The organism is Streptomyces sp. BK208, from assembly GCF_004364245.1.
Classification (GTDB): domain Bacteria; phylum Actinomycetota; class Actinomycetes; order Streptomycetales; family Streptomycetaceae; genus Streptomyces.
This window is the reverse complement of the sequence record NZ_SOAV01000011.1, coordinates 1-230,686: the sequence shown is the minus strand read 5'-3', so window position 1 is coordinate 230,686 and position 230,686 is coordinate 1. Positions and strand designations below refer to the sequence as shown.

At 72.1% G+C, this 230,686-nt stretch carries 177 protein-coding genes, 1 tRNA gene and 3 pseudogenes (1 of these 181 cut by a window edge); 108 read left to right on the top strand and 73 right to left on the bottom strand.

The genetic code is table 11. The features are described from left to right. The 6 genes from EV562_RS26085 to EV562_RS26060 all read right to left on the bottom strand — a co-directional run. Nucleotides 1-397 carry the 5' portion of a MaoC family dehydratase gene (locus tag EV562_RS26085; protein WP_133889299.1) on the bottom strand. The gene continues 116 nt to the left of window position 1, outside the view, so 397 of the gene's 513 nt are visible here — the first part of the coding sequence; its start codon is at nucleotides 395-397; its stop codon lies beyond the left edge, outside the window. Nucleotides 398-402: 5 nt separating this feature from the next. Further along, nucleotides 403-1,365: a CoA ester lyase gene (locus EV562_RS26080; RefSeq protein WP_087806125.1), complete on the bottom strand. Its 963-nt coding sequence runs from the start codon at nucleotides 1,363-1,365 to the stop codon at nucleotides 403-405. Continuing rightward, nucleotides 1,362-3,410, bottom strand: a complete 2,049-nt coding sequence (locus EV562_RS26075) for a protein meaA (protein WP_133889298.1) — start codon at nucleotides 3,408-3,410, stop codon at nucleotides 1,362-1,364. The genes EV562_RS26080 and EV562_RS26075 overlap by 4 nt, the downstream gene beginning before the upstream one ends. A 10-nt stretch (nucleotides 3,411-3,420) precedes the next feature. After that, nucleotides 3,421-4,764 (bottom strand): crotonyl-CoA carboxylase/reductase, encoded by a 1,344-nt coding sequence (gene ccrA / locus EV562_RS26070; protein ID WP_133889297.1) that lies wholly within the window; start codon nucleotides 4,762-4,764, stop codon nucleotides 3,421-3,423. Nucleotides 4,765-5,099: 335 nt separating this feature from the next. Beyond that, complete coding sequence (locus EV562_RS26065) at nucleotides 5,100-5,915, bottom strand: TetR family transcriptional regulator (RefSeq protein ID WP_133889296.1); 816 nt, start codon at nucleotides 5,913-5,915, stop codon at nucleotides 5,100-5,102. Between the two features lie 136 nt (nucleotides 5,916-6,051). After that, complete coding sequence (locus EV562_RS26060; protein WP_133889295.1) at nucleotides 6,052-7,857, bottom strand: 3-hydroxyacyl-CoA dehydrogenase family protein; 1,806 nt, start codon at nucleotides 7,855-7,857, stop codon at nucleotides 6,052-6,054. Between the two features lie 383 nt (nucleotides 7,858-8,240). On the opposite strand from EV562_RS26060, the gene EV562_RS26055 reads away from it, so the two are divergent. Continuing rightward, nucleotides 8,241-8,834, top strand: coding sequence for an adenylosuccinate lyase (locus EV562_RS26055; RefSeq protein WP_133889294.1), 594 nt, complete (start codon nucleotides 8,241-8,243; stop codon nucleotides 8,832-8,834). A 58-nt stretch (nucleotides 8,835-8,892) separates the two neighbouring features. Here the strand turns inward: EV562_RS26055 and EV562_RS35690 are convergent. The 5 genes and pseudogenes from EV562_RS35690 to EV562_RS26030 all read right to left on the bottom strand — a co-directional run bounded on the left by EV562_RS35690 (nucleotide 8,893) and on the right by EV562_RS26030 (nucleotide 12,607). Then, nucleotides 8,893-9,170, bottom strand: a pseudogene (locus EV562_RS35690) (hypothetical protein). Continuing rightward, nucleotides 9,167-9,565, bottom strand: a complete 399-nt coding sequence (locus EV562_RS26045; RefSeq protein ID WP_133889293.1) for a RidA family protein — start codon at nucleotides 9,563-9,565, stop codon at nucleotides 9,167-9,169. The pseudogene EV562_RS35690 and the gene EV562_RS26045 overlap by 4 nt, the downstream one beginning before the upstream one ends. A 59-nt stretch (nucleotides 9,566-9,624) precedes the next feature. Then, on the bottom strand, nucleotides 9,625-11,205 hold the full coding sequence (locus EV562_RS26040; RefSeq protein WP_133889292.1) for an alpha/beta hydrolase: 1,581 nt from the start codon (nucleotides 11,203-11,205) through the stop codon (nucleotides 9,625-9,627). Between the two features lie 180 nt (nucleotides 11,206-11,385). Next, nucleotides 11,386-11,523: a hypothetical protein gene (locus EV562_RS35685; RefSeq protein ID WP_243860174.1), complete on the bottom strand. Its 138-nt coding sequence runs from the start codon at nucleotides 11,521-11,523 to the stop codon at nucleotides 11,386-11,388. 37 nt (nucleotides 11,524-11,560) lie between these two features. Continuing rightward, nucleotides 11,561-12,607: an Rv2578c family radical SAM protein gene (locus tag EV562_RS26030; RefSeq protein ID WP_133889291.1), complete on the bottom strand. Its 1,047-nt coding sequence runs from the start codon at nucleotides 12,605-12,607 to the stop codon at nucleotides 11,561-11,563. A 161-nt stretch (nucleotides 12,608-12,768) separates the two neighbouring features. Between EV562_RS26030 and EV562_RS26025 the strand changes: the two genes are divergently transcribed. From EV562_RS26025 to EV562_RS25985, 9 genes are all read left to right on the top strand, one after another. Next, the gene (locus tag EV562_RS26025) at nucleotides 12,769-13,212 is read left to right on the top strand and encodes an SRPBCC family protein (protein ID WP_133889290.1); all 444 of its coding nucleotides are present in this window, start codon (nucleotides 12,769-12,771) and stop codon (nucleotides 13,210-13,212) included. A 150-nt stretch (nucleotides 13,213-13,362) separates the two neighbouring features. Continuing rightward, nucleotides 13,363-15,819, top strand: a complete 2,457-nt coding sequence (locus tag EV562_RS26020; protein ID WP_133889289.1) for an MFS transporter — start codon at nucleotides 13,363-13,365, stop codon at nucleotides 15,817-15,819. A gap of 145 nt (nucleotides 15,820-15,964) precedes the next feature. Continuing rightward, complete coding sequence (locus tag EV562_RS26015) at nucleotides 15,965-18,475, top strand: SpoIIE family protein phosphatase (RefSeq protein ID WP_166661997.1); 2,511 nt, start codon at nucleotides 15,965-15,967, stop codon at nucleotides 18,473-18,475. A 171-nt stretch (nucleotides 18,476-18,646) separates the two neighbouring features. Further along, a complete protein-coding gene (locus EV562_RS26010) occupies nucleotides 18,647-19,375 on the top strand; it encodes a class I SAM-dependent methyltransferase (RefSeq protein WP_133889288.1) in 729 nt (242 codons plus the stop codon). 201 nt (nucleotides 19,376-19,576) lie between these two features. After that, entirely contained in the window at nucleotides 19,577-20,410 is an 834-nt protein-coding gene (locus EV562_RS26005; protein ID WP_133889287.1) for a M55 family metallopeptidase, read from the top strand. After that, nucleotides 20,403-21,722 (top strand): M20/M25/M40 family metallo-hydrolase, encoded by a 1,320-nt coding sequence (locus tag EV562_RS26000; protein WP_133889286.1) that lies wholly within the window; start codon nucleotides 20,403-20,405, stop codon nucleotides 21,720-21,722. The genes EV562_RS26005 and EV562_RS26000 overlap by 8 nt, the downstream gene beginning before the upstream one ends. Nucleotides 21,723-21,797: 75 nt before the next feature. Then, nucleotides 21,798-23,762, top strand: a complete 1,965-nt coding sequence (locus EV562_RS25995; protein WP_133889285.1) for a prolyl oligopeptidase family serine peptidase — start codon at nucleotides 21,798-21,800, stop codon at nucleotides 23,760-23,762. Next, a complete protein-coding gene (locus EV562_RS25990; RefSeq protein WP_133889284.1) occupies nucleotides 23,759-24,691 on the top strand; it encodes an LD-carboxypeptidase in 933 nt (310 codons plus the stop codon). The genes EV562_RS25995 and EV562_RS25990 overlap by 4 nt, the downstream gene beginning before the upstream one ends. Nucleotides 24,692-24,749: 58 nt before the next feature. Next, nucleotides 24,750-25,331, top strand: coding sequence for a GNAT family protein (locus tag EV562_RS25985; RefSeq protein ID WP_133889283.1), 582 nt, complete (start codon nucleotides 24,750-24,752; stop codon nucleotides 25,329-25,331). On the opposite strand, the gene EV562_RS25980 is transcribed toward EV562_RS25985, so the two are convergent. Further along, nucleotides 25,303-25,650, bottom strand: coding sequence for a DUF6204 family protein (locus EV562_RS25980; protein ID WP_133889282.1), 348 nt, complete (start codon nucleotides 25,648-25,650; stop codon nucleotides 25,303-25,305). The two genes, EV562_RS25985 and EV562_RS25980, sit on opposite strands and share 29 nt — an antisense overlap. A 155-nt stretch (nucleotides 25,651-25,805) precedes the next feature. On the opposite strand from EV562_RS25980, the gene EV562_RS25975 reads away from it, so the two are divergent. Continuing rightward, entirely contained in the window at nucleotides 25,806-27,800 is a 1,995-nt protein-coding gene (locus EV562_RS25975) for a DUF5107 domain-containing protein (protein ID WP_133889281.1), read from the top strand. 43 nt (nucleotides 27,801-27,843) lie between these two features. On the opposite strand, the gene EV562_RS25970 is transcribed toward EV562_RS25975, so the two are convergent. Then, nucleotides 27,844-28,194 carry a VOC family protein gene (locus tag EV562_RS25970; protein WP_133889280.1) on the bottom strand — a complete coding sequence of 117 codons (351 nt, stop codon included), beginning with the start codon at nucleotides 28,192-28,194 and terminating at the stop codon, nucleotides 27,844-27,846. A 508-nt stretch (nucleotides 28,195-28,702) separates the two neighbouring features. After that, nucleotides 28,703-29,665 carry an LLM class F420-dependent oxidoreductase gene (locus EV562_RS25960; protein WP_133889279.1) on the bottom strand — a complete coding sequence of 321 codons (963 nt, stop codon included), beginning with the start codon at nucleotides 29,663-29,665 and terminating at the stop codon, nucleotides 28,703-28,705. Between the two features lie 232 nt (nucleotides 29,666-29,897). Here EV562_RS25960 and EV562_RS25955 point away from each other — a divergent pair, with 232 nt between their 5' ends. From EV562_RS25955 to EV562_RS25895, 13 genes are all read left to right on the top strand, one after another. Beyond that, nucleotides 29,898-31,922, top strand: a complete 2,025-nt coding sequence (locus EV562_RS25955; RefSeq protein ID WP_133889278.1) for an FAD-dependent oxidoreductase — start codon at nucleotides 29,898-29,900, stop codon at nucleotides 31,920-31,922. Further along, entirely contained in the window at nucleotides 31,919-33,766 is a 1,848-nt protein-coding gene (locus EV562_RS25950; protein ID WP_133889277.1) for a transketolase, read from the top strand. Before EV562_RS25955 ends, EV562_RS25950 begins: the two co-directional genes overlap by 4 nt. A gap of 26 nt (nucleotides 33,767-33,792) precedes the next feature. After that, nucleotides 33,793-34,698: a non-homologous end-joining DNA ligase gene (gene ligD, locus EV562_RS25945; protein WP_166662001.1), complete on the top strand. Its 906-nt coding sequence runs from the start codon at nucleotides 33,793-33,795 to the stop codon at nucleotides 34,696-34,698. Nucleotides 34,699-34,934: 236 nt separating this feature from the next. Next, nucleotides 34,935-35,300 carry a gas vesicle protein gene (locus tag EV562_RS25940; protein WP_133889275.1) on the top strand — a complete coding sequence of 122 codons (366 nt, stop codon included), beginning with the start codon at nucleotides 34,935-34,937 and terminating at the stop codon, nucleotides 35,298-35,300. A gap of 60 nt (nucleotides 35,301-35,360) precedes the next feature. After that, nucleotides 35,361-35,798 carry a gas vesicle structural protein GvpA gene (locus tag EV562_RS25935; protein WP_133889274.1) on the top strand — a complete coding sequence of 146 codons (438 nt, stop codon included), beginning with the start codon at nucleotides 35,361-35,363 and terminating at the stop codon, nucleotides 35,796-35,798. Next, on the top strand, nucleotides 35,795-36,568 hold the full coding sequence (locus EV562_RS25930) for a GvpL/GvpF family gas vesicle protein (protein ID WP_133889273.1): 774 nt from the start codon (nucleotides 35,795-35,797) through the stop codon (nucleotides 36,566-36,568). The genes EV562_RS25935 and EV562_RS25930 overlap by 4 nt, the downstream gene beginning before the upstream one ends. A gap of 4 nt (nucleotides 36,569-36,572) precedes the next feature. Continuing rightward, nucleotides 36,573-36,836: a gas vesicle protein GvpG gene (locus EV562_RS25925; RefSeq protein WP_133889272.1), complete on the top strand. Its 264-nt coding sequence runs from the start codon at nucleotides 36,573-36,575 to the stop codon at nucleotides 36,834-36,836. After that, the gene (locus EV562_RS25920; RefSeq protein WP_133889271.1) at nucleotides 36,833-37,510 is read left to right on the top strand and encodes a DNA primase; all 678 of its coding nucleotides are present in this window, start codon (nucleotides 36,833-36,835) and stop codon (nucleotides 37,508-37,510) included. Before EV562_RS25925 ends, EV562_RS25920 begins: the two co-directional genes overlap by 4 nt. Next, complete coding sequence (locus EV562_RS25915; RefSeq protein WP_133889270.1) at nucleotides 37,507-38,691, top strand: SRPBCC family protein; 1,185 nt, start codon at nucleotides 37,507-37,509, stop codon at nucleotides 38,689-38,691. The genes EV562_RS25920 and EV562_RS25915 overlap by 4 nt, the downstream gene beginning before the upstream one ends. Continuing rightward, on the top strand, nucleotides 38,688-39,017 hold the full coding sequence (locus tag EV562_RS25910) for a gas vesicle protein (protein ID WP_133889269.1): 330 nt from the start codon (nucleotides 38,688-38,690) through the stop codon (nucleotides 39,015-39,017). Before EV562_RS25915 ends, EV562_RS25910 begins: the two co-directional genes overlap by 4 nt. Further along, nucleotides 39,014-39,844 (top strand): GvpL/GvpF family gas vesicle protein, encoded by an 831-nt coding sequence (locus EV562_RS25905; protein ID WP_133889268.1) that lies wholly within the window; start codon nucleotides 39,014-39,016, stop codon nucleotides 39,842-39,844. Before EV562_RS25910 ends, EV562_RS25905 begins: the two co-directional genes overlap by 4 nt. Next, nucleotides 39,841-40,023: a gas vesicle protein gene (locus EV562_RS25900; protein WP_122618943.1), complete on the top strand. Its 183-nt coding sequence runs from the start codon at nucleotides 39,841-39,843 to the stop codon at nucleotides 40,021-40,023. Before EV562_RS25905 ends, EV562_RS25900 begins: the two co-directional genes overlap by 4 nt. Nucleotide 40,024: 1 nt before the next feature. Then, nucleotides 40,025-40,321, top strand: coding sequence for a gas vesicle protein K (locus tag EV562_RS25895; RefSeq protein ID WP_133889267.1), 297 nt, complete (start codon nucleotides 40,025-40,027; stop codon nucleotides 40,319-40,321). Between the two features lie 61 nt (nucleotides 40,322-40,382). Here the strand turns inward: EV562_RS25895 and EV562_RS25890 are convergent, their stop codons facing one another. Both EV562_RS25890 and EV562_RS25885 read right to left on the bottom strand, forming a co-directional pair. Next, nucleotides 40,383-41,222 carry a class I SAM-dependent methyltransferase gene (locus EV562_RS25890; protein WP_133889266.1) on the bottom strand — a complete coding sequence of 280 codons (840 nt, stop codon included), beginning with the start codon at nucleotides 41,220-41,222 and terminating at the stop codon, nucleotides 40,383-40,385. Between the two features lie 148 nt (nucleotides 41,223-41,370). Continuing rightward, entirely contained in the window at nucleotides 41,371-42,876 is a 1,506-nt protein-coding gene (locus EV562_RS25885) for a bifunctional phosphatase PAP2/diacylglycerol kinase family protein (protein WP_133889265.1), read from the bottom strand. Nucleotides 42,877-42,997: 121 nt separating this feature from the next. Here EV562_RS25885 and EV562_RS25880 point away from each other — a divergent pair, with 121 nt between their 5' ends. After that, nucleotides 42,998-44,617, top strand: coding sequence for an ATP-binding cassette domain-containing protein (locus EV562_RS25880; RefSeq protein ID WP_133889264.1), 1,620 nt, complete (start codon nucleotides 42,998-43,000; stop codon nucleotides 44,615-44,617). Between the two features lie 48 nt (nucleotides 44,618-44,665). On the opposite strand, the gene EV562_RS25875 is transcribed toward EV562_RS25880, so the two are convergent. Continuing rightward, the gene (locus EV562_RS25875) at nucleotides 44,666-45,787 is read right to left on the bottom strand and encodes a Vms1/Ankzf1 family peptidyl-tRNA hydrolase (protein ID WP_133889263.1); all 1,122 of its coding nucleotides are present in this window, start codon (nucleotides 45,785-45,787) and stop codon (nucleotides 44,666-44,668) included. 62 nt (nucleotides 45,788-45,849) lie between these two features. Between EV562_RS25875 and EV562_RS25870 the strand changes: the two genes are divergently transcribed. After that, complete coding sequence (locus tag EV562_RS25870; RefSeq protein ID WP_133889262.1) at nucleotides 45,850-46,128, top strand: DUF6158 family protein; 279 nt, start codon at nucleotides 45,850-45,852, stop codon at nucleotides 46,126-46,128. A gap of 106 nt (nucleotides 46,129-46,234) precedes the next feature. On the opposite strand, the gene EV562_RS25865 is transcribed toward EV562_RS25870, so the two are convergent. Together EV562_RS25865 and EV562_RS25860 are read right to left on the bottom strand one after the other, a co-directional pair. Further along, a complete protein-coding gene (locus EV562_RS25865) occupies nucleotides 46,235-46,774 on the bottom strand; it encodes a type 1 glutamine amidotransferase domain-containing protein (protein ID WP_133889261.1) in 540 nt (179 codons plus the stop codon). Between the two features lie 73 nt (nucleotides 46,775-46,847). Then, on the bottom strand, nucleotides 46,848-47,246 hold the full coding sequence (locus tag EV562_RS25860; RefSeq protein ID WP_133889260.1) for a DUF2795 domain-containing protein: 399 nt from the start codon (nucleotides 47,244-47,246) through the stop codon (nucleotides 46,848-46,850). A 183-nt stretch (nucleotides 47,247-47,429) separates the two neighbouring features. Between EV562_RS25860 and EV562_RS25855 the strand changes: the two genes are divergently transcribed. The 7 genes from EV562_RS25855 to EV562_RS25825 all read left to right on the top strand — a co-directional run bounded on the left by EV562_RS25855 (nucleotide 47,430) and on the right by EV562_RS25825 (nucleotide 55,740). Next, a complete protein-coding gene (locus EV562_RS25855) occupies nucleotides 47,430-49,820 on the top strand; it encodes an excinuclease ABC subunit UvrA (RefSeq protein WP_133889259.1) in 2,391 nt (796 codons plus the stop codon). A 73-nt stretch (nucleotides 49,821-49,893) separates the two neighbouring features. After that, nucleotides 49,894-50,310: a helix-turn-helix transcriptional regulator gene (locus EV562_RS25850; RefSeq protein WP_133889258.1), complete on the top strand. Its 417-nt coding sequence runs from the start codon at nucleotides 49,894-49,896 to the stop codon at nucleotides 50,308-50,310. Nucleotides 50,311-50,506: 196 nt separating this feature from the next. Beyond that, nucleotides 50,507-50,923 carry a VOC family protein gene (locus tag EV562_RS25845; RefSeq protein WP_133889257.1) on the top strand — a complete coding sequence of 139 codons (417 nt, stop codon included), beginning with the start codon at nucleotides 50,507-50,509 and terminating at the stop codon, nucleotides 50,921-50,923. A 286-nt stretch (nucleotides 50,924-51,209) separates the two neighbouring features. Continuing rightward, nucleotides 51,210-52,010: an RNA polymerase sigma factor SigF gene (locus EV562_RS25840; protein ID WP_133889256.1), complete on the top strand. Its 801-nt coding sequence runs from the start codon at nucleotides 51,210-51,212 to the stop codon at nucleotides 52,008-52,010. Nucleotides 52,011-52,198: 188 nt separating this feature from the next. Beyond that, a complete protein-coding gene (locus EV562_RS25835) occupies nucleotides 52,199-53,155 on the top strand; it encodes a hypothetical protein (RefSeq protein WP_133889255.1) in 957 nt (318 codons plus the stop codon). A 177-nt stretch (nucleotides 53,156-53,332) separates the two neighbouring features. Further along, complete coding sequence (locus EV562_RS25830) at nucleotides 53,333-54,703, top strand: aminotransferase class I/II-fold pyridoxal phosphate-dependent enzyme (protein WP_133889254.1); 1,371 nt, start codon at nucleotides 53,333-53,335, stop codon at nucleotides 54,701-54,703. Continuing rightward, a complete protein-coding gene (locus EV562_RS25825) occupies nucleotides 54,700-55,740 on the top strand; it encodes an MBL fold metallo-hydrolase (protein ID WP_133889253.1) in 1,041 nt (346 codons plus the stop codon). The genes EV562_RS25830 and EV562_RS25825 overlap by 4 nt, the downstream gene beginning before the upstream one ends. A gap of 66 nt (nucleotides 55,741-55,806) precedes the next feature. Here EV562_RS25825 and EV562_RS25820 read toward each other — a convergent pair whose 3' ends face one another. Together EV562_RS25820 and EV562_RS25815 are read right to left on the bottom strand one after the other, a co-directional pair. Then, complete coding sequence (locus EV562_RS25820; RefSeq protein WP_133889252.1) at nucleotides 55,807-56,439, bottom strand: VTT domain-containing protein; 633 nt, start codon at nucleotides 56,437-56,439, stop codon at nucleotides 55,807-55,809. After that, nucleotides 56,436-57,209, bottom strand: coding sequence for an MBL fold metallo-hydrolase (locus EV562_RS25815; RefSeq protein WP_166661996.1), 774 nt, complete (start codon nucleotides 57,207-57,209; stop codon nucleotides 56,436-56,438). The genes EV562_RS25820 and EV562_RS25815 overlap by 4 nt, the downstream gene beginning before the upstream one ends. An 84-nt stretch (nucleotides 57,210-57,293) precedes the next feature. On the opposite strand from EV562_RS25815, the gene EV562_RS25810 reads away from it, so the two are divergent. The 4 genes from EV562_RS25810 (at nucleotide 57,294) to EV562_RS25795 (ending at nucleotide 62,084) form a co-directional block, all read left to right on the top strand. Continuing rightward, complete coding sequence (locus EV562_RS25810; RefSeq protein WP_133889251.1) at nucleotides 57,294-57,695, top strand: hypothetical protein; 402 nt, start codon at nucleotides 57,294-57,296, stop codon at nucleotides 57,693-57,695. A 116-nt stretch (nucleotides 57,696-57,811) separates the two neighbouring features. After that, nucleotides 57,812-59,953: a phage holin family protein gene (locus tag EV562_RS25805; RefSeq protein WP_279588512.1), complete on the top strand. Its 2,142-nt coding sequence runs from the start codon at nucleotides 57,812-57,814 to the stop codon at nucleotides 59,951-59,953. An 80-nt stretch (nucleotides 59,954-60,033) separates the two neighbouring features. Next, a complete protein-coding gene (locus EV562_RS25800) occupies nucleotides 60,034-61,473 on the top strand; it encodes an amino acid permease (RefSeq protein WP_133889249.1) in 1,440 nt (479 codons plus the stop codon). Between the two features lie 185 nt (nucleotides 61,474-61,658). Then, entirely contained in the window at nucleotides 61,659-62,084 is a 426-nt protein-coding gene (locus EV562_RS25795) for an OsmC family protein (RefSeq protein WP_133889248.1), read from the top strand. A gap of 105 nt (nucleotides 62,085-62,189) precedes the next feature. On the opposite strand, the gene EV562_RS25790 is transcribed toward EV562_RS25795, so the two are convergent. Beyond that, entirely contained in the window at nucleotides 62,190-63,332 is a 1,143-nt protein-coding gene (locus EV562_RS25790; protein ID WP_133889247.1) for a hypothetical protein, read from the bottom strand. A gap of 230 nt (nucleotides 63,333-63,562) precedes the next feature. Here EV562_RS25790 and EV562_RS25785 point away from each other — a divergent pair, with 230 nt between their 5' ends. Both EV562_RS25785 and EV562_RS25780 read left to right on the top strand, forming a co-directional pair. After that, a complete protein-coding gene (locus EV562_RS25785) occupies nucleotides 63,563-64,048 on the top strand; it encodes a SigE family RNA polymerase sigma factor (RefSeq protein WP_133889246.1) in 486 nt (161 codons plus the stop codon). Beyond that, nucleotides 64,045-64,842 carry a hypothetical protein gene (locus EV562_RS25780; protein WP_133889245.1) on the top strand — a complete coding sequence of 266 codons (798 nt, stop codon included), beginning with the start codon at nucleotides 64,045-64,047 and terminating at the stop codon, nucleotides 64,840-64,842. Before EV562_RS25785 ends, EV562_RS25780 begins: the two co-directional genes overlap by 4 nt. A gap of 10 nt (nucleotides 64,843-64,852) precedes the next feature. On the opposite strand, the gene narI is transcribed toward EV562_RS25780, so the two are convergent. The 6 genes from narI to EV562_RS25750 all read right to left on the bottom strand — a co-directional run bounded on the left by narI (nucleotide 64,853) and on the right by EV562_RS25750 (nucleotide 73,374). After that, nucleotides 64,853-65,575: a respiratory nitrate reductase subunit gamma gene (gene narI / locus EV562_RS25775; RefSeq protein ID WP_133889244.1), complete on the bottom strand. Its 723-nt coding sequence runs from the start codon at nucleotides 65,573-65,575 to the stop codon at nucleotides 64,853-64,855. After that, nucleotides 65,572-66,066, bottom strand: coding sequence for a nitrate reductase molybdenum cofactor assembly chaperone (gene narJ / locus EV562_RS25770; protein WP_133889243.1), 495 nt, complete (start codon nucleotides 66,064-66,066; stop codon nucleotides 65,572-65,574). Before narJ ends, narI begins: the two co-directional genes overlap by 4 nt. A gap of 4 nt (nucleotides 66,067-66,070) precedes the next feature. Continuing rightward, nucleotides 66,071-67,666, bottom strand: coding sequence for a nitrate reductase subunit beta (gene narH / locus EV562_RS25765; protein WP_133889242.1), 1,596 nt, complete (start codon nucleotides 67,664-67,666; stop codon nucleotides 66,071-66,073). Further along, nucleotides 67,666-71,361: a nitrate reductase subunit alpha gene (locus EV562_RS25760; protein ID WP_133889241.1), complete on the bottom strand. Its 3,696-nt coding sequence runs from the start codon at nucleotides 71,359-71,361 to the stop codon at nucleotides 67,666-67,668. Before EV562_RS25760 ends, narH begins: the two co-directional genes overlap by 1 nt. A 142-nt stretch (nucleotides 71,362-71,503) precedes the next feature. Then, nucleotides 71,504-72,367, bottom strand: coding sequence for a helix-turn-helix transcriptional regulator (locus EV562_RS25755; protein ID WP_133889240.1), 864 nt, complete (start codon nucleotides 72,365-72,367; stop codon nucleotides 71,504-71,506). 188 nt (nucleotides 72,368-72,555) lie between these two features. Beyond that, entirely contained in the window at nucleotides 72,556-73,374 is an 819-nt protein-coding gene (locus EV562_RS25750; RefSeq protein ID WP_133889239.1) for a helix-turn-helix transcriptional regulator, read from the bottom strand. A 102-nt stretch (nucleotides 73,375-73,476) separates the two neighbouring features. Between EV562_RS25750 and EV562_RS25745 the strand changes: the two genes are divergently transcribed. The 3 genes from EV562_RS25745 to EV562_RS25735 all read left to right on the top strand — a co-directional run bounded on the left by EV562_RS25745 (nucleotide 73,477) and on the right by EV562_RS25735 (nucleotide 76,505). Further along, nucleotides 73,477-73,782 (top strand): 4a-hydroxytetrahydrobiopterin dehydratase, encoded by a 306-nt coding sequence (locus EV562_RS25745; protein WP_133889238.1) that lies wholly within the window; start codon nucleotides 73,477-73,479, stop codon nucleotides 73,780-73,782. A 4-nt stretch (nucleotides 73,783-73,786) separates the two neighbouring features. Then, on the top strand, nucleotides 73,787-74,527 hold the full coding sequence (locus EV562_RS25740; protein ID WP_133889237.1) for a class I SAM-dependent methyltransferase: 741 nt from the start codon (nucleotides 73,787-73,789) through the stop codon (nucleotides 74,525-74,527). 76 nt (nucleotides 74,528-74,603) lie between these two features. Then, on the top strand, nucleotides 74,604-76,505 hold the full coding sequence (locus EV562_RS25735; protein ID WP_133889236.1) for a rhamnogalacturonan lyase: 1,902 nt from the start codon (nucleotides 74,604-74,606) through the stop codon (nucleotides 76,503-76,505). Nucleotides 76,506-76,559: 54 nt separating this feature from the next. Here EV562_RS25735 and EV562_RS25730 read toward each other — a convergent pair whose 3' ends face one another. Together EV562_RS25730 and EV562_RS25725 are read right to left on the bottom strand one after the other, a co-directional pair. Further along, a complete protein-coding gene (locus EV562_RS25730) occupies nucleotides 76,560-79,226 on the bottom strand; it encodes a cellulose binding domain-containing protein (RefSeq protein WP_133889235.1) in 2,667 nt (888 codons plus the stop codon). Nucleotides 79,227-79,473: 247 nt separating this feature from the next. Continuing rightward, entirely contained in the window at nucleotides 79,474-82,395 is a 2,922-nt protein-coding gene (locus EV562_RS25725) for a glycoside hydrolase family 48 protein (RefSeq protein ID WP_133889234.1), read from the bottom strand. Nucleotides 82,396-82,927: 532 nt separating this feature from the next. Here EV562_RS25725 and EV562_RS25715 point away from each other — a divergent pair. Further along, a complete protein-coding gene (locus EV562_RS25715; protein WP_133889233.1) occupies nucleotides 82,928-84,664 on the top strand; it encodes a glycoside hydrolase family 6 protein in 1,737 nt (578 codons plus the stop codon). A gap of 160 nt (nucleotides 84,665-84,824) precedes the next feature. Next, complete coding sequence (locus tag EV562_RS25710) at nucleotides 84,825-85,772, top strand: class I SAM-dependent methyltransferase (protein ID WP_133889232.1); 948 nt, start codon at nucleotides 84,825-84,827, stop codon at nucleotides 85,770-85,772. Between the two features lie 96 nt (nucleotides 85,773-85,868). Here EV562_RS25710 and EV562_RS25705 read toward each other — a convergent pair whose 3' ends face one another. The 3 genes from EV562_RS25705 to EV562_RS25695 all read right to left on the bottom strand — a co-directional run bounded on the left by EV562_RS25705 (nucleotide 85,869) and on the right by EV562_RS25695 (nucleotide 90,336). Continuing rightward, a complete protein-coding gene (locus tag EV562_RS25705) occupies nucleotides 85,869-86,699 on the bottom strand; it encodes an aldo/keto reductase (protein ID WP_133889231.1) in 831 nt (276 codons plus the stop codon). Nucleotides 86,700-86,782: 83 nt separating this feature from the next. Beyond that, nucleotides 86,783-88,609, bottom strand: coding sequence for an AMP-dependent synthetase/ligase (locus EV562_RS25700; protein WP_133889230.1), 1,827 nt, complete (start codon nucleotides 88,607-88,609; stop codon nucleotides 86,783-86,785). Between the two features lie 212 nt (nucleotides 88,610-88,821). Then, entirely contained in the window at nucleotides 88,822-90,336 is a 1,515-nt protein-coding gene (locus tag EV562_RS25695) for an MFS transporter (RefSeq protein WP_133889229.1), read from the bottom strand. 149 nt (nucleotides 90,337-90,485) lie between these two features. On the opposite strand from EV562_RS25695, the gene EV562_RS25690 reads away from it, so the two are divergent. Then, entirely contained in the window at nucleotides 90,486-91,463 is a 978-nt protein-coding gene (locus EV562_RS25690; RefSeq protein WP_243860173.1) for an Lrp/AsnC family transcriptional regulator, read from the top strand. On the opposite strand, the gene EV562_RS25685 is transcribed toward EV562_RS25690, so the two are convergent. Next, nucleotides 91,442-92,323 (bottom strand): LysR substrate-binding domain-containing protein, encoded by an 882-nt coding sequence (locus tag EV562_RS25685; protein ID WP_133889227.1) that lies wholly within the window; start codon nucleotides 92,321-92,323, stop codon nucleotides 91,442-91,444. The genes EV562_RS25690 and EV562_RS25685 overlap by 22 nt on opposite strands. Nucleotides 92,324-92,517: 194 nt before the next feature. On the opposite strand from EV562_RS25685, the gene EV562_RS25680 reads away from it, so the two are divergent. Beyond that, the gene (locus EV562_RS25680) at nucleotides 92,518-93,534 is read left to right on the top strand and encodes a bile acid:sodium symporter family protein (protein ID WP_166661995.1); all 1,017 of its coding nucleotides are present in this window, start codon (nucleotides 92,518-92,520) and stop codon (nucleotides 93,532-93,534) included. Between the two features lie 26 nt (nucleotides 93,535-93,560). Here EV562_RS25680 and EV562_RS25675 read toward each other — a convergent pair whose 3' ends face one another. The 6 genes from EV562_RS25675 to EV562_RS25650 all read right to left on the bottom strand — a co-directional run bounded on the left by EV562_RS25675 (nucleotide 93,561) and on the right by EV562_RS25650 (nucleotide 102,340). After that, nucleotides 93,561-95,459, bottom strand: a complete 1,899-nt coding sequence (locus EV562_RS25675; RefSeq protein ID WP_133889225.1) for an exo-alpha-sialidase — start codon at nucleotides 95,457-95,459, stop codon at nucleotides 93,561-93,563. A 328-nt stretch (nucleotides 95,460-95,787) separates the two neighbouring features. After that, complete coding sequence (gene fdhD / locus EV562_RS25670; RefSeq protein ID WP_133889224.1) at nucleotides 95,788-96,636, bottom strand: formate dehydrogenase accessory sulfurtransferase FdhD; 849 nt, start codon at nucleotides 96,634-96,636, stop codon at nucleotides 95,788-95,790. A 32-nt stretch (nucleotides 96,637-96,668) separates the two neighbouring features. Continuing rightward, nucleotides 96,669-97,529 carry a 2Fe-2S iron-sulfur cluster-binding protein gene (locus EV562_RS25665; protein WP_133889223.1) on the bottom strand — a complete coding sequence of 287 codons (861 nt, stop codon included), beginning with the start codon at nucleotides 97,527-97,529 and terminating at the stop codon, nucleotides 96,669-96,671. Beyond that, nucleotides 97,526-99,463 (bottom strand): NAD(P)H-dependent oxidoreductase subunit E, encoded by a 1,938-nt coding sequence (locus tag EV562_RS25660; protein ID WP_133889222.1) that lies wholly within the window; start codon nucleotides 99,461-99,463, stop codon nucleotides 97,526-97,528. Before EV562_RS25660 ends, EV562_RS25665 begins: the two co-directional genes overlap by 4 nt. Next, on the bottom strand, nucleotides 99,444-101,372 hold the full coding sequence (locus EV562_RS25655) for a molybdopterin-dependent oxidoreductase (RefSeq protein WP_133889221.1): 1,929 nt from the start codon (nucleotides 101,370-101,372) through the stop codon (nucleotides 99,444-99,446). The genes EV562_RS25660 and EV562_RS25655 overlap by 20 nt, the downstream gene beginning before the upstream one ends. After that, complete coding sequence (locus EV562_RS25650; RefSeq protein WP_133889220.1) at nucleotides 101,369-102,340, bottom strand: 2-dehydropantoate 2-reductase; 972 nt, start codon at nucleotides 102,338-102,340, stop codon at nucleotides 101,369-101,371. Before EV562_RS25650 ends, EV562_RS25655 begins: the two co-directional genes overlap by 4 nt. A gap of 169 nt (nucleotides 102,341-102,509) precedes the next feature. Here EV562_RS25650 and EV562_RS25645 point away from each other — a divergent pair, with 169 nt between their 5' ends. From EV562_RS25645 to EV562_RS25560, 19 genes are all read left to right on the top strand, one after another. Continuing rightward, nucleotides 102,510-103,850, top strand: coding sequence for an OFA family MFS transporter (locus tag EV562_RS25645; protein ID WP_133889219.1), 1,341 nt, complete (start codon nucleotides 102,510-102,512; stop codon nucleotides 103,848-103,850). Next, complete coding sequence (locus EV562_RS35180) at nucleotides 103,819-103,971, top strand: hypothetical protein (protein WP_166661994.1); 153 nt, start codon at nucleotides 103,819-103,821, stop codon at nucleotides 103,969-103,971. The genes EV562_RS25645 and EV562_RS35180 overlap by 32 nt, the downstream gene beginning before the upstream one ends. A 178-nt stretch (nucleotides 103,972-104,149) precedes the next feature. Then, nucleotides 104,150-105,100: a beta-ketoacyl-ACP synthase III gene (locus EV562_RS25640; protein ID WP_133889218.1), complete on the top strand. Its 951-nt coding sequence runs from the start codon at nucleotides 104,150-104,152 to the stop codon at nucleotides 105,098-105,100. A 146-nt stretch (nucleotides 105,101-105,246) separates the two neighbouring features. Then, on the top strand, nucleotides 105,247-105,924 hold the full coding sequence (locus EV562_RS25635) for a GntR family transcriptional regulator (RefSeq protein WP_133889217.1): 678 nt from the start codon (nucleotides 105,247-105,249) through the stop codon (nucleotides 105,922-105,924). Between the two features lie 281 nt (nucleotides 105,925-106,205). Then, on the top strand, nucleotides 106,206-107,387 hold the full coding sequence (locus EV562_RS25630; protein WP_133889216.1) for an ROK family transcriptional regulator: 1,182 nt from the start codon (nucleotides 106,206-106,208) through the stop codon (nucleotides 107,385-107,387). Nucleotides 107,388-107,563: 176 nt separating this feature from the next. Next, on the top strand, nucleotides 107,564-109,081 hold the full coding sequence (locus EV562_RS25625; RefSeq protein ID WP_133889215.1) for a sugar ABC transporter ATP-binding protein: 1,518 nt from the start codon (nucleotides 107,564-107,566) through the stop codon (nucleotides 109,079-109,081). Then, the gene (locus EV562_RS25620) at nucleotides 109,078-110,097 is read left to right on the top strand and encodes an ABC transporter permease (RefSeq protein WP_133889214.1); all 1,020 of its coding nucleotides are present in this window, start codon (nucleotides 109,078-109,080) and stop codon (nucleotides 110,095-110,097) included. The genes EV562_RS25625 and EV562_RS25620 overlap by 4 nt, the downstream gene beginning before the upstream one ends. A 17-nt stretch (nucleotides 110,098-110,114) precedes the next feature. Further along, entirely contained in the window at nucleotides 110,115-111,158 is a 1,044-nt protein-coding gene (locus EV562_RS25615) for a substrate-binding domain-containing protein (protein ID WP_133889213.1), read from the top strand. A 160-nt stretch (nucleotides 111,159-111,318) separates the two neighbouring features. Continuing rightward, nucleotides 111,319-112,602, top strand: a complete 1,284-nt coding sequence (locus EV562_RS25610) for a Gfo/Idh/MocA family oxidoreductase (RefSeq protein WP_133889212.1) — start codon at nucleotides 111,319-111,321, stop codon at nucleotides 112,600-112,602. A gap of 16 nt (nucleotides 112,603-112,618) precedes the next feature. Then, nucleotides 112,619-113,617, top strand: a complete 999-nt coding sequence (locus EV562_RS25605) for a sugar phosphate isomerase/epimerase family protein (RefSeq protein ID WP_133889211.1) — start codon at nucleotides 112,619-112,621, stop codon at nucleotides 113,615-113,617. Between the two features lie 264 nt (nucleotides 113,618-113,881). Further along, nucleotides 113,882-117,595: a ThuA domain-containing protein gene (locus EV562_RS25600; protein WP_133889210.1), complete on the top strand. Its 3,714-nt coding sequence runs from the start codon at nucleotides 113,882-113,884 to the stop codon at nucleotides 117,593-117,595. A 210-nt stretch (nucleotides 117,596-117,805) separates the two neighbouring features. Further along, the gene (locus tag EV562_RS25595; protein WP_133889209.1) at nucleotides 117,806-119,077 is read left to right on the top strand and encodes an inositol-3-phosphate synthase; all 1,272 of its coding nucleotides are present in this window, start codon (nucleotides 117,806-117,808) and stop codon (nucleotides 119,075-119,077) included. Continuing rightward, a complete protein-coding gene (locus EV562_RS25590) occupies nucleotides 119,074-120,144 on the top strand; it encodes an SCO3242 family prenyltransferase (RefSeq protein WP_133889208.1) in 1,071 nt (356 codons plus the stop codon). The genes EV562_RS25595 and EV562_RS25590 overlap by 4 nt, the downstream gene beginning before the upstream one ends. Further along, nucleotides 120,141-121,256, top strand: coding sequence for a sugar phosphate isomerase/epimerase family protein (locus tag EV562_RS25585; RefSeq protein ID WP_243860172.1), 1,116 nt, complete (start codon nucleotides 120,141-120,143; stop codon nucleotides 121,254-121,256). The genes EV562_RS25590 and EV562_RS25585 overlap by 4 nt, the downstream gene beginning before the upstream one ends. Nucleotides 121,257-121,270: 14 nt before the next feature. Further along, nucleotides 121,271-122,008, top strand: a complete 738-nt coding sequence (locus EV562_RS25580) for an EboA domain-containing protein (RefSeq protein WP_133889207.1) — start codon at nucleotides 121,271-121,273, stop codon at nucleotides 122,006-122,008. Further along, nucleotides 122,008-122,856: a TatD family hydrolase gene (locus tag EV562_RS25575; protein ID WP_133889206.1), complete on the top strand. Its 849-nt coding sequence runs from the start codon at nucleotides 122,008-122,010 to the stop codon at nucleotides 122,854-122,856. Before EV562_RS25580 ends, EV562_RS25575 begins: the two co-directional genes overlap by 1 nt. Nucleotides 122,857-122,859: 3 nt before the next feature. Next, a complete protein-coding gene (gene eboE, locus EV562_RS25570; RefSeq protein ID WP_133889205.1) occupies nucleotides 122,860-124,035 on the top strand; it encodes a metabolite traffic protein EboE in 1,176 nt (391 codons plus the stop codon). Then, a complete protein-coding gene (locus EV562_RS25565; protein WP_133889204.1) occupies nucleotides 124,032-125,429 on the top strand; it encodes a nucleotide pyrophosphatase/phosphodiesterase family protein in 1,398 nt (465 codons plus the stop codon). Before eboE ends, EV562_RS25565 begins: the two co-directional genes overlap by 4 nt. 113 nt (nucleotides 125,430-125,542) lie before the next feature. Further along, complete coding sequence (locus EV562_RS25560; protein WP_133889203.1) at nucleotides 125,543-126,757, top strand: sugar phosphate isomerase/epimerase family protein; 1,215 nt, start codon at nucleotides 125,543-125,545, stop codon at nucleotides 126,755-126,757. 90 nt (nucleotides 126,758-126,847) lie between these two features. On the opposite strand, the gene EV562_RS25555 is transcribed toward EV562_RS25560, so the two are convergent. From EV562_RS25555 to EV562_RS25540, 4 genes are all read right to left on the bottom strand, one after another. After that, on the bottom strand, nucleotides 126,848-128,227 hold the full coding sequence (locus EV562_RS25555; protein WP_133889202.1) for an OFA family MFS transporter: 1,380 nt from the start codon (nucleotides 128,225-128,227) through the stop codon (nucleotides 126,848-126,850). Between the two features lie 119 nt (nucleotides 128,228-128,346). Then, nucleotides 128,347-130,491, bottom strand: coding sequence for an acetate--CoA ligase family protein (locus EV562_RS25550; RefSeq protein ID WP_133889201.1), 2,145 nt, complete (start codon nucleotides 130,489-130,491; stop codon nucleotides 128,347-128,349). Between the two features lie 4 nt (nucleotides 130,492-130,495). Beyond that, the gene (gene frc / locus EV562_RS25545; protein WP_133889200.1) at nucleotides 130,496-131,728 is read right to left on the bottom strand and encodes a formyl-CoA transferase; all 1,233 of its coding nucleotides are present in this window, start codon (nucleotides 131,726-131,728) and stop codon (nucleotides 130,496-130,498) included. Between the two features lie 11 nt (nucleotides 131,729-131,739). Beyond that, nucleotides 131,740-133,422: a thiamine pyrophosphate-binding protein gene (locus tag EV562_RS25540; RefSeq protein ID WP_133889199.1), complete on the bottom strand. Its 1,683-nt coding sequence runs from the start codon at nucleotides 133,420-133,422 to the stop codon at nucleotides 131,740-131,742. A 143-nt stretch (nucleotides 133,423-133,565) separates the two neighbouring features. On the opposite strand from EV562_RS25540, the gene sucC reads away from it, so the two are divergent. Genes sucC through EV562_RS25525 form a run of 3 tightly spaced genes read left to right on the top strand, consistent with a single transcriptional unit; the run spans nucleotide 133,566 to nucleotide 137,181 of the window. Continuing rightward, nucleotides 133,566-134,708: an ADP-forming succinate--CoA ligase subunit beta gene (gene sucC, locus EV562_RS25535; protein WP_133889198.1), complete on the top strand. Its 1,143-nt coding sequence runs from the start codon at nucleotides 133,566-133,568 to the stop codon at nucleotides 134,706-134,708. Between the two features lie 14 nt (nucleotides 134,709-134,722). Beyond that, on the top strand, nucleotides 134,723-135,625 hold the full coding sequence (sucD, locus tag EV562_RS25530; protein ID WP_133889197.1) for a succinate--CoA ligase subunit alpha: 903 nt from the start codon (nucleotides 134,723-134,725) through the stop codon (nucleotides 135,623-135,625). Next, nucleotides 135,622-137,181 (top strand): aldehyde dehydrogenase family protein, encoded by a 1,560-nt coding sequence (locus EV562_RS25525; RefSeq protein ID WP_133889196.1) that lies wholly within the window; start codon nucleotides 135,622-135,624, stop codon nucleotides 137,179-137,181. Before sucD ends, EV562_RS25525 begins: the two co-directional genes overlap by 4 nt. Nucleotides 137,182-137,216: 35 nt before the next feature. Here the strand turns inward: EV562_RS25525 and EV562_RS25520 are convergent, their stop codons facing one another. Further along, nucleotides 137,217-138,548, bottom strand: coding sequence for a DUF2254 domain-containing protein (locus EV562_RS25520; protein WP_133889195.1), 1,332 nt, complete (start codon nucleotides 138,546-138,548; stop codon nucleotides 137,217-137,219). A 152-nt stretch (nucleotides 138,549-138,700) separates the two neighbouring features. Between EV562_RS25520 and EV562_RS25515 the strand changes: the two genes are divergently transcribed. Then, nucleotides 138,701-138,785 (top strand) — tRNA-Leu (locus EV562_RS25515). Between the two features lie 245 nt (nucleotides 138,786-139,030). Here the strand turns inward: EV562_RS25515 and EV562_RS25510 are convergent. Continuing rightward, the gene (locus EV562_RS25510; protein WP_133889194.1) at nucleotides 139,031-140,932 is read right to left on the bottom strand and encodes a hypothetical protein; all 1,902 of its coding nucleotides are present in this window, start codon (nucleotides 140,930-140,932) and stop codon (nucleotides 139,031-139,033) included. Next, nucleotides 140,929-141,933, bottom strand: a complete 1,005-nt coding sequence (locus EV562_RS25505; protein WP_133889193.1) for a site-specific integrase — start codon at nucleotides 141,931-141,933, stop codon at nucleotides 140,929-140,931. The genes EV562_RS25510 and EV562_RS25505 overlap by 4 nt, the downstream gene beginning before the upstream one ends. Nucleotides 141,934-141,954: 21 nt before the next feature. Between EV562_RS25505 and EV562_RS25500 the strand changes: the two genes are divergently transcribed. Beyond that, a complete protein-coding gene (locus tag EV562_RS25500; protein ID WP_133889192.1) occupies nucleotides 141,955-142,275 on the top strand; it encodes a helix-turn-helix transcriptional regulator in 321 nt (106 codons plus the stop codon). A gap of 210 nt (nucleotides 142,276-142,485) precedes the next feature. Here the strand turns inward: EV562_RS25500 and EV562_RS25495 are convergent, their stop codons facing one another. After that, the gene (locus tag EV562_RS25495; RefSeq protein ID WP_133889191.1) at nucleotides 142,486-143,007 is read right to left on the bottom strand and encodes a hypothetical protein; all 522 of its coding nucleotides are present in this window, start codon (nucleotides 143,005-143,007) and stop codon (nucleotides 142,486-142,488) included. A gap of 278 nt (nucleotides 143,008-143,285) precedes the next feature. Here EV562_RS25495 and EV562_RS25490 point away from each other — a divergent pair, with 278 nt between their 5' ends. From EV562_RS25490 to EV562_RS25460, 7 genes are all read left to right on the top strand, one after another. Further along, nucleotides 143,286-144,053 carry an IclR family transcriptional regulator gene (locus EV562_RS25490; RefSeq protein ID WP_166661993.1) on the top strand — a complete coding sequence of 256 codons (768 nt, stop codon included), beginning with the start codon at nucleotides 143,286-143,288 and terminating at the stop codon, nucleotides 144,051-144,053. A 712-nt stretch (nucleotides 144,054-144,765) separates the two neighbouring features. Beyond that, nucleotides 144,766-144,981, top strand: a complete 216-nt coding sequence (locus EV562_RS25485) for a hypothetical protein (protein WP_133889189.1) — start codon at nucleotides 144,766-144,768, stop codon at nucleotides 144,979-144,981. Between the two features lie 428 nt (nucleotides 144,982-145,409). After that, on the top strand, nucleotides 145,410-147,083 hold the full coding sequence (locus EV562_RS25480) for a DUF262 domain-containing protein (RefSeq protein WP_133889188.1): 1,674 nt from the start codon (nucleotides 145,410-145,412) through the stop codon (nucleotides 147,081-147,083). A 219-nt stretch (nucleotides 147,084-147,302) separates the two neighbouring features. Beyond that, a complete protein-coding gene (locus tag EV562_RS25475; RefSeq protein WP_166661991.1) occupies nucleotides 147,303-149,726 on the top strand; it encodes an AAA family ATPase in 2,424 nt (807 codons plus the stop codon). 53 nt (nucleotides 149,727-149,779) lie between these two features. Beyond that, nucleotides 149,780-150,172 carry a hypothetical protein gene (locus tag EV562_RS25470; protein ID WP_243860171.1) on the top strand — a complete coding sequence of 131 codons (393 nt, stop codon included), beginning with the start codon at nucleotides 149,780-149,782 and terminating at the stop codon, nucleotides 150,170-150,172. A gap of 163 nt (nucleotides 150,173-150,335) precedes the next feature. Next, on the top strand, nucleotides 150,336-150,665 hold the full coding sequence (locus EV562_RS25465) for a ribbon-helix-helix protein, CopG family (protein ID WP_010474533.1): 330 nt from the start codon (nucleotides 150,336-150,338) through the stop codon (nucleotides 150,663-150,665). Next, on the top strand, nucleotides 150,662-151,147 hold the full coding sequence (locus EV562_RS25460) for a hypothetical protein (RefSeq protein ID WP_208298421.1): 486 nt from the start codon (nucleotides 150,662-150,664) through the stop codon (nucleotides 151,145-151,147). Before EV562_RS25465 ends, EV562_RS25460 begins: the two co-directional genes overlap by 4 nt. Nucleotides 151,148-152,175: 1,028 nt before the next feature. Here the strand turns inward: EV562_RS25460 and EV562_RS25455 are convergent. Together EV562_RS25455 and EV562_RS25450 are read right to left on the bottom strand one after the other, a co-directional pair. Continuing rightward, nucleotides 152,176-152,907, bottom strand: coding sequence for a hypothetical protein (locus EV562_RS25455; RefSeq protein WP_133889186.1), 732 nt, complete (start codon nucleotides 152,905-152,907; stop codon nucleotides 152,176-152,178). A gap of 212 nt (nucleotides 152,908-153,119) precedes the next feature. Beyond that, the gene (locus EV562_RS25450; RefSeq protein WP_133889185.1) at nucleotides 153,120-153,590 is read right to left on the bottom strand and encodes an ATP-binding protein; all 471 of its coding nucleotides are present in this window, start codon (nucleotides 153,588-153,590) and stop codon (nucleotides 153,120-153,122) included. Nucleotides 153,591-153,777: 187 nt separating this feature from the next. Here EV562_RS25450 and EV562_RS25445 point away from each other — a divergent pair. Further along, nucleotides 153,778-154,745: pseudogene (locus EV562_RS25445) on the top strand (helix-turn-helix transcriptional regulator). Then, complete coding sequence (locus tag EV562_RS25440; protein ID WP_070029965.1) at nucleotides 154,742-154,927, top strand: DUF397 domain-containing protein; 186 nt, start codon at nucleotides 154,742-154,744, stop codon at nucleotides 154,925-154,927. The pseudogene EV562_RS25445 and the gene EV562_RS25440 overlap by 4 nt, the downstream one beginning before the upstream one ends. A 177-nt stretch (nucleotides 154,928-155,104) precedes the next feature. Here the strand turns inward: EV562_RS25440 and EV562_RS25435 are convergent, their stop codons facing one another. The 7 genes from EV562_RS25435 to EV562_RS25405 all read right to left on the bottom strand — a co-directional run bounded on the left by EV562_RS25435 (nucleotide 155,105) and on the right by EV562_RS25405 (nucleotide 169,008). Continuing rightward, nucleotides 155,105-157,873 carry an ATP-dependent DNA helicase gene (locus EV562_RS25435; protein ID WP_133889184.1) on the bottom strand — a complete coding sequence of 923 codons (2,769 nt, stop codon included), beginning with the start codon at nucleotides 157,871-157,873 and terminating at the stop codon, nucleotides 155,105-155,107. Nucleotides 157,874-157,992: 119 nt separating this feature from the next. Further along, on the bottom strand, nucleotides 157,993-160,746 hold the full coding sequence (locus EV562_RS25430; RefSeq protein WP_133889183.1) for a site-specific DNA-methyltransferase: 2,754 nt from the start codon (nucleotides 160,744-160,746) through the stop codon (nucleotides 157,993-157,995). 5 nt (nucleotides 160,747-160,751) lie between these two features. Then, nucleotides 160,752-163,970 carry a DEAD/DEAH box helicase family protein gene (locus EV562_RS25425; RefSeq protein WP_243860170.1) on the bottom strand — a complete coding sequence of 1,073 codons (3,219 nt, stop codon included), beginning with the start codon at nucleotides 163,968-163,970 and terminating at the stop codon, nucleotides 160,752-160,754. A 78-nt stretch (nucleotides 163,971-164,048) separates the two neighbouring features. Then, nucleotides 164,049-165,413, bottom strand: coding sequence for an AAA family ATPase (locus EV562_RS25420; protein WP_133889182.1), 1,365 nt, complete (start codon nucleotides 165,411-165,413; stop codon nucleotides 164,049-164,051). Next, complete coding sequence (locus tag EV562_RS25415; RefSeq protein WP_133889181.1) at nucleotides 165,410-166,927, bottom strand: hypothetical protein; 1,518 nt, start codon at nucleotides 166,925-166,927, stop codon at nucleotides 165,410-165,412. Before EV562_RS25415 ends, EV562_RS25420 begins: the two co-directional genes overlap by 4 nt. After that, a complete protein-coding gene (locus tag EV562_RS25410) occupies nucleotides 166,924-168,042 on the bottom strand; it encodes a hypothetical protein (RefSeq protein ID WP_133889180.1) in 1,119 nt (372 codons plus the stop codon). The genes EV562_RS25415 and EV562_RS25410 overlap by 4 nt, the downstream gene beginning before the upstream one ends. Before the next feature lie 90 nt (nucleotides 168,043-168,132). Continuing rightward, nucleotides 168,133-169,008, bottom strand: a complete 876-nt coding sequence (locus EV562_RS25405; protein ID WP_133889179.1) for a hypothetical protein — start codon at nucleotides 169,006-169,008, stop codon at nucleotides 168,133-168,135. A gap of 136 nt (nucleotides 169,009-169,144) precedes the next feature. Here EV562_RS25405 and EV562_RS25400 point away from each other — a divergent pair, with 136 nt between their 5' ends. From EV562_RS25400 to fusA, 5 genes are all read left to right on the top strand, one after another. Further along, nucleotides 169,145-170,785: a PD-(D/E)XK nuclease family protein gene (locus tag EV562_RS25400; protein ID WP_133889178.1), complete on the top strand. Its 1,641-nt coding sequence runs from the start codon at nucleotides 169,145-169,147 to the stop codon at nucleotides 170,783-170,785. After that, entirely contained in the window at nucleotides 170,782-171,957 is a 1,176-nt protein-coding gene (locus EV562_RS25395; RefSeq protein WP_243860169.1) for a hypothetical protein, read from the top strand. Before EV562_RS25400 ends, EV562_RS25395 begins: the two co-directional genes overlap by 4 nt. Next, the gene (locus tag EV562_RS25390) at nucleotides 171,950-175,384 is read left to right on the top strand and encodes a signal recognition particle (RefSeq protein ID WP_133889177.1); all 3,435 of its coding nucleotides are present in this window, start codon (nucleotides 171,950-171,952) and stop codon (nucleotides 175,382-175,384) included. The genes EV562_RS25395 and EV562_RS25390 overlap by 8 nt, the downstream gene beginning before the upstream one ends. Before the next feature lie 84 nt (nucleotides 175,385-175,468). Further along, nucleotides 175,469-178,339 (top strand): DUF3962 domain-containing protein, encoded by a 2,871-nt coding sequence (locus tag EV562_RS25385; RefSeq protein ID WP_133889176.1) that lies wholly within the window; start codon nucleotides 175,469-175,471, stop codon nucleotides 178,337-178,339. Nucleotides 178,340-178,969: 630 nt separating this feature from the next. Continuing rightward, nucleotides 178,970-181,066 carry an elongation factor G gene (fusA, locus tag EV562_RS25380; protein ID WP_243860167.1) on the top strand — a complete coding sequence of 699 codons (2,097 nt, stop codon included), beginning with the start codon at nucleotides 178,970-178,972 and terminating at the stop codon, nucleotides 181,064-181,066. 103 nt (nucleotides 181,067-181,169) lie between these two features. Here the strand turns inward: fusA and EV562_RS25375 are convergent, their stop codons facing one another. Further along, nucleotides 181,170-182,990, bottom strand: a complete 1,821-nt coding sequence (locus tag EV562_RS25375; protein ID WP_133889175.1) for a coagulation factor 5/8 type domain-containing protein — start codon at nucleotides 182,988-182,990, stop codon at nucleotides 181,170-181,172. Between the two features lie 267 nt (nucleotides 182,991-183,257). Here EV562_RS25375 and EV562_RS25370 point away from each other — a divergent pair, with 267 nt between their 5' ends. From EV562_RS25370 to EV562_RS25355, 4 genes are all read left to right on the top strand, one after another. Then, nucleotides 183,258-184,331, top strand: coding sequence for a DUF1996 domain-containing protein (locus tag EV562_RS25370; protein ID WP_133889174.1), 1,074 nt, complete (start codon nucleotides 183,258-183,260; stop codon nucleotides 184,329-184,331). Nucleotides 184,332-184,426: 95 nt separating this feature from the next. Then, nucleotides 184,427-186,196, top strand: a complete 1,770-nt coding sequence (locus tag EV562_RS25365; protein WP_133889173.1) for a discoidin domain-containing protein — start codon at nucleotides 184,427-184,429, stop codon at nucleotides 186,194-186,196. Nucleotides 186,197-186,243: 47 nt separating this feature from the next. Then, a complete protein-coding gene (locus EV562_RS25360) occupies nucleotides 186,244-188,913 on the top strand; it encodes a glycoside hydrolase family 3 C-terminal domain-containing protein (protein ID WP_133889172.1) in 2,670 nt (889 codons plus the stop codon). Nucleotides 188,914-188,965: 52 nt separating this feature from the next. Then, nucleotides 188,966-190,006, top strand: coding sequence for a LacI family DNA-binding transcriptional regulator (locus tag EV562_RS25355; RefSeq protein ID WP_133889171.1), 1,041 nt, complete (start codon nucleotides 188,966-188,968; stop codon nucleotides 190,004-190,006). A 38-nt stretch (nucleotides 190,007-190,044) separates the two neighbouring features. Here the strand turns inward: EV562_RS25355 and EV562_RS25350 are convergent, their stop codons facing one another. Both EV562_RS25350 and EV562_RS25345 read right to left on the bottom strand, forming a co-directional pair. Further along, complete coding sequence (locus EV562_RS25350; protein ID WP_133889170.1) at nucleotides 190,045-190,698, bottom strand: TetR/AcrR family transcriptional regulator; 654 nt, start codon at nucleotides 190,696-190,698, stop codon at nucleotides 190,045-190,047. 365 nt (nucleotides 190,699-191,063) lie between these two features. Continuing rightward, nucleotides 191,064-192,380: an ROK family transcriptional regulator gene (locus tag EV562_RS25345; protein ID WP_133889169.1), complete on the bottom strand. Its 1,317-nt coding sequence runs from the start codon at nucleotides 192,378-192,380 to the stop codon at nucleotides 191,064-191,066. Nucleotides 192,381-192,556: 176 nt separating this feature from the next. Between EV562_RS25345 and EV562_RS25340 the strand changes: the two genes are divergently transcribed. From EV562_RS25340 to EV562_RS25320, 5 genes are all read left to right on the top strand, one after another. Beyond that, a complete protein-coding gene (locus EV562_RS25340) occupies nucleotides 192,557-193,873 on the top strand; it encodes a sugar ABC transporter substrate-binding protein (RefSeq protein WP_133889168.1) in 1,317 nt (438 codons plus the stop codon). A 55-nt stretch (nucleotides 193,874-193,928) separates the two neighbouring features. Further along, nucleotides 193,929-194,975, top strand: a complete 1,047-nt coding sequence (locus tag EV562_RS25335) for a sugar ABC transporter permease (RefSeq protein WP_133889167.1) — start codon at nucleotides 193,929-193,931, stop codon at nucleotides 194,973-194,975. Nucleotides 194,976-194,982: 7 nt separating this feature from the next. Next, complete coding sequence (locus EV562_RS25330; protein WP_133889363.1) at nucleotides 194,983-195,822, top strand: carbohydrate ABC transporter permease; 840 nt, start codon at nucleotides 194,983-194,985, stop codon at nucleotides 195,820-195,822. A 44-nt stretch (nucleotides 195,823-195,866) separates the two neighbouring features. Continuing rightward, entirely contained in the window at nucleotides 195,867-197,225 is a 1,359-nt protein-coding gene (locus EV562_RS25325; protein ID WP_133889166.1) for a GH1 family beta-glucosidase, read from the top strand. Nucleotides 197,226-197,378: 153 nt separating this feature from the next. Further along, nucleotides 197,379-199,268, top strand: coding sequence for a discoidin domain-containing protein (locus EV562_RS25320; protein ID WP_133889165.1), 1,890 nt, complete (start codon nucleotides 197,379-197,381; stop codon nucleotides 199,266-199,268). Between the two features lie 228 nt (nucleotides 199,269-199,496). Here the strand turns inward: EV562_RS25320 and EV562_RS25315 are convergent, their stop codons facing one another. Then, nucleotides 199,497-199,886: a hypothetical protein gene (locus EV562_RS25315; protein ID WP_133889164.1), complete on the bottom strand. Its 390-nt coding sequence runs from the start codon at nucleotides 199,884-199,886 to the stop codon at nucleotides 199,497-199,499. A 26-nt stretch (nucleotides 199,887-199,912) separates the two neighbouring features. Further along, on the bottom strand, nucleotides 199,913-200,617 hold the full coding sequence (locus tag EV562_RS25310; RefSeq protein ID WP_133889163.1) for a hypothetical protein: 705 nt from the start codon (nucleotides 200,615-200,617) through the stop codon (nucleotides 199,913-199,915). Nucleotides 200,618-200,938: 321 nt separating this feature from the next. Between EV562_RS25310 and EV562_RS25305 the strand changes: the two genes are divergently transcribed. Both EV562_RS25305 and EV562_RS25300 read left to right on the top strand, forming a co-directional pair. Then, on the top strand, nucleotides 200,939-201,724 hold the full coding sequence (locus EV562_RS25305; protein WP_133889162.1) for an SAM-dependent methyltransferase: 786 nt from the start codon (nucleotides 200,939-200,941) through the stop codon (nucleotides 201,722-201,724). A 185-nt stretch (nucleotides 201,725-201,909) separates the two neighbouring features. Beyond that, nucleotides 201,910-202,953, top strand: coding sequence for an alpha/beta hydrolase family protein (locus EV562_RS25300; protein WP_133889161.1), 1,044 nt, complete (start codon nucleotides 201,910-201,912; stop codon nucleotides 202,951-202,953). Between the two features lie 113 nt (nucleotides 202,954-203,066). Here EV562_RS25300 and EV562_RS25295 read toward each other — a convergent pair whose 3' ends face one another. From EV562_RS25295 to EV562_RS25285, 3 genes are all read right to left on the bottom strand, one after another. Next, nucleotides 203,067-203,627: a pyridoxamine 5'-phosphate oxidase family protein gene (locus EV562_RS25295; RefSeq protein WP_133889160.1), complete on the bottom strand. Its 561-nt coding sequence runs from the start codon at nucleotides 203,625-203,627 to the stop codon at nucleotides 203,067-203,069. A 164-nt stretch (nucleotides 203,628-203,791) separates the two neighbouring features. Further along, nucleotides 203,792-204,712 carry a hypothetical protein gene (locus tag EV562_RS25290; protein ID WP_133889159.1) on the bottom strand — a complete coding sequence of 307 codons (921 nt, stop codon included), beginning with the start codon at nucleotides 204,710-204,712 and terminating at the stop codon, nucleotides 203,792-203,794. Continuing rightward, complete coding sequence (locus EV562_RS25285; RefSeq protein WP_243860165.1) at nucleotides 204,709-205,068, bottom strand: hypothetical protein; 360 nt, start codon at nucleotides 205,066-205,068, stop codon at nucleotides 204,709-204,711. Before EV562_RS25285 ends, EV562_RS25290 begins: the two co-directional genes overlap by 4 nt. A 393-nt stretch (nucleotides 205,069-205,461) precedes the next feature. Between EV562_RS25285 and EV562_RS25280 the strand changes: the two genes are divergently transcribed. The 6 genes from EV562_RS25280 to EV562_RS25255 all read left to right on the top strand — a co-directional run bounded on the left by EV562_RS25280 (nucleotide 205,462) and on the right by EV562_RS25255 (nucleotide 215,586). After that, on the top strand, nucleotides 205,462-208,977 hold the full coding sequence (locus tag EV562_RS25280; RefSeq protein WP_133889158.1) for a CHAT domain-containing protein: 3,516 nt from the start codon (nucleotides 205,462-205,464) through the stop codon (nucleotides 208,975-208,977). Between the two features lie 217 nt (nucleotides 208,978-209,194). Next, the gene (locus EV562_RS25275) at nucleotides 209,195-210,202 is read left to right on the top strand and encodes a tetratricopeptide repeat protein (protein WP_243860163.1); all 1,008 of its coding nucleotides are present in this window, start codon (nucleotides 209,195-209,197) and stop codon (nucleotides 210,200-210,202) included. A 104-nt stretch (nucleotides 210,203-210,306) separates the two neighbouring features. Continuing rightward, entirely contained in the window at nucleotides 210,307-210,879 is a 573-nt protein-coding gene (locus EV562_RS25270; protein ID WP_133889156.1) for a GNAT family N-acetyltransferase, read from the top strand. Nucleotides 210,880-210,986: 107 nt separating this feature from the next. Beyond that, the gene (locus tag EV562_RS25265; RefSeq protein ID WP_133889155.1) at nucleotides 210,987-212,498 is read left to right on the top strand and encodes an ABC transporter substrate-binding protein; all 1,512 of its coding nucleotides are present in this window, start codon (nucleotides 210,987-210,989) and stop codon (nucleotides 212,496-212,498) included. A gap of 3 nt (nucleotides 212,499-212,501) precedes the next feature. Beyond that, nucleotides 212,502-214,301: an ABC transporter permease subunit gene (locus tag EV562_RS25260; RefSeq protein ID WP_243860161.1), complete on the top strand. Its 1,800-nt coding sequence runs from the start codon at nucleotides 212,502-212,504 to the stop codon at nucleotides 214,299-214,301. Nucleotide 214,302: 1 nt separating this feature from the next. Continuing rightward, the gene (locus EV562_RS25255) at nucleotides 214,303-215,586 is read left to right on the top strand and encodes an MFS transporter (RefSeq protein WP_243860160.1); all 1,284 of its coding nucleotides are present in this window, start codon (nucleotides 214,303-214,305) and stop codon (nucleotides 215,584-215,586) included. Nucleotides 215,587-215,628: 42 nt separating this feature from the next. On the opposite strand, the gene EV562_RS25250 is transcribed toward EV562_RS25255, so the two are convergent. Both EV562_RS25250 and EV562_RS25245 read right to left on the bottom strand, forming a co-directional pair. Further along, nucleotides 215,629-216,771, bottom strand: coding sequence for a hypothetical protein (locus EV562_RS25250; protein WP_133889154.1), 1,143 nt, complete (start codon nucleotides 216,769-216,771; stop codon nucleotides 215,629-215,631). 202 nt (nucleotides 216,772-216,973) lie between these two features. After that, nucleotides 216,974-217,804: a CDP-alcohol phosphatidyltransferase family protein gene (locus tag EV562_RS25245; protein ID WP_243860158.1), complete on the bottom strand. Its 831-nt coding sequence runs from the start codon at nucleotides 217,802-217,804 to the stop codon at nucleotides 216,974-216,976. A 109-nt stretch (nucleotides 217,805-217,913) separates the two neighbouring features. Between EV562_RS25245 and EV562_RS35170 the strand changes: the two genes are divergently transcribed. The 5 genes and pseudogenes from EV562_RS35170 to EV562_RS35160 all read left to right on the top strand — a co-directional run. Then, a complete protein-coding gene (locus tag EV562_RS35170) occupies nucleotides 217,914-218,924 on the top strand; it encodes a zinc-binding alcohol dehydrogenase (protein WP_166661990.1) in 1,011 nt (336 codons plus the stop codon). 115 nt (nucleotides 218,925-219,039) lie between these two features. Then, nucleotides 219,040-219,438 carry a 6-carboxytetrahydropterin synthase gene (locus EV562_RS25230; protein ID WP_133889152.1) on the top strand — a complete coding sequence of 133 codons (399 nt, stop codon included), beginning with the start codon at nucleotides 219,040-219,042 and terminating at the stop codon, nucleotides 219,436-219,438. 11 nt (nucleotides 219,439-219,449) lie between these two features. Next, nucleotides 219,450-220,694, top strand: coding sequence for a glycosyltransferase family 4 protein (locus EV562_RS25225; protein ID WP_133889359.1), 1,245 nt, complete (start codon nucleotides 219,450-219,452; stop codon nucleotides 220,692-220,694). After that, nucleotides 220,691-221,713 (top strand): SAM-dependent methyltransferase, encoded by a 1,023-nt coding sequence (locus tag EV562_RS35165; RefSeq protein ID WP_243860156.1) that lies wholly within the window; start codon nucleotides 220,691-220,693, stop codon nucleotides 221,711-221,713. The genes EV562_RS25225 and EV562_RS35165 overlap by 4 nt, the downstream gene beginning before the upstream one ends. After that, a pseudogene (locus EV562_RS35160) lies at nucleotides 221,686-222,522 on the top strand (lysylphosphatidylglycerol synthase transmembrane domain-containing protein); the annotation flags it as partial. The gene EV562_RS35165 and the pseudogene EV562_RS35160, both read left to right, overlap by 28 nt. 95 nt (nucleotides 222,523-222,617) lie before the next feature. On the opposite strand, the gene EV562_RS25215 reads toward EV562_RS35160, so the two are convergent. Then, the gene (locus EV562_RS25215) at nucleotides 222,618-223,418 is read right to left on the bottom strand and encodes a creatininase family protein (protein ID WP_347877078.1); all 801 of its coding nucleotides are present in this window, start codon (nucleotides 223,416-223,418) and stop codon (nucleotides 222,618-222,620) included. Between the two features lie 76 nt (nucleotides 223,419-223,494). Between EV562_RS25215 and ribA the strand changes: the two genes are divergently transcribed. Then, nucleotides 223,495-224,157: a GTP cyclohydrolase II gene (ribA, locus tag EV562_RS25210; RefSeq protein WP_133889151.1), complete on the top strand. Its 663-nt coding sequence runs from the start codon at nucleotides 223,495-223,497 to the stop codon at nucleotides 224,155-224,157. A 24-nt stretch (nucleotides 224,158-224,181) separates the two neighbouring features. Here the strand turns inward: ribA and EV562_RS25205 are convergent, their stop codons facing one another. Continuing rightward, on the bottom strand, nucleotides 224,182-225,411 hold the full coding sequence (locus EV562_RS25205; protein ID WP_133889358.1) for a serine hydrolase domain-containing protein: 1,230 nt from the start codon (nucleotides 225,409-225,411) through the stop codon (nucleotides 224,182-224,184). 140 nt (nucleotides 225,412-225,551) lie between these two features. Further along, complete coding sequence (locus EV562_RS25200) at nucleotides 225,552-226,442, bottom strand: NAD(P)-dependent oxidoreductase (RefSeq protein WP_133889150.1); 891 nt, start codon at nucleotides 226,440-226,442, stop codon at nucleotides 225,552-225,554. A gap of 163 nt (nucleotides 226,443-226,605) precedes the next feature. Here EV562_RS25200 and EV562_RS25195 point away from each other — a divergent pair, with 163 nt between their 5' ends. Next, nucleotides 226,606-227,196, top strand: a complete 591-nt coding sequence (locus tag EV562_RS25195; protein ID WP_133889149.1) for a TetR/AcrR family transcriptional regulator — start codon at nucleotides 226,606-226,608, stop codon at nucleotides 227,194-227,196. A gap of 16 nt (nucleotides 227,197-227,212) precedes the next feature. On the opposite strand, the gene EV562_RS25190 is transcribed toward EV562_RS25195, so the two are convergent. The 3 genes from EV562_RS25190 to pgi form a co-directional block, all read right to left on the bottom strand. Next, nucleotides 227,213-228,676 carry a membrane-associated oxidoreductase gene (locus EV562_RS25190; RefSeq protein ID WP_133889148.1) on the bottom strand — a complete coding sequence of 488 codons (1,464 nt, stop codon included), beginning with the start codon at nucleotides 228,674-228,676 and terminating at the stop codon, nucleotides 227,213-227,215. 56 nt (nucleotides 228,677-228,732) lie between these two features. Then, the gene (gene gnd / locus EV562_RS25185) at nucleotides 228,733-229,614 is read right to left on the bottom strand and encodes a phosphogluconate dehydrogenase (NAD(+)-dependent, decarboxylating) (RefSeq protein ID WP_133889147.1); all 882 of its coding nucleotides are present in this window, start codon (nucleotides 229,612-229,614) and stop codon (nucleotides 228,733-228,735) included. 1 nt (nucleotide 229,615) lies between these two features. Beyond that, the coding region (pgi, locus tag EV562_RS25180; protein ID WP_133889146.1) for a glucose-6-phosphate isomerase at nucleotides 229,616-230,686 on the bottom strand (1,071 nt) is incomplete at its 5' end.

The following is a 230,686-nucleotide window of genomic DNA, read 5'->3' as shown; positions in this document are numbered from 1 at the left end:
CCTGCTTGTAGCCCTTGGTCTCCACGTGCACGATGCCGCGGTCGTTCTTCGACTTCGACGGCCACTTGTCGAGCACGGTCGTCTGGCCGTAGAGGGTGTCGCCGTGGAAGGTCGGCGCCACGTGCTTGAGCGACTCGATCTCCAGGTTGGCGATCGCCTTGCCGGAGATGTCCGGGACGGACATGCCGAGCAGGAGCGAGTAGATGTAGTTGCCCACCACCACGTTCTTGCCGAAGTCCGTCGTCTTCTCGGCGTAGTTGGCGTCCATGTGGAGCGGGTGGTGGTTCATGGTGAGCAGGCAGAACAGGTGGTCGTCGTACTCCGTGACCGTCTTCCCCGGCCAGTGCTTGTACGTCGCCCCGACCTCGAACTCCTCGTAGGTGCGTCCGAACTGCATGGCGCTCAGCCCTCCGGGATCTCGAACTTCGACGTGCGCTCCATGCCGGCCGCACGCCCCTTGCCGGAGACGACCAGCGCCATCTTGCGGCTGGCCTCGTCGATCATCTCGTCGCCGAGCATCGCCGAGCCCTTCTTGCCGCCGGCCTCGGACGTGTAGTAGTCGTACGCGTCCAGGATCAGCTCGGCGTGGTCGTAGTCCTCCTGCGAGGGCGAGAAGATCTCGTTGGACGCCTCGACCTGACCCGGGTGCAGCACCCACTTGCCGTCGAAGCCGAGGGCGGCGGCGCGCTGCGCGACCTCGCGGTAGCCGTCCACGTTGCGGATCTGCAGGTAGGGGCCGTCGATCGCCTGGAGGTTGTTGGCCCGGGCGGCCATCAGGATCTTCATCAGGATGTAGTGGTAGGCGTCGGCCGGGTAGCCGGGCGGCTGCTCGCCCACGACCAGGGACTTCATGTTGATGGAGGCCATGAAGTCGGCCGGGCCGAAGATGATGGTCTCCACGCGCGGGCTGGCCTGCGCGATCTCGTTGACGTTGTTCAGGCCCTGCGCGTTCTCGATCTGCGCCTCGATGCCGATCCGGCCGACCTCGAAGCCCATCGTCTTCTCGATCTGGGTGAGCAGCAGGTCGAGGGCGACGACCTGCTGGGCGTCCTGGACCTTCGGCAGCATGATGCAGTCCAGGTTGGGGCCCGCGCCCTCCACCACCGTCACGACGTCCCGGTACGTCCACTCGGTCGTCCAGTCGTTGACGCGCACGACACGGGTCTTGCCCGTCCAGTCGCCCTCGTTGAGGAACTTGACGATGGTGTGCCGGGCCTCCGGCTTGGCGAGCGGCGCGCAGGCGTCCTCCAGGTCGAGGAAGACCTGGTCGGCGGGGAGGCCCTGGGCCTTCTCCAGGAAGCGGGGGTTGCTTCCCGGCACCGCCAGACAGGAACGCCGGGGGCGAAGACGGTTGACCGTGGTCATGCGGGGACCTCCAGGGGGTCGAGCTTGTTCGCGTTCCGGATCTCGTCGACGATCCGGCCGATGATTCCGGTGATGTCGAAGTCCTTCGGGGTGAAGACCGCGGCCACTCCCGCGGCCCGCAGTTCGTCGGCGTCACCGTTCGGGATGATGCCACCGGCGATCACCGGGATGTCTGTGGCACCGGCCACACGGAGCCGTTCGAGCACGTCCGGCACCAGTTGCGCGTGCGACCCCGACAGGATGGACAGGCCCACCGCGTGCACGTCCTCCGCCAGGGCGGCGTCCACGATCTGCTCGGGGGTGAGCCTGATGCCCTGGTAGACCACCTCGAACCCGGCGTCGCGGGCCCGGACGGCGATCTGCTCGGCGCCGTTGGAGTGACCGTCCAGGCCGGGCTTGCCGACCAGGAAGCGGAGCTTGCCGACGCCCATCTCCTTGGCCGTCAGCTCCACCTTGCGGCGCACCTCCGACAGGGCAGAGCCCTCTTCCGCGGTGACCGCGACCGGGGCCGAGGACACGCCGGTCGGGGCCCGGAACTCGCCGAACACCTCGCGCAGCGCCCCCGCCCACTCGCCGGTCGTGGCGCCGGCGCGGGCGCACTCCAGGGTGGCCTCCATGAGGTTGCCGGTGCCGCGCGCGGCCTCCTTCAGCTTCTCCAGCGCCTTGCAGGGACGCGGGTGGTTGAAGGGCGGTTGGTACCGGGTGTCCCGCCAGTTCTGCAGCGAGGCGACGACACGGGCCTCCACCGCCGGGTCGACCGTCTGGATCGCGGTGTCCAGGTCGGCGGTCAGCGGGTTGGGCTCGGTGCCCTCGAAGGCGTTGACACCGATGATCTTCTCCTCGCCGGACTCTATCCGGGCCCGGCGCTCGGCGTGCGAGGCGACGAGCTGGGACTTGAGGTAGCCGGACTCGACGGCGGCCATCGCGCCGCCCATCTCCTGGATGCGCTCGATCTCCGCGAAGGACGACTCGACCAGCTCGTCCACCTTCGCCCCGATCACCTTCGACCCCTCGAAGATGTCCTCGTACTCCAGCAGGTCGCTCTCGTGCGCCAGCACCTGCTGGATGCGCAGCGACCACTGCTGGTCCCAGGGGCGGGGCAGGCCCAGCGCCTCGTTCCAGGCGGGCAGCTGCACGGCACGCGCGCGTGCGTCCTTGGAGAGGGTGACCGCGAGCATCTCGAGCACGATCCGCTGGACGTTGTTCTCCGGCTGCGCCTCGGTCAGTCCCAGCGAGTTGACCTGGACGCCGTAGCGGAAGCGGCGGTGCTTGGGGTTCTCGATGCCGTAGCGCTCGCGGGTGACGCGGTCCCAGATGCGGCCGAAGGCGCGCATCTTGCACATCTCCTCGACGAAGCGGACGCCCGCGTTCACGAAGAAGGAGATGCGGCCCACCACGTCGCCCATGCGCTCCTGCGGCACCTGGCCGCTGTCGCGCACCGCGTCGAGCACGGCGATCGCGGTGGACATCGCGTACGCGATCTCCTGCACCGGCGTGGCGCCCGCCTCCTGCAGGTGGTAGCTGCAGATGTTGATCGGGTTCCACTTCGGCATGTGCGAGACCGTGTACGCGATCATGTCCGTCGTCAGGCGGAGGGACGGCCCCGGCGGGAAGACGTGGGTCCCCCGGGACAGGTACTCCTTGACGATGTCGTTCTGGGTGGTGCCCTGGAGCTTGGTGATGTCCGCGCCCTGCTCCTCCGCGACGACCTGGTAGAGCGCCAGCAGCCACATGGCCGTGGCGTTGATGGTCATCGAGGTGTTCATCTGCTCCAGCGGGATGTCCTGGAACAGCCGGCGCATGTCACCGAGGTGCGCCACCGGCACGCCGACCCGGCCGACCTCGCCGCGGGCGAGGATGTGGTCGGAGTCGTAGCCGGTCTGGGTCGGCAGGTCGAAGGCGACCGACAGACCCGTCTGGCCCTTGGCGAGGTTGCGCCGGTACAGCTCGTTGGACGCCTCGGCCGTGGAGTGACCGGCGTAGGTGCGCATGAGCCACGGCCGGTCCTTCTCCCGCCTGCCGTCGGCGGGCTGACGATCGGTCATGCGGCGCTCCTCAGATGTTCCGGAAGCGGTTGATGGCATCGATGTGCCGGGCGCGCTTCTCCTGGTCGCGCACGCCCAGGCCCTCCTCGGGTGCCAGGCACAGCACGCCGACCTTGCCCTGGTGGAGGTTGCGGTGGACGTCGTAGGCCGCCTGGCCGGTGTCCTCCAGGGAGTACACCTTGGAGAGCGTCGGGTGGATCTTGCCCTTGGCGATCAGGCGGTTGGCCTCCCAGGCCTCGCGGTAGTTGGCGAAGTGGGAGCCGATGATGCGCTTCAGGGACATCCACAGGTAGCGGTTGTCGTACTCGTGCATGTAGCCCGAGGTCGAGGCGCAGGTGGTGATGGTGCCGCCCTTGCGGGTGACGAAGACGGAGGCGCCGAAGGTCTCCCGGCCGGGGTGCTCGAAGACGATGTCGATGTCCTCGCCGCCGGTGAGTTCGCGGATGCGCTTGCCGAAGCGCTTCCACTCCTTGGGGTCCTGGGTGGTCTCGTCCTTCCAGAACTTGTAGCCCTCGGCGCTGCGGTCGATGATCGCGTCGGCGCCCATCGAGCGGCAGATGTCCGCCTTCTGCTCGCTGGAGACGACGCAGATCGGGTTGGCGCCGCCGGCCAGGGCGAACTGGGTGGCGTACGAGCCGAGGCCGCCGCTGGCGCCCCAGATCAGCACGTTGTCGCCCTGCTTCATGCCGGCGCCGTTGCGGGAGACGAGCTGGCGGTAGGCGGTGGAGTTGACCAGGCCGGGGGCGGCGGCCTCCTCCCAGCTCAGGTGGTCCGGCTTCGGCATCAGCTGGTTGGACTTGACCAGCGCGACCTCGGCGAGGCCGCCGAAGTTGGTCTCGAAGCCCCAGATGCGCTGCTCGGGGTCGAGCATCGTGTCGTTGTGGCCGTCGGAGGACTCCAGCTCGACGGAGAGGCAGTGCGCGACGACCTCGTCGCCCGGCTGCCAGGCGTTGACGCCCGGGCCGGTGCGCAGGACCACGCCCGCGAGGTCGGAGCCGATGATGTGGTACGGCAGGTCGTGGCGCTTGGCCAGCTCGTTGGTGCGGCCGTAGCGCTCCAGGAACCCGAAGGTGGACAGCGGCTCGAAGATCGAGGTCCACACCGAGTTGTAGTTGACCGAGGAGGCCATGACGGCCACCAGGGCCTCGCCGGGGCCCAGCTCCGGCAGCGGCACCTCGTCCAGGTGGATCGACTTGCGGGGGTCCTTGTCGCGGGTCTCCAGACCCTCGAACATCTCCGTCTCGTCCTTGTGCACGGTGATCGCGCGGTACGACTCGGGGAGGGGCAGAGCGGCGATGTCGGCCTTCGTGGACTCGGGCGACTGGATCGCGTCCAGGATGTCCTTCACGGTCACGGTGTTGCCTCCGGCGGTGAGCGCCCTGAGGGAGGAGCGCTGAGGGTTACGTCGGTGCTGCTGAGGTGAGGGTGTGTGCCTGTGACGCAGGCGTTCGGACGCGCAGGGGATGAGGTGCGGGGACAGCCCGAACACCTTCAACGTATGACACCGCGTGTCACCCCGCAAGGCACTGAGTGCCAGAAACTGATCTCAGATGAAATCTTTACGCGACAGATGAGCGATGATCGATCGAATCATCTCCCGGCGGCGGTGAAAAAGGGGCACCGACATGCAAAAACGGCCACCCGATGGGTGGCCGTCGTCACAGAGCGAAAGGGTGTCTGCCCCTCCGGTCAGCGCTCCTTGAGTGCCTGCTCGATGGTGCGCATCACCTCGTGGAGCGGCGCGTCGGTGCGCGCCACCGTCACGAGCACCTCCCCCTGCACCGAGGCCGAGGAGGCCGCCGGCCGCGCGGCGGAGGCCGTGCCGCGCCCCGCCCCGATGCCGGTGCCGAAGGTCTTGCGCACGATCGCGAAGGCGTGGTCGAGCTGGGCCTCCACGTCGCCCTGTCCGTCGGCCCGCAGCCAGCGCCGCAGCACGTGGTTGTGCGCGGTGACCACGGCGGACGCCGCGACCTCCGCCAGCAGCGGGTCGTCGTTGGCGTCGTCGTCGTGCGCGTGCTCGTCGAAGTGGCCCAGCAGGTACCGGGTGAACAGACGCTCGTACCGGGCCACCGACGCGATCTCCGCCTCGCGCAGGGTGGGCACCTCGCGCGTCAGCTTGTAGCGGGCGACCGAGATCTCCGGCCGGGCGGCGTACATCTTCATGACTTCCTTGATGCCGCGGCACACCGTGTCGAGCGGATGCTCGTGCGCCGGCGCCGCGTTGAGCACCGCCTCGGCCCGCACCAGGGTGTCGTCGTGGTCCGGGAAGATCGCCTCTTCCTTGGAGCGGAAGTGCCGGAAGAAGGTGCGGCGGGCGACTCCGGCGCGGGCCGCGATCTCGTCGACGGTGGTCGCCTCGTACCCCTTGGTCGCGAACAGCTCCATCGCCGCCGCCGCCAGTTCCCGGCGCATTTTGAGCCGCTGGGCGGCGGCTCGGCTGCCGGCCGCGCTCTCCGGGGCGTCGGACGTGGCTGGGGTGCGTGAGGACTTGGCGGGCTGGGGCATGACCCGAACGTACTGCATGCGGACGCAATCATGCGCGTGACCGGGGATTCCCCCGCCCGCGGGGAGCGGGGGAGACCCGGCCGGACCGAGCAGTCCGCCCCAGTCCTCCTCGGGCCCGAACCAGTCGCCCGGCGTCTCAGCGGCGGGCATGCTCGCGGAAACCGCGGCCCGTCTTGCGACCGAGGCAGCCCGCGGCCACCAGGTGCTCGAGCAGTGGTGCCGGTGCCAGGCCCGGGTCGCGGAACTCCCGGTGCAGGACCTTCTCGATGGCGAGCGACACGTCGAGACCGACCACGTCGAGCAGCTCGAACGGGCCCATCGGGTAGCCGCCGCCCAGCTTCATCGCCGCGTCGATGTCGTCGAGGGTCGCGTAGTGCTCCTGCACCATCTTGACCGCGTTGTTGAGGTACGGGAACAGCAGCGCGTTCACGATGAACCCGGCCCGGTCGCCGCAGTCCACGGCGTGCTTGCGGACCTTGGCGCAGACCTCGTGGACGGTGGCGTGCACGTCGTCGGCGGTCAGCACCGTGCGCACGACCTCGACCAGCTTCATCGCCGGGGCCGGGTTGAAGAAGTGCATGCCGATCACGTCCTGCGGCCGCGAGGTGGCGCGGGCGCAGGCGACCACCGGCAGCGACGAGGTGGTGGTGGCCAGCACCGCGCCGGGCTTGCACACCTTGTCCAGCGTGGCGAAGAGCTGCCGCTTCACCTCCAGGTCCTCGGCGACGGCCTCCACGGCCAGGTCGACGTCGGCGAAGTCGTCGTAGGTCCCGGTCGGGGTGATCAGCTCCAGCGTCCGCGCGGCGGCCTCGGCCGTCATCCGCCCCTTGTCGACCGACCGGGCCAGGGACTTGCCGACGCGGGCCTTGGCGGTCTGCGCCTTCTCCGGGCTGCGGGCGGCCAGCACCACCTCGTACCCGGCCTTGGCGAACACCTCCGCGATGCCGGACGCCATGGTGCCCGAACCGGCCACGCCCACCGCGCGCACCGGCCGCCCGGCGACCGCGGCGCCGCCCGTCCCGGGGGTCGTCGTGTCCGGCACCACGACCGCGCTGCCGGGCGCCTCGTAGGTGTAGAAGCCGCGGCCCGCCTTGCGCCCCGTCAGGCCCGCCTCGCTGAGCTGCTTGAGGATCGGCGCGGGGGCGTGCAGACGGTCGTGCGACTCCGCGTACATGGCCTCCAGGACCGTGCGGGCGGTGTCCACGCCCACCAGGTCCAGCAGGGCGAGCGGCCCCATCGGCAGGCCGCAGCCGAGCCGCATCGCGGCGTCGATGTCCTCGCGGGAGGCGTAGTTCGCCTCGTACATCGCGGCGGCCTGGTTGAGGTAGCCGAACAGCAGGCCGTCGGCGACGAAACCGGGCCGGTCACCGACGGCGACGGGCTCCTTGCCGAGGTCCAGGGCGAGATCGGTGACGGCCGAGACGGCGGCGGGCGCGGTCAGCACCGAGGAGACGACCTCGACCAGCTTCATCGCCGGCGCCGGGTTGAAGAAGTGCAGGCCGAGCACCCGCTCCGGGTGGGCCGAGTCCGCGGCGAGGCGCGTGACGGACAGTGCGTTGGTGCCGGTCGCCAGGATCGTGTCCGGGCGCACGATCCCGTCCAGCTCCCTGAAGACCCGCTGCTTGATCTCGTACGACTCCGGGACCACCTCGATCACCAGGTCGGCCTCGGCGGCCGCCCGCGGGTCGGTGGAGGTGCGGACGCGGCCCAGGATGGCGGCGCGCTCCTCGTCCGTGAGGCGGCCGCGCTCGACGGCGCGTGCGGTGGAGGACTCCAGCGCGGCGACCGCCTTGACGGCCTGCGCCTCGCTGACGTCGATGCCGACGACGTCGCGGCCGGCCCCGGCCAGGACCTCGGCGATGCCGGTGCCCATGGTGCCGAGGCCGACGACGGCGACGGTCCGGAGCGGGGAGGAAGGGGTGTGGGACAGGGGAGTGGCCATCGCGGGACTCCAGGAATGAGGGGTGACGACGGGAACACGCCCGGGTGCGCCGTAGCGGCACACCGGGTGCGTGAAAAAGGCAGAGGAAGGAGTGCGGGTGTTGCCGGGCCGACTGGCGCACACGCCCGGTGCCGTCGCGGCAGGCGTGCACACGCCGGGCCGGCGGCCTGTGACCGGCCCTGTCCCGGGGCCGAGTCCTGATGCGGTACCGAGGTACCGGACCGACTGCTCTCCCGGTGGTTGCGTCACCAGACCACCGCGAGGAGTTGCTGCGGGAGGATGACCCGCTCGTCTGAGGTTAACCCGCGGGTAACGAGCGCGCCAGCCCCCGGTGTTCGTGATGTAGGTCCCACAAGTGGAGTGACCCGCCTAACCTCGGGGTCATGGACGAAGAGTTGCGAACGCTCACGGAGCGCTTACGGTCCGAGTCCGCGGTCACGGGCGCCGCGGGTGCCGCGTCGGGGTTCGACCGTCTCGTGGCGAGCACGGACCACGACGAGCTGGCCGCGGTGCTCACCGAGCCCGGACACCCGCTGTGGGCCCGTGAGCTGGCCGCCTTCCGGCTCGGGGTGGCGGGGGACCGGCGGGCCTTCGAGTCACTCGTCCTGCTGCTGAACCACCGGGACCCGCCGCGCTGCGCCTCTGCCGCCCACGCCCTCGCCCGCCTCGGCGACCCGCGCACCGCGCGCGCGGCCGCGGCCCTGGCCACCAACGAGCTGCGCGTCGCCTACGCCCTGCACCCGGTGCGGCTGCTGGTCGAGCTGCGGGCCCCCGAGTCGGTGCCCGCGCTGATCACCACGCTGCGCCGGAGGCTGCGCCCGCACGATCCCTACCGGCGCGTGGCGCTCGCCTGCGTCGAGGGGCTCGGCACCCTCGGCGACGACCGAGCCGCCCCGGTCCTGAACGACGCCCTCGCCCACCCGGCGCTGGCCGAGGCGGCGGTACGGGCGCTGGCGCGCATCCCGGGACAGCGGTGAGCGGGCGCCGGCATGTCCCAGGACGGGAACCGTGCTGTGCCGGGCCGCTGACCGGCCGTCAGCCGCTCAGCGGACGCGCGTACCGCACCTGCGGCACCGCGACCCCTGCCACCACCGAGGGCTCCTCGGTGCCGTCGGCACGGCCACCCGCCCGCTCGTGGAAGCGCCGGGCGCGGCGCCGCTCGGCGTCGGCGGCCGGGTCGATCGCGTCGAGGTAGGCCCGCGGTATCAGCCCCCGGTACGCGCTCCGCCCGCCCGGCCCCGGCCCCGGATCCCGGCGACGCGGTCGCAGTCGGCGAGCGCCGTCTCCCGCACCCGGGCCGGGGACGGGCTCACGGGGCGACGACCGCGAACGCCTCGATCTCCATCAGGAACTCCGGCCGCACGAGCGCGGCCACCTGCACCGCCGAGGCGGCCGGCAGCCGGTCGTCGGGTATGTGCTCGGCGCGGGCCGCGCGGATCGCGCCCATGTGCGCCATGTCCGTGACGAAGAAGGTCAGCTTCACCACGTCGTCGAAGCCCGCCCCGGCCGAGGCCAGGCACCGGCGCAGGTTCTCGAACACCTGGCGGGCCTGGGCCGCGGCGTCGCCCACGCCGACCACCGAGCCGTCCTCGTCCAGCGCGAGCTGCCCCGAGACGGCCACGAACCGTCCGGTGCCGAGGACGACATGGGTGTACTGCGCGGCGGGCGCGACGCCCTCGGGGGCGGTGATCCTGGTCAGCTCACTCATGCGCCCATCGTGGACCACGGCACTGACGACCACCCCGGCGGGGTGCGCGGATCAGGGCGTCAGCCGCGGAAGCCGAGCAGGCCGTGCAGGGCCGAGCCGCGTGAGGAGGACGAGGCGGCCTTGGACTCCAGCGGCTTCGGGTCCGGCAGTGCCGGGCACACCGCGTCCGCCTCTCCACCCTCGCCGTGCGGTACGGCGCCGTCGGTCAGGTAGGCGGCCAGGTACCCGTCCAGGCAGTCGTTGCCGCTCAGCGTGATGCCGTGGTTCCCGCCGCCCTCCTCGGCGACGAGCGCGGAGCCGCCCAGCAGGCGGTGCGCGGTGACGCCGCCCTCGTACGGGGTGGCCGCGTCGCCGGTCGCCTGGAAGAGCAGGGCCGGGGGCAGGTCGTCGTTGGCGACGTCCACCGGCTGCCGGGACTTCGTGGGCCAGAACGCGCACGGCGCGTTGTACCAGGCGTTGTTCCACACCATGAAGGGCGCCTTCTCGTACAGGCCCCAGTTGTCGTCGCGCCACCGGTCCCAGTCGCGCGGCCAGGCCGCGTCGCGGCACTGCACGGCGGTGTAGACGCTGTACCCGTTGCCCCCGGAGGCGTCAGGAGCCCCGAAGTCCTCGTACGCCTCGACCAGCGGGCCGGTGTCCTCGTCGTCGACGTACGCGGCGAACGCCTCGGCCAGGTAGGGCCAGTAGCCGTTGTAGTACCCGCCGGGCATGTAGGTGTCCTCGAGTTCGGCGGCGCCGACCTTCCCTCCCGCGGGCTGCTTCGCCAGCGCCGCCCGCATGGCGTACCAGGCCGCCTCGACCCGCTCGGGATCGGTGCCCAGCCCGTACGCCGCGTCGTGCTCGGCGATCCAGGCGAGGAACGCCCGGTGGCGGTCGTTGAAGGCGAGATCCTGGTTGAGGTTGGCGTCGTACCAGACGTCCTCCGGACCGACGACGGAGTCCAGGACCAGCCTCCGCACCCGCTGCGGATAGAGCTTGGCGTAGACGGCGCCCAGATAGGTGCCGTACGAGTAGCCGAAGTAGTTGAGCTGCTCCGAGCCGAGCGCCGCGCGGATCGCGTCCACGTCGCGCGCGGCGCTCACCGTGTCGATGTACGGCAGAACGTCCGCGTACTTGTCGCCGCACGCGTCGGCGAAGGACTTCGCGCGCGTGAGATTGGCCTGCTCGACCTCCGGCGTGTCCGGCAGCGAGTCGGGGCGCACCGGGGCGAAGTGCCCGGGCAGGCAGTCCAGCGCGGGAGCGCTCTTCCCCACGCCGCGCGGGTCGAAGCCGATGACGTCGTACCGGGCGGCCACGTCCGCGGGCAGCGACGACGCCACGAACCCGGCGAGTGTCAGCCCACTGCCGCCCGGGCCGCCGGGGTTCACCAGCAGGGGGCCCTGGTAGGCCTCGGCCGTGTGCGGCACGCGGGACAGCGCCAGGGTGATCTGCCTGCCCTGCGGGCGCGCGTGGTCGAGCGGCACGTCGAGGGAAGCGCACTGGAGCGTCGGGTAGTCCTCCGTGGCGCACTTCTTCCAGTGCAGGTCCGCGGCGGGCGCGCCGGGTGCGGGCCGCGGTGCGTTCGCCTCGGCGGGGACGGCCGTGACACTCCCGGCGGCGATGACGGCGGCGCCGCACAGGACGGCTGCGCGTTGTCTCATGGCGTTCTCCCAGGGCTCCCGGTCCGGAGCGGCAGCGGCCCGCGCGGGTCGCGGTCCTCGCCGGATCGTCCCGGGGAGCGCCTGTGGAAGAACGCGAGCGGTCGATACTTGACCCGGTTGGGCCGGAAGATGCCCTCCAATGCTCCGGGCCGGACGCCCCTCGGCCGGACCAGGGAGCCGTCAGAGCCCGAACCCGCCGGCCGCGCTCGGCAGGAGGGCGACGACCTCGTCGCGGAGGCCGGGGCGGGTCCGCATCGAGGCGATGCAGCCGTAGGTCACGGCGTGGTCCGTCCACTCGGGGTGGGCGCCGGCCTCCACGACCGGTACCGATGCGGCAACCGTCCGACGGGAGCAGTCAGATGAGGGACAGCTGTACCGGCTCCGCGGGCGCGGGTCCGGCCGGCCGTGCGGGCTCAGGCTCCGCGATCCGTCGCGGCATCCCCCCGCGCGTGGGCCCGATGCCGTACTCGCGGGCCAGGTCGTGCACCTGGCGCGTGATCCGGCGCTGGTACCACTTCGGCGCGTAGGCGCCGTCCGCGTACAGCCGCTCGTACCGGCGGACCAGGTGCGGGTGGTGCCGGCCGAGCCAGGCCATGAACCACTCGCGGGCGCCGGGCCGCAGGTGCAGGACCAGGGGGGTGACCGAGGTGGCGCCCGCGGCGGCGACGGCGCGCACGGTGTCCCTGAGCTGGGCCGGTTCGTCGCCGAGGAAGGGGATGACCGGCGCCATCAGTACCCCGCAGCCGATGCCGCGCTCGGTGAGGGACCGTACGACCTCCAGCCGTCGTTCCGGTGCCGGAGTGCCGGGCTCCACGGTGCGCCACAGGTCCGGGTCGGTGAAGCCGACCGAGACCGAGATGCCGACGTCCGTCACCCGGGCGGCCCGCGTCAGCAGGTCCAGGTCGCGCAGGATCAGCGTGCCCTTGGTGAGGATCGAGAAGGGGTTCGCGCGCTCGGTGAGCGCCTCGATGATGCCCGGCATCAGCCGGTAGCGGCCCTCGGCGCGCTGGTAGCAGTCGACGTTGGTGCCCATCGCCACGTGCTCGCCCTGCCAGCGGCGCGAGGCCAGCTGACGGCGCAGCAGCTCGGGCGCGTTCACCTTGACGACGATCTGGGAGTCGAAACCGAGGCCCGTGTCGAGGTCCAGGTAGCTGTGCGTCTTGCGGGCGAAGCAGTACACGCACGCGTGCGTGCAGCCCCGGTAGGGGTTGACCGTCCATTCGAACGGCATGCGGGAGGCCCCCGGCACCCGGTTCAGGATCGAGCGGGCCCGCACCTCGTGGAAGGTGATGCCGCGGAACTCGGGCGTGTCGATGGTGCGGGTGGTGACGGCGTCCGCACCGAACAGCGCGGTGTCCGCCGCCCGGGCGTGGTCGGAGTCCGTGAGGTTCTCCCAGCGCATTGCGGCCTCCTCGGTAGCACTGTCCGACACAATAGAACACTTGTTCCCTTGATCGTGCGGGCGAGTCGTGCGGGGCTGCTTCACGCCCCCCGATTTGGGTGGCCGGGCGGTGGGGTGGTTGGCTTGCCCCGAACCCGAGAACCAGGCCCTGGAGGAACCCGATGGCGCAGGTCGAGGCGACGACGGAGCGGATCGTCGCAGCGGACGCGGAGACGGTGTTCGACACCCTCGCCGACTACAGCGGCACCCGCGAGAAGCTGCTGCCCGAGCACTTCAGCGAGTACGAGGTGCGCGAGGGCGGCGACGGCGAGGGCACCCTGGTGCACTGGAAGCTCCAGGCCACCAGCAAGCGCATCCGTGACTGCCTGCTGGAGGTCACCGAGCCGACCGACGGCGAGCTGGTCGAGAAGGACCGCAACTCCTCCATGGTCACCACCTGGCGCGTCACCCCCGCGGGGGAGGGCAAGTCCCGGGTCGTCGTGCTCACCACCTGGCAGGGAGCCGGGGGCGTCGGCGGCTTCTTCGAGAAGACCTTCGCGCCCAAGGGGCTCGGCCGGATCTACGACGCTCTGCTCGCCAAGCTCGCCGCCGAGGTCGAGAAGTAGCCAAAAGGCAGACACGGGGCGGCCGTTGGCCGCCTCACCGGTTCGAGTGATCTGTGCGCGAACCCGCCGTACTTCCGTAACTCGTCGCACTTGTTCGCAGTTGTCGCCTCAGGTGGCAAATGTGAGCAGGTGTGACGAGGGGAGCGGTACGTGGGCGGGATCACTCTGGTGCAGGATCCGGTGCAGGACGGACCGGTCGCCGCGGCCCGGCCGTCACCCGAACTCCACGCTGCCGTACCGGGGCGGGGACCGGTCGCGGAGCCGGACGCCGGGCTGAGCCCGCGCCGGGTGCGGCTGGTCTTCGTCGGCCTGATGCTGGCGCTGCTGCTCGCCGCCCTGGAGCAGATGATCGTCGCCACCGCGCTGCCGAAGATCGTCGGCGAGCTGCACGGTCTGGACCGGATGTCCTGGGCGATCACCGCGTACCTGCTCACCTCGACCATCGGCCTGCCGATCTACGGCAAGCTCGGCGACCTCTTCGGACGCAAGGGCGTCTTCCAGTTCGCCATCCTGGTCTTCGTCGTCGGCTCCGCGCTCGCCGGACGCGCGCAGAGCATGGACCAGCTGATCGCCTTCCGCGCGGTGCAGGGCGTCGGCGCGGGCGGCCTCATGATCGGCGTGCAGGCGATCATCGCGGACATCGTGCCGCCCCGCGAACGCGGCCGCTTCATGGGCCTGATCGGCGCCGCCTTCGGACTCGCCTCCGTCGCGGGCCCGCTGCTGGGCGGCTACTTCACCGACCACCTCTCCTGGCGCTGGTGCTTCTACATCAACGTGCCCTTCGGCCTGGTCACCATGGCCGTCGTCGCCGTCGTCCTCAAGCTGCCCAGGCCGCGGGTCAAGCCGCGCCTCGACGTCCTCGGCGCCCTGCTGCTCGCCGCCGCCTCCACCTGTCTGGTGCTGCTCACGAGCTGGGGCGGGACCGAGTACGCGTGGGGGTCCAGGACGATTCTCGGGCTCGCCGCCGGAGCCGTCGGGACCACACTGCTCTTCCTGGTCGCCGAGCGCCTCGCCCCCGAACCACTTATCCCGCTGCGTCTGTTCCGGGACTCCGTCTTCAACGTCACCGCCCTGGTCGGACTCGTCGTCGGCGTCGCCCTGTTCGGCGCCGCCAGCTACCTGCCGACCTTCCTGCAGATGGTCGACGGCGCCAGCGCCACGGAGTCCGGCCTGCTGATGCTGCCGATGATGGGCGGCATCGTCGTCGCCTCGATCGTCTCCGGACAGCTCATCAGCCGCACCGGTCACTACCGGGTCCACCCGATCCTCGGCAGCGCGCTGTCCGTCGTCGGCATGTGGCTGCTCTCCCGGCTCGGCACCGACACCCCCCGGCTGCAGTACAGCATCTGGATGGCGGTCCTCGGCGCCGGCATCGGCATGGTGATGCCGGTCCTGGTCCTCGCCGTCCAGAACTCCGTGCGCCCCACCGACCTCGGCACCGCCACCAGCGCCAACAACTACTTCCGGCAGATCGGCGGCAGCGTCGGCGCGGCCGTCTTCGGCACCCTGTTCGCGGGCCGGCTCACCGACGCCCTCGCCGACCGGGTCCCCACCGGGGCCGGAGCCGGTCTCCCCGACGCCGAGGCCATCACCCCGCAGCTCGTCCACTCCCTGCCGCCCGCGCTGCGCGATGCCTACATCGAGGCGTACGCCGACGCCATGCCGCGGATCTTCCTCTACCTGGTGCCGGTGCTCGTCCTCGGGCTCCTCATCGCCCTCTTCCTCAAGGAGAAACCCCTGGTGTCCCACAACGCCCCCGTCACCGAGCCGGAGACCGTACAGCAGGCCGCGTACGCACCCCAGGCACAGCCGGCCGGGCAGGTCCCGCCCGCCCGGTCTTCCTACGCCGGCGGCATCCCCGTCTGCGGCACCGTGCAGCACCCCGACGGCACCGTCGTGCCCCGTGCGGCGCTCACCCTCATCGACGTCGGCGGACAGCAGATCGGCCGGGGTGCCAGCGGCGACGACGGACGGTACGCGCTCGCCACGCCCGGCTCCGGGGCCTACGTCCTGATCGCCGCGGCCGGCGGCCACCAGCCTCAGGCGGTCTCCGTGACCGTCGGCGAGCGCCCGGTGGAACTGGACGTGGTCCTCGGCGGCGCCGGTCGCCTGGCCGGCAGCGTCATGACCGCCGACGGCAGCCCCGTGCGCGACGCGGCCGTCACCCTCACCAACGTCCACGGCGAGGTCGTCGCCAGCACCCGCAGCGGCCGTGAGGGCGGTTACGTCATCACGGAGCTGGTGGCCGGCGAGTACACCCTCGCCGCCAGCGCCCCCGCCTTCCGTCCGGCCGCGCTGCCGGTCAGCGTCCAGGCCGCCCGCGAGACCCGCCAGGACGTCGAGCTGGCCGGCGGCGCCGTGCTGCGCGGCACCGTGCGGGCCAGCGGCGGACGGATCGTCGAGGACGCGCGCGTCACGCTGCTCGACGCGGCGGGCAACGTGGTGGACACCCTGACCACCGGACCCGACGGCACGTTCCGGTTCGTGGACCTCTCGTCCGGCGAGTACACCGTCATCGCGGCCGGATACCCGCCGGTCGCGACCGTGCTCCAGGTGGCCGGCGGCGGCCGCACCGAGCGCGACCTGCAGCTCGGGCACGAGGACTGAGACCGGCCACCGGCGCGCGGGCGTGCGCCGGTGTGTTCGCGCGCCACCAATTCCCCCGTTGCCGCACATGGTCACCGGCCACCACCGTACGGTGGTGACGGCGGCACAGATCTTGCGGAGCCGTGGGCAGAGAGGGCCTGACGCCATGGACCATGGCACCGAGCGGGGCACATCCGGCGGCCATCGGGCCGGACCTGACGCCGTACCGGCAGACCCCGTGACCGGCCGCGTCCCGCTGGCCGTCGTCGTGGTGGACCGCGAAGGGCTGGTCTCGCACTGGAGCCGAGGCGCACGGCGGCTGTTCGGCCTCCCCAAGGAAGCGGCGATCGGCCGTCCCGCCCCCGACCTGCTGCCCGTCTCGGGCGTGCTCCCCGGGGACGGCGGCGAGGACTGCGGATCCGCTCACGCCGCGTACGCCGAACACGACGGACTGGGGCCCGGCCTGGAGTCCTCCCTCGACGGGCGGTCGTCCTACCCGGCGGCCGGCCGCGCCCGGCTGACCGTGCCGGTCGGCGGCCGCGTCGACGTGCTCTGGTGGGCCTACCCCTTGGTGGGGCCGGGGCAGGAGCGGCTGCTCGTGCTGGCCGCCGACGCGGACGGACTGCGCCGGGACTTCACCGACGGCGGCGCGAAAGAGGCCGTCACGGAGCGGATCGCGCCCGGATTCGCGCTGCACACCGACTTCCCCGGCGCCGACGAACTCGCCCGCCGTCTCCCCGAGATCCTGCCCAGCATGAGCGTCGGGGAGAGCGCCCGCATCGTCGCGCAGGTGCTGGAACTGGGTTACCCCGTGCTGGAGTTCAGCCGGCACGACCGGGTGCCCGTCACGCCCGACTGGGGGGTGCCCCGGCGAGCCGGGCGCCGGGCGCGCCGCGAGCGGGCCGCGCGGGCACTGGCGGCCGGCGAGCCGGTGCCGGAGGAACTGCGGGACGAGGCCGAGGACCTGGAGTACGCGGCGGTCCGCGAACGCCTGGAGTTCCTCAACGAGGTCAGTGGCGCGATCGGCACCTCGCTCGACCTCTCACGGACGATCGTGGAGGTCAGCCGGGCCGTCGTCCCGCGCTTCACCGACGTCGCCGGCACCTACCTGCGCGAACAGGTCGTCGCCGGTGAGGGCTTCCCCGACGGAGTGCCCGACACGACGACGATGTGGCACCGGGTCGCCCTGGAGCACACCGACGAACCCGGCCGCTGGGACGACGTCGTACCGGTCGGCGAAGCCATGCCCTTCCCGGCGCACACCCCGTTCTTCCAGTGCATGACCAGCGGCGAGCCGGTCCTGGTGCCCCGCATCACCGAGGAGATGGGCCACGCCGTCGCCTCGCAGTTCGAGAAGCGGGACATCAGGCCGCTGATCACCGGCCGTTCGATGCTGCTGGTGCCGCTGAAGGCCCGTAACGTCGTGCTCGGCTTCATGATCCTGCTCCGGCACCCGGAGCGCCCCGTCTTCAACGACATGGACCGCGTCACCGGCGCCGAGCTCGCCGCCCGCGCGGGCCTCGTCCTCGACAACGCGCGTATGTACACCCACCAGGAGAACGTCGCCGAGACGCTCCAGGACAGCATGCTGCCGCGGATCCCGGCGCGCATGACCGGCTGCGACATCGCCACCCGCTACCTGCCGGGCACCCTGCTCGGCCGGGTCGGCGGCGACTGGTTCGACTCGGTCAAGCTGCCCGGCGCCCGCACCGCCCTCGTCGTCGGCGACGTCATGGGTCACGGCCTGAACTCGGCCGCGATGATGGGGCAGTTGCGCACCGCCGTCCAGACCCTGGCCGGCCTCGACCTGCCGCCCGCCCGGCTCCTGCGCCACCTCGACGACCTCGCCCATCGGCTCGGCGACACCCACCTGGCCACCTGCCTGTACGCCGTGTACGACCCCGTCGCCGGGGAACTGCACCTCGCCAACGCCGGTCACATCCCGCCGGTCCTGGTCCGTGCCGAGGACGGCGTCAGCGAGCTGATCGACCTGCCGACGGGTGCGCCGATCGGCGTCGGGTGCGTCCCCTTCGAGTCGGTGCGTGTGCCGGTGGCGCCCGGCGACCGGCTGGTGATGTGCACCGACGGCCTGGTGGAGATGCGCGGCGAGGACATCGGCGTCGGCCTCGCCACCCTCTGCGAGTCCGCCGCCCATCCGGCCGCGTCCATGGACGACGCCTGCGACGGCATCATCCGCGCCCTGGGCGCGCGCGGCGGCCGCAAGGACGACGTCGCCCTGCTCATGGCCCGGCTGACCGGCATCGAACCCGACTCCGTGGCCGAATGGCGTCTCGCCCGCGACCCCGCCGAGGCCGGCCGCGCCCGCGCGGCGGTCCGCGAGCAGCTCCACGACTGGGGGCTGCCGCGACTGGCCGACACGGCGGAGCTGCTGGCCGGTGAACTCGTCACCAACGCCCTGCGCCACTCGCACGCCGCACCCGTCGAACTGCGCCTGGTGCGCGCCGACACGCTGCTGTGCGAGGTGGACGACGACGACCACGACCTGCCGGCGCTGAAGAGCGTGGGTCCCGACGACGAGGCCGGGCGCGGCCTGCGTGTCGTCAGCACCCTGGCCCGCGAATGGGGCGCCGGCCGCACGGAGTCGGGCAAGACCGTGTGGTTCGAGCTGACGCTGCCCGCGCGCCACCGCCGCGGCCGGGGCGCCGCCGCAGGCTGAGTGCGGCGCCCGTCAGGCGCCGCCGGCTCCCCATGGCGTGAATCCGCCCGGCGCGAACGGGCGGTGAAGGAATGCGCCGGGCGCTTGTGGCCGTGCGCCCGGCGCGATACACCGTACGGATCCGCCGTATCGACGGCGGGATGTACGTCGTCGCACCGGGGGGAGACGGGCATGAGCGTGACGAGCCGGTACCGGGAGGCCTGGGAGAGCTTCTGGCAAGAGGCCCCCGAGGACCGGGGGGCGGTGTTCTGGGACGCCGAGCCGACCCTGACCGCCGGCCGCCACCTGGCCCACTTCGAACCGCACCTGGCCGACCCCGGCCTGCCGCTGATCGACCTGGGCTGCGGCAACGGCACCCAGACCCGCTACTTCGCCGAACGCTTCCCGTACGTCGTCGGCGCCGACCTCGCCACCGCGGCCCTCGCACACGCCCGCCGCGCCGACCCCACGGGGCTGGCCGCGTACCGGCAGCTGGACGCCGCCGACAAGGCCGAGGCGGAGACGCTGCACGCGGAACTGGGCGACGCCAACGTGTACGTCCGGGGCGTCCTGCACCAGTGCGAGCCCGAGGACCGCCGCCCCCTGGCCGACACCCTGGGCGTGCTCCTCGGCGACCGCGGCCGTGCCTTCCTGGTGGAGCCCTCCCAGGCGGCCAAGAGCATCCTGAGGAGTCTGGCCCAGGGCCCCGCAGGCCCGCCCGCCAAGCTGGCCCCGGTCCTCCGCCACGGGCTGACCCCCGGCGCCGTCCCCGACGAGGCGGTGCCGCAGTACCTCGAAGCGGCCGGGCTGACCGTCCTGGCGCGCGGTGAACTCCCGCTGGTCACCACGGAGTACACGGCGGACGGCACCCGCGTCGAACTGCCCTCGACGTGGGTGGTGGCCGGTCGCCGGCCCGCCTAGGCTCTGACGCGGCGGCCCGTCCGGCGTCGCGGTGCGCTCGGCGGAACGGTGCCGCACCGGGACCAGGCGGATTCGTATGACCGGCCGCCCGCGGAGAACGGGCTGGTCGTAGGCCGTACGAGGTCAGTTCGGAGGTCTGGACCACCGGTGGTTGTCCACAGCTCTGGTCCGGGCGGCCGGGCAGCGCGTACGGTTCGAGCCATGAAGATCCTCATCAGCGCCGACATGGAAGGCGCCACCGGTGTCACCTGGCCCGCCGACGTGCTGCCGGGGACCCCGCAGTGGGAGCGGTGCCGGTCGATGTTCACCTCGGACGTCGACGCGGCCGTGCGGGGATTCTTCGACGGCGGCGCCGACGCCGTGCTGGTCAACGAGGCGCACTGGAGCATGCGCAACCTGCTCCTGGAGCGGCTCGACGAGCGGACGGAGATGCTCACCGGGCGGCACAAGGCGCTCTCCATGGTGGAGGGCGTCCAGCACGGGGACGTGGACGGCATCGCCTTCGTCGGGTACCACGCGGGCGCCGGCATGGAGGGCGTCCTCGCGCACACCTACCTCGCCAACCAGCTCACCGGAGTGTGGCTGAACGGCGTGCGGGCCAGCGAGGGCCTGCTCAACGCGCACGTGGTCGCCGAGTACGGAGTGCCGGTCGTCCTGGTCACCGGGGACGACGTGGCCTGCGAGGACGCGCTCGGGTACGCGCCCGAGGCACGGAAGGTCGCGGTCAAGGACCACGTGTCGCGGTACGCGGCCGTGTGCCGTACGCCGGCCAGGACCGCCGCCGACATCAGAGCCGCGGCCGAGGAAGCGGCCGCGCTCGCCGTGCGGCACGAGCCGGTGACCGGCGGGCCTTTCACCCTCGCCCTGGAGTTCGACGCCGAGCACCTGGCGGCCGCCTCGACCGTCGTGCCCGGCGTGGCGCAGGTCGGGGAGCGGAAGGTGGCCTACACCCACGACACGATGTACGAGGCGATCCGTACCTTCAAGGCGGTCACGACGATCGTCTCGGCAGCGGTGGAGGAGCAGTATGGCTGAGCACACGGAGACGGACGCGCGGGCGCTGGACGAGGTCGTCCGGTTCACCTCCGAGCTGATCCGCATCGACACCACGAACCGGGGCGGCGGCGACTGCCGGGAGCGGCCGGCCGCCGAGTACGCCGCCACGCGGCTCGCCGAGGCCGGGATCGAGCCCACGCTGCTGGAGCGGACCGAGGGCCGCACCAACGTCGTGGCCCGCATCGAGGGCACCGACCCGTCGGCCGACGCGCTGCTGGTCCACGGTCACCTGGACGTGGTGCCCGCCGAGGCCGCGGACTGGAGCGTGCACCCCTTCTCCGGGGAGATCCGCGACGGCGTCGTGTGGGGGCGCGGCGCGGTCGACATGAAGAACATGGACGCGATGATCCTCGCGGTCGTGCGCGACTGGGCCCGGCGGGGGGTGCGGCCCCGGCGCGACGTGGTGGTCGCGTTCACCGCCGACGAGGAGGCCAGCGCCGAGGACGGCTCCGGCTTCCTGGCCGACCGGCACGCCGAGCTGTTCGAGGGCTGTACCGAAGGCGTCAGCGAGTCGGGTGCGTTCACCTTCCACGACGGGGCCGGGCGGCAGTTCTACCCGATCGCCGCGGGGGAGCGCGGGACCGGCTGGCTCAGGCTCACCGCGCGCGGACGCGCCGGTCACGGCTCGAAGGTGAACCGGGAGAACGCGGTCACCCGGCTCGCCGCCGCGGTCACGCGCATCGGCGACCACGAGTGGCCGCTGCGCCCGACCCCGACCGTGCGCGCGGCCCTGACCGAGATCGCCGCCGTGTACGGCATCGAGGCCGATCTGAGCGACGTCGACGGGCTGCTGGACAAGCTCGGCCCGGCCGCCAAGCTGGTCGAGGCCACCGTCCGCAACAGCAGCAACCCGACCATGCTGGACGCCGGGTACAAGGTCAACGTTATCCCGGGCGAGGCCGTCGCCCACGTCGACGGGCGGTTCCTGTACGGCGGCGAGGACGAGTTCCGCACCACCCTGGACCGGCTCACGGGGCCCGACGTGGACTGGGAGTTCGTCCACCGGGAGGTGGCGCTCCAGGCGCCGGTGGACTCGCCGACCTATGCCCGGATGCGCGCGGCGGTCGAGGAGTTCGCCCCCGAGGGGCACGTCGTGCCGTACTGCATGTCCGGCGGCACGGACGCCAAGCAGTTCTCGCGGCTCGGCATCACCGGCTACGGCTTCGCACCGCTGAAGCTGCCCGAGGGCTTCGACTACCAGGCCCTCTTCCACGGCGTGGACGAGCGGGTCCCGGTCGAGGCGCTGCACTTCGGGGTCCGGGTCCTGGACCGTTTCCTGCGCACGGCGTAGAGACCGCAGGACCGGCACGCGGGCCCCGGAGCCCGGAACCGGGCGGCGCCCGGACAAGCAAGGAGCGGAGGAGAAGTGGGGGAGTCAGTGCGGACTCTGTCGTACGGATCGTGGCCCTCGCCCGTCGACGCGGCGCTCGCCGCCGCGCACGACGGACGACCCGACGACGTCGGCTTCGTCGGCGACGAGGTGTGGTGGACCGCGCCCCGGCCCACCGAGGGCGGCCGGCGCACCCTGGTGCGGCGGCACGCCGACGGCACCGAGGAGCCGGTGCTGCCCGCGCCGTGGAACGTGCGCAGCCGCGTCATGGAGTACGGCGGCCGGCCCTGGGCCGCGGTCACCACCGGCACCGGGCCGCTCGTGGTCTTCGTGAACTTCGCCGACCAGCGGCTGTACGCCTTCGCACCGGGCGGTGCACCGCGCCCGCTGACGCCCCTGTCCGGGGTGGGCGGCGGACTGCGCTGGATCGAGCCGGACCCGCGTCCCGAGCGCGGTGAGGTGTGGTGCGTCCTGGAGGAGTTCACCGGCGAGGGCCCCACCGACCTGCGCCGCGTCCTGGTCGCCGTGCCGCTGGACGGCTCGGCGGCCGAAGACCGGGGTGCGGTCCGCGAACTCACCCCCGAGCGGCACCGCTTCGTCACCGGCCCCCGCATCTCGCCCGACGGAAGCCGCGCGGCCTGGCTCGCCTGGGACCACCCCCGCATGCCCTGGGACGGTACCGAGCTGGTCGTCGCCGAGGTCGGCCCCGAGGGCACCTTCCAAGGGGCCAGGGTGGTCGCCGGCGGACCCGAGGAGTCGATCGCCCAGGCCGACTGGGCCCCGGACGGCAGCCTGCTGTACGCCTCCGACCGCACCGGCTGGTGGAACCTCTACCGCGACGGGAAGCCCCTGTCCACCCGCGAGGAGGAGTTCGCGGGGCCGCTGTGGAAGCTCGGGCAGCGCTGGTTCGCACCGCTGGACAGCGGCCTGATCGCCGTCCTGCACGGCCGGGGCGCCGCCGTCCTCGGCATACTCGACCCGGAGACCGGTGAGGTCGTCGACGCGGCCGGGCCGTGGACCGAGTTCGTGCCGGCCCTCGCCGCGCACGGCGAGCGGGTCGTCGGCGTGGGCGCCAGTGCGCACAGCGGCTTCGAGGTCGTCGAGCTGGACGCCCGCACCGGCCGCGCCCGAGTGATCGGTGCCCGCCACGAGGACGCCACCGACCCGGCCTACTACCCGACGCCGCACATCCGCACCTTCACGGGCCCGGGCGGACGCGACATCCACGCCCACCTCTACCCGCCGCACCATCCCGGCTGCCGGGCCCCCGACGGCGAACTGCCGCCGTACGTCGTCTGGGCGCACGGCGGCCCCACCAGCCGCTCCCCGCTCGTCCTGGACCTGGAGATCGCCTACTTCACCTCTCGCGGCATCGGCGTCGCCGAGGTCAACTACGGGGGATCCAGCGGGTACGGCCGGGAGTACCGCAACCGGCTGCGCGAGCAGTGGGGCGTCGTCGACGTCGAGGACTGCGCGGCCGTCGCCCTCGCCCTCGCCGACGAGGGCACCGCGGACCGGGCGCGGCTCGCCGTGCGCGGCGGCAGCGCGGGCGGCTGGACGTCCGCCGCCTCGCTGGCCACCACCGACGTGTACGCCTGCGGCACGATCATCTACCCGATCCTGGACCTGACCGGCTGGGGCACGGGGGAGACCCACGACTTCGAGTCGCAGTACCTGGAGAGCCTGATCGGGCCCTACGCCGAGGTCCCCGACCGCTACGTCGAGCGGTCCCCCGCCGAACACGCCGAGAGCGTCACCGCCCCGTTCCTGCTCCTCCAGGGACTCGACGACGTCATCTGCCCGCCCGTGCAGTGCGAGCGGTTCCTCGCGCGCATGGCCGGCCGCGGAGTGCCGCACGCCTACCTCACCTTCGAGGGCGAGGGACACGGGTTCCGCCGGGCGGAGACCATGGTGCGCGCCCTCGAAGCCGAACTGTCCCTCTACGCCCAGGTCTTCGGGCTGACCCCGCCCGGCGTCCCGGCCCTGGAGCTGACCCGATGAGCCGGGTCGCGGAGCTGGTGCGGCCGCACCGGCTCGCCGCGGGCGCACGGGTGGCCGTCGTCGCACCCAGCGGACCCGTGCCCGAGGAGCGGCTCCAGGCGGGCCTGGACGTGCTGCGCGGCTGGGACCTCGACCCGGTCGTGGCCCCGCACGTGCTGGACCGGCACGGGACCTTCCCCTACCTCGCGGGCACGGACGCCGACCGTGCCCGAGTCCTGCAAGCCGCCTGGTGCGACCCCTCGGTGGACGCGGTGCTGTGCGCCCGCGGTGGGTACGGCGCCCAGCGCATGGCCGACCTGCTCGACTGGGAGGCGATGCGCGCCGCCGGACCGAAGGTGTTCGTCGGCTTCAGCGACATCACCGCGCTGCACGAGGCGTTCGCCGCCCGGCTCGGACTGGTCACCCTGCACGGGCCGATGGCGGCCGGAGTCGATTTCGTCAAGAACGCGCGGGCGCAGGAACACCTGAGGGCCACCCTGTTCGCGCCGGAGACGGTCCGCGTGATCACCTCCGGCGGCACCCCGCTGGTACCGGGCCGGGCCCGGGGCGTCACCCTGGGCGGCTGCCTCTCCCTGCTCGCCGCCGAACTGGGCACCCCGCACGCCCGACCCGGCGCACGCGGCGGTCTGCTGTGCCTGGAGGACGTGGCGGAAGAGACGTACCGCGTCGACCGCTACCTGACGCAGTTGCTGCGGGCCGGCTGGCTCGACGGGGTCGCCGGCGTGCTGCTCGGCTCCTGGGAGGAGTGCGACCCCTACGAAGGGCTGAGACCGCTGCTGGCCGACCGGCTCGGCGGCCTCGGCGTGCCGGTCGTCGAGGACTTCGGGTTCGGGCACTGCGAGGGGGCGCTGACCCTGCCGCTGGGCGTGCCGGCGGAACTCGACGCGGACGCGGGCACCTTGGCGCTGGACCGGCCGGCGCTGCGCTGACCCGGCACCCCTCCGGCCGTGCCGGGCGCGGGCCCGCCCCCCGTCGTAGGCTGGCCCCATGCCGCACACCCCGTCCCGTCACCTCGCCGAGGGCCCGCGTGTGGGCATCCGGCACTTCGCCTACGCGGACGGTGCCGAGTTCACCGCCCGGGCCCGCGAGAGCAAGGACCTGCACCATCCCTGGCTCTTCCCGCCGGACAGCGTCCAGGCGTACGAGGCCTATGCGGGGCGGCTGATCGAGGACCGCACCAAGGCCGGGTTCCTGGTGTGCGAGAAGGAGCCGGACGGGGCGTCGCGGGGCACGCCCGGCGGCGGCGCGATCGCCGGGTTCGTGAACATCAACAACATCGTCGAGGGCGGCTTTCGCAGCGGCGCGCTCGGCTACGGCGCCTTCGCGCACGCCGCCGGACGCGGGTTGATGCGCGAGGGACTCGACCTGGTGGTGCGGTACGCGTTCGGACCCATGCGCCTGCACCGCCTGGAGATCAACGTCCAGCCCGGCAACGCCGCCTCGATCGCGCTGGCCCGCGCCTGCGGCTTCCACCTGGAGGGCTTCTCGCCGAGGATGCTCTACATCGACGGCGCCTGGCGCGACCACCAGCGGTGGGCGATCACCGCGGAGACCGTGACTTCCGGTTGACCTTCATCGTGTCCAGGTCCGTCACCGTCGACCGCAGATCGCGAAAGCCGTATCCGAGTCGGCGCAGCGCGTCCTCCGCCCTGTCCTCCGCGATCGCGCCCGCCATCTCCTCGCCGTCGGCCGCGTCCGAGACCACGACGTAACGCATCGAGAAGTGCTTCAGCGGTGCGGGCTCGTAGGACAGCGACCCCTCCTCGGTGAAGCGCATGCTCGCCATCCCGTGCTCGCCCGCCTCGGCGAGCAACCGGGCCCGGGCCTCCTCCGTCAGCCCCTCCCAGGTGCCCCGGACGATCACCCGGTAGGTGTGCTGCTCGCTCACGTGCCGCTCTCCTTCGCCTCCGTACGCGCGGACCCGCCCGACCCTAAGCCCCCGCCCGCACCGCTTCCCACCGGATTAAACGTGAGTCACGTCGCGCCGCCCCGGTCGGCGGAGCCCCTGTTCACCGCGCCGGGGAGCGGCTTCCATGGACAACCGTGACGACGATCCGACGCGAGGTACTGACCCTGCCCGCGGCACCGCTGGGACCGGACAACCCCCTGCCGCCGCTGCGCCCCCTGGACGAGGCCCACCGCATCGACGACCGGGACCGGGCGGACCTGCCGCGCGACATGGCCCGCCAGGTCGACTACGAGCCACTGCGCAGCCTGCTGCCCGTCCAGGTCCGGGACGGCTACGACCGCGAACGCGCGCCGCGCGAGCTGGACGCCCTCGTCATCGAGAACGACCGGCTGCGGGCCACCGTCCTGCCGGCCCTCGGCGGACGCGTCGCCTCCCTCCACCACAAGCCCACCGGCCGCGAACTCCTCTACGTCAACCCCGTGCTCCAGCCCGCCAACTTCGCCCTCAACGGCGCCTGGTTCTCCGGCGGCATCGAATGGAACATCGGCGCCACCGGCCACACCACCCTGTCCTGCTCACCCGTGCACGCCGCCCGCGTCCGGGCCCCCGACGGCGGCGAGATGCTGCGGCTGTGGGAATGGGAGCGGCTGCGCGACCTGCCCTTCCAGGTCGACCTGTGGCTGCCGGACGGCTCGGACTTCCTCTACGTCGGCGCCCGCGTCCGCAACCCGCACGAGCGCCCCGCGCCCACCTACTGGTGGTCCAACATCGCCGTCCCCGAGGATTGCCGCGTCCTCGCCCCCGCCGACGAGGCCTGGCACTTCGGCTACGAGCGGCGCCTGCGCCGGGTGCCCGTCCCGGAGTACGACGGCGTCGACCGGACTTATCCGCCGAACAGCACGTACGCCGCCGACTACTTCTACGAGGTGCCCGACGGCCGGCGCCGCTGGATCGCCGCGCTCGACGAGCACGGCCACGGACTGGTGCAGACCTCGACCGACGCGCTGCGCGGCCGCAAGCTGTTCGTGTGGGGCTCCGGGCCGGGCGGACGCCGCTGGCAGGAGTGGCTCACCGAACCCGGCACCGGCGGTTACTGCGAGATCCAGGCGGGGCTGGTCCGCACCCAACTCGAACACGTCAAGCTGGAGGCGGAGAGCGAGATCTCCTGGCTGGAGGCGTACGGGCCGCTCGACGCCCCGCCCGAGGGCGACTGGCACAGCGTGCTGCGCGGGGCCGAGGAGCGTCTGGAGGCCGCCCTGCCGCGAGCCGACGTCGACGCCGCGTACGACGCCTGGCTGCCGCACGCCGACGCCGAGCCCGGCGAGCGGCTGGCCACCGGCTCCGGCTGGGGCGCGCTCGAAGTGCTGCGGGCCGGCTGGAAGCTGCCCGGCACCCCCTTCGACGAGGACACCCTCGGCGCGCCGCAGCGACCCTGGCTGCACCTGCTGCGCACCGGGTCCCTGCCCGAACCGGCCCGTCCCGAGCCGCCCGGCCCGACGCTGGTCGCGCGGCCCTGGCGGGACATGCTGGAGACCACGGCCGCCACACCCCTCGCCGAGTACCACCTCGGTGTCGCCCAGTGGCACGGAGACGACCGCGCCCAGGCGGTGCGCAGCTGGGAACGCGGCCTCAAGACCGCCGCCGAACGCTGGCCGCTGCTGCGCTGCCTCGCCGTCGCCGACCAGGAGGGCGGCCACCACGAACGCGCCGCCGACCAGTACGCCGAGGCCTTCGACGACCTGTGCGCGCACCGGCCGGACGGGCCGGACGCCGGGCCGGACGCCGCGGACGGTGCGGGCGGCGACGGACCACCCTGGCCGGCCGTCGCCGCGGCACTCGGCCGGGAGGCCGTCGGGGCGCTGCTCGCGGTCGGACGCACCGCGGACGCCCGAGCCGTGTGGGAGCGCCTGGACCCCGCGACCCGGGCCCGCGGCAGGTTCCGGCTGACCGAGGCGGAGCTGCTCGCGGCCGAGGGCCGGACCGGGGAGGCGCGGGCCGTGTTCGACGAGGGCTTCGAGGTCGCCGACCTGAGGGAGGGCGCCGAGAGCATCGGCCTGCTGTGGGCGCGGCTGGACGACGCACCGCTCCCGGCCCGCCACGACTTCCGGATGCGCCCGGACGAGGGGTGAGCCCGCCCGGCCCGGGACGGGTGCGAGCCGGCTCCGCCCGGGCCTACGCCGCCCGCCGGTCCACGTACTCGTAGATCACCCCGTCCGGGTGCCGGGCGATCAGATTGCGGCCGGCGGGCGTGGCGACCGGCCCGGCGACGATGTCCGCGCCCAGCGAGGCGAGGACGTCGCGGGTCTCCTCCACGTCCGCCACGGCGATGGTCGCGGTCACCTTGCGCAGCACCTCCAGTTGGGACTCGGGCCCGCTCATCAGCAGGAAGCAGCCGACGGCGGCGACTTCGACGCCGCCACGCTCGAACCGGAGGGCGCTGCCGCCGGCCAGGCCCTCGTAGAAGGGGACCGCCTTCTCCAGGTCCTCGACGTAGACGCGCAGTGTGGCTCCCAGAATGTCCATGCGCAGGAGCCTAGTTGGGTGCGGTGGGCTACGACGCCCGGTCCGGCCATGGAAGTCCGGCCGTGGAAGTCCGGCCGACGGATACCCGCAACACCCTGATCACGGCCGCCCTCCAGGGTGTCGCGGCCTACCTGCTGCGGGGCGCCGCCCGGCCGCACACCCCCGCGCCCGGCTCCCCCCCCACGGCGGCGGCCACGGACACGTCGCCGGCGGTGACGCGCCCGGCGTGCCGCGGACCGGACCCGGTACGCCGTATCCGCCGATGCCCCCCGTCGCGCCCGGCGGTGCGGGCGGTGCGACCGGCGCCCCGGGCGCGGGCACGCCCGCTCCGGGCGGCACCGGGCCGGCCGCTCCTCGCCGGGACGACATCGCCCCCGAGGCCAGGCGCGAGCACGGCTGACCGGCCGCCAGGGTTGACCGGCCGCGAGCACAGGACGGACCGCGCCCCGCACGGAGTCTTCCGTGCGGGGCGCGGTCCTGTGCCGGCCTGCCGGCTCCGTGGCCCGCGTCAGGCGCTCTGCTGGAGCTGCGGGAGCACCTTGGTGCGGTAGAAGTCGAAGAAGCCGCGCATGTCGGGGCCGATCTGGTTGACGTAGACGCGGTCGAATCCGGCGTCGGCGAACTGCTTGAGCTCCGCCACGTGTTCGTCCACGTCGGCGCCGCACACCCGGTTCTCGCGCACCATGTCCTCGGTGACCAGGGTCTGCGCCTGCTCGAAGTGCTTCGGCGAGGGCAGCACCTGGCCCAGCTCGCCGGGCAGCTGCTCGTTGGCCCACAGACGGTGCACCGTGCGGACCGCCTCGTCCCGGTCGGTGTCGTAGCAGACCTTCGTGCCCCCGCTGACCGGCTTCCCGCCGCCCCCGCCCTTGCGGTACTGCTCCACCATCGAGGCGTCCGGCATCATCGTGATGTAGCCGTCGCCGACCCGGGCCGCCAGCTTCGTCGCCGCCGGACCGAAGCCCGAGATGTCGATCGGCACCGGCTCGTCGGGGACCGTGTACAGGCGGGCGTTCTCCACCGTGTAGTGGGTGCCGTGGTGGTTGACCTCCTCGCCGGTGAACAGCCGGCGCATGATCAGGATGGCCTCCTCCAGCATCTCCAGGCGTACGTGCGCGGCGGGCCAGGCGTCACCGAGGATGTGCTCGTTCAACGCCTCGCCGGTGCCGACGCCCAGCCGGAACCGGCCGTCCGTCATCACCGCGCTGGTCGCCGCGGCCTGGGCCACCACCGCCGGGTGGATACGCACCGTGGGACAGGTGACGGCCGTCTCCACGGGCAGCGACACCGCGTCGGACAGCGCGCCGATCACGGACCAGACGAACGGGCTCTGGCCCTGGGCGTCGTTCCACGGGTGGTAGTGGTCGGAGATCCACAGTGCCTGGAAACCGGCCTGCTCGGCCATCCGGGCCTGCTCGATCAGTTCCGCGGGGCCGTACTGCTCGCACGAGAGGAAATAGCCGTACTCGGGCATGAGGGGGTGCCTCCGGACAGGGTGCGGGTGGGTCCGGGGCCGGGTACCCGGGCGCCGGACGGGAAACCGGCGCCGTCGCGGCTCGCTCGCGTCGCGGCCGTTCACCGCCGCGGCCTGTTCACCGACGGGGCTCCTTCGCCGTAGGGGGCGCGGCCTCTCCGTGGACGTTTGGGCGCCCGGGCCGAGGGGACGCGGAAGGCTCACGAGGTATGCGACAGCCCGGAGGCGAACCGTGAGCCGACCCCGCATCGTGATCGTCGGTGCCGGCTTCGCCGGGTACCGGACGGCCCGCACCCTGTCCCGGCTCACCCGGCAGAAGGCCGACATCACCCTGCTCAACCCGACCGACTACTTCCTCTACCTGCCGCTGCTGCCCCAGGTCGCCGCCGGGATACTGGAACCGCGCCGGGTCAGCGTGTCCCTGTCGGGCACGCTGCCGCACGTACGGCTGGTGCTCGGCGAGGCCGACGGCATCGACCTCGACGGACGCACCGTGCGCTACACCGGCCCGGAGGGCGAGGAGGGCACCCTGCCCTACGACCGGCTGGTGCTCGCGGCGGGCAGTGTCAACAAGCTGCTGCCCATCCCCGGAGTCGCCGAGCACGCCCACGGTTTCCGCGGGCTGCCGGAGGCGCTCTACCTGCGCGACCACGTGACCCGGCAGGTGGAGCTGGCCGCGGCGGCCGACGACCCGGAGGAGTGCGCCGCGCGGTGCACGTTCGTCGTGGTCGGCGCGGGCTACACCGGCACCGAGGTCGCCGCGCACGGTGCCATGTACACCGACGCGCAGGTCCGCAGGCACCCGACGCGCTCCGGCATGCGGCCCCGGTGGATGCTGCTCGACGTGGCGCCCCGGGTCATGCCCGAGATGGACGAACGGCTCTCCCGCACCGCCGAGCGGGTCCTGCGGCAGCGGGGAGTCGACGTGCGGATGGGCACGTCCGTGAAGGAGGCCACGCACGACGGGGTGGTGCTGACCGACGGATCGACCGTCGACACCCGCACCCTGGTGTGGTGCGTGGGCGTGCGGCCCGACCCGCTGGTGGAGTCCCTGGGGCTGCCCATGGAACGCGGCCGGCTGCTCGTCGACCCCCACCTCCAGGTGCCGGGCCGGCCCGAGCTGTTCGCCTGCGGCGACGTGGCCGCCGTGCCCGACCTGAACCAGCCGGGCCAGTACACGCCGATGACCGCGCAGCACGCCTGGCGGCACGGCAAGGTCTGCGCCCAGAACGTCGTCGCGTCGCTCGGCGTCGGCCGGCGGCGTGCCTACCGGCACCGGGACCTGGGGTTCGTCGTGGACCTCGGCGGCGTCAAGGCCGCCGCCAACCCGCTCGGCCTGCCGATGTCCGGCCCGGCGGCGGGCGCGGTCACCCGCGGCTACCACCTCGCCGCGATGCCCGGCAACCGCGTGCGGGTCGCCGCCGACTGGCTGCTCGACGCGGTGCTGCCCCGCCAGGCGGTGCAGCTCGGCCTCGTACGGTCCTGGTCCGTGCCCCTGGAGTCGTCGTCGCCCGAGATCGCGCGGGTGCCGGGGCGCCCGGAGGGAGCCGGGAAGGGCGCGGGTCCGGGCAGCGGCCCGGCCGACGGGCACACCGGCGACAAGCCGGGCGGGGACCGGACGGCCGGGAGCCGGCCGGGCGAGGACGGGCCGGGCGAGCACGGGCCGGACGAGGGCAAGGACAGGCCGGGCCGTCACCGGTCGGCCGAGGCCCGGCCGGGTGGGGAACACCCGGACGGCGACCCCGCGAAAAACCCGCCGGCCGGTGAGCCGGCCGAGAACCGGTCCGGTGGTGAGCCCGCCTGGAACCGGTCCGGTGGTGAGCCCGCCGGGAACCGGTCCGGTGGCGGGCCCGCCGGGAACCAGCCCGGTGGCGGGCCCGCCGGGAACCAGCCCGGTGCCGGGCCGGCCGAGAGCCGGCCCGGCGGGGAACCGGCCGGGAACCAGCCCCGAGGGGAGCCCCCGAAGCGGGGACCGTCCGGCTCGCCCCGCGCCTCCGGCAGGCCTCGCCGGGCCGCGGAGGCTGCCGGACCACGCCCCGCCCGGGGAGGCTCCGGCAAGCCGGGCAAGGCCCCCCGCACCTCCGGCACGGGCTCCGCCGGCAAGCGGCCCGCCTCCGCGTCCGGACCGAGCCGCTCCGCGGGCCCGCCCGCCGACCCCGGCCCCGAGCCCCCGGCGGACCAGCCGGCCCCCGGGCCCGGCATCGCCCCCGGACCCGTCAAACGCACCGACAGCCGCACCTCGGAAGGGAACTCATGAACACCGGTGAACTCGTCGATCTCGGCCAGCAGTTGCGCGTCGACAGCGTACGGGCGTCCGCCGCCGCGGGCTCCGGGCACCCGACGTCGTCGATGTCCGCCGCGGACCTGATGGCCGTACTGCTGGCCAACCACCTCCGCTACGACTTCGAGCGCCCCGCCCACCCCGGCAACGACCGCTTCGTGCTGTCCAAGGGACACGCCTCGCCGCTGCTCTACTCCGCCTTCAAGGCGGCCGGCGCCATCGACGACGAGGAACTGCTCACCTTCCGCAAGCTGGGCAGCCGCCTGGAGGGCCACCCGACGCCGCAGCGGCTGCCGTGGGTCGAGACGGCCACCGGTTCGCTCGGGCAGGGGCTGCCCGTGGGCGTCGGCATCGCGCTGTCCGGGAAGCGTCTGGACCACACCGACTACCGGGTGTGGGTGCTGTGCGGCGACAGCGAGATGGCCGAGGGGTCGGTGTGGGAGGCCGCCGAGCACGCCGGACACGAACGCCTCGACAACCTCACCGTGATCGTCGACGTCAACCGGCTCGGCCAGCGCGGGCCCACCCGGCACGGCCACGACCTCGACGCCTACGCGCGCCGCTTCCGGGCCTTCGGGTGGCACACGATCGAGATCGACGGACACGACGTCGACGCCATCGACCGCGCCTACGGCGAGGCCCTGTCCACCAGGGACCAGCCCACCGCGATCGTCGCCCGCACCCTCAAGGGCAAGGGTGTCGAGGCCGTGGAGGACCGCGAGGGACAGCACGGCAAGCCGTTGCCGGACGCCGAGGAGGCCGTGGCGGAACTGGGCGGCCCGCGTGACCTGCGGGTCCGGGTGCACGCGCCGGAGGACGCCCGGGCCCCGCACTCGACGGGCAGCGGAGAGGCCGAGCTGCCGCGCTACGACAAGGGCGACGAGGTCGCCACCCGCAACGCGTTCGGCGAGGCGCTCGCCGCTGTCGGCACCGCGCGCGGCGACGTCGTGGCCCTCGACGGCGAGGTCGGCGACTCCACGCGCGCCGAGTACTTCGCCAAGGAACACCCCGAGCGCTACTTCGAGTGCTACATCGCCGAGCAGCAGATGGTCGCCACGGCCGTGGGGATGGCGGCGCGCGGCTGGGTGCCGTTCGCGACCACCTTCGCCGCCTTCCTGACCCGCGCCTACGACTTCGTGCGGATGGCCGCGGTCAGCGGCTCCGGCATCAACCTCGTCGGCTCCCACGCGGGCGTCGCCATCGGCCAGGACGGGCCCAGCCAGATGGGCCTCGAAGACCTCGCGATGATGCGCGCCATCCACGGCTCCACCGTCCTGTACCCGTGCGACGCCAACCAGACCGCGCGCCTGGTCGCCGAGATGGCCGGCCTGGAGGGCATCCGCTATCTGCGCACCTCGCGCGGCGAGAGCGAGGTGATCTACGGTCCCGACGAGGAGTTCCCCGTCGGCGGCAGCAAGGTGCTGCGCTCCTCCGACGCGGACCGGCTCACCGTGGTCGCGGCCGGAGTCACCGTGCACGAGGCGCTCGCCGCGGCCGACGCGCTGGGCCGGGACGGCATCCCGGTGCGGGTGATCGACCTGTACTCGGTCAAGCCCGTCGACCGCGCCACGCTGCGCGCGGCCGCCGAGGAGACCGGCTGCCTGGTGACCGTGGAGGACCACCGGCAGGAGGGCGGCATCGGCGACGCCGTGCTGGACGCCTTCGCCGACGGGCGCCCGGTGCCCCGCCTGGTGCGGCTCGCGGTGACCACGATGCCGGGCTCCGCGACCCCGGCGGAGGAGCTGCGCGCCGCGGGCATCGACGCCGAGTCCGTCGAGGCGGCCGTACGCATGCTCGTGGAGCAGGCGATCGTCCCGTGAGCGCGACCGGGGGCGGCGCGCGGACCGTGCGGGCCGGGCGGCACACCGTGGAGGTGCACCGGCCGGACAAGGTGCTCTTCCCGGCGGGCGGCGACGGCACGAAGGAGTACACCAAGGGCGATCTCGTCGACTACCACCGTGCCGTCGCCCCCTTCATGCTGCCCCACCTGCGGGGCCGCCCCCTGATGCTGGAGCGGTACCCGGACGGGGTGGACGGGCCGCGCTTCATGCAGAAGAACACACCGGAGCACTATCCGGAGTGGATCGGCCGCGTCGAGGTGGGCAAGGAGGGCGGCACGGTCTGCCACACGGTCTGTGACGACTCCGCCACTCTCGTCTACCTCGCCGACCAGGCCGCGCTCACCCTGCACCGCTGGCTGTCGCGGACCGGACGGATCGACCGGCCCGACCGCATGGTCTTCGACCTCGACCCGGCCGGGGACGACTTCGAGGCGGTCCGGGAGGCGGCCCGGCCGCTGCGGGAACTGCTCGACGAACTGAAGCTGCCCTCGGCGCCGATGACCACCGGCTCCCGCGGGCTGCACGTCGTCGTCCCGCTGGACGGACGCCAGGACTTCGACGACGTACGGGAGTTCGCGCGGGCCGTCGCGGACGTCCTGGCGGCGGAGCACCCCGGCCGGCTCACCACCGCCGCCCGCAAGAAGGACCGCGGGGACCGGCTCTACCTCGACATACAGCGCAACGCCTACGCGCAGACCGCGGTCGCCCCCTTCACCGTCCGCGCCCGCCCCGGCGCGCCCGTGGCCACGCCCATCTCCTGGGACCAGCTGGACGACCCCGACCTGCACGCCCGCCGGTGGACCGTGGCGGACGCCGTGGACCAGGCCCGCACCCGGCCCTGGGCCGGGATCATGGACCGCCCTCGTGCCCTGGGGCCCGCCCGGCGGCGCCTGAACGCGCTGCGCGGCTGAACACCCGGCGGCACCTGAACACCCGGCGGCACCTGAACGCCCGGCGGCACCTGAACACCCGGCGGCACCTGAACGCCCGGCGCGACCCAGCCCCCTGAATGAACAGCTCGTGCGGCCTACCGCCCCGCGCGCGTCCGACCGTCCCGCGCGGGGGAGGTGACGTGCGGCTGAGCGGTCCCGTGGGCCCGGCGAGGTTTGGCGAACACACATGCGGCCACACGGAGGGGGAGGTGGCCATGTCGAACACGAAAAACACATCCGACTCGCAAGACTCACAACAGAGTTCACAAAAGTCACATACGTCTCAAAAGTCCCAAACTTCACAGAGGTCGAGCCGTCCCAAGCCCATGGAGGTTCTGCGCGAGGCGCGAGCCCAGCTGGCGGAGCTCACCGGTATGACCGCCGAGTCCGTGTCGTCCTTCGAGCAGACGGAGGACGGCTGGGCGCTCGAGGTCGAGGTCCTGGAGCTGGAGCGGGTGCCCGACACGATGAGCCTGATGGCGAGCTACCAGGTGGAACTGGACGAGGAGGGACAGCTCACGGGCTACCGGAGAGTGCGCCGCTACGAGCGCGGACGCTCCGACGCCCGCGGCGGCCGTTAGGCCGCGGCAAGACCCGAGTCAGATGCAACGCAAGCCACAGAAGACGGAGGAGTAGCTGGCATGACTGTCGTACCGGCACAACAGACCGGCGGCGGAGGCGGCAGCAGCGGCCTTTACGACGTGCTCGAGCTTGTTCTGGACAGGGGGCTCGTCATCGACGCATTCGTGCGCGTCTCCCTGGTCGGTATCGAGATCCTGAAGATCGACGTCCGTGTCGTCGTCGCCAGCGTGGACACCTATCTGCGCTTCGCCGAGGCATGCAACCGGCTCGACCTGGAGGCCGGGCCCCGCAAGGACCCGGGCCTGCCCGACCTGGTCGGATCGATCACCGAGTCCGGCGCCAAGGGCAAGTCCAAGGGGGCGCTGTCCGGCGCCGCCGAGACCATCTCCGACGCGTTCAAGCAGGCCCGTGACGAGAGCGGCTCCGAGCGCGAAACCTCCTCGCGACCGCGTGCCCGCAAGACCGCGCCGTCGCGCCGGAAGGAGGAGCAGGAGTGAGTACGTACGTCTACGGCATCACGGCCGCCACGCACCCCGCCCTTCCCGAGGGCACGGCCGGAGTCGGCGACCCGCCGCGCGGGGTGCGCATCCTCAAGGAGGGCGCCCTCGCGGCCGTCGTCAGTGACGCTCCCGAGGGCCTGCGCCCCAAGCGCAGGGAACTGCTCGCCCACCAGAACGTGCTCAGCGAGGTCGGCGCCGGCGGCTGTGTGCTGCCCATGCGCTTCGGCAGTGTCGCCCCGGACGACGAGGCGGTCACCGGGGTGCTCGCCGAGCGTGCCGAGCACTACGCGGAACGCCTCGGGGCGCTGGACGGCCGGGTCGAGTACAACATCAAGGCCAGCCACGTCGAAGAGGCCGTCCTGCACCACGTGATGGCCCAGAACCCCGAGATCCGCGCCCTCGCCGAGTCCAACCGGAAGGCGGGGGGCGGTACCTACGAGACGAAGATCCAGCTCGGCGAGAGGGTCGCGGCCGCGGTCAAGGACAAGGAGGCCGAGGACGCCACCACGCTGGAGCGCGCCCTGGAACCGGTCGCCGACGCGGTGAGCGTGGGCCCCGAGTCCACCGGCTGGCTCGCCAACGTCTCGTTCCTGGTCAAGGGGGAGGCGGCCGACGAGTTCCTGGCAGCCGTCGAGCAGGCGCGCGGCAGCATGCCGCACCTGGAAATCCGGGTCAACGGCCCGCTGCCGCCCTACAGCTTCGTCGAACCCGGCCCCGCCGAGCCCGCGGGCACGGTGGCCGGGGGAGCGGACGCCGGAGCGGAGTGAGGACATGGGACTGATCTCGGAGGTCCTGCTGCTGCCGCTCGCCCCGGCGCGCGGCAGCGCCTGGGCCATCAGACAGGTGCTGAACGAAGCCGAGCGGATCTACTACGACCCCGGCACGGTACGGGCCGAACTTGCCCGCCTGGAAGAGCAGCTGGAAGCCGGCGAGATCACCGAGGAGGAGTTCGACCGGCAGGAGGACGAACTCCTCGACCGGCTGGAGATCGCAACGCGCACGAGCGCGGGATTGGGCAACGGGACGGCGCCATGAATCGAGTGGGACTGGGCCTCGCGGTAGGGGCCGGATATCTGCTGGGACGGACCAAGAAGCTGAAACTCGCCGTCGCCGTGGGCACCATGGTGGCGGGCAAGAAGCTGAACCTGACGCCGAAGGGCATCGCCGAACTCGTCTCCGGGCAGCTGCAGAACAACCCGCAGTTCAAGGAGATCGGGGACCAGCTGCGCACCGACCTGCGGGGCGTGGGCAAGGCGGCCTCGGGCGCCCTGGTCGAGCGGCAGATGGGCGCGCTGGCCGACCGGCTGCAGGGACGCACCGCCGAGGTGCGCGACCAGCTCTCCGGCGTGGCGTCCAAGGCACCCGGCGTCGGCTCCGACGACTCTCGCGACTCCGAGGCCTCGGAGGACTCGGAGTACGAGGAGTACGACGAGCAGGACGAGGGCGACGAGCGCGAGGAGCCCGAGGACCGGCGCGAGGACTCCGGGGACTCCGAGGAGCCCGAGAAGCGGCCCGCGCCGCGCCGCGAGCGGCCCGCGAAGAAGACGGCGTCCGAAGCGCGGAAGACGGCCAAGAAGGCGCCCGCGAAGAAGGCCGCCGCCAAGGCCCCCGTGAAGAAGGCCGCGGCGAAGCGCGCGCAGCCCGCCAAGAAGGCCGCAGGCAAGAAGGCCGCCGGCACCCGGCAGCCGAAGGGCGGTGGTGAGCGATGAGCGACTCCCTGGGGTCCGCGGCCTCCAAGGCGGGAGACACCGCGAAGAAGAACCCGCTGGCCGACCTGGCGCAGAGCGAGGCGGCCGACCGCCTCAAGGCCGAGGTGCAGGAGTACCTCGCCGCGCAGGCCACCCGGCTGCTCACCGGCTTCGGCACCAAGCTCGGCGAGACCACCGGCAAGCTCAACGACATAGCCGAGGGCAACAGCCCCGGCTTCGCCAAGCTCGCCCTGGACGGCGGACGCAAGCTCGCCGAGGGCAAGGGCCCGATGCGGGCCGCCTTCGAGGTCGGCGCGGGCAAGGTGAAGGACAACGTGGTCGGCGCCTTCAAGAACCTCACGGGCGGCAAGGGCCGCAAGAAGGGCGGCGGCGGTCAGAAGCCGACGGTCATCATCGAGTACGTCGACGTCGGCGTACCGCTGCGCACGGCCTACGACCAGTGGACCCAGTACCAGGACTTCAGCACCTTCGCCAAGGGCGTCAAGAGCGCGAACCGCGCCGACGACACGTCCTCCGACTGGCAGCTGAAGGTCTTCTGGTCCAACCGGAGCTGGAAGGCGAAGACCACCGAGCAGGTGCCGGACGACCGGATCTCCTGGACGTCGGAGGGGGCCAAGGGCACCACCAAGGGCGTCGTCAGCTTCCACGAGCTCGCCGACAGCCTGACCCGCGTGGTCCTGGTCATCGAGTACTACCCCAAGGGCCTGTTCGAGAAGACCGGCAACATCTGGCGCGCCCAGGGCCGCCGGGCCCGCCTCGACCTCAAGAACTACGTCCGCCACATCACCTTCAAGGGCGAGGCGGACGACGGCTGGCGCGGCGAGATCCGCGACGGCGAGGTCGTCCGCAGCCACGAGGACGCGGTCGCGGAGGAGGAAGAGGAGCAGCAGCGGGAGCAGGAGGAGCAGGAAGAGGGAGAGCAGGAGCAGGAGCCCGAGGGAGAGTACGAGGAGGAGCCGGAGGGCGAGTACGAGGAAGAGCCCGAGGGCGAGTACGAGGAGGAGGAACCGGAGGGCGAGGCCGAAGAGGCCGAGCAGGAGCCCGAAGGGGAGGCCGAGGAGGAGTACGAGGAGGAGCCGGAGGGCGAGTACGAGGAGCCCGAAGGGGAGAAGGAAGCCGGGGAGGACGAGTACGCGTCCCGTGACGAGTACGAGGACGCCGAGGGCGGGAGCCGTCGATGACCACCCCCAGCCGACTGCCCGATCCCTACGGCGGCCAAGGACAGAGCGCCAACCTCGCCGACATCCTGGAGCGGGTGCTCGACAAGGGCGTCGTCATCGCGGGCGACATCAAGATCAACCTGCTCGACATCGAGCTGCTGACCATCAAGCTGCGGCTCGTCGTCGCCTCCGTGGACAAGGCCAAGGAGATGGGCATCGACTGGTGGGAGAGCGACCCCGCACTGTCCTCGCGCGCCCGGCACGACGAACTCACCCGGGAGAACGCGGAACTCCGCGAACGCCTGCGTGAGCTGGACCCGGGCCGCGTACCGAGGGAGGCGTCGTGACCGGACTGCGCTACGTCTACGCCGTCTGCCGTCCCTTCGACGCGGCCCTCCAGGCCCAGCTCACGGGGGTGGCGGGCGACCCGCCGCGGCTGCTGCCGCACGGCGACCTGGTCGCCGTCGTCAGCCACGTGCCCGAGTCCGACTTCGGCGAGGAGGCGCTGCGCTCCCGCCTGGAGGACCTGGACTGGCTGACCGCCACCGCCCGCGCCCACCAGCAGGTCATCGACGCGCTCACGGCCGTCACCACCCCGCTGCCGCTCCGGCTGGCCACCGTCTTCCGGGACGACAGCGGCGTACGCGTGATGCTCCAGGAGCGCGAGGATGCCTTCCGGCGCACCCTCGGCCGGCTGGAAGGGCGGGTGGAGTGGGGTGTGAAGGTCTACGCCGAAGCGGAGAAGACCGGGCAGGCGGGGGCCGAGGGAACGGCCGCACCGGCCGCGCCGAAGCCCGCCTCGGGCCGGGACTACCTCCTGCAGCGCCGCCGGCAGTCCCGGGCGAACGAGGACATGTGGAGCAGGGCCGAGGAGTTCGCCACGAAGCTGCACGCGACGCTGTCCGACCGGGCCGACGACGCACGGCTGCACGCACCGCAGAACCCTCGCCTCTCCGGCGCCGCCGGACGCAACGTCCTCAACGCCGCCTACCTGGTGGGCCGCGACGCGTCCGAGGAGTTCGTCGAGACGGTGGACCGCACGAAGGACGACGTTCCCGGAATGCGCGTGGAACTCACGGGCCCCTGGGCGGCCTATTCCTTCGCCGGCGAGGGGCCGGAAGCGGGAGAGGCGGAAGGAACGGGACAGACGGCAGGAGAGGGGGAGAGGCCGTGACCGTCGTGGAGCGACGTGAGATCGCCCTCGTGGACCTGCTCGACCGGCTGCTGGCCGGCGGCGTCGTCATCACCGGCGACGTCACCCTGCGCATCGCGGACGTCGACCTGGTCCGCATCGACCTGAACGCGCTGATCAGCTCGGTCAACAGCAACGTCCCCTCACCGTTCGGGGACTGACGTGAGCGAACATCCCGAGTCCCCCAAGCGCCGTCTCGACCTGGAGCCGGACACGGTCGAGCGCGACCTGATCAAGCTGGTGCTGACGGTCGTCGAGCTGCTGCGTCAGCTCATGGAACGCCAGGCGCTGCGCCGCTTCGACGAGGGCGACCTGAGCGAGGACCAGGAGGAGCGGATCGGACTCACCCTGATGCTCCTCGACGACCGCATGACCGAACTGCGTGACCGCTACGGCCTGCGGCCCGAGGACCTGAACCTGGACCTCGGGCCGCTGGGACCGCTGCTGCCCCGGGAGTGAGCACCCCCGGCGGGAACGGCCTGCTGCCCCGGGAGTGAGCACTCCCGGGGCAGCCTGCCGTTCACCGGACGGGCGTCGGCGCCGCGTCCTTGCGGCACAGGATCTCCCCGTGCAGGACGCTGAACCAGCTCTCCGGGAGCCTTCCCCACTCCCGCCAGGCCGCCGAAACGGCGCGCAACCGCTCCGGCGTCGCATGGCCGCCGTCGGTGGCGCGCTCGGCGTACGCCGATGCCAGGGTGCGCTCCGCCCACAGGCCGCTCCACCACTCCCGCTCCTCGGGTGCGGCGAAGGTCCAGGTGGCCGAGGTCGCCGTGACGTCGGTGAACCCCGCCTCCAGGGCCCACGCCTTCAGCCGGCGTCCGGCGTCCGGCTCGCCGCCGTTGGCGCGGGCCACGCGGCGGTACAGGGCGAGCCAGTCGTCCATGCCGCGGGAGGCGGGGAACCACGTCATGGCGCCGTAGTCGGAATCGCGGACGGCGATGATCCCGTTCGGCCGGGCGACCCGCTTCATCTCGCGCAGCGCCTGCACCGGGTCGCCCACGTGCTGGAGCACCTGGTGGGCGTGGACCACGCAGAAGGTGTCGTCCGGGTAGTCCAGCGCGTGCACGTCCGCCACCGCGAAGTCGGTGTTGCCCAGCCCGCGCCCGGCGGCCGTGGCCCGGGCCCGCTCCACGATCTCCGGAGACCGGTCCACGCCGGTGACGTGGCCGTCCGGGACCAGTTCCGCCAGGTCCGCGGTGATGGTGCCCGGTCCGCAGCCGATGTCCAGGATCCGCATGTGCGGCAGCAGGGATCCGAGCAGGTAGGCGGCGGAGTTCTCGGCGGTGCGCCAGGTGTGCGAGCGGAGCACGGACTCGTGGTGCCCGTGCGTGTAGACGGCGGTCTCGTGCGGCCTCGGCATGGTGGGGATCCCCTCTCCGGCAGTGGGATCACGGTACGCCCGCCAGCCGCATGGTGAGATCGCCGTTCTGCGATATGGACTGACGGGCCGTCAGGATCGCCCGCCGGGAGAGGCCGTCAGCAGAGGCCGCCGGGAAGCGGGAACGGGGTCAGGAGAGCAGCCCGCCGCCCGGCATGGGCCGGTACACCGTGAGCGCCTCGGGCAGCTTCTCCAGGGTCAGGTCGCCCTCGGTCTCGGTCAGCTCGCCGTCGTACGCCATCAGCGTGCCCGGCGCGACCCCCGACAGGCGCAGCCGCGGCACCTGCACCGCGGCGTGGGCGGGAGAGCGGGTCAGCGGCCCCGCGAGCATCGCGGAGAGCAGGCGCAGGGCCGGCCGGCGGCCGCCGTGCACCACCCGCACGTCCAGTTGCCCGTCCGCCAGGTCGAGCCGGCGGCCCGAGGCGATTCCCCTGCGGTGGTAGGTGCCGTTGCCCGCGAACAGCATCCACAGCGGACGCCGACGGCCCCGGACCTCGGCCTCCAGCGGATGCCGGTCGGCGCGCAGCACCCGCACGGCCGCCAGCACCCCGGCCGGCCAGCCGCCGATCCGGGGGGACCAGTGCTCCCGCTCGTTGACCAGCTCCGGGTACACGCCCAGGCTGAAGGTGTTCAGGAAGATCCCGCGGCGCCCGCCGGAGGCGAAGCGGCCCACGTCCACCCGCACCCCCTCGCCCCGCTCCAGAGCCCCGCACAGACCGCGTACGTCCTCCACGCCCAGGTCGTAGGCGAAGTGGTTGAGCGTGCCGCCGGGCAGTACCGCGAGCGGCAGCCCGTGCCGCAGGGCGGTCTCGGCCGCGGCGTTCACCGTGCCGTCGCCGCCGCACACGCCGAGCACCCGGGCATGACCGGCCGCCTTCTCGAGTTCGGCCTGGACGTCCCCCGGCTCGCACTCCACGACCTCCGCGTCGGGCAGCGCGTCGCACAGCGCCCGCACCCGGTCCGAGGTGCCCGAGGCGATGTTGGCGACCATGACGAGCCCCTCGCCGCCGGGCAGCGCGGGCACCTCGGCACGCGGCCGGGCCGGCGGGATGTGCTGGGCGCGCGTCGGCACCATGCTCCGTACGGCGAACGCGGCCCCCACCCCGAGGGCCGCACCGGCCAGCACGTCGCTCGGGAAGTGCACGCCCGTGTAGACCCGGGACAGGGCGACCGCGGCGGCCACCGGGGCCACCGCCGTACCCCACGCCGGTGACTCCAGTGCGACGCCGGTCGCGAACGCGGCCGCCGACGCGGCGTGCCCGGACGGGAACGACGTCGTGATCGGCTGCCGCTTGAGCTGCCGCACCAGCGGCACCGGGTCCAGCACCGGGCGGGGCCGGCGCACCGAACGCTTGCCGAGGGTGTTGATCGTCAGCGAGGCCAGCCCCAGCGAGGCCAGCCCCCGGGCGGCGGCGCGCCGCGCCCTCGGCGTACGGGAGGCGGCCAGGGCGGCGCCCGCCGCGAACCACAGCACTCCGTGGTTGGCGCTGCGGCTCAGCCGGGGCAGCAGGGGGTCCGCGCCGGGCCAGGTACGGGCGGCGACGGCCTCGAAAACCCGCTGGTCCAGCCGCAGGAAGCCGTTGCGGACCGGTCGCGGGCCGGGCAGGGGGACGGTGAGGTCTACGTCGGGGCTCATGGGACCCGCCTACCCTGCGGACGCGGTTTCCTGCCGTGGTCCGCGCCACGCGCTCCGGGCCCGCGGCGCACGGCCGAAATCGGTTTGCCCGGAGCACGGCCGAAGCCGCAGAATCCGGCCCATGGGTCACCTCGAAGCCGCGCACCTGGAATACCACCTCCCCGACGGGAGGACGCTCCTCGGTGACGTCTCCTTCCGGGTGGGGGAGGGGGCCGTCGTGGCCCTGGTCGGGCCCAACGGCGCGGGCAAGACCACCCTGCTGCGGCTGCTGGCCGGCGAGCTGAAACCGCACGGCGGCTCCGTCACCGTCACCGGCGGCCTCGGCGTCATGCGCCAGTTCGTCGGCTCCGTGCGCGACGAGACGACCGTGCGCGACCTGCTGGTGTCCGTGGCCCAGCCCCGGATCCGGGCCGCCGCACGCGCCGTCGACGCCGCCGAGCACGCGATCATGACGGTCGACGACGAGGCCGCCCAGCTCGCGTATGCGCAGGCGCTCGCCGACTGGGCGGAGGTGCGCGGGTACGAGGCCGAGACCCTGTGGGACATCTGCACCACCGCCGCACTCGGGGTGCCCTACGAGCAGGCCCAGTGGCGGCAGGTGAGCACGCTCTCCGGCGGCGAGCAGAAACGCCTCGTCCTGGAGGCGCTGCTGCGCGGCACCGACGAGGTGCTGCTGCTCGACGAGCCGGACAACTACCTCGACGTGCCCGGCAAGCGCTGGCTGGAGGAGCGGCTCGCCGAGACCCGCAAGACCGTGCTGTTCGTCTCCCACGACCGCGAGCTGCTCGCCCGCGCCGCCCAGAAGATCGTCTCCGTCGAGCCGGGACCCGCGGGCGCCGACGCCTGGGTGCACGGCGGCGGCTTCACCACCTTCCACGAGGCCCGCCGCGAGCGCTTCGCCCGTTTCGAGGAGCTGCGCCGGCGCTGGGACGAGAAGCACGCCCAGCTGAAGAAGCTGGTGCTGGCGCTGCGGCAGGCCGCGGAGAACAGCCCGGACATGGCGTCCCGCTACCGCGCCGCCCAGACCCGGCTGCGCAAGTTCGAGGAGGCCGGACCGCCGCCCGAGCCGCCGCGCGAGCAGGACATCAGGATGCGCCTGAAGGGCGGCCGTACCGGCGTCCGCGCCGTCACCTGCGAGCAGCTGGAACTGACCGGCCTGATGAAACCCTTCGACCTGGAGGTCTTCTACGGCGAGCGGGTCGCGGTCCTCGGCTCCAACGGCTCCGGCAAGTCGCACTTCCTCCGCCTGCTGGCCGGCGACGACGTGACGCACACCGGGACGTGGAAGCTGGGGGCCCGCGTGGTGCCCGGCCACTTCGCGCAGACCCACGCCCATCCCGAGCTGCTGGGCCGCTCCCTCCTGGACATCCTGTGGACCGAGCACGCCCAGGACCGGGGCGCCGCCATGTCCCGGCTGCGCCGCTACGAGCTGACCCAGCAGGCCGAGCAGCCCTTCGACCGGCTCTCCGGCGGCCAGCAGGCCCGTTTCCAGATCCTGCTGCTCGAACTCCAGGGCGTCACCGCCCTGCTCCTCGACGAGCCCACCGACAACCTCGACCTGGAATCGGCCGAAGCCCTCCAGGAGGGCCTGGAGGGCTTCGAGGGCACCGTCCTCGCGGTCACCCACGACCGCTGGTTCGCCCGCTCCTTCGACCGCTACCTCGTCTTCGGCAGCGACGGGCGGCTGCGCGAGACGCCGGAGCCGGTCTGGGACGAGCGCCGGGTGGAGCGGGCGCGCTGACCGGCGGGGGAGGGCGGACCGGCCGAGGGGGCCGGACCACCGCCGGGATCACTTCCAGCGCAGCAGCGCACCCAGGCCGCCCACCGGTGCCTTCTCCGCGGTCTCCGGCGGCAGCACCGGCGTCACCGAGATCGCGGGGGCGCCGGTCATCACCGCCGAACGCAGCAGGGCGTCGTCCGCCCGGGCCGACCAGGAGTTCTGTTCGCCGAGCGTGGTGAGTTCGGTACGGCGCACCGCCACCTGGTCGGCGTCCTCCCCGATCCACACCTCACGGTGCGTGTCGGGAGCGTCCGGGATGACCAGCAGCTCGTCGATGCGGTGCTCCCGGGCGGCCTCGACCAGCGCGGGCACGCCCTCCGCCGCGCCGGAGCGGCCCTCTTCGTCGCGGGACCTGGCGGCCAGGAACCGGTCCAGCTCCTCCCGGGCGCGGCTGCGGACGTGCTCGGCGCGCAGCCCCTCCACCTCGTCGTCCAGCAGCCTGCTGCCGGCGCCCCGCGAGGCCTCGGCGACGCGCTCCCGCAGGCGCTTCGGCAGCCGCTCGTGCACGGAACGCCGCTCCCGGTCGTCACCCACCAGGATCAGCAGGTCGGCGCCCGTCTCCTCCTGGCACACGGCGAGCGCGTCCGCGATCTCCGCCGCGTTGTGCTCCCAGGTGTTCTCCACCCGGAGCTGGAAGTGGCGCTCCGACCAGTCCGAGCTGCTCGTGCGGTGCAGCGGCCACTGCCTGCCGGTCACACCGCCCGCGTCGGAGCTGCCCAGCGCGCTGCGCAGCTCGAAGTCGGCTCCCTTGCGGTCGATGTAGGCCACCACGCACACCGGGTCCTCTCCCGCCAGGTCCAGCAGCGGCGTGACGTGCGGCAGCGGGGCCCAGTCGGCCGTGGTCCCGCCGTACGGGGGGCGGGCCAGCGGCGGGTCGAGGACCACCTGACCGGCGCACGCGAACAGGGCCCGCCCGTGCGGGTCGGAGGCGTGCCTCAGCTCGTCGACCGCCTTGCGCACCGCCTGACAGGTGGCGTCGTCCGCGCCCTGCTCCGCCAGCTCCCGGGCCACCGCGGCGGCCGTCAGCTCACGCTCGTGGGCGGTGTCCTCCGTGTGCCGGGAGAGGTCGACGTAGACGGAGGCCCAGGGTCCCTGATGCTCGTAGAGGGGGTGCAGAAACGCGAGGTCCATGTGGCTGCCCTCCCGGGTGCCGCTCGGGGGTCGTAGTGCTGCGGGGCGGGTACCCGGGACGCATGAACGAACACGACACGCGGGACGACACCGTGACCGGAGTGGACCCGGGCAGACTGGACGACCAGCAGCTCATGAAAGAGCTGGAGACCATCCACCGCACGCGCCACGACACCCTGCTGTACGGGTCGAACGACGCGCTGCGGGCCCACAACGACCGCATGGCCGGGCTGGAGGGCGAGTGGCTGCGCCGCAACCCCAGGCGCCCGGTGGCCCCCGGCCGCACCCGCGAGGGCGCCCGGGAGCGCGGCTGCGGCCAGGGCGCCGCGCCCGGCGGCTGAGCACGGCCGCGGGCCACCGGCGATCGGTACGTCACCGGTGGCCCGCAGGTCGATGCGGTCCCGTCGGCCCGGCGGTTCCCCCGGACCGGCGCGTCGGCCGCCCGGCTCAGCCCGCCTTGGCGAACTGGGCCAGGAAGGTCTCGCAGAACGCCGCAAGGTCGTCCGGCTTGCGGCTCGTGATCAGGACGTTGCCGCCCTTGTCGCAGACCTGCACCTGCTCGTCGACCCACGTGGCGCCCGCGTTGCGCAGATCCGTCCGCAGACTCGGCCAGGAGGTCACAGTCCGGCCGCGGACCACGTCCGCCTCGATCAGGGTCCACGGCGCGTGGCAGATGGCCGCAACCGGCCGGCCCTGTTCGAAGAAGTCCCTGACGAACGACACGGCCTTCTCGTCGGTCCGCAGGAAGTCCGGGTTCGCCACCCCGCCGGGCAGCACGAGGCCGCCGAACGAGTCGGCGGACGCGCTGCCCACCACCTCGTCCACCGGGAACGTGTCCGCCTTGTCGAGATGGTTGAAGCCCTGGACCTCACCGGACTGCGTGGAGACGAGCACCGGCTCGTGACCGGCGTCCTTCGCGGCCTTCCACGGCTCGGTCAGTTCGACCTGTTCCACGCCCTCGGGCGCGGTGAGAAATGCGATGCGCATGGAGTTCGGATTTCCTTCCTTCACGTACCGGAGGGGTCTTCACGTACCGGAGGGGTCTTCACGTACCGGGTCCTCACGTGCCGGAGGCTCCGGACGGGCCGCTCTCGGTGAGGGCCACCGCCAGCTCCTGGACGTTGTCGTAGCGCGCCTTGTGCGGCAGCCGGTCCAGCCCTTCGACGAGGGCGTCCGGCGCGTTGCCCCGGCGCAGGGTGCGGGTCAGTTCCCGCGGTCCCGCGGGAAAGCTGCCCCGGGTCAGGTTCCGGGCCAGCTCCAGCCGCAGGGCCTCCAGGTACGTTGGTCCGCGGCCCGGCGTCACCGGTCCGTACGTGACGTCCGGGTCGTCCTCGGCGGCCGGTTCCGGGTCGTTCCACTCCTCGGTGCGGGTGGAGTGCCCGGACCGGAGCAGACCCTGCAGTTCGTGCTTCATCTCGTCGTCGCGGTGGACGCTCATCCGGTCGCTGCCTCGCTGCATGTCTCCCTCCACATCCTGAACGGGTGCCGACCGCGTACCCGGACACCGCGGGCCGACACGGACGGGTCCGTTCCGATTTCCACCGGATCAGGAATCGAGAAGCGCGGGCCGCGGCGTCCCCTCTAGCGTGTGACCAGGCACCGAGGGCGTCACCTCGACGAGCCCCCGACGGACGGAGAGACGATGAGCAGCGCCAAGAGGACGGACCCGCGGGCGTCCGGTTCGCACGCCGCCGACAGCCACGACCTGATCCGTGTGCACGGCGCCCGTGAGAACAACCTCAAGGACGTCAGCGTCGAGATCCCCAAGCGCCGGCTGACGGTGTTCACCGGCGTCTCCGGCTCGGGCAAGAGCTCGCTGGTGTTCAACACGATCGCCGCCGAGTCGCAGCGGCTGATCAACGAGACCTACAGCGCGTTCGTGCAGGGCTTCATGCCCACCCTCGCGCGGCCCGAGGTGGACGTCCTGGACGGCCTGACGACCGCGATCATCGTGGACCAGCAGCGCATGGGCGCCGACCCCCGCTCCACCGTCGGCACCGCCACCGACGTCAACGCGATGCTGCGCATCCTCTTCAGCCGCCTCGGCGACCCGCACATCGGCCCGCCCAGCGCGTACTCCTTCAACACCGCCTCGGTCCGGGCCAGCGGCGCGATCACCGTCGAGCGGGGCGCCAGGAAGGCGGTGAAGGCGACCTTCCAGCGCACCGGCGGCATGTGCACCCACTGCGAGGGCCGCGGCACCGTCTCCGACATCGACCTCGCCCAGCTCTACGACGACTCCAAGTCGCTCGCCGAGGGGGCCTTCACCATCCCCGGCTGGAAGTCGGACAGCCAGTGGACCGTGCAGGTGTACGCCCAGTCCGGCTTCGTCGACCCGGACAAGCCGATCCGCGACTACACCGAGACGGAACTGCGGGACTTCCTCTACGGCGAACCGGTCAAGGTCAAGGTCAACGGCGTCAACCTCACCTACGAGGGCCTCGTCCCGAAGATCCAGAAGTCGTTCCTGTCCAAGGACAAGGAGGCGATGCAGCCGCACATCAGGGCGTTCGTGGAGCGGGCCGTCACCTTCACCACCTGCCCCGAGTGCGAGGGCACCCGGCTGAGCGAGGGCGCCAGGTCGTCCCGGATCGGGAAGATCAGCATCGCCGACGCCTGCGCGATGGAGATCCGGGACCTGGCCGGATGGGTCCGCGACCTCGACGAGCCCTCGGTGGCGCCGCTGCTGACGGCCCTGCGGGACGCCCTCGACTCCTTCGTGGAGATCGGGCTCGGCTACCTCTCGCTCGACCGGCCGGCCGGCACCCTGTCCGGCGGCGAGGCACAGCGCGTCAAGATGGTCCGCCACCTCGGCTCCTCGCTCACCGACACCACGTACGTCTTCGACGAGCCCACCGTCGGACTGCACCCCCACGACATCCAGCGCATGAACGACCTGCTGCTGCGCCTGCGGGACAAGGGCAACACCGTCCTCGTCGTCGAGCACAAGCCGGAGGCCATCGCGATCGCCGACCACGTGATCGACCTCGGCCCGGGCGCCGGCACGGCAGGCGGCACCGTCTGCTTCCAGGGCACCGTCGGGGAGCTGCGGGCCGCGGACACCGTCACCGGCCGCCACCTCGACGACCGGGCCGCCCTCAAGGAGTCGGTCCGCAAGCCCACCGGAGCCCTGGAGATCCGCGGCGCCCGCCGGCACAACCTCCAGGACGTCGACGTCGACGTCCCGCTCGGCGTGCTCTGCGTGGTCACCGGCGTGGCGGGCTCCGGCAAGAGCTCCCTGATCCACGGCTCGGTCCCGGCCGGTGCCGGCGTCGTATCGGTCGACCAGAGCCCCATCAAGGGCTCGCGGCGCAGCAACCCGGCGACGTACACGGGACTGCTCGACCCGATCCGCAAGGCCTTCGCCAAGGCCAACGGCGTGAAGCCGGCCCTGTTCAGCGCCAACTCCGAGGGCGCCTGCCCCACCTGCAACGGCGCCGGTGTCATCTACACCGACCTGGCGATGATGGCCGGCGTCGCCGCACCCTGCGAGGACTGCGAGGGCAAGCGGTTCCAGCCCGCCGTGCTGGAGTACCGCTTCGGCGGCCGCGACATCAGCGAGGTGCTGGCGATGCCGGTCGACCGGGCCGAGGAGTTCTTCGGCACCGGGGAGGCGCGCACCCCGGCCGCGCACAAGATCCTCCAGCGGCTCTCCGACGTCGGGCTCGGCTACCTCACCCTCGGCCAGCCGCTCACCACGCTGTCCGGCGGCGAGCGGCAGCGGCTCAAGCTGGCCACGCACATGAGCGAGAAGGGCGGGGTCTACGTCCTCGACGAGCCCACCACGGGGCTGCACCTCGCGGACGTCGAGCAGCTGCTCGGCCTGCTCGACCGCCTCGTCGACGCCGGGAAGTCGGTCATCGTCATCGAGCACCACCAGGCCGTCATGGCGCACGCCGACTGGATCATCGACCTCGGCCCCGGTGCCGGACACGACGGCGGCCGGGTCGTCTTCGAGGGCACCCCGGCCGACCTCGTCGCCGCCCGTTCCACCCTCACCGGCGAGCACCTCGCCGCCTACGTCGGCGCCTGAGGCCGACGGCGGCCGCGCCCCTCGGCGCCGGAAGCCCTTTCCGGGGCGTCCGGCGCTGTGGGATCGTGACCGGGTGACGACGCTGGAGGACCTGGCCCGGCTGCGGCGGGCCCGCGACCTGATGGACCGCGAGTACGCCGAGCCGCTCGACGTGCCGGCGCTGGCGCGCGTCGCCCTCATGTCGGCCGGCCACTTCTCCCGCAGCTTCCGCGCCGCGTACGGGGAGACGCCGTACAGCTACCTGATGACGCGCCGCATCGAACGCGCCATGGCGCTGCTGCGGCGCGGCGACTTGAGCGTCACCGAGGTCTGCTTCGCGGTGGGCTGTACCTCGCTGGGATCGTTCAGCTCGCGCTTCACCGAACTGGTCGGGGAGAGCCCGAGCGCCTACCGGGACCGCGACCACTCCGACGGCGCCGCCGTCCCGGCCTGCGTCGCCAGGGTCCACACCCGGCCGGTGCGGAACGGGGAGCCGGGTCGCAAGAGCTGACCGGCCGGCGGCACCGGACCGACCGAGGGACGGGCGTCGGACGGGGCGTCGGACGGGTGCCCTCGCCGCCCCGAGGCCGGCGACCGCCTCGCCCGGCCGACCGCGAGTCGGTCGGGGGCGGGACGCCGTTCGGGGATTGCGAGTCGGTCAGGAACGGAGAAGCGACGTCCGCACCACCGCCCGTAGCGTGACGTGCATGGACATCAACCTCTCGCAGTGCTTCATCGCCGTCGACGACCACGACGAGGCGCTCACCTTCTACCGGGACGTGCTCGGCCTCGAGGTCCGCAACGACGTGGGGTTCGAGGGTATGCGCTGGGTGACGGTCGGCTCCCCGGCCCAGCCCGACGTGGACATCGTCCTCGAACCCCCGCTGGCCGACCCGAACGCGTCGGCCGCCGACAGGAAGGCCATGGCCGAACTGCTGGCCAAGGGCCACCTGCGCGGCGTCATCCTCAGCACCGACGACGTCGACGCCACCTTCGAGCACCTCCGCGCCGCGGGCGCCGAGGTCCTCCAGGAACCGGTCGACCAGCCCTACGGCGTCCGCGACTGCGCCTTCCGCGACCCGGCCGGCAACATGATCCGCTTCCACCAGGCGCGCAAGGGCTGAGAAGTCGGGTGTTTGCCGTGGGAGGCAGGGGGCAGGCGCAAGTTCAGTGCTTCGGACAGGAGGCACGTCCGTGGGAGCGGCGCGGCGCCGCCCCGGATGCGTCCGAGCGGGCTGGACGTCCTCCCACGGTGACCGCCCGACCTCCAGGGCCCGCGTCGTCGTACCGGTGCCGCCCGCACCGTGAGCCGGATACCGCCAGAACCCGGCCCCCCGTGCGGGTCCCGCCGAACGGATCATCGTCCGGCACGGCGACGGGACCCCGCACTCCGAGGGAGTTGCGACGCACATGCCGATCCACGCCAGTGTGAAGCACCCGCACGACGACGCCCCCGACACCGCCGACGCGTTCCGCCGGCTGGCCACCCTGCCCGACGGTCCGGAGCGCGACGCCGTCCGCGACCGGATCGTGGAGGCCTGGCTGCCCATGGCCGAACGGCTGGCGGGACGCTTCCGCAGCCGCGGCGAGAGCTACGAAGACCTGCGGCAGGTCGCCGCCCTCGGCCTCGTCAAGGCCGTCGACCGGTACGACCCCGAGCGCGGCAACGCCTTCGAGAGCTACGCCGTGCCGACGGTCACCGGCGAGATCAAGCGTCACTTCCGCGACCACATGTGGACCCTGCACGTGCCGCGCCGGGTGCAGGAACTGCGCAACCGCGTCCGCTTCGCCCGCCAGGACCTGTCGCAGACCGTCTCGGGCCGCAGCCCCACCGTCGCGGAGATCGCCGAGCACGCCGACCTGAGCGAGGAGGACGTCCGGGCCGGCCTCGAGGCCCTGGAGAGCTTCACGGCCCTCTCCCTGGACGCCGAACTGCCCGGCAGCGAGGACGGTTACTCGCTCGGCGACGCGCTCGGCGCCCCCGACCCGGCCCTCGACACGGTCGTCGACCGCGAGGCAGTCAAGAACCGGCTGGCCGCCCTGCCCCCGCGCGAGCGCGCCATCCTCTACATGCGCTTCTTCGACGACATGACGCAGAGCCGCATCGCCGAACAGCTCGGTATCTCCCAGATGCACGTCTCCCGCTTGATCACCCGCTGCTGCGACCGGGTGCGCGAACAGGTGATGCGGGACCCGGAACCGGGCGCCTGAGGCGGGCGGCGAGCGCGGGAGGGCACACCGTGGGAGCCGGGCGTCCCGAAACCTCCCGCTCACCCGCCCGGACGGTGGGTTAGCGCGAACGGCGCACGGTGACGGGCGTCGCCCCGCCGGGCGGGCTGTGATGGCCCGAGGGCGCGAGTGCCGTGCCCCCGCAGCCGTCGCTCGAAGGAGCCCGTCCCATGCGCCGCACCGCCCGCGCCCTGTCCGTCGCCGTCCTGGCCAGTGCCGCCCTCGGTGTCTGTGCGGGGGCCGGTGCGGCCGACCCGGGAGTGCCGCCACCTCCCGCCGACGCCGGGGAACCCGCCTCCCCGCCCTCGGCCGGCGACCCGTCGGCCGTGCCCCCGCCGGGCGCGGAGGAGGACCTCCCTCCGGCCGCCGGACGAGCCGCCGCACAGGTCAGCCCGGCGGACGCCGCCCCGGGCGACACGGTCACCGTCTCCGTCTCGTGCGGCCCGACCGGCGGGGCCGCTCCGGCGAGCCTCGACGCCACCTCCCCGGCCTTCGAGGAGGGCACCGTCGCCCTGCGCAAGGTGGCGGACGACGCGGGAACGACGTCCGGGCCCGCCTACCGGGGCACCGCACGCATAGCCCCGGCCGAGGACTTCGCGGCGGCCCCGGCCGACCCGGCGGACCCGGCCGACCCGGTAGATCCGGCGGATCCGGGAGATCCCGCGGACCCGGAGGCGACGGGCACGGAAGGTACCGAAGGCGGCGCCGCGGACGGTACGGGCGGCGCCGAGGACTGGACCGTCGACGGGGCCTGCCCGGACGCCTCCGGCGGCGAGGACCCCTGGAGCGCGACCATGACCGTGCCGGACGAGGGCGGCACCGGTACCGCCCAGCCGGCCTGCCGCGAACCCGCCGCCCCGCGCACGGGCGCCTCCCCGCACGGCGCGTCCTGCGCCCCCACCGAGCCGCCGTGCCCCGAAACCGGCACCTCGCACGAGGGGTCCTCGCCGCAGGGCACCTCCTGCGGTGGAGCGAAGGCCGAACACGGGGTGCGGGCCGGTGCCGGGGGAACCTTCGGCGACTCCGTGCCCGCCCTGGTCGCCGGGGCCGTCCTGATCGCGGGCGCGTGCGGCGCCGCCGCCCACCGGCTGCGGCTGCGCCTGCGCGGGGAGGACGGGGAACGCTGACCGGGCACGGGCGCCGGTGCGCCCGTGCCACGGCAAGCCAAAGCCGGCCCGAGCCATGGCGGGGCACCACGGTGGGTACGTGAGTACAGGGATCGGCGAGCAGCGGGCGGGCTGACGGGACGACGGAAACAGGCACGGCACGGACGGACAGACGGTACGGACCGCGCGGAGGTACGCATGCGGCGCACGGACGCCGAAGGCCCGGCCACAGGACCCGACGGTCCGGTGGCGGGGCCCGGCGGTCCGGCCGCGGGCCTCTCGGGCCGCCGTCCGCCCGCCGGCCCTCCCGGCCCGGGCGCAGGCGAGGGCTCCCGCCCCGCCGGGCACGGTCCCGTCCGGTACGGCCCGGACTTCCCCGACGACGGGCTGCCGGTGCTGCCCGAACCGGCCGCCGTGCTCGCCGCCGCCGCGGGCCGCCCCCGAGGCGAACCGGCCGGCGGCGCCCCCGCCCTCCTGGACTCCGCGTGCGGCTACTGGGACCGGCGCGGCCTGACCACCGAGCCCGGTCACGTGGCCGCCGCCCCCGGCGCGGGCGCCCTGCTGCTGGCGCTGACCGCCGCGCTGGGCGGCGACGTCCTGGTGCCCCGTCCCTGTGCCGCCTGGTGGGCGCCGTACGCACGGCTGCTCGGCCGGCCCGTCTTCCGCGTGCCCACCCCGGCCGAGTCCGGCGGCGTACCCGACCCGTACGCGCTCCTGGAGACCGTCCGCCGGGTCCGCGCCGAGGGCGGCCGTCCCCGTCTGCTCGTGCTGTCCGTCGCCGACGACCCCACCGGTACCGTCGCACCCCCCGAGCTGCTGCACGAGACCGTCGAGGTCGCCGCCGCCGAAGGGCTGCACCTGGTGAGCGACGAGACCTGGCGCGACACCCTGCACGACCCGCACGCCACCGTGATCCTCAGCCCCGCCGAGATGCTGCCCGAGCGGGTCACCGTCGTCACCGACCTGGCGGGTTCGCTGCTGCCGGCCGCCTGGCCGGCCGCCGTCGCCCGGTTCCCCGCCTCCGCCGCGGGCGACGGTCTGCACGCGCGCGTGCTCGACGTGCTCACCGCGCTCGGCGCCCGCGTCGCCGCACCCGTCGCCGCCGCGGCCGGGTACGCGCTCGACGAACCCGAGCCGGTCACCGCCCGGCGGGCGGCCTCGGTGGGTCTGCACGCGCGCCTGGCCGCCGCCGTGCACGAGACCGTCGTCGCGGCGGGCGCCATGGCCCGCCCCCCACAGGCCGGCCGCCACCTGTACGTCGACCTGGGCCCGCTGCGCGACTCCCTCGGAGCCGAGGGCGTCGGCGACGCCCAGGAACTGGAGGACTTCCTCACCGCCCGGCTCGGCCTGCCCGCCCCCGGCGGCCACCGCTTCGGCGACGACCTGCCGGCCCTGCGCGTCCGGCTCGCCACCGGCCCCCTGCTCGACGCGGGCACCGACGAGCGGCGTACGGAAGCCCTCACCTCCCCGGACCCGTTGGAACTGCCACACGTACGAAGCGCGTTGACCGGTCTGAAGGCGGTCTTCGACGGTCTCCGCGACGCTCAGCGATGGGAGCCCCCTCGATGACGCAGCAGCCCCGGTCGACGACGAGCACCTCCACGTCCGCCGAGCACACCGACACGGCCCCCGACCGCCCGCCGCTCGCCCGGCCCCGGCCGCCGGCCGAGCGCCGGGTGTGGCCGCGGACCTTCCACGACCGGCTGACCGCTCCGCTGCCCGGCCTGAAGGCCCTCGCCCGGTTCGCCCGCGAGGGCGCGGTCAGACCCGGCCCCGGCGGACTCGCCGACATCCCGCGGCTGCCCTACGCCCCCGGGCCGCTGCCCCACGTGGACGCGCGCACCGTCGCCGTCACCTGGGCCGGACACGCCAGCTGGGTGGTGCGGATCGGCGGCCTCACCGTGCTCACCGACCCGGTCTGGTCCCGCCGGATCCTGGGCACCCCGGCCCGGATCACCCCCGTCGGCGTCCCCTGGAGCGCGCTGCCGCGCGTCGACGCCGTCGTCATCAGCCACAACCACTACGACCACCTGGACGCCCCCACCCTGCGCAGGCTCCCGCGCGACACCCCCGTCCTCGTGCCCGCCGGTCTGGGCCGCTGGTTCCACCGCCGCCGCTTCACCCGCGTCACCGAGCTGGACTGGTGGGAGGCGACCGAACTGAACGGGGTCCGGTTCGACTTCGTCCCGGCCCACCACTGGTCCAAGCGCAGCCTCACCGACACGTGCCGCACCCTGTGGGGCGGCTGGGTGCTCACCGACCCCGACGGCCGGCGCGTCTACTTCGCCGGTGACACCGGGTACGGCCACTGGTTCACCCGGATCGGCCGCCGCTACCCCGGCATCGACCTCGCCCTGCTGCCCATCGGGGCCTACGACCCCCGCTGGTGGCTCAGCGACGTGCACTGCGACCCGGAGGAGGCGGTACGGGCCGCCCAGGACGTCGGCGCGCGCCACATGGCGCCCATGCACTGGGGCACCTTCGTCCTGTCCGCGGAACCGGTCCTGGAACCCCTCACCCGCGTGCGCGCCGCCTGGGAGCAGGCGGGCCTGGCCCGCGACCGCCTGTGGGACCTGCCGGTCGGCGGCTCCCGGGTACTGGAGTGACGTTCCCCTCCCGCGCTCCCGCCCGCGCCCCCGTACCGGCGGACCGCCCGGCGCCTGCGCCTGGGCCTACGCCTTCGCCTTCGCCGGCCTCCGGAACCGGCGCCACACCCCCGGCGCCCCGCCGACCAGGACGGTGAGGGCGATGGCCGCGGCCACCCCCTCCCAGGGCCTGCTGAACAGGGCGCCGCTGAGAACGCCGATCAGCTGGTAGGTCAGCGCCCAGGCCAGACAGGCCGGCAGGTTGCCCCGGGCGAAGCGGCGCAGCGGCCACTCGGCGAGCAGGCAGGCCAGCATCACCGGTATCCGGCCGGCCGGCACCAGCCGGGAGAGCACCAGGACCGCGACGTCGTGCTCGGCGAGTTTCTCCTCGGCCTGCTCCAGCCGGTCCTCCGGTGCCCGGCGGCGGATCGCCTCCAGCCAGCGCGAACCGTTCTTCGAGCCCACGCCGCGCCGGCCCAGCCAGTACAGCGCCATGTCCCCGGCGAACGCGGCCAGCGACGCCGTCACGAACACCATCAGCATGGCGAACGGCAGCGTCTGGTGCAGCGCCACCACCGCCGCCGAACTGACCAGCGCGCCCGTCGGCACCACCGGCACCAGCGCCCCGATCAGCACGAGCAGGAACAGCGACGGGTAGCCGAACGCCTGCTGCGTCGGCTCCGTCGGTATGTTCAGCGCCGCGGCCCCCAGCCAGCTCACCGCGCGACCTCCACCCGCACACTCTCGCCGTGCCCCAGCCGGTGCACCGCGACCCCCGGCGCACGCAGCGCCGACAGGCGCACGAACTCCTGTCCCGGCGTGTGGAACTCATGGGGGCGCACGGCGTTCATTCCGATCGGCCAGTACGTGCCGTAGTGCACCGGCACCGCGGCGCGCGGCGCCAGCCGGGCCAGCGCCTCGGCCGCCCGGCCCGCGTCCAGGTGCTCCGCACCCAGGTTCGGGCCCCAGCCGCCCACCGGCAGCAACGCCGCGTCGATCGGCCCGACTTCCTTCTCCATGCCGTCGAACAGCCCGGTGTCCCCGGCGAAGTACGTCCGGCCCTCGCCCTCGACGACGAAGCCGAGCGCGGGGGCACGGTGCCGTCCGACCGGCAGCCGCCGCCCGTCGTGCCGTGCGGGCACCGCCCTTATCCGCAGATCACCGACGGTCGTCTCGTCCCCGGGAGCCACCTCGGTCAGCTCCAGGTGCCCGAGCCGGCGCAGCCCCGGCACCGCCCGTCGCGCGCCCCGGGGCACGAGCAGGAGCGTGCCCGGCGCGAGCCGCGCGAGCGACGGCACGTGCAGGTGGTCGGCGTGCAGGTGGGACACGAGCGTGACGTCCGCACGCCACGCCTCGGGCGGCGGCACCGCGCCCCGTCTGCGGCGCAGGTGGGCGAGCCGGTGTACGAACAGAGGATCGGTGAGCACCCGGATGTCCGAGTCCTCGACCGTGCAGGTGGCGTGACCCCACCACGTGAGCTCCACCGGCACCCCTTTGCCTCCTTCGCGCGACTCCCCGCAGCCTACGTCCAGGAGTAGGGTCAGCGGCGAAAAAGGGAGGTGAGGGGGGACACCATGGGTCCGGTGCGGGTGACGGCGATCGCGAGTCTGACGCCATTGGAACAGCTGGACGACGACCCCTTCCTGGTCGACTCCCGCAGCCAGCACGCCATGTGCGCCCGCTGGGCCGCCGAACACGGATACGTCGTCGCCCGGCAGTTGCTGGTGTGCGGCCTGCGGCCCGACCACGACGCCCTGTGGGACGGGGTGCGGCCGGGCCACGACCTGTTCGTGGCGCCCAGCCTGCGGGTGCTGGAGAGCGCGCTGTCCTCCGTCGACGCCTTCACCGCGGAGTGCGCGCGGCGCGGCGTCCGCGTCGAGACCGCCGGTCACGCGGAACCCTCCTACGACGCCCGGATGAAGGCCTGCGTGCACCGCAGACTGTCGATGCCGACGGCCGGGTACGACGGGCGCTGACCGCCGGCCCGGGGTGTGAACCGGACCCGGGGGGACAAACGGGCGCTCCGGAGCGTTGTGGCAGGGTGGGGGCGGCCCGCACGGACGACGGGCCGGGGACGTGAGGTGTGCGGAGCGTGAGTGGAGGCCGTTGGCGCCGGGTCGCCAGCCAGATCGGGCGGAGTGTCGCGGTGTGGGCCGTGTCCACTCTCACCATGCTCGTGCTCGCCGGGATCCTGCCGGACTTCCGGCTCCAGTCGCCCGACGGGGACAGCGCGACCGACATCGCCATGACCGCCGCGGTCGGGGCCGGTGCCTTCGGTCTGCTCTCCGCGCTGGTCTGGCCGCTCCTGGTCCGCCTGCTGCTCCTCGTGCCGGCCCTCGTCCTCGGTCTGCTCGTCTTCTTCCTCAACGGCGGGCTGCTGCTCCTCGCCATCGACGTGAACCCGGCCGGACGCGGCGGCGTCGCCCCCGAGACGGCGGTCGTGGTGGCCGCCGTCATGTCCGCCGTCGCCTCCGCCACCGGCGGCGCGCTGGCCGTGCGCGACGACGACGCCTACCGCAGCCGCCTCTACCGACTCGCCGACCGCCGCCGCAGATCGGGGCCGCCCTGCCCGGCCGGGCCCGGCACCGTCTTCCTGCAGCTGGACGGCGTGGGCCACGACGTCCTCCTGGACGCCGTCGACCGCGGCGTCATGCCCACCGTCGCCCGCTGGCTCGGCCGCGACGGCGCCTCCGCCACCCACCGCCTCGACCTGTGGCGCACCGACTGGTCCAGCCAGACCGGCGCCAGCCAGCTCGGCATCCTGCACGGCAGCAACCACGACGTCCCCGCCTTCCGCTGGTACGAGAAGGACAGCGGCGAGGTCATGGTCTGCAACCGTCCGACCAGCGCCGCCGAACTGCAGTACCGCGCCGTCCGGCGCACCGGCGACGGCGGACTGCTCAGCCTCGACGGCGCCAGCCGCGGCAACCTGTTCGGCGGCGGCGCCGACGAACAGGCACTCGTGCTGTCCATAGCCACCCGCCGCCGCAGCCGCGAGACCCGCTCCAGGTCCGGCTACTTCGCCTACTTCTCCGACCCGGCCAACGCGGTGCGCACCGCGATGTCCTTCGTCGCCGAGGTGGGCCGGGAGATCGGCCAGTCCACCCGCGCCCGCGTCCACAAGGTCCGCCCGCGCGTCTCCCGGGGCGGCCTCTACCCCTTCGTCCGCGCCTTCGCCACCGTCGTCGAACGCGACGTCGTCGTCGCCGCGGTCATGGGCGACATGCTCGCCGGCCGCACCGCCGTCTACGCCGACCTGGTCGCCTACGACGAGGTCGCGCACCACTCCGGGCCGGGCAGCCGGGACGCCGCCAAGGTCCTCCGGCGGCTCGACCGGGCGCTCGCCCTGATCGAGAACGTCGCCGACCACGCCCCCCGCCCCTACCGGATCGTGGTCCTCTCCGACCACGGCCAGAGCCCCGGTGAGACGTTCCGCGCCCGCTACGGCCTCACCCTCGCCGACCTGGTGCGGGCCGGCTGCGGACTGCCCGTGCCACGCAGCGCCCGGCGCACCCGCAGCGGCGCCGAGGCGCGCAACACCGTGCGGGCCGCCCTGCACCGCCCCGTCGAGGAGGGCGCCGAACAGCAGCGGCCCGCCGACACCCCCACCGGGCGCCGCTCCGAGCCGATCGTGCTGGCCTCCGGCAACCTCGGTCTGGTCTCGTTCCCGGACGTACCGCACCGGATGACGCGGGAGGAGATCGACGCCCGCCACCCCGCCCTGCTGCCGACCCTCGCCAACCACCCCGGCGTCGGCTTCCTGCTGGTGTGCAGCGAGGAACACGGTGGTGTCGTGCTCGGCGCGCGCGGCGCCGAGGTCCCCCTGGACCGGCTCGACCGGGACCCCGGGCCGCTCGCCCCCTTCGGCCCCGGCGCCGCCGACGCCGTACGCCGCACGCACTCCTTCCCGCACACGGCCGACATCATGGTCAACTCCTTCCACGACCCGGCCGACGGCGAGGTGCTCGCCTTCGAGGAGCAGATCGGTTCCCACGGCGGACTCGGCGGCCCCCAGTCGCGCGCCTTCCTGCTGTCGCCGACCGTGCTGTCCGCCCCGGCCGAGCAGGGCGAGGAGATCGTCGGCGCCGAGCGGATCCACGGGATCCTCCGCGACTGGCTGCGCGAGTCGAACGGCCCCCAGGTGCCCGTGGGCGCGGACGATCTGCGGCCGAACGTGGTCGAGGGCGCACCTTTTCCCGTCGCGGACGGGTTCGTGCAGGACAAAACCGCCTGATTTGGCGCGGATCGGGAACGTGCCCGACCATGGCCTGGCCCGGCGATCCCGGGTCCGTTCCATGAGAGGCACACCACCCCATGCACGTCCCCGGGTCCGTCCCCCCACCGGCTCCGGAACCGCAGGAGACCCCCGCGGCCCCCGACATCGGCCACCCCGCCCGCCCAGGACCGACCGACCCCGCACCGGGTCCCGGCCGGCACGCCCGCCGCTTCGGGCTGCCCGTCGCCACCGCCCTGGTCATGGGCAACATCATCGGCGGCGGCATCTTCCTGCTCCCGGCGTCCGTCGCCCCCTTCGGCACCGTCAGCCTGCTCGCCTTCGGTGTCCTCACCGTCGGCGCCATCGCGCTCGCCCTGGTCTTCGGCCGCCTCGCCGCCCGCGACCCGCGCACCGGCGGCCCCTACGTCTACGCCCGCGGGGCCTTCGGCGACTTCGCCGGGTTCCTCGCCGCCTGGGCGTACTGGATCACCACCTGGGTGTCCAACGCGGCCCTCGCCGTCGCCGCCGTCGGCTACCTCGACGTCCTGATCCCGGTGAACGACCACCGCTGGACCGCGTGTCTGGCCGCGCTCGTCGTCCAGTGGCTGCCGGCGCTCGCCAACTTCGCCGGCACCCGTTACGTGGGCGCCGTCCAGCTCGTCTCGACCGTGCTGAAGTTCGCGCCGCTGCTGCTCGTCGCCGTCGGCGGGCTGTTCTTCTTCGACCCGGACAACCTCGGCCCGTTCAACGCGAGCGGCTCCAGCGGCATCGGCGCGGTCTCCGCCGCCGCCGCGATCCTGCTCTTCTCCTACCTCGGCGTGGAGTCCGCCGCCGTCAGCGCCGGAGAGGTCAAGGACCCCCGCCGCACCGTCGGCCGGGCCACGGTCATCGGCACCGCGGGCGCCGCCCTGGTCTACCTTCTCGGCACCCTCTCGGTCTTCGGCACCGTCGCCCACGACCGCCTGGTCACCTCCGACGCGCCCTTCTCGGACGCCGTGAACGCCATGTTCGGCGGCGCCTGGGGCGGCTGGGCCGTCGCGCTGGCCGCCCTGGTCTCGATGACCGGCTGCCTCAACGGCTGGACCCTGCTCAGCGCCCAGACCCCGTACGCGGCGGCCCGGGACGGCCTCTTCCCCGCCGCCTTCGCGCGCAAGCGGCGCGGCGTCCCGACGACCGGCGTCGCCGTCACCGTCGTCCTCGCCTCCCTGCTCACCGTCTACAACTACACGTCGGGCTCGGCGAAGGTCTTCGAGGTCCTCGTCCTGGTCACCACCTTCACCGCGACCGTGCCGTACCTGCTCGCCGCGGCCGCCCAGATCTTCCACCTGGTCTCCGGGCAGGGCGAGAAGGTCGACCGGGCGCGGCTCGTGCGGGACGGGGTGATCGCGGCGGTCGCGGCGGCCTTCTCCCTGTGGCTCGTCGCGGGCGCCGGTTACGCGGCGGTCTACCAGGGCGTGCTGTTCCTCTTCGCGGGAGTGCTGGTGTACGCGGTGATGGCCGCCCGCAGGCGGCGCGCGGAGGCGGCCACCGCACCCTGACCCGGTCGCCGCGGGGACACCACTGCCTCCTGGCCCGCCGCTCCCCGCGTCGAGCGCGTCCCCCGGGCCCGCCCGAAGGCCGGTCTTCCCGGTGCGCCGAGCAGGAGTGTGATCGGATGGGGGCGGGAACCCGGGCACGGGCTACCACCGCCCCAGTACAGCAAGCGAATTCGAGAGGACCCGCCGTGGCAACCACGCGCTCCGCACACACCGTCTGGGAAGGCAACCTGCTCGAGGGCAACGGTGTCGTCACCTTCGACTCGTCCGGCATCGGCGAGCAGCCCGTCTCCTGGCCGTCGCGTGCCGAGAAGGCCAACGGGAAGACCAGCCCGGAGGAGCTGATCGCCGCCGCCCACTCCAGCTGCTTCTCCATGGCGCTGTCGAACGGCCTGGCCGGAGCCGGCACCCCGCCCACCAGGCTCACCACCTCCGCCGACGTCACCTTCCAGCCCGGCGAGGGCATCACCGGCATCCACCTGACCGTGGAGGGCACCGTCCCCGGCCTCGACAACGACGCGTTCGTCGTCGCCGCCGAGGACGCCAAGAAGAACTGCCCGGTCAGCCAGGCCCTGACCGGCACGACGATCACCCTGTCGGCCAAGCTGGCCTGACGCGGACGCCCCGCGCCCTCCGGCACGCCCACGTCCCGGGTCGGGGGGTGCGGACGGCCCGGCGCCGCCGCACCGTCGTGCGGGGACCCGCCGGGCCCTGCGACGTCAGCGCCCGCCGGTCAGCAGCAACGGGCCGGGAAGGCCCGTCGCCCTCTCCTCGTACCCGACGGCGGTGACGCCCTGCGGGGTCCAGGCCACTGCGTTCAGGAAACGGGTGCCCTCCGCACCGCCCGGCGGGACGGACGCCTGCGACCACCGGCCACGGCGCAGCCGCATGACGTACGGTGTGCCGTCCCGCTGTTCCCCGGCGACCGCCACTCCTCCCGGTGCGAGAGTCAGGTCGTTCACGCGACCGGCGCCGGCGGGCGACGGCACCTGCTTCCAGGAGCGGCCGTTCCAGTGCGCGAGCAGCGCGTGCCCCGTGTCCTCGTCGTCGTTCAGCTTCCGGCCCGCCGCCCAGACGTCGTCCGGGCCGCGGGCCTCCAGGTCGACGAGTTCGCCGTTGACCCCGTCGTAGGGGACCGGCACACGGGACCAGGACGTCCCGTCGTAGTGCAGCATCGCCGGCTGGTCCGCGGAGGTGTAACCGGAGACCCACACGTCGTCGTCGGCGAGGGCGGTGACGGAGTTCGTCCACAGGGAGACGGCGTCCGGCACGGGCACGAGGTGCCACGCCCCGCCGTCCCAGTGCTGGATCATCGCCTCCGCGTGTGTCTCCTGGATCGTCCCCCCGGGCTTGTCGGGGTCGGGTACCTCGCTGTCGACGACGATGAGCCAGCCGACCGCCCACACGTCGTCGCGGGCCCGTGCCGACACGTCCAGCAGCCCGGCGCCGGCGAGTTCCGTCCCCTCGGGCGCCGGCGCGTCGACCACCCGCCACTCGGTGCCGTCCCAGTGCTGGGTGAGGAAGACGCCCCGGGACTCCTCGTACGCACCGACCATCCAGGCGTCGTCCCGCGACACCGCGTCGATCGCGCTGATCTGGTTGGACGGGTCGGCGAACCCCCGCATCGGGATCTCCCGCCAGGACTTCTCGCCGTCGTCGTGGGCGAGCAGCAGCGGCGTCCTGGGCCGGGTCCTGCCCTCCTGGCCGACCCGTACCCCGTAGGCCCAGGTGCTGTCGCCGTCCACCCTGGTGACGCCGGTCAGCGCCGCGTCGCCCACCCACGTCAGGTCCGCGGCGGACCACCGGGCGTCGGCGTGCGCCGTGGCGGCCGGCACGGTGACCGCGGCCAGGGCCACAGCCACGACGGCGGTTCTCGTTCGGAGGCGTGTTCCACTCATACTGACTTCTCCCGCTGCGGTCTCGGTGTCCGACGTCTGCACTCCTTCTCAGTGCGGTGGCGGGGGCGGCACGTTGCGGCGGCCGTCGACTCCTCCGCCGCCCGATTCGGCTGCCCGGACCGCAACCGGGAGGGCGGGCCACCGCACTTGAACGGTGGGACCGTCCGCGCGGGCGGCCGGGGAGAGGGGGCGGGGTGGACCGCGGTGAGGACGCGCTGCACGACTTCGTGCGTGACAGACGCCTGGCGCTCTTCAGGAGCGCCTTCCTGATGTGCGGCAACCGCGACGAGGCGGAGGACCTGGTGCAGACGACCCTGGTCAAGGTGGTGCTCGGCTGGCGGCGCCTGCAGAGGCTGGACAACGTCGAGGCGTACGCCCGCAAGACGCTGTTCAACACCTTCATCGAGGGCAGGCGCCGGTTCTGGCGGCGTGAACACGCGTACGGGGAGCTGCCGGAAGAGGCCGCTCCCGAGTCCGACTCGGAGACCGGGATGGTGGTGCGGTCGGCGCTGGCCGGCCTCACCCCGCGGCAGCGGGCCGTGCTGGTGCTGCGCTACTGGGAGGACCAGAGCGTCGAGGCGACCGCCGCGGTGCTCGGAATGCGGGAGAACACGGTGAAGAGCCACACCGCCCGCGGGCTGGCGGCGCTCCGCGCCGTGGTGGGGAAGGAGTTCGTATGAGCGACGTCAGGGACGACGAGGTGCGGGACCTGCTCGCCCGGGCCGCCGAGAGGGCCGGCGGTCCCTCGTTCGACACGGCGGTGGTGTTCGCCCGGGCGTCCCGAGTGCGCCGAAGGCGCCGCGCGGTGGTGGCCGGCGGGGCGTTGGCCGTCGTGGCCGGCGCGCTGTTCACCGTGTCCGCCGTGCCCTCGGGCGGGGCGGACCGGGCATCGGCCGCCGCCCCTCCGACGCACGCCGAGCCGACCGGTGGCTCCGGGCGGGAGCGGAGGCTCGCAGGGCTGCTGCCCGCCGGCGCCGGTGAGGTCGAGGAGATCTCCCTGGCCGCGCTGCTGAAGGGCGCGGACCGGAAGACCGCCACCGGCGGGGAGACCCGGGGCGCCCTGGACGGCTGGTACGCCCTCCGCCGGCCGGACGGCGTCGGCTACCTCGGCGTCGCCCTGCACGACCGGAAGTACCTGGAGGCGAAGTTCCCCGACGGGCAGGGCCCTGCCGCGGACCTCTGCGCGCGGACCGGGACGGAGCCGCCCCGCACCGACTGCGTGCGCGAGGAACTGGCCGGCGGCCGGGTGCTGACCATCTGGCGGCAGCCGCGGGAGCGGAACGAGGACGGCCTGGAGTGGGGCGAGGAACTCACCGCCCGGCTCGTGCTCCCCGACGGCCGGACCCTGTTCGTCCGCGACAGCGCCGGTTACCGCGGCCACGGCCGGCTCGGACCCCTGCTGCGGACCCCGCCCCTGACCCGTGAGCAGCTCCGCGCCCTGGTGCTGCGACCGGAACCGGTGGCGGGAAGGTAGGCGGCACGGGTCAGGAGCCCGCGCGCTCCCAGCCCCTCCGGTCCGGGCGCGGCCCCAGCTGTCTGGGGTCGCGCGACCGGTAGACCACGTAGGGCCGGGTCAGGTACTGCAGGGGGGCGCTGAACATGTGCACCAGACGGGTGTAGGGCACCAGGGCGATCAGCACCATCCCGACCACCGCGTGCACGTGGTACAGCAGCGGCACGCCCTCCATCAGCTCGGTCTTCGGGTTCAGGGTGAACAGGCTGCGCGACCAGGGGGCGATGGTGCTGCGGTAGTCGTAGCCGTTGCCCGAGGTGTCGGAGAGCTTGGCGATCATGCCCAGGAGCAGCGCGCCGAGCAGGAAGACGTACATGAGCTTGTCGTTGGCCGTGGTGGCGCGGAACACCGGCGCGTTGGTGCGGCGCCGGTAGATCAGGATGGCGATGCCGGCGACCGCGAGGACCCCGGAGGCGGTGCCGCCGTACAGCGAGAACAGGTGGTACGCGTGCTCGCTGATGCCGATCGACCGCGTCCAGGACGCCGGGACGAACAGCCCGATCAGGTGGCCGGCGAGCACGAAGAGGATGCCGTAGTGGAAGACCGGCGACGCGATGTTCAGCAGCTTCGACTCGTAGACCTGCGACGAACGCGTCGTCCAGCCGAACCGGTCGTAGCGGTGCCGCCAGACCAGGCCCGCGATCAGCAGCGCGAAGGCGGCGTAGGGCAGCACGCCCCACAGGAAGACGTTCATCGGCGGGCTCCCATCGGTGCGGGCGGCAGGGTGGCGCACACCGCGTCCAGGACGCACGCGTAGGGCGTGCCGAAGGCGGTGAGCCGGGAACGCAGCTGGTCCAGGGCGTCGCGGTGCTCGGTGAGCATGGTCATGTCCCCGGTGCGGGAGACGAACTCCAGGACCGCGGGCAGGAAGTCCGGCAGCTCCTCGCCGGTGAACTCCAGGCCGTGCGCGCGGTACAGCTCCTTGAAGCGGACCAGGGACATCCCGCGGTTGCGGGTGTCGCCGTCGGTCCACCAGCTCAGGTACAGACTGTGCCGGTTCCTGAAGTCGAAGACCTCCACGTAGTGCGCCTGCAGTGCGCCCTGCCCGGTCACCGCCGCGTGGTCGGTGAAGCCGCGCAACTGCGGCGCCGCCTCGCGCAGCAGGGGCAGCCGGGCGCGGAAGCCGTCGTCGGGATAGGTCAGACAGAGCGCCGCCGCCTGGTACAGCACCTCGAATCCTGGCATCGGTTCAGACCTCCCGCTCGTCGTCGGCGGTCTGCCGTCTGCGCAGGATGTGGAAGTTCTCCACCGGCACCAGCGGCAGCCGCTTGCGGCCCGAGTCCTGCCCGAACGGTCCGTCGCCGCCCATGCCCGGGCCGCCGTCGGTGTCCAGGCTGCACGTGTCCGGCAGCGCCGACGCCTCCAGGCGGTGCGCGTCCCCGACGGCCGCCGTCGGGATCACGTACCGCTCCTCGTACTTGGCGATCGCCAGCAGCCGGTACATCTCCTCGACCTCCTCGGGGCGCATGCCGACGCCCGCGCAGACCGCAGGGTCCGGGTCCTCGCCGAGGTTCACCGACCGCATGTGGGCGCGCATCGCCGCCAGCTTCTCCAGCGACGCCCGCACCGGGCCGGTGTCGCCGGCCGTGAACAGCTCGGCCAGGTACTCCAGCGGGATGCGCAGCGTGTCGATCGCGCCGAACAGGTTGTCCGCGTCCTCGCCGTCGTGCCCGGTCTCCGTCAGCGCGTCCACGACCGGCGACAGCGGCGGGATGTACCAGACCATCGGCATCGTGCGGTACTCCGGATGCAGGGGCAGCGCGACGCGGTACCTGCTCACCAGCGCGTGCACGGGGGAGCGCCGGGCCGCCTCGATCCAGTCGAACGGGATGCCCGCTTCTTCGGCGGCGCGCCGCACCTGCGCGTCCTCCGGGTCCAGGAAGACACCCAACTGAGCCTCGTACAAGTCGTGTTCGTCCGGCGTCTCGGCGGCCTCGGTCACCTTGTCCGCGTCGTAGAGGACCACGCCCAGGTACCTGAGCCGGCCCACGCAGGTCTCCGAGCAGACCGTGGGCTGGCCGACCTCGATGCGCGGGTAGCAGAAGGTGCACTTCTCTGCCTTGCCGGTGCGGTGGTTGAAGTACACCTTCTTGTACGGGCAGCCAGTCACGCACATCCGCCAGCCCCGGCAGCGGTCCTGGTCGACCAGGACGATGCCGTCCTCCGCGCGCTTGTACATCGCCCCGGACGGGCACGAGGCCACGCACGACGGGTTGAGGCAGTGCTCGCAGATGCGCGGCAGATAGAACATGAAGGTCTCTTCGTAGGCGAAGCGCACCTTCTCCGACGCCTGTTGCCGGGTGCGCTCCACCATCGGGTCGAGGTCGCCGTAGGCGGGCGCGCCGCCCAGGCTGTCGTCCCAGTTGGAGGACCAGCCGATCTTCATCGGCTTTCCGTCGAGCTGCGAGACCGGCCGCGCGACGGGGTAGTCCGTGCCGAGCGGGGCGTCGGTGAGGTTCTTGTAGTCGTACGTCCAGGGCTCGTAGTAGTCCTTGATCTCGGGGAGCCGGGGGTTGGAGAAGATCCCGGCGAGCTTCTTGAACCGGCCGCCCGCCTTCAGTCTCAGCGCGCCGCGCCGGTTCAGCTCCCAGCCGCCCCGCCACTTCTCCTGGTCCTCGTAGCGGCGCGGGTAGCCCTGTCCCGGGCGGGTCTCGACGTTGTTGAACCAGACGTACTCCATGCCGCGCCGGTTGGTCCACGCCTGCTTGCAGGTGACCGAGCAGGTGTGGCACCCGATGCACTTGTCGAGGTTCATGACCATCGCGACCTGGGCCATCGGACGCATCAGTACTCGACCTCCTGGGAGCGGCGGCGGATGACCGTCACCTCGTCGCGCTGGTTGCCCGTCGGGCCGAGGTAGTTGAAGGCCCAGGACAACTGGGCGTAGCCGCCGATGAGATGGGTGGGCTTGAGGAGGAGGCGGGTGAGCGAGTTGTGCACGCCGCCGCGCTTGCCGGTCGTCTCCGCGAGCGGCACGTTGACCGTGCGTTCCTGGGCGTGGTGCATGAAGACCGTGCCGGCCGGCATCCGGTGCGAGACGATCGCTCGGGCCACGACCACGCCGTTGCGGTTGACCGCCTCGATCCAGTCGTCGTCGGCGACCCCGATGGCCGCCGCGTCCTCGGCGGACATCCAGATGGTCTGGCCGCCCCGGGACAGCGCCAGCATGAACAGGTTGTCCTGGTACTCGGAGTGGATGGACCACTTGTTGTGCGGGGTGAGGTAGCGGACCGTCACCTCGTGGTGCCCGTCGGACCCGAGCCGCGGTTCACCGAACAGCCGGTGCATGTCCAGGGGCGGCCGGTACACGGGCAGCGCCTCGCCCAGCTCGTGCATCCAGTCGTGGTCGACGAAGAAGTGCTGCCGTCCGGTGAGGGTGTGCCAGGGCTTGAGGTGCTCGGTGTTGAGCGTGAACGCCGTGTAGCGGCGTCCGCCCGCCTCGCTGCCCGACCACTCCGGGGAGGTGATCACCGGGACCGGCGCCGCCTGGGTGTCGGCGTACGTGATCCGCTTGCCCTCCTGCTCGGCGGCGAGGTGGGCCATCGCCTGCCCGGTCTTCTCCTCCAGCGTGTGGAAGCCCTGGGTGGCCAGGCGGCCGTTGGTGGTGCCGGACAGGGCCAGGATGGTGTCGGCCGCCTTCACCGCCGTGTCCAGGGCCGGACGCCCGGCGGCCGGACCGTCGCGCACCGTGCCGTTCAGGTCCCGCAGCCGCGCCACCTCCTCGTCCGGCTTCAGGGTGATGCCCTTGGCGGGCAGCCCCTTGGCCTCGACCAGGGGGCCGAGCGCCGCGAACTTCGCGCCGACCGCCGTGTAGTCGCGCTCCACGACCACCAGGTTCGGCATGGTCCTGCCGGGCTCCGGATCGCACTCCCCGCGCCGCCAGTCCCGTACGACGCCGCCCGGCTGGGCGATCTCGCCCGGGGTGTCGTGCTGGAGCGGCGCCGCCACCAGGTCCTTGCGCACCCCGAGGTGGTCCTCGGCCAGCTCGCTCAGCTTCTCCGCGAGGAGCTTGAAGGTGTCGAAGTCGGTGCGCGCCTGCCACGGCGGGCTCACGGCCGGGGAGAAGGCGTGCACATAAGGGTGCATGTCCGTGCTGGACAGGTCGTGCTTCTCGTACCAGGTCGCGGCGGGCAGCACCACGTCCGAGAGCAGCGTCGACGAGGTGTGCCGGAAGTCCAGCGAGAGGAGCAGGTCGAGCTTGCCCTCCGGAGCCTCCTCGTGCCAGACCACGTCGCGGGGCCGCTCGCCGGGAGCCGCCTCCTCGGCGCGGAGCGAGGACTGGGTGCCCAGCAGGTGCTTGGTGAAGTACTCGGCGCCCTTGCCGGAGGAACCGAGCAGGTTGGCCCGCCACAGGGTCACGATCCGCGGCCAGTTCTCCGGCGCGTCCGGGTCCTCGCCGGCGAACTTGAGGGTGCCCGCCTGCAGTTCGGCCACCGCGTTCGCCACCGGGTCGCCGAAGGACTCGCCCAGCTCCAGGGGGTTGCGGTCGAAGGTCGGGTACGAGGGCATCCAGCCCGTGCGCGCCGACAGGGCCAGACAGTCCGCGCCCGCCATCCCGGCCAGCCGGCCCTCGCCCAGCGGTGAGGCGAGGACGTCGGCGCGGAACCGGTCGTAGCGCCACTGGTCGGTGTGCAGGTACCAGTACCCGGTGCCGATCGCCTGGCGCGGCGGGCGCGACCAGTCCGACGCGGCGGCCAGCGACGCCCAGCCGGTCACCGGGCGGCACTTCTCCTGCCCGACGTAGTGCGCCCAGCCGCCGCCGTTGCGGCCCTGGCAGCCGGTGAGCTGGAGCAGCGCCAGGAAGCTCCGGTAGATCGTCTCCGAGTGGAACCAGTGGTTGGTGCCCGCGCCCATCAGGATCATGCAGCGGCCCTTCGACCGCTCCGCCGTCCGCGCGAACTCCCGGGCGATCCGCACACAGGCCGCCGCCGGGACCGAGGTGTGCGTCTCCTGCCAGGCCGGCGTCCCGGGCGCCTTCGCGTCCTCGTACGACGCCGGCCAGTCGCCCGGCACGTCCGGCCGCGCCACGCCGTACTGCGCGAGCAGCAGGTCGAAGACCGTCGTCACCAGCGGCCCGGTCGCCCCGCCCAGGCGGGTCGCCGGCACCCCCCGGCGCAGCACCTCCCCGCGCCCCTGCCCGTGCGGGCCGCCCTCGGTGTCGAAGCGGGGGAGCAGCACCTCCACGCCCGACGCCATCTCGTGCCCGTGCAGGCTCAGCCGGGGGCGTACGTCGCCCAGGTCCAGGTTCCACTTCCCCCGGTCGGCCTCGTTCCAGCGGAAGCCCAGCGAGCCGTTCGGGACGACCGCGCGGCCCGTCGCCTCGTCCAGCACGACCGTCTTCCAGCGGGCGTCCTCGCCGCCCTGCCCGAGGTCCGCGGCGCGCAGGAACTTGTCCGGGACGTGCGCGCCGTCCCGTTCGGTCAGCGTCACCAGGAACGGCAGGTCGGTGAAGCGCCGCACGTAGTCGTCGAAGAACGGGGTGACGCGGTCGACGAAGAACTCCCTGAGCACCACGTGCCCCATCGCCAGCGCCAGCGCGGCGTCCGACCCGGGGTGCGGGTGCAGCCACTGGTCGGCGAACTTGGTGTTGTCGGCGTAGTCGGGCGAGACCACGACCACCTTCTGGCCCCGGTAGCGGGCCTCCGCCATCCAGTGCGCGTCGGGCGTACGGGTCACCGGCACGTTCGTGCCCCACATGATCAGGTACGCCGCGTCCCACCAGTCGCCCGACTCCGGCACGTCCGTCTGGTCGCCGAAGACCTGCGGGGACGCCACCGGCAGGTCGGCGTACCAGTCGTAGAACGACAGCATCGGGGCGCCGATCAGCGAGTGGAAGCGGGCGCCCGCCGCGTGCGACACCATCGACATCGCGGGAATGGGGGAGAAGCCCGCGATCCGGTCCGGGCCGTGGGTGCGGATGGTGTGGACGTGCGCGGCGGCGACCATCTCCACCGCCTCGTCCCAGCTCGCCCGGACCAGGCCGCCCTTCCCGCGCGCCCGCTGGTAGCGCCCGCGGCGCTCCGGGTCGCCCTGGAGGTCGGCCCAGGCCAGCACCGGGTCCTTCAGCCGGGCCTTCGCCTCCCGGTACATCTCCAGGAGCACCCCGCGCACGTACGGGTAGCGCACCCGGGTCGGCGAGTAGGTGTACCAGGAGAACGCCGCCCCCCGCGGGCAGCCGCGCGGCTCGTACTCGGGGCGGTCCGGGCCCACCGAGGGATAGTCCGTGGCCTGGGTCTCCCAGGTGATGATGCCGTCCTTCACGAACACGTTCCAGCGGCACGACCCCGTGCAGTTCACGCCGTGCGTCGACGTCACGACCTTGTCGTGGCTCCAGCGGTCCCGGTAGAAGGCGTCCGACTCCCGGCCGCCGACCAGTCCGATGCTGTGCAGGTCGGGTGCGGCGGTGCCCGGCCGGAAGAAGCGTCCCGCGCGCAGCAGCGCCGCGCCCGGCTCGGTGGGCGGTGTCCGCGTGTCGGTCACGTGCGCTCCCTTGCTCACCAGTCGCTGGTGCTTGCCGGCCCTGGTTCCCGAACCTAGGGGCGGGCGGGGGAGCGCACCTGTTCGCGGCGCCCGTACGGGTCACGGGGCGGGCGGGCCGCCGTGTCCTCGGGAGGGGGCCGGGTCAGAAGGTCTCGCGGTAGGCGCGCAGGATCTTCTCGGTGCGCTGGGTCGAGGCGGCGCGGGCCGTCATGTGGTCCAGGACCTCCAGGTGCGCCGAGACCTCGGTGCGGGAGTCCAGGTACAGGGCGCCGGTCAGGTACTCGGTGAACACCATGTCGGGCAGCTCCGGCTCCGCGAACCGGAACAGGGTGAACGGTGCGTAGGTCCCGGGGTGCGGACCGTCCTCGAACTCGGCGACCTGAAGCGTCACCCGGTCCCGGACGGCGAAGTCCAGCAGCTTGTCGAGCTGCTCGCGCATCACCCGGCCGTCGATGCTCACCGGCCGCTTCAGCACCGTCTCGTCCATCACCACCCACAGGTGGGGCGGGTCCGGGCGTTCCAGCAGCCGCTGCCGCTCCATGCGCAGGGAGACGTGCCGCTCCACCGCGTCCCCGCCCGCGCTGCCGATCGTGCCGGCCTCCAGGACCGAGCGCGCGTAGTCCTCGGTCTGCAGCAGCCCCGGCACGAAGTGCGGCTCGTAGGAACGGACGATCCGCGCGGCGCCCTCCAGGCTCACGTACAGGCTGAACCAGTCCGGCAGCACGTCGTGGTACCGCTGCCACCAGCCCGGCTGGTTCGCCTCCTCGGCGAGCGCGACGAACGCCGAGACCTCGTCGGAGGCGACGCCGTACGCCGTCAGCAGTATCTGGACGTACGGTATTTTCAGCGCGACCTCGGCCGTCTCCATGCGCCGCACGGTCGCCGGTGCCACCCGGAGCACCTGGGCCGCCTCTTCGCGCCTGAGGCCCGCCGTCTCCCGCAGTTCCTGCAGCCGCCTGCCCAGGACCACCTGGCCCACGGTGGGTGCGGCCCGCCGCTCACTCACGCCCCGCCTCCCCAACGCGCCCGGATCACACCACAGTTTGTCATGTTCCTCTGTCGGCCTCACAGGGGTGTCCGTGGATCACTCGCGGGCCGGGGCATGACCTGCCGGGTAATCGACCGCGCCCGCGCGGCGGCGGGATCGTGGAGCCCACGGGTTCCGGTCCGGCGCACTCCGGACCGGGGCCCGCTTCAGGACAGCAGCGAGTGGAGGTACTTGACCGTCGCCGGGTCGGCCGGGAGCAGCGTCTCGATGGCCAGCTCGGCGACCGTCACGTCCATCGGGGTGTTGAAGGTGGAGATGGACGAGACGAACGACAGGATGTGGCCCTCGTGCTCGATCCGCATCGGCAGCGCGAAGTACGGCACCGGCTCCTCGGGCTCGTCGCCCGGTGCGGCCGGCGGCACCGGGTACGCCGCCACCTCGTCGTACAGCTCCCGAAGCGGCTGCGAGCGGTGCAGGGCGATCTGCCGTTCCATCTGCTCCAGCAGGTGCCCGCGCCACTCGCGCAGGTTGCGGATGCGCGGTGCCAGACCGTCCGGGTGCAGCGTCAGCCGGATCGCGTTCAGCGGCGGGGCGAGGAGGTGCTCCGCGACGCCGTCCAGCAGCATCGCGATCCCCCGGTTGGCCGCCAGGACCCGGTACGTCCCGTCGACGACCAGCGCCGGATACGGCTCGTAGCCCTTGATCAGCCGCTCCATGCCCTCGCGGACGGCGTCCAGCGCCGGGGCGTCCAGCGGCGTCTCGGGGTAGTGCGGGGCGTAACCGGCGGCCAGCAGCAGCGCGTTGCGCTCCCGGACGGGGACGTCCAGGTGCTCGGCGAGGCGCAGCACCATCTCCTCGCTCGGCCGGGAGCGGCCCGTCTCGACGAAGCTGATGTGCCGGGCGGAGGAGTCGGCGCGCAGCGCCAGCTCGAGCTGGCTGACCCGCCGCCGCTCCCGCCAGGCCCGCAGCAGCGGGCCCACGCCCCGGTCGGTGGCGGAGGAGGTGCCGGAGACGGGTGCGGTCATACGCCAGACGGTAGCCGACACCGGTCCGCGCCGGGGCGCTCGCGCTGTGGCAGGCTGAAACGGATCCGCCCGTCGAGCACCACCAGCGAAGGAGCGCAGCCCGTGCCCGTCGAACCGCTGTCGCCGCAGGAGATCGAGGAGCGGCTGGCCGCCCTGCCCGGCTGGTCCCTCGACGCCGGCCGCCTCACCCGCTCCTACCGGCTCGGCTCGCACTTCGCGGCGACCGCGATGGTGGTCCACATCGCGCAGGTCCAGGAGGAACTCGACCACCACTCCGACCTGACCCTCGGCTACGACACGGTCGCCCTCGCCGTGCACACCCACAGCGCGCAGGGCGCCGTCACCGAGAAGGACTTCGCGCTCGCCCACAGGGTGGAGGACCTGGCCGGCGGCCACGGGGCACACTGACGGTGTGCTCGACTACGACAAGGAAGCAGAGCGGTACGACGACTCCCGCGGCGGCGAGCCCCGGGCCGCGGCCGCCGCGGAGGCCGTCCTGAGCCTGGTGCCGCGGCAGACCCGCCGACTGCTCGACGTGGCCTGCGGCACCGGCATCGTCACCCGGCGGATCGCGGCCGCCCGCCAGGGCCTGCGCGTGACCGGCGTCGACCTCGCACCCGCCATGGCCCACCGCGCCGCCGCCCGGCTGCCCGGCGCCGTCGTCCTCGCGGACAGCCGCCGACTGCCCTTCGGGAGCGGGGAGTTCGACGCCGTCACCAGTGTGTGGCTGCTGCACCTCGCGGGCGGTGCCCGCAACGTGCGGGCGATCGTCGGCGAGTGCGCCCGGGTCCTGCGGCCCGGCGGGGTCTACGTGACCACGGTGGGCAAGGGCGCCTCGCACAACGTGGGAAGCGACATCGACGCCGTGCTCGCCGCCCGGCCGCCCGGTGTCGCCCACGACGCCGCCCACCTCGTCGAGGGGTACGCCCGCGAGCACGGTCTCACGCCGGTGGGACGGGCCCTGTTCACCGGGCACGGCCAGGGCCGCAGCCCGCGCCGCACCATCGCGGACCTGCGGCGCGGCTGGTTCGTCACACTGCCGCCGGGCGAGCCGCTCGCGGAGGAGTTCGCCGCGCGGCTGGCCGCCCTGCCGGACCAGGACAGGCCCCGGCCCGATCCCGTCTTCACGCTCACGGCGTTCGCCAAGTCGTAGGCACAGGGCGGCAACCCGGACGCCCCGGGCGGCGACTGAGAGGCGGAATCCATCCGTCCTCCAGGAGGTTCGTCCCGTGAGGCACCCCCGCACCCGCACCCGCTCCCGCACCGCCCGCCCACACCGCAGACACCCGCTCGCCGCGGCCGCCGCCCTGGCCGCCGCCGGGCTCCTCGGCGCCGGGCTGACGGCACTGTCGCCCCAGCCCGCCGAGGCCGCGACCGCACGCCAGGTCGAGGCCCTGGACCGGGGCGTCGTCAGCGTCCACACCGGCGACGGCAACCTGGTCGGCTGGCGCTGGCTGGGCACCGACCCGGACAACGTCGCGTTCAACGTCTACCGGGCCGGCACGAAGGTCAACTCCAGCCCGGTCACCGGCTCCACGACCTACTTCCACGCCGGCGCCCCCTCGCAGGCCGACTACACCGTCCGCGCGGTGGTGAACGGCACGGAGCAGGGCGACTCCGTGCACGCGATCCAGTTCCGCGCCGGCTACAAGGACGTACCGATCAGCCCGCCCTCCGGCGGCACCACCCCCGACGGCGTCTCCTACACCTACGAGGCCAACGACGCCTCCGTCGGCGACCTCGACGGCGACGGCGCCCTCGACATCGTGCTCAAGTGGCAGCCGACCAACGCCAAGGACAACTCGCAGTCCGGCTACACCGGCAACACGATCGTCGACGGCATACGGCTCGACGGCACCCGCCTGTGGCGCGTCGACCTGGGCCGCAACATCCGCTCCGGCGCGCACTACACCCAGTTCCAGGTGTACGACTACGACGGCGACGGCGAGGCCGAGGTCGCCATGAAGACCGCCGACGGCACCAAGGACGGCACCGGCGCGGTCATCGGCAGCTCCTCGGCCGACTACCGGAACTCCAGCGGCTACGTGCTGTCCGGGCCGGAGTACCTGACCATGTTCGAGGGCCGGACCGGCAGGGCCATGGGCACCGTCGACTACGTCCCCGCCCGCGGCACGGTCTCCTCCTGGGGCGACTCCTACGGCAACCGCGTCGACCGCTTCCTCGCGGGCACGGCGTACCTGGACGGCTCCCGGCCCTCGGTGATCATGGCGCGCGGCTACTACACGCGCACGGTGATCGCGGCCTGGGACTGGCGCGACGGCCGGTTCACCCGCCGCTGGACCTTCGACACCAACTCCTCCACCAACAGCGGCAAGGGCTACGACGGCCAGGGCAACCACCAGCTCTCCGTCGCGGACGTGGACGGCGACGGCAGGGACGAGATCGTCTACGGCGCGATGGCCGTCGACGACAACGGCAACGCCCTGTGGACCACCAGGAACGGCCACGGCGACGCCATGCACGTCGGCGACCTCGACCCGTCCCGCGCAGGCCTGGAGGAGTTCAAGGTCGACGAGGACGGCTCGAAGCCCTCGTCGTGGATGGCGGACGCGCGCACCGGGCAGATCCTGTGGTCCACCGGCGCGAGCGGCGACAACGGCCGCGGCGTCTGCGGCGACATCTGGTCGGGCAGCGCGGGCGCCGAGTGCTGGTCGTCCGCGGAGAGCGGCATCCGCAACCCCAAGGGCACGGTCGTCGGCAGCCGCAAGCCCTCCAGCACCAACTTCCTGGCCTGGTGGGACGGCGACACCGTCCGTGAACTCCTCGACGGCACCCACGTCGACAAGTACGGCACCTCCGGCGACACCCGCCAGCTCACCGGCTCCGGCGTCGCCTCGAACAACGGCACCAAGGCCACCCCGGTGCTGTCCGGCGACATCCTGGGCGACTGGCGCGAGGAAGTCGTCTGGCGCACGTCGGACAACACGGCCCTGCGCATCTACTCCACCCCCTACGACACGGACACCCGCGTCACGACCCTCCTCCACGACACCCAGTACCGCACGGCCCTCGCGTGGCAGAACACCGCCTACAACCAGCCCCCGCACCCGAGCTTCTTCCTCGGCAGCGGCATGCCGACGGCACCGCGGCCGTCGGTCTACACCCCCTGAACGGCTGCGGGGCGTGCACCCGGCCACCCGGTGTGCACGCCCCGCCCCTCGGACTCAGCCTGCCTCGCAGCTCCGGCCGCCCAGCGAGAACGCGACCGGTTTCCCGTTCGTCCCCGACCAGCTGCCCGTGAACCCGAAGCCCACCGACGCGCCGGGCGCCACGTCGGCGTTCCAGGCTACGTTCCTCGCCGTCACCGCGGGCCCGGACCGGGTGTGTTCGGCGTTCCACATCTGGGTGACCCCCTGGTCGCCGGGGAACGACCAGCCGAGGGACCAGCCGTGCCAGGCGGCGGTGCCGGTGTTGGTGAGCCGCACGTCCGCCTGGAAGCCGCCCGACCACTGGTTCGTGACCGTGTACGTCACCTTGCAGGCGCCGGTGGGCGCCGGGTCCGGGCCCGGGTCCGTGCCGCCGTCGCCCCCGCCGGTGTCAGAGGTGTCGCCGTAGACGACCCCCCGGCCGTTGGTGGCCACGTACACCCGGCCGTAGACCCGCGGGTCGCCGGTGATGGCGGCGCCCGTCCAGCCCCACTGGTGGGCGTCGTCGTTGACGCGGGTCCAGGTGGCGCCCCGGTCGGTGGAGCGGAAGATGCCGCGGACACCGCCGATCTTCGCGCTGGTGAAGAGGGTCTGGTAGGAGGCGCCGGGCGCCGCCTTGCCGAAGCCGATCGTGTCGGCCGCCTCCACGTTCGGGAGCCGGGTGAAGGTCGCGTCGCCGTCCGTCGAGTGCCACAGCCCGTACGGGCCGTCCGCCGCGCCGCCGGCCAGCCAGACGTCGCCCTCCCCGCCCGGCAGGGCCTTGAAGCGGACGCTGTCACCGGCGGACAGCCCGGTCGCCGCCGACGCGGCGAAGGTCGCGCCGCCGTCCTTGCTGACGTAGAACTTCCCGGACTTGAAGCCGTAGAAGGTCTTCGGGTCCACCCGGTCGGACTCGACGACCGCGCCGGCCGGGATGCCGCTCGACGCCTGCCACGAGGTGCCGAAGCCCGTCGTGTGGTGCACCCCGGCGCCCTCGGGGCTCCACACGAAGCGGCTGCCGTCGGCGCCCGCCGCGACCGTGCCGCCGCCGCTCACCCCCGACGGGTCGGTCCCGCCGAACCAGTTGGCTCCGTTGTCCGTGGAGAAGGCGACGTGCGGGCCCGAGTCGAGGTTGCCGGACCGCACGACGACGTCAGGCTTCGCCTCCGCGAAGTCCAGGCTGGTGGAGGTGGTGAAGTTCGGCGAGGTGAACATCATCGGCGGCACCTCGGTCAGGCTGGTGTGCCGGAAGCCGCCGACGTCACCCAGCGCGCTGAGCAGCGGCGCACCGGACGGCGGAGAGACCAGGTCGTTGACCGCCGTCTCCTCCAGGCCGCGCACCATCGGTGCGATGGCGAACGTGCCGCCGGAGTCCCACTCCGTGAGGTTCTCCGTCCCGTAGATCGTCGCCCCCGTGCCGTACATCATCCGGTCCGAGTCGAAGGGGTCGATCTCCAGCGCCTCCGTCATCCAGCCCAGCTTCGGCGTCTGCTCGGGCGGCGTCGGGTTCGCGCCCCAGGTGAGCCACGGTGCGGAGGAGACGTCCACCGTGTAGCGGTTCGCACGGTCCGGGTACGACGTGTAGCTCCACGCCTGCGTCCACGTGCCGCCGCTGTCCGTCGAGCGGAAGAGCTGCGTGTCCGGCCACCACGAGCTGTACGCGGTCGCCATCACCGTGCCCGGGTGCTGCCGGTCGACGGTCAGGCCGCTGAAACCGTAGGAGGTGTCCGCCTCGGCGACCGGGCTGATGTCCGTCCAGGTACCGGTCCGCGTCGCGTACCGGTACAGCCGGCCCTTGCCGCCGTCGTACGGGCCGCCCGTGTCGCTGTAGGCGAGGTACAGGTAGCCGTGCTCCGCGTCCAGCACGCCCTTGTGGGCCAGGTAGCCGGTGGGCTGCCCGGCGAGCCGCTCCCAGGTGGCGCCCGCGTCCGTCGAGCGGTAGACCGCGTTCTGCTTGTCGGCCACCCCGACGTACACCGTGCCCGTCGCCGAGCCCGCTGAGCCCGTCGACTCGTCGAAGGTGACCCAGGTGATGCCCTGGTTGTCGGAGGCGTAGCCGGAGGTGTCGCTCGGGTCCTGCGCGTAGTTCCCGGGGTTCGGGAAGGCCGTCACCTCGGACCAGGTGACACCCGCGTCGGTGGACCGCCACAGGCCGTGGCCGCTGGGCGCGCCCAGGTACAGCACGTCGTTGTCGTGCGGGTCGACCGCCAGGCGCTCGCCCATGCCGCGCCCCGGCATGTTGCCGCCCAGTTTGAACGGCAGGTCCGTCCGCTGCCACGTCGCACCCCGGTCGGCGGAGCGCAGCACCGCGCCGTTGCCCGGGTCCCAGTCGTTGGTGTACGTGCCGACGGCCGCGTACACCCGGTCGGGATCGACGGAGTCCGAGGCGAGGCCGATCACCCCGGTATGACCCCAGTCGTCCCAGCCCACGTGGTCGAGCAGCGGCGTCCAGGTCCGGGAGGACTCCTGCCAGCGGTAGGCGCCGCCGATGTCGGTACGGGCGTAGGCCAGGTCCTTCTCGGTGCGGTTGAAGACGATCCCGGGGACGAAGCCGCCGCCGTCGATGCGGGCGTTCTTCCAGGTGTAGCTGTCGGCGGTGACAGCCGCCCGCGGCGCTGGATCGGCGGCCAGCGCCGTGGGCGGGCTGCCCGCCAGCAGGCCGGCCGCGAGGGCCAGCAGCACGGTGAGGATCCGGGTTCTTCGCACGGTGGGGAACCGTCCTTCCGTCAGGAGCAGAACACATGCGAGGACCGGGCGGCCCCAGGCGTGGGCAGGGGCAGCCCGGTCAGGTGGTCCCGTCGTCCGGTGACGGGACCGTGCACGCGGAGCCGTCAGGTGCTCCGAGGGAGAAGCGGTCCCCGGCGCCCCGGCAAAGGGCGCTGGGAACTGCGCGGCCGGCCACACTCGGCCCGCAGCCGAACGACCGCCCCACCCGCGGAGCACCCAGCGGGGGCTATTCCAGTAGCTCCGCGTACGAACCCATGGCGAGGGCTATGTCCGCCTGGGCCCAGAACCGGTGGTACGTGAACGTGGGCGCGGCACCGCCCTCGAGGTAGCTCTCGATCTTCGACCAGGCCGGGTCGTCCTGGTAGAAGGAGCGGATCGAGGCGAAGGTCGACGACTTGTCGATCTTGTCGCCGTTCGGCATGGTGCCGCTCCAGCCGCTCGGGACGTAGACGCTGTCGTCGAAGCGGTTGTAGTCGGCGCGGGTCTCCGGGACGGCGATGCCGAGCGCGTCCTGGTTGTTCTCCCACATGCCGTCGAGCAGCGCCTTGGCGGTCGAGGCCGCCTCCGTGTCGCCCGACCGGTCGGCGTAGTACGTCAGGGTCTTGGCGTACGCCGCCGCCACACCGACGTCGTTGGTGTAGTCCGCGACCGTGACGTGCAGGTCGCCGTTGTCACCCGGGGACGAGGCGTTCCAGGTGTCCGGCTGACCGGACCACTGGAGCGTCGACGGGATCCGGAAGGTGCCGTCCGGGTTGACCGTCGTCTCCGACAGGGCCCAGTCGACCCACTTGTCCAGGACGGCCTTGGCGTCGGCGTCACCGCTCTGCTGGTAGTACTCGGCGACCCGCTCCATGGACCACGCCTGGAAGCCGAACCACTGGTTGGACGGCGGGTCGTGGTACACCGGCTTCTCGTCGTAGTACATGCCGTAGAAGGTCGGCGTACCGGCCGGCGGGGTCGCGTAGCGGCCCGCCCAGCTGTTGGTGGCGCCGCCCGCGATGGCACCCTCGTCGGACTGCAGCCAGCGGTAGAACTCCAGCTGCCGGTCGAGGGACTTCGCCCAGTCCGACTGGCCCGTCGCCGACTTCGGCTTCAGGTCGGGGTCGGTGCTCAGCGCGTACGCCGCCAGCGGGTTCTGGTAGCCGCCGTGGGTGTGGCTGGAGCCGATGCGCCAGGCCCAGCCCGCCGAGGTGTCGACCGCGCCGCCCCAGGCGTAGTACCAGGACAGCAGGTAGTGCGAGGAGTCCTTGCCGCTGCCGGCCGGGCAGCTCGTCGGGCCCACGCAGTTGCCGACCTTCTTGAAGTACTTGTCGAACATGGCGTAGCGCAGGTAGTCGCCCATCTTCGCGGCCTTGCCGAGGGTCGCGGAGATCTCGGCGCTCTTGCCCTGCTCCCCGGCCCAGATGTCCGCCCAGTAGGCGGCCTGCACGGCGCGCGCGTCGGCGTCCGGGGCGTTGGTGAACTTCCACTGCTTGGCGTAGGAGGCGTCACCGGTGAACAGGTCCAGGTAGCCGTTCTTCCCGCCGTACTTGAAGGCGTCGCAGGTCGGCTGCGGCACCGTCTCCCACACCGACTCCTGCACGCCGCGCTGGAAGGTGTTGATGTAGGAGGGCCCGGTGTCGGAGGGGCCCGCCTCGCACTTGCCGGGCGAGTTGCCGTAGCCGTACGTGTTGTCGACGTCCTGGAGCCAGTGCATGCCGTAGACGTCGTCCGTGCCGTACGCCGACTTCAGCTCACCGGCGATCGGGTCCGAGCCCACCGGCACGGTGCCGTCCAGCGGCGACGGGTACTCGTTCGGCGTGTCCAGCTCGGGCGCGTAGGTGGCCGGCTTCGAGGCGTTGTAGGACGAGTTGGTCGGCTGGTCGGCGTGGGTGGGGATCATGTAGGTTTCCATGATCTTCCAGGCGTTGTTGAACTTCGCCCAGTCGCCCGTCACCTTGCCGTACATCGCCTGGAGCCACAGCAGGTAGCTGTACGCCTCGGACGTGGTCTCGTGCCCGTGGTCCGGCGCCTCGACGATGAGCGTCTCGACGGAGTGGTACGGGATGCCCTCGGGCGAGAAGTAGCCGTTCGCCGGATCGGTGATCTTGCCGTACAGCTCCAGGAAGCGGGCGTCGTAGTCCTTCGCCGCCGCCAGCTCGGTCACGGTGACCGTGGCCTTGCCGTGTCCGGGGGCCGTCGACTCGAAGACCGCCGAGCCGCTGCCGGATGCGTCCGCCGAGACCGTCACCCGCTGGGCGGTGGCCCAGTTCGACGGGGTGAAGGTGAGGCTCGCCCCGCCGGTGACGGACAGGCCGGTGTTGCCGCTCGCCCGCGACGTCGTGACGGTCACGTTCGCCGTCGGCTGCTTCGACAGCTTGACCTCGTACGTACCCGACTCGCCCTGCTGGACGCCCAGTTGGCCGGGTGTGGCGACCACGGTCGGTCCCGAGGCGACCGTGATGCCGACCGGCGTGGAGTCCGCGGAGGCGCCCGTGCTGTCGTAGGCCTTCGCCACCAAAGAATGACTGCCCACGGTCAAGCCAGAGGCGGAGTACGCGTACGGCGAGCTGGTGTCGGTGCCCAGCAGGGTGGTGTCGTCGTAGAACTCCACCTTGCTGATCGTGGCCCCGTCGGCCGCGGCCGCCGTGGCCGCCAGCGGCACCGCCTCGCCCTGCGAGTACACGGCACCGGACTTGGGGCTGGTCAGCACGGTGATCGGCGGCTGGTGCGCGCCCGCGCAGGTGGTGCCGTTGACGGCGAAGTTCGTCGGCGCGGCGTTGCTGCCGCTGTACGTGAACTGGCCGCCGGTGGAGACGGCGGCCCCGGCGGCGATGCGTGCGTTGTACGGAGCGTTCTTCACGGTGACGTTCTGACCCGACTGGGACCAGGTGCCGTTCCAGCCGTTGGACAGCTTCTGGTTGCCCGCGTAGGAGTACGTCAGCGACCAGCCGTCGATGGCGTCGGAGCCCCGGTTGGTCAGCGTCAGCTCGGCGGTGAAGCCGGAGCCCCAGTCGTTGGTCTTGTAGTCCACGCTGCACTGAAGTGCAGCCGCCTGGGCGGGAGTTGAACCTGTGCCCAGCATCGTGAGGGGAAGTGCCAGGGCCGCCACCGTGGCGGTCCACCATCGCCGCACGGTGCGGCGTCTGGGTCTGTGTCCGAAGTGCATGGTGCTGGTTCCTCCTTGCGGCTCGGAGAGGGTGGTGAGGGAGGAGCAACAAGCCTTGAACCAGTGGGAGCGCTCCCATAGTGAGGAGGCTGCCTGGTGCGGTCAAGATGTGTGAACAGTCGAAAAGATTCGACAGATCCGGCGGGCAGAAAGTCGGTAACTCCTCTGTTCTTTGCCGTCACTTGGCGCTACCTTCGCTGCACCAGTGGGAGCGGTTCCACCAGTCGACGCGTCCGTCACGGCGCGCCCGAACTGCAAGGAGTCGCTCATGCGCCACCCCCCGCTCCACCCTCCGCGTTCAGGACTTTTAGCCGTTGCGGCAGGCGTCGTCGCAGCCACCGCCACGGCCCGTCCGACGCGTCGTCGGCCGGCTCGCCGGCCTGTACATCCCCCGGGTGAATCCACGGTGCCCGCGGGCCGTTCCTGACCACGATCACGACGGCACCCCCATGCCGATCGGCAGCGGGCCGCGCCCACGGACGCGCGGCCCCGGACGACAGCAGCACCCCCACGAAAGAAGGAACCCGCACTCATGACCCGTACCAGAACCGCGATGCTCGCTGCCCTGACACTGGTGGCCGGCGCCTCCGGCACGGCACTGGCCGCCCACTCCGCGAGCGCCGGAGCCGCGGCAGCCGCCTGTACCGTCGACTACAAGGTGCAGAACGACTGGGGAAGCGGATTCACCGCTGCCGTGACCGTCACCAACAACGGCGCCGCCACGTCCAACTGGTCGCTGAAGTGGTCGTACGCCGGCAGCCAGAAGATCACCAACAGCTGGAACGCCAAGGTCAGCCAGAGCGGTGCCGCAGTCACCGCGGCCAACGAGTCGTACAACGGCACCCTGTCCACGGGCGGATCGGCGAACTTCGGCTTCCAGGGCACCTACAGCGGCAGCAACGCGGTCCCGGCCACCTTCACCCTCAACGGCGTGACCTGCAACGTCGACGGCGGACCGACCGACCCGACCGACCCGACCGACCCGACGGACCCGACCGACCCCACGGGGCCGTCCGACCGGGTGGACAACCCCTATGCCGGCGCCAAGGGATACGTGAACCCGGAGTGGTCCGAGAAGGCGGCGGCCGAACCCGGCGGCAGCCGGATCGCCAACCAGCCCACCGGTGTCTGGCTGGACCGGATCGCGGCCATCGAGGGCGCGAACGGCGGCATGGGCCTGCGCGACCACCTCGACGAGGCGCTGAAGCAGAAGGGCTCCGGCGAGCTGTACGTCCAGCTGGTCATCTACAACCTGCCCGGACGTGACTGTTCGGCACTCGCCTCCAACGGTGAGCTGGGCCCGACGGAGATCGACCGGTACAAGACGGAGTACATCGACCCGATCGCCGAGATCCTCTCCGACTCCAAGTACGCCTCGCTGCGGATCGTCACCACGGTCGAGATCGACTCGCTGCCCAACCTGGTCACCAACGTCTCGGGCCGGCCGACCGCCGTGCCCAACTGCGACGTGATGAAGGCCAACGGCAACTACCAGAAGGGCGTCGGCTACGCCCTGAACAAGCTCGGTGACATCGACAACGTCTACAACTACATCGACGCCGGTCACCACGGCTGGCTCGGCTGGGACGACAACTTCGGCGCCTCGGCCGACATGTTCAAGACGGCCGCCACCACCGAGGGCGCGACCCTCGGCGACGTCCAGGGCTTCATCGTCAACACCGCCAACTACAGCGCGCTGAAGGAGGACAACTTCAAGATCACGGACAGTGTGAACGGCACGTCCGTGCGCCAGTCCAAGTGGGTCGACTGGAACCGCTACACCGACGAGCTCTCCTACGCCCAGGCGATGCGCGAGAAGCTGGTCTCGATCGGCTTCGACTCGAAGATCGGCATGCTCATCGACACCTCCCGCAACGGCTGGGGAGGCACCCAGCGGCCCACCGGCCCCGGCGCCACGACGAACGTCGACACCTACGTCAACGGAGGGAAGTACGACCGCCGCATCCACCTCGGCAACTGGTGCAACCAGTCCGGAGCGGGCCTCGGCGAACGGCCCAAGGCCAACCCCGAGCCCGGCATCGACGCCTACGTGTGGATGAAGCCGCCGGGTGAGTCGGACGGCGCGAGCAAGGAGATCCCGAACGACGAGGGCAAGGGATTCGACCGGATGTGCGACCCGACGTACACCGGCAACGCGCGCAACGGCAACAGCATGTCCGGTGCCCTCCCGGACGCCCCGCTCTCCGGGAAGTGGTTCTCCGCCCAGTTCCAGGAGCTGATGAAGAACGCCTACCCGCCCCTGTCGTGAGCGGGTTCCCGCGCACGCCGCGCGGGTGAGCCGCCGGGGCCCGGCCGAGCGCGCCGGGCCCCGGTGGCCGCGCGGACTTTTGCGGAAGCGGCAACAACGGTTGCGCCCCGTCGGTGGTCCGTCGCACCCTGGCGGCACCGCGAACGGGAGGCTGACCAGCATGGCGCACGACCACCATCACCACGACACGTCCGGCTCCGGCCACGAGCAGGGCCACGCCCGCGAGCAGGGCCACGCGCACCGGCACGGACACGCGCACGACCACGGCGACCTCGACTGGGCCGGGATGGCCCCGCACCTGGAGGCCCAGGCCGAGCTGTACACGCCGCTGTACCGGCAGGCCCTCAGCTGGCTGGCCCACGAGGTGGGCGACCCTGGCCTGGTCGTCGACGTCGGCAGCGGACCCGGAGTCGTCTCCTGCCTGTTCGCCGGCACCTTCCCCGGTGCCCGGGTCGTCGCCGCCGACGGCGCCGTACCGCTCCTGGAGCGGGCCCGGGCCCGCGCCGAGCGGCAGGGCTTCGCCGACCGCTTCGGCACCCTCGCCGGTGACCTGCCGGCCGCGCTGTCCGAGCTGGACCGTCCCGCCGACCTGATGTGGGCAGGCCAGAGCCTGCACCACCTTCCCGACCAGCGCGCGGCGCTCGCCGCCCTCGGCGGGCACCTGGTACCCGGCGGCACGCTGGCGGTCCTGGAGGGCGGACTGCCCGCCCGTTTCCTGCCCCGCGACCTCGGCTTCGGGCGCCCCGGCCTGGAGGCCAGGATCCGCGCCGCGGAGGAGGACGTGTTCGCCGAGATGCGCGCGGACCTGCCGGACTCCGTGGCCGAGGCCGAGGACTGGCCGGCGATGCTGACCGCCGCCGGGCTGAAGCACACCGGCACCCGCAGCTTCCTGCTCGACCTGCCCGCACCCCTGTCCGACGCGGCCCGCGACTACGTCACCACGTCGCTGTCCCGGGTGCGCGAGCGGATCGGCGACGGGCTCGACGCCGATGACCTCGCCGTCCTGGACCGGCTGCTCGACCCCGCCGACGAGGCGAGCGTGCACCGGCGTCGGGACGTGTTCGTGCTGGTCGCGCACACCGTGTACACGGCGGTGCGGCCGGCCTGACGCGGGGGGCTCGGCTTCCCGTGGGACAGCCCGACCGTCACGCGGAGGAGGGGCCCGGCCGCCGCGCGGCCGGGCCCCTCCTCACAGGTGGACCGCTCAGTTGACGTCCGCCGGGTCCGGGCCGATCCGTCGGTCCTCGTTCAGCGCGCTGATCGCCGCGAGGTCCTCGGTGTCCAGGGTGAAGCCGAACACGTCGATGTTCTCCTTGATCCGGGACGGCGTCACGGACTTCGGGATCACCACGTTCCCCAGCTGGAGGTGCCAGCGCAGCACGACCTGGGCCGGGGTGCGCCCGTGCTTCTGGGCGATCGCCACGATCGCCGGGATGTCCAGGATGCCCTTGCCGGAGCCGAGCGGGGACCACGCCTCGGTGGCGATGCCCTGCTTCGCGTGCACCTCGCGGGAGGTGTGCTGCTGGAGGTGGGGGTGCAGCTCGATCTGGTTGACGGCCGGGACCACCGACGTCTCGGCGGTCAGCCGCTCCAGGTGCTCCGGCAGGAAGTTGGAGACGCCGATGGCCCGGACCCGGCCGTCGGCGAGCAGCTTCTCGAACGCCTTGTAGGTGTCGACGTACTTGTCCCCGGCCGGCGCGGGCCAGTGGATCAGGTAGAGGTCGAGGTACTCCAGGCCGAGCTTCTCCATCGAGGTGTCGAAGGCGCGGAGGGTGGAGTCGTACCCCTGCTCGCTGTTCCAGAGCTTGGTGGTGACGAAGAGATCCTCACGGGCCAGATCCGAGGCGGCGATCGCCCTGCCGGTGCCCTCCTCGTTGCCGTAGATCGCCGCTGTGTCGATGCTGCGGTACCCGGCCTCCAGTGCCCGGGCGACGGCGGTCTGCGCCTCGTCGTCCGGCACCTGCCAGACGCCGAAGCCCAGCTGGGGCATCTCGACGCCGTTGTTCAGGGTGATCGGGGGGACCTTGCTGCTCACGAGCTCTTGATCCTTCGGTTGTGGTCAGGTGGTACTCACATCGTCAACGATCACGAGCCCCCGCGCATTCCTGACCGCGGAACTCACGCTCTGTACAGTGCCTCGACCTCGGTGCCGTAGGCGTTCTCGATGGCCTTGCGCTTCAGCTTCAGCGAGGGCGTCAGAAGTCCGTGCTCCTCGGTGAACGGCTGGGCCAGGATGCGGAAGGTGCGGATCGACTCGGCCTGCGACACCAGCGTGTTGGCCGCGACGACCGCCCGCCGCACCTCCGTCTCCAGGTCGCCGTCGTGCACCAGGTCGGCCGGGGGGAGCTGCGGCTTGTTGCGCATCGTCAGCCAGTGCTCGACCGCCTCCTGGTCGAGGGTGATCAGTGCGGCGACGTAGGGCCGGTCGTTGCCGACGACGATGCACTGGTTGACCAGCGGGTGGTCGCGCACCCGCTCCTCGAGCAGCCCGGGGGAGACGCTCTTGCCGCCGGAGGTCACCAGGATCTCCTTCTTGCGGCCCGTGATGGTGAGGTAGCCGTCCTCGTCCAGGGCGCCGAGGTCACCGGTGGCCAGCCAGCCGTCGTGCAGGGTCTCGTCGGTGGCCTTGGGGTTGTTCAGGTAGCCCTCGAAGACGTTGCCGCCGTTCAGCCAGATCTCGCCGTCGTCCGCGATGTGCACGGTGACGCCGGGCACGGGCTGCCCGACGGTGCCGTAGCGGGTGCGGTCGGGCGGGTTGGCGGTGGCGGCGGCCGTGGACTCGGTCAGGCCGTAGCCCTCGTAGATCTGCACGCCCGCGCCCGCGAAGAACAGCCCGAGCCGCCGGTCCATCGCCGAGCCGCCCGACATGGCGTTGCGCAGTCGCCCGCCCATGGCCGCCCGCACCTTGGCGTAGACGAGCTTGTCGAAGAGCTGGTGCTGCATCCGCAGTCCCGCCGAAGGGCCCGGCCCGGTGCCCCAGGCCTTCGCCTCCACCGCGTCCGCGTACTTCACGGCCACCTCGACGGCCTTCTCGAAGGGGCCGGCCTTCCCCTCCTTCTCGGCTTTGCGCCGGGCCGCGTTGAACACCTTCTCGAAGATGTACGGCACGGCCAGGATGAAGGTCGGTCTGAAGGCCGCCAGATCGGGCAGCAGGGCCGCGGCGTTGAGCTGCGGCTGGTGGCCGAAGCGGACCCTGCCGCGGATCGCCGCGACCTCCACCATCCGCCCGAAGACATGGGCGAGCGGCAGGAACAGCAGGGTCGCCGCCTCGTCGCCCCGCTTGGAGTGGAACACCGGCTCCCAGCGCTCGATGACGGTGTCCGCCTCGTACATGAAGTTGCCGTGGGTCAGGACGCAGCCCTTGGGGCGGCCGGTGGTGCCCGAGGTGTAGATGATGGTGGCGACCGACTCCGGCGTGACCGCCTTGCGGTGCCGGTGCACCACCTCGTCGTCGAGGTGCGCGCCCGCGTCGTACAGCTCCTGCACGGCGCCGGAGTCCAGCTGCCACAGGCCGCGCAGATGCGGCAGCCGGTCGATGACGGTGGCGATCGTCATCGCGTGGTCCTCGTGCTCCACGACCGCCGCGGTCACCTCGGCGTCGTACAGCATCCACATGCACTGCTCGGCCGAGGAGGTCGGGTAGACCGGCACCACCTGGGCACCGATCGTCCACAGGGCGAAGTCGAAGAGGGTCCACTCGTAGCGGGTGCGGGACATGATGGCGACCCGGTCGCCGAAGCGGATGCCCTGGGCCAGCAGTCCCTTGGCGAGGGCCAGCACCTCGTCGCGGAAGGCGCCGGCGGTGACGTCCCGCCACTGCCCCGCCTCGTCCTTGCGGCCGAGTGCGATGTGCCGCGGATCCTCCTCGGCATGCTCGAAGACGACGTCGGCCAGACCGCCCACCGGTGGTGGCAACGTCAACGGAGGACTGGTGAACTCGCGCAAACCCCGCTCCCCGCTTTGTGATGACGCCCCCCACAGCGCGGTGAAAGCTACCCCACCCGGCGCGGGGACGGGAGGGGTGCCTGTTTCGGACAAGGCTCATGTTCGCGCTGGTCAGCTGGAGAAAATGCGCTCACATGGGGAAGGGTCGGACAGTTTCCTGACGATCGAGTAAGTTTCGGTGCCGTAATCTCCACCGAATCTGTACGACCCGCTTACCCCCGGTACGGTGCCGCCGGAGCGGCCTCTTCCTCTTTCAGCGCGGGCGCCGCGGATTCCGTCACACCGGCCTCGCGGCCCCCGTGGCCGGACCGGACCAGGACGAGCACCAGCACCCCGCCGACCGCCGCGACGGCCCCCGCGGTCACCGCCGCCGCGTTCAGGCCCGAGGCGAAGGCGGCCCGCAGCGCGTGCTCGCCGAACACGCCCCGCAGGGCGCCCGCCGCACCGCCCGCCAGGCCGTGCGCCGCGTCCTGCGGCAGCGTGTCCGACATCCGCGAGGTCAGCACCGTGCCGAACACGGCGATGCCGAGCGCGTACCCGAGCTGCCGGAAGGTGTTGACCGCGCCCCCGGCCATGCCGGACCGCTCGGCCGGGACCGCCGCCAGCGCCGCCCCCGCGATACCGGGCGACACCAGCCCCGTCCCGACACCCACGAGGAGCAGCCCCGGCACCAGGGCGGACGCGCCGGAGCCCGCGTCCAGGAACGCCATGCAGAACTGCCCCGCGGCGATCAGCAGCAGCCCGCCGCCGACGGTCAGCCGCGCCGGCACCCCGTGCAGCAGCCGTCCGCCCACCGCGGCCACCGCGAACGACGCCAGCGACAGCCATACGAACACCAGCCCTCCCCGCACCGGGCTCATCCCCAGCAGCGTCTGCAGCCATATGGAGGTGTACGCCATCACACCGAACGCCGCCGCGTTGAAGGCCAGCCCGCCCAGCATCACGCCCGAGAAGGCGGGCCGCAGGAACAGCCGCGGATCGAGCAGCGGATCGGCGACCCGGCGCTCCACCGCGACGAACGCGCCCAGCGACAGCACCGCGAGCGCGAACGAGGCGAGGGTGCCGCCCTCCGTCCAGCCGTGCGACCCGGCCCGCACCGCCCCGTACGTCAGAGCCCCGGCGAACGCCGCGAACGTGACCGTGCCGGCCCAGTCCACGCGGCGCCCGGCCGCCCCGCGGGACTCCGGCACCACGCGCAGCGTCAGCCAGACCGCCACGACGCTCACCGGCAGGTTCACCCAGAAGATCCAGCGCCAGCCCGGACCGTCGGTGAGCAGTCCGCCCAGCACCGGGCCCACGGCCGCCGCCGCCCCGCTGACCGCGCCCCACACGCCGAGCGCCATCGACCTGCGGCGCCCCTGGTAGACCGAGCCGAGCAGCGGCAGCGTGGTGGCGAACATCGCCGCCGCGCCCACCCCCTGCAACCCGCGCGCGGCGACCAGCATCCCCGGTCCACCGGCCAGGCCGCACAGCAGCGACGCCACCGCGAACAGCACTACGCCCGCCACGTGCACCCGGCGCCGTCCCAGGACGTCGGCCGCGGCCCCCAGACCCAGCAGCAGCGCGGCCAGCGCCAGCGCGTAACCGTCCATCACCCACTGCAGATCGCTCAGCGACGCGTGCAGCCCGCGAGCCATGTCCGGCAGTGCGACCACGGCGATGGTCACGTCCAGCAGCAGCATGAACGTCCCCAGGCACACCGCGGTGAGCGGCCCCCATGTACGCATGTCCGTCTTCTCCCTGTGTTCCACGAGCCGTGTTCCGCGCACCGTGTCCGACGCGCGTCCGTGCCTCCGTACGATGGACCGGAACCGGCAGATCGACCCCGTCCACGGCGCTCGAGTGACGGAACCCGATGGGAGAGGCCCCGTTGCGGATGGAATCCGACACGGTCGACGAACTCGACCTGAGCCTGCTGAACGCGCTGGAGGTCAACGGCCGCGCCTCCTTCAGCCGTATCGGGGCGGTGCTCGGCGTCTCCGACCAGACCGTCGCCCGCCGCTACCGCAGGCTCCGCGCCGAGGGCGGGCTGCGGGTGGTCGCGGTCCGGGACCCCGCGGCGCTCGGTCAGGACCACTGGACGCTGCGGCTGCGCTGCGTCCCCGACAGCGCGGCCGCCATCGCGGACGCCCTCGCCAAGCGGCCCGACACCAACTGGATCGGGCTGGCCGCGGGCGGCACGGAGATCATCTTCGGCACCCGGCCGCGCAGCCCGGGCGACCGGGACGACCTGCTCCTCGGCAAGCTGCCGCGCACCCCGCACGTCCTGGAGATCCACGCCCACCAGGTCCTGCACCGCTTCTACGGCGGGCCCAGCGGCTGGCTGCGCAAGTTCGGCGTCCTCGACGACGACCAGGTCGCGGCGCTGCGGCCGGAGACCGGACCGAGCCGCCCGGGACCGGCCCGCATCGACCCCGAGGACGAGCCGCTGCTCGACGTCCTGGAACGCGACGGGCGGGCCGGCTACCCCGAGCTCCAGCGCGCCACCGGCCGCTCCGAGTCAGCGGTCAAACGCCGTCTGGCCGCGCTGCTGGGCTCCGGAGCCGTGTACATCGACGTGGAGTACCACTCGGAGATCCTCGGATATCCGACCGCCGCGGTGCTGTGGCTCACCACCAGCCCCGCCGCGCTGCACCGGGTCGGCGAGGCCCTGGCCGGACACGACGAGATCGCCCACGCCGCCGCCACGGCCGGACCGTCCAACATCGTCGCCACCGCGGCCGTCCGCAGCACCGCAGCCCTCTACGCCTACCTCAGCGGTCCGCTCGGCCGCCTGGAGGGCGTCCATCACGTGGAGGCCTCGCCCTTCCTGCGCCGGGTCAAACAGCTCACCTACGCCACGCCCGCGCGCTGAGGACGGTGCAGCCGGTCGCCGCCCGCCAGGATCGCCGCCGCCAGGGCGTCCGCGGCGCCCTGGGCCGAGGGGCGGCGCCGGCCGTGCACCAGCACGAAGTCCACGCCGCCCAGCTCGGGCAGTCCCGCCCGGTCCGGCACCCGCACCAGACCGGGCGGGACCAGGCCGCGCGAGTGCGCCATCACACCCAGGCCCGCGCGGGCGGCGGCGATCAGGCCGTTGAGGCTGCCGCTGGTGCAGGCGATGCGCCACGCGCGGCCCTCCCGCTGCAGGGCGTCCAGGGCGAGCGCGCGGGTGATGCCCGGCGGCGGATAGACGATGAGCGGCACCGGCCGGTCCGGGTCCAGGCGCAGCCGCTCCGCGCCGATCCACACCAGCCGGTCGCTCCACACCGGCTCACCGCGCGGGTCCTGCGGCCGCCGCTTGGCGAGCACCAGGTCCAGCTTCCCCGCGGCCAGCCGCTCGTGCAGCGTCCCCGACAGCTCCACCGTCAGCTCCAGGTCGACCTCGGGGTGGTCGTGCCGGAATGCCTCCAGGATCTCCGGCAGCCGGGTCAGCACGAAGTCCTCGGACGCCCCGAACCGCAGCCGCCCCCGCAGCCGGGTGCCCGTGAAGAAGGCCGTCGCCTGCTCGTGCACGTCCAGGATCCGGCGCGCGAACCCGAGCATCGCCTCCCCGTCCTCCGTCAGCTCCACGGAGTGCGTGTCGCGGCTGAAGAGCTGCCGTCCGGTGGCGTCCTCCAGGCGCCGCACGTGCTGGCTCACCGTCGACTGACGCAGCCCGAGCCGCCGGGCGGCCTGCGTGAAGCTCAGCGTCTGGGCCACCGAAAGGAACGTACGCAGGTGGGAGGGGTCGTACATGCCGCCAGCCTAGCGGCGGTCATCGGTGAACGTGATGACAGTCAGAGCGGTGTACCGGATTCCCGATCGCCGGACGGGAGGGCACGATGGAGCGGGGACCCGTGATCCCTTCGGACGAGTCGGAAGAGTCGGACGAGTCGTAGCAAGCAGCGAGCAAGTGGAGCACCGTGAAACGCCTGCGCCGGCCGGGTCGGATGCCGATCGATCCGTACATCCTCCTGCTGCTCGGCACGGTGGGCCTCGCGGCGCTGCTCCCGGCCCGCGGCACGGGCGCGGACGTCGCCTCCGGCGCCTCGACCGCCGCGATCGCGTTCCTCTTCTTCCTCTACGGTGCCCGGCTCTCCACCCGTGAGGCGATGGACGGCGTACGGCACTGGCGTCTCCACGTCACCGTGCTGGCCTGCACCTTCGTGGTCTTCCCGCTGCTCGGCCTGGCGTCCCGCGGTCTGGTCCCGGTGTTCCTCACCGATCCCCTCCACCAGGGCCTGCTCTTCCTCACCCTGGTCCCGTCGACCATCCAGTCCTCGATCGCCTTCACCTCCATCGCCCGCGGCAACGTGCCCGCCGCCATCTGCGCGGGGTCCTTCTCCTCCCTGGTCGGCATCGTGGTCACCCCGCTGCTGGCCGCCGCCCTGCTGGGGAGCGGCGGAGGCGGGTTCTCCGCCGACTCGGTGGTGGAGATCGTGCTGCAACTGCTGGTGCCGTTCGTGGCCGGGCAGTCGCTGCGCCGGTGGATCGGGGGCTTCGTCGCCCGGCACAAGAAGGTGCTCGGGCTCGTCGACCGCGGCTCGATCCTGCTGGTCGTCTACACGGCGTTCAGCGAGGGCATGGTCCGGGGCATCTGGCACCAGGTGAGCCCCGTGCGGCTGGCCGGGCTGCTGGTCGTGGAGGCGGTGCTGCTGGCCGTGATGCTCGTCCTGACCTGGTACGGGGCGAAGGGACTGGGCTTCGGGCGCCAGGACCGGATCGCGATCCAGTTCGCCGGGTCCAAGAAGTCGCTGGCCGCCGGACTGCCCATGGCGAGCGTGCTGTTCGGCGCCCAGGCCTCGCTGGCGGTGCTGCCGCTGATGCTCTTCCACCAGATGCAGCTGATGGTGTGCGCGGTGATCGCCAAGCGGCGCTCGCGCGACCCGGAGGCGGTCGCGTCCGAGGCGCCGGACGCCCCGGAACACACGGCGGCCGGCACCGGAGGCCGACCCGGCCGGGCGTGAGCGCGCGGATGCGGACGCGGTGGGGCTCAGCGGCCCGTGCCTCGTTCCGCCTCCGTCCCGTCCACGCGGTCCAGGGGCAGGTGCAGCACGGTGCTCCCGGTGGCGGAGGGCGGGGCTCCGGCGGCGATCTCCCCGTCGGTCAGCGCCCGGTTCCACACGCGCACGTCGTCGACGGCGCCGGTGAGACGGGCCCGGCCGTCCATCCGCTCGCCGACGTGCACCCCGAAGGGCGAGTTCCGGCTCACCGAACCCGGCACGTCCGCCGCGTCGGCCACCGCCGCACCGTCGACGAACAGCGTGAGCCGGCCCGAGCCCCGGCGCAGCGCCAGGTGGTGCCACTGCCCGTCGTTCAGGGCCCGGTCGGTGCGCACCCACGCCGAGCGCGGTCCCGCCCCGCCCTCCCGCGCGGTGATCAGCCCCTGCACCCGCCCGTTGCCGGGCTCGGCGCGCAGCCACACCTGGGGCTGCGTGGTGCCGACGCCGCCCATCCACAGCAGCGGCTGCTCCCCGTCGGCCGCCGAGTACCGCAGCCACAGCGCCGCCGTGAAGTCCCCGTCCCCGAGCGGCAACCGCGCGTCGTAGGGCAGCCGTACGGCGTCGTCGGCGCCGTCGAACGCGAGCGCGCCGCCCACCGCGCCGTCCGTCGTACCCGCGCCGCCGAGCACGGTCGCGGGCGCGGCACCGGCGGCGAGGTCAGGGGTGGTGGGGTCGGCGGCCCGGCGCGGTGCGAGCCGGTCCTCGGTGAAGCGGGCGAAGCGGATCTCGTCGCGGGCGTCGGACGTCCCGCCCTCGTACAGCAGGCCCACGGTGTGGCCGTCGACGGCCACCAGGTCCGAGTAGCCCGCCCAGTCCCGGGTGACGACCGTGCCGCGGTCCACGCTGTCCCAGGTCGCGCCGCCGTCCCAGGAGGAGCGGACCGCCATCGTCCGGCGGCGGTCCGGATCGGCGGGCGCGGACAGCAGGACGCGGTCGCCCAGGCGCAGCAGCGCGCCCTGCACCTGCGGGGCGTACAGGTCGGGCAGGGCGCGGAAGGGTGCCGTGAAGCCGTCGCCGCCGTCGTGGCTGAGGGCCTGGGTGCGGTGGCCCAGGTCGGTGCCGTTCTCCTCGCGGCCGCTGACCAGGAGCACGCCGTCGGCGCGTTCGGTGAGGGTCAGCTCGGAGGGCTTCTGCCGGAAGGTGCCGTCTGCGGCGACGGGCCACGTGTCGGTGGCGCCGGTCTTCCAGTGCTCGCCGCCGTCGTCGCTGACCACGAGGGCCGCGTGGTTGGCCGTGACGCGGGTGCCGTCCCAGGTCTCGGCGTTGACGCCGACGACGAGCCGCCCGGGGTGGGCGCCGCCGGTGAGCTGGACGCCGTGCGCGGGGCCGGTGGCGTACCAGGAGTTCCAGTCGGGCGGCCGGATCCCGGGGCTCAGGTCGCGGGAGGCGGACCAGGTGCGGCCGTCGTCGTCGCTGTGCCGCAGGTGCGGTGTGCGGGCGCAGGGCACCGCGCAGTTCGAGGCGTCCGTGCGGCCCGCGTTGTACGTCGACAGCAGGAGGACGCGGCCGGTCGTGCGGTCCACGACCGGGCTCGGATTGCCGTGGGTGTCGCCGCCGCCGTCGTCGACGACCTGGAGCGGGCCCCAGGTGCGTCCGCCGTCGGTGGAGCGCTTGAGGACGATGTCGATGTCACCGGCGTCGGCGCAGTCGAGGACGCGGCCCTCGGCGAAGGCGAGCAGCGTGCCGCCCGTCGTGCGCACGATCGCCGGGATGCGGAAGCACGCGTAACCGCCCGGATCCCGGGCCGCGTCGAAGAGCACCTGCTGCTCGAACGCGGGGGCGCGGTCGAGATCACCGGACAGCGCGTGCGCGGGGAGAGGGGACAGGGCCGGCCCGCACGACAGGAGGGCCAGGGCCGGCAGGAGGAGGCGGGGAGACGGGAACGGCATGGCGCGGTCAGTCCTTCGGGCGGCCGACGGGGGGAGGGGCCGTTCCGGACATCAGTACTAGAGGCACCCGGTGTCCGCCGGGACCGCGCCGGTCCCGCGTGTCGGGGCCGGGGCCGGGGCCGGGACGAGATCGGTGGGGGGCTGGGCCGCAGAGGCCGAGCACGACCCACCCGGGGGCGGCGCGCGACACGACGGCCTCGTGGCGGATCCGGTCCGGCGGATCGCCGGTGCGGAGCCGGACGGCTGACGCGGTCGAGGCGGGGCCCCCGGGGCGCAGGGGGCGCTCCCCGCCGGCAGGGGCCCCGCCGCCGTGTCGCGGGGAGGCGGGTCAGCCCTGCGCGGCCGTGGCCCGCAGGGCGACGCGGTCCTCACCCGCGTACACGTTCATGGTGCTGCCGCGCAGGAAGCCCACCAGCGTCAGCCCCGTCTCGGCCGCGAGGTCCACCGCGAGCGAGGACGGCGCCGACACGGCCGCCAGCACCGGGATGCCCGCCATCACCGCCTTCTGGGCCAGCTCGAAGGAGGCCCGGCCCGACACCAGCAGCACGGAGCGGGACAGAGGCAGACCGCCGTTCTGCAGGGCGCGGCCGACCAGCTTGTCGACCGCGTTGTGCCGGCCCACGTCCTCCCGCACGTCCACCAGCTCGCCGTCCTCGGTGAACAGGGCCGCCGCGTGCAGTCCGCCGGTCCGGTCGAAGACCCGCTGCGAGGCGCGCAGCCGGTCGGGCAGCCCGGCCAGCAGCTCGGGGGTGACGCTGACCCGGGGCGTGTCGGCGACGGGCCAGCGGGTCGTCGTACGCACCGCGTCCAGGCTCGCCTTGCCGCACAGGCCGCAGGACGAGGTGGTGTAGACGTTCCGCTCCAGGGTGATGTCGGGGACGCGCACCCCGGGGGCGGTCCGTACGTCGACCACGTTGTACGTGTTGGACCCGTCGGCCGTCGCCCCCGCGCAGTACACGATGTTCTGGAGGTCAGCCTGCTCGGCGAGCACGCCCTCGCTGACCAGGAAACCGGCGGCGAGTGCGAAGTCGTCGCCGGGTGTGCGCATGGTGATGGCGAGCGGCTTGCCGTTCAGCCGGATCTCCAGCGGTTCCTCGGCGACGAGCGTGTCCGGCCGGGTGGAGACCGCGCCGTCCCGCACGCGGATCACCTTGCGTCGTTCCGTGACTCGTCCCATGTTCGTGTCCCTTGCGCCGGTCGGTGTGCCGGTCAGTCCCGGTTCTGTACGTGCTGGTAGCCGAAGCGGCCCTTGATGCACAGGTTGCCGTGGGTCACCGGGTTGTCGTGTGGAGAGGTGACCTTCACGATCTCATTGTCCTGCACGTGGAGCGTGAGGTTGCAGCCCACTCCGCAGTACGCGCAGACCGTCGTCGTCTGCGTCTGCCGTTCCTCGTCCCAGATGCCGGCCGCCCGCATGTCGAACTCCGACTTGAAGGACAGGGCCCCCGTGGGACACACCTCGATGCAGTTGCCGCAGTAGACGCAGGCCGAGTCGGTCAGCGGGGCGTCGTGCTCGACCGAGATCCGGGCGTCGAAGCCGCGGCCGGAGACGGAGATGGCGAAGCTGTTCTGCCACTGGTCGCCGCAGGCGTCGACGCACTTGTAGCAGAGGACGCACTTGCCGTAGTCCCGCACGTAGAGGTCGTTGTCCACGCGCGGTTCCTCGTCGACGCGGGCCGCGTCCGGGCCGAAGCGGTCGGGCTTCGCCCCGTGGTCCTCGATCCACTGCGCGGCCGAGGGCGTGGCGGAGAGGTCGACGGAGGAGGCGAGGAGTTCGAGGACGAGTCTGCGGCTGTGCCGGGCGCGCTCGGTGTCCGTGCGCACCACCATGCCCTGCTCCGCCTTGCGCGAGCAGGCGGGCGCGAGCGTCCTGGCGCCCTCGACGTCGACCACGCAGAGGCGGCAGGCGTTCTTCGGGGCGAGTGTGTCGCCCTCGCACAGGGTCGGGACGTCCTTCCCGGCGGCCCGGCAGGCGTCGAGGAGCGTGGACCCTTCGGGGACCCGGGCCTCCTGCCCGTCGAGGGTGAACTCCACCAGCCGGCGCGGCACTCCGAGCGGTATCGCGGTCATTCGTACGCTCCCAGACGGTCGATGGCGGATTCCACGGCGTTCCACGCGGTCTGCCCCAGACCGCAGATCGAGGCGTCCCGCATCGCGCGGCCGACCTCGCGCAGGAGGGCGATGTCGGGGGCGGCGCCCGCGCCTGTGCGGTCGACGATCCGGCGCAGTGCCTCTTCCTGGCGGACGGTGCCGACCCGGCACGGCACGCACTGACCGCACGACTCGTCACGGAAGAACTCCGCCACGCGCAGCAGGAGGCGGGGGAGCGGCACCGTGTCGTCGAAGGCCATGACCACCCCGGAGCCGAGGGTCGTGCCGGCCTCGCGGGTGCCCTCGAAGGTGAGCGGGATGTCGAGTTCGTCGGGGCGTACGAAGCCGCCGGCGGCGCCGCCGAGCAGGACCGCGCGGAGGTTGTCGCGGACGCCGGCGAGGGTGAGCAGCTCGCCGAGCGTCGCGCCGAACGGGAGTTCGTAGACGCCGGGGCGGGCCACGGTGCCGGACACGCAGAACAGCTTCGGGCCGGTGGACGCCGGGGTGCCGATCGCGGCGTAGGCCGCGGCGCCCCGCGTCAGGACGGGCAGGACGTTGACCAGGGTCTCGACGTTGTTCTCGACCGTGGGCTTGCCGAACAGGCCCTTCTCCACGGGGAACGGGGGCTTGGAGCGGGGCTCGCCGCGGTGGCCCTCGATGGAGTTGAACAGGGCCGTCTCCTCGCCGCAGACGTACGCGCCTGCGCCGCGCCGGATCTCGATGTCGAAGGCGTAGCCCTGGCCGAGGACGTCGTCGCCGAGGAGGCCGCGGGTACGGGCCTGCCCGATGGCGTGGGTGAGGCGGGCGAGGGCGCGGGGGTACTCGCCCCGGAGGTAGAGGTAACCCCGGTGGGCGCCGGTCGCGTAGGCGGCGATCGTCATGGCCTCGACCAGGGCGTACGGGTCGCCCTCCATGAGGACGCGGTCCTTGAAGGTGCCCGGTTCGGATTCGTCGGCGTTGCACACGAGGTAGTGCGGGTGGTCGGGCTGGGCGGCGGTCGCCTGCCACTTGCGGCCGGTGGGGAAGGCGGCGCCGCCGCGGCCTGCCAGGCCGGCGTCGGTGACCTCGCGGATGACGCCGGCGGGGCCGAGTTCGAAGGCGCGGCGGAGGGCGGTGTAGCCGCCGTGGGCCCGGTAGTCGTCGAGGGAGGCGGGGTCCACGGTGCCGATGCGGTGGAGGAGGGTGAGGTTGGGGTCACCGGTCTGGGGGACCGCTGTTTCGGGGGCGGGCTCGGTGGGCGCCGATTCAGGTGAGACGGCCGCGTGGACTGCCCGGTCGGGGGTCGCGGGGGCGCATATCGCCGTCGCGTGGAGGGTGTTTCGCCCCCGCTGCCCCTTCCCTGTCCCGTCCCCGGGGGCTGCCGCCCCCGGACCCCCGCCTTCGGCCTGGACGACCTCGTCCTCAAACGCCGGACGGGCTGCTCCTGGAGCACCCGCCCGGATCACCAGTGCCGCCGGAGCCCGTTCGCACAGGCCCAGGCACGGCGAGCGCTCGACCTTCACGCCGGTCTCCGGGCCCAGGCGTGTCTCCACGTCCGCGCACAGGGAGGCCGCCCCCGCGGCCGTGCACGCGAGGTCGGTGCAGACGTGCAGGACGGTCGCCGGGCGCGGGCGGACCGAGAACATCGCGTAGAAGGTGGCCACCCCGTACGCCTCGGCCGGCGGGACCGTCAGGCGGCGGCAGACGTAGTCCAGGGCGCCCTCGCTGATCCAGCCGACGCGGTCGTTGAGTGCGTGCAGGGCGGGCAGGAGCCGGTCGCGGCGGTCCCGGGCCTCCCGGCCGCCCCGGGCCCACCGCAGGTCGGCGTCGGAGCGGTCGGCGCCCTCCCAGGACGACTCGGGCGGGCCGAGCAGGGCGTCCACGGCGGCGCGTTCCTCGTCCGTGGGCTTGCCGTCACCGAAGCGCAGGTCCACCGGTGCTCACCTTCTCGATCCGGATCGCCGAGGCCTTGAACTCCGCCGTTCCGGCGATCGGGCAGTTGGCCTCGATGGTCAGCTGGTTGGTGTCCACCTCGTCGGGAAAGTGGAAGCTCATGAAGGCCAGGCCCGGGCGCAGGGCCGGGTCGACCCACACGGGGGCCAGCAGCGAACCGCGTCGTGAGGTCACCCGGACCTCCTCGCCGGCCATCACGCCGTAGCGTTCGGCGTCCTCGGGGCAGAGCTCGACCGACTCGCCCCGGCGCAACGGGGAGGCGTAACCGCCGCTCTGCACACCGGTGTTGTAGGAGTCGAGACGGCGTCCCGTGGTCAGCCGGATCGGATACTGCTCGTCGGTGAGGTCCACGGGCGGGTCGTGCCGGACGATGCCGAAGGGGGCCGGCGGACCGCGACGGACGGGGTCCGGGTCCCACAACCGGGCGTGCAGGTAGGGCGGTTCCAGTCCCTCCGTGCTCGGGCACGGCCACTGGATGCCCTGGTGCTCCTCCAGGCGGGCGTACGTCATGCCGTGATGGTCGGGGGAGAGGGCGCGCAGTTCGTTCCAGACCGCCTCCGCGTCGGCGTACTTCCAGTCGTGGCCGAGGCGGGCGGCGAGGTCGCAGAGGATGTCGATGTCCTCGCGGGCCTCGCCAGGCGGGGTCACGGCCCTGCGGACGCGTTGGACGCGCCGTTCGCTGTTGGTGGTGGTGCCCTCCGTCTCCGCCCAGCCCGCGGTGGCCGGCAGGACCACGTCGGCCAGTTCGGCGGTCTTCGTGAGGAAGATGTCCTGGACGACCAGGAAGTCCAGCGCGCCGAGGCGGCGTACCGCCTGCTCGGCGTCCGCCTCCGACTGGGCCGGGTTCTCGCCGATGCAGTAGACGGCGCGGAGCGTGCCCTCGTCCATGGCCTCGAACATCTCGGTCAGGGTGAGCCCGTGACGCGGCTCGACCACCGTGTCCCAGGCGGTCTCGAACTTCCGGCGGACCTCCGCGTCGAGCACGTCCTGGAAGCCGGGGAGCCGGTTGGGGATGGCGCCCATGTCACCGCCGCCCTGCACGTTGTTCTGGCCGCGCAGGGGCTGCAGGCCGGAGCCGTAGCGGCCGACGTGCCCGGTGAGCAGGGAGAGGTTGATCAGGGCGCGGACGTTGTCCGTGCCGTTGTGGTGCTCCGTGATGCCGAGGGTCCAGCACAGCTGGGCGCGCTCGGCCCGGGCGTAGGCGTGGGCCAGCTCGCGGACGGCGGCGGCCGGTACGCCGGTCACCTTCTCGGCGAGGGACAGGGTCCAGGGTTCCACGAGGGCCTTGTACTCCTCGTAACCCGTGGTCGCGCGCGCGATGAACGCCTCGTTTGCCAGACCCGCGTGGATGATCTCGCGACCGACCGCGTGCGCCAGCGGGATGTCCGTGCCGACGTTCGGGCCGAGCCAGCTCTCCGCCCACTCGGCGGTGGAGGTGCGGCGCGGGTCGACGGCGTACAGGCGGGCGCCGTCGCGCACGCCCTTCAGCACGTGCTGGAAGAAGATGGGGTGCGCGAAACGGGCGTTGGAGCCCCACATCACGATGACGTCGGTGTGCTCGATCTCCTCGTAGGAGGAGGTGCCGCCGCCCGAGCCGAAGGCGGCCGAGAGGCCCGCGACGCTCGGCGCGTGACAGGTGCGGTTGCAGGAGTCGACGTTGTGGGTGCCCATGACCACCCGGGCGAACTTCTGCGCCACGAAGTTCATCTCGTTGGTCGCCCGCGCGCAGGAGAACATGCCGAACGCGCCGCGCGCCGCGGTCAGGCCCCTGGCCGTGCGGTCCAGGGCCTCCTCCCAGGTCGCCCGGCGGAAGGGCTCGTCGCGCGAGTCCCGGACCAGGGGGTGGGTGAGACGGGTGTAGGTCTTGGGGGTGCGGTCGCGTTTCCTCATGCGGCGCTCCTCAGCGCGAGCAGGTCCGACAGGGCGTGCACGGTGCGCAGGGTGGGCACCGGGACCCCGGTGATCTCCGCCAGCTCGACGACGGCGGCGAGCAGTACGTCGAGTTCGAGCGGCTTGCCGCGCTCCAGGTCCTGGAGCGTGGAGGTGCGGTGGTCGCCGACCTTCTCGGCGCCCGCGAGCCGGCGTTCGATGGAGACGCCGACCTCGCAGCCGAGGGCGCCGGCGACCGCGAGCGTCTCGGTCATCATGGTCTCGATGACCGTCCGGGTGCCGCCGTGCAGGCACATCTGCCGCATGGTGGCCCGGGCCAGGGCGCTGATCGGGTTGAAGGAGATGTTGCCCAGCAGCTTCAGCCAGATGTCGCCGCGCAGGTCCCGCTCGACCGGGCACTTCAGACCGCCCGCGCGCATCGCCTCGCTGAACGCCAGGCACCGCGCCGAGACCTCCCGGCCGGGCTCGCCGATCGAGAACCGGGTGCCTTCCACGTGCCGTACGACGCCCGGCTGTTCCAGTTCGGTGGCCGCGTACACGACGCAGCCGACGGCCCGCTCGGGCGCGAGCACCGCACTGACCGCGCCGGCCGGGTCCACACTTTCGAGACGACGCCCGTCCCAGGGGCCGCCGTGCCGGTGGAAGTACCACCAGGGGATGCCGTTCTGGGCGGCGACGACCGCCGTGCCCTCGTGCAGCAACGGCTCGATCAGCGGCCCGCACGCCGCGTACGAGTTGGCCTTCAGACCCAGGAACACGTAGTCGGCCGGGCCCACTTCGGCCGGGTCGTCGGTAGCCCGGGGGTGCGCGGTGAAGTCGCCGCGCGGGCTGCGCACCCGTACTCCGTACTGCCTCATGGCCGCCAGGTGCGGTCCACGGGCGATGAGATGCACGTCGGCGCCCGCACGGTGGAGCGCGGCGCCGACGTAGGCGCCGATCGCCCCGGCGCCGAGGACTGCGACTTTCATGACGGGGAGCTCCGTTCGGTCGAGGGATACCGCGGAACCGCCGAACGAGATGTCGACGAAATATTGTCTACAGTATGGAAGTTGGCGCAGCAAGGCTTTGTGCAGCACTAGTGGTTGTCTGCTCAACAGTCTTCTCAAGCGCCGTGCCGGTCCATACGGTTGGGGACCCATGAGTCCCCCCGTCGCGCCCCCGGGCTGGAGCCGCTGGCTCGTCCCCCCGGCCGCTCTCTCGGTCCACCTCTCCATCGGCCAGGCCTATGCCTGGTCCGTGTTCAAACCGCCCCTGGAATCCGCGCTCGGCCTCAGCGGCACGCAGAGCGCGCTGCCGTTCCAGCTCGGCATCGTCATGCTCGGTCTGTCGGCCGCGTTCGGCGGCACGCTCGTCGAACGGAACGGACCGCGCTGGGCGATGACCGTCGCCCTGGTCTGCTTCTCGTCCGGTTTCCTGCTCTCCGCACTCGGCGCTGCCGTGGAGCAGTACTGGCTGATCGTCCTGGGCTACGGCTTCGTCGGCGGGATCGGCCTCGGTATCGGCTACATCTCGCCCGTCTCGACGCTGATCAAGTGGTTCCCGGACCGGCCCGGCATGGCCACCGGCATCGCCATCATGGGCTTCGGCGGCGGCGCGCTCATCGCCTCGCCCTGGTCGGCGCAGATGCTGGAGTCCTTCGGCACCGACAACTCGGGGATCGCCCTCGCCTTCCTCGTCCACGGCCTCTCGTACGCCGTCTTCATGCTGCTGGGTGTGCTGCTGGTGCGGGTGCCGCGTCCCCGGGAGCGGGCCGGCGGCGGGCCCGCGCCGCTCGAAGGCGTCCAGGTCTCGGCCCGGTCGGCCGTGCGCACCCCGCAGTTCTGGCTGCTGTGGATCGTGCTCTGCATGAACGTCACGGCCGGCATCGGCATCCTGGAGAAGGCCGCGCCGATGATCACGGACTTCTTCGCTGACTCCTCCACCCCGGTGTCGGCGACCGCCGCGGCCGGCTTCGTGGCCCTGCTGTCGGCGGCCAACATGGCGGGCCGGATCGGCTGGTCCTCCGCCTCCGACCTCATCGGCCGCAAGAACATCTACCGCGTGTACCTGGGCGTCGGCGCGCTCATGTACACCCTGATCGCACTGTTCGGCGACTCCTCCAAGCCGCTGTTCGTCCTGTGCGCGCTGGTCGTCCTGTCCTTCTACGGCGGCGGCTTCGCCACGGCCCCCGCCTACCTCAAGGACCTCTTCGGCACCTACCAGGTCGGCGCGATCCACGGGCGGCTGCTCACCGCCTGGTCGCTGGCCGGTGTCCTCGGGCCGCTGATCGTGAACTGGATCGCCGACCACCAGGAGGAGGCCGGCCGGCACGGCTCGGCCCTGTACGGCACGTCCTTCCTCATCATGATCGGGCTGCTGGTCGTCGGCTTCGTCGCCAACGAACTCGTCCGCCCCGTCGACGCCCGCCACCACGAAGCCGCGATCCCGACGCAGAAGGAGGGCAACGATGTCACCCGACCGCAGCCAGAGTCCGCCTGACGCGGCCGCCCCGCCCGGCCGGCGGCCGCTGATCGCCCTCACCTGGCTCTGGGTGGGCGCACCGCTCGCCTACGGCCTGTACGAACTCGTCCGGAAGGCCACCCAGCTCTTCACCGGATGAGGGCGCCGGCGAGGACGGGGCCGGGAGGCCGGAGGGCGGAGCCGGCCGGGGCGGCGGAGGGTGCTGACCGAAGCCGACAAGCCGGGCGCCGGATTCCTGTCGTATCACCTGCCGTCGTACCCGTCGGTCACTGATCACACTGGTGGATCCCGTACCCGAGGTCAGCGAGGCTCCACCCATGCACCACGGCTCCCGCATCACCGCCGTCGGCCACTACCAGCCCGCCCGGATCCTCACCAACGAGGACCTGGCGGGCATGGTCGACACCAGCGACGAGTGGATCACGAGCCGGGTGGGCATCCGTACGCGCCGGATCGCCGGCCCCGACGAGCCGGTCGACGAACTGGCCGGCCACGCCGCCGCCAAGGCGCTCGCGGCGGCCGGGCTCACCCCCGCCGACGTGGACCTGGTCGTGGTCGCCACCTCCACCGCGATCGACCGCTCCCCGAACACCGCCGCCCGCGTCGCGGCCCGCCTCGGCATCCCCGGCCCCGCCGCGCTGGACGTCAACGTCGTGTGCGCGGGCTTCACCCACGCCCTGGCCACCGCCGACCACGCCGTGCGCGCCGGTTCGTCGAGCCGGGCGCTGGTCGTCGGCGCGGACAAGATGTCGGAGGTGACCGACTGGACCGACCGCACCACCTGTGTACTGGTGGGCGACGGGGCGGGGGCCGCCGTCGTGGAGGGCTGCGCGCCGGGCGAGGAGGCGGGGATCGGGCCCGTGCTGTGGGGCTCGGTGCCCGAGATGGGCAACGCGGTCCGCATCGAGGGCACGCCGCCGCGGTTCGCGCAGGAGGGGCAGAGCGTCTACCGCTGGGCGACCACCCGGCTGCCCGCCATCGCGCGCCAGGCCTGTGAGCGGTCCGGCATCGCGCCGGCCGACCTCGCCGCGGTCGTCCTGCACCAGGCCAACCTGCGCATCATCGAACCCCTCGCCGCGAAGATCGGCGCCGTCGGAGCCGTCGTCGCCCGCGACGTCGTCGAGTCCGGCAACACCTCGGCGGCGAGCATCCCGCTGGCACTGTCCAAGCTGGTGGAGCGGGGCGAGATCACCACCGGCGACCCGGTGCTGCTCTTCGGCTTCGGCGGCAACCTCTCCTACGCCGGGCAGGTCGTCCGCTGCCCCTGAACGGACACCCCGCGCCGTCCCGTCATGTGACGTGGCCTACACGCCCGGCCCCGGAGGGCCGGTGCGCCGTAGACTGTAGACGAAAGACAATCGATACTGCCCGTACTGCCCGTACTGGTCGCGTGCCGGTCGTCGAGGGGGGTCCGATGTTGTCCGCAGGACTGCCGCAGGGCGCGGTGCCCAAGCTGGAGCGGCCCGGCCCGCTGCGGGACCGTGTCTACGAGGCGCTGCTCGAGCTCATCACCACCCGGGCCCTGCGGCCCGGCCAGCACCTCGTCGAGAGTGAACTGGCCGGTCACCTCGGGGTGTCCAGGCAGCCGGTGCGTGAGGCGCTGCAGCGGCTCAACACCGAGGGCTGGGTCGATCTGCGCCCCGCACAGGGCGCGTTCGTGCACGAGCCGACGGAGGAGGAGGCGGACCAGCTCCTGACGGTCCGTACGCTCCTGGAGGCCGAGGCCGCGCGACTGGCCGCCGCCAACGCCTCCAGTGCCGGCATCGCCGTGCTGGAGGAGCTGTGCGAGGAGGGGGAGCGGGCCGTCGCCGCCGACGACGTGGACGCCGCGGTCGCCTACAACGCCCGCTTCCACGGCACGGTCATGGAGCTGGCGGGCAACGCGGTCCTCGCCGAACTCGCCGCACAGGTCGACCGCCGGGTCCGCTGGTACTACACGCCGGTCGCCCGGCAGCGAGGCCGGCAGTCCTGGGACGAGCACCGCAGACTGATCGCGGCCATCACCGACCGGGACGAGCAGTCGGCGACCCGGCTGATGCGCGAGCACACGGAACACACCCGTCGCTCCTACCACGCGCGCGAGACCTCGTAGACGCGCGGAGAACCACGAGGTCAGAGCCCTTACCGAGGCCGTCCGGCGTCATCGCCGGGCGGCCTCGGCGCATCCGGGACGGCCGGTGCCGGTCCCTTCTTTGTCCACTCAGTGGAGAAAGTTCGCAGCAATTCGTGCGTGACTTCTTCCCACACCCGGCGCCCACTGCTACGTTCCCTCCGAAAGCACGCCACGAAGACCGGTCGTCCAGCGACCGGAGGACGTGGCCGGAAACCGGCGGACCCAAGGCCGATCGAGGCGGGGAGGGGCTCGTGAGACGCATGACCGCACGACCCGCGAACGCCCACCAAGCGCGACTGCTCCAGCTGTTGCGCGACGGCGGGCCCAACTCCCGTGCCCAGCTGGGCGACCAGGTCGACCTCTCCAGGTCCAAACTGGCCGTCGAGGTGGACCGGCTGCTGGAGACCGGCCTCGTCGTGGCCGACGGACTCGCCGCCTCGCGCGGCGGGCGCCGCAGCCACAACGTCCGGCTCAATCCCGAACTGCGCTTCCTCGGCGTCGACATCGGCGCGACCTCGGTCGACGTCGCCGTCACCAACGCCGAGCTGGAGATCCTGGGGCATATCAACCAGCCCCTGGACGTGCGCGAGGGCCCGGTCGCGGTCTTCGAGCAGGTGCTGTCCATGGCCGCCAAGCTGCGCGCCTCCGGGCTCGCGGAGGGCTTCGACGGCGCCGGCATCGGCGTCCCTGGGCCGGTCCGCTTCCCCGAGGGCGTGCCGGTGGCTCCGCCGATCATGCCCGGCTGGGACGGCTTCCCCGTGCGGGAGGCGCTCAGCCAGGAGCTCGGCTGTCCCGTCATGGTCGACAACGACGTGAACCTGATGGCGCTGGGCGAGCAGCACGCGGGCGTCGCCCGCACCCAGCACGACTTCCTCGTCGTCAAGATCGGTACCGGCATCGGCTGCGGCATCGTCGTCGGCGGGGAGGTCTACCGCGGGACCACGGGCAGCGCGGGCGACATCGGGCACATCCAGGCGGTGCCCGACGGACGCCAGTGCGCCTGCGGCAACCGCGGTTGCCTGGAGGCCCACTTCAGCGGCGCGGCCCTGGCCCGCGACGCCATGGAGGCCGCCCAGCAGGGCCGGTCGGCCGAGCTCGCGAACCGGCTGGAGGCGAGCGGGGGCCTCAGCGCCGCCGACGTCGCCGCCGCGGCCGCCGCGGGCGACGCCACCGCACTGGACCTGATCAGGGAGGGCGGCCGCAGCACCGGCCAGGTCATCGCCGGCCTGGTCAGCTTCTTCAACCCGGGCCTGGTGGTGATCGGCGGCGGGGTGACCGGCCTCGGCCACAACCTGCTCGCCGCGATCCGCACCCAGGTCTACCGCCAGTCGCTGCCCCTGGCGACCGGCAACCTGCCCATCGTCCTGGGGGAGTTGGGCCCCACCGCCGGAGTCATCGGCGCGGCCCGGCTGATCAGCGACCACCTGTTCTCACCCGCGTAGACCCGTTCGCTCCCGAGCACCACCAGCACAGCGCCCTGCCCAGCCCTGCCCTGCTCCGTTCAGCTCCGTTCTGATCCGGCTCACTCCGTTCCGCACGGCACGCCGTGCCCTGCTTCGCCCTGCCCTGCTCCGCTCTGCCCTGACACCGGCCCGCAAGCCCGCCGAGGGGACCTCACATGGCACCAGAACCACCGCTGCTCAGCATGTCCGGCATCACCAAGTCGTTCCCCGGAGTCCGGGCCCTCGACGGCGTCGACCTCGACGTCCAGGCCGGTGAGGTGCACTGCCTCCTCGGCCAGAACGGCGCCGGGAAGTCCACCCTCATCAAGGTGCTGGCCGGCGCCCACCAGCCCGACACCGGCACCATCCGCTGGCGGGGCGAGGACGTCACCCTGCGCTCGCCCATCGCCGCCATGCGCCTCGGCATCGCCACCATCTACCAGGAACTCGACCTGGTCGAGCACCTGTCGGTGGCCGAGAACGTCCACCTCGGCCACGAACCGACCGCCGCCGGCTTCGTCGTGCGGGGAAAGACGGCCAAGGCGTCGACGGCCGCGCTGCTCAAGCGGCTCGGACATCCCGAGGTCGACCCCGGGCGGCTGGTCGGGGACCTGTCGGCCGCCCAGCAGCAGATCGTGTCCATGGCGCGGGCACTCTCGCACGACGTACGGCTGATCGTGATGGACGAACCGTCCGCTGCGCTCGACCCGGACGAGGTCGACAACCTCTTCCGCATCGTCGCCGACCTCACCGCCGACGGTGTCGCCGTCGTCTACATCTCGCACCGCCTGGAGGAGATCCGCCGCATCGGCGACCGGGTCACCGTCCTCAAGGACGGCCGGGCGGTGGCCGGCGGGCTGCCCGCCGAGTCGACGCCGACCCGCGAGGTGGTCGCGCTGATGACGGGACGCAACGTCGAGTACGTCTTCCCCGACCGGCCCGCCGCGCCGCCCGTGGGCGAACCCGTACTGAGGGTCCAAGGGCTGTCCAGGGAGGGCGAGTTCGCGCCGCTCGACCTCGACGTGCGACCGGGTGAGATCGTCGGCCTCGCGGGGCTGGTCGGCTCCGGCCGGTCCGAGATCCTGGAGACCGTCTACGGCGCCCGCAAGGCGCACACCGGTCAGGTCCTGGTCGACGGGCGCCCGCTCAGGCCCGGCAGCGTGCGGGCCGCGGTACGCGCCGGTCTCGGACTCGCCCCCGAGGAACGCAAGGCACAGGGCCTGCTGATGCTGGAGTCCGTCACCCGCAACGTCTCGGTCTCCGCCATGTCCCGCTTCTCCCGCGGCGGCTGGATCGACCGCGGCGCCGAGCTGGGCGCGGCCCGCAAGGCGACCCGCGAGCTGTCGCTGCGGCCGGACAACCCGTCCGTGCCCGTGCGCACCCTGTCCGGCGGCAACCAGCAGAAGGCGGTACTCGCCCGCTGGCTGCTGCGCGGCTGCCGGGTCCTGCTGCTCGACGAACCCACGCGCGGTGTCGACGTCGGCGCCCGCGCCGAGCTGTACGCCGTCATCCGGCGCCTCGCCGACGAGGGCCTCGCCGTGCTGCTGGTCTCCAGCGAGGTGCCCGAGGTACTGGGCCTCGCCGACCGCGTACTGGTGCTGCGCGAGGGCCGCGTCGTGCACGAGGCCCCCGCCCGCGAACTCGACGAACACCGCGTACTCGACCTCGTGATGGAAGGAAGCCCGGCGTCATGACGCAGCACGTGTCCCCGCCACGGGGCGGCACCGACAAGGCGGCACCGGTGGAAGGCCCGCCCGACTGGCGGGTCCGGCTGGGCCGCGCCGACGTTCGCACCCTCACCCTGCTCGGCGTGCTCGCCGTCCTGGTCCTCATCGGCGGCATCACCCAGCCCGACGCGTTCCTCGACACCCGCAACCTCCAACTGGTGCTCACCCAGGCGTCCGTGATCGGTGTCGTCACCGTCGGCATGACCTTCGTCATCGTCTCCGGCGGCATCGACCTGTCCGTCGGCGCCATCGTCGCCCTCGCCTCGGTGTGGGCGACGACCGTCGCCACCCAGGAGTACGGGTTCATCGGCATCCTCTTCACGGCGATCGTGGTGGGCGTGGGCTGCGGCCTCGTCAACGGGGTGCTCATCGCCTTCGGCCAGATGGTCCCGTTCATCGCGACCCTCGCCATGCTGGCCTCGGCGCGCGGCCTCGCGCTCCAGATCACCGACGGCCGCACCCAGGTCGTCACGGTCTCCAGCGTGCTGGACCTCGGCGAGCGCGACGCCTACGTCCTCGGCATCCCGCCGCTGGTCCTGGTGTTCGCGGCGGTCACCGTCGTCGGCTGGCTGGTCCTCAACCGGACCACCTTCGGCCGGCGCACCGTCGCGGTCGGCGGCAACGCGGAGGCCGCCCGGCTGGCCGGCATCGACGTCCGCCGCCAGCGGCTCTACCTGTACCTGCTGTCCGGGCTGTGCTGCGGCATCGCGGCCTTCCTGCTGATCGTCCTGGCCGGCTCCGGCCAGAACACCAACGGCAACCTCTACGAACTCGACGCCATCGCCGCCGCGATCATCGGCGGCACCCTCCTGACCGGCGGCCGGGGCCACATCCTCGGATCCGTGCTCGGCGTCCTGATCTTCACCACGATCACCAACATCTTCGCCCTGAACAACCTGCAGACCGACGTGCAGCAGATCGCCAAGGGCGCGATCATCGTCGCCGCCGTGCTGGTCCAGCGCCGTACCGCAAGCACGCACTGAGGAAAGGGTTCACCGTCATGACGAAGCTCACGAGTCGCAGAGGGCTGCTCTTCGGAGCCGCCGCCGTGTCCGCCGGTGCCGTCCTCACGGGGTGCACCAGCAACGACCCCGACGACGGCGACGACAAGGCCGCGGACACGCAGCCGGCCGCCGACGACAAGCCCGGCAAGCCCATCACCATCGGCTACGCCGGCCCGCAGGCCGACCACGGCTGGCTCAACGCCATCAACGACCAGGCCAAGAAGCGCGCGGAGAAGTACTCGGAAGTCACCCTCGAGGTCACCGAGGGCTCCAACGACACCGCGCAGCAGATCGGCCAGATCGAGACCCTCATCAACAAGAAGGTCGACGTCCTGGTGGTGCTGCCGGCCGACGGCAAGGCGCTCACCCAGGTCGGCCTGAAGGCGATGCGGGCCGGCATCCCGGTCATCAACCTGGACCGCATCTTCAACAGCCCCCAGGCGTACCGCTGCTGGGTCGGCGGGGACAACTACGGCATGGGGCTCAACGCCGCCCACTACATCGGCGAGAAGCTCAAGGACAAGCCCGACGCCAAGGTCATAGAGCTGGCCGGCATCGACAACCTGGAGCTGACCCAGCAGCGGACCCAGGGCTTCGACGACGGCCTGAAGAACTACCCGAACATCAAGAAGGTGGCCCGCCAGGCCGCCGAGTTCACCGTGGAGTCCGGCCAGGCCAAGATGGCCCAGCTGCTCCAGGCCCAGTCGGACTTCGACGCCCTGTGGAACCACGACGACGACCAGGGAGTGGGCGCCCTGCGCGCCATCGAGCAGGCCGGGCGCGACGACTTCCTGATGGTCGGCGGCGCGGGCGCGCTCTCCGCCTTCCAGGCGATCAAGGCGGACAGCGGCGTGCTCAAGGCGACGGTCCTCTACCCGCCGACCATGGCCGCCTCCGCGATCGACCTGGCCCGCGCCCTCGGCCAGGGCAAGGGCGTCAGCGGCCTCGCCGAGTTCGAGATCCCCTCGACCGTCACCTGCTACTCGGCCGTCGTGGACAAGGACAACGTCGACCAGTACATGTCCACGGGCTTCAAGTGACGGGTCCAGGCCCTGTCGTCGGACTCCCGTCCGCTTTGCGCCCGCCGGGCGGACGACGGGAGCCCGACGACGGGACCTGGCCCCGGCGACGGCCCGACCAGCCGGTCCGCCGGGGCGGGGCCCACCCCCACCGCGCCACCACGACGAGGAGGACATCCGCATGGGACAGCCGCAGCAGCCCGAGGGGGCCGGCGCCGAGGAGGCAGCCGCCGGGACCGACAACGGGACCGATACCGGCGCCGGGGCCGGGGCGGCGACGGGGGCGTCCGCGACCAGAGCGCCCCTGCGCGTCGGCATGGTCGGCTACGCCTTCATGGGCGCCGCGCACTCCCAGGGCTGGCGCACCGCCGGCCGGGTCTTCGACCTGCCGCTGAACCCGGTACTGGCCGCCGTCTGCGGGCGGGACGCCGACGCCGTCCGCCTCGCGGCCGACCGGCACGGCTGGGCGAGCACCGAGACCGACTGGCGGGCCCTGATCGAACGGGACGACATCGACCTCGTCGACATCTGCACGCCCGGGGACAGCCACGCCGAGATCGCGCTCGCCGCGCTCGCCGCCGGGAAACACGTCCTGTGCGAGAAGCCGCTGGCCAACACCGTGGAGGAGGCGCAGGCGATGACCCGCGCCGCCGAGGAGGCCGGAGCACGCGGGCAACTGGCGATGGTCGGGTTCAACTACCGCCGGGTCCCGGCCACCGCGCTGGCCCGGAGGATGGTCGCCGAGGGCCGCGTCGGCCGCCTGCGGCACCTGCGGGTGACGTACCTCCAGGACTGGCTGGTCGACCCGAAGGCCCCGCTCACCTGGCGACTGCGCAAGGAGCTGGCCGGGTCGGGCGCGCTCGGCGACCTGGGCGCCCACATCGTCGACCTCGCCCAGTACGTGTCGGGGGAGCGGATCGCGGGCGTCTCCGCCCTCACCGAGACCTTCGTGCGGGAACGCCCGCTGCCCGCCGGCGCCCCCCGGGGACTGACCGCGGGCTCGGCGGACGGCGTGACGGGACAGGTCACCGTCGACGACGCCGCCGTGTTCACCGGCCGCCTCACCTCCGGCGCCCTGATCTCCTTCGAGGCCACCCGGTACGCCACCGGCCGCAAGAACGCCCTGCGCATCGAGCTCAACGGCGAGCGCGGCTCGCTCGCCTTCGACCTGGAACGGCTCAACGAGCTGGAGTACCACGACGCCACGGAGCCCGGGGAGCACGCGGGCTTCCGCCGCATCCTCGTCACCGAACCCGAGCACCCCTACCTGGACGCCTGGTGGCCGCCCGGCCACGGGCTGGGCTACGAGCACACCTTCGTGCACCAGGCACGCGACCTCGTGCACGCCGTCGCCGCGGGCCGCCGGCCCGAACCCTCCTTCGCCGACGGGCTGCAGGTGCAGCGGGTGCTCGCGGCCGTGGAGGAGAGCGCCGAGAAGAACTCCGTCTACACCCAGATTCCCTGAGGAGGCTGGCAGCGACATGCCGCGCAACTTCACACTCTTCACCGGTCAGTGGGCGGACCTTCCCCTGGAGGAGGTCTGCCGCCTCGCCCGCGACTTCGGCTACGACGGTCTGGAACTCGCCTGCTGGGGCGACCACTTCGAGGTCGACAAGGCCCTCGCCGACCCCTCCTACGTGGACTCCCGCCACCAGCTGCTCGACAAGTACGGCCTCAAGTGCTGGGCCGTCTCCAACCACCTGGTCGGCCAGGCCGTCTGCGACGCCATCATCGACGAACGCCACGAGGCCATCCTGCCCGCCCGCATCTGGGGCGACGGCGACGCGGAGGGCGTGCGGCAGCGCGCCGCGGCCGAGATCAAGGACACCGCGCGGGCCGCCGCCCGCCTCGGCGTCGACACCGTCATCGGCTTCACCGGCTCGGCCATCTGGCACCTGGTCGCCATGTTCCCGCCCGCCCCCGAGTCGATGATCGAGCGCGGCTACCAGGACTTCGCGGACCGCTGGAACCCGATCCTGGACGTCTTCGACGCCGAGGGCGTCCGGTTCGCCCACGAGGTCCACCCCAGCGAGATCGCCTACGACTACTGGACCACCCAGCGCGCGCTGGAGGCCGTCGACCACCGGCCGGCCTTCGGGCTCAACTTCGACCCCTCCCACTTCGTGTGGCAGGACCTCGATCCCGTCGGCTTCCTGTGGGACTTCCGCGACCGGATCTACCACGTCGACTGCAAGGAGGCCCGCAAGCGCCTCGACGGCCGCAACGGACGGCTCGGATCCCACCTGCCCTGGGGCGACCCGCGGCGCGGCTGGGACTTCGTGTCGGCCGGGCACGGCGACGTCCCCTGGGAGGACGTCTTCCGCATGCTGCGCTCCATCGACTACCAGGGGCCCGTCTCCGTCGAGTGGGAGGACGCCGGCATGGACCGGCTGCAGGGCGCGCCCGAAGCCCTCACCCGGCTCAAGGCCTTCGACTTCGAGCCGCCCAGCGCGTCCTTCGACGCGGCCTTCAACAGCTGACCGCACGCCCGACGGCAGGTCAGGACCGGGGACCGGCACAGCCGCCGGTGCCCGGTCCGGGCTGCCCCGATCCTGCTTTGTCCTGAGCTGGGAAAAAGTTCAACCATTCACGGTCCAAGGGGTGTTCGCCCCGGAAGAACGCGGTTACCGTCCCTGAAGTGTTCAGGACACTGACGCCCCCGGGGTGACGGCGCACCCCGGCGCCCGCATCGCACGTCTCCGCACCCATCCCCATACGGCCCACCCCGTTCCCGGAGGGACTTCGTGCACAGAACCAGACTCAAAGCCACCAGCACCACAAGGCGTCCAAGGCTCCGCACCACACTCGCCCTCTTCACCGGCCTGCTGCTGGCCGTGGGCGCCCCGGCCACCGTCGCCGGAGCCCACCCGGGTCACCCGGAGCACGACGAGACGGCGGCCGCCGAGGGGCAGTTCCAGCAGGTGCCGCTCGCCAAGGGCGAACCCGAGATGGGCGAGCCGATGTCGCTCGCGGTGCTTCCCGACCGCAGCGTCCTGCACACCGCCCGCGACGGCACACTGCGCCTGACCGACCAGGGTGGCGTCACCAAGGTCGCCGGCAAGATCCCCGTCTACAACCACGACGAGGAGGGCCTGCAGGGCGTCGGCATCGATCCCGACTTCGAGAACAACCGGGCGATCTACCTCTACTACGCCCCGCCGCTCGACACCCCCGCGGGCGACGCCCCGGAGAACGGCACCGCCGAGGACTTCAAGAAGTTCGACGGCGTCAACCGCCTCTCCCGCTTCGTCCTGAACGCCAACGGCACGCTGGACATGGCCAGCGAGAAGAAGGTCCTGGACGTCGCGGCCTCCCGCGGCATCTGCTGCCACGTCGGCGGCGACATCGCCTTCGACGCCGAGGGCAACCTCTACCTGTCCACCGGTGACGACTCCAACCCGTTCGCCTCCGACGGCTACTCGCCGATCGACGAGCGCCCGGACCGCAACCCGGCCTTCGACGCCCGGCGCAGCGCCGGCAACACCAACGACCTGCGCGGCAAGCTCCTGCGCATCAAGGTCGCCGAGGACGGCTCGTACACCATCCCGGAGGGCAACCTCTTCGAGCCCGGTACCGAGAAGACCCGCCCCGAGATCTACGCGATGGGCTTCCGCAACCCGTTCCGGATCAGCGTCGACAAGAAGACCGGCACGGTCTACGTCGGGGACTACGGCCCCGACGCCGGCGCCGCCGACCCGAAGCGGGGCCCGGCCGGGCAGGTCGAGTTCGCCAAGGTGACCAAGGCCGCCAACTTCGGCTGGCCCTTCTGCACCGGCGACAACGACCCGTACGTCGACTACGACTTCGCCACCCAGACCTCTGGCGAGACCTTCGACTGCGCCGCCCCGAAGAACACCTCGCCGCACAACACCGGCCTCACCGACCTGCCGCCCGCGCAGGCCGCGTGGATCCCGTACGACGACGACTCCGTGCCCGAGTTCGGCAGCGGCTCCGAGTCCCCGATGGGCGGCCCGGTCTACCGCTACGACCCCGACCTCGACTCCAGCGTCAAGTTCCCCGAGGAGTACGACGGGGACTTCTTCGCCGGTGAGTTCGGCCGGCGTTGGATCAAGCGGATCGAGCAGACCGAGGACGGCGCGGTCGCGAAGATCAACGACTTCCCGTGGACCGGCACCCAGATCATGGACATGGAGTTCGGCCCCGACGGCGCCCTCTACGTCCTGGACTACGGCCTGTCCTGGTTCCAGGGCGACAAGGACTCCGCCCTGTACCGGATCGAGAACGCCTCGGACGGTTTCTCCCCGATCGCCGAGGTCAGCGCGGACAAGACCTCCGGCGCCGCCGGCCTGAAGGTCGCCTTCACCGGCTCCGCCAAGGACGCCGACTCCCCGGACCTCACCTACAGCTGGGACTTCGGCGACGGCACCAAGGGCGAGGGCCTCACGCCCACCCACAAGTACAAGAAGATCGGCACCTACTCCGCGACCTTCACGGCCACGGACCCCGACGGCAACACCGGCCACGCCAGCGTCCGCATCGTGGTGGGCAACACCGAGCCCAAGGTGGTCATCGAGACTCCCGGCAACGGCACCCTGCTCCCCATGGGGCAGCCGATTCCCTTCAAGGTGAAGGTCACCGACCCCGAGGAGACGATCGACTGCTCCAAGGTCAAGGTCGCCTACAGCCTCGGCCACGACTCCCACGCCCACGAGCTGACCAGCGAGATGGGCTGTGAGGGCACCCTCAACCCGCCGCCCGGCGACGGCGGCCACGACCCCAACGCCAACATCTACGGCGTCGTCGGCGCCAGCTACACCGACGGCGGGGCCAACGGCCAGGAGGCCCTGACCGGGACCGCCCGCACCGTGATCCAGCCGCCGCACCGCCAGGCCGAGCACTTCACCGCCCAGCAGGGCGTGTCGCCGATCGACAAGACCGGCGCCAACGGCGGCAAGACCGTCGGCGACATCAACGACGGTGACTGGATCTCCTTCAGCCCCTACAGGTTCGACGGGCAGAAGAAGCTGACCGTACGGGCCTCCTCCGGCGGCGCCGGCGGCTACGTCGAGGTGCGCACCGGCTCGCCCACCGGCCCGCTGCACGGCTCGGCGTACATCCCGCCCACCGGCAGCTGGGAGACCTTCCAGAACGTCGACGTGCCGCTGCGGGCCCTGCCCAAGAAGACCACCGACGTCTACCTGGTGTTCCGGGGCGGCGAGGGCGCGCTGTTCGACATCGACGACTTCGAGTTCTCCAAGGAGGCGTTCACGGCCGGCAAGAAGGTCCTGGTCTTCTCCAGGACCGCGGGCTTCCGCCACGACTCCATCCCGGCGGGCGTCGCCGCCCTGAAGGAGCTGGGCACCCCGGCCGGCATCTCCGTCACCGCGACCGAGGAGGCCGGGCAGTTCACCACCGCCAACCTCGCCAAGTACGACGCGGTGGCCTTCCTTTCCACCACCGGGGACGTCCTCAACGCCGACCAGCAGAAGGCGTTCGAGAACTACGTCAAGAACGGCGGCGGCTACATGGGCATCCACGCCGCCGCCGACACCGAGTACGACTGGGAGTTCTATGGCGGCCTCGTCGGCGCCTACTTCGACTCGCACCCGGCCATCCAGAAGGCCACCGTCCGCGTCGAGGACCACGACCACCCGGCCACCGCGCACCTGGACGACGCCTGGGAGCGCACCGACGAGCTGTACAACTACCGCACCAACCCGCGTGAGCAGGCCAAGGTCCTCGCCACCCTCGACGAGACGACCTACTCCGGCGGCACCATGAAGGGCGACCACCCGATCGCCTGGTGCCAGAACTACGGCGGCGGCCGCTCCTTCTACACCGGACTCGGCCACACCAAGGAGTCCTACGCGGACGAGGCCTTCCGCGGCCACCTGCTCGGCGGCATGCAGTACGCCACCGGCCAGGTCAAGGCGGACTGCAAGCCGGCCAAGGGCTACCGGGACATCTTCAACGGCCAGACCCTGGAAGGGTGGAAGCAGGCCGGTCCCGGAAAGTTCAACGTCAAGGACGGTGCCCTGGAGTCCGAGGGCGGCATGGGCCTGCTCTGGTACCAGGCCAAGGAGCTGAAGTCGTACTCCCTCAAGCTCGACTGGAAGATGCAGGGCGACGACAACTCCGGCGTCTTCGTGGGCTTCCCGGCCTCCGACGACCCCTGGTCCGCGGTGAACAAGGGCTACGAGATCCAGATCGACGCCACGGACGCCGTGGACCGCACCACCGGTGCGATCTACACGTTCAAGGCGGCGAACATCAAGGCCCGTGACCAGGTGCTGCGGCCGCCCGGCCAGTGGAACTCCTACGAGATCAAGGTCCAGGGCGAACGCCTCCAGGTGTTCCTCAACGGAGTCAAGATCAACGACTTCACCAACAAGGACCCCGAGCGGAGCCTGACCGACGGCTACATCGGCCTGCAGAACCACGGCGGAGACGACCAGGTCTCCTTCCGCAACATCCAGCTCAAGGAACTGCCCTCCTAGGGCGCCCTGCCCCTGAGAGGTGACCTCCCTCGGGAGTGACCCTCCAGGGGCGACCGGAACGGCGGCGGGCGGAGGACGCCGGACCTCCGCCCGCCGTCACCCGGACCGGAACCCCGGCCCCGTACCCCTCCGGCCGCACCGCCCCGGCTGTACCACGCCGGCCGTACCACCGCTCGTGTGTGTCCGACGCGCTCGACAAGGAGGCTGCCCATGTCCGCGTCCCCCTCTGCTTCCTCCCACGGCTCCCGTACCGGTGTCTGGCTGATCGGAGCCCGCGGTTCCGTCGCCACCACCGTGGTGGCGGGCTGTGCCGCCGTGACCGCGGGGCTGAACCCCCCGACCGGCATGGTCACCGAGACCCCGGACTTCGCCGACGCCGGCCTGCCCGCGCTCTCGTCCCTCGTCTTCGGCGGTCACGACACCGTGGACTGCCCCCTGCCCAAGCGGGCCGAGGCCCTGGCCGCCGGGGGCGTGCTGCCGCACGGGCTTCCCTCGGCCGTCGGCGCCGAACTGGCCGCGGCCGACCGCGAGATCCGTCCCGGCGGCCCGATGCCCGGCGACACCCGTGACGAGGCGGAACTGATCACCGCCTTCGCCGCGGACATCACCGACTTCGCCCGGCGCACAGGAGTGGACCGGACGGTGGTGGTGAACGTGGCCTCCACCGAGCCCGCCCCCACCGGCGGCGCCCTCCCCGCCAGCTCGCTCTACGCGGCCGCCGCCCTGCGCGCCGGCTGCCCGTACGTCAACTTCACCCCGTCGACCGGACTGCGCCACCCGGCGCTGGCCGCCGAGGCCGAGGCCGCCGCCGTGCCGTACGCGGGCCGTGACGGCAAGACCGGCCAGACCCTGCTGCGCTCGGTGCTCGGCCCGATGTTCGCCCAGCGCGCCCTCGCCGTGCGCGCCTGGTCCGGCACCAACCTCCTGGGCGGCGGCGACGGGGCCGCCCTCGCCGACCCGGCGGCGGCCGCTGCGAAGAACGCCGGCAAGGAACGCGTCCTCGCCGACACCCTCGGCGCCCCCGTCGAGGGCGAGGTCCACATCGACGACGTCCCCGCGCTCGGCGACTGGAAGACGGCCTGGGACCACATCGCCTTCGACGGCTTCCTCGGCGCCCGCATGGTCCTCCAGACCACCTGGCAGGGCTGCGACTCGTCGCTCGCCGCGCCACTCGTCCTCGATCTGGCCCGCCTCGTCGCCCGTGCCCACGAGAGGGGCCTGACCGGCCCGCTGGGCGAACTGGGCTTCTACTTCAAGGACCCGGTGGGGGACGGCCCGTCCTCCCTGGCCGAGCAGTACGGAGAGCTGAAACGCTTCGCCGGACGGCTGGCGGACGGCGTCCGGGACGGCGGGGTCGCCAAGGACGGCGGGGACGTGGGAGACGGGGGAGTCGGAGGAGACGGCGGACACGCTGGTACCGCCGGGGACGGCCCGGCCGTCCGGTCCGTGGGGCACGCCGGCGAGCGCGAGGCGGGGCGATGAGCCGCACCGTCGCCACGGCGCGGGACACGGCCGGTGGGTCACCCGCGACGGCCGACGCCCCGCGGGCGCCCGGAGCGGCCTCCGGAGGCACGGCACGACCGCCCGCGCCCGCCGAGCCACCCGCCGACACCTCCCGCGCCGGCGCCTGGGCCGAACTGCTGCGCCTACCCGCCCTGTTCACCGTCCCCGGTGACGCCCTGGCCGGCGCGGCGGCGGCCGGTGCGCGCCCCGGCCCCCGCACCCTGCTCGCCATCGGCTCCTCCTTGTGCCTGTACGAGGCCGGCATGGCCCTCAACGACTGGGCCGACCGCGTCGAGGACGCCGCGGAGCGCCCCCACCGCCCCCTCCCGTCCGGCCGCATCCGCCCCGCCGCCGCGCTCACGGCGGCCGGTGCCCTCACCGGCGCCGGGCTGGCCCTGGCGGCCTGCGCGGGACGGCCTGCCCTCGCGGTGGCCGCACCCCTGGCCGCCACCGTCTGGGCCTACGACCTCGCCCTGAAGCACACGCCGGCCGGTCCCGCGGCCATGGCGGCGGCCCGCGGCCTCGACCTGCTCCTGGGCGCGGCCGCCACCGGCGGCGGCACCCGCGCGGCCCTGCCGTCGGCCGCGCTGCTCGGCAGCCACACCCTCGCGGTCACGGCCGTCTCCCGCAGGGAAACCACCGGCGGCTCGGTCCTCGCCCCGCTGGCCGCCCTCGCGACGACGGGAGTGCTGACCGGTCTGGTCGCCCGCCGCCGCACCCGACTCCCGGCAGGCCGGCGGGCAGCAGCCGCCCCCGGCCTGCCGGGCCCCAATCCGGCGCCCGCCGCCACCGACGCCCTGACGGCCGCCCTGGCCGCCGCCTACACCGCGACGGCCGCCCGTCCCTATCTCCACGCCGTACTCAACCCCTCACCCCCGCTCACCCAGCGCGCCGTGGGCGGCGGCATCCGGGCCACCGTCCCGCTCCAGGCCGCGCTCGCGGCCCGCTCCGGCGCGCAGATCACGTCGCTCCTGGTCGCCGCCCTCGCCCCGGCCGGCCGCCGCTTCGCGAGGAGGGCCGCCATGAGGAAGGTGAGCATCACATGACCCCGGCCCCGGCCCCGCCCCCGACCCCGGCCCCGCCCCCGAGCCCGGCCCCGCCCCCGAGCCCGGCCCCGCCCCCGAGCCCGAGCCCGGCCCCGCCCCCGAGCCCGACCCCGGCCCCGCCCCCGAGCCCGGCCCCGCCCCCGAGCCCGGCCCCGGGCGCCGCGCCGAACGAGTCCGGTGCCGCTCCTGCGGCCCGGGGCAAGGCGAGGGGGGGAGCCGCCACGCATCCGCTCCGCTTCGGGTACGGCACCAACGGCCTCGCCGACCTGCGCCTCGACGACGCCCTCGCCCTCCTCGCCGACCTCGGGTACGACGGTGTCGGCCTGACCCTCGACCACATGCACCTCGACCCGCTCGCCGACGACCTCGCCGCCCGCACCCGCCGGATCGCCGCACGGCTGGACGCGCTCGGTCTGGACGTCACCGTGGAGACGGGAGCGCGCTACGTACTCGACCCGCGCCGCAAGCACGGCCCCACCCTGCTCGATCCCGACCCGGAGGACCGCGCCCGGCGCACCGGCCTCCTCGTCCGTGCCGTCGGCGTCGCCGCCGACCTCGGCGCCCATGCCGTGCACTGCTTCAGCGGCGTCACCCCGGACGGCACGGACGAGGACACGGCCTGGAAGCGGCTGGCCGAGTCCCTCGCCCCCGTCCTGGAGGCCGCCGCCACCGCCGGAGTCCCCCTGGCCGTGGAGCCCGAGCCGGGTCACCTCCTGTCCACCCTCGCCGACTTCCACACGCTGCGCCGCCTCCTCGGCGACCCCGAACCGCTCGGTCTCACCCTGGACATCGGCCACTGCCAGTGCCTCGAACCGCTCCCTCCCGCCGACTGCGTGCGCGCCGCAGCTCCCTGGCTGCGACACGTGCAGATCGAGGACATGCGCCGCGGCGTCCACGAACACCTCCCCTTCGGTGACGGCGAGATCGACTTCCCGCCCGTCCTCGAGGCCCTCGCCACCACCGGCTACCAGGGCCTGACCGTCGTCGAACTGCCCCGTCACTCCCACGCGGGCCCCCACTTCGCCGAACGCTCCCTCCCGTTCCTCCGCCGCGCCGCACCGGCGTCGCCACCGCGCACCGACCGCTCGGGCGAGCCCTCCGCCACCCACTGAAGGGAGCCACCCCCATGACGCAGCCACACGCCGCCCACGTCACCCCCCACACCCAGGACGCGGACGGCACACCCGGCGGTCAGGACACCCAGGGCACCACCCCCGCCCACGTCCCGCCCGCCGACCTGCGCACTGCCCTGTCCGCCCGGCTCGGCGGAGCCGCCCGCGCCTGGCTGGACCAGGCCCTGGACGAGGCCGCCGCCCACCCCGGCACCCACGGCCCCATCTCGGTGTGGGAGCTGCGCCTCGCCGAGGCCGGCCGCCGCTGCGGGCCCGCCCACGCCGACGCGGCCCGCGTCCTCGTCCTGCACGCCGCCCGGGCCGACACGGACGCCCTGACCCGCGTCTACACCCAGGGCACCGCCGACGAACGCCGCGCCGTCCTGCACGCCCTGCCCCACCTCGTGCCCGGACCGGACGCGCTTCCCCTCGTCGAGGACGCCCTGCGGACCAACGACACCCGGCTCGTCGCCGCCGCCCTCGGCCCGTACGCCGCCCGGCACCTGGACGCGCACCAGTGGCGGCACGCCGTACTGAAGTGCCTGTTCACCGGCGTCCCCGTCGACAGCGTGGCGGACCTCGCCCGCCGGGCCCGGGGTGACGGCGAACTCGCCCGGATGCTCGCCGACTACGCCGCCGAACGCACCGCCGCGGACCGCACCGTCCCCGAAGACCTGCACCGCGTCCTGGCCCTGACCGAGTCCGCGCCTCCCGCGCCCGGCACCGCCGACCCCCACGGCAAGGAGTCCTGATGCGCATCTTCGACCCCCACATCCACATGACCTCCCGGACCACCGACGACTACGAGGCCATGCACGCCGCCGGCGTCCGCGCCGTCGTCGAACCCTCCTTCTGGCTGGGCCAGCCCCGCACCTCTCCCGACTCCTTCCGCGACTACTTCGACGCCCTCCTCGGCTGGGAACCCTTCCGCGCCGCCCAGTACGGCATCGCCCACCACTGCACGATCGCCCTCAACCCCAAGGAGGCCAACGACCCCCGGTGCCTGCCCGTCCTCGACGAACTGCCCCGCTATCTCGTCAAGGACCGCGTGGTGGCCGTCGGCGAGATCGGCTACGACTCGATGACGCCCGCCGAGGACACCGCGCTCGCCACCCAGCTCCAGCTCGCCGCCGACCACGGCCTGCCCGCCCTCGTGCACACCCCGCACCGCGACAAGCTCGCCGGTCTGCGCCGCACCCTCGACGTGGTCCGGGAGTCCGCGCTGGCGACGGAGCGGGTGCTGGTCGACCACCTCAACGAGACCACCGTCAAGGAGGCCAAGGACAGCGGTGCCTGGCTCGGCTTCTCCGTCTATCCCGACACCAAGATGGACGAGGCCCGGATGGTCGCCCTGCTGCGCGAGTACGGCCCCGAGCAGGTCCTGGTGAACTCCGCCGCCGACTGGGGCAGGAGCGACCCGCTGAAGACCCGCAAGGTCGGGGACCTGATGCTCGCCGAGGGCTTCTCCGAGGACGACGTGGACCGAGTGCTGTGGCGCAACCCCGTCGCCTTCTACGGGCTCAGCGGGCGCCTGGCACTCGACGTGGCCCCGGGCGACACCACCCACGAAGGGAACTCCATCCTGCGCGGCGGGGAGTGAACGATGCGCTTCCGGCACCCCGACGGCTCCACCGTCCACCTCGCCTACTGCACCAACGTCCACCCCGCCGAAACCCTCGACGGCGTCCTCGCCCAGCTCCGCGACCACTGCGAGCCGATCCGCCGGCGACTGGGCCGCGACCGCCTCGGCATCGGCCTGTGGCTCGCCCGGGACGCCGCCCACGCCCTGGTCACCGACCCCGCCGCACTGCGCGGCCTGCGCGGCGAACTCGACCGGCGCGGCCTGGAGGTCGTCACCCTCAACGGCTTCCCGTACGAGGGCTTCGGCTCCCAGGAGGTCAAGTACCGCGTCTACCGGCCGGACTGGGCCGACCCAGAGCGCCTCGACCACACCACCTCCCTGGCCCGCCTGCTCGCCGGACTGCTGCCCGACGACGTCACGGACGGCACCATCTCCACCCTGCCGCTCGCCTGGCGCACCGCGTACGACGACACCCGCGCCGACAAGGCCCGCGCCGCCCTGGTCACCCTCGCCGAACGCCTCGACGCCCTCCAGGAGCTGACCGGCCGCTCCATCCGCGTCGGCCTGGAACCCGAACCCGGCTGCGTCGTCGAGACCACCCACGACGCCATCGCCCCGCTCACCGCCATCGCGCACGAGCGCATCGGCGTCTGCGTGGACACCTGCCACCTCGCCACCTCCTTCGAAGACCCGTACACCGCCCTGGACGCCCTCGCGGCCGCCCGCGTACCCGTCGTCAAGTCCCAGCTGTCCGCCGCGCTGCACGCCGAACACCCCGCCGACCCCGAGGTCCGCGAAGCCCTCGCCGCGTTCGCCGAGCCGCGCTTCCTGCACCAGACCCGCACCACCACCCCCTCCGGCGGTCTGCACGGCACCGACGACCTCGACGAGGCACTCGCGGACGGCGGCCCGCTGCCCCACGCCGCACCCTGGCGCGCCCACTTCCACGTCCCCCTGCACGCGGCCCCCGCCGCGCCCCTCACCTCCACCCTCCCCGTCCTGAAGGCCGCGCTGACCCGGCTGGTGGGCGGCCCGCACCCCCTCACCCGCCACCTGGAGGTCGAGACCTACACGTGGCAGGCCCTTCCGCCCGAGCTGCGGCCCCGCGCCCGCGCCCAGCTCACCGACGGCATCGCCGCCGAGCTGACCCTCGCCCGCGACCTGTTGACGGACCTCGGCCTGAAGGAACTGCCATGACCCGACCCACCTCCTCCGGCGCGCCCACGCCCCTGCTCGTCCTGGACGTCGTCGGCCTCACTCCCCGCCTCCTCGACCACATGCCCCATCTCAAGCAGCTCGGCCAGTCCGGGTCCCGCGCGCCGCTCGGCACCGTCCTGCCCGCCGTCACCTGCGCCGCGCAGTCCACCTTCCTCACCGGCACCATGCCCTCCGAGCACGGCATCGTCGGCAACGGCTGGTACTTCCGCGAACTCGGCGACGTCCTGCTGTGGCGCCAGCACAACGGGCTCGTCGCCGGCGACAAACTCTGGGACGCCGCCCGCCGCGCCCACCCGGGCTACACCGTCGCCAACATCTGCTGGTGGTACGCCATGGGCGCCGACACCGACATCACCGTCACCCCCCGTCCCGTCTACTACGCCGACGGCCGCAAGGAACCCGACTGCTACACCAGGCCCCCGGCCCTGCACGACGAACTCACCGACAAGCTCGGCACCTTCCCCCTCTTCCACTTCTGGGGACCCGGAGCGGACCTGGTCTCCAGCCAGTGGATCATCGACGCCACCCGGCACATCATGGCCACCCGGCACCCCGACCTGACCCTCTGCTACCTCCCTCACCTCGACTACGACCTGCAGCGCTTCGGCCCCGACGACCCGCGCTCCCTGAAAGCCGCCGCCGACCTGGACGCGGCCCTCGCACCGCTGCTCGACGACGCCCGCGCCGAGGGCCGCACCGTCGTCGCGCTGTCCGAGTACGGCATCACCCCCGTCAGCCGGCCCGTGGACATCAACCGCGCCCTGCGCCGCGCCGGACTGCTCGAAGTGCACACCCAGGACGGCATGGAATACCTCGACCCGATGGCCTCCCGCGCCTTCGCGGTCGCCGACCACCAGATCGCCCACGTGTACGTCCGCCGTCCCGAGGACCTCGACGCGGCCCGCGCCGCCCTCGAAGGGCTGCCCGGCATCGCACAACTCCTCGACGACGAGGGCAAGAAGGCCCAGCACCTCGACCATCCGCGCGCCGGTGAACTCGTCGCCGTCGCGGAGCCGGACGCCTGGTTCACGTACTACTACTGGCTCGACGACGACCGCGCGCCCGACTTCGCGCAGCTCGTCGAGATCCACCGCAAACCCGGCTACGACCCGGTCGAGCTGTTCATGGATCCGCTCGACCCCTACGTCAAGGTGAAGGCCGCCGGCGCGCTGGCCCGCAAGAAGCTCGGCATGCGCTACCGCATGGCGGTCGTGCCCCTGGACGCCTCACCTATTCGAGGCAGCCACGGCCGCCTCCCCGCGAGCGACGACGACGGTCCGCTCCTCATCTGCTCCACCCCCCGCGCTGTCGGAGACCGCGTCGCGGCCACCGACGTGAAACAACTCCTGCTCCGGCTGGCCGGACTCGACTGACGCACCCTCGGTACGCCCGCCGAGATCCGACTACTGAGAGTGAAACACACGGCACTGACAACGGCCTGCCCGAGCCGCATCGGCGCAGGCCACGACCCAGAAGGCAGGCACCCGTGACCCCGTTCACCGACCCCTCCCGCACCGACGCCGGCACCGATCCCGCCGCCGACGGCCCGGGCGAGAGCCTGCGCCGCAGCCTCGGCGTCGGCCGGCGCCGCTTCCTCAGCACCTGCACCGCCGTGGCGGCCGGAGCCGTGGCGGCCCCCGTCTTCGGCGCCTCCCCGGCCCTCGCCCACGGCCGCGACAGAGACCACGACCACGGGCACGGGCACGACCACGGGCACGGGCAGGTCCTCGTCCCCGCCGACAAGCGCGGCATCATCCTCTACACCGTCCGCGACGCCACCGCCCGCGACCCTCTCGCCTCCGACCTGCCCTCCGGCTTCCGCGAGGTCTTCAAGCAGCTGGCCCGCCACGGCTACCGGCAGGTGGAGTTCGCCGGCTACAACCAGCACGCCAACGCACCGGGCGGCGCCAGCCTCGAATCCGTCCAGGGCGCCAGGCTGCTGCGCTCCTGGCTCGACGACTACGGCCTGCGCGCCCAGGGCAACCACGGCTTCATCCCGTCGTCCTGGCCGCTGACCCAGGCGGACAAGGACACCTTCAAGAAGCACCTGGAGATCGCCAACATCCTCGGCATGGACCACATGGGCACCGGCGGCGACCCCACCGGCAGCTCCTACCGGGCCGACTGGGACGTGGCCGCCGACAAGTGGAACGCCCTCGGTGCGATCGCCCACCGGGAAGGCATCAAGCTCTACACCCACAACCACGACAGCGCCTACGGCTTCCTGCTCGACGGCGGCCCGCTGGACGACCAGGGCAGGCCGACCCGCAGCTCGGGCATCCGGAAGCTGGAGTACTTCCTCAAGATCACCGACCCGAGGGTGGTCTGGCTGGAGATGGACATCTTCTGGGCGCACGTCGCCCAGTACAAGTTCCACGAGTACACCGCGCACGACGGCTCCACCCGGAAGAACGTCTTCGACCCGGCCGGCCTGGTCGCCCGCAACAACCGGCGCTACCCGCTGTTCCACGCCAAGGACGGCGTCGTCAGCACCACCAACGGCATGGGGTACGACATGGTGCCCTTCGGCACCGGGGTCATCGACTACACGACGTTCTTCTCGCGCGTCGGACAGCGCAACTACCACAACCCGATGGTCGAGGACGACAACTCCCCGAGCGCCACCGACCCGGCGCAGTCACTGCGCGAGGCGAAGATCAGCTACGACGGCCTGGCGGCCCTCCGCAAGCGCCGCCACTGACCCGCGACACGGACCGGGCGGCCCCTCCCGCGCGCTGCGGGAGGGGCCGCCCGGTCCGTGCGGGGGTGGCAGCGTCGGCTCGCCCCTCGCTCATCCCTCGCCGAGTGGACGGGGGTTGGGCGTGATGCGCTTGTCCTTGGGCCGACCCGGCGGACGCAGGCCCAGGGCCACGAACCCGGCGAAGATCGAGATGGACCCCGCCAGGGTGTAGGCGCCGTTGTAGCCCCACGCCGCGACGACCACGGAACCCATGCCCGCGCCCAGACCGGAGACGAGCTTGGAGCTGTAGACCATCCCGTAGTTGGCGGCGTTGTTGTTCTCGCCGAAGTAGTCCGCCGTCAGCGCCGCGAACATCGGGAAGATGGCGCCGCCGCCGAAACCGGAGACGGCGGAGAAGACCAGGAACAGCGGCAGGTTCTTGATCTCCGCCGACAGGATGATGCCGAACTGGGCGAGGCCCAGGATCGCGCACACGTACAGCAGGCACTGCTTGCGGCCGTACAGGTCGGAGAGCCAGCCGATGACGCCGCGCCCGGTACCGTTGACGATCGCCTTCAGCGACATGGCGGTGGCCACGACACCGGCCGCGAAGCCCGCCTCCTCACCGATGTCGACCTGGAAGGCGATACCGAAGATGTTCACGCCGGAGGTGCAGGCGAGGCAGAACCACATCAGTGCCACCCGGCCGGTCCGCCAGGCCTCCAGCGGGGAGTACTGCCTGACGGCCGGAGGGTTCTTCTCCAGCGAACGCCGGGCCCGCGGGTCGGCCGGCGGGTTCAGCGGGTCGACGGCGGCCGGCCACCAGTTCTTCGGCGGGTCCCGGAAGCAGAAACCGGCGAACGCCACCATGGCGGCGAGGAAGAGACCCGCCGAGACCAGCACCCAGCGGAAGTTGGAGCCGTCCATGTAGCCGTGGAAGATGAAGACGAACGGCACCGAACCGTAGGCGAAGCCGCCGTTGACGAAGCCGGTCTTCCCGCCCCTGCGTTCCGGGTACCACTTGCCGACCATGTTGACGCAGGTCGCGTACACCATGCCCGCGCCCATCCCGCTGAACACGCCGAACCCGACGAAGGCGAGCGCCACGTGCGGCGCGTACGCCAGCGACAGATAACCCAGCAGCGTGCCGACCGAGCCCAGCATCATCGCCCAGCGCGCCGGCAGTCTGCCGCTCTCCCGCAGCCGCCCCGCCGGAAAGGCGACCGCGGCCTGGCAGAACACCCAGGCGGTCATCATCCAGTAGATGCTGCCGCTGGACCAGTGGTGGGCCTCGTGCAGCGTGTCCTCGGCGGACGCGAACGCGTACTCGGCGGAGGAGATACCCATCATGCCGATCCAGGGCAGGATCACCATCCACTTGCGCTTGCGCCCCATGATGTCGATGTCGGACTCGCCCACGCGGTAGACGCGCCCGTTCCTGTCGGTCACCTCCCGGTAGCCGGCGACCCGTGTGACATCGGTGGTTGTCATGTCGTTGCACCCCTTGCGTCGAAAGATCTGGCCAGCGCCCCCTGTCCCATGCCTTCCGTGCGCGCGCGGGTCCCGGGCCGGCCGACGCGCACCCGTCGGCCGGCCCCGTCCGTCTCACGTCATGAACCGCCCCCCAACAACCCCGCGGCCCGCGCCCACCGGTACTTGGCGCCCAGCACGGCCACCGGTTTCTCCGTCGTGTACGGGTACGCCACGACTCCGCGTTCGAAGAGGTACTGGCACGCCTCCTCCACCTCCACGTCGCCCGCGAGAGAGGCCACCACCGGCTTCTCGACGCCGCGCTCCCGGAACTCGGCCACCACGCGCGCGGTGAGTTCGGCGAACACCATGGGCGGCGTGACGATGGTGTGCCAGTAGCCGAGGACCAGGGCGTGGATGCGCGGATCCTCCAGCCCGAGCCGGATCGTCGCCTCGTACGTCGACGGCGGCTCGCCCCCGGTGATGTCCACCGGGTTGCCCGCCGCACCGAAGGGCGGGATGAAAGCGCGGAACGCCGTGTCCAGGTCGGGCGGTATCTCCATGAGCGACAGCCCGTTGTCCATGACCGCGTCGGAGAGCAGGACCCCGCTGCCGCCGGCGCCGGTGATGATGACGACGTTGTCGCCCCGGGGAGCGGGGAGCACCGGCAACGCGCGCGCGTACTCCAGCATCTCGTTCAGCCCCGGCGCCCGGATGACGCCGGCCTGCCGGAGGACGTCGTCGTACACGGCGTCGTCCCCGGCCAGCGCCCCGGTGTGCGATCCGGCGGCCTTCGCGCCCGCCGCGGTACGCCCGGCCTTCAGCACCACGACCGGCTTCCTGGGCACGGTCGCCCGGGCGGCCTCGACGAAGGCACGGCCGTCCTTGAGGTCCTCCAGGTGCATCGCGATGCACTCGGTGTGCGGGTCCTCGCCGAACCAGGTCAGCAGGTCGTCCTCGTCCAGGTCCGCCTTGTTGCCGAGGCCGACGATCGCCGACACGCCGGTCTTCGTGGCCCGCGCGAAGCCGAGGACGGCCATCCCGATGCCGCCCGACTGCGAGGTCAGCGCCACGCCGCCCTTGACGTCGTACGGCGTGCAGAACGTGGCACACAGGTCCTGCCAGGTCGAGTAGTAGCCGTAGATGTTCGGCCCGAGCAGCCGCACCCCGTGCCGCTCGGCGACGGCCACGATCTCGTCCTGGAGCGCCTGCTCACCGGTCTCGGCGAAGCCGGAGGGGATGAGTACGGCGTTGGGGACGCGCTTGCGCCCCACCTCCTCAAGCGCTGCCGCCACGAACCGCGCGGGGATCGCGAAGACCGCCACATCCACCTCACCGGGAACGTCGGTGACACTCTTGTACGCCTTGCGGCCCAAGATGTCATCGGCCTTGGGGTTCACCGGATGGATCTCGCCCGCGAAGCCGCCGTCGACGAGGTTGCGCATCACCGAGTTGCCGATCTTGCCGGCCTCGTTGGAGGCGCCGATCACGGCGACCGAGGAGGGCTGCATCAGGCGGCGCATCGAGGTGAGGATCTCCTCGTGCGTGTACCGGCGGCGTTCCTTCGGCGCGTCGGTCGCCAGGATCACCCGGATGTCGGCGGCGACCGCCCCCTCGGGCGTGGCGATCACCGGATTGAGGTCGACCTCGGCGATCTCCGGGAAGTCCGAGACGAGCACGGAGACCCGGCGGATCTGCTCCGCCACCGCCCACCGGTCCACCCCGGCCTGCCCGCGCACCCCGCGCAGCACCTCGGCCGCCCGGATCGAGTCCAGCATGGACAGCGCCTCGCCGGCGTCCACGGGCGCCAGCCGGAAGGTCACGTCCTTGAGCACCTCGACCAGCACCCCGCCGAGGCCGAAGGCCACCACCTTCCCGAAGGTCGGGTCGGAGACCGCCCCGACGATGACCTCCTGCCCGCGCGGCAGCAGCTCCTGCACCTGCACGCCCTCGATCCGCGCGGAGGCGTCGTACGCGCGCGCGTTGTCCACGATCCGGCAGAACGCCGCCCGCACGTCCGCGGCGCCCTCCACCCCGACGACCACACCGCCGGCGTCGGTCTTGTGCAGGATGTCCGGCGACACGATCTTCATCACCACGGGGCCGCCGAACCGCGCCGCGCACGCCACCGCCTCGTCGACGTCCCGCGCCAGCTCCTCGCCGGGTACCGCGATCCCGTAGGCGTCGGCGAGCACCTTGCCCTCGGGAGCGGTGAGCGCCGTGCGCCCCTCGGCCCGTACGGCGTCCAGGAGAGCGCGCACCCGCGCCAGGCGGTCCTCGGCCATCACGTCAGATCACCCCGTTCGACTTGAGCAGCCGCAGTTCCTCGTCACCGAGACCCAGCTCGCCGACGTAGACCTCCTCGTTGTGCTCGCCCAGCAGCGGTGAACTGGTCACCCGCACGGGGGAGTCGGAGAGCTTGAGCGGGCTGCCCACGGTCACGAACTCGCCCCGCTCGGGATGCGGCACGGTGACGACCATCTCGTTGGCGGCCAGCGAGGCGTCCTCGATGATCTCCCTCGTGGACAGGATCGGCCCGCACGGGATGTTGTGGGCGTTCAGCCGCTCCAGCACCTCCCACTTGGGCAGGGTGGACGACCACTCCTCGATCAGCTGGAACATCTTGTTCAGCTTCGGCAGCCTGGCGTGCGGCGTCGCCCACTCGGGGTCGTCCGCCAGTTCGGGCCGGCCGATCAGCCCGCTCAGCGGCCGCCAGCCGACGGGCTGGACGATGACGTACACGTAGTCGTTCGGGCCGCCCGGCGCGCACTTGACCGCCCACCCCGGCTGGCCGCCGCCGGACGCGTTGCCGGACCTGGGAACCTCGTCGCCGAAGTCCTCGTTGGGATATTCGGCGAGTGGACCATGGCTCAGGCGCTGCTGGTCGCGCAGCTTCACCCGGCAGAGGTTGAGCACCGCGTGCTGCATGGCCACGTTCACCCGCTGTCCGCGTCCGGTGTGCTCCCGCTGGTAGAGGGCGGCGAGGATGCCCGCCACGACGTGGACGCCCGTGCCCGAGTCCCCGATCTGGGCTCCCGTCGCCAGCGGCGGCCCGTCCTCGAATCCTGTGGTGGACATCGATCCGCCCATGGCCTGGGCGACGACCTCGTACGCCTTGAACGCGGTGTACGGGCCCTCGCCGAACCCCTTGATGGAGGCATAGACGATCCGTGGATTGATCTCCTTGACGCGGTCCCAGGTGAATCCCATCCGGTCGACCGCGCCCGGTCCGAAGTTCTCGACCATGACGTCCGAGCGCCGGATCAGCTCGGTGAGGATCTCCTTGCCGCGGTCGGTCTTGGTGTTGAGGGTGATGCTCCGCTTGTTGCAGTTGAGCATCGTGAAGTAGAGGGAGTCGACGTCCGGCAGATCGCGCAGCTGCCCGCGCGTGATGTCACCGCTCGGCGCCTCCAGTTTCACGACGTCCGCGCCGAGCCAGGCGAGCAGCTGGGTCGCCGAAGGACCGGACTGCACATGCGTCATGTCCAGGACGCGGATGCCCTCGAGAGCCTTCGCTGTCATGGGGCTTCACCTCACTTGTACATCGTCTGGTTCATGGTTCCGGGGGCGTACGCGTCCGGGTCGACCCAGACGTTGACCAGGGACGGCTTGCCGGACTCGCGCGCGCGGCGCAGCGCCGGGCCGATGTCGGCGGGGTCGCGGACCTCCTCGCCGTGACCGCCCAGCATCCGCGCGAACTCGTCGTACGGGACGTCGCCGAGGGTGTTGCCGACCCGCTCGCGCTCCTTGCCGTACTTGGCGGCCTGGCCGTAGCGGATCTGGTTCATCGAGGAGTTGTTGCCGACGATGCCGACGAAGGGGAGGTCGTAGCGGACCAGGGTCTCGAAGTCCCAGCCGGTGAGCGAGAAGGCGCCGTCCCCGAAGAGGGCGACGACCTCCTTGTCGGGCCGCGCCTGCTTGGCGGCCAGCACGAAGGGCACGCCCACGCCGAGCGTGCCCAGCGGTCCCGGGTCCATCCAGTGGCCCGGCGACTTGGGCTGCACGACCTGCCCGGAGAAGGTGACGATGTCGCCGCCGTCACCGATGTAGACCGAGTCCTCGGTGAGGAAGTCGTTGATCTCGCTGACCAGCCGGTACGGATGGATGGGCGAGGCGTCCGACCTGAGCTGCGGCAGCCGCTTGTCCAGCGCCGTCTGCTCGGCCGCGCGCAGCTCGTCCAGCCATTCCTTGCGCTTGGACGCACCCCCGTCGATCCGCCCGGACGCCGCCTCGCTCACCGACTTCAGCACCAGCCCCGCGTCGCCGACGATGCCCAGGTCGATGTCGCGGTTCTTGCCGACGGTGCGGTAGTCGAGGTCGATCTGCACGACGGTCGCGTCCGGGGAGAGCCGCTTGCCGTAGCCCATGCGGAAGTCGAAGGGCGTGCCGACGATCACGATGACGTCGGCGTGGGAGAAGGCGTAGCGGCGCGAGAGCTGGAAGTGGTGCGGGTCGCCGGGCGGCAGGGTGCCGCGGCCCGCGCCGTTCATGTACGCCGGGACGTTCAGCGTGCGGACCAGCTCGACGGCGGCCTCGGTCGCGCGGGTCGTCCAGACCTGGCTGCCGAGCAGGATGGCCGGCTTCTCGGCGTGCGCCAGCAGGTCGGCGAGCCGCTCGACGGCGTCCGGGTCCCCGGCCGACCGGGTGGAGGCCCGGTAGGCCCCGGCCCGCGGGACCCGCGCCCGGTCGGCCGGCACCTTGGCGTCCAGCACGTCCCGGGGAATCTCCAGGAAGGAGGGCCCCGGCGCGCCGTGGTAGCACTCGCGGAACGCCATCGACACCATGTCCGCCGCCCGCGCCGTGTCCGGTACGGTCGCCGCGAACTTGGTGATCGGCGTCATCATGTCGACGTGCGGCAGATCCTGCAGTGACCCCATCTTGTGCTGACTGTGCGCTCCCTGACCGCCGATCAGCAGCATCGGCGACTCGGCGCGGAAGGCGTTGGCGACCCCGGTGACGGCGTCGGTCGTCCCCGGCCCCGCGGTGACCACCGCGCAGCCGGGCTTGCCGGTGATCCGGGCGTAGCCGTCGGCGGCGTGCGCGGCGACCTGCTCGTGGCGTACGTCGACGACCTCGATGCCCTCGTCGACGCAGCCGTCGTAGATGTCGATGATGTGGCCGCCGCACAGCGTGTAGATGCGGTCGACCCCCTCTGCCTTGAGTGCCTTGGCAACGAGGTGGCCGCCGGAGATGACGTCCTGTGTGTCGTCGGGCATGGCGAAGTCCTGTCCCTTCACGAGGGGTTGGGGCGCTCTCGCGGTACATTGCATACAGTCGACGAATACTGTATGAAGCTTGTTATCCCGCATCCGGTGGGTGGTGTCCAGGGGGCGTACGGCACTTTCAGTCAGGAGCCGAAATGGACCTGTACGAACACCAGGCAAGGGAACTCTTCGAGGAACACGGCATCGTGGTGCCGAGGGCCGAGATCACCGACTCGCCCGAACGGGCCCGCGGCATCGCCCGCGCACTCGGCGGACGCGCCGTCGTGAAGGCGCAGGTGAAGACCGGCGGACGGGGCAAGGCGGGAGGCGTGCGGCTCGCCGCCGATCCCGCCGAGGCCGAGGAGGCGGCACGGCACATCCTCGGCATGGACATCAAGGGCCACACGGTCCGCACCGTCATGCTCGCCGAACCCTGCGACATCGAGCGGGAGTTCTATGTCTCCTACGTCCTCGACCGTGCGTCCGGGGGTTTCCTGGCCATCGCCTCCGCGGAAGGGGGCATGGAGATCGAGGAGGCGGCCGTCCGGCGGCCCGAGGCCGTGGCGCGCATCCCCGTCGACCCCGCAGCGGGGGTGCACACGGCCGCCGCGGTGCGCATCGCCGACGCCGCCGGACTGCCTCCGCAGACCGTCGACACCCTGGTGCGGCTGTGGGACGTGCTGGTCCGCGAGGACGCCCTGCTGGTCGAGGTCAACCCGCTGGTCGCAACGGTCGACGGCCGGATCGTCGCGCTCGACGGCAAGGTCACCCTCGACGACAACGCCCGTTTCCGCCAGGCCCGCCGGTGCGACGAGCGGCCGGCCTCCGCCGACTCCCTGGAGGCCCGTGCCGCCGCCCGGGGCCTCAACTACGTGAAGCTCGACGGCGAGGTCGGCGTCATCGGGAACGGCGCCGGGCTGGTCATGTCGACGCTGGACGTGGTCGCCGGCTGCGGCGCCCGTCCCGCCAACTTCCTCGACATCGGCGGCGGCGCCTCCGCCCGGGTCATGGCCGACGGGCTGTCGGTCGTCCTCTCCGACCCCGGCGTGAAGTCCGTCCTCGTCAACGTCTTCGGCGGCATCACCGCCTGCGACGCGGTCGCCGACGGCATCGTCCGGGCCCTGGAGGAGGTCCGGCCGACCAAGCCGCTCGTCGTACGCCTCGACGGGAACAACGCCGCCCGGGGCCGGGCCCTGCTCGCGGCACGTGCGCACCCCCTGGTCGAACAGGCCACCACCATGGACGGCGCCGCCCACCGTGCCGCCCGGCTCGCCACCGCGGCATCCGCCGCCGAATGAGGAGACAGGACGACATGGCGATCTACCTCACCGAGGAGAGCAAGGTCCTCGTCCAGGGCATGACCGGTGCCGAGGGCATGAAACACACCCGCCGGATGCTGGCCGCGGGCACCGACGTCGTCGGCGGCGTCAACCCGCGCAAGGCCGGCCGCACGGTCGACTTCGGCCTCCGCACCGTCCCGGTCTTCGGATCGGTCCGCGAGGGCGTCGAGCGCACCGGCGCCGACGTCACCGTCGTCTTCGTGCCGCCCGCCTTCGCCAAGGCCGCGGTCGTCGAGGCCGCCGACGCCGGCATCGGCCTCGCCGTCGTCATCACCGAGGGCATCCCGGTCCACGACGCCGTCGCCCTCACCGCCCACGCCAGGTCCAGGGGCACCCGCGTCATCGGCCCCAACTGCCCGGGCCTGATCAGCCCCGGCCGGTCCAACGCGGGCATCATCCCGCCCGACATCGCGAAGCCCGGCCGTATCGGCCTCGTCTCCAAGTCGGGCACCCTCACCTACCAGCTCATGTACGAACTGCGCGACATCGGCTTCTCCACCTGCGTCGGCATCGGCGGCGACCCCGTCACAGGAACCAGCCACATCGACTGCCTCACCGCCTTCCAGGACGACCCCGACACCGAACTGATCGTCCTCATCGGCGAGATCGGCGGCGACGCGGAGGAACGCGCCGCGGCCCACATCCGCGCACACGTCACCAAGCCGGTCGTCGGCTACATCGCCGGGTTCACCGCGCCCGAGGGCAGGACCATGGGACACGCCGGCGCCATCGTGTCCGGCTCCTCGGGCACCGCCCGGGCCAAGAAGGAAGCACTGGAAGCGGCCGGGGTACGGGTCGGGAGCACGCCGACCGAGACCGCACGGCACGTGCTCGCCGTACTCGACGGCGCGACCCGTGACGGAGCCCGCGCATGACGTCCGGCACGCGGAGCGCCGCGGCGCTCACCCTGAAGTCCGGCACCTCCTGGGCCGAGGCCTGGCGGCGCTGCCGCGCCGTCGCACCCGAGGCGTTCGGCGAGGACCGCGTCCTCAACCTCTGGGGCGCCCGCTGGCGGGCGGACGGCCGGGTCCTGCCGGCCACCAGCCCCGTCGACGGCACCCCCGTCGCGGGCCCGCCCCGCCTGGACCCGGCCACGGCCCGGCACGCCGTACACGCCTCGCTCGACCAGCACCGGGCCTGGCGCCACCTCCCCCTGGCCGAACGGCGGGCCCGCGTGGCCGCCACCCTCGACGCCCTCGCCCAGCACCGCGACCTGCTCGCGCTGCTGCTGGTGTGGGAGATCGGCAAGCCCTGGCGTTCGGCCACCGCCGACGTCGACCGGGCCGTCGACGGCGTGCGCTGGTACGTCGACGGCATAGACGACATGCTCGACGGGCGTGCCCCGCTGGACGGTCCGGTGTCCAACATCGCGAGCTGGAACTACCCGATGAGCGTGCTCGTGCACGCGATGCTGGTCCAGGCGCTGGCGGGCAACGCGGTCATCGCCAAGACCCCGACCGACGGCGGCGTCGCCTGCCTCACCCTGGCCTGCGCGCTCGCCGCCCGCGAGGGACTCCCCTTCACCCTCGTCAGCGGCAGCGGCGGCGAACTGTCCCAGGCGCTGGTGCGCGCGCCCGAGATCGGCTGCGTCTCCTTCGTCGGCGGCCGGGACACGGGCGCGGCCGTCGCCACCGCCGTCACCGACCTCGGCAAGCGGCACATCCTCGAACAGGAGGGACTCAACACCTGGGGCGTCTGGAACTTCACCGACTGGGACGCGCTCACCAAGGTGATCCCGAAGCTCTTCGACTACGGCAAGCAGCGCTGCACCGCCTACCCGCGCTTCGTCGTCCAGCGGCAGCTGTTCGACGCGTTCCTCGCGGCGTACCTACCGGCGGTCCGCACCCTGCGCGTCGGCCACCCGCTCGCCGTCGCCGCACCGGACGACCCGTACCCGGCGCTCGACTTCGGGCCGGTCGTCAACGCCGCCAAGGCGAAGGAGCTCCAGGACCAGGTGGCCGAGGCCGTCGACCGCGGCGCCGTCCCCCTGCACCGCGGCAGCGCGGCCGACGCCCGGTTCCTGCCCGGCCAGGACACCTCGGCCTACGTCCAGCCGGTCACGCTGCTGGGCCCGCCCCGGTCCTCGCCGCTGCACCACGCCGAGCCCTTCGGTCCGGTCGACACCATCGTCCTGGCCGACACCGAGGCCGAGCTGCTCGCCGCGATGAACGCCTCCAACGGCGCGCTGGTGGCCACCCTGTCCACGGACGACCCGGCGACGTACGCGCGGCTGGCGCCGCAGATCCGCGCGTTCAAGGTCGGCCACGGAGTGCCGCGCTCCCGCGGAGACCGCGACGAGCTGTTCGGCGGGCACGGCGGGTCGTGGCGCGGCGCCTTCGTGGGCGGGGAACTGCTGGTCCGCGCCGTCACGCGCGGCCCCGCGGGGGAGCGGCTGCCGGGAAACTTCCCGGACCACCACCTCATGCCGTGACGGGTCGGGGCGCGGGCTCAGCCGGGCGCCCCCGGTCAGCCGATGCCCTGCCGGTCCGGCCGCAGGGCGAAGGCCCGGTCCGCGGGCGTCGGCGCGGCACGCTCGACGGCCTGCCGCAGCAGCTCGCGATGGCGCAGCAGCGGAGCGCGCCGCTCCTGCGGCACAAGCAGCAGCAGGTCCTCGAACGCCGCCGACAACCGCCGCGTGACCTGCGGTGACCCGGCGGCGCAGGCACGGACCTCGGTGAACCCGAGGTCCACCAGCTCCGCCCAGCCGGGCACCGGCTGCACCAGCCGGACCGTGCCGCGCCGGTCCCGGTGCGGCACGGCGTCCAGCGGCCGCCGGGACAGCGTCGCCAGGATCTGCACGACCCGGTCCAGCGCCTGCACGGCCGTCGTCGGATCGTTCACCGCGGGGGACAGGGCGCGCAGCCCGATGTCGGCCAGCTGGCGCAGACCGAACGCCAGGTCCTGGTGGAAGGTGCGCTCCACCCCCACCGACAGGGCGTACCGCAGCGCCCGGCGCGGCGGCGCCGCCCCGCCGTGCACCGCCAGGACCGGCGTGCCCGGCACCACGAAGTCACCGGTCCGCGGCACCAGCCGCAGCACCACCCCGTGCCCCCGGGCCACCCGTACCAGCCGGGCGACGTGCACGTCCCGCAGCACCCCGGCCCGCCCCTCGTGGGCCACCCACGCCGTCACCGGCCCGAGGTCCGGCTCCTCGCCGGCGCCCGCGGGCAGGGGCGTCAGCGCCGCCACCCGCAGGGACTCCGCGGCGATACGGGCGATCACATGGCTGACCCGCATCAGCCGCAGCGTGGCGTTGACGTACAGCACGAAGAGCAGCAGGCTCAGCGCGACCATGAGAAGGGTGAGCACCGACTGCACCAGGGGCACGGTCGTGGCGGCGCGGGGGTCGGCGTTGCTGTCGTAGCTGGTCAGGACGAGCAGCGTCAGGACGAAGGTGGCCAGGAAGACGGCGAAGGTCGCCTTGGTGATCCGGCTGCGGACGAAGAGGCGCACCACCCGCGGGGTGAACTGCCCGCTCGCCATCTGCACGGCGACCAGCGAGATGCTGAACACCACACCGATGAAGGTCATCATCGCCGAGCCGACCGCCGACACCACCGCCTTCGCGTCGTCCGCGAAGCGCAGCAGGTCGGCGAGGGTGTCGAAGTCGCCGTCGTCCTGCAGCGAGCGCACCAGGGCGGCGTCGAGCTCCTGAGCCACCAGCCAGACCGCGAAGACGCCCACCATGGCCGCGGTGGGCGCGAACCAGAACGTGTCCCGCAGGTGCTCCCTGAGCGGCGACAACGCCCGCGGCCGACGACGCGGAAGCGGGCCCTGCGTAACCAACCAGTCACTCATGGTGCGACCCTAGGCGCAGTGCGGGCGCAGGTCCCGGACCGCCGCTCAGGCCGAGCGCGGGCGAAGGAAACGCAGGTGAAAGGCACCGCAAAAGCTTGGTATGGTTGTCCATGTCGCCGCGGGGAACACCCCCGCACCGCGACAGGCACCTGGTCCGGGTGGCGGAATGGCAGACGCGCTAGCTTGAGGTGCTAGTGCCCTTTATCGGGCGTGGGGGTTCAAGTCCCCCCTCGGACACAAGATGGGACGTTCACGAGATCGTCCCGAAGCGTTCACGAATTACCGGTCGAGTCATGTGACTCACCGGTATTTCGTCGTTTCTGGGGTCTTGAGCCTCGTGATCGGCTCGATGAGGGGGTGAGGCGGTGGCGGTCCAGGTACTGCGCCTCTCACCTGCGGAAACAGGACATGCCTGCGCGACGGCTGGTAGCCGTGGCGCAGGCATGTGGGGTTTTCAGGGGGCGGAGCGCGGCGGAGGTGTGTCACTCGCGTGGCGGAGGCTCGACCTGCTCGGCCGGAAGCGGTCGCGCCTGGGGCGGGTCGGAGGGCTCACCGGCTTGGGTTGCGGCGCTCTGCGTGCTGGCTTTGCGGGGCTGGATGCCCTGGTCGCGGAGGAACCGTCGGATGGCTCTGAGGTTCGCCACGAAGATGATGACGGCATTGAGCAGGGTCTGTGCGACGCGTCCGTGCGGCAGGCGGAGCTGGGGATTGTCGATGCTGTCGAGGGCGGACTTCTTGAGGTTCCCGTTGCCGCCCTCGTTCTGACTGCGCAGTCCGGACCAGGCTTCCTGCCACAGAGGGGTGAACAGGGGGTATTTCTGCCGCCACTTGGCCAACACGGTGCCCGGCACGGTGATGCTCTTCCCTCTGCAGATGTCGGGGTAGACGGGGGTGTCCCGCTTGGGCTTGGAGATGGTGGGCAGGGCTGCCGGGGTACGGACAGTGGGGGCGTCGAGGTCGACGACGGTGGACGGGCGTGGCTGGGGCCGGCGATAGCAGGTGACCGTGGCGTGGGACCCGAGGGCGGGGCACTGTCGACGCTGGTCCCCTGCGGGGCCGTACTCCTTGATCTTGGTCTGGTAGTCCTTCCGGGACTGGATCAGGTTGAGTGCGTGGGCGCGGTCCTCGTCCGTGCGGCTGTCGATGTACGTGGCGCCCGCAGTGATGAGCGGGGTGGGCATCAGCGGGCAGTAAAACTCGCCGCCGACCAGCTGCATGCCGCGGAACTCCCCTTGACGGTCGACCTTGTCGTCGTTGTAGTGCTTCACCGCGTTGAGGCCGAGTTTGAGCAGCTGCAGATGCAGGTTGTGAGGCTTGGCCTGGGTGATGCCCCGGTCGGCGCAGAACAGGTCTTTGACCAGGCCTCGTTCGAAGGCCGGCTGGATGGCGCGCAGGGCGGCCGGGCCGGGTTCGGTGCCCGGGGTGTGAAGGATCATGCCGAGGCAGACCGCAGGGTAGGCGCCGGCGAGGTCGCCATGGCCATGGCCCGGGAACGCGGCCATCAGCGCGTAGCGGAACTCTTTCTTCTCCGGCGCCTTGGCCTTCTTCTCTTGTCCCGACTTGCTCTTGCGAGGCACTGGCTTGTTTGCCGTGCCGCGCCGGGTGCCAGTGTTCGTGGAGGCCGCAACTTTGCCGCTGGGCCCCGACTTCTTCTGCGTTCCTCCCTTCACGTACATCCCGGCGGTGATCTCAAGCGAGGCCCGGTCCTGGTGGTAGTCCGGCTCTTTGCCCCAGACCGGAACCGGAGTGTCATCGACCGCGATGTGGCCGGGCCACCGAGCGAAGTCGCCGCGCCGGTAGGAAGCCATCACCGGAGCGAGAATCAGATCCTGGGCGATGGCCTCCAGGTTGCGCACGGTGTCCTGGTTGGCGCGGGCATTCCACTTCCGTCGGATCTTCTTGGCCTCGCTGAGCGACAGCCGCTTGCGGCGGTCGTGTGGTGCAGGGTCGAGGCGCCGAGTCATCGAGGACCAGGATCGGTAGACGCGCTTCGACGTCGCGTACTGGTGGTGCGCGACGCGGTCGATTTCTTCTCGGGTTGCGCCCTCGCGGATGTGCAGGTCGACGTCGGGGACATCAAGAAGAGCTTTGGACCCTGGAGACAAGGCGAAGAAGAGCGTCTCCCATGCGTCGTTGATGTTCGCGCTCTTGCCCATGTACTGCGACAAGATCAGGCCGATCAGCACTGTGCGGAATGGGAAGCCCTTCGGGCCTGGCCGGTGCTCGTTGGAGGGAAGGCGTTCCAGTACTCCGCTGTGGCGCACGAGGTCGAAGACCTGCCTCACAACGCGGTCGCTGAGGGTACGGCCGGGGGCCTGTGGTGCAGGGCGTAAGGCGAGGCCGGTGCGCCGGCAGGGTTTGTTCTCAGGGTTCTTCCTGCTCACGCCGCCGCTCCCCGCAACAGATCGGATGCCTCTGCTTCGGGCACGTCGTGGAGGAAGATGAGGTAGCGCGAGAGGCTGTGCAGGGTCGCGAGTCCGGACGCTTTGAGGATCACCTTCAGCGGAATGCCTGCATTGAGCAGTTCGACGAGCCAGGTCGTGCGCAGCCGCTGGGTCTGCAGGACTGCACCGTCACAACGGCCGATGATCCGCGGGTACTTGGCCAGCCAGTCCGATGCGATGTGCTTGCTGGTGCGGTCCTGCCAGTCCGGCCGGAAGGCGTACGCGTCTGCCGGGATGTGGGCGGCTTCCGCCAGCAGCAGTTCCTCGTAGGCGTACCGGCATACGACAGTGCGCGGACGACGCCCGTGCACCTTCACCAGCGCCCGGCCGGTGGGGCCCGCCAGGATGTCCCGCCCCCGAACGTACACAAGATCCTCAACGGCGAGCCCGCAGCCGACGCCCAGACAGAACAGAAGACAGGCGTTGCGCCGCTGGGCGGGGGTGGGCAGGCTCTGCGCCCAGATCAGCCAGTAGGCGATTTCCGCTGGCGGGTAGGGGGCCACTGGGGCGGCGGTGGCCTTGAGCCGGATCGGCGGATGCTGTCCGAGCTGGTCCAGCAGGAGTGCTTCGGAGGCCCGGCGCAGCTGGCTGCTGCAGGTTCGGCGGCTGTTGGCGGCCATGTCGCGGCAGCCGACGAGGATGAACCGTTCGACGGTGTTCTGGTCAAGGATCACCGAGGGTTCGAGCGGGAGGCCTTGGGCCTCGACCCAGGCGACCAGCCGTGCGAGCGGTGTCATGACCACGTCTGGGCCGTAGGGTCCCGCTGCGACGGCCATGAACCCCAGCGAGCGGACGACCGGAGCGATGCGGCGCCACTGGGCGGGCGGCACTGTCTCCGCCTTCGGTGCGTAGGCCAGCAGGCGATTCGACACAGCGACCTCCAGGCGCAAGGCCCATGACAGGCGGCCGGTTAACCGGCCGCTGGTGTCAGTGTCGATCACGATCTGAAGGAACGCATCTTTATGACCGGAGGCCGAGCGCGCACGGCGCCGCCATGGAGCTACGCCGTCGATCCGGAGGAGTGGCCGGATGCCCGGATCGTCGGGGAGCCCGCCGCAGCGGTGGTCCAGACGATTGCCCGCCGCCTCGCCGCCGCCCTGCGTGAGAGACCGGAGCTCTCGCTGCGTGCACTGGCCGCCCAGAGCAACGTCGGCAGACAGACCATCGGCGATCTGCTGGCGGGCGCCACCTGGCCGGACGTGCTGACGGTCTGCCGGCTGGAGCGTGCCCTGGGTCTCGCGCTCTGGCCCGGATCGAATGCGACCCAATGTGCTCATGACTGATCCCCAATTGCCTATTTGAGGTCAGTCGTGCACGCTCAAGTGCCGGATGGCGCAGACGCCCTATAGCGCCACCCATAGGAGCGCTAGAGTGAACGTGCGCGACGGACCGGAACCCTGCTAGGAGAAGCGTCCGTTCGCGTGTTTGGCGGCCTCCCTCGACCGCTAATCGAGGGAGGCCTGCTTGTTGGGTTAGGGTCGTTCTCGGGTAGATCAAGCAGCCCGGGATGACAGCACGGCCCGGAACATTCCCGGTGCTACGTTTTCCACCTCGCCAAGTTGCTTCATACGGTTGAGGGTTTTTCCTACGGATGAGCGGACCGTCGCGTCCGCTCCCGGGCGCACTGCCGCCGCGATGTCGGTGATGGACATTGCTTCTTGAGCGGCGCACAGGAGTGTGAGGATCGCATCGCGCATGCTTCCGTTACGCGGTGGCCCCAGGGTCCGAGTGCCATTCCCCGGTCGCCCATCTTCGGACGAAGCATCCTCGTCGGCGACAGAAACTTCAGACGGACCCTCCCGGGAAGGCTGGTCGGTTTCCGCGTCCTCGCCAGTGTCCAGCGGCTCTTCGCGGACATCGGTGGATTCGGCGCCCTGGCACATCATCGCGTACACAGCTTCCAATGTCGCCAACTCGCCGCGCAGTGAAGTGATCAGCTCCTTCACGGCATGCCGGGCCTGGCCGATGTAGACACCCTTGTCTGACGCAGGTGCGCTGGTCCGGTATCCCGCCATAGCGAACTCCTAAGGAAGGTCGCTGCCAGTGTAGGGACGGCACACTGTGGCACGCACCCCATTCCTGTGAGGCGCTATCAAACGGTCAGCAGTGCGCTCAAGCACGGCAAGTCCGGTCGGGGTTATCGCAGGAATCAACCTGTCTTGACGCAGAGTTGGCTCGCCGGGTTCGAGCGATGCCGCACCGGAACTGTGAGACGTGCCATCGCAGAATTCTGACGTGTGGATTCTGCCGAAGCTCCCGGTCTCCGGGAACGTTTGAGCGTTACGGTTCCTTCATGGTGGATGGCAAGCATCTGTCGGCGACGGAGGCCTTGGCGTCGGTGACGAAGGCCCTGGATGTTCTCGTCCTGGCGTATGACAGGGGGGAAGTCGGTGTTACCGAAACCGCCCGGGAGCTCGGTATCTCACGTTCCACCGCACACCGCATCCTGGTCACCCTGCAGCGCACGGGTTTCCTGCGTCACGATCCTGGCCAGCACGGATACTCAGCGGGTCCGCAGCTCGTACGCATGGGACTGGCCGCGATCGCCCAGCTGGACGTCCGACGACAGGCGCGCAGACCCCTGGAGGAGCTCTCCGAAAAGCTGCAGGAGACGGTGTGCCTGTACACCCTGGATGCGGCCGTCGTCCGACTACTCGACGGAGTCGAGTGCCGGCATGTCCTGCGCGTCAGTGTTCCGCTCGGACAGGAACTCCCCGCCCACGTCACAGCGGCGGGCAAGGCTTTGCTCGCACTGCGCGACCCGGCAGATGTACGCGCGACACTCCCGGCCGCGCTCCCCGCCACGGCGGCAGGAAGCATCACTGAGTGGCCGCTGCTTGAGGTGGAGTTGGAGGAAGTCAGAGTCCGGGGATGGGCGGCAGACCTCGAGGAAAGTGCACACGACCTGCACGGCGTAGGCGTGGCCATCCGCAACCGCATCGGGGAACCGCTCGCCGCGATCTCCGTGTACGCACCCGCCGTACGTTTGCGTGAACAGGACATGCCAGCGATTGCCACGGCCCTGCAGGAGACCGCCACCACGATCGCCAGGGCAGAGTGACAACGGGCGCCGAGGTGCCAGGACTCAAGGCCTCAACGTGATCCGCCCGTCCGGGATCCACCCCTCCAGGTATCCCGTCAGCAGCACATCCACATCTGGCAGGTCGCACCGTGTGCACAACTCCTGCCACTGCTCAGGTCCCGCCCAGCGTGTCGCTCCCCAGGACTGATGATCTGGCGGATCACCAGGCGCAGCGAGACGAAAGATGAACACGTGTGCCTCTCGACGGCTCCGGCCTACGGGCACAGGCACCTGAGCCCAGCGGCATCCTTCAACAGTGCCTCCGCGCACAGGCATCGCGCCGACCGCATCGTGGAGTACGCGGACTGCCGCCTCACGGTAGGGCTCTGTGGCTCGGACCGATCCTGACGGGAGCACCCATCGGGGAACAGCTCCAGGCAGGTCGTCTGCCACCAGGGCAAGCCGCCCGTCCGAGCTCAGCAACGCGACGAACACCACCCGCCGCAGCCTTGGAGGCGGCACGGTAGGGCACTTCGAACTTTCGGCGGCGTCCAGGAAAGCAGGCACAGTCCGATCCTGACATGCGGCCGCTTAACCGGCCAGTTTTGCCCGTGCCGACGAGGGTCTTATCGCGGAGATCGGGCGGAGGGGTTCGGCGCCGATGTGTTCGAGCACTGGCTCGACCTGATCGACAAGCTCGTGTGACTGGCCGCCGAGGTCGGCACCCCCGCGGGGGGCGGAACCGGTGCTGTTGCCAGACGAAGCAGTCGCGATCCTCAAGAGTGCTCGACTGGACGCGACCGTGCAGAAGATGCGTTGCCGGCACGTCTCGAGCCTCGTCTGGGCGGAGCTGGCGCTGGAGATCAAACAGAGCGGGGTCATCGTGCGGACGGCGATGAGCCGGGGCCAGGGCATCGTGGAGATGTTCACCGCGGAGACGCCCCCCTGCTTCGGCTGGCAGACCTAGGAAGGTCAGTTTCCGCTGGGTGACACCGGTCCCGAGTGACTGTAGCCGCCCCGAATGCTCGGTTGCCCTTCAGCGGGTTCGCGCCCGACTTCGTCTACCGGAGCATCCCCGCTCCAAACCTGACGATCGAGCAGGTCCTCCGGCTAGGTGTCACCTATGCGCGGCGGGCGTTGACGTGTCACGCAGAAGCGTGGGACAAGGGATGAGGGCGCGGCTGAGCGCCGGCTGAGCGGGATGACGGCCTTCCGGTCCCTGTTGAAACTCATGCCGGACGTGGCGGGTGCTCACGCTTTCGTCGATACAGCAGTGGACAGTGAAACCCTCGTCCAGGCGTGGGACGGCCCCGGTCCCATGAAATCGCTGCCGGGTGGATGGAAGTTGCGTCGGATTGGTGCCGCGGAGATTCATTTTTCCGACATCATCGGGGCATGCAGAAGCTCGAGGCGCACGAGATGCCCTTGCACAAGGTGTTCAGCAGTGACTACGACTTCCAGATACCTGACTACCAGCGCCCCTATGCCTGGCAGGAGGAGCAGGCTGCTCAACTGCTGATGGACCTGCAGGAAGCCCTGGTCCGTGGGACGGATGAGCCGTACTTCCTCGGATCCGTTGTGCTCGTCAAGAACAGCGCGGTCCCGAAGGCGGACGTCATCGACGGCCAGCAGCGCCTCACGACCCTGACCATCCTCCTGTCGGTCCTGCGCGACCTCACCGGGGATCCGGAGCTGCGTGGCGACCTCGACCGGCTGGTCATGGAGCCGGGTGCCAAGATCCGTGGGCTCGCCCCGAGGCCGCGGCTCACTCTGCGGAGCCGTGACGCGGACTCCTTCGAGAAGTACGTCCAGACGAAGGGCGCAGTGGGCACTCTTCTGACGCTCAAGGAGGAAGCCCTGCGGACCGACGCGCAGAAGGCCGTCCTCCGCAACGCGACAGTCCTCCACCGCAGCCTCACCGCGTTGACCGAGGAACGCCGGCTAGAACTGGCTCAGATGCTCGCCGAGCGGACGTTCCTGGTCGTCGTCAGCACTCCTGACCTCGACAGCGCACACCGGATCTTCAGCGTCATGAACTCCCGCGGCCTGGACTTGTCTCCCACCGACATCTTCAAGTCGCAGATAATCGGGGATCTCGGGGCGGAGGCGTCTGAGGCGTGCGCCACCACCTGGGAGGACGCCGAGGAGATGCTGGGGCGCGACGACTTCGCGGAACTCTTTCTCCACCTGCGGATGATCTTTGCCAAGAAGAGGGCGGAACAGGAGCTGCTCAAGGAGTTCCCTGAGCAGGTACTCAAACGCTACCTCCCCGGCAGGGGCGAGGTCTTCGTCCATGACGTTGTCCGGCCGTATGCCGAGGCTTATGCCCAGATCCGTGAAGCACGTTATGAGTCCGCTTCGGGTGCGGAGGCGGTCAACGCCTGGTTCAGGAGGCTCCAACAGGTCGACAACTACGACTGGCGGCCCGCCGCTCTCTGGGCGCTGCGTCACCACGAGGACGACCCGGCATGGCTCGACACGTTCATGCGGGCCTTGGAGCGGCTGTCGGCCAGCATGTTCGTCCGCCGTGTCTACACGACTCCCCGCGTCACGCGGTACGCCGAGTTGCTTCGGCAGCTCGACGAGGGACAGGGCCTTGCCTCCCCGGCTCTCGAGCTGAGGGACGACGAGAAGGCCGAGACCCGGGCCAGGCTCGACGGCGATCTCTATCTGGTCGGCAAGATCCGCAAGTATGTGCTGCTCCGGCTCGACGAGCTGCTGGCCCGCGGGCAGGGGGTGACGTACGATCACCCGCTCATCACCGTGGAGCACGTGCTGCCGCAGAACCCGAAGGCCGATTCGCAGTGGGTCGGGCTGTTCGACGAGGAGCAGCGTGCCCAGTGGACACACCGCCTGGGAAACCTGGTGCTGCTGAACCGCGCCAAGAACTCGGCGGCCCAGAACTACGACTTCGCCGCCAAGAAGGCCAAGTACTTCACCGGCCGCGGGGGAGTGGTCCCCTTCGCGCTGACCAGCCAGGTGCTCCAGCACGTCGAGTGGACCCCCGACGTGCTGAAGGCCAGGCAGGAGGAGCTGCTGGGGGTGCTCTTCGAGGAGTGGCGTTTGTGAGCGCGGGGGCCGGGGCGGCGTACCCCGGCCCCGAGTCCAATGATCTCCATGAAGTTCCAAGGAGTTCCATTGTTGGGCCAGTGTGGGCTATGGTCGTCCACAACTCAGGTCTCACGGCCCCGCATTACCACGCTGCTCCCGTGTGTCCCCTGTCGTTCAGTTGCCGTCGGCCTGTCCGGCCGTACGCACCGCAGTCGTCGCCTCCACGGGAGTCCCGTCATGCCCGTACCCATCGATCCCGCCCCGGACCCGTCTCCAGCAGGGCCGCCCGCCCAGGATCCGACCGCCGGCACCCTTGCCAGTCTCATCGCCGGGCGGCTCGCCGGCTCGGACCTCGACGAGGACACCCGAGCCCTCCTGCTCACCGCCTTCCAGGACGACGGCGGGGCGCGCGGCCGGATGCCGGGCGCCTACCTGCAGTCCGTCACGGTCAGCGGCTTCCGCGGCATCGGTCGTACCGCACGTCTCCCCCTCACCCCCGGCCCGGGACTCACCCTGGTCACCGGCCGCAACGGCTCCGGCAAGTCGAGCTTCGCGGAGGCCGTCGAGATCGCGCTGACCGGCGACAACGCCCGCTGGCGCGGCCGCAGCGACATCTGGCGCAAGAGCTGGCGCAACCTCCACCACGGCCAGGAACCCCAGGTCGCCGTGGAGTTGCGTCTCGACGGCGATCCCGAGCCGGCCACCGTGCTGCGCACCTGGCACGGGGACGACGTCGCCGACTCCACCGCCGAACTCGACCGGCCCGGCCACGAGCCCGTCCCCCTCCCGGGCCTCGGCTGGCAGGAGGACCTGGCGACCTACCGCCCCTTCCTGTCGTACTCCGAGCTCGGCCAGGTGATCGGCGGCAAGCCCAGCGAGATGTACGACGCCGTCGCCTCCATCCTCGGGCTGGAGCAACTCGCCGCCGCCGACAAGTGGTTGCGCGACCTGAGCCGCGAGTACGACGCGCCCGCCAAGGAGGCGAAGGCCGAACTCCCCGCCCTGCTCACCCTCCTGGCCGGCACCGACGACCCCCGCGCCCGGAGCGCCCACACCGCACTGAGCAGGCGGCGCCCGGACCTCGCGCGGGCGGCCGAACTGGCCGTCGGGACCGGCCCGGTGGACGAGGCCCTCCTGTTCGACCTGCGCCGCCGCTCCACCCTGACCGGACCCGACACCGAGGCGGTCGCCACGGCCGTGACCCGGCTGCGCGAAGCCATCGCCTCCGCCGAGGACCTGCGGGGCACGTCCGCCGAGGACGCGCTGCGCCGCGCCGAACTCCTCGCCCGCGCGCTCGCCCACCACCGCGCCCACCCCGACCTCGACACCTGCCCGGTGTGCGGCGGCGCGGCCCGCCTCGACGAGGAATGGGCACGCGACGCCGCCGAGCAGGAACGCCTGCTGCGCGCCGAGGCCGAGCAGGTGCTCACCGTCCTCAGGGAACTCGACGCGGCCGCGCAGGCCGTCCGCGACCTGGCCGTCCCGCCCCCCGACTGGCTGCCGTCCGGGATCGCCGCCGCCTGGGACGACTGGCTGCGGTGCCGCACCGTATCCGACCCGGCCGTGCTGGCGTCCGCCGCCGAGCACGCCGCGCGGATCGCCGCCGACGCCGCACGGGTCACCCGTCAGGAGGCCGCGGCGCGCCTCGCCGACCAGGACGACACCTGGCGCGACGCCGCGCGGGCGCTCGCCGCCTGGCTCGACAAGGCCCACGCGGCCGAGCGGGCGGCCCCGCACCTGGCCCGTGTCAAGGCCGCCCAGAAATGGCTCAGGGCCACCCACGACGAGATCCGCGCCGACCGGATGCGGCCCATCGCCGAGGACGCCCAGCGCATCTGGTCCAATCTGCGCCAGCAGAGCAACGTTGCCCTCGGCCCGGTCCGTCTGAGCGGCTCCGCAACTCAGCGCAAGGTCGCCCTCGACGTGACAGTCGACGACATCGACGCCCCCGCGCTCGGCGTAATGAGCCAGGGGGAACTGCACTCCCTCGCCCTGTCCCTCTTCCTCCCGCGCACCTTCCTCCCGGAGAACCCCTTCCGGTTCCTCGTCATCGACGACCCGGTGCAGTCCATGGACCCCGCCAAGGTGGACGGCCTCGCCCGCGTCCTCGCCCTCCTCGCCGAGCACCGCCAGGTCGTCGTCTTCACCCACGACACCCGCCTGCCGCAGGCCCTGAAGTACCTGCGGCTGCCCGCCACCGTCCTCACCGTCGACCGCCGTGAGCGCTCCGCCGTACGCGTCCGCTCCGGCGACGACCCCGTCAAGCAGGCCCTGTACGACGCGAAGGCGCTCGCCAGGACGCGCGACCTGCCCGGGGACGTCGTCGCCCGGGTCCTGCCCGGCCTGTGCCGCACCGCCCTGGAAGCCGCCCTCCTCGAACCGGCCCGGCGCCGGCTCCTCGGCACGGGCCTGCCGCACGCCGAGATCGAGCAGCGCATCGCCAAGGCCCACAAACTCACCGAACTGGCCTCCCTCGCCCTCTACGGGGAGATGGATCGGGCGGGCGAGGCCATGACCGACCTCACCCGGGCCTACGGCCAGCAGGCCACCGACCACATCCGGTGGTGCAACAAGGGCTCCCACGAAGCCGTGCCCGTCGACGACGTGGAGGAGATCATCCGCCGCACCGCGGACCTCGCGAAGGCGGTGCGACCCCTGTGACCACGATCCGCCCAGCCACACCCGTGCCGTCCGCGCGCCCGCCCCGGCTCCCCGTGACTCTCCCGCCTCCGCCGCCGTCCATCTCGACTCCCGAGGAACTGCTCGCGGGCGCGGACCGGTTGCTCGGCACTGCCACCGCCTCCACCACGGGCGTCTGGCCGCGCGCCGTGGCCCTGCTGCTGCGACACGCCCTCGAAGAGGCCCTGCGCCGCTACTGGCAGACCCGCAAACCGCAGCTGGCCCGCTGCCCGCCGCACGCCCAGGCCCTGTGCCTGGAGTCCTACGCCGACCCCGACACGGCCCGCCGCTGGTCGGCGACCTGGGCCGGCCTCAGCCAGGCCTGCCACTACCACGGGTACGAGCTGGCTCCCACGCAGGGGGAGCTGTGTGCGTGGCGGGACGACGTAGGTCGGGTGATCGGGGCGTTGACGCTCCGGACGCGGTGACGGATCGCCGTCGGACCGCAGGCCCGTCGCGCGGGGCAGGCGGCGGACGCCGGCCGGTGGGCGGGGGCGGCACGGAACGGGGTGCCAGGGAGGGGGCGTACCCGGTTGCCCACCTCGACCAGCCGCACTCGCACCGTCGTCATACGCGTATTACGATGTCTTCGTGGCGAAGACACGCATCAGCATCAGCTTGGAGCAGGACCAGGCCGAACGCATCAGGCAGCACGCGGAACGGGCGGGCATGGACGTCTCGGCCTATCTGGTGCATGCCGCAACGCGCCAGATGGCCGAGAGCGATGCCATAGAGGAACAGTTCGCCGAGGTGGACGCACTCATCGCCCGGGCGGAGCGAGCGGCGGACGGGCTGCCCGCAGAACCCGCCCCGGAACCGACCGCGGAGCTGACGGAGCAGGAACGCCGCGATGTGGAGGAGGCCCTGGGGCTCGTCCACGGTCGCGACCGGCAAGGCCGCCGTCCGGGACACGCCGCGTGAGCGCACGGGTGCCGGTCTACGACACCGGCATGCTCATCGCACTGGCCGACCGCAAGGCGAAGGCGGTGGCCCTCCATGAGGGACTGCGCACGGTCCCGCACCGGGCGCTGGTGCTCGGACCGGTCCTCGCCCAGGTGTGGCGCCCCCAGCCGGCGCTGGTGCATGCCCTGTCCGGCATCCTGAAGGACTGCACCGTCCCCCAGGCCCGTACGTCCGAGCCGCCCATGCGCGAGACGAAGGCGGGCCGTCCGGAGTGTCTGGCGTGTGCGACGGGCCCGGACCTCGCGGACTGGCGGCGCATCGGGACCGCTCTGGGGCGGGCGGCACTACCGGCGAAGAAGCGGCCGGACGCGGTGGACGCCTGGGTGGCCCTGGCAGCGGCCCGGCACGGCAGCGCGGTGATCTTCACCACCGACCCGGGGGACATCCGCGCCTACCTCACGATTCTCGCGCCGTCGGACGTGCACGTGGTCGCTGTCTGATGACCGGGAGCCACGCTCGGCCCCGTCCAGGCGTCGCGCAGGCGGTGAACGAGCCGTCGGCAGGAGCGGGGCACGGAACTCGGCCCTGCGCCCTGCGCAGACTCGCTCCGCGAGCGGGTGCCGAGGTGATCAGCCATCAACGGCAACGGCCATCCAGTGCCACGGCCTCCCCGCGCGCCGACCGCTGAACTCGCCCAGAGTCCTCCACCCGCTTCGCCATTTGCCACGGCCGTGGTACTTGGCACGGCAGGAGCAGGTGCACAGGAAGCCCTGGGCGTTCTGGCAGGACGAGTTGCACCTTTCACGCGGGTTGTACTCACGGCCGATGAGGACGCTCGGATACCTGCGGAGCAGCTCCCGGCTGATGTGGGGGAAGTGAGCGCTGGCCACCGTCCAGCACCCCTCGCGGCTGTCCCACCGGAACGATCTGTCGCTTCCGACCCAGCCGGACAGTCTCCGCTCGTGCTCCCACATCGTGTGAGCCGGGAACCAGACACCGAACCACCCTTTGGCGGGCAGGCCGATTGTCGGCAGGTGCTCACCCCGATAGTTCGGCAGCCACTCAGGGGGCTTGAGGTACTCGGTCTTCTCCCGCGAGGCACGCCCGCGCCATTTGTCCCTGCCCGCAGTCCGTCGGCTACGTCGAGGCCCAGGCCCCCACTCGACCGACACAAGTGCGGCGAGACCGGAGGCATGGCAGGGGAGACGACTTATCGGCCTGTCATGGGCGACCACGCGCCCGCCCTGGTCGACCTCGATGGAGTTGCGGCACTTCAAACACGTGCGGTTGAACCCTCCGTCGCCCACAAGCACCCCCTTGGCTGAGCTGATGTCTACCGTGCCTGCTGCCGTCTCCTGCCGGTCTCGGCTCGCATCACGTGGGACGTCGCGGACGGGACGTTCCGCGTGAACTCGCCCCGATGGCCCGGAGCGAGCGGCCTCGCGGCAACCACGTAGGCGCTGGACGCGCCGTAATCGACTGTGATGGCGGAGGCGGGATGCTCGACGTACTTTCAGTGCACCGAGGGTCAGCCAGGCGGGTTCTCGGACGTTGGCGGCGCGCTGGACGTCAGCCCTGGCCACGACGTCGGGGGCGGGCCAAAGGCGCGACGACCGGCTCTCACAGCCAGAGTGGCCATGGCGGCGTTGGCACCACCACCGATCACAGCGCCGATACCGAACGGTGCCACTCGACCGAGAACGATGATCCCCTGCTTGGTCCCGTACTTCGTGATGAAGTTCTTTCCCAGGATCTTGTTGATCTGACGCAGCGTCTCGACGGGTACTTTGGCGACAACCTGACGTCCCCAGTGTTGCCCCGTACGCTCGGCGACCTTGGTAATGGTGGCGGAGCCACTCCCGCCGAGCATGATTCCCATCACGATCGTTCGGCGGCGCTCGATCTCGTCGATGGGGACTCCGTGGACCTCGGCGAGCGAGAGCGCGAAGAGGGCGCTCAGTTCGAGGGACGAGAGAGCCTCACCTGCCGAGAGTGCCAGTGCGACTCCCGTGCCGACGCCGGGCGCGGCTGCGGTTCCTCCAACTGCAGCACCGGTCCCGGTCAAGGCGCTGACGTACATCCGCTCCAGACTGCGGATCACCTGTGCCGGCGTCGCCTCTGGGGTCCGTTGGCGGGCCCGGGCTATGTTCTTGCGCACCAGTAGGCTCTGGCTGTCGATTGCCTTGTCCAGGAGGTCGAGGACTCGCTGCCCACGCCCGTCTTCTGCTGGCGCAGGTCCGCCGTGGGCATCTGTTGCCACGCTTTGAACTCCTTGGGTCGTTAGGCCCCAAGTCTTTCACTCAGGCAGCCGGTTCTGGGGGCATTTTCCCCGACAGCGCCTACCGGTTTCGAGCTTGGAGCCGTCGCGGTGACGGGTTCGCCCAGACGTCTGGCTTGAACTCCTCAACCATGGCGGAGGGTTGTGCTCAGCCGCGTGCCGCGTAGCGGGTGAACCGCGCCCGCCCGTCGCGGTCAGGTACGCCCGCTGTGCGTGTCCGGGCCGTGGGGCTCACGGGCGCATTCGGCCCAGGCCGTCTTGCCGCCGGGCGGATACGGGTCCGTGCCCCAACGGTCGGCCAAGGCGGCGACCAGGAGGAGGCCTCGACCCGACTCGGCGTCGGGGAGAGGGCCTCCGTCTGCCGAGGCCGACAGGAGCGGAAGCTGATCGCCACGGGCGTCGGTGACGGCGATGCGGAGGGTGCCGGTGTCGAGGGTGAGGACGAGGCGGAAGTCGCGTCCCTGGACTCGGCCGTGCAGGGCGGCGTTGCCGGCGAGTTCGGCCACGATCTGTTCGGCGCGCTCGGTGACGGCGGGTGACACTTCCCAGGCGCGGAGCTGTTCGACGGCGAGCAGACGGGCGAGGCGGGCTCCGCGACGGGTGGACGACAAGAGCAGTGAGAACGTGCGTACGGTTGCGGAGAGTTGGGGTGTGGTTGCGTTCATGAGGCCACGGTGACGGGCGCGCGGGGGCGTGTTCCAGGTGTCCGGCCCGTACGGTACGTCAGCGTACGGGCACATTCCGTGGACGGTACGCGGCGCGGTCCGTCACTCTGGGTGCCGTCGGGCGCAGGTACGACGGACAGTACGTGTACGGAACCGGAGGTGGCCGCGGATGACGGGCGGCATCGACATCGACAGCGTAGGCAGCGACCACGGCGGCGGCAACGGCCGCGACGGCAGTTATGCCGGTGGTCCTGACGGCGACGACCTGGCTGCCTGTGAGCCGGACCGCGAGCCCGACCCCTCGGACAGCCTGCGGACCTGGGGTGCCGTCCAGCAGGCGCTGCGCGAGCACGCGGGGTACAGCAGGGCCGAGTTCGCGGACCTGGTGCGCTTCTCCAAGCACACCGTGGAGTCGGTGGAGCTGGGGCGGCGGATGCCCGACGAGTCGTACGTGGTGCGGTCTGAGGAACTCCTCGGGAACACAGGCGCGTTGCGGAAGTCGTCGAAGTACGTGACGCGGGGGCGGGGGGATGTGGGACTCGCGGCCTGGTTCCGGGAGTGGGCGCGGCTGGAGCGGGTGGCAGTGAGCCTGTGTACGTACGAGTGCAGGCTGGTGCCGGGGTTGTTGCAGTCGGAGGGGTATGCGCGGGCGGTGTTCGAGGGGACAGTTCCGGTGGCGCCGGACAACCAGTTGGAGGACTTCATGGCGAGGCGGATGGAGCGGCAGCGGATGCTTTTCCTGGGCGAGGGCGCGGGCCAGGGCGACGCGCTGGCGCATTCCCCCCGACAGCTCGTCCGACCACGCCGTTCAGCTTCATCGTCGAAGAGCACGTCTTCCGGCGTCGGTTCGGGGGCGCGGAGCAGATGCGGGAGCTGTTCGACCATGTGCTGGAGCGGAGCGCACCACGCAACGTGACGCTTCAGATCGTGCCGTTGGAGGCCGGGCTGCACGCCTGCCTGGACGGTCCCGTGCAGCTTCTGGAAACCCCGAAAGGGCAGCGGCTCGCGTACTCCGAGGGGCAGCAGAACGGTCGCCTGATCTCCGACCCGAAAGAGGTGAGCCTGCTGTACCAGCGCTATGACACACTGCGCTCGCAGGCCCTGAACGCCAAGGACTCGCGGGGTCTGCTGGAGCGACTCCGAGGAGAGCTATGAGCACGACGGAACTGGCCTGGTTCAAGTCCAGCTACAGCGGCAGCCAGGGGGACAGCTGCGTCGAGGTCGCCGTCACCGAACAGGCCATCTGCGTACGGGACTCCAAGGACGTGACGCGCCCTCACTTCGCAGTGGGGCGTGAAGGGTGGTCGCGGTTCGTGGGGTTCGTGACGGAGGTTTGAGCGGTGTAGGCGTCAATGGCCGATGACAGGTGATGCGGGAGCGGTGCCGCCCGATCCCGCATCACACCGGCGTTAAACGCCGCGTACCGAGCCACGTACGCCCAACTGGCGACGGGCCCCTTCTCGTGCCCTCGCACAGGCCACGACCGGACTTTCAAATGGGATGGCAGAGTTCCGTCAGCTCTCGCGGCTTCGGCAGATGCCCGCGAAGTCGCAGCCGGCGCAGGACGAACACCAACTGTCCAGGCGGGGCAGTCGGTTGGTGCGCAAGGAGTCGGCAGCCTCGGTGACCCGCTTGCTGAGGTCGATCATGACCTCGGGGTCCACCATTTCGCGCGTGTCACGCCCCGCCTTGTCGAGGTTGAGGACCTCTACGACATCCGCGTTCTGGCCCGTCAGCTCCCGGTACCCGAGCACGTACAGGTGCAGTTGGTCACGGGTGAGGTTCTCGGCCTGAGCGCGCTCGCTCGACTTGAAGTCGACGACCGACGTCTCGTTCGTGTCCAGTCGCTTGATCAGGTCGACACGGCCGGTGACGGTGACGCCCGGGACCGGGTGGATCTCGACGGGCTGCTCAGAGTATCTCGTCTGGTGCAGGGTCGCGCCGTGGCGTTCCAGGTAGCGCCGCACGGCTGTCTCGGCGGCGGGGCGGAGCTGGTCGGCCGCCGCCTTGTTCGCGAAGGGGAGGTTGAGGTGGCGCTCCACCAGGTCCTCCGCCTCCTCGGGGGCAGCGATGTCGCCCTCGATGGCCCGTTTGTGGATCTCCGCCATGACGTCGTGGAGCGACTTGCCGAAGCCGAGTTCCTTCTGCAGAGGCGAGTCGAAGCCGTACAGAAGGCGGAGCTTGAAGGAGTACGGGCACTCGAAGAGGTATTTCAGGTCCGAGAAGGACATGACAACCTCGGGGATACCACGCATTGGGGTCGGCGTGAGCCGTCCGTCGGAGGAAGGGCGGACCTCGCGGGTCAGGACGGTGTGCACCTGCGTGGCCTCGTTGAAGAAGTCCGAGCGCTTCTTGCCCGTGCGCTTCTCCGTGGGGGCGAAGGAGAGTGCCAGGTACTTCTGGGCGCGGGTGACAGCGACGTAGAACAGGCGGCGCTCGTCCGCCTCGGTGCCCCGGTAGCGGGCCGCGCCCGGGACGAGGTTCTCTTCGACCACGTGGAATACGCCGAGTCCGCCCCGGCCGGAGGCGGGAAAGGTGTTCTTGCGCAGGGCGGGCAGAAAGACGGCCGGCCACTGCATGCCCTTGGCCTGGTGGACGGTGGCGATGACGACGGCGTTGGGCTGGGCGTAGCCGCCGTTGTCTCCGTCGGACTCCTCGTAGTAGTCGGGAGCCTGGTACTCGACCCACTTGGCGAACGCGTCGAATCGCTGCTGGGGCTCGCTGGTGAGGTGGATGCGCTCGAAGTCCCCGATCGCGGTGGAGAAGCGACCGAGGTTGTAGTAGACGAGTTCGCCCCGCTCGCGCGGAACACGCTCTTCGCGCAGCTCCACGGCTTCGAGGAAATCAAGGAAGACGCCTTGGAGCGTGGTGGAGTCCCAGGGCTTGGACGCGTCCCACCGCATGGCCGCGGTGAGCACGGGGAGTCCGGCGCGGACATCGCCCTCCGTGAGCCCGACGCCAGCGTCGACCCATGCGTCGATCACGTCCTGCTCGTCGGCCTCCCCCGCGACGAACCGGAAGCAGTTGACGGCCGCCTGGACCTCCGGTGTCTCGAAGAGTTTGGTCAGGCCCTTGATGACATACGGGATGTCGCGGCGTCGGAGTTCTTCGACGAGCGGGCCGGCGTCGGCCTTGACGGAGCGGAACAGGACGGCGAAGTCGGACCAGTCGAGTCCCCGGGGCTCGCTGCCTTCCCGGTCCTGGAACGGCACGCCGCGCAGCCGCTCCATGCGGTCCACGAGCCAGTCGGCCTCCGCCTCCGTGTCCGGGAATTCGAGTGCCAGCAGGTCGCCACGGTCGAAGTTCTGGTGGCCCGCGGCAGTCATCGCCTTGCTGAGGCGTTCGCCAGGCGGAATCTGCTCGACGACTCGGCGTGCAAGGTCGACGATGGCGGGGCTGGAGCGGAAGTTCTCGTTCAGTGTGGCTCGGCGGACGCCCGGGTAGCGGTTCTCGATCGTGAGGATGTTCTCGACGGCACTGCCGCGCCACTGGTAGATCGTCTGGTCGTCGTCACCGACCACGCAGAGGTTCGCCCCGTGCCGGGTGAGCCCGCGGATCAGCTGCTCCTGGACCGGGTTGGTGTCCTGGTACTCGTCGACGACGACGTACCTGACGGTCTCCTTGACATGCCGCTGGAGGCTCAGGACGGACTCGTCGCCCTCGTCGTTGTCGTCGTTGAGCAGGACCGCAGTGTTGTGGAGGATCGCTGTGTAGTCGAAGTACGCGCGGTCGCTGAGCAGTTGCATGTATTTGTCGAGCCCGTCCGCCACGTCGGAGCGGAGCCCGTCCAGATCAACGTCGTCCTCCCGGAGGATCGACATGACCTGCTGGTACAGCTTGGAGTTGACCCAGCGCCGCAGGGGCTTTGGGGTTCCCTGGACGATCGCGTTCGTCGTGGTCAGCCCTGACTGGGTACTGTACTTGTCGATGATCAGGCGGGTCTGCACGTCGTTGAGGACGTTGTACTTGAACGCCTCGGGCACGTGACTGTGCAGCAGGTCGAGGGCGTAGCCGTGCATGGTGCCGATGTACATCTCGGCGAGGCCGTGCACCTCGCCGTGGAGTTCACGGATCCGCGTGTGCACACGCTCCTTCAACTCGCCTGCGGCCTTCTCGGTGAAGGTGAAGGCGACGATGTTCCTGGGCTGGACACCGGGCCGCCCGATCAGGCGGGCGATCCGCTGCGAGATCACCTCCGTCTTGCCGGAACCGGCGCAGGCGACGATGAGGAGGTTGTCGTCGTGGGTGTCGATGGCGGTGCGCTGGGCGTCCGTGAACTGCACTGTTCCCCCCGAAGCTGGCTGTTGTGCTGGTGCTGGTGCGGTGACGTGGTGCTTTCGTGTGGCGTGGTCGGTGGCGGGTGGGGTGCGTCTCGTGGCGGTACGCACCCCACCCGGTGGTGTCAGATGTCGATGGCCTTGAGGACCTCGTCGCCGTAGTAGTTGACGACCTTGACGGCGATGCGGCCGGACTCGGGCTTGGGGAAGGGGCGGGACTTCGTGGTGAAGAGGGTGGACAGCGCCTCCTCGTCGATCTGGCCCTTGAGCGCCTTGCCGAGCCGCTCGTACGGGTTGAGCCCCGTGGACTTCCCGTTCTCGCCCGAGAAGTAGACGTGGCGCACGATGAAGGCCTCGGCGTCGTAGTCCGTGTCGATCGACCACATCATGATGTCGTCCGGGCCTTCGGCACGGACGTCACCCGTTGTCGGGTTGTAGATGTCGAGTCCCTTGATCTCGGCGACGAGCTGGCCGTCGCTCGTCTCCGTCAGCTCGATGTCGGGCTCGCCGAAGACCGTGAACAGGTTTCCGGCGCCCGTGTTGGCGAGTTCGTCGCCCATGGCGAGGTCCGGGTTCATACGGACGTTGAGCACGGTCATCTTGCCGACGTGGCGTTCCTGGATGACGGAGAACTCGCCTCGCTCCTGGTTGATCTCGTTGGTTGCCTCGGTCGCGTTTGCGTCGAAGGCGAAACCGAGAATGAGTAGGAGGTCGATCTCGCCGAACCGGAGCGCTTCACGGGCCGCGTTCTTGATGAAGAGGGAATCGACGGTTCCGTACTCGGGACCGAGCGCGATACCGACGCGGGCCGGTGTCCCCTCCTCGGCGTCCTTGCGGGCGCCGACGGCGGTCAGTATCCGCCCGGACACCGGTTCGACCGACTCGAACTCCAGCCGCTCGTTCCGGTAGCCGTTCTGCACGCCCGCCTTCTTGACGTGCTCCAGGATCGTCTCCTCGTACGAGGCGCCGGACGGCATCATCTCGGCGGCCTTCTCGGAGGCGGGGACGTCCTGGTCGAAGGAGACGGAGCGATGCGGCGAGAGCGACTCGACGGTGAAGGGGCCGGCTACGCGGACGGCCTTCTTGTTCTCGTAGGGGCGGTCGTACAGCGTCTCGAATTGGGCGTGCTTCTTGATCGCCTTGTCGATCTGGTCGCGGGTCATTCCCTCCTTGATGTCGGGGTTGTTCGCGATCGACTTCAGCGTGATGTGCGGGACACGCTCGTAGACGAAGCCACGGCGGATGTCGTGCTTCGAGGGTGAGCGGTCGAGCGGCTGCTGGCTGAGTTCGGCTTCCTTGGCCTTTCCTTCGGGGGAGTCGGCGAGGAGGTAGGCGGGGAATTTGGCGCCCATGAGCCGGTGCCGGGCAAGTGCAATGGCGACGCGGGAGGTGTCAACGGTAATCCAGCGACGGCCCCACTGCTCAGCGACGTAGGCGGTAGTACCCGATCCGCATGTGGGGTCGAGGACGAGGTCACCGGGATCAGTAGACATGAGCATGCAACGTTGAATCGCAGTTGTCGATGTCTGAACGACGTAAATCTTCGGGTCCGAACGGCTCTGCACGCCACCGATGTCATTCCATACATTGGTGATGGGTGTGGCTGCGAAGTCGTCGAAGTACCGAACGTATCGCAGAGTGCGGCCAGCCGGCATGACTCGACCGGCATTTACTAGACGCTCCATACCTGATCGATTAGTCTTCCAGCCGCCGGTCCCAGGAGTGAAGACTCTGCCGCCAAACTCGACTGGGAAAACGGTAGTCTGTCCGACACGTGTTGTCTGGGACGTCAGGTTGTCGTCAACCATCAGCCGGCCAGGGACATGACCGCTTTCGCGTTCCTCTTTTTTGATGGGGCGGCGTGTACCATCCGGCTGTTCGACTGTTGAATACTTGCTCGCGCCAGCCTGGCCAGCAACCTTTGTAGAATAGAGCTGACGATAACGGACTGAATTGATGTCCTTTGCAAACCACAGGACATAGTCGGCGATGGAGGCAAGTACGTTCGTCCCGCCTGCGAAACTCCCCGCTCCGCTGGTCGTGGTGAATGCAATCTGACTGACGAAATTCTCGGCCCCGAAAATTTCATCCAGGAGTGATCGAACCAGGTGTACATTCTCATCGCCGATTTGGATAAAAATGGAGCCGGATTCTGTGAGGAGATCGCGAGCCGATGAAAGGCGATCTCGGAGGTATGAGAGATATGAGCTGACTCCGAGCTCCCAAGTATCCCGAAAGGCCTTGATCTGCTCGACTTCCCGCGTGGTGTCCTCGATCTTTCCGTCGCGCACCCGAGAGTTGTCCGCCCGAGCCTGCCAGTTCGACCCGAACTTGATCCCGTACGGCGGATCGATATACACCATCTGAACCTTGCCCCGCAGGTTCTCCCGCTCCGCAAGGCTCGCCATCACCTGGAGCGAGTCCCCCAGGATCATGCGGTTGGTCCAGTTCATCTGGTGGTTGTACCAGTCGACCTTGTCCAGCTCATCCGGGATGCCGTCGTCGAAGAACTCGGCACCGAAGAGCGAGAGTTCCTCCCCGGCGCTCTCACCTCCCTCGCTCTCCCGTCGCCTCTTCGTCTCGTCCAGCAGCTGCTTGACGAGATAGCGCGGCTCGATCCGTTCCTGGCGGAAGATCGGAGGGGCCGGGGCCTCCAGGTCCTCGCGGTCCTGCTCGTCCTTGCCCTTCCAGACAAGCTGGGGGTCCTTGGCGAAGTCCCGCTTGCCACGCCAGGTCATGGCAGCCTCGACCGCTTCCGTGACCAGGTCGAACGCGTCCGCCGTCGGGTTGTTCACTCGTGTTTCCTCATGCTTTATGGCCTGCACGGCCTTGGTGCTGTTCGCGGCGGTCTTCGCACTGCGCTTCCGGGGAGCGGCCATCGTGCTTACTTCCCTTCCTCGTCGTCGTTGCCGTCGTGCTGCCGCCGCTGCCGGGATTCGCTCTCGGTCTCGCGCGCCGCGCTGAACAGGTCGTCGTCCCAGGGGTAGTCGTCGTCGCCCCAGTCCGCTTCGTCATCGTCGCTCTTGAGCCTGTCCACGCTCTTGAGCCCTTCCTCGCACAGACCCGTCAACGCCCCGTCGCCGTAGAGCGACTCGATCGCGGCCGTCAGGCCGGACTTGAACGTGGTCGGGTTCTGAGACAGCTCGACATAGCCCCACTTGCCGAAGCCGCCGTGGTTGTTCACGGCCGCGCACCACATCCGCGCGGTCTCCGCCTTCACCGCCCGCTTGCCGGCCGACTTGCGCGAGCCCGAGACCTCCACGATCAGGTGGCGCTGCTCGTCGTCCTCGTCCCTGGGCTTCAGCCGGACGATGAAGTCGGGCAGATACCGGTGCGTGCGTCCAGCGAAGAGGTAGGGGATCGCGAACTCCAGGTGGTCGTTCTTGACGTACGACTGCACGTTCTTGTTGCCGTCGAGCAGAGTGGCCAGGATCTGCTCCCACGTGTTGCCGTCTATCCCGTCGAGCACGACGTAGTTCACCGGCGACTTGTCCTCGTCGGCCTCGTAGACCGCTTTGGTGGTGTAGAAGTCCACGTTGTCCGTGGAGCCTTCCGGCGCATAGCGCGCGAAGATGGGCAGCACCTTGGACGTGTTGTCGCCTTCCTGGCGGTTCAGCGCGGCGAAGAACAACTCAGCGGCCCGCTGCCGTTCCTCGGAGACCTGGGAGATGATCGCCAGGGCACGCTGGTTGTCCGTGCCGACGCAGTGTGTGATCCAGTCCTTGGCGAGCCGTACCAGGTTCGGGAACATCCACGGCTTGCGCCCCCGTTTCGGATCCTCCAGCAAGTCCAGTGCCAGTTTGGCCAGTTGGAAGGAGACCTGCTGCACACGGATGTCGCGGCCGTCGACCAGCGTGTGCCGGGCCTGCTCTCCGACGATGCCCTCCACATCGGCCCGTGTGGCGACGCCCTCGTCGACCTTGAACGGCTCCGCCTCGGTGAAGTCCGCGTAGAACTGCGCCTCCTCCACCTCCACCCGGTATCCCTCCAGGCAGGGGAAAGTAATGCGCAGGTCCTCCCGGTCCCTCATGGCCCGGACGTGCTTCGGCTCCGGTCGAGGCTTGGACTTCAGCTCCCGGTTCGGATCGGTCTGGATGAACTGGAACGGGATGCCGTACACGTCCGCGTACTCCGGTTCCAGCAGCCCCTCCTCGTTGACCGCGTACGAGATGCGGCGCAGGCCGCGGCCCACCACCTGCTCGCACAGCAGGTGACTGCCGAAGGCTCGGACCCCGAGGATGTGCGTGACCGTGTTGGCGTCCCAGCCCTCCGTCAGCATGGACACGGACACCACGCACCGCACGTCCTGCCCGAGCTTGCGCTTCTTACCGACGGTGTTCAGGACCTCGCGCAGCAGGTCGGCGTCCTTCAGCGCCTCCACGTCGCGGTCCGGGAACCGGGTGCGGTACTCCTCCTTGAACGCCTCCAGCTCCTCGGCCGCCGCTGCCTTGAACTGGGCGTCGAGCTGGGGGTTGTCGGACTCCAGCTGCGCCGAGTCGACCAGGATGGTGCGCGGGACGGCATAACGGCGGCCCTGGGCGTCGTAGTTGGAGAAGTGTTTTAGCATGCCCGGCTTGCCGAGACCGTCCGCGTCCGGGAGCTCATGTCCGGCGATCTGGTCGTACACCCACTTCGAAACCGTCGTGTTGTTGCAGACGATGATGAATACCGGGGGCGTGGATCCGGTGCCCCGGGTCTCCTCCTCCCACCGCGCGAACGCCTGCGCGTAGTTCCGGTACAGGCTGTGGGCGGCACCTTCCAGTACAGGGGGGAGCGTCTTGTCCGCGAGCGTCTCCGGCTTCTGGGCGCGCGTCGGCATCTTGTCCCTGATGTGCTCCCACAGGTTCAGGTACGAGACGTCCTTGTGTTCCGCGTCGTCGTCCACCGGTACACGCGGGATCTTGACGAGGCCCGACTCGATGGCGTCCAGGAGTCCGAAGTCGCTGACCACCCATGGGAAGAGGGTGCCCTCCGGGTAGCCCGAGCCGTTCAGGTAGAAGGGGGTCGCGGAGAGATCGTAGACGGTCTTGATGCCGGTCTTGCGCATGATGTGGTTCAGACCGTCGAACCACTGACGAGCGTGCTTGTTCTCCTCCTCGGCCTGCTTCTTCTCCTCCCCCTTCAGCTCGTCCACGGTGACCGCCCCCTCCAGGGCGGCCCCGCGGGTCTGGTAGCAGTGGTGAGCCTCGTCGTTGAAGACGATGATCTCCCCCTTGCTCCCGCCCAGATCGCGCAGGACCCGGTTGACCATCATGGCGGGCGTCTCGATGAAGGGGTCGTCCTTGGACCTGGCCAGGAGCAGCTTCTTGGTCTTGGACGCGAGTCCCTGACCCTCCCGCGTCGTCCGGAGCATGAACGTGTGGTAATTGGTGATCGCCACCTGAGCCTGACCGAGCGCACCCCACAGGTCCGCCGGGACGATGTCCCGCTCCTTGTAGTAGTTGTTCGGGTCGGACGGCATCAGCACGCGCAGCCGGTCCCGGATGGTCACACCGGGCGCCACCAGGAGGAAGCGCTTGGCGAACCGGCGGTCCTGCGGGCCGGCGACCTTGTTGAGGGTGTTCCAGGCGATCAGCATCGCCATCACCACGGTCTTGCCCGCGCCTGTCGCCATCTTCAGAGCGACTCTGGGCAGGCCGGCGTTGTGCTCCTGGTTTGCCTCGTCCAGGTGGGCGCCGATCCACGTCTTGCCGAGTTTCGTGCCCACCTCGGTCAGGTAGATGGCGGTCTCCACGGCTTCCACCTGGGCGAAGAACAGCTTTCGCTCCCGGGTGCCGTCCGTCCAGTACTCCAGAAGACGACGAGTCGTGGGCGTGATGTTCGGATACCCCGCCTGGCGCCACCGGGAGACCTCGGCTCGGATGTTGCCGATGACGTCCTGGCCCTTGCGCTCCTCCAGGATGCCGTCGAGAAACAGCTCGTGCTGGACGCCGACGCCGGTCTTGCGTCCCTTCCTGGCGCGCGGTACGGGCATCCACGTCTCGCTCGGGCGGCGCCCGGCAACCCGCTCGCCGGTCGGCTGGCCCCGCTGGTCCAGCTCCCAGTGCCAGGCCGGTTCCGCGTACGGCGAATTGATGATCGGGTTCTCGATCACTGCTGCCATGTTCTGGATATCTCCCTCACGCCACGCCTTCGTGGACCGTACAGCCTGCCACCGACAATGACCCCATTCGTGCCATGTTCACACCGCCCGCACCCGGTGCTCCCCCCGCTCCAAATGCCCCATAACCACCTGATGTGCCCGCCACCCATCCGGAAACTTGGGCGGCACATCCAGGTACACAGGGCTGCTCCGCGGATGCCGGTCCAACAGATCCCGGATGCCGGCGCGGGCCACCACGATGCACGCGAAACGGTGTCGGGACAGCAGAACGCACAGGCGGCCCGTCTCCAGGTGGAAGGCGGAGGCGTCCTGGCGGCCGGACAGCGGGTGCCAGACCAGGGTGACGTCGAACTCGCGGCCCTGGAGGCGGTTGGCGGTGTCCACGGTGATGTCGGTCAGGCTGCGGGAGGCGAGGCGGGAGCGGACCGCGTCCGCCTGCACGGTGCGTGCCGTGCCGATCGCGATGCGCGCCTCGGTCAGCCGCTCCCCGTTGACCAGTGCGCCGCGCTCCAGCAGCCGGGCCGCCGTCGCCGCGAGGGCGTCCGCCACCTCCGGGTCCTGGTCGAGGGTGTGGCGGGCGGGAAGTTCCAGGTGGCCCCAGCCGGAGTCGGCGGCCCGGGCGAGGACCTCGTCCAGCGGACCCGAGCCGTGGGAAAGGCTGCCGTACGACAGGACGCGCTCCGGCGCCGTCGTGCCGGGGGTGAACCGGTAGAAGGGGTAGAAGGCTCGCTCGACCAGGGGCGCCGCCGTCTCCGGGAGGCGCCAGGAGACGGGCAGCTGGTGGCGGAGCAGGTCGGGGTTGTGGGCGAGAGTGACGTCGACCGCGTTGCGCAGGGGGTCCCAGGTCAGGCCGTGCCAGCGGTCGGTCTCCACGGTGGCGAAGGGGTCGAGCTGGCCGGGGTCGCCGACGAAGAGGACCTGGGAGTCGTCCTGGGCGAACAGCGGGGCCGTCGCGAGCAGCCCGTCCGAGCGCATCTGGTACGCCTCGTCGACGATGGCCCACCGCCACGGCGCGCACTTGTCCGGGGTGACGAACGACCACTTCTTCGCGGTGGACACCACGACGGGCAGGTCGCGCAGGTCCGTCACCTGGCTGCTCCCAGTCACGTTGGGGTGCCGGGTGACGCGGGGCGGGAGGACGTGGCCGCCGGCGTGGAGGCGGCCGAGTGCCAGACCGGGGTGCTCCCGCGCGATGCGGTCCACCAGGTCGTCGACCTGTTCGTTGGTCTGCGCGACGATCATGATCTGGTGGCCCGCGGACGTCAGGTGTCCGGTGGCCTGCACCGCCAGCGTGGACTTGCCGGCCCCGGGAGGCGAGTCCACGACGACGCCCCGGCCGGGCGCGGTGTCGAGGCTGGTCAGGATCCCCGCGACCGCCCGGTCCGCGCGTTCGCCGGGGGTGAGGGCTTCGGGCTCCCCGGTGTCGGGAAGGAGGGCGGTCACTCCCAGGTCTCCTCTGCGTCCTCGTCGGTGGGCTCGTACGGCTGGGGCGGACCGCCGTGGGTCCAGGGGGTGTTCTCCTCGTCGGGCAGGGCGGACGGCATGGCCGTGGGGTTGAGCGTGGTGTACGTCAGCTCCTCGCCGGTCTCCGCGAGGGTGCCGGGCGGTGCCGGCGGTGTGCGCTTCCTCGCGAAACCGCCCTTGAGCTGGAGCACCACGGTGTGGCCGCCGTCGTCCTCCCGCCTGACTTCGAGGATGCGGGCCTCCTGGCCGGGCCGGGCCGGGGACTTCACCTCCGTGCCGACCGCGAGATCGACGCGCGCGTCGGTGCCGGCGCGCAGGGTGATCGTCGGACGCCAGACCTGAGAGCCGGGACGGTCGCCGGGGACGAAGCGGTCCTCGTCCCTGGCCGTGACCGTGCCCGTGAACGCCTCGCCGGTCAGCTCGTACTCCGCCATCACCAGCGGGTCGTCGTACGCGCGCTGCGCCTCGTAGCGGGTGACCGCGTCCTCCAGCCGGGCCAGGCGGCGGGCGGCTCGGACGGCCTGGTCGCGGCGGGCCTGCGGGCGGCCGTCAGCGTCCAGGTACTCCGCGTACTCGGAGAACCAGCGCCGGTCGAGGGCCCAGCGGCCGGGGACGTGGGCGCCCCCCGGCAGCTCGCAGAGCAGTTCCACGCCGCGCCACATCAGCCGCCAGGTGGGCAGCATCTGGCCGCGCAGCTCACGGTCGATCTGGCGGCCGACCGCCTCGCGTCCGCGGTCGTCGGACGCCTCGTCGTAGCGCGTCATCAACTCGTGCAGGGTCCGGTCGAAGACCGGGTCCGTGGACGGACCGGCCGGCGGCCACACGGCGGGGTCCTCCGCCTCCCGTGCCGCTCGCGCGCCGTCGCTGCCCTCCGGTGGATCGATCCAGGCAAGCAGGGACGCGAGATGGGAGTCCTCGGAAGAACTCTGGCCCGTGGCCCAGTTGGCGGCGAGCAGCCGGGTCATCGCGAGGAGCACACCGGAGTCCGGGAACTCGGCCAGGTCCGTGAACCAGGTCAGCCACTTGCCGAGAGCGGGCACGGACGGGTCGACCGCGTACGGCCCCTCGGTGGCGCGCAGTCTGGTGAGCCGGCCGAGCAGGCGCATGTAAGCGATGCCCTCACCGTTCGGGACGAGGAGCTGCGGGGCCCGCTGGAAGCGCAGGCGTTCCTCTTTCTCCTTGCCGCGGCCGACGGTGTAGGGCTCCGTCTCCGTCCGGCACCCGTCGATGTACGCGAGGAGGAGGGCAGCCAGGCGCTCGGCGAACCGGAAGCGTTCGGCGCGGTTGCGCGGCTGGTGGACGGTGAGGAGGGTCGGGTGTTCGGGGTCCGTACCCGCGAGCGCGGCCAGGGGCGCGCACGCTTCGCCGGCGAGGGTAAGCGGCACCAGGACGAACGGCTTCTCGTCCAGGTGCTGGTGGCGGACGGTCGTCAGTGGTTCGGCACGGCCGGTGCGGGACGCCGTGAGCGTCGCGACGGTGGACAGGGCGCTCATGCGGCCCCCCGGCGGATTCGGCGCAGCCGGGCGGCGGCGCGCAGCAGGTCGGCGGCTTCCGCCTCGGCCTCTCCGGGGGCGGCGACGCCGTCCAGGTAGTCGAGTGCGCTGCGGGTGGAATCGATGCCCGGCAGGTCGTTGCGCACGCCGCTGCCCAGGCGGGCCGGCGAGGCGCATCCGGCGGCCTCGTCGCGGCAGTAACGCGCCATCTCGCAGAAGGACAGGCAGGAGGGTGTGTACGACGCGTCCAACGCCTCCATGGAAGAGGAGAGTTCGTCCGCGCTTCGGGTCGTGTCCAGGGTCGCCGTCTCGGGGAGCTGGGCCGCGAGGTCCTCGGCCCGCCGCAGCCGCGAGAGCTGGAACTGGAGGGCGTCGAGTTCCTGCCGGAGGTCGATCAGGCGGCCGTAGGGGCGGTTGGAGAAGTCCTTGGGGCAGACGAGCAGGAACTCGTGGGAGATCTGCTCGGTGGGCAGGCCGGCCGTCTCGAAGGCGCGGTGCAGCGCGAGGACGTACACCGCGGCCTGCTTGGCCGCCTCGGCGACGGCGGTCGGATTGGCCTGGCCGTCGATCGCCGCGAACGAGCGGATGAGGACGACGTGGAACTTCCCCCCGATGCGGTGGGTGAGCGCGTCCGGCTCCAAGTACGCCGTCTGGCCGGCGACTTCGAGGGTGAGCACGGGGCGGTCGAGGATGAGGCGTACGTCCTGGCCGGAGGCCACGTGCGCGATGAGGCGGAGGGTCTCCCGCTCGCGCAGGTGCAGGGCCGTGTTGCCCCCTACCTCGTTGAGGTCGGTGACATGGGCCTCCGCCACGGGGACGGAGAGCTGCTCGCGCAGTAGCCGGATGAGCTCGGCGTAGCTGCCCCACTTCACGAGGCTGTGGAACGCCTGTTCGCGGGCGAGGGCGAAGGGTGACTGGCCGAAGCGCGGCTCGTATCCGACCTGCTGGGCGAGCAGCGCCTTGTCCACACCGGCGGCGTCGAGGACGGCGCGGCGGGCGCAGGCGGGATTGGCGGTCAGGGCGGTGATCTTACGGGCGGTGTACGGCTGAGGGGGCTGCGGTCCGCGCAGCCGCGCGAGTCGGTTGTCGGGAGGTTCGGACTGCTGCGAGGGCATCGTCTCTACTTCGGGAACGTCTTCGGGTACGTCTTCGGGAGCTCACCGGCGTGCGAGGCGTCTGACGTCATCGCCGTCGTGAAGGGGTCGTCAGGACAGGGTCCCACTCGCGTCGCGCAGGGCGTCACGCATCGGTGCCGCACCGAACAGCTGCTGTACGTCGGAGAGTTGGGTACGGGCGCGCTGCGCGGCCGCTTGCCGGTGCTGGTCGTCCTCCTGCTGGTGGACGGCCGCTTCGGCTTGGGCGGCCGCGATCACGCGGGCGGGGTCGGGTTCCGGGGCCGCGGCGTCGTAGGCGCCCGGGATCGTGAGGGCGAAACGGCGCAGCAGCCGCCAGGCCGCGTCGGGGGCCGGATGCCCCGCGGTGGTGAGTCGCTGGATCTGCTCGGCGGTTCCCACCGCGTGAGTGAGGAAGTCGGTGCGTGGGCTGAGTGGGCCGATGATCCGCCGCTCCACGGGCCAGGTGGACAGGGCTAGGAGTCCGCGTGCGGGGACCAGGCGGTCGTGGGTCAGTGCCGCGCAGATGTAGTACGGGCGGGCATAGCCCTGTGCCGTGAAGGATCGCTCCTCGTCGCGGCGGAGGGACGCGAGTTTGGTGGCGACCAGCGACTCGGTGAAGAACGCCTCGTACGTGGACGAGATGAGCTTCGGAGAGGCAGGGGCGCCCAGCAGGGTGAGCGCCTGGTGGACCTGTTCGCGGATCGGGATGGAGCCGTGCGCCGGGCGCTCCGTGCGGCGTGGTGCGCCTGTGGTCGCCGACGCCTGCGGGGCCGGGGGCTCGGCCGGGAGTGCCTCGCCGTCCGGTTCCGCCTCGGTCTCGAGGGCGTGCTCCCAGGCGGCCTCGGCTTCGCGCAGCGCGCGACGGATGCGCGCGGTTTCGGCCTTGTCCCGTGCGCGCACGGCACCGCGCAGCTCGGTGCGCAGGTGGGACAGGCGCTGCTCGAGTTCCTCCAGTGATGCCGCCATGTGGGGCAGCTTAGCGCAGCAACCAACCTATGCCAAGAACTTCCAATGAGTTCCAAGATTACCTGCTACGGTCGAGTGTGGCGGCGCACCCGGCTGGTCCGAAGGGTGCCGTCTGTTCCGAGACAAGGGGGAGGCAATGAGTCACGACACGACGGCATGGCACAAGCCGCACTGGCTGACCGGGAATGACGACCTCGTTCGCGTGGGGCCCGGTACGGGCGGGAGCGAGGAGCACACCTGCCCCTCGCACGCCGCTGCCAAGGCCCGGCCCGGTCTCTGGCCGGCCCGGCGTCTCCGTCTTCCGAAGCCGGAGCTCGAGACGTTCACCCTCGGGCCTGTGATGGACGCCGTGGACCGGGTCGAATTCCACGGTGAGACACCCGACCAGGCCCTTGCAGGGCTGCGCTCCCGCACCCCCACCCTGCACCCCGGTCACCTGACGTATGCCGAGCACGCCCTCCGTACGTACATAGAAGCGTGCGCCGACGATGGTGAGCAGCGGCTGCGGCCGGTCCGTCCGTACTGGGTGGCCCAGCGGGAGAACGGCAAGTTCTGGGAGATGTACGCCTGGTGGCGCAGGTACGAGTCGGCAGACGGACGCCTGCGCGAGTACCGACGGTTGCGGCACGGCGAGGCCAAGGACTCCGAGCCCGGCGAGATCGCCATCGCCGTGTACGTGGCCGTTCACGGGCGCCAGGCGGCCTGGCCGCGGAAGTGGGCGCGCGCGTTCCAGCCGTATGGCCCCACAGCCCGGCCCGAGCGGGTGTGTGTCGTCGAAGTCGGGCTCTCCGACGGACGGCCGCGCGTGCAGTTCGACGGGACGGCCGAGGAAGCCGAGGCCTACTACGCCGAGCACGGGCACGCGCACGTGGCGCGTGTCGTGGCGGGCGGCAGGCCGGCACCCGGCTCATCCTGCGTGGACTGCAAGCAGTTCACGGGCTGCGAGGCCGTGCCGCGCAGGCCGGGGGTCCTCGGCCTTCCCTCGCGGGTGGCACCGCTGAGGAAGGTGTCGGTCAGCGATCTGCGCTATCACGCGGCCTGCCCCGCACAGGGGTTCCTCCGTTCTCTGCACCTGCCCAAGTCTGACGAATACGGCAGCGCGGCCAGGCTCGGCCAGGCGGTGCACGGCTGGATCGAGAAGCTGCACCGGCGCCCGGAACAGCCGCCGTGCGCGGTCGGCGACATGCCCCCGGCGGGCGAGAACTGGACAGAGGGACGCTGGCGGGTCTCCGACGAGGACGCCGCGACCGGTCGGGACATGCTGCTCCACCACGTCGACGCCTGTCCGTTCCAGGACGCCGCACTCATCCAGCGGGTCGAGCCCGAAGCCCTCCGAGTCGTCCACGACACCGCGGCGCAGGCCGTCGTCATCGCCAAACCCGACCTGCTCTACCAGGAGGACGGCTCGTGGGTGTGGCGGGAGCTCAAGACGACACGGAAGCGGCGCCGCCACCACGAGGACCTTCTCGACACCTACCCCCAACTCGCCTTGGCGGTCGCGCTCCTGGCTCAGGGTGCGCTGGGCGGCGATCCGGACGGCTCGCGCGTCGAGGTGGAGATCCTCCGGCCGGACGGTTCCGATCCCCACGTGATCGACCCGACGGACCCCGGCCGACAGCGGAAGGCGCTGTCGGTGCTGCGGCGGTACGCCGGCCCGTGGCGGGGGGACGAGACATGGGACGCCCGCCCCGGACCGCATTGCCGGTCCTGCCCGGTCTCCCGGTGGTGTCCGAGCGCCGCGCCCGACGGCGCCGTCGCGGGAGAGGGGGAGTCGTGACCACGACCGGCATGAGGGAGGCACGGTCCGAGGACGCCGTCGGCACGGACGAGGGGTTGCTCCGACAGATCGCCAGCGCCCTGGCGTGCCTGTCCCGGCAGCGGACCGTACCCAACCCGGTCTACCCGGCGAAGGTGCAGAACGCGTACAACCGCCTCGTCCTGCACTGCCTGCGCCGGGGCGAGGAACCGCCGGGCAGCGTGCCGCAGATGGTCCGCTGGGCTGGTGAACGGCCGCTGATCGAGTGGCCGTTGGAGCTGCCGCCCAACAACTTTCCCGGAGCGGCCCTGCTCGTCGATCCGGAGACCCGGCTGCCGCACCAGCTGTGTCTGGAGTGGGAGGTGAGCGCGGCCGACCCGGCGGCCGAGCTCTTCGAGAACGAACGCATCCGGGAAGCACTCGCCGTGTGCCGTGCGGCCAAGGCCCCGCAGGCCTACACCGCGTTCCGGGCCCTGCTCACCTCCAAGCCCGTGCTGACCGGCGCCGAGCTGGCGCAGCTCGGCGGCGATCCCGACTGCGGAATGCTGCTGCACGACGTGATCAAGCGCTGCTACGAGCCTGTGCCCGCCTCCTATCTGAGGCGCGGCACGTACCGGCAGTGCGCTCGCTGCCGCTGCCTCATGGTGCCGCTGCTGCACGGCAGCCACCGCTGCGAACTGGACCGGTGCCGCCGCGACGGCACATCGGACGAAGGCACGCCGCTTCGTGCCGACAAAGGCGGGGTCTTCCAGCTCAGCCGCCCCCTGCGGATGTTCATCACCAGCCCCGGGCTCGCGGAGACCGATCTACAAGCCGCCCTGGAGAAGAAGTTCGGAATCACCGCCGAGATGTGGCCCAACTACGACGCGTACGACCTGCGCGTCCCCCTGTCTGAGCGACGGCACTGGGCGGTGGACGTCAAGGACCGGGTGAACCCCGTTCTCCTGGCGCGCTCCCTCACGCCGTTCAGGAACGAGCCGCCGTACGACCGTGCATTCCTCGTCGTGCCCCGCTACCGCTTCCGCGACAACGAGGCGTATGGGCGGCAGTTCCGCGGAAACCTGCCGGAGGACCTGGCCGATCGGGTCACCCTGCTGGACGACCAGGCCTTCCTGCGGCTGGTCGCCGATGAGATCTCCACCCCGCGTGACAAGGCGGGGGACCCGTGTACCGAAGGAGGACGCCGTGCGTGACCGTAGGGGATGGCACCGGCGCTGCTCGCCGCAGCAGCTCACCGAGGTGTGGCCGGCGAACCTCGGCAGCTTCCGCCCCGGCGACCTTCTCGACGTCGAACTGGGCCTGTATCTCTTGCAGGACGTGACGCCCACCCGCACGGCCGCCGATGTCTGGCCGCTGTTGGGCGGTTACCCGTACAGCGAGGTGTTCGGAGACGTTCGCAGCGACGAACAGCGGCTTCGTGTTCTGCGCGCCCGCCACTATCTGTGGGACATGCGGCGACGGCACGCCTGGTCGGAGGCGCTGATCGACTACCTGAAGGTCCCCCAGCACCTGCGCGGATACGACATCGACGGACCCGGCTCCGTACCACGCCGTCGTGAGCCGTCGCGCGCCGCACGCCGTTTCGAGATCTTCGAAAAATTGCTCAGCACCGCTCCGCGGTTCGCGACGCGGTCCATTCCGTTCGCCGAGGAGGGAGAGCACACCTTCCGGGTGCAGGACCGTACCCACTCCGTGGTGTTCGACGAGGAACTGCTGACGGACACCCTGCCGCGCGCCCACGCGCTTGACGCACCACCGGCCGGGCGTGGAGAGCCCGTCGACGTCACCTGGGAAGAGCTCGAGAAGGCCGCCGACGAGATGGACGCCGTCGAGGCGACGGCACAGGGGCCGCGCAACGGCTGGGCCGGGCGGCTCCGGCGGGTGAAACTGCTCGTGCGCGATGCGGAACTCGGCCGCTTCACAGAAGAGGGACGGCTGAGGATCGACCGGCTGCTGCACCTCGTGGGGATGGTGGGAGCCGGCAAGTCCACCCTCCGGGACATCCTGACCTACCACCTCGTGACCCGGACACCCCGCCGGGTCACCATCGTCGTCGGCGATGTGGCCGAGACGCTCGCCGTGGTGGAGCAGTTCGACCGGCTCGGTGTGCGGGCGGCGCCGATCCTCGGGCACTCCACCAGGGAGCGCAACATCAACCGGCTGCACCGCCGCACTGCCACGGCCGGCGCCGCCACCATGCTCGGGCACGACCACGCGGGCTTCGCCTACCTCAGCAGCGCCTGCCCCGTCGACGTGCTGCGCGGCCTGGAAGCCCGCCGCCCGCTCGGCGTCCGTGAAGCACCGTGCATCACGCTGTACACCGTCCCCGAGCAGGAGGCCACGGACGGCGATCCCCTCCTCGACGAGGAGTACAGCACGCAGCGTGACGCACAAGGCCCGAAGGCGCAGCGGAGACTGTGCCCGTTGTGGAACCGCTGTCCGCGCCACCGCGGGGCTCGTGATCTGGTCGACGCACAGGTGTGGGTCGCCACCCCGGCCGGTCTCGTGCACAGCTCCGTCCCACTGCACCAGCACCAGGAACAGCTCCGGTACCTCGAACTCGCGTGCCGACTCAGCGACCTGATCATCGTCGACGAGGCCGACCGGGTGCAGATGCAGCTCGACACGGCCTTCGCGCCGGCCAGCACTCTGGTGGGCAAGGCCCCGAACTCCTGGTTCGACGAGGTCGCCGTCCACAAGTTCCAGCAGATGGCCCGGGATGGCCGGCTCCAGCTGTCCGCCCGTGACGTCGACGACTGGACCAACGCCGTCAACACGGTCAGCGCCGCCACCGACCGCCTCTTCGCCCTGCTCGTCAAGGACGACAAGCTCAGGCGATGGATCAGCGTCGACTACTTCAGTGCCTTCACCCTCCACAACCTGCTGCTGGACAGCTGGTTCCCGGGGCGGAAGGAGGGCGAACGCCCGCCTGCGGCGGCCCGGACGCTGGACGGTGCCCTCGGCCGGTTCCGCGACGACCCGCTGCACGAGCAGCAGAGCACGGGAGACGACGATGAAGTGACACCCTTGGTGAACACCTTCGTCCACCTCGCCCTGGAACTCCTGCACGCGCCCCAGGGAGCACGGACGCGTGAGAGGCTGCGCGACACCCTCACCGACATCGTCGGAGACGACAGCACGGTGCTCGCGGACGCCGACCTCCAGGCCCGGCGCTTCGAGTTCACCCTGCTCCTTTCCGCTCTGCACAGCCGTCTCGACTTCATGACCACGCTGTGGCCGCGCGTCGAGGCCGCCCTCAATCTCGAGAGCGCCTCGAACGTGCTCTCCCGCAGGCCCCCCAAGGACTACGAGGCGGTCATCCCCGAGTCGCCCATGGGTAACGTGCTCGGCTTCCAGTTCCGCCACGACGACCGTGAGCGCGATGGTGACCGCAGCGGTGAACTCCGCTTCTTCCACTGCAACGGCGTGGGCCGCGAACTGCTCATGCGGCTCGGTGACCTGTGCGCCGTGGACGGCCGCCCGGGCCCGCACGTCCTGCTCATGTCCGCAACGAGCTGGGCGGGCACGTCGAGCAGGTACCACGTGCACGCCGACGTCGGTGCCGTTCTGCGTCCTCACGACGAGGAAGTCGAAGCCGTCCTGGGCAGCGAGTTCCGCAAGGAGTTCTTGTACTGGCCCGGAAACGACCGGCCCAAGCCGCTGCGCCTGTCCGGCTGCGACCCCGAAGAACGGCCCCAGGCCCTCCTGCACATGCTGCACCAGCTCGCGGTGCCCGACCGGAGTCTGCCCGACGCCGAGAGCATGCTGGACGCCGAGCTGAAGGAGATCGACGATCCGGACCGCCGCCGCATCCTGTTGCTCGTCGGCAGCTACGACGAGGCACGTCGGGCCGCCGAGTACCTCAACCAGATCCCCGAGTGGAACGGCCGCGTCACCCGACTGGTGTCCGACGACGCGGACTCCGACACCGCCTGGACCCGGCTGCCGGAGGACGCCGCCGCACGGACGCTGCCCCGCGGTGACGTGAAGGCTTTCCCTTCGGTCGGCGGCGACATTCTCGTCGCGCCGCTGCTCGCTGTGGAGCGGGGACACAACATCGTCCTGCGCGATGGCAAGGCGGCCATCGGCACGGTCTACTTCCTGGCACGCCCACACCCTCGGCCCGACGACATCGCGCTCGCCATCCAGTCCATCAACGACTGGGCCGTACGCCAACTCCGGGATGCTGACGGATCCTTCCGGCAGAACGCGCTCGCCGCCGCCACCCCCGACCAGGCGGCTGTGGCGTTCCGCAGCCGCGCACGCCGTCAGTGGAACCGCTTCCTCACCCGGCGGCTGGCCTGGTCCAGCCTGCGGGACGAGGAGAAGACGGCGTTCACCTGGGACCAGCTCGTCGTCATGTGGCAGGTCATCGGTCGTCTGGTGCGCGGCGGCGTGCCGGCCCGGGTGGTCTTCGTCGACGCGGCTTTCTCTCCCAGAGAAGCCGGATTCCAGGACACGGACACCCCAGACACCAGCCTACTGGCGAGCATGCGTGAGGTGCTCGCCCCCTTCTTCGAGGACGGGAACACGGCGGAGCGGCACCTTGCCCCGATCGACAAGTCCCTGGTCCGTGAGCTGTACGAACCGCTCTACCGCGCCCTGGTGGACATGGGCTGACGGCATCCGTCACCACACCGCACCCCCGACGTGTTCGCGTCGCGTCCGAAGACTTAACGCCTTGCTCCGAGGAGAACCGACACCATGGCCTACCAGTACAACCGTCCGGCGGCGTACCTGCCCGACCCGGCACGGGGACCCTTCGTCTTCCCGATGCACACGCTCTCCCTGCCCGCCCACTGGGAGGAACCACTCCTGCGCCTTTACCACGGCGGAATGACAGAGGGGCAGGCCGAGCGACGGCGCCGCGTACCCACAGCGGCTGTCAACCAGCTGATGCGCGCCACCGCGCCGGACATCGTCACGGTCGACTCCACGGCACGGTTCGGTTCGGAGAACCCCTGGCTGTACTGCCAGGACGCGTACCCGATGGCGGTGACGAACCTCTACATCGCCACCTGGCTCAGGAGCCTCCCGCGCGATGCCGGCGATCCCGAGACCGCGGCCCTGCTGATGAACTGCTTTCGTGACCTCGACACCGCGGCTCTCAGCTGGCGGCCCGGCAGGGTCGACCTCCTCGAGCAGAAGGTGTCGCCCGGAGGAACCGCTCTGCCCGCGCCCCACGTGTACCGGTTGCTTCCCGACGTCCTCGCCGAAAGGATCACGCGCCAGGGACCGTACGAACACCACGGGCAGCAGCTGTCGTTCCGACAGGTCGCCGGCCGCACGGGGGCCAGGGGGCAGGGAAGCGGGGGCGCCGAGCTGATGTCGAACGTGATCGAGTACGAACCCGGGCGGCGTGGTGGCGGCGACGGCAAGCCGGCCTACTACGCGGCGACCCTCCGCATCACCGTGCGCACCGTTCCCTTCTCACCCGTCCCGCGCGTCCACGTGGCTGCCGGCGTACGTCGGTTCGTCACCGGCAAGGTCTACATGCCGTACGGCAAGGGCGTGTCCGCGTACCTGCTCCCGGACGACTCCCTCGTCCACGATGGCCCGCAGTCGCAGCGTTTCGCCGTCGCCATGCTGGAGTGGAAGAACGGCACCACGGACTGGCGTCAGGGCGGAGCAGAAGGAATGCTCGCCGGGATCAGCGCACTCGACGCACTGCCGTCCCCGGACCGGCTGGTGAAGGAGGCCGACCACTGGATCCACGGCCGGGACGGCATCCGGATCGCGATCGGGCACCAGGCGGCCATGGGCAGGCACACGATCGGCACCGGACTGATGCCCAGTGAACGCCGACGGCTGATCGAGTGGGCGGAGCAGGCGATCGCTCCCGAGTTCGTCTCCGTTCCGAAGCTCGAGCGCAGTGCGTACGCGCGGCCGCCCAAGAAGCAGCTCAAGAAGCTGACGTCCATTCCCAAGAACATGGAAGAGAAGGATCCCGAAGAGCGCGCGGTCATCCTGGACCAGCGTGAGCTGAACGCGGCCCACAATGCTCAGGTTCTGCGGGCACGCCTGGCCGAAGCCCTCGAAGGGGAAGACCTCACCGCGGTCGTGCTCCACCAGAACGATGCCATCCGCGATCAGATGATCGCAGCGGCGGAAATGGGGCTGGGGCTGGCCGGGCACCGGCACGCGCAAGGCCCCGATACCTGGGTATGGGAGGCGGAGGAGCTGACCGTCCGGCTGCACGCGCGGCCCCTGGGCGCTCTCGGCGCACCGCTGGGAGGCGACAGCGTGCCGCGCCGGGGGCAGGAGCACGACAAGGCCATCGAGGAGCGCCGTATCGGTGTCGCGCGGGCCATGGCCGCCTTGCGGGAAGCCGTACCCGGAGTGCGGCTGGCCTTCGTGGAGCTCGACGGGCAGGATGCCTTCCGCCACGCCAAGCGACGGACCGACCCCAAGCACGCGATCCGCCTCGGCTGCGCGGACGCAGGCCTGGTGACCCAGTTCATCCGTCCACCAGACCCGGATGCGGAGACGGAGGAGGCTCTGGCCGATGCTGGTCTGCGTGCCGCCGCGGCCTGGTCGGACGGCCTGCGCCAGACCGGTATGCGGCTGGTGCCCCAGCACACGCTCGGTGACACGCTCATCCCCGCGAACCTGAACCAGGTGGCCTTCCACCTCGTGGAACGCCGCCTTGACGGGCCCACAGGCAAGCAGCAGTTCACGCCGATCGCGGTGCTCATCCGACCGGGCGCGAAATGCGTGCTGGGCAAGTCGGCCGACATGCACGCATGGGTGCCGTACCCCGAACTCCTCAAGTCTTTGACGGGAAGGGTCGAAGGCAAGAAGAACAGCGCGGAGCAGTCGGCCCTCATGGCGGCCTTCGTCAAGAAGACTCTCGCGCAGCTGCGCAGTACCCCGACGCTCGTTCTGACCCACGCCCAGGACGTCCGGAAGCGCTGGCCATGGCTGAGGAACGACGGGCTGGAACGGGACAGGCTCGGCCTCGACGGGGGTCCCGTTCAGCGGATCGGTCTGTACGGCAAGCAGCTTCGTATCGTTCGGATCGCCGATGGCAGCCGGGACGAAACGGCACAGTGCTGGGCCGAGGCGGAGGAACGCTCTCCCAAGTTGGAGGGCCAGCAGCGTGGGGGCATCGCGATGGGGCTGTGGCGGCCCGGAGTGCGGGGTGACTCGGACCGCGTCTTCTACAGCACGACCGGCAAGTCCGGCTCGCAGCCAAATCTCACCAACGACGACGCCAAACTCACTCCGCACACCAACGCCTCGGGCAACAACGCCTACCGGCCGACGGCGAACGCCTGGAATCCGGACCTCCTCGAACTGACCGTTGCGTGCCTTCAGCCCGGTGACGATGCGGAGGCATGGGCCGCATTCGTCCACCAGCAGCGTTTCAGCGAGGACTACCGTGCTGGTCGCGAGGGGTTGGCTCTGCCCTTGATCCTCCATCTCGCGCGACTCGCGGACGATTACGCTCTGCCTCACGAGATCGAGGAGGCTCTGGACCCGACGGAGCCCCAGGCAGCGGCCGCGCCGGACGACGCTCTGTCGGGCCAGCTGGCCTTCGACTTCGACCTCGATGACGGGGATGACGACGAATAAAGCTCCCCGCTGAGGAGTCGAGGGAGTCTCACCCCTCGTCTCCTCAACGGGTAAGGCCCCTACTACCTCAGGGGCGTAGGTGCGGGTGCAATAAATGCATATGCATGCTCTCGGGGAGTGATCTTGCGGGCCGCGGGAACCTCAACATCAATTAGTCCTGTTGTGCCTGGTCAAGGGAACTCGTGAACGTCCTACAAGATCAGGCAGGGCGAGATGCCGGCCGGGAGAGATCCCGGCCGGCATCTCGCGTTTTCTCCTCCGTCGCCCTCCCCGTCGCCCCGGCGAAAACCCGGTGCGGCACCGGCCCCGGTCTCCCTACGCTCACCAGCACACCGAGACCGTGACCGAGTGAGGGGAGCAGGGCCGTGCGTATCCGCACCGCACCCGTCGTCCCCCCGTCCCGGTTCGAGGTGATCCTCGTGTCTCCGGCCGTCCGGTGCCCGCTGCGCGGCCGGCACCGGATGCCCGCGACCGGCATCTGACGCGACGCCACCTCGCCCGCCCCGCCGGGCCGTGGCACCGTCCATCTCGCTCGCCCCGTCGGGCCGTGGCTCCGTCCACCCACCCGTCCCGGGAATCGCGCCGCCCTGTTCAAGACGAGCTCCACCGAGCAGCGAAAGGCCCCAGGCCGTGCGCACCCGCATCAGCACCCACACCGGCACCCAGCCGAACACCCGCACCGACCCGCTCGCCACCGTCCGCAACCTGGGCATCCTCGCCCACGTCGACGCGGGCAAGACGACCGTCACCGAGCGGATCCTCTATGCCACCGGTACCACCCACAAGCGCGGCGAGGTCCATGACGGCACCACCGTCACCGACTTCGACCCGCAGGAGCGCGACCGCGGCATCACCATCTTCGCCGCGGCCGTCAGCTGCGCCTGGGCCGGTCACCGGATCAACCTCATCGACACCCCCGGGCACGTCGACTTCGCCGACGAGGTCGAGCGCTCGCTGCGCGTCCTCGACGGCGCCGTCGCCGTGTTCGACGCGGTCGCGGGGGTGGAGCCGCAGAGCGAGTCCGTGTGGCGGCAGGCCGACCGGCACGGCGTGCCCCGGATCGCGTTCGTCAACAAGATGGACCGGGCGGGCGCCGACCTCGACACCGCCGTCGCCTCGATCCGCGAGCGACTGCACCCGGCGCCCCTGGTGGTGCAGCTGCCCATCGGAGCGGAGGACGGCTTCACCGGCGTCGTCGACCTGCTGCGCCTGCGCGCCCTGGTGTGGACGGACGGCGCGCACGCGGCCGAGGAGGGCCCGGTGCCCGACACCCTGCGCGAGGAGGCCCTGCGCAGGCGGCGACTGCTCGAAGAGGCGGTCGCCGAACGCCACCCGGCCGCGCTGGAGGAGTTCTGCGACCGGGAGACGCTCACCGCGGCCACCCTCACCGCCGCCCTGCGCGACCTGACGCGCACCGGCGACGGCGTGGTCGTGCTGTGCGGCTCGGCGTACCGCGACCGCGGCGTCGAACCGCTGCTGGACGCCGTGGTGACGTACCTGCCCTCGCCGCTGGACGTGCCCCCGGTGCACGGCACCCACGAGGGCACGGAGCAGGAAAGGACCGCCGACCCGGCGGCGCCGATGGCGGCACTGGCGTTCAAGGTGAGCGTCACCCCGACGGGACGGCTGACGTACCTGAGGGTGTACTCGGGCACGATCGGGAAGGGGGACACCGTGTGGGACGCGCGCACGCGCCGCACCGAGCGCGTCGGCCGCATCCTGCGGGTACGGGCCGACCGGCACGACCCGCTGGAACGGGCGGTCGCCGGGGACATCGTCGCGGTGGTCGGACTCAAGTCGGCCCGCGCCGGCTCGACCCTGTGCGCGCCGGACGCCCCGCTGCTCCTGGAACCCCCTGGGGTGGCGGAGCCGGTCGTGCACGTGGCCGTGGAGGCCAGGCGCTCCACCGACACCGACCGGCTGGCCTCCGCGCTCGCCCGGCTGACCGAGGAGGATCCCTCACTGGCCGTGCGCACCGACCCGGAGACCGGGCAGACCGTGCTGTCGGGCATGGGCGAACTGCACCTGGAGGTCGCGGCGGAGCGCGTCCGGCGCGAGCACGGGCTGGAGGTCACGGTCGGCCGCCCCGGTGTGGCCTACCGGGAGACGGTCGGCGAAGGCGTCACCGGCTTCGTCCACCGGCACGTCAAACAGGACGGCGGTGCCGGGCAGTTCGCGCACGTCGTGCTCGACGTGGAGCCGTGGGAGGAGGACAGCGGGGGCGGCGGTTTCGTGTTCCGTTCGACGGTCGTCGGCGGGCGCGTCCCGCAGGAGTACGTCCGGGCCGTCGAGGCGGGCTGCCGGGACGCCCTCGCCGAGGGGCCGCTGGGAGGGCACCCGGTGACCGGCCTCCGGGTCACGCTCACCGACGGCCAGACCCATGTGAAGGACTCCTCCGACACCGCGTTCCGCACCGCCGGCCGGTTCGGGCTCCGCGACGCCCTGCGCGCCTCGGAGATGGTTCTGCTCGAACCGGTCGTGGAGGTGACGGTCGCCGTGCCCGAGGACGGGGTCGGCGGGGTGCTCGGCGACCTCGCCGCGCGTCGCGGCCGGGTCACCGGCTCCGACACCCGGGGCGGTGCGGCGGTGGTCACGGCCACGGTGCCGCTGGCCGAACTGTTCGGCTACGCGACCCGGTTGCGCAGCCGCACCCAGGGCCGCGGCACCTTCACCGCCCGGCCCACCGGCTACGCGCCGGCACCGGCGAACGCGGTGCCGACGCGGTGAACGCCGCGGGATGCCCCCGCCCGGCGTGGCGGGGGCATCCCGGCGCGCGGGCGCGGGCATCCCGCGGCGCGCGTCCCGTCGTTCAGGGGTACTGCACGACCGTTCAGGGGTACTGCACGACCTTCGACGGCACGGTGTCCGTCCCCGACGTGGGCGAACCCGTGTCGTTGACGACGCACTCGTACTGCCCCTGCCCGCCCAGCGACACCACGAGCAGCCCGTGGAAGCGCACCCCGGAGCGGTTCGGCGCGGCGAAGCCGTGGTGCTGCACGATGGACGGGTTCACGTTGTAGTAGCAGTAGCTGCCCATGCCCCAGCCCTCGTGCTCGGTGACGTCGTCCGCGACCTTGTAGGCGGCGTATCCCTTGACCGAGCCGTTCTGGATCGCGGCCTGGTCGGGGGCGTCGTACGCCTTCTCGTTCTGGAAGAAGACCGTGCGGCCGCGCTCGCCGTTCCACTGCACGTCGTACTTGTTGAAGTGCTCGACGAACAGGCCGGTCATCAGGACGTCGTCGCCGTTCACCACCACGCCGTAGTCGGCGCGGTTGGTGTCCCAGCCGACGCCGTCGCCGTGGTCGGCGCGCCACACCCAGGTGTGGTCGACGATGGCGTGCCGGCTGTTGATCACCATGCTGGTGGTGGCCTTGCCGGGGCCCGCCCCGCCGATCCGGACGAACACGTCCTGCACGGTGGTCGGGTTGGCCGAGTGGTCCGCGGACGCGCCCTCGGGCCCGACCTCCAGCAGCGTCGGGGAGTTGACCGGGCCCGCGTCGACGAGGAACCCGGCCAGGCGCACGCCGTCCACGTCGGCGACCTTCACGGCGGTGACGCCGTTCTCGGGGATGAGGGTGGCGTAGCCGAGGCCCAGGACGACCGTCCCCGCGCGGTTCACCTCCACGGTCCGGTCCAGGTGGTAGACCCCCGGGGTCAGCAGCAGGTGCAGGCCCTCCGCCAGCGCCTGGTTCAGGGTGGCCGCCGAGTCGGCGGGCTTCGCGACGTAGAACCGGGACAGCGGGAGCGAGGTGCCGCGCGGGGTGCCGTTGCCCCAGGAGACACCGCGGGCGTCGGTGCGCTTCTCCGGCAGGAAGACGTGGTACTCGTCGCCGTCGAGGTACAGGAACGGCTTCTCCCGGGAGACGGGGGTCGTCTCCAGCGTGGTGTACGGCGGCTCGGGGAAGCTCTGCGCGGGTGCGCCCTCCACGCCGGAGAACACCATGTTCCACACGGCGTTGAGCCAGCCGCCGACCGAGCTGTCCCGGGTGTACCACTGCTGCTGGGAGTACGGGCCCACCGTGCCGTCGATCCGGCTGTCGGCGATGTAGCCGCCGCTGGCCCAGCCGTAGCCGTCGGGGGCGAGGTTGAGGCCGCCGCGCACGTGCATGCGCCGGAAGGGCGCCGCCTGCGAGACCGCCCAGCGGTTGGTTCCGCTGACCGGGACCAGGGCGAGGTTCTCCGCCGAACGCCAGAAGTTCTGCGTGGCGTTGCCGCCGAACCAGCCGGCGTCGACCGTGACGTCGCCGTTGATGGTGGTGTCGTCGGGGGAGAGGCCGAGGCCCGCGACGGAGGTGTAGAAGCCGAGCTGGGCGTTGAGCCCGCTGTACGTACCGGGCTTGAACAGCAGGGCGTAGCGGCCCGTGCCGAACTGGGCCGACTCCTGCTGCTCGAAGATCTCGTCGAGTCTGGTCTGGATGTTCGCCATGGACGGGTCGAAAACGATGACGTTCGGCCCGAGGTCACCGCCGCCGGGCAACGCGCGGGGGCCGGCGGAAGAGCCGGCGGACGTGGAGGAGGAGGCCGAGGCGGCGGCGGTTCCCGCCCCGGTCAGCGAGGCGAGCACGGGTGCCGCGGCGGCCGCACCGAGCAGGGTGCGCCGCCGCGGTCCGCAGGGGCCGGGTACGGGGGAGGGCGTGGGGGAAGAGGGCATGGGGTGGCGGCTCTCCTTGTTCGGAAAGTGAACGAAGTGGGGGTGAGGGAGCGCTCTCTGGAAGTGCATGCTTCATCCGTCCGCCCGGACACGTCAATACTCGCGACCGCTTCTTGTGTGCTGCGTTCAACAAGTGTGGCCAGGAGTCGCGTTGGTGCGTGCGCCGCTCATGCTGTCGAATCCCTTGACACCCTCCCCTCGTCCCTCAACACTCCGACGTGGGAGAGCGCTCTCCGAGAATGTCCCCGACCTTCCCAGGAGGTCTCCATGCCACGGAGATCGAAAGTTCTGTCCGGTGCCCTCGTCGCGAGCGCGTTACTGCTGACCTCGATCGGCATCGGCACGGTCGCCGCCAACGCCGACACCCCGGCCCGGGCCCCGTCCGCGCACACCGGGCACACCATGGCGGTCTCGACCGCCTCCTCGCCGGAGGACCCGGACGGCGACGGCTACATCCCCGCCAACCCGCCGGTCACCGGCGTCAGCCCGTCCACGAAGGAGCCGCCGCACCGCTACTTCCACGAGTTCCAGGCCAACTGCGCGGTCAGCCACACGGCCCCCGACGACCCGATCGTCTACGCCCAGCAGCCCGGCAAGTCGCACGACCACACCTTCATGGGCAACACGACGACCAACGCGTACAGCACCACCGCCTCGCTCGACGCCGGGTCCACCACCTGCCGGGCGCCCGGCGACCGTTCGGGTTACTGGATGCCGACCATGTTCGACGGCGGCACCCCGGTGCTCCCCGTCGGCCCGCAGACCATCTACTACAAGGCCGGCGTCACCGACTACACCAGCGTGCGGCCCTTCCCGAAGGGGCTGCGCTACGTCGTCGGCAGCCCGATGCAGAGCGCCCAGGAGTTCCGCAACCACCCGGGCTTCGTCGAGGGCTGGGAGTGCGGCGACAGCTTCTTCAACGTCGACTTCCCGGCCAACTGCCCCGAGCGCCGGGACGTCCAGGTCAACATCCGCTTCCAGGCTCCCAGTTGCTGGGACGGCAAGAACCTGGACACGCCCGACCACAAGAGCCACATGGCGTATCCGGTGGTCAACCCGGGGACCAACAACAACATCTGCCCGGCCGACCACCCCGTCGCCCTGCCGATGATCGAGTTCAAGATGGCCTTCCCGGTCAACGGCGACCTCTCCCAGGTACGACTGGCCAGTGGCGCGAGCTACTCGTTCCACTACGACTTCTTCAACGCCTGGGACGCGCCGACCCTCGACGCCATGGTCGGCCACTGCATCGTCGGCGGGCTCCAGTGCGACGCGCGCGGTTACGACCAGACCCACCCGGAGGCGGGCGCGGCACTGAACGAGCACTACGAACTGCCCTGACCGCCCGGAACCCCCCAGACCGGCCCGGCCGTCCACGCCCCGCCACGGCCGGGCCGCCCCCCACCCCCTGACCCGCAGACCGGAGACACACCCCGATGAGCCGACCCCGCACCCCCACCGGCCAACTCAGCCCCGCCCGCAGACTCACCGCCCCCCTGACCGCCGCCCTGCTCATCGTCGGCGCCCTCACCGCCCTGCCCGCGACGCAGGCGCACGCCGCGGGCAGCGTCGTGAAGGTCACCGGCACTCAGGGCAACTGGCAACTGACCGTCGACGGCAGCCCGTACACGGTCAAGGGCCTGACCTGGGGGCCGTCCCCCGCCGACGCCGACCGGTACATGCCCGACCTGAAATCGATGGGCGTCAACACCGTCCGCACCTGGGGCACCGACGCGAGCAGCCGCCCGCTCCTCGACTCCGCGGCCGCCCACGGCGTCAAGGTCATCGCCGGCTTCTGGCTCCAGCCCGGCGGCGGCCCCGGCAGCGGCGGCTGCGTCAACTACCTCACCGACACCGCGTACAAGAACCAGATGCTCGCCGAGTTCCCCCGCTGGGTCCAGGAGTACAAGGACCACCCGGGCGTCCTGATGTGGAACGTCGGGAACGAGTCGGTGCTCGGCCTGCAGAACTGCTACAGCGGAGACGAACTGGAGCGCCAGCGCGACGCGTACACCACCCTCGTCAACGACATCACCAAGAAGATCCACGCCGTCGACCCGAACCACCCCGTCACCTCGACCGACGCATGGGTCGGCGCCTGGCCCTACTACAAGAAGAACGCCCCCGACCTGGATCTGTACGCCGTCAACTCCTACGACGCCGTCTGCGACGTCAGGGGCGCCTGGGAGCAGGGCGGCTACACCAAGCCGTACATCGTCACGGAGACCGGTCCGGCCGGCGAGTGGGAGGTGCCTGACGACGCCAACGGCGTCCCGAAGGAGCCCACCGACCAGGCCAAGGCGCAGGGTTACACGGACGCCTGGAACTGCGTCACCGGGCACCGCGGGGTCGCCCTCGGCGCGACCCTGTTCCACTACGGCACCGAGTACGACTTCGGCGGCATCTGGTTCAACCTGCTGCCCGCCGGCCAGAAGCGGCTGTCGTACTACGCCGTCAAGCGGGCCTACGGCGGCGACACCTCGCGCGACAACACCCCGCCCGTCGTCTCCGGCTTCGGGGTCGAGGGCGACGCGGGCAAGGTGCAGGCGGGCAAGGACCTGGTCCTCACCGTGCGGGCGTCCGACCCCGACGGCGACCCGATCGCGTACGAGGTGCTGGCGAACAGCAACTACATCGACCAGAGCAAGCAGCTGACCCCGCTGCCCCTCACCGACCTCGGCGGCGGACGCCTCAAGGTGACGGCCCCGGACCGGCCCGGCGTCTGGAAGCTGTACGTCAAGGCCACGGACGGCAAGGGCAACGTCGGCGTCGAGACCCTCTCGGCGCGGGTCGTCCCGCCCGCCGTGGACGGCACGAACGTCGCCCTCGGCAAGCCGGCCACCGCCTCCTCGTTCCAGCCCGGTTACGGCGACTGCCCCTGCACCGCCGCCAACGCCGTCGACGGCAACCCGAACACGCGGTGGGCCAGCGACTGGAGCGACCCGCAGTGGCTCCAGGTGGACCTCGGCACGCGCACCGCCTTCCGGCACGTCCAGCTGTACTGGGAGGCCTCGTACGCCAAGGCCTACACCGTCCAGACCTCCGACGACGGACGGAACTGGCAGACGGTGTCCACCGTGACGGCCGGCAACGGCGGCGTCGACACCCTCGACGTGAACGGCGCCGGCCGCTACGTACGCGTCAACGGAACGGCTCGCGGCACCGGTTACGGCTACTCGCTGTACGAGTTCGGCGTCTACAGCTGACACCGACGCGCGCACGGCAGGCACGACACAGGGGAGGGGAGACCCGGGTGGGGACGAGCGACGACGAGATCGACCGGCTGCTCGGCAAACTGACACCGCAGGCCCGCGCACTGCTGCCGAACGGCGCCACGACCTGGCGCACGAGGGCGGAACCGGCGGTGGGACTACGCGAGTTGGTGATGTCGGACGGTCCGGCGGGTGTGCGGGGCGAGGCATGGGACGAGCGGAACACCTCGATCCTGCTGCCCTCCGCCTCGGCGCTCGCCGCCACCTGGGACGAGGCCCTGGTCGAACGCCTCGGCGGCCTGCTCGCCACCGAGGCCCGGCGCAAGGGCGTGGACGTCCTGCTCGCCCCCACCCTCAACCTGCACCGCAGCCCGCTGGGCGGCCGGCACTTCGAGTGCCTCTCCGAGGACCCCGAGCTGACCGGTCGCATCGGTGCCGCCCTCGTCCGCGGGGTCCAGGCCCACGGCGTGGCGGCCACCGCCAAGCACTACGTGGCCAACGACTCCGAGACCGACCGGCTCACCGTCGACGTACGGGTGGGGGAGCGTGCCCTGCGGGAGGTCTACCTCGCGCCCTTCGAAGCGGCGGTGGCCGCCGGGGTCCGGCTCGTCATGGCCGGGTACAACGCGGTCAACGGCACCACCATGACCGCGAACGCCCTGCTCACCGACCCGTTGAAGAGCGAGTGGGGCTTCGACGGCGTCGTCGTCTCCGACTGGGGCGCCGTGCGCGGCACCGTCGACACGGCCCGCGCCGGCCTCGACCTCGCCATGCCGGGGCCCGACGGCCCCTGGGGCGAGGCGCTGGCCCGGGCGGTCGCCGACGGCAGCGTGCCCGAGGCGGCGATCGACGACAAGGCGCGGCGGTTGCTGCGGCTCGCGGCCTGGCTCGGCGCGCTGGACGGGCACGACTCGTCCCTCGCGCCTGCCACGGACGGAGAGCCGGACGTGCGGCGCCCGCCGGCCCGCCCCCTCGGGGGGCCGGCTCCGGCACGTCCCAGCGGGGTTCCGGTCCCGGCACGTCCCGGCGGGGTCCCGGCTTCGGAAAGTCCTGGCGGGGCCCCGGCATCGGGAAGCCCCGGCGGGGTCCCGGCTTCAGACGACCCCGGCGGGACTGCGGCTCCGGGACGCATCCGCGACGTCCCGGATCCGGCACGCATCCGCGAGGGCCGGGCGCTGGTCCGCCGAGCGGTCGCCGCCGGCACCGTCCTGCTGGCCAACAGGGGCGTCCTGCCCCTCGACCCCGAGAGCCTCGGGACGGTCGCCGTGATCGGCGCGCACGCCGTGCGGACCCGCACCCAGGGCGGCGGCAGCGCCGGTGTCTTCCCGCAGGACGAGGTGTCCGTCCTGGACGGCGTCGAAGCCGCCCTGCGCGGTCGGGCCCGCGTCGTCCACGTCCCCGGCCCCCGGCCGGACGGCCCCGCGCCCCCGCTGGACCAGGACACCTGCACCGACCCGCGCTCCGGCCTGCCCGGCGTCCTGCTGCGCATGCTCGACGCGGACGGTCGCGAGCTGTACGCGGAACGGCGGGGCGGCGGGCGGCTGCTGGAGCCCCGCCTCGTTCCGGGCGCGCGCACCGTCGAGATCGTCGCCCGGCTGCGCCCCCGCACCGGGGGCCGCTGGACGCTGGGCGTGGCCGGCTTCGGCCGGATGAGCCTGACCCTGGACGGACGCACCCTGCTGGAGGGCGACTTCCCGCCGCACACCGACGACCCGGCGGTGGTGCACGTCAACCCGCCCGGCCGGTACGCCACCGCCGACCTCGCCGCCGGCCGGGACGCGCTGCTGGTGGCCCGCCGGGAGCTGGCCCCCGGCACCGGACGGGCGACCGTCGTCGTCGCGGCCCCACCGGCCCCTGACGTCGCCGCGTCGCTCGCCGAGGCGGCCCGCGCCGCGGCCGCGGCGGACGCGGCGATCGTGGTCGTCGGCACCACCGAGCACGGGGAGTCGGAGGGCTACGACCGTACGGGCCTGGCGCTCGGCGCGAGCCAGGACGCGCTGGTCCGCGCCGTCGCGGCGGCCAACCCGCGTACCGTCGCCGTCGTCAACAGCGGCGGCCCGGTGGAGCTGCCCTGGCGGGACGAGGCGGGCGCGGTGCTGCTGGCGTGGTTCCCCGGGCAGGAGGGCGGAGGGGGACTCGCCGACGTACTCCTCGGCCGCGCCGAGCCGGGCGGGCGGCTGCCCACCACCTGGCCGGACACCCTCGCCGACGCGCCGGTGACCGGCACCGGTCCGGCCGACGGCCGCCTCGACTACGACGAGGGCCTGCACGTCGGCTACCGGGGCTGGCTGCGCCGACCGCGGAAGCCCGCGTACTGGTTCGGGCACGGTCTCGGCTACACCACGTGGGCCTACGAGGAGCTGGCCCTTCCGGCGTCGGTCCGGGCGGGGGACGACCTGACCGTGCGCGTACGGGTGCGCAACACCGGTGCACGGGCGGGCCGGGAGGTCGTGCAGGTGTACCTCGCCCGGCCAGCCTCGGCGCTCGACCGTCCCGCACGGTGGCTCGCCGGGTACGCGGCGGTGCGGGCCCGTCCGGGGGAGACGGCGACGGCGACGGTCCACGTCCCGGCGCGGGCCCTGCGCCACTGGTCGGTGGAGGAGCGCGCCTGGCGCACGGAGGCGGGGCGCTGGCGGATGCTGGCCGGGCGGTCGGCGGGGGACGTACCGCTGGTGGGGGACCTGGAGGTGGTACCGGCGTCGGACGTGTGAGCGGGGGAGAGCGCTCTACCACCCGCCGGACCGTGCCGGTTAAGGTGCGGGCATGAGCAGACAGGCCCCGACCCTGGAGGACGTGGCCCGGGAGGCCGGCGTCTCCCGGGCCACCGTCTCGCGGGTGGTCAACGGCGTCCGCAACGTGGACCCGGCCATCCAGGACCTGGTCCGCCGGGCCATCGAACGGACCGGGTACGCCCCCAACCAGGCCGCCAGGCAGCTGGTCACCCGGCGCACGACGACGGTCGCCCTGGTCGTCTCCGGCGCGGGCGACGCCTCCGACGCGGAGCAGAACGCCTTCGCCACGCGGGTGTTCGCCGACCCGTTCTTCGGCCGCGTCGTCGGCGGCGTGGTCGGGCACCTCAGGCCGCGCGGGATGCACCCGGTGCTGATGTTCGCCGAGACGCCCGAGGCCCGGCAGGAGGTCGTCGCCTACCTCAGGCAGGGCGGCGCGGACGGCGCCCTGGTGGTGTCCACGCACCCCGACGACCCGCTGCCCGCGCTGCTCGCCGGTGCGGGACTGCCGGCGGTGCTGTTCGCCCGCCCGGGGCGACCGGTGCCGCTCAGCTACGTCGACCTCGCCCACCGCGACGGAGGCCGGCTCGCCGCCGAGCACCTGCTGGAGCGGGGGTGCCGCCGGATAGCCACCGTCACCGGTCCGCTGGCACTCGCGGCCGGCCAGGAGCGCCTGGCCGGCTTCCGCGACACCCTGGCCCGGCACGGGCACCCGTACGTGCCGGTGGCCGAGGGCGGCTTCACGGTGGACAGCGGCATGGCCGCGATGACCTCGCTGCTCGCCGAACACCCGGACACCGACGGCGTGTTCACCGCCAACGACCTGATGGCCCAGGGTGCCGTCCAGGTGCTGCGCGACCACGGGCGCCGGGTGCCGCAGGACGTCGCGGTCGTCGGCTTCGACGACTCAAGCGTGGCCGTGACCTGCCGGCCCCGGCTGACCACCGTACGGCAGCCGGTGGAGGAGATGGCGGCCACGATGGCACGCCTTCTCGACGACCACATCAAGGGCGTGCGCACCGAACCCACGTCGGTGATCTTCGACCCGGAACTGGTGGTGCGGGACTCGGCGTAGCGGTCGGGCCGGCGGTCGGCGGCACCGGCGGCCGGCGCTCAGCGAAGCGCGGTCTCGATGTGGGCGAGGTGGACGGCGAGGATCTCCTCGAAGGCGGCGTCGCGGTCCGCCCCGAGCGGGCGGATCTCACGGGCGAAGTGGGCCAGCGCGGGGAAGCGTTCGGGATCCGCGCCCAGCACGGCGACCCGGAACTGCTCCATGCCCTGCTCGTGCTCCTGGGCGCCGACGGCACCGAAGCCGCCCTCGGCGGTGACCAGGGAGGCGATCAGGACGACGAGCCGGTGGTAGTGCGCCGGGATCCGGTCGTCCGGCAGGCCCGAGGCGCGCAGCGCCTGCAGCACCTCTTCCATCATCAGGCGGGAGCCGGTACCCCCGGACCCGTGGCGCCCCCAGACCGCGGCGAGCTGCGGCTGCCGTCCGAACGCCGCGCGCAGGCGCAGGGCCACGGCGGTGAGGCGCTGCTTCCAGTCGCCCTCGGGCCGGTACCCCTCCATGGCGGACAGCAGGATCCGGTCGGCGACCGCGCGCAGCAGCTCGGTCTTGTTGCGGAAGTGCCGGTAGAGACTGGAGGAGTCGGTCCCCAGCGCCGCGGCGAGCTTGCGCACGCTGAACGTCTCGGCGTCACCCGCGAGCAGCAGCTCCGCCGCCGCGTCCAGGATCTGCTCGGTCGACCAGCGCCTCCGGCCTGCCATCCCGTCGTCCTCCCTCACGCTCCCGGCCGCCCCGCCCGCTCGGCACGACCCCATCCTCGCACCTCCCCCCGCCCACGCCACGCGCCTGCCCCGGTCCGCGTTCCGCTGTCCGGCCCGCGTTCCCCTGCCGCACCGGCACCGGCACCGGCACCGGCACCGGCACCGGCACCGGCACCGGCACGGGTACGGGGGAGTCGGCCGTTCCGCGCCGCGTGTGCGTCCTCCGGCCGGTACGCCCGCGTCGTGCGCGCCCCTACCGTCCGCCCGGCTGTCCGGCCCGGGTTCCCCTGCCGCACCGGCACACCGGCACACCGGCACCGGCGTCGGAGAGCAGGCCGGCCGTCCCGCCCGCGCCGCGCGCGCCCTCATCCCCCGACCCGCTGTCCCGCCAGCCTCCCCCCGAGCGCCGCTCGCCAGGCCGGGACCGGCGCGGGCGAGTCGACCGGCACGCGCCGGCCGCCTCGGGCGAAGAACGCCGCCAGCGGCAGGATCGCGGCGCCCACCGTCACCGCGTCGGGGCCGAGGCGGCCCAGGGCGATGCCCACCCGTCCGGCGGGGTGACGCAGGGCGTGGGCCAGGGTGTGGCTCCGCACCGTCTCCAGGAACGCCGGACCGAGCTGGAGCCCGGCCCAGCCGCCCACCAGGACGCGTTCGGGCTGGAAGAGATTGACGAGGTCGGCCAGCCCCGCGCCCAGGTACTCGGCGGTCTCCGCGAGGATCTCGGCGGCCACCGGGTCCGGTGCACGGCCCGCTCCGGGCCGGGCGGCGGACAGCAGCGCGGTCAGCGCGGCCTCCTCGTCGGCGCCGGGCGGTGGCTCGCCGCCCGCCTCCCGCCACCGCGCGAGCAGCGCCTCCGCGCCCGCGTACGCCTCCAGGCACCCCCGTGCGCCGCACCGGCACCGGCGCCCCCGCACCCGTACCGTCAGGTGCCCCCACTCCACCGCACGCCCCTGCTCCACCTCGTCGGTGACGACGCACGCGCCGACGCCGGAACCGAAGAGCACGACCACGGCGTTGTGCGCGCCCCGTCCGCCGCCGAACCACATCTCCGCCTGCCCCAGCGTCTTGGCGCCGTTGTCGATGAACAGCGGCACGTGCGGGGGCAGCCGGCCCGAGTCGCGCAGCAGCGCCTCCAGCGGGACCGCGTCCCAGCCGACGGTCTGACCGTGCACCAGGGTGCCCGCGGCGGTGCGTTCGACGATGCCGGGGACACCGATGCCCACGCCCAGCAGCTCACCGGGGTCCCGCGCCGGGCCGTCGGCGCCGAGCACCTCCGCGACACCGTCGAGGATGTGCCCCGCGACCACGCCGACGTCGTACGAGCGCGACCCGTGCCCGGGCAGGACACGCTCCGTGCGGGCCAGTTCGGACATCGACAGGTCGAACAGCTCCACGCGTACGCGGGTCTCGCCGACGTCGACGCCGACCAGGCGCCCCCGGCCGGCGGTGAGGCGCACGAGGGTGCGCGGGCGGCCGCCGTCCGCGCCGAGGCTGCCCGCCTCCTCCACGAGCCCGTCGGCCATCAGCTCGGCGACCACGTTGCTGACGGATCCCGAACTCAGGCCCGCGGCCGAGCCCAGTGCGAGCCTGCTCATCGGCCCGTCGAAATACAACCGTTGCAGAACGGCGCTGCGGCTCTCCCGCCGCAGGTCACGGACCGTGCGCCCGCCGTGCCTGGCCATCGGACCCCTTCCTTCCGCGGCCTCGCGCGAGCGCCGAAGCTGCGCGAGACCTTGACGAGTCTTTCTCTCGGGGTTTAACTCACGTCCTAAATTAAGCCATGAGGGGCTTCGGAACGGAAACAGCCGAAGCCGCCGTCGGGACTTCCCGACCGACTCCCGGAAGGAACCCAGGAGCCATGCGCAGCATCCGAGCCGCGGCCGTAGGCGCCGTCACCATGTCTCTCGCACTCGCCGCCACGGCCTGCGGAGGAGGCTCCTCCTCGGGCGGCGGATCCAACGACTCGCCGAAGGAACTCACCTACTGGGCCTCAAACCAGGGCGCCAGTGTCGAGGTCGACAAGAAGGTCCTCCAGCCCGAACTCGACAAGTTCGAGAAGGAGACCGGCATCAAGGTCAAGCTGGAGGTCGTCCCCTGGTCCGACCTGCTCAACCGGATCCTCACCGCCACCACCTCGGGACAGGGCCCCGACGTTCTGAACATCGGCAACACCTGGAGCGCCTCCCTCCAGGCCACCGGTGCCCTGCTGCCCTGGGACGCGAAGAACTTCGAGAAGATCGGCGGCAAGGACCGCTTCGTCGACTCCGCGCTCGGCTCCACCGGCGTCGAGGGCCAGGACCCGGCCGCGGTCCCGCTGTACTCGATGGCCTACGCGCTCTACTACAACAAGCAGATGTTCGCCGACGCCGGCATCACCAAGCCCCCGGCCACCTGGGACGAGCTGGTCGAGACCGGCAAGAAGATCTCCAAGGACGGCAAGTGGGGCCTGGGCGCCGAGGGCTCCAACCTGTCCAACAACATCCACCAGGTCTTCGTCCTCGCCAAGCAGCACGGCGCCGACTTCTTCACCGCCGACGGCAAGCCCGACTTCACCTCGGACGGCGCGGTCGCCGCCGTCAAGCAGTACGTCGACCTGATGGCCAAGGACAAGGTCGTCGCGCCCGGCAACGCCGAGTACGCGCAGAACCAGTCCCTCAGCGACTTCGCCAAGGGCAAGACCGCGATGGTGCTGTGGCAGACCGCCTCGGCCACCTTCAAGACGATGGGCATGAAGGACGACGAGTGGGGCGTCGCCCCCGCCCCCGTCCCCTCCGGCACCCCCGGCGCCGACGCCGCCACCAACTCCATGGTCGCCGGCATCAACATGGCCGTCTTCAAGAACACCGACAACGCCGACGGCGCCACCAAGTTCGTGAAGTTCATGACGAGCGACGCCGAGCAGAAGCTCCTCAACAAGGCGTACGGCTCCATCCCGCCGGTCAAGGCCGCGCAGTCCGACCCGGCGTTCAACACCCAGGCGACCGCCGTCCTGCGCGAGACCCTCGCCAAGAGTGCCGCCGCGCTGCCCCAGGTGGCCGACGAGTCGCAGTTCGAGACCGCGGTCGGCACCGCCGTCAAGGAACTCTTCGCCGACGCCGCGGCCGGTCGCCAGGTGACCACCGAGTCCGTCAAGGAGAAGCTCGCCAAGGCACAGCAGCAGATGCCCAACAAGTGAGCGCCCTGACTCGCGACACAGCCCCACCGACTCCGACACGGACACGGACCTCGCCATGACCACCACGACCGCCTCGGCGCAGCCCGGCGAGCGGACGGTCGGCACAAGCTCCCCCGGGACGGCGCGCGAACCCCGCCGCCGTCCCGGGCGGATCCGCCGCATCGGCCTGCCCTACCTGCTGCTCCTGCCGGCCCTGCTCCTCGAACTCCTCGTCCACCTGGTGCCGATGGTCATCGGCATCGTGATGAGCTTCAAGGAACTCACCCAGTTCTACATCCGCGACTGGACCACCGCCCCGTGGACCGGCGTCGACAACTTCACCATGTCGGTGGACTTCGACGCCCCCGTGGGCGAGGCGCTGCTCCACTCCTTCCTGGTCACCTGCGCCTTCACGATCCTCTCCGTCGGCCTGTGCTGGCTGATCGGCACCGCCGCCGCGATCTGCATGCAGGACGCCTTCCGCGGCCGGGGACTGCTCCGCGCGATCTTCCTGGTGCCGTACGCCCTGCCGGTCTACGCGGCCGTCATCACCTGGGCGTTCATGTTCCAGCACGACAACGGCCTGGTGAACCACGTCCTGCACGACCAGCTCGGCCTCACCGACAAGCCCTCCTTCTGGCTGATCGGCGACAACAGCTTCATCGCGCTGCTCGTCGTCTCGGTGTGGAAGGGCTGGCCGTTCGCCTTCCTCATCGTCATGGCCGGCCTGCAGAACATCCCCAAGGAGCTGTACGAGGCCGCCGCGCTGGACGGCGCCGGGGTCTGGCAGCAGATCCGCCGCATCACCCTGCCGTCGCTGCGTCCCGTCAACCAGGTCCTCGTCCTGGTGCTGTTCCTGTGGACGTTCAACGACTTCAACACGCCGTTCGTCCTGTTCGGCAAGGCCGCGCCGGAGGCCGCCGACCTGATCTCCATCCACATCTACCAGTCGTCGTTCGTCACCTGGAACTTCGGCACCGGCTCCGCCATGTCGGTTCTGCTGCTGCTGTTCCTGCTGGTGGTGACGGGCGTGTACCTGTTCCTGACCTCCAGGACCCCACGCGGCCCGCGGGCCCCCCGGCGCGCCCGGAACACCCAGGAGAGGAAGACGGCCGATGTCTAGGTCCCCGATGGCGGCGCCGCGCTCCTTCATGTGGACCCGCCGCGTGTTCCTGACCCTGCTCACCGGCTTCGTCCTGCTGCCGGTGTACGTCATGGTCTCCAGCTCGCTGAAACCCCTCGAGGACGTCTCCAGCCAGTTCCACTGGCTGCCGAGCGGCCTCACCGTCCGCCCCTACATCGACATCTGGTCGACGGTCCCGCTGGCGAAGTACTTCGTGAACTCGCTGATCGTGGCCGGCGCGGCGACCGTCTGCTCCGTCGTGATCGCCGTGTTCGCCGCCTACGCCGTCAGCCGCTACGAGTTCCGCGGCAAGCGCGTCTTCTCCGTGACCGTCCTGTCCACGCAGATGTTCCCGGGCATCCTGTTCCTGCTGCCCCTGTTCCTGATCTACGTGAACATCGGCAACACCACCGGCATCGCCCTGTTCGGCTCCCGGGGCGGCCTGATCCTCACGTACCTGACCTTCTCCCTGCCGTTCTCCATCTGGATGCTGATCGGGTACTTCGACTCGGTGCCCCGCGACCTGGACGAGGCGGCCCTCGTGGACGGCTGCGGGCCGCTGCGCGCCCTGTTCAAGGTCGTGGTGCCCGCGGCGATCCCCGGCATCGTCGCGGTCGCCGTCTACGCCTTCATGACCGCCTGGGGCGAAGTCCTCTTCGCCTCCGTCATGACCAACGACGCCACCCGCACCCTCGCGGTCGGCCTCCAGGGCTACTCCACGCAGAACGACGTGTACTGGAACCAGATCATGGCCGCCTCGCTGGTCGTGAGCGTCCCGGTCGTCGCGGGCTTCCTGCTCCTCCAGCGCTACCTCGTGGCGGGCCTGACGGCCGGAGCCGTCAAGTGACCGGAACGACCCCGCGCCCCCACCCCCAACCCGAAGGGACCTTCGTGACCATCGACTTCGCCGCACTCCCGGACGACTTCCTGTGGGGCACGGCCACATCGGCGTACCAGATCGAGGGAGCCGTCGCGGAGGACGGACGTTCGCCGTCGATCTGGGACACCTTCTCGCACACCCCCGGGAAGATCGACAACAACGACCACGGCGACGTCGCCTGCGACCACTACCACCGCACCCGCGAGGACATCGAGCTGATGCGGCGGCTGGGCACCAACGCCTACCGCCTCTCCGTCGCCTGGCCCCGTGTCGTACCGGGCGGCGACGGCCCGGTCAACGCCAAGGGCCTGGCCTTCTACGACCGGCTCGTCGACGACCTGCTGGCGGCCGGCATCACCCCCTCCGTCACCCTCTACCACTGGGACCTGCCGCAGGTGCTCCAGGACCGCGGCGGCTGGCCCGAGCGCGCGACCGCCGAGCACTTCGCGTCGTACGCCTCCGCGGTCGCCGAACGGCTCGGTGACCGCGTCCGGCACTGGGCCACCCTCAACGAGCCGCTGTGCTCGGCCTGGATCGGCCACCTGGAGGGCAAGATGGCCCCCGGCTGGACCGACCTGACCGCGGCCGTCCGCACCTCCTACCACCTGCTCCTCGGCCACGGCCTGGCGGCGGCGGCCATCCGAGCGGCGGCCCCGGACGCCCAGGTGGGCATCGTCAACAACCTCTCCACCATCCACGCCGCCACCGACCGCGAGGAGGACCTGGCGGCCGCCCGCCGCATGGACGGCCACACCAACCGCTGGTGGCTGGACCCGGTCCACGGCCGCGGCTTCCCGGAGGACATGCGCGAGGTCTACGGCGTCGAACTCCCCGAACAGCCCGGCGACATGAAGCTGATCGGAACCCCACTGGACTGGCTGGGCCTGAACTACTACTTCCCCCAGACCGTCGCCGACGACCCCACCGGGCCGGCGCCGCACGTCCGCACCGTCCGCCGCGTCGGCGTCCCGCGCACCGGCATGGACTGGGAGATCGACGCCGGCGGCATCGAGGACCTGCTGCTGCGCCTGACCGACGAGTACGGGGCACGCAAGCTGTACGTCACCGAGAACGGCTCCGCCTTCCCCGACGTGATCCGCCCCGACGGCACGATCGACGACCCCGAGCGCCAGGAGTACCTGACGGCCCACCTCGCCGCCTGTGCCTCCGCCGCCCGCAGGGGAGCCCCGCTGGCCGGCTACTTCGCCTGGTCGCTGCTGGACAACTTCGAGTGGGCGTACGGCTACGACAAGCGCTTCGGGCTGGTCCACGTCGACTACGCGACGCAGGCCCGCACCATCAAGGGCAGCGGACACCACTACGCGGACATCATCGGCCGGGCGCGGGGGAGGGAGCGCAGGGCCGCCTGAGAACCCCGTGGTGGGTCCGGACGCGGGAGTCCGGGCCCACCACGGTCCCTCCCCTCTCCGCCGAACATTAATGACAGGTACATGCCATAGCGAGAGTGTTCGCCTCCGCGCGACGAAGCGCAGGTTCCCCACCGACCCAAGGAGAAGAACCGCATGCCGTCCCGTACCCCCCGCACCCTCATCACCGCTCTGACCACGCTCACCCTGCTGGCCGCCGTCCCGTCCCTCACCGCCGTCACCCCGGCCGCCGCCGAACCGTCCGCCGCGGCGGCAGCGGCCTGGGACACCGACCGCGCTGCCGCCGCCTACGCCGCCGCCCCGGCCGCGGTCACCGCCTCGGCCAGCGAGAACGCCGGCACCGCGCCCGGCCTCGCCTTCGACGGCGACGGCGGCACCCGCTGGTCCAGCGACTTCAACGACACCGCCTGGATCCGCGTCGACCTCGGGACGACGATCCGCGTCGACCGGGTGACGCTGGACTGGGAGGCCGCCTACGGCAAGAGATACGTCCTGGAGGCGTCCACCAACGGCACCGACTGGAAGCCCTTCTACACGGAGACGGCCGGCTCCGGCGGATCGGTCACCGCGCACACCTACCCGCAGGAGGTGCGGGCGCGCTACGTCCGCATGCGCGGCGTCGAACGCGCCACTCCCTACGGCTACTCCCTCTACTCCTTCAAGGTCTACGGCGGCGAACAGGCCCCCGCGTCCACCACCCGCACCAACCTCGCCCTGAACCACCCGGCGTACTCGAACGTCTACCAGCACGCGGGCGCCTCACCGGCGTTCGTCACCGACGGCGGCCGCCCCGCCGACCTCAGGGGCGACGCCACCCGCTGGTCCAGCGACTGGAACGCCGACCGCTGGGTCTCCGTCGACCTCGGCGCCACCTCGACCGTCGACACGGTGGACCTGTACTGGGAGGCGGCCTACGCCGTCGACTACGAACTCCAGGTCTCCGACGACAACCGCACCTGGCGCACGGTGTACCGGCCCTCGGCCGCCGAGGTCGCCGCCCGCCGGGCGGACGTCAAGGCCCCGGGCGAGGCCACCGGCCGCCACGACACCGTCCGCCTCCCCCAACCCGTGACCGGCCGCTACGTCCGCATGCTCGGCAAGGAACGCCGCTCCTTCTACAACCCGGCCCCGGCCACCGCCCAGTTCGGCTACTCGCTCTACGAGTTCGAGGTCTGGGGCACGGGAGGCAGCGCGGCCGCCGCCTACCCGGCGCTGCCCGGCGAGCAGTCCGGCGCCTACCGCACCACGTTCTTCGACGACTTCACCTCGGCCGCGCTGGACCGCGGCAAGTGGCGGGTCGTCCGCACCGGCACCGAGATGGGCTCCGTCAACGGCGAGTCGCAGGCCTACGTCGACTCGGCCGACAACATCCGCCTGGAGAACGGCGCCCTGGTCCTGCGCGCCAAGCACTGCAAGGGCTGCACGAAGGCAGGCGGCGGCACCTACGACTTCACCTCCGGCCGCATCGACACCAACACCAAGTTCGACTTCACCTACGGCCGGGTCAGCGCCCGTATGAAACTCCCCGTCGGCGACGGCTTCTGGCCCGCCTTCTGGCTGCTCGGCAGCAACGTCGACGACCCCTCCGTGTCCTGGCCCGCCTCGGGCGAGACCGACATCATGGAGAACATCGGCTACGGCGACTGGACCAGCACCGCCCTGCACGGCCCCGGCTACTCGGCCGACGGCAACATCGGCGCACGCCAGGTGTACCCGGGCGGCGGGCGGGCCGACCAGTGGCACACCTACGCGGTGGAGTGGACGCCGACGGGCATGAAGTTCTCCGTCGACGACCGCGTGGTCCAGGAGACCACCCGCAACAAGCTGGAGTCGACGCGCGGTGCCTGGGTCTTCGACCACAACCAGTACGTCATCCTCAACCTCGCGCTCGGCGGCGCCTACCCGGCGGGCTGGAACAAGGTCACCAGCCCGTACTGGGGGCTGCCGCAGTCCAGCGTGGACCGGATCGCGGGCGGGGGAGTACAGGCGGAGGTGGACTGGGTGAAGGTGGAACAGAAGGGGTGATCCGGCGCGGAGCGGTGCAGTGCGGTGCGGTGCGGCGGCGTGTCCGGTGCCCGTGAACGGGAGGACGGGCAGGGACGCGTGGGCCTCGACCGCACCCGCCGGATCGGCAGGGCCGCCGGACACCCCTGGGGGGATCCGGCGGCCCTGCCGCGACCCGGTGGTGGGGCCGGCCAGTGGTGTGCGGTCCGGTGATGTGCGGCCGGGCAGGCGGCCCGGTGGGGCGGCCGTTCAGCCGGCGGCCGACATCACCGCACCGAGCAGCGCGGGCAGGAGGACGAGCCCCGACACCCGTGCCGCCGTGCGGTGCGCGCTCCGAGTGGTGAGCCTGCGCACGGCGAAGGAGGCCACGAGAGCGAGCGGGAAGACGACGAGCGCGGCCTCCTCGATGCCGACGCCGCCCCCCGTGAGGCGTCCGGCACCGACCATGGCCACGGCGCCGGTGAGCAGCGCGAGCAGTACCGACCCGGCACCGAACCAGCGGCGTTCCAGGTACTCGACGGCCTTCCCGGCTCCGGCGCCCGCCAGCCCGACCCGTACCGCGCTCACCACGGCCGAGACCAGCACGACGCCACCCGCGACGAGAACCGCCCACTGCAGTGCGACAGCGACTGTGTGCATGATGCGACTCCTTGTCCTACGGCGGTTCACCAGCAGTGCTTGATGACCTGGTCCACGCCGAGGATCTCGGCGGCGATCGCTCCGATGCCCGTGCCGCTCTCCTCGAAGACCTCCATGATCGCCTTCTTGAAGCTCTTCTTGCCGCGCTTCTTCTTGTCCTGGATCTTCTTGACGACCTTCTTGATGCCGCCGAGCTTGTCGATGGCCTTCTTCACCTTGTAGATCTTGCCGATGGCCAGGATGTTCGACCCCACGGCCAACAAGATGCCCCGGGCACAGCCGCCGGCACTGAACTTCATCGGCTGGACGAGGCCGCCGGTGGCCGAGGAGTCCCCCAAGCGGTCCCGGAGCCACTGCTCGGTGGCTGCCCGGCCCTGGGCCAGCACCTCGTCGGGAATCTCGGTGATGAGACGGAGCGCCTCTTCGAGCCCGGCGAGAGCGGCCTCGTCGTCGAGGCCTTCCAGTCCGTCGAGTCCGTCGAGCCCTTCCGACCCGGCCGGCCCGACTCGTGCCCCGAGGGCGGGTGCGGACGCGAGCGACGCGAACGCGGGCGTTGCCGACACCGCCGTGTGCGGCGCCGAGGTGCTCCGCTCGGCGGCGTTCGCGCTCGCCAGCGGTGCCGCCACACCCAAGGCCACCGCGGCCGCGGTGAGGGCGGCGACCTCGCGCAGCCGCTTTCTGCCGCCGAGCCCATGGCCGTCGCGCACGGCAGTCGGGCGGGTTTCGTGCATGGATGACGTGGTCACGTCTTCCCCCAGTTTCGAACTTCGGTTGCGGACTTCGTTCGTCTCACGGCGCGTCCGGTTTCCCGCGCCTCCGCACCTCGCCACGAAACCGCTGGTCAGGCGGTCACGTCGAGGGCACAACGGGAAGATCATTACTTGTGGGTACGCTTCGGGACAAGTTCTTGAGCGAGATCTGAGCCCCCTCGGAACCGGCCGATGCGCACCCCCGGCCGCCCCTCCAGTGGCCGGCAGCACCACGGGAGGGACCAGGGCGGCTCCGGATAGGCTGACGAACCGTCGGCGTCCACGCGTACGGAGGAGCGTCCTGTGACCATAGGTGCACCCAGGCCCCACATCGACACGAGCAAGCCGCACCCGGCCCGCGTCTACGACTGGCTGCTGGGCGGCAAGGACAACTACCCCGTCGATCAGCAGGTCGGTGAGACCCTCCCGGCGGAGGCGCGGGGCAACGCGGCCCGGAACCGGGCGTTCATGCATCGCGCGGCGGCCTGGCTGGCGAAGAACGGCGTCGACCAGTTCCTGGACATCGGCACCGGCATCCCCACCGAACCCAACCTGCACCAGATCGTGCAGGCGATCAGGCCCGACGCCCGGATCGTGTACGCGGACAACGACCCGATCGTCCTGCGCCACGCCGAGGCGCTGCTGACCAGCAGCCACGAGGGTGCCACCGACTTCATCCTCGCCGACGTACGGCAGCCCGCGACGATTCTCGAACGCGCCCGCGAGATCCTGGACTTCGACCGTCCCGTCGCCCTCTCGCTGATCGCCCTCCTGCACTTCCTGCCCGACGACGAGGACCCGTACCGCGTCGTGCGCACCCTCGTCGACGCCCTCCCCCGGGGCAGCCACCTGTTCCTCTCGCACGGCACCGCCGACCAGCACCCGGAGTTGCAGCAGGAGACCGAGGCCGCGTACAAGAAGGGCGCGATCCCGCTGCGGATGCGGACCCGGAGCGAGGTCGAGCCCTTCTTCGACGGACTGCAACTCGTCGCCCCCGGCCTGGTGTTCGCCACCGAGTGGTACAAGGAGGAACCGGCGCCGGTGCGGGAACGCAGCGGCTTCTACGTGGGCGTCGCGCGCATCCCCTGAGCAGTCCGAGCCGTCCGGAGGGGTCGGGCCCCGGCCCCTCCGGACCGCCTCGACGTGAGCCGGCGCACCTCGCCGTCCGCTGACACGGACCCCGACCGCACGCCGGCCGACGCCGCCGCACACCCGCACCGCACACTTGCACCGCACCACCGCACCACGATCAGCCACCCACCCAGGGAGCCGCCGTGTTCGCGAACGTGCCCACCGCCCGAAGCCCTCTGCGCGCCAGAGTCCTCCTGGTCCTCGCCGTCCTGCTCGCCGTCCTCGCGCCGACGGCCCCGGGAGCGCTGGCCGCCGGGCAACAGGACACCGGCCGCCACCCCGGCACCGGTGCCGAAGTCGTCGCCGTCACCCAGGTCGCGGACCGACAGGTCGACCTGTCCGTCCGGTCCACGGCCCTGGGCGGCCGTACGGTCGACGTCCGCCTGCTCACCCCCGACGGCTGGAGCCCTCACGCCCGGGGCGGCCACCGTCAGCACTGGCCCACCCTCTGGCTCCTGCACGGCTGCTGCGGCGACTACACGTCGTGGACGAGCATGACGGACGTGGCGGAGACGGAGAGCCTGAGCGACGTCCTGGTCGTGATGCCCGAGGCCGGTTGGAACGGCTGGTACAGCGACTGGTGGAACCACGGGGAGGGCGGCGACCCGGCCTGGGAGACCTTCCACACCGAGGAGCTGCGCCGGCTCCTGGAACGCGACTGGGGCGCCGGGAACGACCGTGTGGTGGCGGGCCTGTCCATGGGCGGTCAGGGCGCCCTGCTGTACGCCGCCCGGCATCCCGGGATGTTCAAGGCGACGGCGGCCTACTCCGGCTCCGCCCACCCCCTCCTGAACACCGAGTCGGTCGACCGCATCATGGGCCTCTTCGCCGGCCAGGGCAACGACCCGCTCCGCGTCTGGGGCGACCCGGTAGCCCAACGCCGGATATGGCAGGCACACGATCCCTTCCACCTCGCCGGGCGGCTGAGGCCGATCCCGGTCTACCTGTCCTGCGGCGACGGCACCACCGGCCCCCTGGACCCACCGGGCGCCACGAGCGCGCTGGAGGCCGACTTCAACCGCCAGAACCACGCGCTCGCCGCCGAGCTGAACCGCGTCGGCGCGCGACACGTGACGACGAACTTCTACGGCCCGGGGACCCACGGATGGGCCTACTGGGAGCGGGAACTGCACGCCTCACTGCCGATGCTGCTCGGGGCGCTGGGCACCGGCACCGGCCGCGGCTGACCCCGTCACCGCACGAGATCGCGGACTCGTGAGCCCGAGCCCCGCCGCCCGGGCCGGGGTGGGGCGCGACACCGGTGCGTCGCGCCCACGCCCCTACGTCTCCCCGGGGCGCCTCAGAACGACCACCGCGTATGGCTGTAGACCCCCTCGTCCCGCCCGAAGCCGTACGCGGTGACAGGGGACACGGCGAACAGCACCGCGTTCCCGCTCCGCATGGCGTCCCCGATGCCGTGGAAGGTGCCTTCGGGTGACGTGATGTGCGCCCCGTACTTCTCCTCGTACGCGGCGATCACCTCCTCCAGCACCGCTGGATCCCCGACCCGCTCCGCCTCGCCCTCCACGACCAGGTCGAACCCCTCGGTGAGTGAATTCGAACCCGTGAGCAGCGCACAGTGTGCGTCATGGGCCAGGTTCCTGGCCTTCTGCTCACCCGGTCCGGTGGAGAAATACAGCACGCCGTCGTGCCAGGCCGCGATCGCCGGCGTGATGTGCGGCCCGCCGCCGGGGCGCACCGTCACCACCCAGTAGATCTCGGCGGCCGCGACGCGCCCGCGGGCTTCGGCCCACTCGGTGGCGGTGACGTCCTCGGCGCCCGGGCGGGGGTTGAGTGCGGAGCTGTAGCGGGCATCGAGCTCGGTCGTGGGTCGCTGGACCTCGGGTCGTTCCATGGGCATGGCGTATCTCCTCGCTGTCGTCCACACAACGACTGCCGGCCGGACCGGACATCATCGGTACGCCGTCCCCTTTTCGCCGCCGGCCGTTCGGGCCGGGTGCGCGGGCGACGGCGTCGGAGGCGGCGTCTTGGACGACAGGCCACCCCCAGCCCCACTCCGACCGCCTACGCGGTGCCCGACTCCTTGCGCAGCAGCCGTGTGAGGCGTTCGCCGAGCGCCCGGCCGTCGACGCCCTCGTGCTCGACGCCCAGCGCTGCCGCCAGGTCCCGCACGTGCAGGTCGGCCAGGGCTTCGGTGAGTTCCGCGAAGGCGTCCGCGGCCGCGTGACCGCGCCGTACCCCCGAGGCGACGGCGACGACCCCGGCCAGTGCCGCGGGCCACCACCACAGACCCATCACCAGATACCCGGCGCCCCAGGCGCACAGGCGTGCCGACGCGGTGAACCGGAGACGGGCGGCCTGCAGTTCGCCGCGGGTGCCGTCGGCGGCCAGGAGCCACAGATGGGGCCAGGCGGCCGTCAGGTCCAGCCCGTTGGCCCGCCACAGGCGCTGTGCGGGTACGGCGAGCCGGTCGCCCATCGCGAAGGGGTGACGCGGCGGCACCGAGGCGATGCGGTCCCGTTCCGCGTGGCGGCGCTCGGCGATGCCGGTCAGCCGGTCGGCGTCGTCCGATCCCTCGATGCGGGCGCGGCCGGCAGCCACCAGCGCGGTGCGGAACCGCGCGTCGGCCGCACGCCAGCGGCGCAGGCGGCGGTCGGCGACGGAGCGCAGTACGGGGCCGTGCGGCTGCGCGCACCACAGGAGTTCCACACCCGAGCCCAGAACCTGGGCGGCGGCGCCGGTCACCGCGGCACCGGCCAGCACACCCAGGGCCACCAGGACGACCGTGCCGGCGCTGTGGGACGCGGGGGAGGCGGACAGCGTGTCGACCCGGTCCCGCAGCCGCTCGACGTCGGACCAGTGTGCGTGCCCCAGCACCGTGGCCGCGCCGGCGGCGGCGAGGAAGAGCAGTCCCGGCAGGGCCAGCGCGGCCAGCCAGCGCTCGGCGATGCGGCCGCCCAGTGCGCTGAGAAAGGCGCTGGTCACCGGAGGGGGACCGTGCGCAAGGGCTGGTCGAAGATCCGGCAGCCGGGGCGCGGGGCATCGTCGCCGGGGGCCTCCACCCGCCCGCAGTGCCCCCGCGGACACGCCAGCACGTGCAGGGCCGGGTGCGCGGGCCCGGAGACCGGGAGACGCTGGAAGGAGGGCGTGAGCGGTGTCGGGGTGGTGCGGTAGGAACCCAGACCCGCGCTGTGCCCGGCCGCGAGCAGCTCCTCCTCCAACTCGTCGAAGAACTCGTCGAGTTCCTCGGGAGCCCGGCCGCCACGCAGTTCGGCGGTGATGGACTCGACGAGCCGCACCCCGCGCTCACCGAGCACGAGCGACCCCGACGCGTCCGTCATCCGCCGGCACAGTTCGCCCAACCGGGCGTGTCCGCCTGGCAGTCCGCCTCGCCCGCCGGTTGCGCTCTCCACCGTTCCCCCTCGGACGCCGGATGTCGGTCGCGCGATTGTACGTCGGCCGTCGCTGCGGCTGCCGGCTGCCGGCTGCCGGCTGTCGGTCGTCAGGTCGTCAGGTCGTCAGTCGTCAGGTCGTCAGCTCGTCAGCCGGCGAGACGGTCGTCAGCAGTCAGGTCGTCAGTCGACAGACGCCGTGCCGGCCGTCCTCTCACCCCGCCTCTTTGCCGCCGTTCACCGTACGCCGCAGGGTGCGACGGCCCGTTCGCTATCGTGAGCAGGGTCCGCGCAGCGCCGGGAGACCTCGGCCGGGCGGCCGAAGACCGGGGGAGGGCACGGGTGTTCGAGGCGGAACACAGTCGGCCGGCGAACGGGCCGGACGACGGACCGGACGAGGGACCGCGCGCCGACCGGCTGCTCTCCCACCACCTGCGGACAGGTGACCCACAAGCCCTCGACCAGGCGATCGCGCTCTACCGGGAGCTGCTCGCCCGGGCAGCCCCGACGGCCCCGGTCACCGCACGGGTGGCCGCCCTGGCCGCCAACCTGATGGTCGCCCTTCAGAGACGCTACCAACTGCTGCGGCGCCCGGACGACGTGGAGGCCCTGGTCGATCTGGGCCGCGAGCGCACGGCCCGCGATCCGGTCCGCCCGCAGGACGTACGGCTCCTGGGTCTCGCCTACCAGCAACGGTTCGCGCTGTACGGTCGGCCCGAGGACCTGGACCGCGCGGTGGAGGCGTTCGACCGGGCGGCCCGCCTGCCCCAGGAGGCGGAGACCGCCGCGCAGTCACTCGGCGCACTCGCGGAGGTGCTGCACACACGGCACCGGATCGCCGTCGACCGCGGTGCGGCCCCGACAGACCCCGGGACCCCGGGAGCGCGTGCCGCGGGACCGCTGCCCGGGGACACCGCCACGCCTCCCGCGGATCTCCTGCGCGCGACGGATGCCCAACGGCGCGCGCTCCACGTGCTGCCGGAGGCCTCGGACGACCGCCCCGGTTATCTGAGCAACCTGGCCGCCATGCGACACGACGCGTACCGGTTCGACGGTGATACCGGCGCCCTTCGTGAGGCGCTCGACCTGTGGCATGCCGTGCTGGACACCCTTCCCCACGGAGAGCCCGCCCGTCTGCTCGTCCTGCGGAACCTCACCCAGGTGCTGCGCGAACGGCACGAGCAGGCGCCCGAGGAGGCTCACCGGTCGGAGATGCTGCGGATCCATCGCGCGGCCCTGGCCGAATGCCCGTCCGGCCACCGGGACCGCGCCGAACTGCTGGCCGGCCTCGGCGTCGCGCTGCGCCTGGCCGCCGAGGCCACCGACGAGCCGGCGCCGCTGGAGGAATCCGCGGCCCTGCTGCGTGAGGCCCTGCCGCTCTTCCAGCCCGGCACCCCGGAACACGCCAGGAGACTGAACAGCCTCGGCAACACGTTGCACAGGCTGGCCCAGCGAACCGGTGACGCGGTGCTGCTGGACGAGGCCGTCACCACCCTGCGCGCCGCCGTCACCGAGGAGGAACCCGGCACGGACTCGTATGCCGCGTCCCTGGCCAACCTCGCCGTCACCCTGCGCGAGCGCGCTCTGCAGACCGACGACCTGAGCTCCCTGCGGGAGGCCGCCCGACTGGCCAGGGACGCGCTCCACGCATCGAGGAACGCGGCCCCTCTCCAGGCCGTCCGACTCACCAATCTGGGGGTGGTCCTGCAGAGCTGGCACGACGCGACCGGCGACGGCACGGCACTCGACGAGGCGATCGACGTGGCTCGTCGGGCACTCGCGCTGACGCCTGCGACGGACCAGCCCCGCGCCGACCGCCTGAACGCCCTCGCCAACGCCCTGCGGGCCCGCTTCGCGTCCACCGCCGACCCGGCCGACCTCGACGAAGCCGTCGACCTGCTGGAGCAAGCCGTCCAGCGCATCCCCTACGGCGATCCGGCGCTCGCGCTGACACTCTCCAACCTCGGCTCCGCACGGCTCACCAAGCACCACGCCGCGGATGCGCCCGGCGAGTTGGAACAAGCCCTCAGTGAGCTGGGCCGCGCCGTGTGGGCCGTCGTCGAGGGCACGTCGATCCACGGCACCTGTCTGAAGTCGTACGGCGACGCGCTGCGCGCCCTCCACCACCGGGACGGTGACCCCGCCGTGCTCCGGGCCGCCGAGGACGCCTACCGGCAGGCCGCCGGGACCAGATCGCTGCCCGCCTACAAGAGGGTGCTCGCGGCCTGGGAGCAAGGCGCCGCCGCCGCCGACGACGGCCGGTGGGAGGAAGCCCTGCCCGCCTACGAACTGGCCCTGCGGATCCTGCCGTACGCCGCTTCCGGCCGCCTGGTCCGCAGCGACCAGGAACGCGGTCTGACCCGGGTGCGCGGCCTGGCCGCCGAAGCCGCCGCGTGCGCGGTCAACGCCGGCCGGCCGGAGCAGGCGGTGCTGCTGCTGGAACAGGGCCGGGGCGTCCTGCTGGGCCGGACCATGGCCACCCGCGACGGACTCGGCCGGCTGCGCGGCGCCCACCCGGCCCTCGCCGACCGGTTCGCCCGCCTGCGGGGACGACTCGACGCGCTGGAGACCGCCGACGCCGCGGACACCGCCCAGGGCCGGCTTCCGGCCGACACCACCGACCTGCGGCACACCCTCGCCACCGAGCTGGAACACCTGGTCGCCGAGATCCGCACCCGGCCCGGCTTCACCGACTTCCTCGGCGCGCCGGCCCTGCCGGCCCTGCTGGCCTGCGCCGACCAGGGCCCCGTGGTGCTGGCCTACTGCAGCGAGTACCGCAGCGACGCCCTGGTGCTGAGGGACGGCGACGTCGTTCCCGTCCCCCTGCCGCACGCCACCCCGCAGGCTGTCGGGGAACAGGCGGACCGTCTCGAACAGGCACTCGCCGACGCCACCGACCCCGCTCGCGACCGGGCCGCCCAGCGGACCGTCGGCGAGGTACTGGCCTGGACCTGGGACCACGTCTGCGGACCCGTGCTCGACCGGCTCGGGCTGCGCGGACCGACGCCCGACGGGTCGCTGCCCCGGCTGTGGTGGTCACCGGGCGGCGCGCTGGCCTCACTGCCGCTGCACGCGGCCGGCCACCACGAGGAGGCACCGGACGCGGTACCGGACGGCGGGCCCCGCCCCACCCCGGCGGCGGCCGTGCCGCCACCACGGACGGTTCTGGACCGGGTGATTCCCTCTTACACACCGACCGTCGGGGCACTGCGCTACGCACGGGCCAGAGCCGCCGTCCCCCGCCCGCACGGACCGATGCTCGCCGTGGCCCTTCCCGAGACACCCGGTGCCCGGCCGCTCGGCGGTGCACGGCGCGAGGTGGAGGTACTGCGCGGCCTCCTGCCCACCGAGGTGCTGTACGAGGAGCAGGCCACCTTCGAGCGGGTGATGGACGCCCTGCCCCGGCACCCGTGCGTGCACTTCGCCTGCCACGGGGTCAGCGAGCCCGGTGACCCCTCGAACGGCCGGCTCCTGGTGCACGACCACGCGACCCGTCCACTGACGGTCCGTGCCGTCTCCCACCTCGAACTGCCGGCGGCGCGGCTCGCGGTGATGTCCGCGTGCGAGACGGCACGGGGCGGCGGGGAACTGGCCGACGAGGCCATCCACATCACCTCCGCCTTCCAACTGGCGGGGTACGCCCATGCCGTCGGAACACTCTGGCCGGTGCACGACGCGGTGGCCGTCCGCGTCACCCGGCTCCTCTACGGGGAGCTGTGCACCGAAGGGGCCGACGGCGGAGCCGAGTTGGACGACACGAGGACGGCACACGCCCTGCACCGGGCGGTCCTGCGGTGCCGTGCCACGTTCGCGGCCAGTCCCAGCCTGTGGGCGGCCCACGTGCACGCGGGCGCCTGACGACACCGGCAGCTACGAGGAGGCGGTCCCCATGACCCGATGGTGGCGGCGACGAGCCGACGGAGACGACGAGGGCGCCGGCGGACAACCGCCGCCACCCGCACCCGGGCAGGAGCCCACAGGCGGCCCCGGCCCCGGGAACGGACGCCGGCTGGTCGGCGGACACATCACCATCACGGAAGTCACAGAGGGCAGGCCGGAGCATGAGATCGCCCGCGTGCAGCTCTCCGCCGAGGAGATCCACACCATGCGCGCCCGGTCCGCCATCGACACCCTGGGCCCCGAACACCCGGACGCACTCGCCGCCATCCGCGAACTCGCCCAGTTCCTCGTGACCGTCCCGGGACGGGGCGAGGAAGCGGTCGAGCTGTACCAGCACGTGGCGCGCACCTGGTGGACCACGCTCGGCGCCCGCCACGAGAACACCCTGCGCGCCTCCGCCGAACTGGCCGACGCCCTGCACACCACCGGTCAGCTGCACCTGGCCGAGACGGCGTGGCGTGACACCTTCCGTGCCCAGGCGGAGACCCTCGGCCGCGACCACCCGGACGCGCTGCGCAGCGCCACCCGGCTCGCGGCGGTGCTGGAAGACCTCGACCGGGCCCCCGAGGCGGAGCCCCTGGCGAGGGACGTCCTCGAACGCCGCATCAGGCAGCTCGGCCGGGACCACCCCGACGTCCTGTCCGCCACCAACGCGCACGCCGCCTCCCTGCTCAAGTGCGGCCGCCACACGGAGGCCGAGCGCGCCCTGCGCTCCCTCGTGCCCCGGCTGGAGGACCGGTACGGACGCGACCACGAGAAGACGATCGCGGCCCGCAGCAACCTCGGCGCCGTCCTGGTCCGGCTGGACCGCCACGCCGAGGCGGAAGAGCACATCCGAGCCGTCGTGCGGTCGACGGAGGCGACGTTGGGCACCGACCACGAGACCACCTTCACGGCACGGAACAACCTCGCGGCCGTCCTGCACGCCCAGGAGCGCTACGCGGACGCCGTACCCGTCCTGCGCGAGATCCTCACCGGACGCGTCGCCCTCCACGGCGACGACCACCCCATCACCGTCGTCACCCGCGACAACCTCGCCAACGTACTGATCGACGCGGGCCACCACGCGGAGGCCGCCGCCCTGCTCGACCGCTGCGTACGCGACTACCGCCGCCTGCACGGCCCGGGCCACCCCCGCCTGCGCGCCGCCGAGGAAAAACTGGCTTGGCTGCGCTCTCCGTGAGGGTGGCTGGGGAAGGCCAAGTTCCCTCTGCCGTTGCCTGCGGCGTTCGTAGCCTGCTGGACCTGGTTGATCGGCGGAGTCGGCTTAATGCGTACGATGTGCAAGTGCGCACCACCGACTACACCATCAGGACCGCCGCCCCCGCCGACGTGGCCCCCGCCCGGGCCGTCATGCTCGACACCGTCTACCGGGACTTCGGTACGGGGTACGTCCCCCGTTGGCACGGTGACATCGTCGACCCGGACGGGGCCTATCTGACGCCGGTCCGGCACACCCTCCTGGTCGCCGTGGACGCGGACGGCGCGGTCGTCGCCACCGGGGCGCTCGACTCCCGTGGGCCCGTGAGTCCTCCGAACCCCGCGCACGTCGCCGAGCGGTTTCCCTCCGGGACCACCGCGCAGCTCCGGCGGGTGTACGTGCGGCCCGAGCACCGGCGGCGTGGGCTCGCGCGTCGACTTGTCGACGAGTTGCTGGCGTTCGCGGTCGCCGACGGGAAATACCGGGCCGTGTATCTGCACACGGACCCCGCCGTCACCGGGGCCGAGCCGTTCTGGCGGTCCTTGGCCAAGGTCGTGCACGACGAGCGGGAGGACGCGGGGGGCGGACAGGGGATCGTGCACTTCGAGGTCCCCCTGGACGGGGTGACGGGCGGACGGGGTGAGGGCAGGCAAGCTTGAAAATCATTTTCATGTAGAGTTTCGGTGTGCTGCCGCACCTCGTGCGTCGCCCCCTCCTCGCTGCCTGCCTGCCTGCCCGACTCGTCCGACCGATCGATCCGAGGACCATGCGCTCCCTCCGCCGCCCCCGGCTGCTCGCCCCCTTCCTGCTCGTTCCGCTGATGGCCGGCTGCTTCGCCTCCGGAGGCGGCGGCGACTCCGCGTCCGGTGACGGGAGCGACGGTGACGGCGCCCGTCTCCGCGTCGCCCTCGCCTTCCCGCCCGCCGAGAACCTGTCCCCGTACGGCGCCGACGCCACCCTGCTCAGCCGTCTCGGGGTCACCGAGGGGCTCACCGCGCTGGACGCCAACGGCTCCGCCGCCCCCGCGCTCGCCGAGTCCTGGCGCCGGGACGGGGACAGGGCCTGGGAGTTCACCCTCCGCGACGCCACCTTCCAGGACGGCGGCGAGGTGACCCCCGCCGCGGTCGCCGCGTCCCTCACCCACGCCACCGGTGCCGAGCCCGCCCCCGCCGCGCTCGCCGGTGTCGCGCTCAAGGCCGAGGCGGGCGGTGACCGGGTGGTCCGCGTCACCACCGCCGCGCCCGACCCCGTACTGCCGTTGCGGCTGTCGAGTCCCAGCCTCGCGATCCTGTCCGAGAAGGCGTACGGGAAGAGCGGCCGCGTCGATCCCGTCGGTCACGCCACCGGACCCTTCGAGCTGACCGAGGTCGACGGTGCCACCTCCGCCTCCCTCGACCGGTTCGACGACTACTGGGGCGGCCGTGCCCAGGCCTCCGGCGTCGACGCCCGCTTCATCGCCGACGGCACCGCTCGGGCCAACGCCCTGCGGACCGGCGAACTCGACATCGCCGAGGCCGTTCCCGTCGCCCAGGCGGCGTCGCTCGACGAGAAGACCCGGCGCGACACCGCCACCACCCGCACCACCAGCCTGCTGTTCAACGCCTCCTCCGGGCCCTTCGAGTCCGCCGGGCTGCGGGCCGCCGCCCGCGCCGCCGTCGACACCTCGGTGTTCGCCGAGGACGTCTACGAGGGGTACGGCGACCCGGGCGCCGGTGTCTACGGGCCCGCCGTCACGTGGGCGGAGGGGAAGCGGACCGCGCCCGTCGGGCGGGCGGCGGCCGGGAAGCCCGGGAACGGCGACACCGTCACCCTCGCCACCTACGACAACCGGCCCGAGCTGCCCGAGGTCGCCCAGGTGGTCAAGCAGCAGCTGGAGAAGGCGGGCTTCACCGTCAAGCTCACCGTGCGGGAGTACTCGCGGCTCGAAGGCGACGCGCTGGACGGGAAGTTCGACGCCTTCGTACTCGCCCGGAACACGCTCCTGGACACCGGGGACCCCGTCGCCGTCCTCGCCAGCGACTACACCTGCGACGGCGGCTTCAACATCGCCCAGCTCTGCGACCGGGACGTCGACCGCGCCGTCGCCGACGCGGAGAAGATCACCGACACCGCGGAGCGTCAGGACGCCGCCATGGCCGCCGAGGCGCGCATCCTCGGCAGCGACGCCGTCGTGCCGCTCGTCCACCAGCGCATCATCACCGGCGTCGCCGACTCCGTGCAGGGCGTGATCCTCGACCCGTACGAGCGCACCCTCGTCGGCACCGGCACCCGGCGCTGAACCATGGGGCAGCGGGTGGCCGGCGCCGGGTGGCGGATCGTTCTCGCGGTGGGGCTGGTGTGCGGGATCGGGCTGCTGCCCTGGCTCACGCACACCGACCCGGCGTACACCGTCCTCAAGGCCAGGTCCGCCGAGCGGGAGCCGACGCCCGAGGTGCTCGCCGGCATCCGGCGGCAGCTCGGGACCGACGGCGGGCCGCTGCACGTCCTCACCGGCTGGTTCGGCGGGCTCGTGCGCGGGGACGCGGGGAAGTCGTGGATCTCCGGGGGCGACGTCCTGCCCGGCGTGCTCCAGGCGCTCGGTGCCTCGCTGCTGCTCATGGGGGTCGCGCTCGTCGTCGCCGTCGTCACCGCCGGTCTGATCTGCCTGCGCACGCTGCGGCTGGGCGCGCGGCGGCGACTCGGCGGGCGGCGCGGCGGCGGGAACGTGTCCGCGGTGCTCGCCTCGCTGCCCGAGTTCCTCGTCGCCTCCGTACTCGCCACCGTCGTCGGGGTGCAGTGGGGGTGGCTGCCCGCGCTGGGGTGGTACGGGCCGCAGTGGACCGTGCTCCCCGCCCTCACCCTCGGACTGCCCGCCGGAGCCGTGCTCGGGCGGCTGCTCGACGATCTGCTGCCCGGCGCCTTCGGTGAGCCCTGGGCCCTGGCCGCCGCGGCGCGTGGGCTGCCGGGACGGACCATCGCCCGCCAGGCCCTGCGACGGTGCGTGCCCGCGTTGCTGCCCAACCTCGGGCTGTTCGTCGTCGGGCTGACCGGCGGGGCCGTCGCCGTCGAGCAGGTCTTCGACATCCCGGGCCTGGGGCGCACCACCCTCCAGGCCGCGCTCGCCCAGGACCTTCCCGTCCTCCAGGCCGGCACCCTCGCTCTCGTCCTGCTCGCCGCCCTCGCCGCCGGCACCACCCGCGTCGCCGCCCGGCTGCTCACCGGGCCCGCGCTGCGCGACGGCGCCCTGTCCTCGCTGCACCGGCCCGCGCCGCCCGCAGGGGGACTGCTCCCACTGCTCTACGGCGGCGTGCTGCTCGCGGTGATCGGGTGCGGGCTGGCCCGTGATCCGCTCGCCCTCGACACCGGGGAACGGCTGCGGGCGCCCTCCCTCGGCCACCCCCTCGGCACCGACGCCCTCGGCCGCGACCTGCTCGCCCGCGTCGGCCACGGAGCGCTGGACACGCTGCTGCTCGCCGCCGCCATCAGCACGGCCGCGCTGCTCGTGGGCGTGCTGCTGGGGCTGCTGCCCCGGGTCTCCGCGCCGCTCGTCGACACCGTCAACGCCGTGCCGCCCGTGCTCGTCGCCCTGCTCGTCACCGCCGTCGCCGGGAGCGGTGCGGCCACCCCCGCGCTCGCCGTGGGCGCCGTCGCCTGGGCGCCGCTCGCCGCGCACACCTCCTCCCTGCTGCGGCAGGAGCGCGCCACCCTGCACATCACCGCCGGCAAGGCGCTGGGCGCGGGGCCGGTCCACCTGCTGCGGCGCGAGCTGCTGCCCGCCGTGGTCCCGCCGGTCCTGCGGCACGCCCTGCTGCGGCTGCCCGGTGTCGCCCTCGCGCTCGCCTCGCTCGGCTTCCTCGGGCTCGGCGCCCAGCCGCCGTCCCCCGAGTGGGGGCTGCTCCTCGCCGAGAACCAGCCCTACGCCGAGCGCGCCCCGTGGTCCGTCCTCGCCCCCGCCGCCGTACTGGCCCTCCTCGGCGCGCTGGCCGTCAGCGCCGCGGGCGCACTGCGCCGGCCGTCCCGGAAGGGACTTCCCCGGACCGGCGACCGGGTTCCGCGGCCGTCCGTCCCGGCGACGGAGAGGGAACCGGCCGGAGCCCGCTGACATGCCTTCCACCTCTACCGAACAGTCCGAACAGTCCTGGCGGCCCGGGCGGCCCGGGCGGCCCCTCCGAGTATCCGGTCGCCGCACCGCGCGGCTCTCCGCGCTGTCCCCGCTGCTCCGCCTGCTCATCCTCACCCAACTCGCCTTCAACGTCGGCTTCTTCGCCGTACTGCCCTTCCTCTCCGAGCATCTGGCGCAGTCCGTCGGAATGGCGGGGTGGCTGGTCGGGTTCGTGCTCGGGCTGCGGACCTTCAGCCAGCAGGGGCTGTTCGTGGTCGGCGGCGCCCTCGCCGACCGGTACGGCATCCGCCCCGTCGTGCTCGCCGGGTGCGTGCTGCGGATCGCCGGGTTCGGGTGGCTGGCGTTCGCCGAGCGAACCTGGGCCGTCATCGGCGCCGTCCTCCTCATCGGGTTCGCCGCCGCGCTCTTCTCGCCGGCCGTCGAGTCCGAGGTCGCCCGGCAGGCGGTCGAGTGGGAGGCGGCGGGGGGCGGCGACCGGACCCGGGTGCTCGCGCTGTTCACCGTCGCGGGGCAGGCCGGAGCATTCGTCGGACCGCTGCTGGGCGCGCTGCTGCTCGCCGTCGACTTCCGTACGGTGTGCCTCGCCGGAGCGGGGGTCTTCGTACTGGTCCTCGCGGGGCACGCCCGGCTGCTGCCGCAGCGCGTTCCCGGTCGGGCCCAGGTCCGGGTGAAGGGTGGTGCGCGGCTCCTGCTGCGCAACCGGCGCTTCCTCGCCCTGTGCTGCGCCTACGGTGCCTACCTGCTCGCCTACAACCAGCTCTACCTCGCCCTGCCCGCCGAGGTGGAGCGGGCCGCCGGCTCACAGGCGCCGCTGGCCTGGCTGTTCGCCCTGTCCTCGCTGCTGGTGGTGAGCGCCCAGTTGCCGGTGACCCGGTGGGCGGGGGAGCGGTTGGCGCCACGCCGGTCGATGGTGGCGGGGCTGGCACTGATCGCCGTCGGGTTCGCGCTCGTCGGCCTGGCCCGGCCCGCCGGGTGGACGGGGACGGGCGGGCTGCTGCCCGCCGCCGGGTTCGTCGTCCTGCTCACCCTCGGGCAGATGCTGGTCGCGCCCGTCGCCCGCGCCTGGGTGCCGGACCTGGCGGAGGAGGGGCGGCTCGGGCTGTACACGGGGGCGCTGGCCTCGGTGTCCGGACTGATCGTGCTGGCCGGCAGTTCCGCGACCGGGCTGCTGCTGGACACCGGACTGCCGGTGGCCGCGCCGTGGCTGGCGCTGGCCGCCGTGCCGGTGGTGGCGGCGGCGGTGCTGCCTCGGCGGAAGCGCTGACCCGCCGGGGCAGCTCGACCCGCCGTACAGGCTCTTTGCCGTTCAGGCGCTCTGCACGTCGCGCAGGGCCGCGTGCGGCGTGTCACCGGACAACGCCTCGTTCATGCGGCGTAGCAACAAGGTGTTGAACTGCGTCTGGGTCTCGTTGTCCATGACTGCGTCCCGGCCGTCCTTCTCCTGGGCGGCCAGGACGATGTACGGTCCGCGGCGCATCATGCACATGATCCCGATGTCCTGCCCCTCCCACGTGACCCTGTAGTCGGCAAGTTCATCGCCCAGTGGCGCCCCCCGTGGCGGAGCGTAGGCCGAAGGGTCGGGCCTGAAGCCGGCTGCGGCGTCCTCCCGGAAGGTCTCCACCAACGCGTCGAAGGTATGCTCGGCGTCGCCCTCGGAGGCGTGCACCAGCACCTCGAGTTCGGCATGCCACCCCGTTTCTTCCGAGGTGTCATTGGGGGCGTAGCCTGCTGAGGCCCCAGCTCGTACGCGATTCCCGCAGGGCTTGGGCTGTTCGCCGCAGATCGTGCCCTCGTAGCCGCTCCGTTCGCCGTCGGGAAAGACATCGCCCGGTTGGCTCTCGAAAGCCGTTCCGGCCATGGCGACCCGGTCGGGCAAGATCGCGTCGGCCGTCTGCTGGGTGGGGGGCAACGGGTCGACAGCGGGCGGCTTGGAATCCTCTTGATGCGAGGTGCCCGGTCCCGCCCCTTCGCCCTCGTCGGTGAACAAGCGGACGCCGCCGTAACCGGCCAGCAGGATAAGGATCATGGCGGCGAGGGCGAGCGCGGCGAGGAGCCATCGACCCTGTCGATTGTTGTTGACGGTCAGCGGACCCAGCGAGATCTGGTTGTGGCGGACTCTGGCCCCGCCGCCGATCACCACGCTGCCCGTGATCGGTTGCGGCGGCCGCTCGGCAGCCGCATCGGCAAGGGCTTTGAGACGTCGGCCGAAACCGGGGTCGGCGGCCACCTCCCGCTCCAGAACCGCCCGCATCGCGGCCGCAGCCGCCGCATCGCCCGGGCTCCCCAAGAACATCTCCAGGGCGGCACGGTCCTCCTCTGAACCTCTCAGCCGTTCCCGGAGTGTTGCGATCAATGTTTGCGCTGCCGCGCCCCCTGCTGCTGACAACGCGCCATCCGCTCCCGGTGCCAGCATGTGAAGGACCTCCGAGACTAAGTCCGGAACTTCCACCAAACGTCTCCTTCTCCGCGCGCAACTGACGTCATGGGCTCCTGCGCCATGTCCGGTGAGTCGACAGGAGTCCCGTCCGGATCGGGGATATACCCAGCGGGGAGTCGGCCAGTCCGGCAAGTGGCGGAACCGCTGAGGCAACGAACCCTTCGCCAAGGCGGTGCCGCCCCGACGACTCACAGCCGTCGGCGTCCCAGGGGGCTCACCGGGTGACGAACTCCCGCACCACCACCCCGCCGGGAGCGGCAGGCACCCGGGACCGACGCCACAGCCACGCCACGTCCCGTCCGAAGGACCACACCAGCAGGCCCAGCGCCAGGGCCACCACCGCGGCGTTCGCCACGTGCGGCAGCAGGTTGGCGCCCGCGAGAAGCAGCAGCACGCCCTGCAGCGCGGCCACGGACTTGCGGGCCGTGCTCGGGGGCAGGGGGGCCGTCAGCCACGGCCACACCCGGGCCGCCGCCACGAACACGTACCGCATGCCGCCGATAAGCAGGACCCACGGGCCCAGGTCCATCGCGACGTACACGCTGAGCACCAGGATGAGGAACGCGTCGACCTCCATGTCGAAGCGCGCGCCCAGCGGTGTGGAGGTGCCGGTGCGGCGGGCGACCTTGCCGTCCACACCGTCCAGGATCAGGGCCACCGCCGTCAGACCGACGAGGAGGGAGACGGGCGGCGCGCTGCGGAAGGAGTCCGCGACCAGGGCGGTGACCCCGCCGACCAGGGTGGCCCGGCCGAGGGTGACCCGGTTGGCCGGGCCGAACGACGGCAGCCGGGAGCGGTGCAGGGCGCGGGAGAGGACCGCCCAGCTCGCGAACGCGAAGGCGAGGCCGGTCAGCCAGCCCGCCGTGCCCATGCCGATCGCGGTGCCGAGCAACGCCAGGAGCACGAGCTGCACTCCGGCACCCGCCGCGGTCTCCTGCTGGACGGGCCTCGCGTCGTACGGGTCGCACGCGTCGCGCGAGCCGTACGCGTCGCGCGAGTCGTACGCGTACCCGGCGTACGTGTGGTTCGGGTTGTTCAGGGCCACCGAACATCCTCCGGCCGTGTGACAGAGTCGATCAACGCCGCTACCTTGTGCGCGGCTTGTGCATCCCTCGGTACGTGAGCGGCTTCCCGATCGTTCAGGAGGACTTCCGATGACACGCAGGGCACGTGCGTTCTGGCACGAAGCGCCGGGCAGGGGCGCGTTGCGCGAGGTGGAACTGCCGGAGCCGGGCCCGGACGACGTGGTCGTGCGGACCCTCTTCAGCGGGGTGAGCCGGGGCACCGAGACCCTCGTCCTCGGCGGCCGGGTGCCGGAGAACCAGTACGCCGTCATGCGCGCGCCGTTCCAGGAGGGTGACTTCCCCGGGCCGGTGAAGTACGGGTACCTCAACGTCGGCGTGGTGGAGGAGGGGCCGGAGCGTCTGGCCGGGCGCACCGTGTTCTGCCTCTACCCGCATCAGACGCGCTACGTCGTCCCGGCCGCCGCCGTGACGCCGGTCCCGCCCTCCGTCCCCACGGGGCGGGCCGTGCTCGCCGGTACCGTCGAGACCGCCGTCAACGCCCTGTGGGACGCCGCGCCCCTGGTCGGCGACCGGGTCACCGTGGTCGGCGGTGGCATGGTCGGCTGCTCGGTGGCCGCCCTGCTGGCCCGGTTCCCGGGCGTGCGCGTCGAGCTGGTGGACGCCGACCCGGCCCGGGCGAAGGTGGCCGAGGCGCTCGGCGTCGCGTTCGCACCCCCGGCCGACGCCGCCGGCGAACGGGACCTCGTCGTGCACGCCAGCGCGACGGGGGCGGGCCTCTCCCGGTCACTGGAACTGCTGCGGCACGAAGGCACCGTCGTCGAACTGAGCTGGTACGGCGACCGGCGCGTCGCCCTGCCGCTCGGCGAGGCCTTCCACTCACGGCGCCTGACCCTGCGCGGCAGCCAGGTCGGCACCGTCTCCCCGGCCCGCGCCGCCACCCGCGGCTACGCCGACCGGCTCGCCCTCGCCCTCGAACTCCTCGCCGACCCCGCCCTCGACGCCCTCGTCACCGGCGAGTCCGCGTTCGCCGAACTGCCCGAGGTGATGCCGCGGTTGGCCTCCGGCGAGATCGCCGCACTGTGCCACCGGATCCGCTACGACGGGGAGGACGCCGGCGCGGGTCCCCGCAGCGCCGCCTGACCTCGCGGAAAGACCTACGGCCCGCTGAACACGGGAGGGCATCCGGCCGTAATAGACAGCACCCCGCGCAGCGAGAGGCGGGGGACCAGACGTGCCACACCTGGAGGGTCGCCCGTTGTTCAGCATCACCGTCCGCGATCACATCATGGTCGCCCACAGCTTCCGCGGCGACGTCTTCGGCCCCGCGCAGCGCCTGCACGGAGCGACGTTCCTGGTGGACGCCACCTTCCGGCGCGAGCAGCTGGACGAGGACAACATCGTCGTCGACATCGGCCTGGCCACCCGGGAACTGGGCGCGGTAGTCGCCGAGCTGAACTACCGCAACCTCGACGACGAACCCGACTTCGCCGGCGTCAACACCTCCACCGAGTTCCTGGCGAAGGTCGTCGCCGACCGGCTCGCCGAGCGCGTGCACAAGGGGGCGCTGGGGGAGGGAGCCAAGGGGCTGGCCGGGCTCACCGTCACGCTGCACGAGTCGCACGTCGCCTGGGCGAGTTACGAGCGTGCGCTGTGACCGGCGCCTCCGTGGACGCGACGACCGGCCCGGCCGCCGCCGGGCGGACCCGGCTCACCTACGTTCCCGCCCAGACGTCCGCGTCCCAGGCGTCCGCGACGCCGGCGCCCGCGACCCGGCCGTCCGGGCCGGTCCCGAGGAACGGTGGCACCGTCCCCATGTCCCTGCGCTCCGTGCACTTCGTCATGCCGGGCGGTGTCGACGACCCGGCCGCGCCCAGCGGCGGCAACGCCTACGACCGGCGGGTCCGGCTCGACCTGCCCGGCTTCGGCTGGCGGGTACGGGGGCTGCCGGTGCCCGGCGACTGGCCCCGGCCGGACGACACCGCCCGCACCGAACTCGCCTGCGTCCTGCGGCGGTTGCCGGACGACGCGGTCGTCCTCCTCGACGGCCTGGTCGCCTGCGGGGTACCGGAGATCGTCGTCCCGGAGTCCGAACGGCTGCGCATGGCCGTCCTCGTCCACCTCCCGCTGGGCGACGAGACCGGGCTCGATCCCGCCCTCGCTGCCGAACTGGACTCCCGTGAACGCGCGGTACTGCGCGCCGTCCCGGCCGTCGTCGCGACCAGCGACTGGGCGGTGCGCCGCCTCGTCTCGCACCACGGACTCGACCCGGGCCGGGTCCACGTCGCCGCCCCCGGCGCCGACATCGCCCCCCTGGCACCCGGCACCGACGGCGTCTCCCGGCTGGTGTGCGTCGCCGCCGTCACCCCCCGCAAGGGCCAGCACCGGCTGGTGGAGGCCCTGGCGGCGGTGGCCGACCTGCCGTGGAGCTGCGCGTGCGTCGGCGGACTCGGACAGGACCCCGAGTACGTCGGCCGGTTGCGGGCGCTGATCGCGCGGCACGGTCTGGAGGAGCGGCTGGTGCTCACCGGTCCGCGGGCCGGCGCCGAGCTGGACGCCACCTACGCCACCGCCGACCTGATGGTCCTCACCTCGTACGCCGAGACGTACGGCATGGCGGTGACCGAGGCCCTCGCGCGCGGGATCCCCGTGCTGGCGACCGACGTCGGCGGCCTCCCGGAGGCGGTCGGACGCGCCCCCGACGGTGGGGTGCCCGGCATCCTCGTGCCGCCGGAGGACCCCGTCGCGCTCGCCGCGGAGCTGCGCGGCTGGTTCGGCGAGGCGGACGTACGCCGCCGGCTGAAGGCCGCCGCCCGCGGTCGCCGCGCCGCCCTGCACGGCTGGGCGAGCACCGCCCAGAGCCTGGCCGGTGTGCTGCACCGGCTGCCGGGGGCGCCGAGGAGGGCGGCATGAACACGAGGAAGCCCGCCGTGCCCGCCACCCGTGTCGTCCCGGCGCAGCCGGGCCCCCAGGATGCGCCCGACGCCACCGACGCCGCCGCGACCGCGGTCGTCCCCGGCGCGGGTCCGGCGGGACGGCCTGCCGCGGAGCGGGGCACCGTCCGTCTCCGAGGCGCGACGGCACCGGACGACGCCGACGGCCCCGCGCGCTACGCCCCCGAATGGCTGCGCCTGCGCGAGAGCGCCGACGCCGCCGCGCGGGCGCACGACCTGCTCGACCCGTTGCGGATCAGGCTCACCGACCTGCCCCGGCGGGCCGGCGGGCTCGTGGTGCACGACGTGGGCTGCGGCACCGGGTCGATGGGACGCTGGCTCGCTCCGCTGCTCGACGGTCCGCAGCACTGGGTGCTGCACGACCGGGACCCCTACCTTCTGCACTTCGCCGCCGCCGGCGCCCCGCGCACCGCCGCCGACGGCAGCCGCGTCACCGTCGAGACGCGGCGCGGGGACCTGGCCCGCCTCACCCCGGACGCCCTGACCGGTGCCGCGCTGGTGACCGCGTCCGCGCTGCTGGACGTCCTGACCCCCGAGGAGGCCGGCCGTCTCGCCGCCGCCTGCGCCGCGGCCGGCTGCCCGGCGCTGCTGAGCCTCTCCGTCGCCGGGCGCGTGGACCTCACCCCCGCCCACCCCCTGGACGCCGAGATCACCGAGGCGTTCAACGACCACCAGCGGCGCACCGGCATGCTCGGTCCGGACGCGGTCGACGCGGCGGCCGAGGCGTTCGCCGGGCACGGCGCCACCGTCCTGGCGCACCCCAGCCCCTGGCGGCTCGGGCCGGACGAGGCGGCACTCACCGCCCAGTGGCTGCGGGGCTGGGTCGGTGCGGCCGTCGAACAGCGCCCGGAACTGCGCGCGCGGGCCGCCCGGTACCTGGACGAGCGCCTCGCGGCCTGCACGGCCGGGGAGTTGCGCGTGGTCGTCCACCACACCGACCTGCTGGCCCTGTGCCGGCCGACGGGCGGAGCCTCGTGAGCGCCCTGCGCACCCACCTGGGCACCGCCGTCGGCACCGCCGTCCTCGGCGTGCTCGTATGGCGGCTGGGGACCGGCGCCCTCCTGGACGGGCTGCACCGGATCGACGCGGTCACCGTGCTGGCGGCGCTGGGGATCGGGCTGGTCACCACGGTGTTCAGCGCCTGGCGCTGGGCCCTGGTGGCCCGGGGTCTGCGCATCCGCCTGCGGTTCGGACCGGCCGTCGCCGACTACTACCGCGCGCTGTTCCTCAACGCCGCCCTCCCCGGCGGCGTCCTCGGCGACGTGCACCGCGCGGTGCGGCACGGGCACAGCGCGGGGGACCTCGGGCGCGGTGTGCGGGCCGTCGTCCTCGAACGGGTCGCCGGACAGGTCGCGTTGATCGGCGCCGGGGCCGCCGTACTGCTCGCGATGCCGTCCCCGGTGCGGGCCGAGGTCCGCTACCTCGCCCCCCTTGTGGCCCTGGCCCTGCTCGGCGCGCTCGCCGTCGTCCTCGCCCTGCGCATGAACCGGGCGCCCGCCCGCCGGGGCAGGGCCCTGCGGTCGGCGCTCGCCGAGGCCCGGGAGGGGCTGCTGTCCCGGCGGAACCTGCCGGGCGTCGCGGGCTCCTCCGCCGTCGTGCTCGCCGGCCACCTCACGATGTTCGTGCTCGCCGCCCGGGTGGCCGGCAGCGGAGCCTCCGTCGCCGTGCTCACACCGCTCGCGGTGCTGGCCCTGCTCGCCATGGGGCTGCCGCTGAACGTCGGCGGCTGGGGCCCCCGGGAGGGCGTCACCGCCTGGGCGTTCGGCGCGGCGGGGCTCGGTGCGGGCACCGGACTCGGCGTCGCGGTGGTGTACGGCGTGCTCAGCCTCGTGGCGAGCCTGCCCGGCGCCGTGGCCCTCGTCGCCCGCCGCCGCACCGTGCGCTACGCCCGCCCGCCGGCCGCGCCGGAGCCGGCACCGTCGCAGGCGGCCGGGACAGCGGCACGCGTCACCGGTGTGTCCGCCGTCAGCAGCCCGAAATACGCTCCGAAGGAATCGGCGAGGCTCGCCAGCAGTTCCTTCCCCTTTTCCGCCGATCCCAGTGAAGGCCGCCCGATGACACCGGAATCGGTATAGGCGGACATACCGAGGGAGAGCAGATGACGTCGGTCGTCCGCGACGAAATCGCCGGCCTCATGGCCGGGCCGGACCAATTCGGGGTGCGTGTGCAGCAGAATGGAGGTCTCGATTTCCCCCGCGTGCATGTCGGTGAGCAGCGAGGTGACCACCCCCGCCCGCCGGCGCGCCGTCTCCCAGTCCTCGGCGGCCGGGAACAGCGCCATCCGCTCACCGAGTGCCGAGGACTCCTGAACGACGTTGCCCAGGACGTAGTTGCCGCCGTGCCCGTTGACCACGACCAGGGCCTCGACGCCCGAACGGCGCAGGGACTCCGCTATGTCACGCACCACCGCGTACAGGGTCACGGCGGAGATGCTGACGGTGCCGGGCCAGTCGGCGTGCTCGTGCGAGCAGCCGATCGTCACCGGTGGCAGCACGTGTACCGGATAGGCGGCGCCGATCTCCCGGGCGACGGCGCACGCGACGAGCGTGTCGGTCGCCAGCGGCAGGTGCGGACCGTGCTGTTCGTAACTCCCGACCGGCAGCACCGCTATCTGCCGCGGCATTCCGGAGCCCCGTTCGCGCACGTCCGCGCTCGTGTCCGCCGGCACCAGTGAAACGTCCATCTCCGCACGGCCTTTCGTTTTCGTCGGGCAATCTGTTGAGCAATCCCTGAGCACTCTGTTGAGGAACGCGAGAATCATGACAGAAAAAATCGGTGTACTCGGCAAGAAGGCCGCACAGCGCACGGATGTGGAGCGGATCGTGGTGACACCGCTGCCCACCGTGTACGGGGAATTCCGGGCGTACGGCTATGTCGACCACGAACGCGGCGACGAACAAGTGGCCCTCGTCCATGGCGACCTGGGCGCCGAAGACGTGCTCACCCGGCTCCACTCCGAGTGCCTCACCGGCGACGCCTTCGGCTCCCAGCACTGCGAGTGCGGCGCCCAACTCGCCACCGCACTCCGGCAGGTGGCCGACGCGGGCAGTGGCGTCGTGGTCTATCTGCGCGGTCACGAGGGGCGCGGCATCGGGCTGCTCGCCAAGCTGCGGGCGATGGCGCTGCAGGCGGAGGGCCTGGACACGGTGGAGGCCAACCTCGCCCTCGGCCTGCCCGTGGACGCCCGCGACTACGGCGTCGCCGCCCGCATCCTGGACGACCTCGGGGTGCGGTCCGTGCGGCTGATGTCCAACAACCCGCGCAAGCGGGAGGCGTTGGTGCGGCACGGCATCCGGGTCGCCGAGCAGGTGCCGCTGCTGATACCGCCGTGCGCGTCCAACATCACCTATCTGCGGACCAAGCGGGAGCGCCTGGACCACCATCTGCCCCACCTGGACGCCATGGCGCACGTACCGTCGTGACGGCCCGGTGCGTGCCGCCCCGGATCAGTCCGCGACGGCCTCGTGCACCAGCCGCTTCAGGTCGGGATACACGTCGTGCGAGGACCTGGGCCGCACCTGGGTCATGAACTGCACCGTCAGATCACGGCCCGGGTCGACCCAGAAGGTGGTCGTCGCCACCCCGCTCCAGCCGTACGTGCCGAGCCCCGAGGGAGACTGCGTACGGCTCGGGTCGGTCACCACGGAGACGCCGAGGCCGAAGCCGACGCCGTCGTTGCCCGGGCGGTCGTGCGCCGGACGGCTGCCCAGGGTGCGGAGGTCGGCGCCGCCGGGGAGGTGGTTGCGGGTCATGAGGTCCACCGTCTCCGGGGCGAGCAGCCGGGCGCCGTCGAGGGTGCCGCGGCGGCGCAGCAGTTCCGCGAAGCGGTGCACGTCGTACGCGGACGAGACCAGGCCGCCGCTGCCCGACAGGAAGCGCGGCCGGCCCCGCAGCGGCAGCCCGGCCACCGGTGCGATACCGCCGTCCTCCGTCTCCCCGTACAGCTCGGCCAGCCGGTCCGCCTGCGCGTCGGTGACGTGGAAGCCGGTGTCGGTCATACCGAGCGGTCCGAGGATCCGCTCGGCGCAGAACACGTCGAGCGGCTGCCCCGACACCACCTCCACGAGCCGGCCCAGCACATTGCTGGCCACCGAGTAGTTCCACTCGGTGCCCGGCTCGAACTGGAGCGGCAGGCGCGCGTACAGGTCCACGGTCTCGGCCAGGTCCGCGCCCGGCCGCACCGACGACTCCACACCGGCGGCCCGGTACAGCGCGTCGACGGGGTGGCAGTGGTAGAAGCCGAACGTCAGACCCGCGGTGTGGGTCATCAGGTGGCGGACGCGGACCGGTCCGGCGGCGGGCCGGGTGACGACGTCCTCGCCGGTCCCTGCGACGTACACCCGCGGCTCCGCGAAGGCCGGCAGGTACCGGTCCACGGGGTCCTCCAGCGACAGCCGGCCCTCCTCCATCAGAAGCAGCACGGCCACGGACGTGACCGGCTTGGTCATGGAGTAGATCCGCCACAGCGTGTCGGCGGTCACCGGCAGGCCGGCCGCGACGTCCCGCAGCCCGTGGACGGTCAGATGGGCGACCCGGCCGCCGCGTGCGACGGAGACCAGGAAACCGGGCAGCCTGCCCTCGTCGACCTGCCGGGCGAAGTGCAGGTCGAGCCGGTCCAGCGCCTCGGGGTCCAGCCCGGCCGCCCGCGCGTCGGTCTCCTGCCGCAGGAGTGGCATCGCCATCGCTCTCCTTGATCGTTCGTCGGACGGGTCCGGCATACCCCCCGCAGGCCCCCTCGAACACACCGGGCCGCTCGGAACTCGACGGGCCGCTCGGAAGTCACCGGACCCCCTTCGAACTCACCGGCTCCCTCATCTCACGGCAGGCGGCCGAGTCCCGAGGTGCGCGCCTCCAGGGCGCGGAGCACCGCCACCATGTCCTCGCCGCCGTGCCCCAGCGACACCGTCTCCTCGAAGAGGGTCCGGGCGGCGTCGAGCAGGGGCGAGGCGAGGCCTGCGGCGCGGGCCGCCTCGGCGATCAGGCGGTTGTTCCTCAGCACGTCCGACGCGGCCGCCTGCGCCGTGAAGTCGCCGGTCAGCAGCTTGGGCGCCTTCATGCGGGAGACGGCACTGGCCATCGGGCCCGCGTCCAGGACGTCGAGGAACCGCCGGCGGTCGAGCCCGTGGCGCTCGGCGAAGTGGAACGCCTCGCTCAGGCCGGTCACCAGGGTGATCAGGAAGAGGTTCACGGCCAGCTTGGTCAGCAGCGCGTTCGGTACCGCGCCGCACGCGAACGTCTCCCGGCACAGGGGGTCAAGCACCGGACGGACCCCGGCCACCGCGCTCTCCTCGCCGGCCAGCATCCCCACCAGGCCGCCCGTCTCCGCCGGGACCCGCGAACCGGACACGGGGGCTTCCACGTACCGCCCGCCCGCCGCCCGGATGTCGGTCTCCAGGCCGTGCGAGTACTCGGGCGAGGTGGTGCCCATGTGGACCACCGTGTGTCCGGCGACCCGGGCGGCGAACTCCGGGGTGCCGCGGGCCAGCACGGCGTCGATCGCCGGGCCGTCGGCCAGCATGAGGACCACCGGGTCCGCCCGGCCGAAGACCTCGGCCGCGTCGCCCGCCACCTCCGCACCGGCGGCGCGCAGGGGAGCGGCGCGGGCGGGGGTGCGGTTGAACACCACGAGGGGGGTGCCCGCGCGGGCCAGGCGCAGTGCCATCGGCTGACCCATGATGCCGAGACCGATGAAGCCGACGAGCCGCATGGCACACCGTCCGTCCGGGTGACGCGCGGCCGTGAGCGGGACGCGCCGGGAGTGGGGTTATGACGGCGGTCATAGTAGCCCGCGTCATGACGGCTGTCATAGAGTCGGTGGGCAGCCGCGGCAGAAGGCGGACCGGCGGCGAGGGCAGGGTGAGGGAGCGGTGATGGCAGCGTCCGGACGGGGGCCGCGCGAGCGGATGGTCTTCAGCGCCGCCCAGCTCATCCGCCGGGACGGCGTGGACGCCACCGGCATGCGTGACGTCGCCGCCCACGCCGGGGCACCCCGGGGCTCGCTCCAGCACTACTTCCCGGGCGGCAAGGAACAGCTCGTCGGCGAGGCCCTCCAGTGGGCGGGGCGGTACGCGGCCAAGAGGGTCGCCCGGTTCCTGCACGGCATGGAACGTCCGACGCCCGGCGCGCTGTTCGCCGCGATGGTCGGGCAGTGGACCGACGAGTACACGGAGGCGGGCTTCGCCGCGGGCTGTCCCGTGGCGGCGGCGACGGTCGACTGCGCCGAGAGCTCCGAGACGACCCGGAAGGCGGCCGCCGCCGCCTTCGCCGCCTGGACCCGGCCGGTCGCGGAGGCACTCGCCGGCATGGGTGTGCCCGAGGAGAGGTCCGTACCGCTGGCCACCTTGATGATCAGCTCCCTCGAGGGAGCGATCCTCGTCGCCCGGGCCGAACGCGACGTACGGGCCCTGACGACCGTCGCCCGCGAACTCCGCCCGCTCCTGGACGCGGCCGCCCTGCCCTGATCCGCGCGGCGCGGGCTCACTGGCGGCTGACCGTGCGGGTCAGGCCGGTGATCACCGTCGTGGCCAGGATCCAGCCCGTGACGATCAGGACGTAGGACAGGGTCTGGTACCAGCCCCGGGGCGAGAACGCGTTCTCCTGGCCGAAGGAGATCACCGGCAGCAGCAGGTCGAGGGTGTAGAAGACCGGGTCGAAACCGGGCGCTTCCTCCGGCTTGAGCGGCGGCGGGTGGTGCAGGCCGTACGCGACCGAGCCGGCCGCCAGGAGCGACAGCAGCCAGCCGCCGGCGCGCAGGGGGCGGAAGCCGTACCCGACCGTGATGTCCTGGAGGTGCCCCCACAGCCGGCCGTACCAGGGCAGGGTGCGCCGACGCCGGCGCTGCTTGGCGAGCTGCACCAGCCGGGCCGCGTCGTCGTCACCGATCCGCCGGTAGGCGGCGGTCAACTGCTCGTAGGTGAAGGGAAGGTAGCCGTCCACCTTCTCCAGCATCGGCAGCCGCCGCCCGGCGGGCTCGTGCGGGACGAGCGAGGTGTAGGCGAGGTCGTTGAGCTGGACCCGGGCCGGCACCACCTCCGGCTGGAGGAACAGCACGTCGATCTGGGTGCGGCGCAGATTGAGCGCCCCCTGCACCACCGGGCCCTCCCGCAGCCACAGTTCGCCGATCACGCAGCTGCTGGCCCGCAGCGCGGTGTCCGCGGGGTTGACCAGCCGGGCGTGCGACAGGTCCAGCCGGCCGGGTATCCGCGCGCCGCGCAGCTCCAGCCGGCCCCTGACCTGCGCGTGCCGCAGCACCACGTCGGCCTCGGCGGCCAGCGTCTCGGCGTGGAGCGCGGTGCCGCCCGGCCGGTCCAGCACCGCGTCGCTGAGATTGACGGTGCCGGCCACCCGGGCGCCGGTGAGCCGGACCTCGCCGCCCGCGCGCAGCCCCGGGGCCCACAGGTCGGCGCCCAGCACCGCCTGGTTCAGCAGGAGCAGCGGCCCGTCGGTGTCCGGCGTCGCCTCGATGTGCGCGCCCTCCAGGTACACGCTGCCGGTGACCTCTGCCCCCGCCAGCCGCACCGTCCCGACGAACCGGGCCCGGGTCAGCCGCAGCACGCCCTCCACCCGGACCGCGTGCGAGACCATCCCGGGCAGCACGGACTCGCTCAGGTTCAGCTCACGCAGCCGGGCCCCGTAGAACCTGGGCGCCTCGTCGAAGTGGCAGTGCCGCAGCCGTACGGGGTGGTCGACCGTCGCGTACTGCAGGTCCAGCCGTCCGGTGACGCGGGCCCCGGCCAGGGCGAGCGAGGCCACCTCGCCGTCCTCCCGGGGGCCGTTCAGGAGCAGGGTCCGCAGCACCCGCGCGCGCACGGTGCGTTCGGGTCCCCAGGTGCCGCCTCGGCCGGCGTCCTCGTCGTCCGCGGTCCGGAAGTCCACGGCGGTGCCCGAGGCGAACGCCCGCCAGACGCGCGTCTCGGCCGGTGTCAGGTCGTTGATCTCCATCAGTGGGGGACTCTGACCCGAACCGGCCGATCACGTCAACGCGCTTTCGAGACCGCCTACTTCTTGGCGGATTCGACCGCGTGCCCGCCGAACTGGTTGCGCAGCGCCGCGATCATCTTCATCTGCGGCGAGTCGTCCTGGCGGGACGCGAACCGCGCGAAGAGGGAGGCCGTGATCGCGGGCAGCGGCACCGCGTTGTCGATGGCCGCCTCCACCGTCCAGCGGCCCTCACCGGAGTCCTCGGCGTATCCGCGCAGCTTGTCCAGGTGGTGGTCCTCGTCCAGGGCGTTGACCGCCAGGTCGAGCAGCCAGGAGCGGATCACGGTGCCCTCCTGCCAGGAGCGGAAGACCTCGCGGACGTTGTCCACGGAGTCGACCTTCTCCAGCAGCTCCCAGCCCTCGGCGTAGGCCTGCATCATGGCGTACTCGATGCCGTTGTGGACCATCTTGGAGAAGTGCCCGGCGCCGACCTTGCCCGCGTGGACGTAGCCGTAGGGACCGTCGGGCTTGAGGGCGTCGAAGATCGGCTTGAGGTCGTCGACGTGCTCCTTCTCGCCGCCGACCATCAGCGCGTAGCCGTTCTTCAGTCCCCACACGCCGCCCGACACACCGGCGTCGACGAAGTTGATGCCGCGCTTGCCCAGCTCCTCGGCGTGCTTCTCGTCGTCCGTCCAGCGGGAGTTGCCGCCGTCGATGACGGTGTCGCCGGGCTTGAGCAGCGTCGCCAGCTGGTCGACGACGTGCTGGGTGGCGGCGCCGGCCGGGACCATGACCCAGACCGCGCGCGGCCGCTCCAGCCGGTCGACCAGCTCGACCAGGCTGTCGACGTCGGCCCGCTCGGGATTGGTGTCGTAACCGACGACGGTGTGGCCGGCGTTGCGCAGGCGCTCGCGCATGTTGCCGCCCATCTTGCCGAGACCAACGAGACCGATCTGCATGTCAGTGCACTTCCTTCAGTTCACGGTAGGCGGCCACCAGCGCGGCCGTGGACGGATCGAGGCCGGGCACGTCTGCGCCCTCGGTGAGGGCGGGTTCGACGCGTTTGGCGAGCACCTTGCCGAGCTCGACGCCCCACTGGTCGAAGGAGTCGATGTTCCAGATCGCGCCCTGGACGAACACCTTGTGCTCGTACAGCGCGATCAGCTGGCCGAGGACGGAGGGGGTCAGCTCGGCGGCCAGCACGGTCGTGGTGGGGTGGTTGCCGCGGAACGTCTTGTGCGGGACCAGTTCCTCCGGCACTCCCTCGGCGCGTACCTCGTCGGGGGTCTTGCCGAAGGCGAGGGCCTGGGTCTGGGCGAAGAAGTTGGCCATCAGCAGGTCGTGCTGGGCCTTCAGCTCGTCGCTCAGCTCGGCCACCGGCCGGGCGAAGCCGATGAAGTCGGCCGGGATCAGCTTGGTGCCCTGGTGGATCAGCTGGTAGTAGGCGTGCTGCCCGTTGGTGCCCGGCGTGCCCCAGACCACCGGGCCGGTCTGCCATTCGACCGGGTTGCCGTCGCGGTCGACGGACTTGCCGTTGGACTCCATGTCCAGCTGCTGGAGATAAGCGGTGAACTTCGACAGGTAGTGCGAGTACGGCAGCACCGCGTGCGACTGCGCGCCCAGGAAGTCGCCGTACCAGACGCCCAGCAGACCGAGGATCAGCGGGGCGTTGACGGGGGCCTCGGCGTTGCGGAAGTGCTCGTCGACGATGCGGAAGCCGTCGAGCATCTCCCGGAAGCGGTCCGGGCCGATGGCGATCATCAGGGACAGTCCGATGGCCGAGTCGAAGGAGTAGCGGCCGCCGACCCAGTCCCAGAACTCGAACATGTTCGCCGTGTCGATGCCGAAGCCGGCGACCTTCTCGGCGTTGGTCGACAGCGCCACGAAGTGCTTGGCCACCGCCTTCTCGTCGCCCCCGAGACCGTCCAGCAGCCACGAGCGCGCCGAGGTGGCGTTGGTGATCGTCTCGATGGTGGTGAAGGTCTTGGAGGCGATGACGAACAGCGTCTCGGCCGGGTCCAGGTCGCGGAC

What these genes read in the sequence shown, in the direction of transcription:
- EV562_RS25855 (WP_133889259.1), top strand. Translation starts at nt 47,430, where the DNA reads ATGAGCAGCGCCAAGAGGACGGACCCGCGGGCGTCCGGTTCGCACGCC.
- EV562_RS35170 (WP_166661990.1), top strand. Translation starts at nt 217,914, where the DNA reads ATGACACGCAGGGCACGTGCGTTCTGGCACGAAGCGCCGGGCAGGGGC.
- EV562_RS26030 (WP_133889291.1), bottom strand. Translation starts at nt 12,607, where the DNA reads ATGCGCTGGGAGAACCTCACGGACTCCGACCACGCCCGGGCGGCGGAC.
- EV562_RS25615 (WP_133889213.1), top strand. Translation starts at nt 110,115, where the DNA reads ATGACGAAGCTCACGAGTCGCAGAGGGCTGCTCTTCGGAGCCGCCGCC.
- EV562_RS25195 (WP_133889149.1), top strand. Translation starts at nt 226,606, where the DNA reads ATGGCAGCGTCCGGACGGGGGCCGCGCGAGCGGATGGTCTTCAGCGCC.
- EV562_RS25550 (WP_133889201.1), bottom strand. Translation starts at nt 130,491, where the DNA reads ATGGCCGAGGACCGCCTGGCGCGGGTGCGCGCTCTCCTGGACGCCGTA.
- EV562_RS25425 (WP_243860170.1), bottom strand. Translation starts at nt 163,970, where the DNA reads ATGGCAGCAGTGATCGAGAACCCGATCATCAATTCGCCGTACGCGGAA.
- narI (WP_133889244.1), bottom strand. Translation starts at nt 65,575, where the DNA reads ATGAACGTCTTCCTGTGGGGCGTGCTGCCCTACGCCGCCTTCGCGCTG.
- EV562_RS26015 (WP_166661997.1), top strand. Translation starts at nt 15,965, where the DNA reads ATGGACCATGGCACCGAGCGGGGCACATCCGGCGGCCATCGGGCCGGA.
- EV562_RS25625 (WP_133889215.1), top strand. Translation starts at nt 107,564, where the DNA reads ATGGCACCAGAACCACCGCTGCTCAGCATGTCCGGCATCACCAAGTCG.
- EV562_RS25335 (WP_133889167.1), top strand. Translation starts at nt 193,929, where the DNA reads ATGACCACCACGACCGCCTCGGCGCAGCCCGGCGAGCGGACGGTCGGC.
- sucC (WP_133889198.1), top strand. Translation starts at nt 133,566, where the DNA reads ATGGACCTGTACGAACACCAGGCAAGGGAACTCTTCGAGGAACACGGC.
- EV562_RS25920 (WP_133889271.1), top strand. Translation starts at nt 36,833, where the DNA reads ATGAATCGAGTGGGACTGGGCCTCGCGGTAGGGGCCGGATATCTGCTG.
- EV562_RS25525 (WP_133889196.1), top strand. Translation starts at nt 135,622, where the DNA reads ATGACGTCCGGCACGCGGAGCGCCGCGGCGCTCACCCTGAAGTCCGGC.
- EV562_RS25355 (WP_133889171.1), top strand. Translation starts at nt 188,966, where the DNA reads ATGAGCAGACAGGCCCCGACCCTGGAGGACGTGGCCCGGGAGGCCGGC.
- EV562_RS25610 (WP_133889212.1), top strand. Translation starts at nt 111,319, where the DNA reads ATGGGACAGCCGCAGCAGCCCGAGGGGGCCGGCGCCGAGGAGGCAGCC.
- EV562_RS25780 (WP_133889245.1), top strand. Translation starts at nt 64,045, where the DNA reads ATGAGCGACGTCAGGGACGACGAGGTGCGGGACCTGCTCGCCCGGGCC.
- EV562_RS25365 (WP_133889173.1), top strand. Translation starts at nt 184,427, where the DNA reads ATGAGCCGACCCCGCACCCCCACCGGCCAACTCAGCCCCGCCCGCAGA.
- EV562_RS25340 (WP_133889168.1), top strand. Translation starts at nt 192,557, where the DNA reads ATGCGCAGCATCCGAGCCGCGGCCGTAGGCGCCGTCACCATGTCTCTC.
- EV562_RS26010 (WP_133889288.1), top strand. Translation starts at nt 18,647, where the DNA reads ATGAGCGTGACGAGCCGGTACCGGGAGGCCTGGGAGAGCTTCTGGCAA.
- EV562_RS25750 (WP_133889239.1), bottom strand. Translation starts at nt 73,374, where the DNA reads ATGACCGCACCCGTCTCCGGCACCTCCTCCGCCACCGACCGGGGCGTG.
- ribA (WP_133889151.1), top strand. Translation starts at nt 223,495, where the DNA reads ATGACAGAAAAAATCGGTGTACTCGGCAAGAAGGCCGCACAGCGCACG.
- EV562_RS25315 (WP_133889164.1), bottom strand. Translation starts at nt 199,886, where the DNA reads ATGCACACAGTCGCTGTCGCACTGCAGTGGGCGGTTCTCGTCGCGGGT.
- EV562_RS25710 (WP_133889232.1), top strand. Translation starts at nt 84,825, where the DNA reads ATGGCGCACGACCACCATCACCACGACACGTCCGGCTCCGGCCACGAG.
- EV562_RS25450 (WP_133889185.1), bottom strand. Translation starts at nt 153,590, where the DNA reads ATGAACGCAACCACACCCCAACTCTCCGCAACCGTACGCACGTTCTCA.
- fdhD (WP_133889224.1), bottom strand. Translation starts at nt 96,636, where the DNA reads ATGGGACGAGTCACGGAACGACGCAAGGTGATCCGCGTGCGGGACGGC.
- EV562_RS25840 (WP_133889256.1), top strand. Translation starts at nt 51,210, where the DNA reads ATGCCGATCCACGCCAGTGTGAAGCACCCGCACGACGACGCCCCCGAC.
- EV562_RS25620 (WP_133889214.1), top strand. Translation starts at nt 109,078, where the DNA reads ATGACGCAGCACGTGTCCCCGCCACGGGGCGGCACCGACAAGGCGGCA.
- EV562_RS25935 (WP_133889274.1), top strand. Translation starts at nt 35,361, where the DNA reads ATGACTGTCGTACCGGCACAACAGACCGGCGGCGGAGGCGGCAGCAGC.
- EV562_RS25800 (WP_133889249.1), top strand. Translation starts at nt 60,034, where the DNA reads ATGCACGTCCCCGGGTCCGTCCCCCCACCGGCTCCGGAACCGCAGGAG.
- EV562_RS25385 (WP_133889176.1), top strand. Translation starts at nt 175,469, where the DNA reads ATGGCCTACCAGTACAACCGTCCGGCGGCGTACCTGCCCGACCCGGCA.
- EV562_RS25690 (WP_243860173.1), top strand. Translation starts at nt 90,486, where the DNA reads ATGGAATCCGACACGGTCGACGAACTCGACCTGAGCCTGCTGAACGCG.
- EV562_RS26055 (WP_133889294.1), top strand. Translation starts at nt 8,241, where the DNA reads ATGGACGAAGAGTTGCGAACGCTCACGGAGCGCTTACGGTCCGAGTCC.
- EV562_RS25880 (WP_133889264.1), top strand. Translation starts at nt 42,998, where the DNA reads ATGGGTCACCTCGAAGCCGCGCACCTGGAATACCACCTCCCCGACGGG.
- EV562_RS25650 (WP_133889220.1), bottom strand. Translation starts at nt 102,340, where the DNA reads ATGAAAGTCGCAGTCCTCGGCGCCGGGGCGATCGGCGCCTACGTCGGC.
- EV562_RS25310 (WP_133889163.1), bottom strand. Translation starts at nt 200,617, where the DNA reads ATGCACGAAACCCGCCCGACTGCCGTGCGCGACGGCCATGGGCTCGGC.
- EV562_RS35165 (WP_243860156.1), top strand. Translation starts at nt 220,691, where the DNA reads ATGAACACGAGGAAGCCCGCCGTGCCCGCCACCCGTGTCGTCCCGGCG.
- EV562_RS25345 (WP_133889169.1), bottom strand. Translation starts at nt 192,380, where the DNA reads ATGGCCAGGCACGGCGGGCGCACGGTCCGTGACCTGCGGCGGGAGAGC.
- EV562_RS25565 (WP_133889204.1), top strand. Translation starts at nt 124,032, where the DNA reads ATGACCCGACCCACCTCCTCCGGCGCGCCCACGCCCCTGCTCGTCCTG.
- EV562_RS26040 (WP_133889292.1), bottom strand. Translation starts at nt 11,205, where the DNA reads ATGAGACAACGCGCAGCCGTCCTGTGCGGCGCCGCCGTCATCGCCGCC.
- EV562_RS25825 (WP_133889253.1), top strand. Translation starts at nt 54,700, where the DNA reads ATGACGCAGCAGCCCCGGTCGACGACGAGCACCTCCACGTCCGCCGAG.
- EV562_RS25580 (WP_133889207.1), top strand. Translation starts at nt 121,271, where the DNA reads ATGACGCAGCCACACGCCGCCCACGTCACCCCCCACACCCAGGACGCG.
- narJ (WP_133889243.1), bottom strand. Translation starts at nt 66,066, where the DNA reads ATGCCAGGATTCGAGGTGCTGTACCAGGCGGCGGCGCTCTGTCTGACC.
- EV562_RS25985 (WP_133889283.1), top strand. Translation starts at nt 24,750, where the DNA reads ATGCCGCACACCCCGTCCCGTCACCTCGCCGAGGGCCCGCGTGTGGGC.
- frc (WP_133889200.1), bottom strand. Translation starts at nt 131,728, where the DNA reads ATGACAGCGAAGGCTCTCGAGGGCATCCGCGTCCTGGACATGACGCAT.
- EV562_RS25870 (WP_133889262.1), top strand. Translation starts at nt 45,850, where the DNA reads ATGAACGAACACGACACGCGGGACGACACCGTGACCGGAGTGGACCCG.
- EV562_RS25990 (WP_133889284.1), top strand. Translation starts at nt 23,759, where the DNA reads ATGAGCCGGGTCGCGGAGCTGGTGCGGCCGCACCGGCTCGCCGCGGGC.
- EV562_RS25725 (WP_133889234.1), bottom strand. Translation starts at nt 82,395, where the DNA reads ATGCACTTCGGACACAGACCCAGACGCCGCACCGTGCGGCGATGGTGG.
- EV562_RS25400 (WP_133889178.1), top strand. Translation starts at nt 169,145, where the DNA reads ATGAGTCACGACACGACGGCATGGCACAAGCCGCACTGGCTGACCGGG.
- gnd (WP_133889147.1), bottom strand. Translation starts at nt 229,614, where the DNA reads ATGCAGATCGGTCTCGTTGGTCTCGGCAAGATGGGCGGCAACATGCGC.
- EV562_RS25665 (WP_133889223.1), bottom strand. Translation starts at nt 97,529, where the DNA reads ATGACCGCGATACCGCTCGGAGTGCCGCGCCGGCTGGTGGAGTTCACC.
- EV562_RS25970 (WP_133889280.1), bottom strand. Translation starts at nt 28,194, where the DNA reads ATGGACATTCTGGGAGCCACACTGCGCGTCTACGTCGAGGACCTGGAG.
- EV562_RS26025 (WP_133889290.1), top strand. Translation starts at nt 12,769, where the DNA reads ATGGCGCAGGTCGAGGCGACGACGGAGCGGATCGTCGCAGCGGACGCG.
- EV562_RS25835 (WP_133889255.1), top strand. Translation starts at nt 52,199, where the DNA reads ATGCGCCGCACCGCCCGCGCCCTGTCCGTCGCCGTCCTGGCCAGTGCC.
- EV562_RS25960 (WP_133889279.1), bottom strand. Translation starts at nt 29,665, where the DNA reads ATGCCCGAGTACGGCTATTTCCTCTCGTGCGAGCAGTACGGCCCCGCG.
- narH (WP_133889242.1), bottom strand. Translation starts at nt 67,666, where the DNA reads ATGCGTCCGATGGCCCAGGTCGCGATGGTCATGAACCTCGACAAGTGC.
- EV562_RS25890 (WP_133889266.1), bottom strand. Translation starts at nt 41,222, where the DNA reads ATGCCGAGGCCGCACGAGACCGCCGTCTACACGCACGGGCACCACGAG.
- EV562_RS25520 (WP_133889195.1), bottom strand. Translation starts at nt 138,548, where the DNA reads ATGAGTGACTGGTTGGTTACGCAGGGCCCGCTTCCGCGTCGTCGGCCG.
- EV562_RS26060 (WP_133889295.1), bottom strand. Translation starts at nt 7,857, where the DNA reads ATGGCCACTCCCCTGTCCCACACCCCTTCCTCCCCGCTCCGGACCGTC.
- EV562_RS25480 (WP_133889188.1), top strand. Translation starts at nt 145,410, where the DNA reads ATGCAGAAGCTCGAGGCGCACGAGATGCCCTTGCACAAGGTGTTCAGC.
- EV562_RS25640 (WP_133889218.1), top strand. Translation starts at nt 104,150, where the DNA reads ATGCACCACGGCTCCCGCATCACCGCCGTCGGCCACTACCAGCCCGCC.
- EV562_RS25875 (WP_133889263.1), bottom strand. Translation starts at nt 45,787, where the DNA reads ATGGACCTCGCGTTTCTGCACCCCCTCTACGAGCATCAGGGACCCTGG.
- sucD (WP_133889197.1), top strand. Translation starts at nt 134,723, where the DNA reads ATGGCGATCTACCTCACCGAGGAGAGCAAGGTCCTCGTCCAGGGCATG.
- EV562_RS25405 (WP_133889179.1), bottom strand. Translation starts at nt 169,008, where the DNA reads ATGGCGGCATCACTGGAGGAACTCGAGCAGCGCCTGTCCCACCTGCGC.
- EV562_RS26080 (WP_087806125.1), bottom strand. Translation starts at nt 1,365, where the DNA reads ATGACCACGGTCAACCGTCTTCGCCCCCGGCGTTCCTGTCTGGCGGTG.
- EV562_RS26045 (WP_133889293.1), bottom strand. Translation starts at nt 9,565, where the DNA reads ATGAGTGAGCTGACCAGGATCACCGCCCCCGAGGGCGTCGCGCCCGCC.
- EV562_RS25590 (WP_133889208.1), top strand. Translation starts at nt 119,074, where the DNA reads ATGAGCCGCACCGTCGCCACGGCGCGGGACACGGCCGGTGGGTCACCC.
- EV562_RS25885 (WP_133889265.1), bottom strand. Translation starts at nt 42,876, where the DNA reads ATGAGCCCCGACGTAGACCTCACCGTCCCCCTGCCCGGCCCGCGACCG.
- EV562_RS25635 (WP_133889217.1), top strand. Translation starts at nt 105,247, where the DNA reads ATGTTGTCCGCAGGACTGCCGCAGGGCGCGGTGCCCAAGCTGGAGCGG.
- EV562_RS25655 (WP_133889221.1), bottom strand. Translation starts at nt 101,372, where the DNA reads ATGAGGAAACGCGACCGCACCCCCAAGACCTACACCCGTCTCACCCAC.
- EV562_RS25415 (WP_133889181.1), bottom strand. Translation starts at nt 166,927, where the DNA reads ATGAGCGCCCTGTCCACCGTCGCGACGCTCACGGCGTCCCGCACCGGC.
- EV562_RS25330 (WP_133889363.1), top strand. Translation starts at nt 194,983, where the DNA reads ATGGCGGCGCCGCGCTCCTTCATGTGGACCCGCCGCGTGTTCCTGACC.
- EV562_RS25540 (WP_133889199.1), bottom strand. Translation starts at nt 133,422, where the DNA reads ATGCCCGACGACACACAGGACGTCATCTCCGGCGGCCACCTCGTTGCC.
- EV562_RS25260 (WP_243860161.1), top strand. Translation starts at nt 212,502, where the DNA reads ATGGGGCAGCGGGTGGCCGGCGCCGGGTGGCGGATCGTTCTCGCGGTG.
- EV562_RS25255 (WP_243860160.1), top strand. Translation starts at nt 214,303, where the DNA reads ATGCCTTCCACCTCTACCGAACAGTCCGAACAGTCCTGGCGGCCCGGG.
- EV562_RS25440 (WP_070029965.1), top strand. Translation starts at nt 154,742, where the DNA reads ATGAGCACGACGGAACTGGCCTGGTTCAAGTCCAGCTACAGCGGCAGC.
- EV562_RS25370 (WP_133889174.1), top strand. Translation starts at nt 183,258, where the DNA reads ATGCCACGGAGATCGAAAGTTCTGTCCGGTGCCCTCGTCGCGAGCGCG.
- EV562_RS25595 (WP_133889209.1), top strand. Translation starts at nt 117,806, where the DNA reads ATGTCCGCGTCCCCCTCTGCTTCCTCCCACGGCTCCCGTACCGGTGTC.
- EV562_RS25810 (WP_133889251.1), top strand. Translation starts at nt 57,294, where the DNA reads ATGGGTCCGGTGCGGGTGACGGCGATCGCGAGTCTGACGCCATTGGAA.
- EV562_RS25575 (WP_133889206.1), top strand. Translation starts at nt 122,008, where the DNA reads ATGCGCATCTTCGACCCCCACATCCACATGACCTCCCGGACCACCGAC.
- EV562_RS25295 (WP_133889160.1), bottom strand. Translation starts at nt 203,627, where the DNA reads ATGCCCATGGAACGACCCGAGGTCCAGCGACCCACGACCGAGCTCGAT.
- EV562_RS25630 (WP_133889216.1), top strand. Translation starts at nt 106,206, where the DNA reads ATGACCGCACGACCCGCGAACGCCCACCAAGCGCGACTGCTCCAGCTG.
- EV562_RS25585 (WP_243860172.1), top strand. Translation starts at nt 120,141, where the DNA reads ATGACCCCGGCCCCGGCCCCGCCCCCGACCCCGGCCCCGCCCCCGAGC.
- EV562_RS25555 (WP_133889202.1), bottom strand. Translation starts at nt 128,227, where the DNA reads ATGACAACCACCGATGTCACACGGGTCGCCGGCTACCGGGAGGTGACC.
- EV562_RS25925 (WP_133889272.1), top strand. Translation starts at nt 36,573, where the DNA reads ATGGGACTGATCTCGGAGGTCCTGCTGCTGCCGCTCGCCCCGGCGCGC.
- EV562_RS25215 (WP_347877078.1), bottom strand. Translation starts at nt 223,418, where the DNA reads ATGGACGTTTCACTGGTGCCGGCGGACACGAGCGCGGACGTGCGCGAA.
- EV562_RS25685 (WP_133889227.1), bottom strand. Translation starts at nt 92,323, where the DNA reads ATGTACGACCCCTCCCACCTGCGTACGTTCCTTTCGGTGGCCCAGACG.
- EV562_RS25410 (WP_133889180.1), bottom strand. Translation starts at nt 168,042, where the DNA reads ATGCCCTCGCAGCAGTCCGAACCTCCCGACAACCGACTCGCGCGGCTG.
- EV562_RS25190 (WP_133889148.1), bottom strand. Translation starts at nt 228,676, where the DNA reads ATGGAGATCAACGACCTGACACCGGCCGAGACGCGCGTCTGGCGGGCG.
- EV562_RS25495 (WP_133889191.1), bottom strand. Translation starts at nt 143,007, where the DNA reads ATGGCGGGATACCGGACCAGCGCACCTGCGTCAGACAAGGGTGTCTAC.
- EV562_RS25680 (WP_166661995.1), top strand. Translation starts at nt 92,518, where the DNA reads ATGCCGATCGATCCGTACATCCTCCTGCTGCTCGGCACGGTGGGCCTC.
- EV562_RS25915 (WP_133889270.1), top strand. Translation starts at nt 37,507, where the DNA reads ATGAGCGACTCCCTGGGGTCCGCGGCCTCCAAGGCGGGAGACACCGCG.
- EV562_RS25430 (WP_133889183.1), bottom strand. Translation starts at nt 160,746, where the DNA reads ATGGCCGCTCCCCGGAAGCGCAGTGCGAAGACCGCCGCGAACAGCACC.
- EV562_RS25375 (WP_133889175.1), bottom strand. Translation starts at nt 182,990, where the DNA reads ATGCCCTCTTCCCCCACGCCCTCCCCCGTACCCGGCCCCTGCGGACCG.
- EV562_RS25285 (WP_243860165.1), bottom strand. Translation starts at nt 205,068, where the DNA reads ATGACGGACGCGTCGGGGTCGCTCGTGCTCGGTGAGCGCGGGGTGCGG.
- EV562_RS25675 (WP_133889225.1), bottom strand. Translation starts at nt 95,459, where the DNA reads ATGCCGTTCCCGTCTCCCCGCCTCCTCCTGCCGGCCCTGGCCCTCCTG.
- EV562_RS25695 (WP_133889229.1), bottom strand. Translation starts at nt 90,336, where the DNA reads ATGCGTACATGGGGGCCGCTCACCGCGGTGTGCCTGGGGACGTTCATG.
- EV562_RS25605 (WP_133889211.1), top strand. Translation starts at nt 112,619, where the DNA reads ATGCCGCGCAACTTCACACTCTTCACCGGTCAGTGGGCGGACCTTCCC.
- EV562_RS26005 (WP_133889287.1), top strand. Translation starts at nt 19,577, where the DNA reads ATGAAGATCCTCATCAGCGCCGACATGGAAGGCGCCACCGGTGTCACC.
- EV562_RS25350 (WP_133889170.1), bottom strand. Translation starts at nt 190,698, where the DNA reads ATGGCAGGCCGGAGGCGCTGGTCGACCGAGCAGATCCTGGACGCGGCG.
- EV562_RS25645 (WP_133889219.1), top strand. Translation starts at nt 102,510, where the DNA reads ATGAGTCCCCCCGTCGCGCCCCCGGGCTGGAGCCGCTGGCTCGTCCCC.
- EV562_RS25490 (WP_166661993.1), top strand. Translation starts at nt 143,286, where the DNA reads ATGGTGGATGGCAAGCATCTGTCGGCGACGGAGGCCTTGGCGTCGGTG.
- EV562_RS25910 (WP_133889269.1), top strand. Translation starts at nt 38,688, where the DNA reads ATGACCACCCCCAGCCGACTGCCCGATCCCTACGGCGGCCAAGGACAG.
- EV562_RS25715 (WP_133889233.1), top strand. Translation starts at nt 82,928, where the DNA reads ATGACCCGTACCAGAACCGCGATGCTCGCTGCCCTGACACTGGTGGCC.
- EV562_RS25830 (WP_133889254.1), top strand. Translation starts at nt 53,333, where the DNA reads ATGCGGCGCACGGACGCCGAAGGCCCGGCCACAGGACCCGACGGTCCG.
- EV562_RS25200 (WP_133889150.1), bottom strand. Translation starts at nt 226,442, where the DNA reads ATGCGGCTCGTCGGCTTCATCGGTCTCGGCATCATGGGTCAGCCGATG.
- EV562_RS25865 (WP_133889261.1), bottom strand. Translation starts at nt 46,774, where the DNA reads ATGCGCATCGCATTTCTCACCGCGCCCGAGGGCGTGGAACAGGTCGAA.
- EV562_RS25940 (WP_133889275.1), top strand. Translation starts at nt 34,935, where the DNA reads ATGTCGAACACGAAAAACACATCCGACTCGCAAGACTCACAACAGAGT.
- EV562_RS25500 (WP_133889192.1), top strand. Translation starts at nt 141,955, where the DNA reads ATGACCGGAGGCCGAGCGCGCACGGCGCCGCCATGGAGCTACGCCGTC.
- eboE (WP_133889205.1), top strand. Translation starts at nt 122,860, where the DNA reads ATGCGCTTCCGGCACCCCGACGGCTCCACCGTCCACCTCGCCTACTGC.
- EV562_RS26000 (WP_133889286.1), top strand. Translation starts at nt 20,403, where the DNA reads ATGGCTGAGCACACGGAGACGGACGCGCGGGCGCTGGACGAGGTCGTC.
- EV562_RS25860 (WP_133889260.1), bottom strand. Translation starts at nt 47,246, where the DNA reads ATGCAGCGAGGCAGCGACCGGATGAGCGTCCACCGCGACGACGAGATG.
- EV562_RS26065 (WP_133889296.1), bottom strand. Translation starts at nt 5,915, where the DNA reads ATGCCCCAGCCCGCCAAGTCCTCACGCACCCCAGCCACGTCCGACGCC.
- EV562_RS25950 (WP_133889277.1), top strand. Translation starts at nt 31,919, where the DNA reads ATGAACACCGGTGAACTCGTCGATCTCGGCCAGCAGTTGCGCGTCGAC.
- EV562_RS26075 (WP_133889298.1), bottom strand. Translation starts at nt 3,410, where the DNA reads ATGACCGATCGTCAGCCCGCCGACGGCAGGCGGGAGAAGGACCGGCCG.
- EV562_RS25265 (WP_133889155.1), top strand. Translation starts at nt 210,987, where the DNA reads ATGCGCTCCCTCCGCCGCCCCCGGCTGCTCGCCCCCTTCCTGCTCGTT.
- EV562_RS35180 (WP_166661994.1), top strand. Translation starts at nt 103,819, where the DNA reads ATGTCACCCGACCGCAGCCAGAGTCCGCCTGACGCGGCCGCCCCGCCC.
- EV562_RS25845 (WP_133889257.1), top strand. Translation starts at nt 50,507, where the DNA reads ATGGACATCAACCTCTCGCAGTGCTTCATCGCCGTCGACGACCACGAC.
- EV562_RS25205 (WP_133889358.1), bottom strand. Translation starts at nt 225,411, where the DNA reads ATGCCACTCCTGCGGCAGGAGACCGACGCGCGGGCGGCCGGGCTGGAC.
- EV562_RS25475 (WP_166661991.1), top strand. Translation starts at nt 147,303, where the DNA reads ATGCCCGTACCCATCGATCCCGCCCCGGACCCGTCTCCAGCAGGGCCG.
- EV562_RS25320 (WP_133889165.1), top strand. Translation starts at nt 197,379, where the DNA reads ATGCCGTCCCGTACCCCCCGCACCCTCATCACCGCTCTGACCACGCTC.